Source organism: Chryseobacterium sp. StRB126 (assembly GCF_000829375.1).
GTDB lineage: Bacteria > Bacteroidota > Bacteroidia > Flavobacteriales > Weeksellaceae > Chryseobacterium.
In genome coordinates this window covers 4,725,322-4,956,007 of sequence record NZ_AP014624.1, presented here as the reverse complement: position 1 = coordinate 4,956,007, position 230,686 = coordinate 4,725,322, and the positions used below count along the sequence as shown (strand labels likewise).

The 230,686-nt window shown below is 34.8% G+C and carries 211 protein-coding genes, 1 tRNA gene and 2 pseudogenes (2 of these 214 running past the window's edge); 83 read left to right on the top strand and 131 right to left on the bottom strand.

Going from position 1 to position 230,686, the window contains the following annotated elements; genetic code table 11:
* From CHSO_RS22400 to CHSO_RS22255, 31 genes and pseudogenes are all read right to left on the bottom strand, one after another.
* Positions 1–1,222, bottom strand: partial view of a serine hydrolase gene (locus CHSO_RS22400; RefSeq protein WP_052480693.1) — the 5' portion only. The gene continues 164 nt to the left of window position 1, outside the view; only the first 1,222 of its 1,386 coding nucleotides appear in the window; it begins with the start codon at positions 1,220–1,222; the stop codon falls past the left edge of the window.
* A gap of 63 nt (positions 1,223–1,285) precedes the next feature.
* Positions 1,286–1,984 carry a hypothetical protein gene (locus CHSO_RS25220; protein WP_052480692.1) on the bottom strand — a complete coding sequence of 233 codons (699 nt, stop codon included), beginning with the start codon at positions 1,982–1,984 and terminating at the stop codon, positions 1,286–1,288.
* Between the two features lie 358 nt (positions 1,985–2,342).
* Entirely contained in the window at positions 2,343–2,846 is a 504-nt protein-coding gene (locus CHSO_RS22385) for a hypothetical protein (RefSeq protein ID WP_045501004.1), read from the bottom strand.
* Positions 2,847–2,909: 63 nt separating this feature from the next.
* Positions 2,910–3,596, bottom strand: a complete 687-nt coding sequence (locus tag CHSO_RS22380; protein ID WP_045501003.1) for a hypothetical protein — start codon at positions 3,594–3,596, stop codon at positions 2,910–2,912.
* 142 nt (positions 3,597–3,738) lie between these two features.
* Positions 3,739–4,113, bottom strand: coding sequence for a VOC family protein (locus CHSO_RS22375; RefSeq protein WP_144429014.1), 375 nt, complete (start codon positions 4,111–4,113; stop codon positions 3,739–3,741).
* Between the two features lie 34 nt (positions 4,114–4,147).
* The gene (locus CHSO_RS22370) at positions 4,148–4,687 is read right to left on the bottom strand and encodes a dihydrofolate reductase family protein (protein ID WP_045501001.1); all 540 of its coding nucleotides are present in this window, start codon (positions 4,685–4,687) and stop codon (positions 4,148–4,150) included.
* A 96-nt stretch (positions 4,688–4,783) separates the two neighbouring features.
* Positions 4,784–5,413, bottom strand: a complete 630-nt coding sequence (locus tag CHSO_RS22365) for a phosphodiester glycosidase family protein (RefSeq protein WP_232509115.1) — start codon at positions 5,411–5,413, stop codon at positions 4,784–4,786.
* A gap of 184 nt (positions 5,414–5,597) precedes the next feature.
* A complete protein-coding gene (locus CHSO_RS22360) occupies positions 5,598–5,885 on the bottom strand; it encodes a hypothetical protein (protein ID WP_144429013.1) in 288 nt (95 codons plus the stop codon).
* Between the two features lie 31 nt (positions 5,886–5,916).
* Positions 5,917–6,342, bottom strand: a complete 426-nt coding sequence (locus CHSO_RS22355; RefSeq protein WP_045500995.1) for a DUF1801 domain-containing protein — start codon at positions 6,340–6,342, stop codon at positions 5,917–5,919.
* Between the two features lie 37 nt (positions 6,343–6,379).
* Positions 6,380–6,943 (bottom strand): hypothetical protein, encoded by a 564-nt coding sequence (locus tag CHSO_RS22350; RefSeq protein ID WP_045500993.1) that lies wholly within the window; start codon positions 6,941–6,943, stop codon positions 6,380–6,382.
* Between the two features lie 25 nt (positions 6,944–6,968).
* The gene (locus CHSO_RS22345) at positions 6,969–8,054 is read right to left on the bottom strand and encodes a serine hydrolase domain-containing protein (RefSeq protein ID WP_045500991.1); all 1,086 of its coding nucleotides are present in this window, start codon (positions 8,052–8,054) and stop codon (positions 6,969–6,971) included.
* A 60-nt stretch (positions 8,055–8,114) separates the two neighbouring features.
* Positions 8,115–8,738 (bottom strand): hypothetical protein, encoded by a 624-nt coding sequence (locus CHSO_RS22340; protein WP_045500989.1) that lies wholly within the window; start codon positions 8,736–8,738, stop codon positions 8,115–8,117.
* Between the two features lie 9 nt (positions 8,739–8,747).
* Complete coding sequence (locus CHSO_RS22335; protein WP_045500987.1) at positions 8,748–9,770, bottom strand: serine hydrolase domain-containing protein; 1,023 nt, start codon at positions 9,768–9,770, stop codon at positions 8,748–8,750.
* Between the two features lie 15 nt (positions 9,771–9,785).
* On the bottom strand, positions 9,786–10,445 hold the full coding sequence (locus CHSO_RS22330) for a DUF2461 domain-containing protein (RefSeq protein WP_045500985.1): 660 nt from the start codon (positions 10,443–10,445) through the stop codon (positions 9,786–9,788).
* 135 nt (positions 10,446–10,580) lie between these two features.
* Positions 10,581–11,132, bottom strand: coding sequence for a bifunctional (p)ppGpp synthetase/guanosine-3',5'-bis(diphosphate) 3'-pyrophosphohydrolase (locus CHSO_RS22325; protein ID WP_045500984.1), 552 nt, complete (start codon positions 11,130–11,132; stop codon positions 10,581–10,583).
* 180 nt (positions 11,133–11,312) lie between these two features.
* A complete protein-coding gene (locus CHSO_RS22320; RefSeq protein ID WP_144429012.1) occupies positions 11,313–11,846 on the bottom strand; it encodes a hypothetical protein in 534 nt (177 codons plus the stop codon).
* Between the two features lie 176 nt (positions 11,847–12,022).
* The gene (locus tag CHSO_RS22315) at positions 12,023–12,592 is read right to left on the bottom strand and encodes a hypothetical protein (protein WP_045500982.1); all 570 of its coding nucleotides are present in this window, start codon (positions 12,590–12,592) and stop codon (positions 12,023–12,025) included.
* A gap of 339 nt (positions 12,593–12,931) precedes the next feature.
* Positions 12,932–13,126 carry an SMI1/KNR4 family protein gene (locus CHSO_RS22310; RefSeq protein ID WP_045500981.1) on the bottom strand — a complete coding sequence of 65 codons (195 nt, stop codon included), beginning with the start codon at positions 13,124–13,126 and terminating at the stop codon, positions 12,932–12,934.
* A 53-nt stretch (positions 13,127–13,179) separates the two neighbouring features.
* Positions 13,180–13,521 (bottom strand): hypothetical protein, encoded by a 342-nt coding sequence (locus CHSO_RS22305; RefSeq protein WP_045500980.1) that lies wholly within the window; start codon positions 13,519–13,521, stop codon positions 13,180–13,182.
* Between the two features lie 136 nt (positions 13,522–13,657).
* Positions 13,658–14,329, bottom strand: a complete 672-nt coding sequence (locus CHSO_RS22300) for a hypothetical protein (RefSeq protein ID WP_045500979.1) — start codon at positions 14,327–14,329, stop codon at positions 13,658–13,660.
* 260 nt (positions 14,330–14,589) lie between these two features.
* Positions 14,590–15,090 (bottom strand): DUF2004 domain-containing protein, encoded by a 501-nt coding sequence (locus CHSO_RS22295; RefSeq protein WP_045500978.1) that lies wholly within the window; start codon positions 15,088–15,090, stop codon positions 14,590–14,592.
* A 340-nt stretch (positions 15,091–15,430) separates the two neighbouring features.
* The gene (locus CHSO_RS22290) at positions 15,431–16,423 is read right to left on the bottom strand and encodes a phosphotransferase (protein WP_045500977.1); all 993 of its coding nucleotides are present in this window, start codon (positions 16,421–16,423) and stop codon (positions 15,431–15,433) included.
* 60 nt (positions 16,424–16,483) lie between these two features.
* The gene (locus CHSO_RS22285; RefSeq protein ID WP_232509114.1) at positions 16,484–16,828 is read right to left on the bottom strand and encodes a putative quinol monooxygenase; all 345 of its coding nucleotides are present in this window, start codon (positions 16,826–16,828) and stop codon (positions 16,484–16,486) included.
* 379 nt (positions 16,829–17,207) lie between these two features.
* Positions 17,208–17,382 (bottom strand): annotated as a pseudogene (gene groEL, locus CHSO_RS25740) (chaperonin GroEL); the annotation flags it as partial.
* 4 nt (positions 17,383–17,386) lie between these two features.
* A complete protein-coding gene (locus CHSO_RS22280; protein WP_052480691.1) occupies positions 17,387–18,286 on the bottom strand; it encodes an alpha/beta hydrolase family protein in 900 nt (299 codons plus the stop codon).
* Between the two features lie 83 nt (positions 18,287–18,369).
* On the bottom strand, positions 18,370–18,534 hold the full coding sequence (locus CHSO_RS25735) for a hypothetical protein (RefSeq protein ID WP_410493415.1): 165 nt from the start codon (positions 18,532–18,534) through the stop codon (positions 18,370–18,372).
* 221 nt (positions 18,535–18,755) lie between these two features.
* Positions 18,756–19,661: a Kelch repeat-containing protein gene (locus CHSO_RS22275; RefSeq protein WP_144429011.1), complete on the bottom strand. Its 906-nt coding sequence runs from the start codon at positions 19,659–19,661 to the stop codon at positions 18,756–18,758.
* Positions 19,662–19,893: 232 nt separating this feature from the next.
* On the bottom strand, positions 19,894–20,628 hold the full coding sequence (locus CHSO_RS22270; protein ID WP_045500975.1) for a hypothetical protein: 735 nt from the start codon (positions 20,626–20,628) through the stop codon (positions 19,894–19,896).
* A 12-nt stretch (positions 20,629–20,640) separates the two neighbouring features.
* Positions 20,641–21,294, bottom strand: a complete 654-nt coding sequence (locus tag CHSO_RS22265) for a hypothetical protein (RefSeq protein WP_144429010.1) — start codon at positions 21,292–21,294, stop codon at positions 20,641–20,643.
* A 294-nt stretch (positions 21,295–21,588) separates the two neighbouring features.
* The gene (locus CHSO_RS22260; RefSeq protein WP_045500973.1) at positions 21,589–22,122 is read right to left on the bottom strand and encodes a hypothetical protein; all 534 of its coding nucleotides are present in this window, start codon (positions 22,120–22,122) and stop codon (positions 21,589–21,591) included.
* A 49-nt stretch (positions 22,123–22,171) separates the two neighbouring features.
* A complete protein-coding gene (locus CHSO_RS22255) occupies positions 22,172–22,579 on the bottom strand; it encodes a hypothetical protein (RefSeq protein WP_045500972.1) in 408 nt (135 codons plus the stop codon).
* Between the two features lie 545 nt (positions 22,580–23,124).
* On the opposite strand from CHSO_RS22255, the gene CHSO_RS26480 reads away from it, so the two are divergent.
* The gene (locus tag CHSO_RS26480; protein ID WP_262483763.1) at positions 23,125–23,256 is read left to right on the top strand and encodes a hypothetical protein; all 132 of its coding nucleotides are present in this window, start codon (positions 23,125–23,127) and stop codon (positions 23,254–23,256) included.
* A 30-nt stretch (positions 23,257–23,286) separates the two neighbouring features.
* On the opposite strand, the gene CHSO_RS22250 is transcribed toward CHSO_RS26480, so the two are convergent.
* Both CHSO_RS22250 and CHSO_RS22245 read right to left on the bottom strand, forming a co-directional pair.
* The gene (locus CHSO_RS22250; protein ID WP_045500971.1) at positions 23,287–24,315 is read right to left on the bottom strand and encodes a hypothetical protein; all 1,029 of its coding nucleotides are present in this window, start codon (positions 24,313–24,315) and stop codon (positions 23,287–23,289) included.
* Positions 24,316–24,603: 288 nt separating this feature from the next.
* On the bottom strand, positions 24,604–25,128 hold the full coding sequence (locus CHSO_RS22245) for a hypothetical protein (RefSeq protein ID WP_045500970.1): 525 nt from the start codon (positions 25,126–25,128) through the stop codon (positions 24,604–24,606).
* A 516-nt stretch (positions 25,129–25,644) separates the two neighbouring features.
* Here CHSO_RS22245 and CHSO_RS22240 point away from each other — a divergent pair.
* Positions 25,645–25,902, top strand: coding sequence for a hypothetical protein (locus tag CHSO_RS22240; protein WP_045500969.1), 258 nt, complete (start codon positions 25,645–25,647; stop codon positions 25,900–25,902).
* 96 nt (positions 25,903–25,998) lie between these two features.
* Here CHSO_RS22240 and CHSO_RS22235 read toward each other — a convergent pair whose 3' ends face one another.
* Positions 25,999–26,853, bottom strand: coding sequence for a hypothetical protein (locus tag CHSO_RS22235; RefSeq protein WP_052480690.1), 855 nt, complete (start codon positions 26,851–26,853; stop codon positions 25,999–26,001).
* Positions 26,840–27,091, bottom strand: a complete 252-nt coding sequence (locus CHSO_RS22230; protein ID WP_045500968.1) for a helix-turn-helix domain-containing protein — start codon at positions 27,089–27,091, stop codon at positions 26,840–26,842. Before CHSO_RS22230 ends, CHSO_RS22235 begins: the two co-directional genes overlap by 14 nt.
* A gap of 82 nt (positions 27,092–27,173) precedes the next feature.
* Between CHSO_RS22230 and CHSO_RS22225 the strand changes: the two genes are divergently transcribed.
* Complete coding sequence (locus CHSO_RS22225) at positions 27,174–28,052, top strand: DNA adenine methylase (protein ID WP_045500967.1); 879 nt, start codon at positions 27,174–27,176, stop codon at positions 28,050–28,052.
* A gap of 236 nt (positions 28,053–28,288) precedes the next feature.
* On the opposite strand, the gene CHSO_RS25500 is transcribed toward CHSO_RS22225, so the two are convergent.
* The 11 genes from CHSO_RS25500 to CHSO_RS22180 form a co-directional block, all read right to left on the bottom strand.
* Positions 28,289–28,453 (bottom strand): hypothetical protein, encoded by a 165-nt coding sequence (locus CHSO_RS25500; RefSeq protein WP_410493414.1) that lies wholly within the window; start codon positions 28,451–28,453, stop codon positions 28,289–28,291.
* 70 nt (positions 28,454–28,523) lie between these two features.
* Positions 28,524–29,297: a hypothetical protein gene (locus CHSO_RS22220; protein WP_045500966.1), complete on the bottom strand. Its 774-nt coding sequence runs from the start codon at positions 29,295–29,297 to the stop codon at positions 28,524–28,526.
* A 237-nt stretch (positions 29,298–29,534) separates the two neighbouring features.
* A complete protein-coding gene (locus CHSO_RS22215; protein WP_144429009.1) occupies positions 29,535–30,077 on the bottom strand; it encodes a hypothetical protein in 543 nt (180 codons plus the stop codon).
* Between the two features lie 325 nt (positions 30,078–30,402).
* Complete coding sequence (gene groL / locus CHSO_RS22210) at positions 30,403–32,028, bottom strand: chaperonin GroEL (RefSeq protein ID WP_045500964.1); 1,626 nt, start codon at positions 32,026–32,028, stop codon at positions 30,403–30,405.
* Between the two features lie 95 nt (positions 32,029–32,123).
* Positions 32,124–32,402, bottom strand: a complete 279-nt coding sequence (groES, locus tag CHSO_RS22205) for a co-chaperone GroES (protein WP_045500963.1) — start codon at positions 32,400–32,402, stop codon at positions 32,124–32,126.
* 180 nt (positions 32,403–32,582) lie between these two features.
* Entirely contained in the window at positions 32,583–32,717 is a 135-nt protein-coding gene (locus CHSO_RS26475) for a hypothetical protein (RefSeq protein WP_262483762.1), read from the bottom strand.
* Between the two features lie 243 nt (positions 32,718–32,960).
* The gene (locus CHSO_RS25495) at positions 32,961–33,143 is read right to left on the bottom strand and encodes a hypothetical protein (protein ID WP_084221048.1); all 183 of its coding nucleotides are present in this window, start codon (positions 33,141–33,143) and stop codon (positions 32,961–32,963) included.
* Positions 33,144–33,261: 118 nt separating this feature from the next.
* Complete coding sequence (locus CHSO_RS22195) at positions 33,262–33,984, bottom strand: hypothetical protein (RefSeq protein WP_045500961.1); 723 nt, start codon at positions 33,982–33,984, stop codon at positions 33,262–33,264.
* A gap of 82 nt (positions 33,985–34,066) precedes the next feature.
* Positions 34,067–35,287, bottom strand: a complete 1,221-nt coding sequence (locus tag CHSO_RS22190; RefSeq protein WP_045500960.1) for a cation:dicarboxylate symporter family transporter — start codon at positions 35,285–35,287, stop codon at positions 34,067–34,069.
* Between the two features lie 89 nt (positions 35,288–35,376).
* Positions 35,377–36,663 (bottom strand): CitMHS family transporter, encoded by a 1,287-nt coding sequence (locus CHSO_RS22185; protein WP_045500959.1) that lies wholly within the window; start codon positions 36,661–36,663, stop codon positions 35,377–35,379.
* An 18-nt stretch (positions 36,664–36,681) separates the two neighbouring features.
* The gene (locus CHSO_RS22180; protein WP_045500958.1) at positions 36,682–37,374 is read right to left on the bottom strand and encodes a DUF2490 domain-containing protein; all 693 of its coding nucleotides are present in this window, start codon (positions 37,372–37,374) and stop codon (positions 36,682–36,684) included.
* Between the two features lie 217 nt (positions 37,375–37,591).
* Between CHSO_RS22180 and CHSO_RS22175 the strand changes: the two genes are divergently transcribed.
* Positions 37,592–38,632: a sensor histidine kinase gene (locus CHSO_RS22175; protein ID WP_232509113.1), complete on the top strand. Its 1,041-nt coding sequence runs from the start codon at positions 37,592–37,594 to the stop codon at positions 38,630–38,632.
* Positions 38,632–39,330: a LytR/AlgR family response regulator transcription factor gene (locus tag CHSO_RS22170; RefSeq protein WP_045500956.1), complete on the top strand. Its 699-nt coding sequence runs from the start codon at positions 38,632–38,634 to the stop codon at positions 39,328–39,330. Before CHSO_RS22175 ends, CHSO_RS22170 begins: the two co-directional genes overlap by 1 nt.
* Before the next feature lie 36 nt (positions 39,331–39,366).
* Here the strand turns inward: CHSO_RS22170 and CHSO_RS22165 are convergent, their stop codons facing one another.
* Both CHSO_RS22165 and CHSO_RS22160 read right to left on the bottom strand, forming a co-directional pair.
* Complete coding sequence (locus CHSO_RS22165; RefSeq protein WP_045500954.1) at positions 39,367–41,751, bottom strand: M1 family metallopeptidase; 2,385 nt, start codon at positions 41,749–41,751, stop codon at positions 39,367–39,369.
* A 67-nt stretch (positions 41,752–41,818) separates the two neighbouring features.
* Positions 41,819–42,397, bottom strand: coding sequence for a HupE/UreJ family protein (locus CHSO_RS22160; protein ID WP_045500952.1), 579 nt, complete (start codon positions 42,395–42,397; stop codon positions 41,819–41,821).
* Between the two features lie 70 nt (positions 42,398–42,467).
* Here CHSO_RS22160 and CHSO_RS22155 point away from each other — a divergent pair, with 70 nt between their 5' ends.
* Positions 42,468–42,968, top strand: coding sequence for a DUF6702 family protein (locus tag CHSO_RS22155; RefSeq protein WP_045500950.1), 501 nt, complete (start codon positions 42,468–42,470; stop codon positions 42,966–42,968).
* Here the strand turns inward: CHSO_RS22155 and CHSO_RS22150 are convergent.
* From CHSO_RS22150 to radA, 5 genes are all read right to left on the bottom strand, one after another.
* Positions 42,965–43,558: an ACP phosphodiesterase gene (locus tag CHSO_RS22150; RefSeq protein ID WP_045500948.1), complete on the bottom strand. Its 594-nt coding sequence runs from the start codon at positions 43,556–43,558 to the stop codon at positions 42,965–42,967. The two genes, CHSO_RS22155 and CHSO_RS22150, sit on opposite strands and share 4 nt — an antisense overlap.
* Positions 43,555–44,262: a VanW family protein gene (locus CHSO_RS22145; RefSeq protein ID WP_052480689.1), complete on the bottom strand. Its 708-nt coding sequence runs from the start codon at positions 44,260–44,262 to the stop codon at positions 43,555–43,557. Before CHSO_RS22145 ends, CHSO_RS22150 begins: the two co-directional genes overlap by 4 nt.
* The gene (locus CHSO_RS22140) at positions 44,259–44,930 is read right to left on the bottom strand and encodes a class I SAM-dependent DNA methyltransferase (RefSeq protein WP_045500946.1); all 672 of its coding nucleotides are present in this window, start codon (positions 44,928–44,930) and stop codon (positions 44,259–44,261) included. The genes CHSO_RS22145 and CHSO_RS22140 overlap by 4 nt, the downstream gene beginning before the upstream one ends.
* Positions 44,931–45,013: 83 nt before the next feature.
* Complete coding sequence (locus CHSO_RS22135) at positions 45,014–46,120, bottom strand: AraC family transcriptional regulator (protein ID WP_045500944.1); 1,107 nt, start codon at positions 46,118–46,120, stop codon at positions 45,014–45,016.
* Between the two features lie 13 nt (positions 46,121–46,133).
* Positions 46,134–47,483 (bottom strand): DNA repair protein RadA, encoded by a 1,350-nt coding sequence (gene radA / locus CHSO_RS22130; RefSeq protein WP_045500942.1) that lies wholly within the window; start codon positions 47,481–47,483, stop codon positions 46,134–46,136.
* A gap of 141 nt (positions 47,484–47,624) precedes the next feature.
* On the opposite strand from radA, the gene CHSO_RS22125 reads away from it, so the two are divergent.
* From CHSO_RS22125 to yidC, 3 genes are all read left to right on the top strand, one after another.
* Positions 47,625–48,194: a YceI family protein gene (locus CHSO_RS22125; RefSeq protein ID WP_045500934.1), complete on the top strand. Its 570-nt coding sequence runs from the start codon at positions 47,625–47,627 to the stop codon at positions 48,192–48,194.
* A 251-nt stretch (positions 48,195–48,445) separates the two neighbouring features.
* Complete coding sequence (locus CHSO_RS22120) at positions 48,446–50,056, top strand: CTP synthase (RefSeq protein ID WP_045500932.1); 1,611 nt, start codon at positions 48,446–48,448, stop codon at positions 50,054–50,056.
* Between the two features lie 256 nt (positions 50,057–50,312).
* Entirely contained in the window at positions 50,313–52,106 is a 1,794-nt protein-coding gene (yidC, locus tag CHSO_RS22115; protein ID WP_045500931.1) for a membrane protein insertase YidC, read from the top strand.
* Between the two features lie 68 nt (positions 52,107–52,174).
* Here yidC and CHSO_RS22110 read toward each other — a convergent pair whose 3' ends face one another.
* Positions 52,175–52,759, bottom strand: coding sequence for a ribonuclease HII (locus tag CHSO_RS22110; protein ID WP_045500930.1), 585 nt, complete (start codon positions 52,757–52,759; stop codon positions 52,175–52,177).
* A 620-nt stretch (positions 52,760–53,379) separates the two neighbouring features.
* Between CHSO_RS22110 and CHSO_RS22105 the strand changes: the two genes are divergently transcribed.
* From CHSO_RS22105 to CHSO_RS26700, 3 genes are all read left to right on the top strand, one after another.
* Positions 53,380–56,460 (top strand): SusC/RagA family TonB-linked outer membrane protein, encoded by a 3,081-nt coding sequence (locus CHSO_RS22105; RefSeq protein WP_045500927.1) that lies wholly within the window; start codon positions 53,380–53,382, stop codon positions 56,458–56,460.
* 11 nt (positions 56,461–56,471) lie between these two features.
* Positions 56,472–57,899 carry a SusD/RagB family nutrient-binding outer membrane lipoprotein gene (locus CHSO_RS22100; RefSeq protein ID WP_045500925.1) on the top strand — a complete coding sequence of 476 codons (1,428 nt, stop codon included), beginning with the start codon at positions 56,472–56,474 and terminating at the stop codon, positions 57,897–57,899.
* 146 nt (positions 57,900–58,045) lie between these two features.
* On the top strand, positions 58,046–58,183 hold the full coding sequence (locus tag CHSO_RS26700) for a bacteriocin-like protein (RefSeq protein ID WP_144429008.1): 138 nt from the start codon (positions 58,046–58,048) through the stop codon (positions 58,181–58,183).
* A gap of 171 nt (positions 58,184–58,354) precedes the next feature.
* On the opposite strand, the gene CHSO_RS26065 is transcribed toward CHSO_RS26700, so the two are convergent.
* A complete protein-coding gene (locus CHSO_RS26065; protein ID WP_171817678.1) occupies positions 58,355–58,492 on the bottom strand; it encodes a bacteriocin-like protein in 138 nt (45 codons plus the stop codon).
* 162 nt (positions 58,493–58,654) lie between these two features.
* On the opposite strand from CHSO_RS26065, the gene argS reads away from it, so the two are divergent.
* The gene (argS, locus tag CHSO_RS22095) at positions 58,655–60,415 is read left to right on the top strand and encodes an arginine--tRNA ligase (protein WP_045500923.1); all 1,761 of its coding nucleotides are present in this window, start codon (positions 58,655–58,657) and stop codon (positions 60,413–60,415) included.
* 124 nt (positions 60,416–60,539) lie between these two features.
* Here the strand turns inward: argS and CHSO_RS22090 are convergent, their stop codons facing one another.
* The 5 genes from CHSO_RS22090 to ccoN form a co-directional block, all read right to left on the bottom strand.
* On the bottom strand, positions 60,540–61,475 hold the full coding sequence (locus CHSO_RS22090; RefSeq protein WP_045500917.1) for a YihY/virulence factor BrkB family protein: 936 nt from the start codon (positions 61,473–61,475) through the stop codon (positions 60,540–60,542).
* Position 61,476: 1 nt separating this feature from the next.
* Positions 61,477–63,804, bottom strand: a complete 2,328-nt coding sequence (locus CHSO_RS22085) for a BamA/TamA family outer membrane protein (protein WP_045500915.1) — start codon at positions 63,802–63,804, stop codon at positions 61,477–61,479.
* Positions 63,804–68,831, bottom strand: a complete 5,028-nt coding sequence (locus CHSO_RS22080) for a translocation/assembly module TamB (protein ID WP_084221047.1) — start codon at positions 68,829–68,831, stop codon at positions 63,804–63,806. Before CHSO_RS22080 ends, CHSO_RS22085 begins: the two co-directional genes overlap by 1 nt.
* A gap of 298 nt (positions 68,832–69,129) precedes the next feature.
* On the bottom strand, positions 69,130–70,017 hold the full coding sequence (locus tag CHSO_RS22075) for a cbb3-type cytochrome c oxidase N-terminal domain-containing protein (RefSeq protein WP_045500913.1): 888 nt from the start codon (positions 70,015–70,017) through the stop codon (positions 69,130–69,132).
* Positions 70,018–70,035: 18 nt separating this feature from the next.
* Complete coding sequence (ccoN, locus tag CHSO_RS22070; RefSeq protein ID WP_045503174.1) at positions 70,036–72,315, bottom strand: cytochrome-c oxidase, cbb3-type subunit I; 2,280 nt, start codon at positions 72,313–72,315, stop codon at positions 70,036–70,038.
* Between the two features lie 181 nt (positions 72,316–72,496).
* Here ccoN and CHSO_RS22065 point away from each other — a divergent pair, with 181 nt between their 5' ends.
* From CHSO_RS22065 to CHSO_RS21970, 19 genes are all read left to right on the top strand, one after another.
* Entirely contained in the window at positions 72,497–72,796 is a 300-nt protein-coding gene (locus tag CHSO_RS22065; RefSeq protein WP_232509112.1) for a helix-turn-helix domain-containing protein, read from the top strand.
* A gap of 281 nt (positions 72,797–73,077) precedes the next feature.
* Positions 73,078–76,047, top strand: coding sequence for a sensor histidine kinase (locus CHSO_RS22060; protein WP_045500911.1), 2,970 nt, complete (start codon positions 73,078–73,080; stop codon positions 76,045–76,047).
* Entirely contained in the window at positions 76,044–76,658 is a 615-nt protein-coding gene (locus tag CHSO_RS22055; RefSeq protein WP_045500909.1) for a response regulator transcription factor, read from the top strand. Before CHSO_RS22060 ends, CHSO_RS22055 begins: the two co-directional genes overlap by 4 nt.
* Positions 76,659–76,838: 180 nt before the next feature.
* Positions 76,839–77,765, top strand: coding sequence for a hypothetical protein (locus tag CHSO_RS25215; RefSeq protein WP_052480688.1), 927 nt, complete (start codon positions 76,839–76,841; stop codon positions 77,763–77,765).
* Between the two features lie 293 nt (positions 77,766–78,058).
* Positions 78,059–79,477 (top strand): amino acid permease, encoded by a 1,419-nt coding sequence (locus tag CHSO_RS22045; RefSeq protein ID WP_045500907.1) that lies wholly within the window; start codon positions 78,059–78,061, stop codon positions 79,475–79,477.
* A gap of 85 nt (positions 79,478–79,562) precedes the next feature.
* Positions 79,563–80,522 (top strand): hypothetical protein, encoded by a 960-nt coding sequence (locus tag CHSO_RS22040; protein WP_144429007.1) that lies wholly within the window; start codon positions 79,563–79,565, stop codon positions 80,520–80,522.
* Between the two features lie 137 nt (positions 80,523–80,659).
* Positions 80,660–81,448 (top strand): GyrI-like domain-containing protein, encoded by a 789-nt coding sequence (locus tag CHSO_RS22035; protein ID WP_045503162.1) that lies wholly within the window; start codon positions 80,660–80,662, stop codon positions 81,446–81,448.
* A 134-nt stretch (positions 81,449–81,582) separates the two neighbouring features.
* The gene (locus tag CHSO_RS22030; protein WP_045500905.1) at positions 81,583–82,161 is read left to right on the top strand and encodes a hypothetical protein; all 579 of its coding nucleotides are present in this window, start codon (positions 81,583–81,585) and stop codon (positions 82,159–82,161) included.
* A 4-nt stretch (positions 82,162–82,165) separates the two neighbouring features.
* On the top strand, positions 82,166–83,269 hold the full coding sequence (locus tag CHSO_RS22025) for an agmatine/peptidylarginine deiminase (protein ID WP_045503159.1): 1,104 nt from the start codon (positions 82,166–82,168) through the stop codon (positions 83,267–83,269).
* 361 nt (positions 83,270–83,630) lie between these two features.
* Positions 83,631–84,263 carry a DUF308 domain-containing protein gene (locus CHSO_RS22020; RefSeq protein ID WP_045500903.1) on the top strand — a complete coding sequence of 211 codons (633 nt, stop codon included), beginning with the start codon at positions 83,631–83,633 and terminating at the stop codon, positions 84,261–84,263.
* A 252-nt stretch (positions 84,264–84,515) separates the two neighbouring features.
* Positions 84,516–84,908 carry an ACT domain-containing protein gene (locus CHSO_RS22010; RefSeq protein WP_045500899.1) on the top strand — a complete coding sequence of 131 codons (393 nt, stop codon included), beginning with the start codon at positions 84,516–84,518 and terminating at the stop codon, positions 84,906–84,908.
* Positions 84,909–84,960: 52 nt separating this feature from the next.
* The gene (locus CHSO_RS22005) at positions 84,961–85,269 is read left to right on the top strand and encodes a hypothetical protein (protein WP_045500897.1); all 309 of its coding nucleotides are present in this window, start codon (positions 84,961–84,963) and stop codon (positions 85,267–85,269) included.
* Positions 85,270–85,468: 199 nt separating this feature from the next.
* Positions 85,469–85,774, top strand: coding sequence for a hypothetical protein (locus CHSO_RS22000; protein ID WP_144429006.1), 306 nt, complete (start codon positions 85,469–85,471; stop codon positions 85,772–85,774).
* Positions 85,775–85,779: 5 nt separating this feature from the next.
* A complete protein-coding gene (locus tag CHSO_RS21995; protein ID WP_045500893.1) occupies positions 85,780–85,980 on the top strand; it encodes a hypothetical protein in 201 nt (66 codons plus the stop codon).
* Positions 85,981–86,102: 122 nt separating this feature from the next.
* Positions 86,103–87,131, top strand: coding sequence for an AMP-binding protein (locus tag CHSO_RS21990; RefSeq protein ID WP_045503156.1), 1,029 nt, complete (start codon positions 86,103–86,105; stop codon positions 87,129–87,131).
* 43 nt (positions 87,132–87,174) lie between these two features.
* Positions 87,175–87,567, top strand: a complete 393-nt coding sequence (gene arfB, locus CHSO_RS21985; RefSeq protein WP_045500892.1) for an alternative ribosome rescue aminoacyl-tRNA hydrolase ArfB — start codon at positions 87,175–87,177, stop codon at positions 87,565–87,567.
* Between the two features lie 67 nt (positions 87,568–87,634).
* Positions 87,635–88,168 (top strand): hypothetical protein, encoded by a 534-nt coding sequence (locus CHSO_RS21980; RefSeq protein WP_045500890.1) that lies wholly within the window; start codon positions 87,635–87,637, stop codon positions 88,166–88,168.
* 296 nt (positions 88,169–88,464) lie between these two features.
* Positions 88,465–88,845 carry a GreA/GreB family elongation factor gene (locus CHSO_RS21975; protein WP_045500888.1) on the top strand — a complete coding sequence of 127 codons (381 nt, stop codon included), beginning with the start codon at positions 88,465–88,467 and terminating at the stop codon, positions 88,843–88,845.
* Positions 88,846–89,393: 548 nt separating this feature from the next.
* A complete protein-coding gene (locus tag CHSO_RS21970) occupies positions 89,394–90,368 on the top strand; it encodes a deoxyhypusine synthase family protein (RefSeq protein WP_045500886.1) in 975 nt (324 codons plus the stop codon).
* A 244-nt stretch (positions 90,369–90,612) separates the two neighbouring features.
* On the opposite strand, the gene CHSO_RS26060 is transcribed toward CHSO_RS21970, so the two are convergent.
* Positions 90,613–90,759, bottom strand: a complete 147-nt coding sequence (locus tag CHSO_RS26060) for a hypothetical protein (protein WP_171817677.1) — start codon at positions 90,757–90,759, stop codon at positions 90,613–90,615.
* Between the two features lie 87 nt (positions 90,760–90,846).
* Here CHSO_RS26060 and CHSO_RS21965 point away from each other — a divergent pair, with 87 nt between their 5' ends.
* Positions 90,847–91,143, top strand: a complete 297-nt coding sequence (locus tag CHSO_RS21965; protein ID WP_045500884.1) for an MGMT family protein — start codon at positions 90,847–90,849, stop codon at positions 91,141–91,143.
* 448 nt (positions 91,144–91,591) lie between these two features.
* Here the strand turns inward: CHSO_RS21965 and CHSO_RS21960 are convergent, their stop codons facing one another.
* Positions 91,592–91,996, bottom strand: coding sequence for a helix-turn-helix transcriptional regulator (locus CHSO_RS21960; RefSeq protein ID WP_045500882.1), 405 nt, complete (start codon positions 91,994–91,996; stop codon positions 91,592–91,594).
* 346 nt (positions 91,997–92,342) lie between these two features.
* Positions 92,343–94,235: a molecular chaperone HtpG gene (htpG, locus tag CHSO_RS21955; RefSeq protein WP_045500880.1), complete on the bottom strand. Its 1,893-nt coding sequence runs from the start codon at positions 94,233–94,235 to the stop codon at positions 92,343–92,345.
* 154 nt (positions 94,236–94,389) lie between these two features.
* Here htpG and CHSO_RS21950 point away from each other — a divergent pair, with 154 nt between their 5' ends.
* Both CHSO_RS21950 and CHSO_RS21945 read left to right on the top strand, forming a co-directional pair.
* The gene (locus tag CHSO_RS21950; protein ID WP_045503153.1) at positions 94,390–97,269 is read left to right on the top strand and encodes a prolyl oligopeptidase family serine peptidase; all 2,880 of its coding nucleotides are present in this window, start codon (positions 94,390–94,392) and stop codon (positions 97,267–97,269) included.
* Positions 97,270–97,427: 158 nt separating this feature from the next.
* A complete protein-coding gene (locus CHSO_RS21945) occupies positions 97,428–98,885 on the top strand; it encodes a hypothetical protein (protein ID WP_045500878.1) in 1,458 nt (485 codons plus the stop codon).
* A 54-nt stretch (positions 98,886–98,939) separates the two neighbouring features.
* On the opposite strand, the gene recA is transcribed toward CHSO_RS21945, so the two are convergent.
* Positions 98,940–99,950 carry a recombinase RecA gene (gene recA, locus CHSO_RS21940; protein ID WP_045500876.1) on the bottom strand — a complete coding sequence of 337 codons (1,011 nt, stop codon included), beginning with the start codon at positions 99,948–99,950 and terminating at the stop codon, positions 98,940–98,942.
* A gap of 387 nt (positions 99,951–100,337) precedes the next feature.
* Here recA and CHSO_RS21935 point away from each other — a divergent pair, with 387 nt between their 5' ends.
* On the top strand, positions 100,338–101,522 hold the full coding sequence (locus tag CHSO_RS21935; protein WP_045503150.1) for a hypothetical protein: 1,185 nt from the start codon (positions 100,338–100,340) through the stop codon (positions 101,520–101,522).
* Positions 101,523–101,533: 11 nt separating this feature from the next.
* Here the strand turns inward: CHSO_RS21935 and CHSO_RS21930 are convergent, their stop codons facing one another.
* Both CHSO_RS21930 and CHSO_RS21925 read right to left on the bottom strand, forming a co-directional pair.
* On the bottom strand, positions 101,534–102,718 hold the full coding sequence (locus CHSO_RS21930; protein ID WP_045500874.1) for an oxygenase MpaB family protein: 1,185 nt from the start codon (positions 102,716–102,718) through the stop codon (positions 101,534–101,536).
* Positions 102,719–102,799: 81 nt separating this feature from the next.
* The gene (locus CHSO_RS21925; RefSeq protein WP_045503147.1) at positions 102,800–103,597 is read right to left on the bottom strand and encodes a response regulator transcription factor; all 798 of its coding nucleotides are present in this window, start codon (positions 103,595–103,597) and stop codon (positions 102,800–102,802) included.
* A gap of 203 nt (positions 103,598–103,800) precedes the next feature.
* Between CHSO_RS21925 and CHSO_RS21920 the strand changes: the two genes are divergently transcribed.
* Entirely contained in the window at positions 103,801–104,178 is a 378-nt protein-coding gene (locus CHSO_RS21920; protein WP_045500871.1) for a hypothetical protein, read from the top strand.
* Positions 104,179–104,184: 6 nt separating this feature from the next.
* Positions 104,185–105,513, top strand: coding sequence for a hypothetical protein (locus tag CHSO_RS21915; protein ID WP_045500870.1), 1,329 nt, complete (start codon positions 104,185–104,187; stop codon positions 105,511–105,513).
* A 68-nt stretch (positions 105,514–105,581) separates the two neighbouring features.
* On the opposite strand, the gene gap is transcribed toward CHSO_RS21915, so the two are convergent.
* The 4 genes from gap to CHSO_RS21895 all read right to left on the bottom strand — a co-directional run bounded on the left by gap (position 105,582) and on the right by CHSO_RS21895 (position 109,272).
* Positions 105,582–106,589 carry a type I glyceraldehyde-3-phosphate dehydrogenase gene (gene gap, locus CHSO_RS21910; RefSeq protein WP_045500868.1) on the bottom strand — a complete coding sequence of 336 codons (1,008 nt, stop codon included), beginning with the start codon at positions 106,587–106,589 and terminating at the stop codon, positions 105,582–105,584.
* A 33-nt stretch (positions 106,590–106,622) separates the two neighbouring features.
* Complete coding sequence (pfkA, locus tag CHSO_RS21905) at positions 106,623–107,609, bottom strand: 6-phosphofructokinase (RefSeq protein ID WP_045500866.1); 987 nt, start codon at positions 107,607–107,609, stop codon at positions 106,623–106,625.
* Positions 107,610–107,692: 83 nt separating this feature from the next.
* Positions 107,693–108,565: a DUF4846 domain-containing protein gene (locus tag CHSO_RS21900; RefSeq protein WP_045500864.1), complete on the bottom strand. Its 873-nt coding sequence runs from the start codon at positions 108,563–108,565 to the stop codon at positions 107,693–107,695.
* 353 nt (positions 108,566–108,918) lie between these two features.
* The gene (locus tag CHSO_RS21895; protein WP_045500862.1) at positions 108,919–109,272 is read right to left on the bottom strand and encodes a winged helix-turn-helix transcriptional regulator; all 354 of its coding nucleotides are present in this window, start codon (positions 109,270–109,272) and stop codon (positions 108,919–108,921) included.
* 96 nt (positions 109,273–109,368) lie between these two features.
* On the opposite strand from CHSO_RS21895, the gene CHSO_RS21890 reads away from it, so the two are divergent.
* Entirely contained in the window at positions 109,369–110,007 is a 639-nt protein-coding gene (locus CHSO_RS21890) for a peroxiredoxin-like family protein (RefSeq protein ID WP_045500861.1), read from the top strand.
* A complete protein-coding gene (locus CHSO_RS21885) occupies positions 110,007–110,804 on the top strand; it encodes a DNA alkylation repair protein (protein WP_045500859.1) in 798 nt (265 codons plus the stop codon). Before CHSO_RS21890 ends, CHSO_RS21885 begins: the two co-directional genes overlap by 1 nt.
* A 1,346-nt stretch (positions 110,805–112,150) precedes the next feature.
* Here the strand turns inward: CHSO_RS21885 and CHSO_RS21880 are convergent.
* Entirely contained in the window at positions 112,151–112,909 is a 759-nt protein-coding gene (locus CHSO_RS21880; RefSeq protein ID WP_045500857.1) for a TIGR03915 family putative DNA repair protein, read from the bottom strand.
* Between the two features lie 112 nt (positions 112,910–113,021).
* Positions 113,022–114,281 carry a putative DNA modification/repair radical SAM protein gene (locus tag CHSO_RS21875; protein ID WP_045500855.1) on the bottom strand — a complete coding sequence of 420 codons (1,260 nt, stop codon included), beginning with the start codon at positions 114,279–114,281 and terminating at the stop codon, positions 113,022–113,024.
* Positions 114,282–114,522: 241 nt separating this feature from the next.
* On the opposite strand from CHSO_RS21875, the gene CHSO_RS21870 reads away from it, so the two are divergent.
* From CHSO_RS21870 to CHSO_RS21840, 7 genes are all read left to right on the top strand, one after another.
* A complete protein-coding gene (locus tag CHSO_RS21870; RefSeq protein ID WP_045500854.1) occupies positions 114,523–115,851 on the top strand; it encodes a hydroxymethylglutaryl-CoA reductase, degradative in 1,329 nt (442 codons plus the stop codon).
* A gap of 166 nt (positions 115,852–116,017) precedes the next feature.
* Entirely contained in the window at positions 116,018–117,103 is a 1,086-nt protein-coding gene (locus tag CHSO_RS21865; RefSeq protein WP_045500852.1) for a hypothetical protein, read from the top strand.
* Position 117,104: 1 nt separating this feature from the next.
* Positions 117,105–117,491, top strand: coding sequence for a DUF423 domain-containing protein (locus tag CHSO_RS21860; RefSeq protein WP_045500850.1), 387 nt, complete (start codon positions 117,105–117,107; stop codon positions 117,489–117,491).
* A 66-nt stretch (positions 117,492–117,557) separates the two neighbouring features.
* Positions 117,558–118,241: a hypothetical protein gene (locus CHSO_RS21855; RefSeq protein ID WP_045500848.1), complete on the top strand. Its 684-nt coding sequence runs from the start codon at positions 117,558–117,560 to the stop codon at positions 118,239–118,241.
* Positions 118,242–118,320: 79 nt separating this feature from the next.
* The gene (locus CHSO_RS21850; RefSeq protein ID WP_045500846.1) at positions 118,321–119,598 is read left to right on the top strand and encodes a chloride channel protein; all 1,278 of its coding nucleotides are present in this window, start codon (positions 118,321–118,323) and stop codon (positions 119,596–119,598) included.
* Positions 119,599–119,728: 130 nt separating this feature from the next.
* The gene (gene sucC / locus CHSO_RS21845; RefSeq protein ID WP_045500844.1) at positions 119,729–120,919 is read left to right on the top strand and encodes an ADP-forming succinate--CoA ligase subunit beta; all 1,191 of its coding nucleotides are present in this window, start codon (positions 119,729–119,731) and stop codon (positions 120,917–120,919) included.
* A 77-nt stretch (positions 120,920–120,996) separates the two neighbouring features.
* Positions 120,997–121,491, top strand: coding sequence for a hypothetical protein (locus CHSO_RS21840; protein WP_045500842.1), 495 nt, complete (start codon positions 120,997–120,999; stop codon positions 121,489–121,491).
* Positions 121,492–121,832: 341 nt separating this feature from the next.
* Here CHSO_RS21840 and CHSO_RS21835 read toward each other — a convergent pair whose 3' ends face one another.
* Positions 121,833–122,717, bottom strand: a complete 885-nt coding sequence (locus CHSO_RS21835; protein ID WP_045500840.1) for a mechanosensitive ion channel family protein — start codon at positions 122,715–122,717, stop codon at positions 121,833–121,835.
* A 96-nt stretch (positions 122,718–122,813) separates the two neighbouring features.
* Here CHSO_RS21835 and CHSO_RS21830 point away from each other — a divergent pair, with 96 nt between their 5' ends.
* Positions 122,814–123,449: a peroxiredoxin gene (locus CHSO_RS21830; protein WP_045500838.1), complete on the top strand. Its 636-nt coding sequence runs from the start codon at positions 122,814–122,816 to the stop codon at positions 123,447–123,449.
* Positions 123,450–123,550: 101 nt separating this feature from the next.
* Here CHSO_RS21830 and CHSO_RS21825 read toward each other — a convergent pair whose 3' ends face one another.
* The 3 genes from CHSO_RS21825 to CHSO_RS21815 form a co-directional block, all read right to left on the bottom strand.
* The gene (locus tag CHSO_RS21825) at positions 123,551–124,141 is read right to left on the bottom strand and encodes a hypothetical protein (RefSeq protein WP_045500836.1); all 591 of its coding nucleotides are present in this window, start codon (positions 124,139–124,141) and stop codon (positions 123,551–123,553) included.
* 269 nt (positions 124,142–124,410) lie between these two features.
* On the bottom strand, positions 124,411–124,926 hold the full coding sequence (locus CHSO_RS21820; RefSeq protein WP_045500834.1) for a membrane protein: 516 nt from the start codon (positions 124,924–124,926) through the stop codon (positions 124,411–124,413).
* Positions 124,927–125,016: 90 nt separating this feature from the next.
* The gene (locus tag CHSO_RS21815; protein WP_045500832.1) at positions 125,017–127,296 is read right to left on the bottom strand and encodes a TonB-dependent siderophore receptor; all 2,280 of its coding nucleotides are present in this window, start codon (positions 127,294–127,296) and stop codon (positions 125,017–125,019) included.
* A gap of 183 nt (positions 127,297–127,479) precedes the next feature.
* Between CHSO_RS21815 and CHSO_RS21810 the strand changes: the two genes are divergently transcribed.
* The gene (locus CHSO_RS21810) at positions 127,480–128,535 is read left to right on the top strand and encodes a Gfo/Idh/MocA family oxidoreductase (RefSeq protein ID WP_045500830.1); all 1,056 of its coding nucleotides are present in this window, start codon (positions 127,480–127,482) and stop codon (positions 128,533–128,535) included.
* A 93-nt stretch (positions 128,536–128,628) separates the two neighbouring features.
* On the opposite strand, the gene CHSO_RS21805 is transcribed toward CHSO_RS21810, so the two are convergent.
* Positions 128,629–130,524, bottom strand: a complete 1,896-nt coding sequence (locus CHSO_RS21805; protein WP_045500828.1) for an ABC-F family ATP-binding cassette domain-containing protein — start codon at positions 130,522–130,524, stop codon at positions 128,629–128,631.
* A gap of 316 nt (positions 130,525–130,840) precedes the next feature.
* Between CHSO_RS21805 and CHSO_RS21800 the strand changes: the two genes are divergently transcribed.
* A complete protein-coding gene (locus CHSO_RS21800) occupies positions 130,841–131,353 on the top strand; it encodes a 5' nucleotidase, NT5C type (protein WP_045500826.1) in 513 nt (170 codons plus the stop codon).
* A 149-nt stretch (positions 131,354–131,502) separates the two neighbouring features.
* Positions 131,503–133,158, top strand: coding sequence for an alpha/beta fold hydrolase (locus tag CHSO_RS25210; RefSeq protein WP_052480686.1), 1,656 nt, complete (start codon positions 131,503–131,505; stop codon positions 133,156–133,158).
* Between the two features lie 165 nt (positions 133,159–133,323).
* Here the strand turns inward: CHSO_RS25210 and CHSO_RS21785 are convergent, their stop codons facing one another.
* Positions 133,324–134,187 carry a glycoside hydrolase family 25 protein gene (locus CHSO_RS21785; RefSeq protein WP_045500824.1) on the bottom strand — a complete coding sequence of 288 codons (864 nt, stop codon included), beginning with the start codon at positions 134,185–134,187 and terminating at the stop codon, positions 133,324–133,326.
* 65 nt (positions 134,188–134,252) lie between these two features.
* On the opposite strand from CHSO_RS21785, the gene CHSO_RS21780 reads away from it, so the two are divergent.
* From CHSO_RS21780 to deoC, 5 genes are all read left to right on the top strand, one after another.
* Positions 134,253–135,515 carry an NAD(P)/FAD-dependent oxidoreductase gene (locus CHSO_RS21780; protein ID WP_045500822.1) on the top strand — a complete coding sequence of 421 codons (1,263 nt, stop codon included), beginning with the start codon at positions 134,253–134,255 and terminating at the stop codon, positions 135,513–135,515.
* Positions 135,512–136,183: a tRNA (guanosine(37)-N1)-methyltransferase TrmD gene (trmD, locus tag CHSO_RS21775; RefSeq protein WP_045500820.1), complete on the top strand. Its 672-nt coding sequence runs from the start codon at positions 135,512–135,514 to the stop codon at positions 136,181–136,183. Before CHSO_RS21780 ends, trmD begins: the two co-directional genes overlap by 4 nt.
* A gap of 375 nt (positions 136,184–136,558) precedes the next feature.
* On the top strand, positions 136,559–137,494 hold the full coding sequence (locus tag CHSO_RS21770; protein ID WP_045500818.1) for an endonuclease/exonuclease/phosphatase family protein: 936 nt from the start codon (positions 136,559–136,561) through the stop codon (positions 137,492–137,494).
* A gap of 28 nt (positions 137,495–137,522) precedes the next feature.
* Entirely contained in the window at positions 137,523–137,993 is a 471-nt protein-coding gene (locus tag CHSO_RS21765) for an Lrp/AsnC ligand binding domain-containing protein (protein WP_002976659.1), read from the top strand.
* Between the two features lie 4 nt (positions 137,994–137,997).
* Complete coding sequence (gene deoC, locus CHSO_RS21760; protein WP_045500815.1) at positions 137,998–138,741, top strand: deoxyribose-phosphate aldolase; 744 nt, start codon at positions 137,998–138,000, stop codon at positions 138,739–138,741.
* 57 nt (positions 138,742–138,798) lie between these two features.
* On the opposite strand, the gene dusB is transcribed toward deoC, so the two are convergent.
* Both dusB and CHSO_RS21750 read right to left on the bottom strand, forming a co-directional pair.
* A complete protein-coding gene (gene dusB, locus CHSO_RS21755; RefSeq protein WP_045500813.1) occupies positions 138,799–139,794 on the bottom strand; it encodes a tRNA dihydrouridine synthase DusB in 996 nt (331 codons plus the stop codon).
* 177 nt (positions 139,795–139,971) lie between these two features.
* On the bottom strand, positions 139,972–143,199 hold the full coding sequence (locus tag CHSO_RS21750; protein WP_084221046.1) for a hypothetical protein: 3,228 nt from the start codon (positions 143,197–143,199) through the stop codon (positions 139,972–139,974).
* 150 nt (positions 143,200–143,349) lie between these two features.
* On the opposite strand from CHSO_RS21750, the gene CHSO_RS25205 reads away from it, so the two are divergent.
* The 3 genes from CHSO_RS25205 to CHSO_RS21735 all read left to right on the top strand — a co-directional run bounded on the left by CHSO_RS25205 (position 143,350) and on the right by CHSO_RS21735 (position 145,957).
* Positions 143,350–144,084 carry a T9SS type A sorting domain-containing protein gene (locus CHSO_RS25205; protein WP_052480685.1) on the top strand — a complete coding sequence of 245 codons (735 nt, stop codon included), beginning with the start codon at positions 143,350–143,352 and terminating at the stop codon, positions 144,082–144,084.
* A gap of 93 nt (positions 144,085–144,177) precedes the next feature.
* Positions 144,178–144,969: a T9SS type A sorting domain-containing protein gene (locus tag CHSO_RS21740; RefSeq protein ID WP_045500811.1), complete on the top strand. Its 792-nt coding sequence runs from the start codon at positions 144,178–144,180 to the stop codon at positions 144,967–144,969.
* A 178-nt stretch (positions 144,970–145,147) separates the two neighbouring features.
* Complete coding sequence (locus CHSO_RS21735; RefSeq protein ID WP_045500809.1) at positions 145,148–145,957, top strand: lamin tail domain-containing protein; 810 nt, start codon at positions 145,148–145,150, stop codon at positions 145,955–145,957.
* Between the two features lie 54 nt (positions 145,958–146,011).
* On the opposite strand, the gene CHSO_RS21730 is transcribed toward CHSO_RS21735, so the two are convergent.
* The 8 genes from CHSO_RS21730 to CHSO_RS21695 form a co-directional block, all read right to left on the bottom strand.
* On the bottom strand, positions 146,012–148,834 hold the full coding sequence (locus CHSO_RS21730; RefSeq protein WP_045500807.1) for an aminopeptidase N: 2,823 nt from the start codon (positions 148,832–148,834) through the stop codon (positions 146,012–146,014).
* Between the two features lie 53 nt (positions 148,835–148,887).
* Positions 148,888–150,267 carry an orotidine-5'-phosphate decarboxylase gene (gene pyrF / locus CHSO_RS21725; protein WP_045500805.1) on the bottom strand — a complete coding sequence of 460 codons (1,380 nt, stop codon included), beginning with the start codon at positions 150,265–150,267 and terminating at the stop codon, positions 148,888–148,890.
* 124 nt (positions 150,268–150,391) lie between these two features.
* Positions 150,392–150,733 (bottom strand): YkvA family protein, encoded by a 342-nt coding sequence (locus CHSO_RS21720; protein ID WP_045503131.1) that lies wholly within the window; start codon positions 150,731–150,733, stop codon positions 150,392–150,394.
* Between the two features lie 84 nt (positions 150,734–150,817).
* A complete protein-coding gene (locus CHSO_RS21715; RefSeq protein ID WP_045500803.1) occupies positions 150,818–151,357 on the bottom strand; it encodes a TlpA family protein disulfide reductase in 540 nt (179 codons plus the stop codon).
* Positions 151,358–151,367: 10 nt separating this feature from the next.
* Positions 151,368–151,931, bottom strand: coding sequence for a thioredoxin family protein (locus tag CHSO_RS21710; RefSeq protein ID WP_045500801.1), 564 nt, complete (start codon positions 151,929–151,931; stop codon positions 151,368–151,370).
* Positions 151,932–151,948: 17 nt separating this feature from the next.
* A complete protein-coding gene (aroC, locus tag CHSO_RS21705) occupies positions 151,949–153,019 on the bottom strand; it encodes a chorismate synthase (protein ID WP_045500799.1) in 1,071 nt (356 codons plus the stop codon).
* Positions 153,020–153,069: 50 nt separating this feature from the next.
* The gene (locus CHSO_RS21700) at positions 153,070–154,641 is read right to left on the bottom strand and encodes an LIC_10190 family membrane protein (RefSeq protein WP_232509110.1); all 1,572 of its coding nucleotides are present in this window, start codon (positions 154,639–154,641) and stop codon (positions 153,070–153,072) included.
* Positions 154,642–154,756: 115 nt separating this feature from the next.
* Positions 154,757–155,314, bottom strand: a complete 558-nt coding sequence (locus CHSO_RS21695) for a glycine zipper family protein (RefSeq protein ID WP_045500795.1) — start codon at positions 155,312–155,314, stop codon at positions 154,757–154,759.
* A 356-nt stretch (positions 155,315–155,670) separates the two neighbouring features.
* On the opposite strand from CHSO_RS21695, the gene CHSO_RS21690 reads away from it, so the two are divergent.
* Positions 155,671–156,117: a hypothetical protein gene (locus tag CHSO_RS21690; protein ID WP_045500793.1), complete on the top strand. Its 447-nt coding sequence runs from the start codon at positions 155,671–155,673 to the stop codon at positions 156,115–156,117.
* A gap of 1,174 nt (positions 156,118–157,291) precedes the next feature.
* Positions 157,292–158,080 carry an HNH endonuclease signature motif containing protein gene (locus CHSO_RS21685; RefSeq protein WP_045500791.1) on the top strand — a complete coding sequence of 263 codons (789 nt, stop codon included), beginning with the start codon at positions 157,292–157,294 and terminating at the stop codon, positions 158,078–158,080.
* A gap of 91 nt (positions 158,081–158,171) precedes the next feature.
* Here CHSO_RS21685 and CHSO_RS21680 read toward each other — a convergent pair.
* The 6 genes from CHSO_RS21680 to thrA all read right to left on the bottom strand — a co-directional run bounded on the left by CHSO_RS21680 (position 158,172) and on the right by thrA (position 164,949).
* Positions 158,172–158,242: transfer RNA gene (locus tag CHSO_RS21680), tRNA-Cys, on the bottom strand.
* A 227-nt stretch (positions 158,243–158,469) separates the two neighbouring features.
* Positions 158,470–159,834: a DUF4403 family protein gene (locus tag CHSO_RS21675; protein ID WP_045500790.1), complete on the bottom strand. Its 1,365-nt coding sequence runs from the start codon at positions 159,832–159,834 to the stop codon at positions 158,470–158,472.
* A 35-nt stretch (positions 159,835–159,869) separates the two neighbouring features.
* Positions 159,870–160,238 (bottom strand): dihydroneopterin aldolase, encoded by a 369-nt coding sequence (gene folB, locus CHSO_RS21670; protein ID WP_045500788.1) that lies wholly within the window; start codon positions 160,236–160,238, stop codon positions 159,870–159,872.
* Between the two features lie 3 nt (positions 160,239–160,241).
* Complete coding sequence (gene thrC / locus CHSO_RS21665) at positions 160,242–161,546, bottom strand: threonine synthase (protein WP_045500786.1); 1,305 nt, start codon at positions 161,544–161,546, stop codon at positions 160,242–160,244.
* A 5-nt stretch (positions 161,547–161,551) separates the two neighbouring features.
* Positions 161,552–162,487, bottom strand: a complete 936-nt coding sequence (locus CHSO_RS21660) for a homoserine kinase (RefSeq protein WP_045500784.1) — start codon at positions 162,485–162,487, stop codon at positions 161,552–161,554.
* An 11-nt stretch (positions 162,488–162,498) separates the two neighbouring features.
* Entirely contained in the window at positions 162,499–164,949 is a 2,451-nt protein-coding gene (gene thrA / locus CHSO_RS21655) for a bifunctional aspartate kinase/homoserine dehydrogenase I (protein ID WP_045500782.1), read from the bottom strand.
* Positions 164,950–165,283: 334 nt separating this feature from the next.
* Here thrA and CHSO_RS21650 point away from each other — a divergent pair, with 334 nt between their 5' ends.
* From CHSO_RS21650 to CHSO_RS21640, 4 genes are all read left to right on the top strand, one after another.
* Positions 165,284–165,478, top strand: a complete 195-nt coding sequence (locus tag CHSO_RS21650) for a bacteriocin-like protein (RefSeq protein WP_045500780.1) — start codon at positions 165,284–165,286, stop codon at positions 165,476–165,478.
* Between the two features lie 72 nt (positions 165,479–165,550).
* Positions 165,551–165,721, top strand: coding sequence for a bacteriocin-like protein (locus tag CHSO_RS26055; RefSeq protein WP_171817676.1), 171 nt, complete (start codon positions 165,551–165,553; stop codon positions 165,719–165,721).
* Positions 165,722–165,758: 37 nt separating this feature from the next.
* A complete protein-coding gene (locus tag CHSO_RS21645; RefSeq protein ID WP_045500778.1) occupies positions 165,759–165,971 on the top strand; it encodes a hypothetical protein in 213 nt (70 codons plus the stop codon).
* Between the two features lie 41 nt (positions 165,972–166,012).
* Entirely contained in the window at positions 166,013–166,216 is a 204-nt protein-coding gene (locus CHSO_RS21640) for a bacteriocin-like protein (protein WP_045500776.1), read from the top strand.
* A gap of 55 nt (positions 166,217–166,271) precedes the next feature.
* On the opposite strand, the gene nadA is transcribed toward CHSO_RS21640, so the two are convergent.
* The 3 genes from nadA to CHSO_RS21625 all read right to left on the bottom strand — a co-directional run bounded on the left by nadA (position 166,272) and on the right by CHSO_RS21625 (position 168,890).
* The gene (gene nadA, locus CHSO_RS21635) at positions 166,272–167,291 is read right to left on the bottom strand and encodes a quinolinate synthase NadA (RefSeq protein ID WP_045500774.1); all 1,020 of its coding nucleotides are present in this window, start codon (positions 167,289–167,291) and stop codon (positions 166,272–166,274) included.
* 107 nt (positions 167,292–167,398) lie between these two features.
* Entirely contained in the window at positions 167,399–167,962 is a 564-nt protein-coding gene (gmk, locus tag CHSO_RS21630; protein WP_045500772.1) for a guanylate kinase, read from the bottom strand.
* 70 nt (positions 167,963–168,032) lie between these two features.
* A complete protein-coding gene (locus CHSO_RS21625; RefSeq protein WP_084221045.1) occupies positions 168,033–168,890 on the bottom strand; it encodes a YicC/YloC family endoribonuclease in 858 nt (285 codons plus the stop codon).
* 95 nt (positions 168,891–168,985) lie between these two features.
* Here CHSO_RS21625 and miaA point away from each other — a divergent pair, with 95 nt between their 5' ends.
* The gene (miaA, locus tag CHSO_RS21620; protein WP_045500768.1) at positions 168,986–169,897 is read left to right on the top strand and encodes a tRNA (adenosine(37)-N6)-dimethylallyltransferase MiaA; all 912 of its coding nucleotides are present in this window, start codon (positions 168,986–168,988) and stop codon (positions 169,895–169,897) included.
* 146 nt (positions 169,898–170,043) lie between these two features.
* On the top strand, positions 170,044–170,676 hold the full coding sequence (locus CHSO_RS25200) for a SixA phosphatase family protein (RefSeq protein ID WP_052480684.1): 633 nt from the start codon (positions 170,044–170,046) through the stop codon (positions 170,674–170,676).
* Positions 170,677–170,754: 78 nt separating this feature from the next.
* Here CHSO_RS25200 and CHSO_RS21610 read toward each other — a convergent pair whose 3' ends face one another.
* From CHSO_RS21610 to CHSO_RS21595, 4 genes are all read right to left on the bottom strand, one after another.
* On the bottom strand, positions 170,755–172,167 hold the full coding sequence (locus CHSO_RS21610; RefSeq protein ID WP_045500766.1) for an efflux transporter outer membrane subunit: 1,413 nt from the start codon (positions 172,165–172,167) through the stop codon (positions 170,755–170,757).
* Between the two features lie 191 nt (positions 172,168–172,358).
* Positions 172,359–175,544 (bottom strand): efflux RND transporter permease subunit, encoded by a 3,186-nt coding sequence (locus CHSO_RS21605; RefSeq protein WP_045500764.1) that lies wholly within the window; start codon positions 175,542–175,544, stop codon positions 172,359–172,361.
* Between the two features lie 38 nt (positions 175,545–175,582).
* Positions 175,583–176,743, bottom strand: coding sequence for an efflux RND transporter periplasmic adaptor subunit (locus tag CHSO_RS21600; protein ID WP_045500762.1), 1,161 nt, complete (start codon positions 176,741–176,743; stop codon positions 175,583–175,585).
* Positions 176,744–177,113: 370 nt separating this feature from the next.
* Positions 177,114–177,737, bottom strand: coding sequence for a TetR/AcrR family transcriptional regulator (locus CHSO_RS21595; protein WP_232509109.1), 624 nt, complete (start codon positions 177,735–177,737; stop codon positions 177,114–177,116).
* Positions 177,738–178,000: 263 nt separating this feature from the next.
* On the opposite strand from CHSO_RS21595, the gene CHSO_RS21590 reads away from it, so the two are divergent.
* Positions 178,001–178,555 carry a thioredoxin family protein gene (locus CHSO_RS21590; RefSeq protein WP_045500758.1) on the top strand — a complete coding sequence of 185 codons (555 nt, stop codon included), beginning with the start codon at positions 178,001–178,003 and terminating at the stop codon, positions 178,553–178,555.
* 332 nt (positions 178,556–178,887) lie between these two features.
* On the opposite strand, the gene CHSO_RS21585 is transcribed toward CHSO_RS21590, so the two are convergent.
* Complete coding sequence (locus CHSO_RS21585) at positions 178,888–179,751, bottom strand: AraC family transcriptional regulator (RefSeq protein ID WP_045500756.1); 864 nt, start codon at positions 179,749–179,751, stop codon at positions 178,888–178,890.
* Between the two features lie 123 nt (positions 179,752–179,874).
* On the opposite strand from CHSO_RS21585, the gene CHSO_RS21580 reads away from it, so the two are divergent.
* The 3 genes from CHSO_RS21580 to CHSO_RS21570 are packed head-to-tail and all read left to right on the top strand — an operon-like array spanning position 179,875 to position 185,053.
* Entirely contained in the window at positions 179,875–181,104 is a 1,230-nt protein-coding gene (locus tag CHSO_RS21580) for an MFS transporter (RefSeq protein WP_045500754.1), read from the top strand.
* A 2-nt stretch (positions 181,105–181,106) separates the two neighbouring features.
* A complete protein-coding gene (locus CHSO_RS21575; protein WP_045500752.1) occupies positions 181,107–182,588 on the top strand; it encodes a trehalase family glycosidase in 1,482 nt (493 codons plus the stop codon).
* A gap of 23 nt (positions 182,589–182,611) precedes the next feature.
* The gene (locus CHSO_RS21570) at positions 182,612–185,053 is read left to right on the top strand and encodes a TonB-dependent receptor (protein WP_045500750.1); all 2,442 of its coding nucleotides are present in this window, start codon (positions 182,612–182,614) and stop codon (positions 185,051–185,053) included.
* Between the two features lie 58 nt (positions 185,054–185,111).
* Here the strand turns inward: CHSO_RS21570 and CHSO_RS25725 are convergent, their stop codons facing one another.
* Both CHSO_RS25725 and CHSO_RS21560 read right to left on the bottom strand, forming a co-directional pair.
* Positions 185,112–185,501, bottom strand: coding sequence for a hypothetical protein (locus tag CHSO_RS25725; protein ID WP_144429005.1), 390 nt, complete (start codon positions 185,499–185,501; stop codon positions 185,112–185,114).
* Positions 185,502–185,803: 302 nt separating this feature from the next.
* The gene (locus tag CHSO_RS21560; RefSeq protein ID WP_045503125.1) at positions 185,804–186,442 is read right to left on the bottom strand and encodes an MBL fold metallo-hydrolase; all 639 of its coding nucleotides are present in this window, start codon (positions 186,440–186,442) and stop codon (positions 185,804–185,806) included.
* 70 nt (positions 186,443–186,512) lie between these two features.
* Between CHSO_RS21560 and CHSO_RS21555 the strand changes: the two genes are divergently transcribed.
* Together CHSO_RS21555 and CHSO_RS21550 are read left to right on the top strand one after the other, a co-directional pair.
* A complete protein-coding gene (locus CHSO_RS21555; RefSeq protein ID WP_045500741.1) occupies positions 186,513–187,727 on the top strand; it encodes a type IX secretion system plug protein domain-containing protein in 1,215 nt (404 codons plus the stop codon).
* A gap of 326 nt (positions 187,728–188,053) precedes the next feature.
* Positions 188,054–190,009, top strand: a complete 1,956-nt coding sequence (locus CHSO_RS21550; protein WP_052480683.1) for a M4 family metallopeptidase — start codon at positions 188,054–188,056, stop codon at positions 190,007–190,009.
* 76 nt (positions 190,010–190,085) lie between these two features.
* Here CHSO_RS21550 and hemH read toward each other — a convergent pair whose 3' ends face one another.
* The 3 genes from hemH to CHSO_RS21535 are packed head-to-tail and all read right to left on the bottom strand — an operon-like array spanning position 190,086 to position 192,551.
* Entirely contained in the window at positions 190,086–191,120 is a 1,035-nt protein-coding gene (gene hemH / locus CHSO_RS21545) for a ferrochelatase (protein ID WP_045500739.1), read from the bottom strand.
* Positions 191,121–191,125: 5 nt separating this feature from the next.
* Positions 191,126–191,662, bottom strand: coding sequence for an NADPH-dependent FMN reductase (locus tag CHSO_RS21540; protein WP_045500737.1), 537 nt, complete (start codon positions 191,660–191,662; stop codon positions 191,126–191,128).
* A gap of 10 nt (positions 191,663–191,672) precedes the next feature.
* Positions 191,673–192,551, bottom strand: a complete 879-nt coding sequence (locus CHSO_RS21535) for an iron-sulfur cluster biogenesis protein NfuA (protein ID WP_045500735.1) — start codon at positions 192,549–192,551, stop codon at positions 191,673–191,675.
* A 167-nt stretch (positions 192,552–192,718) separates the two neighbouring features.
* Here CHSO_RS21535 and CHSO_RS21530 point away from each other — a divergent pair, with 167 nt between their 5' ends.
* On the top strand, positions 192,719–193,255 hold the full coding sequence (locus CHSO_RS21530; protein WP_045500733.1) for a gamma carbonic anhydrase family protein: 537 nt from the start codon (positions 192,719–192,721) through the stop codon (positions 193,253–193,255).
* Between the two features lie 189 nt (positions 193,256–193,444).
* Here the strand turns inward: CHSO_RS21530 and CHSO_RS21525 are convergent, their stop codons facing one another.
* On the bottom strand, positions 193,445–193,897 hold the full coding sequence (locus CHSO_RS21525) for a hypothetical protein (protein ID WP_045500731.1): 453 nt from the start codon (positions 193,895–193,897) through the stop codon (positions 193,445–193,447).
* A gap of 82 nt (positions 193,898–193,979) precedes the next feature.
* Between CHSO_RS21525 and CHSO_RS21520 the strand changes: the two genes are divergently transcribed.
* Positions 193,980–196,106 carry a helix-turn-helix domain-containing protein gene (locus tag CHSO_RS21520; protein WP_045500730.1) on the top strand — a complete coding sequence of 709 codons (2,127 nt, stop codon included), beginning with the start codon at positions 193,980–193,982 and terminating at the stop codon, positions 196,104–196,106.
* A gap of 50 nt (positions 196,107–196,156) precedes the next feature.
* Here CHSO_RS21520 and CHSO_RS25720 read toward each other — a convergent pair whose 3' ends face one another.
* Complete coding sequence (locus CHSO_RS25720; protein ID WP_262483780.1) at positions 196,157–196,339, bottom strand: M12 family metallopeptidase; 183 nt, start codon at positions 196,337–196,339, stop codon at positions 196,157–196,159.
* Positions 196,340–196,532: 193 nt separating this feature from the next.
* On the opposite strand from CHSO_RS25720, the gene CHSO_RS21515 reads away from it, so the two are divergent.
* From CHSO_RS21515 to CHSO_RS21505, 3 genes are all read left to right on the top strand, one after another.
* On the top strand, positions 196,533–197,537 hold the full coding sequence (locus tag CHSO_RS21515) for an LLM class flavin-dependent oxidoreductase (protein ID WP_045500728.1): 1,005 nt from the start codon (positions 196,533–196,535) through the stop codon (positions 197,535–197,537).
* Positions 197,538–197,606: 69 nt separating this feature from the next.
* Complete coding sequence (ribB, locus tag CHSO_RS21510; protein ID WP_045500726.1) at positions 197,607–198,728, top strand: 3,4-dihydroxy-2-butanone-4-phosphate synthase; 1,122 nt, start codon at positions 197,607–197,609, stop codon at positions 198,726–198,728.
* Between the two features lie 102 nt (positions 198,729–198,830).
* The gene (locus tag CHSO_RS21505) at positions 198,831–199,412 is read left to right on the top strand and encodes a Crp/Fnr family transcriptional regulator (RefSeq protein WP_045500725.1); all 582 of its coding nucleotides are present in this window, start codon (positions 198,831–198,833) and stop codon (positions 199,410–199,412) included.
* A 119-nt stretch (positions 199,413–199,531) separates the two neighbouring features.
* Here the strand turns inward: CHSO_RS21505 and fmt are convergent, their stop codons facing one another.
* From fmt to folK, 6 genes are all read right to left on the bottom strand, one after another.
* Positions 199,532–200,476, bottom strand: a complete 945-nt coding sequence (gene fmt, locus CHSO_RS21500) for a methionyl-tRNA formyltransferase (RefSeq protein ID WP_045500723.1) — start codon at positions 200,474–200,476, stop codon at positions 199,532–199,534.
* Positions 200,477–200,609: 133 nt separating this feature from the next.
* The gene (locus CHSO_RS21495) at positions 200,610–202,517 is read right to left on the bottom strand and encodes an ATP-dependent DNA helicase RecQ (protein ID WP_045500721.1); all 1,908 of its coding nucleotides are present in this window, start codon (positions 202,515–202,517) and stop codon (positions 200,610–200,612) included.
* A 78-nt stretch (positions 202,518–202,595) separates the two neighbouring features.
* Positions 202,596–204,032, bottom strand: coding sequence for an OmpA family protein (locus CHSO_RS21490; RefSeq protein WP_045500719.1), 1,437 nt, complete (start codon positions 204,030–204,032; stop codon positions 202,596–202,598).
* A gap of 212 nt (positions 204,033–204,244) precedes the next feature.
* Complete coding sequence (locus tag CHSO_RS21485; RefSeq protein WP_045500717.1) at positions 204,245–205,768, bottom strand: OmpA family protein; 1,524 nt, start codon at positions 205,766–205,768, stop codon at positions 204,245–204,247.
* A gap of 42 nt (positions 205,769–205,810) precedes the next feature.
* Positions 205,811–206,896, bottom strand: coding sequence for a hypothetical protein (locus CHSO_RS21480; RefSeq protein WP_045500715.1), 1,086 nt, complete (start codon positions 206,894–206,896; stop codon positions 205,811–205,813).
* A 17-nt stretch (positions 206,897–206,913) separates the two neighbouring features.
* Entirely contained in the window at positions 206,914–207,330 is a 417-nt protein-coding gene (gene folK / locus CHSO_RS21475) for a 2-amino-4-hydroxy-6-hydroxymethyldihydropteridine diphosphokinase (RefSeq protein WP_045500713.1), read from the bottom strand.
* A 20-nt stretch (positions 207,331–207,350) separates the two neighbouring features.
* On the opposite strand from folK, the gene sppA reads away from it, so the two are divergent.
* Complete coding sequence (gene sppA / locus CHSO_RS21470; protein ID WP_045500711.1) at positions 207,351–209,108, top strand: signal peptide peptidase SppA; 1,758 nt, start codon at positions 207,351–207,353, stop codon at positions 209,106–209,108.
* Positions 209,109–209,179: 71 nt separating this feature from the next.
* Here sppA and CHSO_RS21465 read toward each other — a convergent pair whose 3' ends face one another.
* From CHSO_RS21465 to rpmB, 6 genes are all read right to left on the bottom strand, one after another.
* On the bottom strand, positions 209,180–209,440 hold the full coding sequence (locus tag CHSO_RS21465) for a GlsB/YeaQ/YmgE family stress response membrane protein (protein ID WP_045500709.1): 261 nt from the start codon (positions 209,438–209,440) through the stop codon (positions 209,180–209,182).
* A 73-nt stretch (positions 209,441–209,513) separates the two neighbouring features.
* Positions 209,514–210,467, bottom strand: a complete 954-nt coding sequence (gene ftsY, locus CHSO_RS21460) for a signal recognition particle-docking protein FtsY (protein ID WP_045500707.1) — start codon at positions 210,465–210,467, stop codon at positions 209,514–209,516.
* Positions 210,464–210,952 carry a RidA family protein gene (locus CHSO_RS21455; protein WP_045500702.1) on the bottom strand — a complete coding sequence of 163 codons (489 nt, stop codon included), beginning with the start codon at positions 210,950–210,952 and terminating at the stop codon, positions 210,464–210,466. Before CHSO_RS21455 ends, ftsY begins: the two co-directional genes overlap by 4 nt.
* A gap of 89 nt (positions 210,953–211,041) precedes the next feature.
* A complete protein-coding gene (locus tag CHSO_RS25485) occupies positions 211,042–211,194 on the bottom strand; it encodes a DUF4295 domain-containing protein (RefSeq protein WP_065399141.1) in 153 nt (50 codons plus the stop codon).
* A 19-nt stretch (positions 211,195–211,213) separates the two neighbouring features.
* Positions 211,214–211,396 (bottom strand): 50S ribosomal protein L33, encoded by a 183-nt coding sequence (gene rpmG / locus CHSO_RS21450; RefSeq protein WP_027373683.1) that lies wholly within the window; start codon positions 211,394–211,396, stop codon positions 211,214–211,216.
* A 6-nt stretch (positions 211,397–211,402) separates the two neighbouring features.
* On the bottom strand, positions 211,403–211,645 hold the full coding sequence (gene rpmB, locus CHSO_RS21445; RefSeq protein ID WP_002976757.1) for a 50S ribosomal protein L28: 243 nt from the start codon (positions 211,643–211,645) through the stop codon (positions 211,403–211,405).
* A gap of 240 nt (positions 211,646–211,885) precedes the next feature.
* On the opposite strand from rpmB, the gene CHSO_RS21440 reads away from it, so the two are divergent.
* Positions 211,886–213,598 (top strand): T9SS type A sorting domain-containing protein, encoded by a 1,713-nt coding sequence (locus tag CHSO_RS21440; protein ID WP_045500697.1) that lies wholly within the window; start codon positions 211,886–211,888, stop codon positions 213,596–213,598.
* A gap of 516 nt (positions 213,599–214,114) precedes the next feature.
* On the opposite strand, the gene lnt is transcribed toward CHSO_RS21440, so the two are convergent.
* Positions 214,115–215,749: an apolipoprotein N-acyltransferase gene (gene lnt, locus CHSO_RS21435; RefSeq protein WP_045500695.1), complete on the bottom strand. Its 1,635-nt coding sequence runs from the start codon at positions 215,747–215,749 to the stop codon at positions 214,115–214,117.
* Positions 215,750–215,804: 55 nt separating this feature from the next.
* On the opposite strand from lnt, the gene CHSO_RS21430 reads away from it, so the two are divergent.
* Positions 215,805–216,218, top strand: a complete 414-nt coding sequence (locus tag CHSO_RS21430; RefSeq protein ID WP_045500693.1) for a VanZ family protein — start codon at positions 215,805–215,807, stop codon at positions 216,216–216,218.
* Here CHSO_RS21430 and proC read toward each other — a convergent pair.
* The 8 genes and pseudogenes from proC to CHSO_RS21390 all read right to left on the bottom strand — a co-directional run.
* Positions 216,208–217,014 (bottom strand): annotated as a pseudogene (gene proC, locus CHSO_RS21425) (pyrroline-5-carboxylate reductase); the annotation flags it as partial. The gene CHSO_RS21430 and the pseudogene proC sit on opposite strands and share 11 nt — an antisense overlap.
* 374 nt (positions 217,015–217,388) lie before the next feature.
* Positions 217,389–218,537 carry a cytochrome-c peroxidase gene (locus CHSO_RS21420; protein ID WP_045500689.1) on the bottom strand — a complete coding sequence of 383 codons (1,149 nt, stop codon included), beginning with the start codon at positions 218,535–218,537 and terminating at the stop codon, positions 217,389–217,391.
* 2 nt (positions 218,538–218,539) lie between these two features.
* Positions 218,540–220,063 (bottom strand): DUF6850 family outer membrane beta-barrel protein, encoded by a 1,524-nt coding sequence (locus CHSO_RS21415; RefSeq protein WP_045500687.1) that lies wholly within the window; start codon positions 220,061–220,063, stop codon positions 218,540–218,542.
* A 28-nt stretch (positions 220,064–220,091) separates the two neighbouring features.
* Positions 220,092–221,315 carry a DUF4876 domain-containing protein gene (locus tag CHSO_RS21410; RefSeq protein WP_045500685.1) on the bottom strand — a complete coding sequence of 408 codons (1,224 nt, stop codon included), beginning with the start codon at positions 221,313–221,315 and terminating at the stop codon, positions 220,092–220,094.
* A 19-nt stretch (positions 221,316–221,334) separates the two neighbouring features.
* Positions 221,335–224,088 (bottom strand): TonB-dependent receptor plug domain-containing protein, encoded by a 2,754-nt coding sequence (locus tag CHSO_RS21405; protein ID WP_045500683.1) that lies wholly within the window; start codon positions 224,086–224,088, stop codon positions 221,335–221,337.
* Positions 224,089–224,227: 139 nt separating this feature from the next.
* Positions 224,228–225,241 (bottom strand): UDP-N-acetylmuramate dehydrogenase, encoded by a 1,014-nt coding sequence (gene murB / locus CHSO_RS21400; protein ID WP_045500681.1) that lies wholly within the window; start codon positions 225,239–225,241, stop codon positions 224,228–224,230.
* A gap of 3 nt (positions 225,242–225,244) precedes the next feature.
* Complete coding sequence (locus CHSO_RS21395; RefSeq protein WP_045500679.1) at positions 225,245–225,724, bottom strand: hypothetical protein; 480 nt, start codon at positions 225,722–225,724, stop codon at positions 225,245–225,247.
* 10 nt (positions 225,725–225,734) lie between these two features.
* A complete protein-coding gene (locus CHSO_RS21390) occupies positions 225,735–226,940 on the bottom strand; it encodes a pyridoxal phosphate-dependent aminotransferase (protein ID WP_045500677.1) in 1,206 nt (401 codons plus the stop codon).
* Positions 226,941–227,154: 214 nt separating this feature from the next.
* Between CHSO_RS21390 and CHSO_RS21385 the strand changes: the two genes are divergently transcribed.
* Positions 227,155–228,948 carry a T9SS type A sorting domain-containing protein gene (locus CHSO_RS21385; protein WP_045500674.1) on the top strand — a complete coding sequence of 598 codons (1,794 nt, stop codon included), beginning with the start codon at positions 227,155–227,157 and terminating at the stop codon, positions 228,946–228,948.
* A gap of 232 nt (positions 228,949–229,180) precedes the next feature.
* Complete coding sequence (locus CHSO_RS21380) at positions 229,181–229,636, top strand: DUF1801 domain-containing protein (protein WP_084221044.1); 456 nt, start codon at positions 229,181–229,183, stop codon at positions 229,634–229,636.
* A gap of 222 nt (positions 229,637–229,858) precedes the next feature.
* Here the strand turns inward: CHSO_RS21380 and CHSO_RS21375 are convergent, their stop codons facing one another.
* Positions 229,859–230,686 carry the 3' portion of a TolC family protein gene (locus tag CHSO_RS21375; RefSeq protein ID WP_052480682.1) on the bottom strand. Its footprint extends 432 nt past the window's final position, so only the last 828 of its 1,260 coding nucleotides appear in the window; its start codon lies off the right edge, out of view — the gene reads right to left on this strand; it ends in the stop codon at positions 229,859–229,861.

Here is a 230,686-nt window from a genome sequence, read left to right as displayed (position 1 = left end):
TATTGTTTTTGATGGTCATAATATGCCAGCCTAAACCGATTTTTGTTTTATCATTAACAGTAAACGTGGGCTTTCTGGTTAAAGCCAATTCTTTATTTTTAGGATTAAATTGTGCATTTACAAATTTGGCAAGGTCTCCGGCAGTCGATAAAATCCCACCGGCACCCAAAAGAACATCCCAATCCCAGTTGGAGACAAGATCACCATTGATATTATGTCCTTTGATAAGCGTTTTACCCAGATTCTGGGAAGTGGTAAAAGACTGAGTCATTCCATATTGGTCAAAAACCGTTTTTTGTAATAAGTTTTGAAATGTAGTTTTTTGTGACAGCCCTAGGGTATATCCCAATAATCCGGCACCCAGATTAGAGTAATAAAAATTTTTAGAGATTTTATCATCAATGGTCATTAAGTTTTTAAGATAATCTTCGAGTTCTTGTGTATGATATTCCTGATAAGGATTATTTAGATTTAATAAATTCAAATTTTGAGGTAAACGGGGGAGTCCGGAGGTATGATTCACAAGCTCTTCAAAGCTGATCTTTCTATTCTCTTTAAAAGGGAATGAATAATATGAATTGATATGATCCGTAAGTTTTATCTTGTTAGATTCCACCAGAGAAGCAAGAACCGTAGACGTAAATACTTTTGTAATAGAACCGATTTCAAAAACCTTATTTTGATTTTCAATGGGCTTTATCGAGTCATGATCTTTTATAATACCATAATAATTTGTTTTTCCATTTTGAACGACTGCAATGGAAAGTTGAGTGTTTTCAGGAAATTTGGCTGCTGTAGAATAAATGACTTCTGCTATTTTTTTTGGATAGGAGCTAAGAACATTGCTTATTTTCTTCGGTTCATCATAAGGTTTAATAAATAGACCATTGATTTTATGTTGAGAATCTAATGAAATATTAACCATCAGAATTCCTTTTTCAAATTGAGTTTTATAAGCTGCATACGTTGACTGTTGATAGCCTGTGAATTCCGTACTTTTCATATTTCCAACTTGATTCTTCAGGTCAGACAAAAACTGTTTATTCTTTTCAATGGGTAATGATTGTTTCATTTCGGAGGAAAAGCTGTTGAAAATTTCATCATATTTTCCGGTGTTGAAGCTTTTTTGAAATTGGTCAAAACTAATAGTGTAGTTTTCAGTTTGGGCAGTTAGATTACAGCTCAGGATCATTAAAATCAAGATATAAAATAGCCTTTTCATGGGAATCGTTTTAAAGGTCTAATATAAATCCTAATGACTTAGAGTTACAAAAAAATATAAACTTTATTTATCACATTTAGTAGGTTTAATCTTTAGCCTTAAGTGTAGTTTTTTTCGGTAAGAAATGATATCATTGATTTCAAAAGCTTTTTTTGGATAGGCAAATCCATTCTTAATTTCGAAATAGGGTGATGGATAATATATTTTTTGACATTCTTTATCACATGACCCTAATTCTTCTTTTATTGTGTAGCTTTTATTGATATTTACTGTTTTAAATTTCTTCCATTGTTTCAAGTTATTATTGGGAAAGATAAAACTTAATATACCAACCCATTTTCCATTAATTTTATACACAGGATCATATATGTATTTTTGATGAAAAAAATTGCCATTTTTATTTTTAGAAATATAGAGGATTACATTTTCATATTTTTCAAAACCTGGACGGTCATAATGATCATAGGCATTGAATTCAACATTTTCTTTTATCAGATGATTCTTTAAATTTTTAATTACTAAATATATACAATGAAATGCATTGTCCATGATATAAGATTGATGTGTAACAGTTAAGGTATCTCCTGTTTCCGGATCTAATTCTTTTGTTTTACTTTTTTCCTGCTGTAGATTAGGGTTAAACTCTTTAACACTTATTTTCTTACCGATGAAAATGTATAGTTTTTTGTTTTCTATTGACCTTTGGGAAAAACAGAAAGCTGAAATAGAAATAGAAAAAACTAAAAAGAATTTAATATACATGTGTTGGGTTATTTAAACTTCTTTGTTTTTAAATTAATAAGATAAATCATGAAAATTTCGATCATCCACCAAAATGGAATTTTAAAGAGGATATATAAAACATTGAATCCATCTACAATTTCAAATTTATGATGAACATTATTAAGTTCAATCTCACAGGAAAGAAAGGGAATGATAATAAATAAAAAAATCCAAAAATAATTTTATTTATTTTAGTCCATTTGATTATTCTTTTTTTGATAAATAAATAGAGAATAAAATTAATTATAATTAGAATTAAAAAGTCTGAATAATTGAACAGCGCAAAGGGTTCTGCTGGCTCTTTAAAAATATTTTTCATGGTTTAAAACTCTTTGAATTAATTCCATATTTTTTTTATTCTGTCAGCTATTTCATCTGCTTTCTCTTTTGTAACCCAGTCAATAATTCTTATTTCGCCATCCTTATTCATCAATACGACAGAATAAGTAGCATCTACCCATAAAAAATGATAACGGGTACCCAACTGAGTCTTTTCTATTCTAAAGTCTGCCGTCTGAATATCTTTAATTTCCTGTTTCAGAAATGTTTTTGAACTTGTAAATAATTTATTTTTATATCTTACCCTCATAGAATCAGGCTTAATATAGAGAATGGTCTTTCCAAAAGTATTCCATAGCCAGAAATATAAGAAAAGGATAAAAAATGCCACAAAAGGAACTACTTTAGTGATATAGCTGAATATAGATAAAAAATAAGATTCTTCTATAGAGATCAAAGGCATTAGAATTAAAATGATAAAGATACATACTACTAATGCTAGGCCCATGATAAGGGTTACCAACCAATTGGTTCTATTTTTTATTTCAATGATAACGGGCATTTTTCAAATCTTTTCCGAAAATTAATGCAAACAAAGAAAATATCGATGCGGCTAAAAAGTCTGTTATAACTTTTCAAAATATTTTCCTTTAAACTGATACCTGATCTTCTTGGCAGTCACTTTAGAATCTGCCTGTATTAAAGGAATATGGATGATTTTATTTTTAGAATCATATTCAATATCATAATCTTTTCCTTCATAATTTCTGTTAGGTGAAGCAGTAAGATCTACTTCGTAACCCAGCTGATTTTTGATACCGCTTTGGGTTTTGATGAGTTGAGCTTTATCATTCAGCTGCCCATTATCAATAGAAAAAACTTTGATAGCATGGTAACTCATGCCGGAACTTAGTATGGCTTTACTTTGGGTAAGGTAATATTTTTTGTTTTCTGAAACAATATCGTTGATCTGGTAATAATAACATCCCGGATCGCCTTCACCTTGGCTCTCTACAGCTTTAGAAAACACTTTTTTATTTGCTTCATATTGGTACACATTTTTGAAAAAATGCATGGTTCCGCCTGTCCATGTATCCCATGAATAAATCCGGAATTTGCCATCTTCTGAAGTTGCAACAGAGAGTCCGATTTTCTCTAAAGATTTAAAATCATGGTGAAGGGTCTGAGGATGAGAAGATGTATATCTGACTAACAAGTTTTCAAATTTTGTGTTGGCTAAAACTAAAGAATCATAAGAGTTTTTATGATCTCTGCCTTCGGAAGACCAGTAATCAATTTTTTTGAAAGGCATCACTCAGTTGTTTTTCAATAGTCAATATATTTTGTCCGAATAAAAAATGAGCGGTGAGTAAAAATAAAAATCCAAGTACATTCTTTGTTTTCATGGGATGAGTTTTAATAGGATTTAAATGGTAAAAATCTGGTTTCCTGTGCTATTTTCTGCATTTTAACTGAAATACATTTCCCTCAGGATCCGTGCCGTCACACAACCAAAAATCATAGTTCTCGAAAGTTTTGATAGCTCTCATTTCAACTTTTTTCAACAGCAGTTCATTTCTAGCTGATTCAATATCTGTATCCACCTCAAAAATAAGTTTGGTATTATTGTCAAATTGATGACCGGTTTCTATTTTTTCCAGATACTGGTCACCGATTTTATGAAGCCCAATATTGATGGTTCCTGCATTCATCAAAACCCATACAGCATCTTCTTCCATCATCTTTAGGCTAAAGTTTTCAACATAAAAATGCTTGAGTAAATCAATATTTTGTACATACAGAATGATGGAGTCTAGTTTTACATTCATGATTAAGGATCGTGTTTTATTGTAAGATTACAGCTTATGGATGATAAATAAGTTGTACAACACCGGATTTAAAAATATTGGTTTCAATAAGTTTTAAATTTAACCTCTCTTTTAAATCTTCAAAAAGAGGCTTCCCACTTCCTAAGGCAACCGGATGTACAGATATTCTATAAACATCAATCAGATTATGCTGAATAAAAGTTTTGATAAGACTTGCTCCGCCATATAGCCAAATATCCTTGCCGCCCTGTTTTTTTATTTCTAACACATTTTCCACAAGATCGGAATGGATGAATGTTGCCTTTTCATCTTCCCGGTTCTGGCTTGAAAAGACAAATTTATTTTTTGTATGAATGGTTTTCCAGAATTCTTTTTCTTCAGAAGCAACATTTTCATCAGGCTGATAATTTCCCCAAGCATCATAGCTCACTCTTCCATAGAAAATAGTATCGATTCCTGAGATAAAACCATCAAAATCCATGTCATCATCCATAATACACCAATCGATTTCTCCGTTGGGTCCTTCAATAAATCCGTCTAAGGTTGTTGCCAGGTCTAATATGATTTTTTTCATGTTTAATAGGAAATGATGGGGTTAATCTTTGGATAAAGTTTAAGAGAAAGGTAAGTATATTTTACCTGTTGAAAAAAATATTTTATGAAAATAATTCTATTTAGATGCCGTAACTCCTACCATTACACCAAAGTCTCCATCAGTCTGAATCCAGTTTTTTTCTGGAAGATAGGCTCTGGAAACGTAGCCATCGAGATATAAAGCATTCTTACATCCCATTTCTTTAAAAAGTTGAGCAAGACTATAAAAATTAATTTCCTTTTTAGACATTGCAAAAATAACTTCTCCATTTTCCAAAATACCGACACCGTTTCTGATATTCAGATTTTTAGAATCTTTTTGAAAAATAGGGTTGATCTTACCATCAATGAGTAACATCGGGCCAGATTGAGTGGCATATTGGATGTCTGCATCTTGTCTGAATTTTTTTGTTTCCGTAATGCCGGGTTGATGATTTTTGGTGATATAAAATATTCCATTGGGCTGAAGATAGAAATTTCCGGAACCCTGCAGTGTGTCTATAGATTTCAAGGTTTTGAAGTTTTCAATATAAAGTCCTTTGGGTGCGTTGTCTGGTTCAAACATTCCACCATTCATGGCGAAAACTAATTTTTCATTCCCAGATTCCGTTTCATTTTTCAGATTATTGATGCTTTTTAGGATTTCATTTTTATTGTTCTTCCAATATAATTTTACAGTCTGTTTTTGGGGATTCACCTGATACATGACAAAGTTATTTTCATGCTGTATTTTTTCTTTACAGGAGATGAAAAGAAAGAGTAGAAGAAAAAGTAAATAATTATGTTTTATCAGCATTTGGATAGTGAGTTTATAAGATTTTCTAATAGTCTGTAATGACAAAAATATTTCTTTAAGACACTTAATACGTTTTCCAGACATTCTATTGAGCCTATAATCTTATCCAGTTCAGAATAAAGAGCAGGACCAATATTCCTATAATATAAAACTGTACTTTGTTCACTTTTTTTGCTCCAAATTTCCGGACACAGATTCTGTCTGCAATGATGAGAATAACAACTGGAATTAGTCCCAATAAGATATACATTCCTGCTAAACCATCTGCTGCAGAAACACTGGTGAATGCCGTATAAGAAAAAAATAAACCGATAAGTAGAGATAATATTCCTAAAATGAGAAATAAGGTGAGTTTACTGGCTGGTTTATTAGATGATTCCACGGTATTGATGTTAATGAAAATTATCGTAAAATTAAGGCTTTTGCTCGTAGCCATATTGTATAGCTGCTTTAAGAATCTCAATATTGATATCTTTCAAGGCTCTAAACTTAATACAATATCCTGTTACGCTTGCTTTTCCTATTTTTTCTCCAAAGGTTCTGGTTAAATAAGTTTTATCATCTATTCCCATAATATAAACAGATATTCCCGTAGTATTGGCACTCATTCCGATCTGATAAAAATCCTTAGTTTTTCCATCCGCATATTGAATCGTTCGAAGGCCATATCCGATATTTGGATTAGAAACCGTTTTGCCTTCATCATTTTTACCATCCAAAAACCACAATGTATCATCCGGCATAAGTTCCAGCATGAGATCGTGAAGCTCTTGCATATCGGTACGCTTGGGCTCAGGCTGGCTGTTAATGTATTCTGAGATTTGTTTTTGGATGTTCATGTCAAATAAAGATTAATGTGTAAATTTAAGTGAATCGTTATTGATTCCATTGCAGCTCAATATATTTTGTACATTCATTTTTCAGATCGTTATAGCCTTCACACAAAAGTGCCGAACCCCCATTTTTCACAAACTCGTTGATTATTTTGTAAATCTCTTTTGCTTCGATGGGACCTTGTCCCTGCAGATCCAGCATAATAGTATCTGTATTGGAAAGAGTAGTGTACAAAGATAGTAACAGCGTAGAATTTGCAGAAAGTGTTTTGATCTTAGTGTTTTCGTTTATACCCTTAATTTCATAAATTTTTCTTGCATATAAGCTGTTTAAATTGGCATTCTTTTTTAAATATTTTCCGACAGTCTGTGGATAAAAGAGTTGTCTAAAAGCCGATTCTTTATAATGTTCAGCATAGGTCATATTTTTATTTATCACAGCACTTTCATTTTTAGTTCTTCCGGAAAAAATATCTTTCAGAAATGTTTTTGTTTCATGAAAATGTTGTCCGTTATACAAAAATAGTACAACAAATTCTCCTGCGTTTAATTTGAATGGAGGTATGTAAAAACTGCTGGTAGTTATTCCTTTGTTTTCAATAAGCATCTATCTCAATAAGTTGTTTATATTATCATGTTTTATTTAGTTTTTTTAGATAACGCATTATTAGTCTTACCCCATTAGTTGTTTCTTCATTAAAAGAATTTGTGAAAACAATATAAGCAACACCATCTGTTTTATCAATGTGAACCAAAGTATAATAAGTGCCGGCAGTTCCAGAATGAGTAGACCATTGTGTCTCTTTTTCGGATATATTGTACCAACCCATAGAATACTGTGGAAAATGATTGTGTATATATTGGTAAGTAGAAGTTTTCAAATAATTATTTTCTCCCTTCAGTCCTTTCAGATTCATCTGAATGAATTTTATATAATCGGGAAGTTTAATATTAAGATCTCCGGAAGGTTCAGTATAATCAAGATGATAATCTGTGGTGGAAGGAATGGGAACGAGCTGCCCATTTTCAAAAGAATGTCCCCATGTGTCTTTTGTTTTTTGATTTTCAGGCCATGAGAATTTAATATTTAATTTCAGATCAGTATTGAAAACCTGATTCATCAATTGTTCCCAGTTTTTTTTAGTGACTTTTTCAACCATTAAGGCAGCTAATGTATAGCCTGCGTTTGAGTAAACATAAGATTGGCTACTTTCTGGAGTTACCGGAGATAAAGTCAGAACAAATTTTCCAAATTGTTTTCTTTGTTCAGCCTGATTTCCCTCAAATTCAGGAATCTGGGGATCTTTTTCTCCCTGAAAAGGCTGTACAAATGTGCGGTGGGAGAGAAGCTCTTCTAATGTAATATTATAATATTCTTTTCTGGATTTTTTTTTCCATTCAGGGAAAAGATCAAAAAATTTAGTGTTCCACTTCAGTTTTCCTTTTTCAATATATTTTGCAATCATAAAAGCAGTCATAGCTTTTGTATTGGACCCTATATGGAACCGGTCATTCAGACTAGCTGAATCTTTGAGATTCACTGCATGGAATCCAAGGCTCCCTATACTTTTTATGTCTTTTTCATTGGTAATGGCATAACTAACCTCAGGAATATGAAATGCCTGCCTCACAGAATCAATATATTTCTTACAATTCTGTGAGAATATCAATTGACTAAAGAAAGAGAAAATAACAATGAATCTGTATCTGAAGGCCATATTGTATTATTATGAATATTAATTAAATATATAGATTTAAAGAATGCAGGTCCAATACAATTAATAGTCTGCTAATATGAGTAAATTGGTTTCCATATTTGTATCCTTCGGGACTGCAATGGATATTCCGTATTTATTCTGGACAACTTTTAAGGTATCTATATTGAGGTATGGATCTACTTTTTTTAAGCATTGTTCTTCAGTAGTGCCTTTGCCACAAAGTATTCCGTAAAAGTCAATTTCGGTTTCAACTTCTAAAGGGAGATTATCAGAAAAAGATTCTCCTGCATAGATATCACAGGCGGCTTTAATTTTTACGATCATCTTATCTTCTGATGTTTTAAACTCAATTTTTGCATTATATATTTCGGTGTGCTCATAAACATAAAATAGAGCGTGAGGTTCCTGTTCGTCCTCCGGATAATCTTCCCATTCAATTGTTCTTCCTGCAATATCCTGCCATCTTTCTATTTCATTGGGATTAACCTTTAATATTATTTCCGAATTAAAAAATAACTCCTCCTCCGGAAAAAATAAACCATCAGTATCATTGTCATCATCAGGAATCGGATCTTTTCCTGTTGCTTTAATCTGCAGCCCGAAAACCAGTTGTTGGTCTGTATTGACAAAAGCGTCCAAATAGGCGTACTGTAGGTCAAATAATTTATCTTTGATTTTAAACATCCGTATTTATTATTTGTTTCCTTTTTTCAAAATGGCGGTAATAGCATCCGAGATTTCGAATAACTTTCCCTGATAGTTATTTCCCAGTAGAATAATGGTGAAATTATCATTTAAGTCAGATACTAAAAGAGCTTCGTAATTTCCGGCTCTTCCATCGTGAGAGTGGGCAACTAATTTTTTGTTTTTAAATTTAGCTTCTCCCAAAGAGGATTGAGTATCCGATGAATTAAAATGTTGTCCCAATTCAAATAATGAATTTTCATTGATTATCTTTTTTGAATGAAGGCAAGTCACGAACTTTAGCAAATCAGTGGTGGTTAAGAAAGTTCCGCCAACCAAAAAATCCGGTTTATCTTCTACTAATTTGTTATTAAAACCTTTTGCAATCAATTTTTTTTCAACAATAGGCGTGATTTCGGAAGAATTCATTTTACAGGGCTTGAAAATATTTTTACTTACATAATCTTTGTAAGTCATTCCCGTAATTTTTTCAACAATAACCTGTCTTAGGAAAACATTGTTCATGTTGTAATCGTATTGAGTTCCCGGAACAAAATCAAGCTTCTCAATTAATTTTAAATCATCAAAAACATCTTGATTACTTTTAATTTTTTTCCAGTTTACATTAGGAAGCCCGCTTGTGTACTGCAATACATCTTTTATAGAAACCTCATTGGCCCATTTTGGCAATTCCGGGATATATTGAGAGACATCGTCCTCTAATTTCAATTTCCCTTTTTCTTGTAATTGCAGCAATGCTACACCACTAAATTCTTTGGTAATGGATCCAATATTAAATCTGTAATCAGGTGTTAGCTTTTTCGTTTTTGTAGCATCTGTAAATCCAAAAGAGGCATTGTAAATAATTTTATTATTTTTTGAAACCAGAATGTTTCCATTAAAAAACCCCGCTTGATTGGCTGATTTCATTAAAGAGTCTATTTGTGCTATCTGCTTCGTCTGGGCAAATGTATGATTGGCTAAAAGTAGGAGAGTGGTGAAGAATATGAAGAATTGTTTATGATATTGCATTGTTTAAAGAATATTTTAAATTAAAGGCTCTCCATTAAGATCCGTTGTCAATACCTCGCTCATATAGTCAAAAAAAGGACGCATGGCCAGTAATGTTTGCACTGCTTCTTTCTGAAAATTGTCCGATAAAACCTCTTTATCAGTAAACTTTCGCATCACTACAAATTGTTTTTTCCGGATTAAATCTATGGCAGGATGATTTTTATCAAAGCCTCGTGGGGCCGTTTTTACCGCATCACCTTTAAGTTCTCTGAAATATTTTATAAAGGTTTCATCTGAAGTGATTTTTTCAATTTCCTTGCTGCTGATTTCAAATTCTTTACGAATACGCAATAAATCTTTGGACTCAGGTCCCCAAAAACCACCTCCTACAAAACTATTGCCGGGTTCCAGCTGAATATAATATCCGCCTCTCAACATCGGTTTTGAACGAGAATATCCCACTCCGAAGTCAGTTTTATAAGGGGTCTTATCTTTAGAAAAACGAACGTCTCTGTAAATCCTGAAAATATGGATCCCTTTTAATTTGTCATATTCCTGAAGCTCAGTGTAGATCTGATTAAAAAAGATTTTGTTTTCTTTTACAATTGAATCATATTCTGATTTATGCTGGGCAAACCATTCCCGGTTGTTGTTTTCTTTTAATTGCTTGAGATATTCAAATGCTTTTTGCATAGAGGTATGAAGGTTAGATGTTATAAGTCTGTAGTACAAATTTATATCAATATAAAGTATAAATGTTAGTCCTTATTTAGTACTAATTTACTAATAAGATTTTCGGTGACCGTCTTTTTATAATATTGTATTTATCTATTTATTAGGATACATTTCAATTTTTTCTAATAACCTTTTTGCTAAATAGTTATTCCCTTCTTTTAAATATTCATAAATAACTTTTGCTTCTTCAAGATACTTCTCTTTTTTCACCTGCTTCCAAAAATAGGGTGGCGCATATAAATTGCAAATTCTATCGGCCATTTTAACTGCCCATATTTCTTTTGGCTGTAACTTGATTCGGTCTAAACTATCCATCATTTGATGGCGTTTCTCAAGATTTGTGTTTTTTGTTAATGCAAGGACTCCCTCTTTAACCTGTTGGCCATATTCCTTTTCCAGGGTTTCTATACTCAAGTTGGTATCTTCTATAGTATCGTGTAGAAAGGCGCATCTTACAGCGAGCCCTATGTTGAAGTCTGGTGTATTTTTAGCTGCATTCATGATTTCAAATACCACACTGCCAATATGATTGATGTATTCTATTTTTTCGTTTTTATTTTGACCTCCATACGTTTGTCCATTATGGAGAATACTTACCTTTTGCCATATATTCTGCAAATCATCAATTGTAAAAGTATCGTTCATTTTTTTATAATTTTATTGGTAGTTATTGATCTGGACTTTTATCCAATTTTCGTAAATAAAAACCGTTCCACAAAAGCAGAACGGGTAGTATATTAAATTGTTTTAATAAGCATTCTTATACCATTCGATATAAGAAGTCAGAAGATTCAATATTACTATTTTGTTTTGCAAATGTTGCTGTTAAAAAGCTTCTCCGGCTGCTTTCTTTGTTGAGTTATATTCAATTAAGGTAGTAAAAGCTTTCTTTAATCTTGCCACCAAGGCATCATCATTTTTGAAGCTAAAAGGCTGGGTGTATCCATTATAATTAGGGCCTGAAATAGACATTTCATTATCAGATAAATTTCTAAAGCTAAATTCTTTACCAAAATCTGTGTATTTAATAACTGAACCTTTCACATAAAAATCGTTGGAATATTCAGGAGACATACCTGTGATTTTATTTAAATATACTGTGGAAATACAATCGTAGACACCTATTTTTACTTTATATACAAATTCTCCATTGGAATATGAAACAAATTCTCTTTCTTTACCTAAGCCTTCTTTCATTTTCCCTGCAATCCAATCCATTGTTTCTTGTTTGGTTGGTTTGGATGTTTTGTTTTCTGTAGCTTGTTTTGCAGGTTTTGCAGTTGTTTTCTTTTGAGCATTTACATTCATACTTACAACTGTTATTAGTAGTATGATTAGTAGTTTTAGTTGTTTGGTCATTGTTTTTTATTTAATAATTACTATTTTTTTTAGAGTAATCGTTCTACTTAAAGGCTTTAAACTTACCTATAGTTTTGATTGTATGGGTGTTTACATGTTGATATTTTGCATAATCTTTTATGGTTTATAATAAATTATTTATAGATGGTATTGTGCATTATTACTCCAGAAGGGTTTTATATTTCCAATATTTTTGTTTCGGTATTTTCATACTTTGCTTTTAAGCTTTTAATTTTCGCTTCAAATTCGTTATATATATCCTCAATTTCTCCGGGGTAAAAATGGAGCCAGCGACTGTGATTTCTATATGCTTCCTGTCCATCAGCAAGTTTTTTGTTTCTTTTGGATTGGTTGGGTACTAAAATTCTGTCGATAATTAATTCATATGATTTCAGCATTTCAGTGAGGGTATCAAAGTCTGTAATACTTAATCCGGTATTACAAATTAAAATACTGTGCTCTGAATTCATGATCTCGTCAGAAATGTACTCAAGCTTCTTGAATTGATATTCTTTTGATGAATGATATTCATACTTTTCAGGCATATCAAAACAATTTACAATTTTAAAGTTTACATACTCAGAACTGTCTAAATCTGATTCAGAGATCTGTAAGGTTAAAATTATGTTTATCTTCTTTTTGGATGTGGATAAGTGTTTTTTGATGAAATTCATGGTTATTTCTGTATTTAGCTCATGGGTTGGGGCTTTAGTTTTTTGTTTGAGTGGTTTTCTGAAGTTTTTCATTATCTCATCTTTAAATATCTCCAGTTTTAAAATTTAGAAAACTCAGTAGATTTTTAATGATTAGGATAAAATATAATAGTATCTTCTGATTTCGGAATATACTTTACAATTTTGATTTTTATTTATACAAAGTCGGAATGTTTTGGAGCATGTTAGTAATATTTCAAGTTCTTGAGTGTTCATGGATTATAATTGATGTTTCAAATTTACCCATAAATCCTTGAATAATGAAGGGATGCTATTAAGGTTAAAAAATAAAAGCCATTCTGAAACAGAACGGTTATGTATGAAAACTATTTTTCAGTCATTATTTTATCTTTTTCCTTCTGGAATTCTTCTTCAGATAACACTCCAGACTCTTTTCCAATCAGCAAATCCATTGAGTTTTAAGTAAAATATCTTAAAATCATCCGGAAACTGAAAGTCAATAATTTCTTCGGTTGCTTTAATTGAGTGTGCTGTTGCAGGTGAACTAAGTTTAATACCTTCATTTATCCACTGTTGGATGATGGTATCGGTCTGAATTGATGTCATTTTATAACAGTTTTATCTATAGATTTTGGATATTTTAAAATTTGGATTTTTACTTATTTCAATTTATATTTTTCAAAATCAACTGCTTCTTTTTCAAAATTTTCTGTGACTTCTAAGATTGAATTTATTTTAAAAATACATTCCTGATTATTTTCAGCCATGATGAAAACAAAGCCCCAAATATCTGTTGAAACGGTGAATTTCCCCATTTCAGTGTTTATGTTTAATAAGATTTCGTCATTCATCCATAACTCAGGAATATCCATAACTTCTGGTTTAAGTTCTGAAATAGCAGCAAGTAAATCTGAAATAAAATTATTGCTTTCAGCATCTTTAAAAAACTCAATTAAAAGTTTTGATGACCCATATCCAGTACGAAAATAATATTTATACATTTTTTATTTCAGTTGACATGATTTTGGTTAATGGTTTGGATTTGAAGATAGGATTTTTTGAACAAAAGTTTAATTAAAGAACCAATGTTGAACTTCACGCCATATTTCTCCAATACAATATTAAAGGTAGTGTTTCTTAGGCAGAGCACACTTCAAATCTATCGATTGCAGTTAAATACCATTTGTTATTTATTTTTGCAATGTAGAAAATAAAAGTTTCCTGATTTTTAACAATTAAAGTGACTTTATGACTTTTACTCTCGATTTCTTCAAATAATTTAATTTCTTTTTCATTCCAAATAGTTTCCTCTGTAAGCTTATTTTCATTTATTGCAATTGTTGATAAAAAATTGTCATTAGTTTTCATATCAACATAAATTCCTGGAGATTTATTCCAGCTTTCAGTATCACAACTAAAGACAGGAGAATCCGTTTCATTTATCAGATATTGCGTTTCAAAATTGGTTTCATAGGGTAAATATTCAGGGACCGGCTCATTGAATGAAATTTGTTTTGCTGTAGAGATGTTATTAAAGGCTCCTCTGGCAAACAGAAATGTAAGTCCATAATCTTTGTAGATTAAGCTATTTAAAGTATGTTCATTTTTTCTTTGATATGCCTTAATGATTTTTATGATAGTATTCTTCATTTCAGTGTCTTCTGGAGTAGATTTAATTTTTGCTGAAATTAAATTTTCAGTATTTGTATTTTCAATCGAGACTTTATTTTCGACTTTCTCCTTTTTCTGACAACTAGAAATTACTAGATAGCTTAAAAAGACAATAAATGTTATTCTTTGATTTTTCAATTTACTTTTTTATGATGTTTTCTTAAGGCAAGGACTTTTAGAATTCTTGTTATCCGAAGCTTGTTGGTTTTTGGACTATTTATTTTGTTTGCGCAAAGTCAGGAGACTGTGCGGAGCATCAAACTAATCATCGAGTACTTCGTCATTCAGATCTGTTTCTAGTTCATGATGTTACAGATGTGAGTAAAAATAGAATAAAAAACCACCCTGAAAATCAAAATGGTTTAGCATTAATAAATTCTTTATAAATAGGAGGATATTTAGCTTTCCATAGACATATAGTCCAATTGCCCATTTTGATCTGTATTGATGACAACCAGATAATCGGTGATCTCTTTTCCGATTGAATAATCTAAAATAGCAAAACCGTCTTCATTGTCAGGATAAAGTCCAATTCTAACTAATTCTAATTTTGTTAAAAGTTGTTGCTCCGGTTCTACTGTTGAATCATCAAAGTTGATAAGCGTTGAAAGTTTGTCCTGTTCAACTTCTTCAAGATGGTGTTCCAAATATAATTTTACAGTATCACCGTCTTCATTGTGATAGTCTTCCAGAATGTAATTTTGAGCTAGTTTATTAATAGGTTCAATATTTTCAAGATAGTTTTTTATTTGATCTAGCTTTGCTCCATCAGTATTCTCACTTTCAAAATTTAAATCTATTTGAACTTCATTTCCATTGAGATTGATTGTAGCATCATAATATTCTTCTATGTTGTCTGTTGAAAGTTGCCCAAAATAGGGTAATGTGTATTCTGCCATGATTATTTTTTATAGTTAATAGGTGTATTTATTTTTTAAGTTTATTTTCAAACTCTATTTTTTTGTCTGATAAAAGTAGATTTTTTTTTCAGTATACTCTATTTCTTTTCGTGGAATCTTTGTCATATGCTTATTGCTAAAGGAATAAAGAATAAAAAGTTCAAGAATGGCTCATCATTTGAAGTCAGATGACTTTGAATATTTTTATTTTGTTTGCGCAAAGTCGGGAGACTCTACGCAGTAGGGTATTGTTTAAGGCGTATTTTTTAGTACTATATTAAAAATGTTCAATATAATTTTCTCAGCCGCTTATACATTAATTTGCTGTGGCCGCTGGCCGTTATTCAATTTCAATTTTGTTATATGCAATCCAGCGTTTCAAATTACCAACCATTCTTTTTAAATGATCTTCGTTCAGGAAAATATTCGTCCAATAGTCAAATCTGTCGCATTGTACGCTAATGTAATAGGTCATAATGGCTAAACAGGCAAAAGGTAAGAACTGTTTTTCTTCGTTACTTATTTCAGTTACTGTTTCGTAACCTTTTAGAAAGCTTTCTGCTTTTACCTTGTATTCTTCTTCATTTAAATGAGTGGCAAGCAACTGAAACAGAAAATAAGAAATGTCGAAACATAAATAACCGTTACCACAGAAATCAAAGTCAAAAAATGTTATTTCCTTTTCATCATCAATGTGTAAATTGTCAAACCAAACGTCAAGATGAACACTTCCATACCTCATTTTAGATGGGTCAGTATTTTGTATTTTGAGAGTTAGAAAAGCAGATAGTTTTTCTAAAAATTCAATTTCGCTGATGTTTTTATTAAAGAATTCTTTTGTTCTTAAAACTGGATTTATGAGCAAGTTCTCGCTATTGTAAGATATTCTGTTAAGATCAAAACCTTCTGTCGATTGATGAACTTTAGCCAATGCCTGTCCGATAAGAAAACTTGTTTGAGATGAAAATTTTGCAGTCTTTGTTCCTTTGGCATATGAAAACAAAACACCAAATCTTCTTCCTTCCGGTGCTTCAATTTCCTGAATGTATTCGTTTAATTTATCTTTTATTGGGTAAGCAACCTGTTGGTGGTTTTCTTTTAAGTGAAGTAAAAGTCTTAACTCTTCTTTAATTTCTGATTTTGTCCGCCAATCACAGGTATACACTCTAAAAACATATTTGTTTTCGTTGTCGTGAACGATGTATAAATGGTTCATGGCAAGTCGAAATATACTACATTCGGCTTTGTCACTTAGTCCATATTGTTGTTGAATAAGTTTTCCAAGTGCGTTCGGTGAAAGCGTGCTATTTATTGTGGGAAATTTCTTTGTCATTCGTTGTTTGCCTATGAGTGGGGAGAGTTTTACACTTGTATTATGTCTGCATTTCTTTTTTTATATTCCAGTGCCTCCTAAAATTTCTAGTTCTTGTCCTTTCGTTGGCTGTCCGTCTAATATTGGCATTGCTTTCATGATGAGTTCCCTTACGCCCTCAACTTTTAGAGAATTGTCATGGTCATCTTTATTCTCCCAAATTTCTGTAACATAAACAGAATTTGCATCATCCTTGTCATGACTAACTGTATAAAGTTTACAACCTTTAGCTGTTGATACGAGTTGAGATGCTTGTATTAAAATATCAGCAAGCACCTCTTTATGCCCTGGTTTTGCTGTTAGTCTTCCATGAAGTAAATATTTGTTTTCCATATTTTCTGTAATTGTCTTTACAAATATATCCATTTATATGGCGATTTTAAAGGGATTATTAATCAACTGGAAACAAAAAAAACTACAATAGCAGAGCGGTTTTTATATATTAAATTTGTCTTAGCTACTAGCTGCTACATCATTTCTGGCATTCCATCACCCATTGGCATCGCTGGTTCAATATTCTTACTTCAGTGATAACACATTCAGATGTTAAAAGTATTCCAGATACAGAAGCTGCATGTTTAAGGGCAATTCTTGTTACTTTTGTTGCATATCCTTGTCAAGGTTTTAAACCTTGACAAGGATACTAATCCAGCCACCTTTGCCTAAAACTTACACCTTAAAGATAAAAAACCGCTCTACTTTTTGTAGAGCGGTTAGTATATTAATTTGCCTCAGTCGCTGAGCGTTACATCATTCCTGGCATTCTTCCACCCATTGGCATAGCTTGTTCAGCGCTCTTTACTTCAGTGATAACACATTCAGTTGTTAAAAGCATTCCAGATACAGAAGTTGCATTTTCAAGAGTAACTTTTGTTAGTTTTGTAGGGATCAATGATTCCTGCTTCAAGCATGTTTATATATGTTCTATTTTGAAGATTTAGATTTTTTAATATTCAACGCTTTCTGCTTTATCCATTGTACAGCAGTATCAATAGGAGCAGTATCATTGCTGGAAGAAGTATTGTGTCCCAGTTTAGGAAAAGAAGTATATTCGAAAGGTTTGCCTTGCGCTTTAAGGGTGTTCAATTGTTCTATACACAACTTTACCGGAATCTGTATGTCTTTTTCACCAAAAAGCCAAAGTCCGGGAATTGAAAGGGTATTTAGATAGGTTTTGGGGTCAGTCGCTGAAAATTGGTACCTGTCCGGATCATTTCTGGTATGTTCAATGGCATCTGCTTCTGTATGATTTTCCCAAAAACTATTGTTTCCATTAGTATAAAACTGAAATCGAAGTTGTTCCAGAGTGGTAATGGTAGGGCAACTAAATAAAACCATAAATTCAATTTGTGGATTTTTGCTTGCAGCAATTGGGATTATCCATCCTGCCTGGCTAAATCCGACTAATCCAATGGGTGTTTTTTTATCTTTCAAATAGGTCTGAAATGTTTTTACAGCTGCATTGGCATCCTGAGCCAATAAATTAAGATTAGTAGTATCAATATTATTGGTGCCCACAGATGGTCCTACATAGACACCTCCAGATTCTCCAACGCCGCGTTTGTCATATGTCAATACGGCAATGCCTTCTTTAGCAAGACGTTTTGCAAAATCCAGTTCTCTTTTTACCGGATCGGATCCGTGAACAATTACAACTGCTGCAAGTATTTTTTTAGGCTCTAAAATGGAGCCTGCCAGAGTGATACCCTGACTTTCAAACTTTACATCCTGAATGGTAAAATCGGCCGATTGTGAAAATACCATTTCTGGTAAAGCTATTAATAATAGCAAAATATATAAGTTAGAAAAAAAGTTGGTTTTCATATATCATGGTTAATTGTCAAATATAATACAAAAAACCGCTCTATTTTTATAGGGCGGTTTTAATTTATATATAGCGGTTAAGACTACATCATTCCTGGCATTCCACCATCCATTGGCATAGCTGGTTCGGCGCTCTTCACTTCAGTGATTACACATTCAGTGGTAAGAAGCATTCCAGATACAGAAGCTGCGTTTTCAAGGGCAACTCTTCTTACTTTAGTTGGGTTAATGATTCCTGCTTCAAGCATTTGAACATATTTATATGCTTGAAGAAGTTGTATCCGAAGTCTCTTAAATTACGAATTGTATAAGGGTAGGATACTGTATAGAATAGTTTTATTCTCCTCACTACCGCACGAATCTTTTCGTGTGATTATAGTATTATAAATTAAATCCAATTAATATAATTTAAAAGCCGGGGCTACACGATGCTATCTTATGGTAGCGAGGCATTTACATATAGTACATTTTAGTCAATATCTGCTACTTGTATGCTTTTAATAGCTGAGCTGGTGAGAGATGTTGTACTTCCGCCGATGATGTATAGTTTATTGTTATATACTTCCGCTGTAGCGTGTCTTCTGGGAATCATATTGGATGACAACGGATGCAATGTATTGGTTGTAGTATCAAAATAGGCCAGAAAACTTTGATTATTCACACCACCTACAATAAAAATCTTATTACCGGATACGGCTAATGAGTGCCCGTATATACCAGCAGGCATCGTATATTGATTGGTCCAAAGATTAGTTTTGAGATCGTAAACATTAATCAGGCGGGATGGGGTACCGTTAAAACCTCCAATGACATAAAGTTTATCATTCACAATTTTGCCTTTTGTTTCTCTGGCTGTGGGCATATTGGGTAACGGATTCCATGTATTGGAAGCAATATCATAATATTGGAATTTATTAGAGAATACAGTGGTTTTGGCTCCGCTTAATCCGCTGCCGCCAAACACATATATTTTGCCATTATAGATGGCAGAACCGGCATTTCCTGTATAGGAACGATTAACAGCTCCCTTCGTTATGGTATTGGTTGCCAGGTCTACAATTTCAAGATGGCTGTTTCCCCAACCGTTAAAAATATAGATTTTATTATCGTAGGTCTCCGAATTAGCAAATTTTTTGGTAAGGAGAGTAGAATTAAAAATACTCCAGCTGTTATCGGTAATATTATATTTCTCAATATACTTCGCGTCACCTCCTTTTTCCTGATACCCATTGCTTACGTATATATTATCATTCACTATTACACTGGTTATCGCACCTCTACCTGCAGACATATTAGCGAGAGTTTTAAAATGAAGTGTCTGTGTATGGGCTAAGAATGAACCCAACAGTGAAAGGAATAATAATTTTGTTTTCAATGGTGCTAATGCTTAGTATTTATTTTTATTTAAGTTTCGGGTGGTTTAAAGATAGGAAAAGTTGAAGAGAATTTTCTAAAATCGCTTTTAGTCAAATGAGTATAAAGTTATTTTGTTATAAACAGAAAGGTTTCACTTAGGTTCTGCATTTCATCATCAGATAAGGCTAAACCGCAATCCGAAGTCTCCCGACTTTTATTTCCGCAAAGTCTCCTGACTTTGCGGAGTAGGTTTATATTTTCCATATTAGTCCGGATAAATTCTGCGGGTTCCAGGTTTCTGGCCTTACGGTCTTATGGTCAGGTAGTAATTGGAGGATCTCCTCTTTCATATCGACTCCTATAATAAAGCCAAGCCCGTTGGCGTTTGCTATTTCAAGAAGGGTAAGATAGGCTTTTGCTATTTCATTACCATCATGTTTCAGATTCTCCTTGTCGAGATAAACGTATTGAAGATCTTCATGAGAAATCCAGTTGGTAATTCCCATTCCATGGAAGCAAAAGAAATTGTTCCAATCATCAAGTTCTTCAATGATTGAGCAGGAAAGCGTTTTCGAAGATATTTCGAAATTCCGGAGTACACCGCCTTTTCCGAGGGCTAGATGAGGTGAAAAATCGGCGCAGGTCTTGAAGATATAATATTCAAAAAACCTGGTAAAATCATAATATCCTTCTAAATTATTTAAAAATGCCATCTCATCATTCGTGTTTGCTACTTTCTGATGGGTGCTGCTTACTTTGAAAGTTTTGTCTAATGAGTTTGATATTGAAATAATCTTTTCAATAGTTTTATTCACGAGCTTTTCCAGTTCCTGTTTAGACAGATGTAATGTGCCTCCGAGAACTTGATACTTTAAGAATTCCCGGCAGTCATCAGTCAGGTCTCCTGCTTCTCCTTTCAACGCAGGAACTGTTTCTGTATAAAATTTTCTGTCATCAAATAAATGTAGTGTGCGCCAATATCCCATGTGGTGGTGTTATTATTTTTTTGCATTTTTGATTGTTGCTAATCCAAGCAGCTGGAGCTTTTCTTTCGGGTAGCTTTCTATAATGCTTTGTGTGGCTTTATTCTTTTTCTCAATTACATTTTTTTTAAGTTGTGAACATATTAAAATTAATAATTGAAATTGATCTTCATCAAAGTTATAAGTTTCAGCTGTTATATAATTAACTTCAATTTCTAGCATCCCCGCTTCAATATTATAGCTAAACCCCATATAGCATTCCTGATTTTCATAAATATTATGATCGGCATGCGCAATAAAGGTATTTCTTAAGTTCATTAATTCCTCATGAAGTTCCAAAAACTTATTGATATCCAGTAAGTCATTGGGAAAGCCTTTCTTTATAAAGTTTTCATCTAATTTTCCGTTTCTTTTCTTGGTTTTATTGAAACATTTGGCATATGTAGTAATGATTGAAATAAATAAAGATTTTTTGATAATTAAATTGTCATCAATATAACTTTCCGAAGAATTGAGAATATTATATTCCTGAACTCTATAATCGATCAGTTTGCCCGTTGCGTTTATAATAAAATCTAGATCGTTTTCTAAAGAACAATAAGCAAGAAATTGATTGATAATATGATTTTTTTGTAAAATGACAGCGTTATCAGGAAGCTTTTCTTTCATTTTCTCGATGAAATATTTTTTATTTGGCTCCTCGTATAATTTATAGCTTTCCATATAATTAAAAATTTATTATTCGTTTACTACTTAAAAAACTGAACCAGGTTATAAACAATAAATTATTTTTTAATATGAAAGAAAGAGAGGCTCTTTTGCTTTTCCATATCTCCTGATTTTAATGCATTGCGACAATCCGGTATATATAATTTTTGTAAAGCTACTTTTATACTACGCAATCTATTAGCATACCTAAAATTCTTTTTCTTTAATCATCAATACAAACAATAGAATTTAATTTTACTCATATATTCTGCCCATTTCCAGCAAGCTACCCAAAGTTTGCCAGCTTACCTCAAACTCCTGTTCATCATCTTCGCAATAGTCTAAATAGCATCGCATACCACACTCTAAAATAGAGTAGGGATCAAAATTATACCATCTGTTTCCTGTTTCAGAATCAATACCAAAAGATCGGCCTTCATCATTGAGCTGTTTTCCCTTCATTTTATGTAATTCGGCGATCTGAAATTGTAAAATGGCAATCGTATAATCAATTCCAGTATCTTCTAAAGAACTATTGGCCTTATTGTTCATTTTTTTATAGACTTCATCATCATCAGGGGATGTTACAATTTTAAGCCAGTTATTATCAAATTTTTGAGGTTCAGAAATACATGCATCATGTAAGATTTGTAATAATAAATCAGCGGTTAAGGTTTGCTCTCTTTTTTGTTCTACCAGTTTTAATAAAGCTAAGAGATAAGTTTCCAGATCTCTGTTTTCTGAAAGATGTCTAAGATCAATACTATGATAAAATTTATTGTATGTCATATTGGGTTATTAGGTAATGTAATGATTTTAAAAGGTAAAGCCCAGAAGGTTATCCGATAAAATTATCTAAATAATATTGTAGAGTCGTATCATTGTCTGTTATTTCGTTTACGAGCTCTTTAATGTTTTGCAACAGTTCAGATTCGTTCGTATTTTCATCGATATCTATCAGGTTCAATGCCATTTGTGATCCCTCATCATTTAAATTAATTTTTCTTAATGTTCCATCAAGGATCGTTATTTTCGTGGGCACAGAGGGGTTTCTGTGACATTCTTTGATGAGGCTTATTATTTCAAAAAGCTTTTCTGTTTCCGTTATTTTGCCGTTCCAGACTTTGCCGTTTTCTTTAAAATACTGGGAGGTGGATACAATAACTAAAAGAAAATAACAGCTTTCGTTTCTTTTAATTTCAATATCAAGTTGCCCTGCAAGAGTATGTATTTTAATTTTAATCATTTGAATACAATTATTAATTTTTCCAGGTCCCTGGAGTTTTCAGATGTTGGAGATTGGTTTTAAATAGATTAGTTTTATTTTATTGGCCCAAAGTCAGGAGACTTTATGCAGCTGGAGGGATAATAATTTTGTTTTCAATGGTATTAGTACTTATTTAAATTTCTGCGTGGTTTAAAGATAGGAAAAGTTGAAGAGAATTTTCTAAAATTACCTTCAGCCCAATGACCATGAAGTTATTTTGTTGTAAACAGAACAGTTTCATTTATGTTTTGCATCTCATCATCAGGTACGGTTACCCCCTTAGGTAAGGGGGTAGAGGGAGTTGCATAAGGGGCGATACTCAGCTGATTAACTGGCTCTAGGCTATTCCAAAGAGTGTAAAACGACTTATCTAAGGGACTAAAGGTACTTATGGAAGGGTCTAAAGTGACTTTATGAAGTCGCTATAGGGGGTTAGGAAGGGTCAGGAAACCCTTGATGAAGTTGTGATAGTGGGTTGTGGAAATGGTTAGAGGCACTTTATTGCCCAAAATATGAGATTTTAGATGATTTATTTTATTTACGCAAAGTCGGGAGACTTAGCGGAGCAGGGGCACATCGGTTTGTTATTAAAAATAAATCCGAAGCCTTATGACTTCGGATTGTTTATGAGTACAAAGCTGAGAGATCTTTCCTAGCTAGTTTAATATTTTACTGATATTTTTTTATTATTTTAAAAACTTAAGACAACCTTTATTTACTACTTTTCCACCGCCTCGTATGGAGGTTGCTACATCATCGTTTACGACTGCCTCTTCATATTTTGAACCATTATATTCTTTGTGGAATGTGTAATAATTATACCATACTTCGTCTCCTTTTTTTGAAACCACAGCTGCATCATAAGCTTTTCTAAGGATCACACCAGTGTATTCTTGTCTGATGATCTTCATTTCATTGCTGGTTAAGATTACTTTGAATGCATTAGGGGCACCATCCTTATAGAATTTTTTTATAGCCTTAAGTGTTTCTGCTTCCATCTTTACATCCTTGAGGGCTGCTTTTGGAAAACAATCGGATTCATTGAATTTTATTTCCTTGGGTACAATGACTTCAATCTCACCCGTAGCTACCGGTTTATACTGAAACTCGGAACCACTCCCAAAGGTCTTTAAAGGAACCTGTACTATCTTTAGTGTATGCTTCCCTGGGGTTAATAAGTCTTGTCTGCCCAACAATTCCTGAAAAGGAATTTCTCCCTTCCATAGGGTTTCCGTACCATCGTTGAGGCTATGTTTCATTGATAAGTTTTTCCTTGTCAAATCCTCTTCATTTAAATATTCATCTCTTCCTGAAGAAGCTATGAACTGACCATCAAAATAAAGGTTTGATATCAATCTGGTCTGGGAATCAAAAGAATCTTTCCATCCATTAATGTCCTTGGTCTTCATGCCACTTTCTACCAATTGCAATAATATACTGTTTGAAATAGAGTGCTCATAGAATCCTCGGAGAAATAGTTTGTCTCCTAAGGTAAATGTTGTTATATATGCTGAAGCGGGAAGTGCTCGTTCAGTTTTAGTATTTGAAAACAAAACTTTTCCAACATTCTTTTTGTAGATTTCATTGAAGGCTTCAGGAAATTTTTCTTCCTCAAAAAGTTGAAGCTTTGCTTTTTCCTTTTCAATTTTTTTTAAATCCTGCGCCTGACTTGCCAACGAGAATGTTAAAAAAGTCATTAGAATGATTTTCTTCATGGTTTATTTAAGTTTTATATGGTTATTTATTTTACTAAAAGGCCTCAAATTTACACATAGTTTTGATTTTGTTACTATTTATATGTTCATTTTTCATAAAATATCTTGTTTTCTGTAACGATTGGCATGCTGGCGGTAATATTGGATGGGGTTTTATATTGGCTAAAGCTTGGTATTGGTCAATTGAAAAAGATAATATACAGTCATAAGAAATCCGAAGTTGGTAGGTTTCGGATGACTTTATTTTATTGGTGCAAAGTCAGAAGGTCTCATCTAAAAGGACATTCCTTATGTTTTCCCTTTTCTTTCAATAATGAGGTACGCTGCATCCAGCATTTTAATCAAATGAATGTATGGGTTTATCATATTCCTTTCCGGTAGTTTGTCATAGATGCCCATTGAGAAATAAACCATCCCGGAAATAAAATAATCAAATTCGTTGATGCTGTATTCTTTGAATGCTTTTTTAAAGACCAGTAGAGGATTTTGGTATTCTTTCTCTGTAAGCAAGCCAAGAGCCAGAGGAGAAATATTTTCCAACTGAGCATTGATCTTCAATTTCTTTTCCTTCAGCATGATGAAGTAACTTGCACGGACAAATGAGCGCATCGCCTGATGAAAGTGATAAATAACAGACGGTTCTTCTTTTATCCAGCTATCTCTTTTAAGAGCGTAGCTCATAATGCTGTTTAAAAGTTCTTTGGATACTGCCAGATCATTGAGTTGAAAAAATATTTCCATTTGCTGTAAGCCGTAATGTTTCTTCCGGCTTTTCCCAAGCCGGGATTGAAAGTCTGTTCTGATTTTTTTCATGAGTGTGTATTTTTTGTTGGGTGATTTTACGGCAGTAAAGAAGTAAGTCCTGCAATGCCTGAACTTCCTGTCTATACAAGCCAAATGAATATGATAGAATTTGTGTTTCCTAAAAGCCCTAAAGCCGCAATGGATTGTACACCCCATTGTACCGTATCATGATACTTTATGTGGTAAAGCAGGCTTAGAAAAAGATGATTGTAGAAAAGCAGAACAGCATGAAAATAAAAACGGCATGAGACTCTACAATATCCGACTTGAGGTACTGGTATACCTGTACACAGATAAGAGAGCTCACGCCTAGGTCGTGAGCCTTTTACTTATCCTCTCGTGTACTTTTAAATTACCAGTTTTCAAGTCGAGATTCTAAGCAATAGCTTCTATATTTCTTTGAAGTATCGCAAAATTACTCTAATGAGTAATCTTTTCCAAATATAATAAAATTATTTAAATATTACCGAATTCGGTAATGAAAGTTTATGCTAATAATTACAATTTGCACTAAACAGTGCGATTATGAACGAGTTTAAGACTGATGAAATTAAAAAAATGGTTTCAGAAAAAATAAAAGAAATAAAAGGGGATACTCCTTATTCTAAGGTTTCTGAAAGATGTAATGTTACAGCTGCAAGAATTAGTGATGTTGCTAATAACAAAATCGATTGTCAACTCAGTACTTTCATTGAAATTGCAACTGGGTTAAGAATACATCCCAAGGAATTATTTGATATTGTTTTTGATTTTGAGGAATATTATTCTGAATTAGATAAATAAAAATATGTTCCGAAGTCTTTAGACTTCGGAACATATTTTTATATGAATTTGGTTTTATTGGCTCAAAGCCTGGAGACTTTGCGGAGCGAGTGTTTTTTATTGTTTTAATTTCCACTCTTTAACAAGTTCTGGAATTCTTGTCAGTACTTCTTTTCCAAAAATTACTTCATCAACTAATCCCATATGCATGGAATCAATGAGCCTGCATAAATATGACCTTCCTTTAACCCACCAAGTAAAATGGTCATCAACAATTAAATAATGTAAAGCGTCTTTACCTATATTTTCCCTTGCTTCCCATAACTCCCAACCATCTAGTTGGGTCTCATATACGCCATCAGCAACACGACTACCAAAGGTTGTTGTGTAATAATACTCTTTGATTTCCCAAATTGCAATAGGATTAATTACACTTGGAAAAGCACCATCAACTCTACGAGATAATGTTCTTATTGGAAAGCCATTTTCAGTAAATGCAGTTAATTCTTTTGGATCAAAATCACAATTGGAATTTCCTTTATTTTCATTAATAAGGATATTAACTAATCCTGTTAAATAAGAGTAGTCTTTTTTCTCATCTTTTTGTTTGTTATATGGTAAAGGAATTTGAGGATTTAATTGATTTTTAAGTTTGTAAAATGTCTCTTTTGCAGAATCTTTATTCATTAAATTTGGTTGAACAAAATTTATAAGTAAGTTGCCTCTGTATGTCATGTAATCAATTATTAACTGACCAAACTCAGTAAATGTATTATCTTGATTTATGATTTTACTATAATTCAATCCTTCACTTTCAAATACTGATTTAATTTGCTGAATAGTTGGTATTATAAAACCTCCATTAGGATTACTTTTACTTATTTTTATTGTATAACCAAGTCGTTGATTTAATAATTTAATATTTGCCCAAAATTCTAATGATTGATTTTTGAAAATGTTATTTGGTTTCATGTAAGTTTTTTTCAAATTTTAGTATAAATTCAGCTAATGAAGTATCCATAGCTTCAACAATATTTTTTAATTCTATTACATCAATTCTTCTTTCGCCGTTTTCAATTTTACTTATGAAAGATTGAGGAACACCTAATTTATCAGCTAAATCATTTTGAAGTAAATTTCTTCCAACTCTTAGGCTGTAAAGTGTTTCTAATAGAATTTTATATTCTTTGCTGTAAATACTTTTTTTCATATGACAAACTTATATTCTAAAAAAGGATATCCCAAAATGGGATATTGACACATTAATATGTACATTTGTAAAAAATCAGATTATGCAATTGACCCTAGATAGTAAATTCGCCACATATGTGCCTCCTAAAAGCCAATTATTAAAATGGGTTGGAAATAAACAAAAATTTGCAGGAGAGATTAGCAAATATTTTCCTGCTAATTATAATACATTTTATGAACCTTTTTTGGGAAGTGGTGCAATTATGGCAACATTAAGTCCATCTAATGCAGTAGGATCTGATATTTACAAACCTTTAATTGAAATATGGAATACTCTGAAAAATGATCCAATTCTTTTGGTTGAATGGTATAAAGAAAGAGTTGAAAGGATTGGTAATGAATCTAAAAAGGAAGTTTATGATTCTGTTCTAGAAAATTTTAATAAAAATAATAATGGTGCAGATTTTTTATTTTTAACAAGAACTTGTTATGGTGGCATTGTACGATTTAGAAAATCTGATGGTTATATGAGCACTCCTTGTGGGGTACATAATCCAATTCCGGTTGAGACTTTTAGAAAAAGAGTTTCTGAATGGAATTATAGGATGAGAAATGTAGAGTTTTTAAACTGCGATTATAAAACTATTTTTGAAAATGCAAAAGCAGGAGATTTAATTTATTGTGATCCTCCATATTCACACAGTCAAAGCATTTTATATGGTGCACACGATTTTAAATTAACAGAGCTTTTTGAATGCATTGAAGATGCAAAAAATAGGGGAGTTTATATTGCTTTAAGTATTGATGGTTCTAAAAAATCAGGAAATTACCTTTGTGATTTGCCAATTCCAGATGATTTATTTGAGCAGGAAATTTTAATTTCTTTAGGGAGATCAATGTTACGAAGATTTCAGATGGAAGGACAGACATTAGAAAATGAAGATGTTAAAGATCGTCTTTTATTGACGTACATTCTTTAAAAATTCTACATAACAAGCTAGTTTACGAATTGCGTCAATGTATATTTTTGAACGTGAGTTTGTAAAATTGCCGCTAACTTTCTAATTTACGCATTGCGTCAATATATGATATATACAATTGTGCTGATGTTGTTTGCCTGTTTGTCAATCATTAAAACAAAATCCAATAATTCGAACAAAAAACCGCCCTGCAAAAGCAAAGCGGTTAGTATATTAAATTGTCTTAGGACACGCTATTACATCATTCCCGGCATTCCACCACCCATTGGCATAGCTGGTTCAGCGCTCTTAATTTCAGTGATAACACATTCAGTTGTTAAAAGCATTCCTGATACAGAAGCTGCGTTTTCAAGGGCAACTCTTGTTACTTTAGTTGGGTCAATGATCCCTCCTTCAAGCATTTGAACATACTCGTGAGTCCTAGTGGTGTATCCGAAATTTTAGTATGTTGCACAACATAGATTTCTAGAATTAGTCAAGAATTTTTTTCATAATTTCAATTGCTTCTGCATGAGAATCTTTAACACTCTCAAATCTTTTTCTAAAAAAATAAAATAGTGCATTATTGTACATTGGAAAGCTGATAAAAATATATTCAGTAGGTAAATGGAAAAACTCAAAATGCGGTTCTTTGGTATTGAAAATCACTAAAGAATTCAATCTTGATGATTTGTCTTTAATACTGATGTTACGTTGGGTAAACTTAATATTAATCAATGCTTTAAAAGGATTCATTTCCCAAAAGTGATTCATCCAGGAAACGGGAAGTGTTCCAAACTCAGAGAAAGGTCCATCGGCATATTTTATATATTTTAATCTAGTAGAAAATACTTGAAGTTTATACTCCAAAATCTCCAGCCATCGAATGATATTTGCTAAATCATTATCGTCATAATATTCATTTTTTTCAATATTTTCTAATATATATATTATTTTTTTTTCGATTTCTGCTAAAATTGAATTGTTACAATTTTCACATGCTGGTACTACGCTTTTTATATAAGAAATTGATTGCTGATTTACTTTTATTTCGAATCCAATATTTGTTTTATTTTGAAATAGCCATTTTGGGAGAACATGTTCTTTTGTTAATTTATTTTGTACCTTACAAAAGACACAAATCTCTGAACCTACATTTAATGTTGCTGGATGAAATCTGTAAAAAACATCTTCAGCAATTTCAGGTCCATGTTTTCTGAAATTTACTCTAAGAGGAATAAATAAAGAATTTATTTTTTTTGACATTTTATAATGAGGACAATATTATAATAAATTTAGCTAATTTAAAATATTATCATAAAATTTTACTACGGGAAACCATAAAACAAAAAGCCGCTCTACAAAAAGTAGAGCGGTTAATATATTAATTTGCCTCGGTCGCTGACCGTCCTGGCATTCCACCACCTATTGGCATAGCTAGCTCAGTGCTCTTCACTTCAGTGATTACATATTGGTGGGTAAGTTTGAGATACAGCCTTTGAATTAAAATTTTTCGTCGGCTCCTTTTTGCGTTGCATTATATTCAATGAGTGTAGCGAAAGCTTTTTTCAATCTTTCTACTAAAGCTTGGTCAGCTGTAAAATTAAATGGTGCAGAATAGTCATTATAATTAGGTCCGCTAATGGATAAAAAATCTTTTTCGGTACCATATTCTTTTCCTTCTAATACAGTATTGACTAATTTTTTTCCAGTTACATAAAAATCTTTTGAATATTCACTATTCATTCCTTTAACTGTATTTAAATCGATTGTTGTAAAATACCATTCATTCATTTTAGCCTCCTTTTTATAAACAAAAATACCATTGCTGTAAGAAACAAAATGTCTAAAATCGCCTAATGTTCCGGCTAAATTTTCTTTCATTTTTCCTCCAATCCAATCCATTGTTTCTTGTTTGGTTGGTTTTGCTGTTTTGCTTTCAGTGGCTGACTTGCTTGGTTTTGCAGTTGTTTTCTTTTGAGCATTTACTCCCATGCTTGCAACTGTTACTAATAGTACAATTGCCAGTTTTAATTGTTTGGTCATAGTTTTTTTCATTTAATGCTTACTATTGTTGTAGGGTATCTGTTCAGCTTATTTCCCTGTATTTACTTTTAATGTTTTTTATAGGATTTCGTTTTTACAAAACTTATATGACTTGCAAATTTATAAATTATTTTCAGATACAGAAGCTGTGTTTTCAAGAGCAACTCTTGTTATTTTATTGTTATATGTACGTATTCTTGTCAAGGTTTTAAACCTTGACAAGGATATCAATCCAGATACCTTTGACAAAACTTAACCCTTACAAACAAAAAACCGCCCTACAAAGTAGAACGGTTTATATATTAAATTTGTCTTAGCGACGCTATTACATCATTCCTGGCATTCCACCACCCATTGGCATAGCTGGCTCAGCGCTCTTAATTTCAGTGATAACACATTCAGTTGTTAAAAGCATTCCAGAAACAGAAGCGGCGTTTTCAAGGGCAACTCTTGTTACTTTAGTTGGGTCAATGATACCTGCTTCAAGCATGTGAACATACTCGTCAGTTTTCGCGTTGTATCCGAAGTCTCCTGATCCTTCTGCTACTTTAGCAACAATTACAGAACCTTCACCACCTGCGTTAGCAACGATTTGTCTTAATGGCTCCTCGATAGCTCTCTTAACGATTTTGATCCCTGTAGTTTCGTCAGAATTGATCCCTGTAAGGTTATCTAAAGCAGAGATTGCTCTTACTAAAGCAACACCACCACCTGCAACAATACCTTCTTCTACAGCAGCTCTTGTAGCGTGTAGAGCATCATCTACTCTGTCTTTTTTCTCTTTCATTTCTACTTCAGAAGCAGCTCCTACATAAAGTACAGCAACACCACCAGCTAACTTAGCTAATCTCTCCTGAAGTTTCTCTCTATCGTAATCAGAAGTTGTAGTTTCCATCTGAGCTTTGATCTGAGCTACTCTTCCTTTGATTTTAGCTTCATCACCACCACCGTTTACAACAGTTGTGTTGTCTTTGTCAATTGTTACTTTCTCAGCAGTTCCAAGCATATCTAAAGAGATGTTTTCCATAGTGAAACCTTGCTCTTCAGAGATCACCTGTCCACCTGTAAGGATCGCGATATCTTCTAACATTGCTTTTCTTCTGTCTCCGAATCCTGGAGCTTTTACAGCAGCAATTTTAAGAGAACCTCTTAGTTTGTTTACTACCAAAGTAGCTAAAGCTTCACCTTCAACTTCTTCAGAGATGATTAATAGAGACTTACCACCTTGTGCAATTGGCTCAAGAACCGGAAGTAATTCTTTCATTGAAGAAATTTTCTTCTCTACTAAAAGGATATATGGGTTTTCTAGTTCAGCTAACATTTTCTCAGGGTTAGTCACAAAGTATGGTGACTGGTATCCTCTGTCGAACTGCATACCTTCTACAACATCTACTGTTGTATCGATACCTTTAGCTTCTTCTACAGTAATTACTCCTTCTTTTCCAACTTTTCCGAAAGCTTCAGCGATTAAAGCACCGATAGTTTCGTCATTGTTAGCAGAAACTGAAGCTACTTGCTTCACCATTTCTGTAGAATCTCCAACCGTTTTAGATTGAGATTTAAGGTTTTCAACAACAGCAGTTACTGCTTTGTCAATACCTCTTTTAAGATCCATTGGGTTAGCACCTGCAGCTACATTCTTAAGACCTTCTCTTACGATAGCTTGTGCCAATACAGTAGCGGTAGTAGTACCGTCTCCTGCGATATCATTAGTTTTGGACGCAACTTCTTTTACCATTTGCGCACCCATATTTTCTACTCTATCTTCAAGTTCGATTTCTTTTGCAACAGAAACACCATCCTTAGTTACGTGTGGAGCACCGAAAGATTTTTCGATTACTACGTTTCTTCCTTTAGGACCTAAAGTTACTTTTACTGCATTTGCTAATGCATCAACTCCTCTCTTTAGAGCGTCTCTTGATTCAATATCGAATTTTATTTCTTTTGCCATGTTGTTTAGCTTTTGGCGAATTGCTTTTTTGTTAAGTTTGCAATTCGTTAGTTTAACTTTATATTTTTAATTATTGGATAATATGAGATCGGCGATTATCCGATGATCCCAAGTAAGTCAGCTTCTTTTACAATTAAGTAATCTTTACCTTCTAATTTCAATTCAGAACCTGAATATTTTCCATAAAGAACTTTGTCACCTACCTGAACAGTTGTAGGCTCATCTTTTTTACCAGGACCTACTGCCACTACAGTGCCTTCTTGCGGCTTTTCCTTTGCAGTGTCCGGGATAATAATACCTGAAGCTGTTTTAGTTTCTGCTGCGATTGGCTCTACCAGAACTCTGTCTGCCAATGGTTTAAAGTTTACTGACATAATATATTTATTTTTTAATTATTTCTGTGTTGTAATTCTCTAAATGTATGCCATGAGACATTGATGGCTGAAATGGCAGAGTTTTATTTCCGAATGTGAAAATTTGGCAGAAAAATAAAAAACAAAAAGCCGGAAATTTCCGGCTTTTATTGTAAGTGTTTAACTTTTTGAATACTGTTTTTATGGACATTGTTGTCCCGGTCCGATCCATAGGATACATTGTCCTTTGTAATTGTACTCACAGCAAAAACGTCCTGCCGCTCCACCGTTGATTGATTTCTGAGCATCTCTGCTTAGTAATTTTGCATTTTTCATAGTTAATAATATTTAATTTGTATACTTCCTGAACGTTTAAAGTCAATCAGGATTTTGACATTTGGTGTTTAAGATGGTATCAAAGATAATATTTTTCCTTAATATGTGATATATTTTTTTCAGTGATTTTTAAAGGCAATTTATTGGTTGCCAGCTGATAACTGTTCTTTTGGGTAGTTAGAAAGAATGTGAAAAGAAGAAGCCGGAAAAATATCCGGCTTTTATTTGTGATGTAAAACTGATTTATGGACAAAATTGCCCCGGCCCAATCCAGCGGATACATTTCCAGTTGTCATCATAATCACAGCAAACAAGTTTTGCAGCAGATCCTCCATGAATGGTTTTCTGACTGTCTCTGTTTAATAATTTTGCATTTTTCATATGTGTAATACCTTTGTTTTTGTATTCCTGAATATTTAATGTCAATCAGTTTTTTTTTGACAGCTGGTGTTTTATTGTTGATTCAAAGGTAAGTGTTTTTAATACAGATTGTTAAGTTGTTTGTAGACAGAAAGCTGGTATTAATATTTTGAAAATATTTTTTTTATTGGATCATTTCTAAAAACATTTTTCTTCCACTCATACCCATTTCCTGTTTTACAATTTTTCTTGTTTCAGGATCAATATAATAAGTGACAACAGAAGTCCTGTTGCTGATATCATCATTTGTTTTTACAACCCAGACCGGTTTTCCTTTGTATTCTGCTTTTTGAGTATCCAGAATGTAGGCTTTCATCAGTCCTTTTTTCTCAGATTTTGGGTTGTAGTCGAAAATAGAAATTTCGGTTGTATAGTTTTCTTTTAAAGGAAGAAACCTTATCAGCATAGCATAACTGCTGCTGTCAAAATAATGGGTGGCAGGGATTTCAATGATATCCTTCTTTTGAGATTTTTTATCCAGGTAATATCCGGTTACTTTATCCTTACCGGATTTGAGTACCATATCTCTCATCGCATTGTAAGATGAATGATAGATCGGAGTAAAATCAGAGGCTTTTACAAGAGTGGAATCTGTCCATTTTGCTTCCGGAGCTTGTTTCAGCTTTACCATGGTTTTGATAAGAAGATCTGTTTTGTTTAATTTTTTTAGTTCTGTAATAATGCTTCCAATTTCTGTTTTGGAGCCTGCATTATCAGCGTACCATAGAGCTTCAGACGTTTCATCTTTAATCAATTTAGAATTGATGGCTGTGTTTTGTGGAGAAAGGAGTTCTTGTGAAAAAAAATGAGTACTGCTTATCAATAAAAGAAAAATAAATGTTCTCATAGTCTTTTTATAAATTAGTTATTCTAATCTTTAAAAAGTTACATGATTGAAAATTAATAGTTTAAATAAGTGCTTAATCAAATTAAGCAGAAGGTACTTCGCTGTTCTGATGCTGATTTATTTTAGAAATAATAGCTCCTGAAACCGCAATGCCGATAAAATTGGTTACCGATCTGGCTTCATTCATAAAACGGTCTACGGTATAAAGAAGGGCAATATCCGTTAATGGAATTTTTCCAAATCTGTTCAAGGTAAAGATAAGAGCTAAAAATCCTGAACCGGGTACACCGGATGCTGTTTTTGAAGTAATGGAAATAATGACAAATAGCCATACATAATCATTAAAACTTAAAGAAATATTATAAAACTGAACAAGAAAACAGCAGGTTACCGAAATGTAAATACAGGCGCCGGCAAGATTAAAATTATACCCCAAAGGAATAATGAATCTTAAAATTTTTCTGCTATACCCTTGAGATTCCATTTTTTCAAAAATTAATGGGAAAGCGGTCTTGGAAGATGAAGTGGTGATGACTAGAATTATCTCTTCCTTAATATCCAATAAAAATTTCCACAGATTGAATCTAAACAGGTAAGAGATAAAACCTAAAATTCCAAAAATAAATACAATGTCTGCAAGATAAACCGTAGCAACCACTTTACTTAATGGTAAAAGGGTGTTGATGCCATATACAGCAACACCATAAGCAATATTGCAGAAAATAATAAAAGGAAGAATAATATAAAGATATTTAATAACAGTGTAAAACAGACCTGTCCCACGATCTAAGACTTTCAGAAACTTTTCTTTTTTTGAAGATAAGTTCATAGTAACTCCTGTCAAAATGGAAAGGAAAAGAAAAATACCATGCCTGTTGAGATATAAAACAGTAGAAAGACGTCCGTCTTTTATTTCAAAGGTCTTGGGAAGAGTAGTACTGATACGGGTAACATCAATTCCGGTATCGGAACCGGGTTGCATCACTAAACCAAAGGTAAGACCTAATATTATGGCTATTGAGCTTACTGTTAAAAAATATAAAATGGTTTGCAATACAATATTACTGGCATTTTTGATTTCGGATAATTGACAGATTCCGTAAATAATAGCCATAAAAATAACAGGAAGAATAAAAGCTTCCAGAATCATAAAAAAATACCGGCTTACTACTCCAAGTTTTATACTTTCTTCAGAAGCATAATGTCCTGCCAGTACACCGCATATCATGGCAGTAAATACATACAAAGTAAGATTTTTGAGGTATTTGCCGGTGAATGTTTTTTGGGACTGTAGGAAATTCATTTGAAAATTAAACTGTCTTTACAGAACAGATTTTTAGGTTTGATTATTATTTGTGAAGTTGAAGATACTCATTATTCATTAAATTCTCATTATATCGTTCCGAGAAGCAGCGCTCCTATAAGCATGATAACCGATGATCCGATTGCCCACTTTAATGTGTATTTAAGATGGTCTGAATATTCCACACCAGCTAATGATACCAAAAGATAGGTGGAAGGAACAAGCGGACTCAGTAAATGCGAGGCCTGCCCCACAAGGCTGGCTCTTCCCAATATTTCAGGAGCAATATCCAATTGATGGCCCGTAGCCTCAATAATTGGCAATATTCCAAAATAATAAGCATCATTAGTAAGAAAGAAGGTAAGTGGAACACTGAAAATGGCGGTAATAATATTGAGATAGCCACCCCAGCTTTTGGGAACAATTTCAATCATACTGTTTCCCATTGCCTGCATGATTCCTGTTCCGTTGAGGATTCCTGTGAAAATACCAGCTCCAAAAATCATTCCTGCCACAGACAGAGCGTTTCCTGCATGTTTTGACATGATCTTTTGCTGATCTTTCAGTTTAGGATAGTTGATAACAGATGCAATACAGAATGCAATCATAAAAGCAATTCCTAGGGGAACAATATCCAGTATCATAACAATCAACAAGATGAGCGTCAGGAAAAGGTTGATCCAGATCAGCTTTGGACGAAGCAGTTTAGGATCAGCCTCCCCACTAATGTCGCTCGTACTATATTGAATGTGTTTTCCATATTTTGCAATGCGTTTTTTCTCCTTTTTTCCTAAGATATAAGCCACAAATATCACCCAAAGAATTCCTAAAGTCATAATAGGAATCATAGGGACAAAAATTTCTGTATGTCCCAGTTTCAGGGAGCTCATCACGCGTGCAGTAGGCCCTCCCCAAGGTAAGATGTTCATAATTCCTCCAGCCAGCATGATAATACAGGTTAGGGTAAGAGGATTCATGCCTTGCTTTTTATATAAAGGGAGCATAGCTGCAACCACAATAATATAGGTAGAAGAGCCATCACCGTCAAGAGAAACCAGAGTGGTGAGAATAGCTGTTCCTATAGTAGTTTTTACAGGATTATCTCCCACAGCTTTTAAAATAAGATTTACTAAGGGCTCAAAAAGGCCAGTGTCTATCATTAAGCTGAAATAAAGAATGGCAAAAATGAGCATGACGCCGGTAAGGGCAATTTCTTTGACTCCGTTTTTCATCATTTCTCCCAGATTTGAACCAAAACCAGCTATTAATGCTATTGCTACAGGAATAATAACTAAGGCGGTAAGAGGAGTCATTTTTTTATTCATGATGAGCACCATAAAAATGATAATCATCAGAAATCCAAGGAGTGTAAGCATAGGTGATTGTATTTGAGGTTATTTATTTTTATTTTTTCTCCAGTCAAAACTGTTTCGGTAGCCAACATAAGCATAGTTGCTTGTAGAACCGGTTTCAAGCTGATTGATAAAAGCGACTTCTATCGCCGAGTTTTTTCCGACTTTTATCCCTATTCCGGCTGTTAATCGGTTACTGTCAAACGGATCTTCTTTCACCACATTCATTCTGATTTCATTTTTCAGAATCCCGTAAAATTTTTCTTTCTCTCCGGTTTTGTTGAATGGAATTCTCAAAGAAATAAGATATCTCAGTCTGACAATAAATTCATCAGGATTACTGATAAACCGTTCTTCTACCCGAAATCGATGAGAGATAGAAGTTCGTCCGATATTTCCCCCAAGACTCACTTGCTGAAATGGTCTTTTTTCGTACCTCTCTCTTTTGGTATTGTCAGATTTATAGGAGTCCAGGATAAGAAACATCATTCCCAAAGCAGGCTTTACTTCATTGGCTACCTCGTAATCAACATAAGCTGAGACCAGAAAAAGCCTGGTGTCATAAGCCAGATCAAATGACCGATATTGAGAAAGCGCAGTTAAAGTGCTTTTGTCAGTCAATTTTGCAGACATGAGATATTGAAACCACATATTGTAATTGTCACGGCTTTGCGCACAGACAATTTGGCTAAATCCCAATAAGAAAATGGTGATTAATGATAATTTAACTTTCATGTAAAACTGAATTAATATCCCGATGTTTCAAATATATTTATAAGAAGAAGCCGTGAATTTATTTTTCAATCAATAGCAGTTTTTATCAGTGAACTGCAATCCCGGGTAAAAAAGGTCTTATATTTGAAAGATTGAAAATTGGATATTTTAGATGTTTTTTATTATCAATATTATGTTTATATTGTTGGTTTTTAGGATCTTACTAAATGGTAAGGTTTTGAAAAGACTGATGGAATATCATTGGGGGTTTTTGCTGAAGTTTCAGCATATCTTATTCTTTTTACTCTTTTTTATTATCACTTTTTTTACCGAAAATTACTTTTTAGATGTTCCGGAACTGATTTGGTCCGTATTATTTGTTATTATTTTCAATATTGGGATTTACTATTTGGTGTACTTTTATCTCGTTCCCCGATTTTATCTTTCCAATAAATATCCTGAGTTTATCTTGTATGCCTTTATCTGTTTTCTGGTATCAAGTCTTTTCAGAATTTTACTGGAGCCGGCAGTGTTTAATATGGAGTTTAATGAGACCTTATCCAATACAAAATTTTTATACAACGTCTACACGGCACAGGGGATTGTGATTTTGGTGGCCTCATTTCTGGGGATTACAAAAGATAAATTTTTGATTGAACAGGATTTTAAAGAATTAGGGGAGGAAAAAGATCAACTGTATCTTGCTCTTTTGAAATCCAAATTAAATCCGCATTTTCTGCTGAATACGCTTAATAATATCTATTCTAAAAGCTTTAATCCGTCTGAAAATACTTCAGAATCTATTTTGCAGCTCAGTAGATTGCTTCAGTACGTTATTTATGATACCAATAAAGAGAAAATTACCCTTATGCAGGAATTTTCATCCATTAAATCACTCATTGGGCTCTACCAGTTGAAGTATCATAATGTATTGGATATTGATTTTCAAATTAATGATGAAGAAATTCTGGAATTTATTGAAATTCCACCCTCCGTTTGTTTGACATTATTTGAAAATGCTCTGAAACATTCAGCAGTAGGAATAGAGGCAGATAGCTTTATAAAAGTTAATTATGAAATTTATGATCAGGAATTTGTATTTGAAATCAAAAATTCTGTAGCACAAAATAAAAATCTTATCGAGAATTCCGATAATAACGGATTGGGAAATGAAGCTGTTATCAGTATTCTGGAGAAATATTACCCTAAAAGGTTTACTTTTATATCCAAAGCAACCGAAAACAATACATACGAGACTCTTTTAAAAATTAAATTATAATGGCTAACCTTACAATTGTAGGTGTGGATGATGAATATCCCGCATTAGAACTTATCCGGCATTATTGTGCAGGGATAGAAGATGTTGAATTGCTGGAAACCTTTCAGAATCCTGAAGATGCCCTTCAATACTTACAAAAGAATAGGGTGGACCTTGTTATCTTGGATATCAATATGCCTTATATTAATGGAATTGATCTTTTACTGCAATTGCCTTACAAACCTCTATGTATATTTCTTACCTTGGAAACACAGTATGCAGTGAGAGCATTTGAACTGGATGTTGTGCATTATCTTGTGAAGCCTGTAGATTTTGAAACATTTAAAAAAGCAGTGTATAAAGCAAAAGATTTCTTACAGTTTAAACAGTCTGCAGAAGATAAAAAACAGGAAGATTTTATTATGTTTAAATCAAATTATATCATGAATAAAGTGCTTCTTAAAGATATAAAATGGGTTCAGGGTTTTGGAGAATATATTATCCTGATGACTCATCTGAAAAAATATATGATTCTGGAGCGGATGTCCAATTTTGAAGAAAACTACCATAATTTAGGATTTATCAGAATTCACAAATCATATATTGTACTATCTTCTCATATCAGTTCCTATGATTCGAATACGATCTATTTGAAAAATGGGGAACAGCTTCCATTGGGAAGAACCTACAAAAAACACCTGAAAGAATACTTTGGTTAAATAAAAACAGCTTTAAAGCTGTTTTTTTATTTAGAATTATATTTTTCCTGCGGCCTGCATCGGATTTACTTTTCCGTTTGAACTTCCTCTTACAGGAGCTCCTTCCTGTTTTTGCTTAAAGAGCTGGAATTTGGAAGTCTCACCACCGGAGCCATTGTTGGTCCATAAGTTATTGTTTGTATCAATATCAGCCGTTTCTCTCATCGGGTCTAACTGAATAGATGTAAGCTTCTTATCAAAATAATACGTTTTGGACACTTTTTGTTCATTCAGTCTCCAGATCTGTGCAGAAGACTTATCATATAATTTTGAACCGTCTTCAAAAGTGAATTCAAGAATAATTGGCATTACCAATCCACCTTTGTTCACAAAATCGATCTGATAAGCAGTAATATTTTTGAATTTTTCCTTATCCTTAGCATCCAAAGGTAGAGTAGGATCCACTTTAGTCGTATACTCTTTAGTGCTTACCTTTTCCTGACCTCTGTCATATCTATAGTAGAAATCCTGAGCCTCTTTATCCTGATCAACATAGAAGGTGATATTTTTGTCTTCTCTGTTTCTGATTTTTGAAAGGTCTTCAAAGCTGTTTACTAAAGGTTTGTCAACCTGATATTTTATTTCTTCAGCAGCTTTCGGATTCGTTTCCAGGTTAGGTGTTGCTACTGTTACTTTATCGATGGCAATATCTACGGGATCAGTTCCATAGAACCATCCTCTCCAGAACCAATCAAGGTCTTCACCACTAGCATCTTCCATCGTACGGAAAAGATCTGCAGGTTCAGGGTGTTTGAAAGCCCATCTTTTTGCATAAGTCTTGAATGCTTTATCAAAAAGTTCTCTTCCCATAATGGTTTCACGAAGGATATTCAATCCTGTAGCAGGTTTTGAGTAAGCATTCGGACCATATTGAACAATATTTTCAGAATTACTCATGATCGGTTCCAATTGATCTTTCGGAAGCTTCATGTAATCTACAATCGTCCATGCCGGACCTCTTTTAGAAGGGAATTTATTATCCCATTTTTCTTCGGTAAGATATTCTGTGAAGGTATTTAATCCTTCATCCATCCATGCCCATTGTCTTTCATCAGAATTGATGATCATCGGAAAGAAGTTGTGACCTACTTCATGGATAATTACCCCAATCATTCCGTTTTTAGTTCCTTCAGAATAAGTTCCGTCTTTTTCCGTTCTTCCGAAATTGAAGCAGATCATCGGATATTCCATTCCACTGGCTGCTTCTACAGATTGAGCTACCGGATAAGGGTAAGGAATAGTAAATTCCGAATATGTTTTAATCGTATGGGCTACTGCCTTTGTGGAAAATTTTCTGTAAAGTCCATAAGATTCTTTAGGATAGAAACTCATAGCCATTACCTTATTATTGTTTTCAGGAATGGTGACACGCATTCCGTCCCAAACAAACTTTCTGGATGAAGTCCATGCAAAATCTCTTACATCATTGGCTTCAAAAACCCATGTTTTTCTTTGCTTGGAATGATTTTTCTCTGCTTTTTTAGCTTCGTCTAAGGTTACAATTTCTATAGGTTCAGAAGCGCTCTCTGCTTTTTTGTATCTTGAAAGTTGATCAGAAGTTAATACCTGATCGTAGTTTTTACATTCCCCTGTTCCGCCTACAATATGGTCGGCAGGCACATTCATCGTAACTTTATAGTTTCCGAAAACCAGGGCAAATTCTCCTCTTCCGGTAAACTGATGATTTTGCCAGCCCTGAAAATCACTATACACACACATCCTTGGATACCATTGAGCCATGGTGTATAAGTCATTCCCATCTTCCGGGAAGTTTTCATAACCGCCGCGGCCACCCATTTTCATTCTATTGGAAATATTGTAATTCCAATCTACCTTGAAAACAAATTTTTCTCCTTTTTTCAAAGCTTTTGGAAGGTCAATACGCATCATAGTTTTATTGACGGTATATTTTAAAGGACTTCCGGAAGCATCAGTTACTTTTTCAAGGGTCACCCCATAACCATTATCCTTTACTGGAAGTTCAGTAACCTTAAGCTGCTGGTCTGTTGTTGACGGTTTAAGTATTGAAGAATTGTCATATCCTGCATTTCTTATACTGGAATGTTCATTTTCATCAAGCTGAAGCCAGATATAATCCAGTTCATCAGGAGAATTATTGTAATAAGTAACCGTTTCCGAACCTTTCAGATTTCTTTTATCTTCATCAAGGTAAGCGGTAATGTTATAATCAGCTCTGTTTTGCCAGTAGGCATGTCCGGGAGCTCCGGAAGCTGTTCTGTAAATGTTGGGTGTTGGCAGAATAGTTCCCAGCTGTTCAAACTTGTTGCCATGATTGCTGCCCGGGTTATTCTGAATATTTTGTGCGGTGAAACCTGTATATGCAAATACAGAAAGTGAAAGTATAACAACTTTTAGTTTCATAACCGAAATGATTTAATAATTATCAAAGATAGTAATAAGCGGTTGAAATAATAAAAATATTTCACGTTTAGAAAGGAATTCTTTCCAAAGTCATTTTTAAGGATAATGCAAAGACTCCGGATGAGACAAAAAGGATCCAGTCTTTTTTATTCACCTTAAAAAGGGTAAGCAGAATAAACAGCAATATTAAAATTGCTCCCACAATAACGATTTGCCCTAGTTCCAATCCGATATTAAACCCTAATAACGGGACTGCAATACTTTGACTCTTAGCAATCATTACTCTTGCTGTATTGGCGAAACCCATCCCGTGAATCAATCCAAAAATAAGGGCAAGGTAGTAATTGGCCCGCATTAACGTCTGTTTCTGATTTTTCATAATAATATTATCCAAAGAAGTAAGTACGATGGTTAAGGGAATTAAAAATTCAACCCAATCCGAAGGAACTCTGAAAACATCAAGAATACTTAAAGCTAATGTAATGGAATGCCCAATAGTGAACGCCGTTACGAGGATAATAATTTTTTTCCAATCACTATAAGAGTAAACGGCAATTAGAGCCAAAACAAAAAGCTGATGGTCTAAGGCATCAAGGGAAATAATGTGCTCCCATCCAAGGTTTAAATAAAATAGAAAATCCTGCATCATAATGTAAAATATAATGCGTACGAAAATAATGATTAATTTCGTACACATTATTTAAAAGTCGGGGTTTATGAAGAAATTATGGCTATTGTTGCTCCCAATTGTTTTTTTATTGTCTTTTACAAAAGTATGGCATCCCTATCACGTAGGATCTGTAGAGATCAGCTACAGCTCTAAATCTAAAACCTTTGAAGTAACAGGAAGATTCTTTCTTGATGATCTGGAGAATGGCCTGGGGAAAAAGTATGGAGGAACTTTTCATTTTAATGATGACAAGTACAAGGTAAAACTTAATGAGGCATTGTCTAAATATTGTCAGGAATATTTTAAGCTCAAAACAGACAATAAATTTCTCAAGATAAATTATATAGGATATGAAGAAGATCAGGAATCTGTAAATGTTTATTTAGAATCAGAGCCTGTAGCCAATCCTAAAAAAATCGAAGCGGCTGTAAGTTTCCTGTACAACCTTTTTGATGACCAGATTAATATTGTTCATATCATTGTAAACGGAGACAGAAAGAGTGAAAAATTAACGTATCCGAACCGATATCTTTATAAACAGTTTTAATTTTCCAATTGAAGGCGTATATTAATGTCTTTTGCATGAGCAAGTAGGTCCGGAAAAAAATCATTGTAGCACTCTTGAAGAAAATCTTTATTCGTTAAAAAGGCTTCAAAAACAGGAATATCCTTATCCAGATACTTTGCTTTGTTCAATACATTTTGGATACTGAATTTAATGCCCCAGTCTTCGCGGTAATTATAAAGCCAGTCATCCTGTTCCATTTTAACCAGCATTTTCTTGAAATTTTCCGGGAGCCATTCTTCATTAGCATTTAAAATTCTGTAAACACGTAAAGAATGGGTTTTCCATTCTGTTAGAGAGTTTAAAGAAAGATCATTAGCTACAAAATAGTCCATAGAGACATCTACAAAGGCCCCTGCATAAAGCCTTACCAAGGGAGCAAATACTTTTTTAGCTTCATGAATGGCAGGGTGAGAATCTGTGAAAGTATCAATGGCTCTGTGTAAAGTAATTCCATCCTGAATATCCTTAGGGAAAGAAAAACGATCCCTGTTTCGGATAAAATCTTCCAAAAACTGACCAACAATTTGTCCATCAGTGAAAGTGAGAAGGGAGTGAGCCAGATAATTCATAAACGAATATAAAAATTTTTAAACAAAGTTCGGCTATTACTTACTGTTTCCACCCAGACTCCTTTTTCAATTTCGTGATATTTAAACTCAATATCGTTTAAGATCACTTCTTCCGGGGAAATCAAACTCAGATGAAGTTCATCATCATGTATCTCGCATTTAAACTGAACAGGAAACGGAAAAGAATTCTGAATCTGTAGGTCTTTGTAACCATAAACAACGGTACAATCCGAACCTAAGGGTGTAAAACGTTCCTCCTCTTTATAAATATCCATAGAATGTGGATATCTTTCTAAAATCTTTAAGCCGGATTGAAGAGCTAAATAATATAAAATAGAGGAGAATTGGCAGATTCCGCCGCCGAAATCACTGGAAATTGTATTGTTGATGAGGTTTCTTCCTTCCTTAAAGTTATTCTTTGCACTAGGCTTTCCAATCATTTTCCAGAAAGAAAATACTTCGTTGGGGTGAATGATAAGATTGTGAATTTTATTACCTACAACTTTTAAATTATGAATTTTATTATCATGAAACGATCCGTTTTTGATAGCCTGTCGGAGTTTAACTGAATATTCACCAATGTTTTCTGAACGATATTCTTTGGGGTAATTGTAATTTTTTTTTTGATCAGCCAGATACCGCTGCAAAAGTTTTATCTGCAGTTTCAATGAATGAGGAATCCAGTTTTTCAATCGCTGTTTCATACCTTTTCTAAAACACTAATGTGATAAGATGCCCAATTTTTCAGAAAAGTGCGGCAAAGAAAGATGTCCAGCGGAAGAAAGAATTTTCTTATGGCTTTCGGTAATCTGTGAATAGGAAAAAATAATATTCCAGTTGTACTTTTAACTTTCCATTGGCCTTTTGAAAGTTCTGTAATTTCTGAAACTGAAAAGCTATTGCCGGCATGCCAGTCTTCCTGTGGAGAAACAGATTTTTTTCTGCTTTTTACAGGATAATCAAAAATCAAAATCCCTTTTTTGTTTAACTTTTGATAGCATTCATTCAAAAACGTCATCGTTTCTTCCTGATTTTGATGCATAATAACATGAAAGCAGAAAATGCAGTCAAACTCACCATGAAAAGGAATTTCTGAAATTTCCCCCACGCCCAGATTTTTTTCAGGATATTTTTGGCGGGCAATATTCAGCATATTTTCGCTGAAATCTGTTCCATGGGTAGCAAAATTTAATAGCCTGCCTGTTCCACATCCCAGATCCAAAACCTTTGTATATTTTTTATCTTTGAAAAAGGAGGTTAGAAAAGCTCTTTCCTGATGGTCAATATATTTCCCATAAGAATTCCCGAAACGGTTCTCATCATAAGATTCAGCGAGGTTGCTGTAATATTCCAGAATACTTGTTTTCATCATTTGAAAATCTTTTGTTAAGATCTTTAATTTTATTGACTTCTACAATTTTTATTCCGAATTATTCCCTTTTTAATGAAGGCAAATTAGCTGAATTGGTCTTTTCTGAATTCGGTAGGAGTCATACCAGTCATTTTTTTAAAGATAGTATTGAATGCCGTTTTTGAATTAAAACCGGAGTCAAATGCAATTCCTAATATAGAAAGTTTGTGAGAGGAGCTATCAATAAGCATCTTTTGTGCGTGTTCAACCCTGTATTTATTCACAAAATAGAAAAAGTTTTCCTGAAAACCCGTGTTGAGAAGGTAGGAAAGTTGATGGGCATTGATCTGAATAAGATCAGATAGTTTTAATAAATTGAGTTCTCCATCCAGATAAGGTTTTTCTGTTTCCATTACAGTGATTAGCCTTTGTTTTAAAGACTCAAATTCATCATCAGGAATTATTTTTTTCCTTGAGATTTCCTCTGCTTCATTTTCCAGTTCAATAGAAAGAAGTTCTGCCCGTTGGCTTTTATCTACAGGATAGATTTCCTTTTGTCTGAGAACATAGTAGAGCGTACTGTAAAGGATAAATAAAAACAGGAGATCCATCACCAAATGCTGATGCATTTTATACACAAAAGTGTTGAAAAGCTCATAGCCAACCGTTATGATAATGGTTACAAAAAGAAGAAAACTTAATTTAATCAGCCATTGTAAGTCGATATTCTCTGTATTGGACGAAATAGTTTTAATTCTCTTCTGATGTTTTCTGATTTTAAAATAAATAAGGGCGATGTAGGGAAGATTGTGAGAGACATCAATGAGCATTACCATACTTCGGATGACCGGATGGTTTTCCATATTGAACAATAAGATCCAATAAATTACAGGAGTAATAAGACAAATAAGATCAGTTCTTTTAAACCTATAATTAGGGTTGATAAAAGACACAACACTGAAAAATAAAAAAATAGGAGTAAAGATCTGTAATGCATATACCGTAAATACAAACCAGGAGTCTGGTGAAATTCCACAAAAATGTAAAATATCAAGAAGCCAGTAACTGGACCAGAATAATATAAACATCCCGAAAAAAAAGTTGGCCTTTTTATTAACCCGCATAGGATTAATCAATACGGTAAATGAAAGTAAGGTTAACCCCCCATAAAGTAATACAAGGACAAACTTCTGAATGTTTTCGAGTTGCATTATTTACATTTTTTTAAAAAAGTCTTTCATGGAAATCTTCAATTTTACTTACTTCTTCAATCTTGATTCCGAATTTTCTTTTCGGAATTTTATTAAGATTGGAAACAAATATCTTTTCATACCCCAATTTTTCAGCTTCTGTAATTCTTTGTTCAATTTGAGCAACCGGACGAATTTCTCCGCTTAACCCAATCTCTCCGGCAAAACAATAATGTTCTGAAATGGCTATATCTTCATTAGAAGATAGAACAGAGGCTATCACGGCTAAATCCAAAGCAGGATCATCTGTTTTTATTCCACCCGTAATATTAAGGAAAACGTCTTTAGCTCCTAATTGGAAACCAGCCCTTTTTTCAAGAACTGCAAGAAGCATATTTAATCTTTTTGAATCAAATCCGGTACAGCTTCTTTGAGGAGTTCCATAAACGGCTGTACTTACCAATGCCTGAATTTCTAAAAGCATGGGTCTGTTTCCTTCCAGCGTTACTGCGACAGAATTTCCGGAAAGTTCTTCAAACTTCTTGGTGATAAGGATTTCTGAAGGATTTTTAATTTCCTTCAATCCCTGGGATACCATTTCATAAATTCCGATTTCGGAAGTGGATCCAAAACGGTTTTTGTTGGCTCTCAATAATCTGAAAAGGTGATTTCGGTCTCCATCAAAATTTAAGACCACATCTACCATATGCTCCAATACCTTTGGCCCGGCAATCTGGCCATCTTTGGTAATATGACCTACTAAAAATACAGGAATGCTGTTTTCTTTAGCGTATTTAATGATCTCGTTGGAACATTCTCTGATTTGAGAAACCGTTCCGGGAGAACTTTCGATCAATTGAGACTGTAGTGTCTGAATAGAATCGATAATCATGAAATCCGGTTCCAGTTTTTTAGCTTCATGAAGAATTTTTTCCAGCGAGGTTTCTGTAAACAGGAAGCAGTTTGGATTTTGAATATCCGTTAACCTGTCGGCTCTCATTTTAATCTGAGAAGCACTTTCTTCCCCGGAAACATAGAAGATTTTTTTCTTCATTTTTAAGGCAAGCTGAAGCAAGAGAGTAGATTTCCCAATTCCCGGTTCACCACCGATTAAAGTAACGGAGCCTAAAACAATTCCACCACCAAGAACACGGTTCAGTTCTTCCGAAGGCGTTTTAAGTCTTGGTTCTTCACTGGTTTCTACCTCAATAATATTAATGACGTGTTGTTTGGTTTTTGAGAAGGGTACCGCTTTACTATTGGGTTTTTCCACTACTTCTTCCACCAGAGTATTCCATTGTCCACAGTTTTTGCATTGTCCCATCCATTGGGAGTACTGGGTTCCGCAGTTTTGACAGAAATATGCCGTTTTCAGTTTTGCCATACTGCGAAGTTATAAAAAAAGCATTTTTTTTCCGAGGTTTAAATGGATTTAAATATGAAATACTAACATAGATCAACGATAGAAATATCTTTATATCTTAGCTTTGTTGAAATTAAAATATTAATGTAAAATCTAATTATAATGAAAAAACTATTTTTATCCTTCGCATTCGCACTTTTAAGTACTTTCTCCTTTGCTCAGAATAATTGGGACATAGATCAGATGCACTCTTCTATAAATTTTACCATTGAACATATGGGGATCAGCTTTGTTCAGGGAAGGTTTGATAAATTTGGCGGAGATCTTACAACAAAAGGCAATAGTCTTGATAATGCTGGATTTAATATCAATATAGATGTTGAAGGTATTAATACTGGAGTAGAGATGAGAGACAAACATCTTAGAAGTAAGGATTTCTTTGATGCGGGAGAGTATTCAGCCATTAAATTTACAGGAACTTCCGTTTCCAAAGAGAAAGATGGATCATACATATTTAAGGGGAAACTTACCATTAAAGACGTTACAAAAGATTTTAGTGTACCGGTAACCTTAGGAGGGATTACAAAAAATAAAGAGGGTAAAGAAATTATGGGGCTTCGTGCAAAATTTACGATCAACCGTTTTGAGTATAATGTGAATTATGATCCTACGACAGCAGGTATTGCTAAGTGGGTGGAGATTAATACTTATTTTGAATTGATTAAAAGATAATTTATACTTATATCAATGAATTAAAGAAAGTGGATCCATAATTGTTTGGATTCACTTTTTTTGTATTGAGCATATTAGCTTTAGATGTAAAAAATAAAGAGAGTTATGACGTAGCATCATTTATGTATTCCAAACATAAATAAAAAAAATACTCAGGTTTTATAGTTGTTTGAAGGATGTTTTCTTATTTTCAAAATCTAAAAGATTGCTTTGTGTTTCTTTTTCCCATAACTTTGCACAAACCTAATCTAATGAGTAAAAAGAATACAAAATACATCTTTGTGACAGGAGGTGTAACTTCATCTTTGGGAAAAGGAATCGTTTCTGCTTCTCTGGGACTATTGCTAAAATCACGCGGTTTTAACGTAACGATCCAAAAACTTGATCCTTATATCAATATCGACCCGGGAACTTTGAATCCTTATGAACACGGAGAGTGTTATGTGACCGAAGATGGTGCGGAGACGGATCTGGATTTAGGTCACTACGAGCGTTACCTTGATGCTCCTACATCCCAAAATAATAACGTTACTACAGGAAAAATTTACCAGACTGTAATTGAAAAAGAAAGAAAAGGAGACTTCCTTGGAAAAACAGTTCAGGTAATTCCTCATATTACTAACGAAATTAAACGTAGAATTAAAATCCTTTCTAAACAGAACTACGATATCATCATTACTGAGATCGGAGGAACAGTAGGAGATATTGAATCTTTACCATACATTGAAACTGTTCGTCAGTTGAAATGGGAACTGGGAGAGAATAATTCTATGGTCATTCACCTTACCTTATTGCCTTATCTGGCTTCAAGTGGAGAATTAAAAACAAAACCATCTCAGCACTCTGTTCGTCAGTTGATGGAAAGTGGAATTATGGCTGATGTATTGGTGTGTAGAACTGAACATCAAATTCCAAAAGATCAGAGAGCAAAATTAGCTCAATTCTGTAACGTTCCATTAGAAAATGTTATCGAATGTAAGGATATGGAAACAATCTATGAAGTTCCAATGTACCTTCAGAAGCAAAACTTTGACGATGTAGTACTGAAAGAACTGGATCTGAAGAGTGATAAAGATGCTGATCTTAAAGACTGGAAAACTTTTGTGAAAAAATTCCAGAATCCTAAAAGAACTGTTGAGATTGCATTGGTTGGAAAATATGTATCCCTTCAGGATTCTTATATTTCTATTGCTGAAGCTTTCAAACATGCAGGAGCTGACCTTGAAACGGAGGTAAAAGTAAGATGGGTATACAGTGGAGATATTACAGAAGAGAATATCAAAGATACACTGAAAGGTGTAAATGGAATCCTTGTAGCTCCGGGCTTCGGAGACAGAGGAATTGAAGGAAAAGTTCTTACTGCTAAATATGCAAGAGAAAATAAAATTCCAATGTTGGGAATTTGTTTAGGAATGCAGATTATGACTATTGAATTTGCAAGAAATGTTTTAGGACACACGAAAGCAAACTCTATGGAATTTGATACTGCAACTCCTGATCCTGTAATTTCAATAATGGAAGAACAGAAAAATGTAATCGATAAAGGAGGAACAATGCGTCTTGGAGCATGGAAGTGTGCTTTGAAAAACGGATCTAAACTACACGATATTTACGGAAGTAAAAATATTTCTGAAAGACACCGTCACCGTTACGAATTCAACAGTGATTATCTTCAGGAATTTGAAAAGAATGGTTTCTTAGCTACAGGAACAAACCCGGAAACAGGATTGGTGGAAGCGTTGGAATTACCAGCTCACCCGTTCTATGTTGGAGTACAATACCATCCGGAATACAAGAGTACGGTAGCTACACCGCATCCTTTATTCAGAGCTTTCATTAAAGCTTGTGAAACATCTAAGTAAGAAATTTTAGTATGGGAAGAGTGTAATATTCAACCCTGCGAAAAGAAATAAGGTAATTTTTTACCATAAACGTCTAGATACAAACTCAGGTTGATTTTTCTCAGCCTGAGTTTATTATATACTAATGCATTATAGTATAGAGTTTTGATAAAAAAACAGTATTTTTGTCAGCTCAAATTTGCTACAGATTTATAAGTTTTCTTATAGGATTGTAGCAAGCCCATAAATAGGAAATTTTAATTATAACAAAAATAAAATGCAACAAAACAACGGAATCGATAAGAAGCAGATGATTAGTTTCGCGGTTTTATGCCTGATTCTTTTTGGTGCGATGTTCTATTTTCAGAACAAGCAAATGAAAGAAGAAGAGTTAAAAGCTCAGCAGCAGAAAACGGAACAGGTGAAAAATGCCGTAAAACAAACTCAGGCCACCAATATCAATCCAAATGTAACTCCTAATGCGATTCAGACAGCTAATTTGTCTAACAAAGAACTGAATGTAGAATTCTCAAGTTTAGGAGGACAAGTTTCTAAAGTTCAGCTTTCAGAATACAAAGCATACAATAATAAAACGGATCAGGCAGACCTTCCGCTTTATCTTATCAATAAAAATAATTCAAATTACGGTTTTCAGTTTAAAGACAAAACAGGAAAGGTTATCAATACTAAAGATTTAGTTTTCTCACCTACTGTTAACGGTAACGCTGTAACGATGACAGCTAACTACAATGGAGCTGTTATTCAGTTTATTTATACGCTACTTCCGAAATATACTCTTGATTTTAAAGTAAGAACTCAAGGTCTTGCTGCGGTTACTTCTGATAACAAAGCAGATTTTATCTGGGATTATAGCGTAAGAAACCTTGAAAAAGGTAGAGCTCAGGAACAATCTCACTCAGAATTTTCTTATGCTTTCAATAATTATAAAGATTATGATTATGATGGAAGAACTACCATGGAGGAGGAGAAAGAGACTCTTAACTGGATTGGAATAAAACAACAGTTCTTCACTTCTGTTATTGAAGCTAAGAATGGATTTACCCACAGTAAAGGTAATCAGGAAAATGTAGAAGAAGGAGAGTATTTGAAGAAACTCAATTATGAAGGTTTCGTTCAGATGACCGGAAGTGAATTAAATCAGGATTTTACATGGTATTTTATGCCATTGGATTTACCACTATTGAAATCTTACGATAAAAACTTTGATGAAATTCTTCCATTAGGTTGGTCATTCATCGGAGCAATGAACCGTTATTTCTTCATGTGGTTATATGCAATTATTGCGGGTTGGGGATTATCTGCAGGTTGGGTAATCTTTGTAATGACGATCATTGTAAAGCTTATCTTATCTCCAATTATGTACAAACAGCATAAGCTGAGTGCAATGATGAAGGTAATTCGTCCGGAAATTGATGAGGTAAATGCTAAATTTAAGGATGCAGATCCAATGAAGAAGCAGCAGGCTACAATGGAAGTATACCGAAAAGCCGGAGTAAATCAGATGGCAGGATGCTTACCTGCATTGGTGCAGATTCCAATCTTTTATGCATTATTCCGTTTCTTCCCGAATTTTATTGACCTGAGAGGACAAGGGTTCTGGTTTGCAAAAGATTTAACAGCTTATGATGATTTGATTAAGTTACCATTTAAAGTTCCATTCCTTGGAGATCACTTAAGTATCTTCGCATTGGCTTGTACAATTGTTATCTTGATTTATACAGTAATGACATCAGGAAACATGCAGCAGCCACAACAGGAAGGAATGCCGAATATGAAAGTATTAATGTATATCTTCCCGATTACATTCCTATTCTTCCTGAATACTTCAGCATCTGGTCTTTCATGGTACTATTTTGTATCGAATGCAATTAACATTCTAATCATTCTTGTGATTAAATATGTAATTCTGGATGAAAAGAAAATCCATGCTCAGATTCAGGCTAATAAAGAGAAACCGAAAACGGAAGGTAAATTCCAGAAGAAGATGAGAGAAATGATGGAGCAGGCTCAACAGCAACAACAGTCGCAAGAGCAAAAGAAAAAGAAATAATCTAACATATAAAAAGAGAAGCAATTTGCTTCTCTTTTTTATTTATAAGGAATTTTTATTTTTTTCAGTTAATCATATTTTAATCTGAACGATTGTCTGTGATGTATTGTTGGTCCATGTTTGATGAGCGCTTCCTGATGCTTTTTTGTAGCATATCCGAAATTGGTATTCCAGCCATATTCTGGGTATTCTTCATGAAGTTCAATCATTAATCTGTCTCTGTAATTTTTTGCAAGAATAGAGGCAGCAGCAATAGATAAAACTTTTGAGTCTCCTTTAATGATACACTGATGCGGAATATAATTATAAGGATGGAATTTATTACCATCTACCAGAATAAGTTCCGGTGTTATCGTGAGTTGGTCTAACGCTCGATGCATGGCATGAATACTGGCATTAAGAATATTGTGTTCATCAATAAATGTTGGTGGTAGCTCTGCAATAGCATAGTTTTTCACATTATCCTTGATGTAGCTGTCCAGATCCATTCTGGTTTTAAACGTTAGTTTTTTTGAATCATTAACCAGATTCTGTTTGAAATCATCATCTAAAATGACAGCTGCCGCAACTACGGGCCCGCTTAAACAACCTCTTCCTACTTCATCACATCCCGCTTCGATGTAATGGTCTGTCCATTTATGTAATAATTCCATGTTTATGTGTGATATACGAGGTGTAAAATTAAAAAAAACGAATGTATTAGCTTCATATTTTGGCGGTTTTTATGAAAACAGTCAAGAATAAAAAAATTACCAATTGAATATAAGTTAAAAACTGAATTTTATAGTGAATAGCTAGAAATAGACTGATATTGCAAAATATAAATCTATTTTTTTGAAGGTATTTTATTTATGATTTTATTATATTAATTTATTCATTTTTTTATTAAAACTCTAATCTGTTTTTCGCTGTTGGCTCGACGTTTTTAGCCTTTTCGGGGAGCAAAAAAAAAATATGCTCAGCATTGCATGTGGTTAAAAAATGCAAATTTTATTCTAATAATAGTGATTTATATTATTGTAAACCAAAGTGTTAATGCGGTTTACGGTAGATATGAATATAGAAAATATCAATAATTGATGTCATTGATGTATTCAAAATAAAATATCGATTAATTTCCCTTGTTTTTGTTAAAAAGAGTGTTTTTAACTTAATTTAATAGTTTATTGTACGTATTAATTTGTAATTATTGAATAATCGATATTTTTTTTAAAAAATTCTTTGTGTTGTTAGGAAAGTTTTACAAATTTGTAGGGTACAAAATTAATTTGATATGAAGAAACTAACAACAGGTCTTCTTGTTTTAGTATTGTCTTCTTCTATTGCCGTTGCAAATGCTCAGCAAAAGAAGGACACTATTAAGACAAAAGAAATCGAGGGCGTAGTCGTAACCGCTCTTGGTATTAAAAGAGAGAAAAAGGCACTCGGATATGCATCTCAAGAAATTAAGGGAGATGTTTTAAGAGAAGGAGCTAATACAGGAAACATTTCCAGCCAGATGGCAGGTAAAGCTGCTGGGGTTCAGGTTGTGACCAGCTCAAACTTTGGAGGAGCATCAAGTGTTGTGATACGTGGTATGAAGTCCATCGGAGGAAATAACCAGGCTCTTTTCGTAGTAGATGGGGTGCCAATCAGTAATAATAATAATACCATTTCCTCTTCTTATACAATTTTTGATGGGGGTAACTCAATTTCTGACTTAAACCAGAATGATATAGAAAGCGTTAACGTTCTAAAAGGAGCAGCCGCTTCTGCACTTTATGGAGAAAGAGCTTCTGCAGGGGTTGTGGTAATTACTACTAAAAAAGGGAAATCCCGAAAAAATGATGATTGGGGTGTTACTCTTTCTACTGAGTACCAGTATGGAGAAATTGATAGATCAACTTTTGCGAAATATCAAAATAAGTATGGAGCTGGATATGGACCTGCTTCTACTTTTCTGAAAAGAGATGTTGACGGAGATGGAGTTCTTGATCTGGTAGTAGGAACAAGTAATGATGCTTCTGTTGGTGCTGCTTTTGATCCGAATTTGATGGTTTATCAATGGTATTCATTGTATCCACAATTGGCAGGGTATCATAAAGCGACTCCCTGGGTGGCAGCGAAACATACTCCAGTTGATTTCTTTGAGAGTGCACAAACTACTTCAAATTCAGTTACCATTGAAAAAGGGGGGGAAAATGGAAGTATTTTGTTGAATTATAATAATTTCTTAACTACCGGAGTTCTGCCAAATTCTGAACAAAAGAAAAATACGCTTTCTGCAAAATTTGATTATAAAGTAACGGATAAACTTACAGCTACTGTTTATTCGTCTTTAACTATGCAGAATACTATAGGTAGAAATACTACAGGTTATAATGATAATATTCTTACAGGATTTAGACAGTGGTGGCAAACTAATGTTGATATCTATCAACTTAAAGATGCTTATTTTGGAACTGGTGGGCAAAACATAACATGGAATCCTTATGGATATGATGACCCAGATAACTTCCAGGCACCAGCATATTGGAATAACCCTTATTTTGATCGTTATCAAAACTATCAGAGTGACTACAGAACACGTTTCTTCGGATATGCGATGTTGAACTATAAAGTATCTAATGCTGTAAGTATTACAGGACGATTGTCATCCGACTTCTCTAACCAAAAAACTGAAGTTAGAAAAGCTGTAGGCAGCCATCCTGAATCTTTTGGAATTGTTTCCGGGGTTCCTACAACGTTAAATCCACAACCAAATGCTTCTTCAGGTTATTATCTAGGTAATTTATATACAAATGAAATCAATTTTGATTTATTTGCTAACTATAATAAGAAATTTGATAACGAAATTAGCTTAGGAGCTTTATTAGGTACTTCCTTGAGAAGAAACTCCATTGAAACTACGGACGCATCCACTCAGCCAGATTTGTCTGGAGCTGGATTAATCGTTCCTGGTTTATATGCTATCAGAAATTCTGCAGGACAAGTTGTTCCTACTCAGGAATATTCTGCTACTGCTACATTACCAAGAGCTTATGGTCAGATCTCCTTAGGATATAAAGATACTTATTTCTTAGAAGGTACAGGTAGTGTAGATAAATCTTCAAATTTACCAAGTGGTAATAATGTATATTTTTATCCATCGATTTCAGGATCCGTAGTTTTATCTAACCTTATAAGTCAGGATTGGCTTTCTTTCTTAAAAGTGAGAGGAAACTGGGCACAGGTTGGTAAAACAACTGATAACTTCAGATTAATTGATACTTATAATATTAGAGGGTTATATAATGGTATTCCAATTGTAGATCCCAATAGTACTAAAAACAATTTTAATTTAAAGCCTGAAAGATCTACGGAGATAGAAGTAGGTATGGAGGCAAGATTCCTTAACAATAGAATTGGGTTTGATGTGAGTTTGTATAAAACAAATTCGAAAGACCAAATTCTAGTAGTACCAATATCAGGAGCATCTGGTTATACAAGAAAATTGTTTAACGCCGGTGAACTTGAGAATAAAGGGATAGAAGTTCAATTAAATTTAGTTCCATTGAAGAGCGAAAACTTCAGATGGGATATGAACTGGAACTGGGCGATCAATCAGAACAAGGTTGTAAGTCTTAATGAAGGAATGAAAAACTTACAGTTAGGGAGAGCTGTTAATGATGTAACCTTTAATGCACCTGCAGGTGAAGCCTATGGACAAATTTGGGGGACTGATTATATATATTCTCCTGACGGACAAAGAGTAATTGATCCTAATACTGGAAAATATATGATCACAACGTCCAAAACTAATGTGATCGGTAATATTATGCCACAATATACTTGGAGCGTAAGAAACAACATTACTTATAAAGCATTTACATTTACCTTCCTTATTGATGGTCAACAGGGAGGAAGTGTTTTCTCAGGAGATATGTTGTATGGAACTGATACTGGATTATATCCTGAAACGTTGGCTATCAGAGAACCAGGAGCAATATTGCCAGGTGTAGTAATGCAAAATGGACAGTATGTTCAAAATAATGTTCCGATTAAAACAATATCTGGATCATTATTACGTACAGGACAATATGCAGCAAAAGAATTCGTTTATGATGCAACCTTCATTAAATTAAGAGAAGCTGCGATCTATTTTGATGTACCAAAAAGCTTATATGCCAATACTTTCATCAAGAGTATGAAGTTTGGAGTATTTGGAAGAAATTTATGGATTATTCATAAGAATTTACCTTATGCAGATCCTGAAGCAGGGTATACAGGAGGTTCGGCCACTGGAGTACAGGGTGCTAATTTATCTAGAGGTTATTCTATTGGAGCAATGCCTACAACCAGAACCTTTGGAGCTAATTTTACTATTAATTTTTAATTGAAGTCAAAATGAAAAAAATAATATTAAGCCTTTTTATAACCAGCATGGCTTTAATATCATGCGAAAGGGACATTACCTCACTAAATGAGGATACTAAGAACCCGGCAAATGTAAATCCTGAGTTTATGTTTGCATCAGCGGAAGTTGGACTATTAACTCAGATGACCAGCCCAAGTGTAAATCTAAATATCTTTAGATTTTTTACTCAACAATGGTCTGAAACTCAATATACTGATGAATCGGTTTATAATCTTCCAAAGAGAAGTGTACCTGATAATAATTGGAATATCTTGTATGCACAATTACTAAAATTAGAACAGGTGAGAGTAGCAACTAATGCAACTAGCGATGCTTCTCTTAAAGCAAGTAAAATTGCAACCATCGAAGCTTTGGAAATATATATCTATAGTGTATTGGTAGATACTTATGGAGATGTTCCATACTCTCAGTCTATTAAAGTTGATCAATATCCAAACCCTGCTTATGATGATGCGAAGACAATCTATGCTGATCTAATCAAAAGAGCTGATGCTGCTCTTGCTTTATTAGCAACTTCAACTTCTTCAGGTTTTGGTTCAAGTGATGCCATTTTTGGTGGAGATAAAAATAAAATTAAAGCATTTATAAATAGTACAAAACTTAGATTAGGTTTAAATTTAGCTGACGTGGATAATGCTTTGGCAAAATCAACTGTTGAAAGTGCTGTATCTAGTGGTGTAGTTCTTACAAATGCTGATAATATCGGATTAAAATTTGCTTCGTCAGGGCAATTTGTTAATCCTATGTTTATAGAAATGGTATCTAGTGGTCGAAATGATTTTATACCATCTGATGTCTATTTAGGTGCAATGAATGCTGAATCAGATCCAAGACGTCCAAGTTATTTTACAACAGCTCCTTCAGGACAATATGAAGGCGGAGTATATGGTTCTGAAAATGTATATGGAAGTTTTTCACATGTGAATCCTGAGCTTTTAAAAGCAGATAGTTATGCTTATCTTTTTGATGCTGCAGAAGTTAATTTTATGTTAGCAGAAGCTGCTGAAAGAGGATTTAACGTTGGAGGAACAGCGGCAACTTATTTTACAAATGGTATTAAAGCTTCAATGGATTTCTGGGGAGTTAGTGCAGCAGCCCGTGATGCCTATGTTGCGGCTCATAATTATACAACATTACCAGGAACATGGAAACAAAAAATTGGAAATGAAGCTTGGATCGCGACTCATAATAGAGGATTCGAAGCATGGGAATTCTCAAGAAGGTTGGATTTCAGGGTATTTGTAAAACCAGAAACAAGAGATGTACCTACAAGACTTTATTATCCAATTAATGAAGGAAGTGTAAACGGAACTAATAGAGCAAATGCATGTGTAAAGCAATGGGGATCTGTAAATGGAGATGTACAAGGAGCCAAAGTATTCTGGGATAAATTTTAATTAAAATTTTCTATTTAATAAATATAAACTGCCTTCGGGCAGTTTTTTTGTTAATGAAGATATCAGATATTTATTAAAATGATTTTTTTTATCTCTATTTCATGAATTATTATTATATTTAAGTTCACAATAAAAAAATAAAAAATATGAAAAATTTGAAAAAAATGTCAACACAAGAGTTGAAAACAATTCAGGGAGGGGCTGCGCCAGAATGGTGTGTGGGTCCGGGGGGATGTTGGGATCCTAAAACAAAAAGGTGTTATCCAGCGGGAGAATGTCCTTAATATAATTAAGAGAATTACTTATATTCTAGATAACTAAACTTAGAATATCTGGATATAATATTAAGTGTATCTGGAAATGACAAGGAATTATTAGTTTTTAGAAAAGAATAAAAAATCTTCTAAGATAGAAACTGCCTTTGGGTGGTTTCTTATTTTATACGCCACAGTCAATTATTTTGGAACGTAAGCTCCCCATTCCTGGCATTGTTTGTAGCCATCAGGGCATCTTCCCCATGGTTCGCAGCAAGGTGCATTTCCGGCAGTAATTTTTTTAAGGCTGGCTTTTGAGATTTTCTTTAGATTTTTCATAATAAAGTTTTGTTTATTTAGTATAATAAATATATGAAAAATATAGACAAAGCTTTGATTTTCAAAATAATTATTCAAAAATATTCTAAATAATTGAATGTCTGCCTTTGCATTGTAGACTTGTCTTTTTTATTTCACTAAATTTGTACTTTAAATTTTGAGATGAATATTAAAGATATTATAGAACAAAAACTTTCAGAGGTTATTTTAAATGTGTATCAATTAAAAGACATCAACCTGGAAGTTCAGGAAAATAAAACGGAATTTGAAGGTGATTTTACAATCGTTACTTTTCCGTTGGTAAAACAATTGAAGAAAAATCCTGAAAGTATCGGAGTAGAATTAGGAGAAGCTTTAACAGAGCAAACGGATATTTTCGAAAGCTTTAATGTGGTTAAAGGATTTCTTAATGTTAAGGTTAAGAATCAACTGTTTGTGGATAACTTCAGATCTGTTCACAATGGTTTTTCAACAATAGATAAAAAAAATGCAACGGTAATGGTTGAATATTCTTCACCCAATACCAACAAACCTCTGCACTTGGGTCATATCAGAAATAACCTATTAGGTTTTTCCGTGGCTCAGATCTTGAAAGAGGCGGGTTATGATGTGATCAAAACTCAGATTATCAATGATAGAGGGATCCACATCTGTAAATCGATGTTAGCATGGGAGAAATTCGGAAACGGAGAAACTCCTGAAACAACAAATACCAAAGGAGATAAATTTGTTGGAAACTACTATGTAGAATTTGACAAAAATTATAAAAAAGAGATTGCTGAATTAGTAGGGGAGGGAATCACAGAAGAGCTGGCTAAAAAAGATGCTCCCATCATAAAAGAAGCTCAGAAAATGCTTCTTGATTGGGAAAATGGAGATGAAACAGTAAGAAATCTTTGGGCAGAAATGAATTCTTGGGTATACAAAGGGTTCAATGAGACCTATAAGAGATTAGGCGTTGATTTTGATCAGATTCAGTACGAAAGCAATACCTATATTTTAGGAAAAGATCTTATCCAGGAAGGTTTGGATAAAAGAGTTTTATATCAAAAAGAAGATGGTTCTGTTTGGTGTGATCTAACAGATGAAGGACTTGACCAAAAACTATTACTACGTTCTGATGGTACTTCAGTTTATATGACTCAGGATTTAGGAACAGCAGTAGAACGTTTTAAGGATAACAATATTCAGAAGCTTATCTACACTGTAGGTAATGAACAGGATTATCACTTCCAGGTTCTATTCAAAATCCTTAAAAAATTAGGATATGAATGGGCAGATCAGTTATTCCACCTTTCTTATGGAATGGTTGAATTACCGGAAGGAAAAATGAAATCCCGTGAAGGAACTGTTGTAGATGCTGATGATTTAATGCAGGAAATGTATGAAACAGCAAAATCTAAAGCTCAGGAACTAGGAAAACTTGAAAGCCTTTCTGAAGAAGATAAAGAAGTTTCTTATGAAACAGTAGGTTTAGGAGCTTTAAAATATTTCATGCTGAAAGTTGATCCTAAGAAAAAAATGCTTTTCAATCCTGCTGAAAGTATCGATTTTAACGGAAATACAGGGCCATTTATTCAATATACTTACGCTCGTATCCAGTCATTGTTATCAAAAGCAGCATTTGCATATGCTGAAACTGCTGATGTAACTTTGAATCAGTTTGAAAAGGAACTGATTATGCAGTTGGCTAACTTTAAAACAGTAGTAGCAAAATCTGCTGAAACGTTAAGTCCAGCTTTAGTGGCGAACTATGTATATGACCTCGTAAAATCGTATAATTCATTCTATCAGAATAATCCGATCCTGAATCAGGATGATGAAAATATCAAACAATTCCGTCTGAATCTATCAGACCTTGCAGCAAAAACGATCAAAAAATCGTTAGAGTTGCTGGGAATAGGAACTGTAAACAGAATGTAAAAAAAATGAGCCTCCTGATTTCAGGAGGCTTTTTTGTATTGATATCCTTGAATGATCTGGAAGTTCCTGATTTTTTTAATGATCCGAAACCTTGAATCATATAACTCAGATCCTGGTACCACAATCATTCACTCTTCTCCTCATGCATCTGCTTCAAACTATCTGCATAGAGCTTGGCTGCACTCCATCGGGCATGTTTGGACAAGGCGACTGTATACCCTCTTTTGTATGTATACACTTTAGTGAATTTGGCTCCAAAAAATATAAGCATACAGGAATAATTAATCCACATCATAATTAAAATTACAGTTCCTGCAGCTCCAAATGCTGAAGTAGGTTTAACCTGATTAAAATAAAGACTCAGCAGAAATTTTCCTAATGTAAATAAGATTGTTGTTAAAAAAGCTCCCCGCCAAACAGATTTCCAGCTGATCTGTACATCAGGAAGAACTTTAAACATCAGAGCAAATAAGAGCATAACGAGTCCAAAACCAATTGAAAAATTAACAATCTCAACAAGAAGGTAGGTTTCAAATCCAAAATATTGCGTGATGATTTTATTAAAAAGACTGATTAATGAAGATAGAACCATGGTAATCATGAGCAGGAATCCAAGAATCAAAATCATTCCAAGTGAATTGGCTCTATCCAGTAAAAACTTAAGTAAAGCTTTTTTGGGTGCAGATTCTACATCCCAAAGTGCATTTAATGAAAGCTGAAGTTGAAAGAATAGAGTAGTGGAACCAAAAACCAATGCTCCCACCCCTACTGCTTTCATAAAAACATTCTGTTTATCAATTAAGGCTCCTGCAAGCATTCCTTCGATACTTTTGGCTACATCGGGACCCATAATTCCAATGATTTGGGTACTTATCTGTCCGCGGATAGCTTCTTCTCCAAAGAAATTACCCAATACCCAGATGATAATAATTAATAATCCCGGGATGGAAAAGATAGCGTAATAGGCAAGACTTGCTGAATCTTTTGATGCAGAAGAGTTGTTCCATTCCGTAAACGTATCTTTTAAAACCTCCCAGAAAAATTTAGCAGTTTTGATCATATTAAAATGGATATCCGATGGCAATATTTAAAACAAGATTATTTTTTCTCCAGCTTGAGTCTCCGAAATTGATTTTATCGAAGGTCCATCTGTCTCCCTTCTGATAGTAAGGAACTCTCAGTGGCATAGCAAGATCCAGTCTTAGCACCAAGATAGAAAAATCCAGCCTCAGACCTACCCCGGCTCCCACCGCAATTTCATTTAAAAAGTCTTTTGAAAATTTAGCGCCCGGCCTGTTTTCGTCGTCATGAAGCAGCCAGATATTTCCGGCATCTACAAAGATCGCTGCATTTAAAAATTTATAAAGGTTAGCGCGGTATTCGGCATTCAGTTCCAGTTTAATATCTCCGGACTGATCAAAATAAGTTCCTACATCTATCGTTCTTGGATCAAAACTCCCCGGACCTAGTGTTCTCGCACGGAAAGCTCTGATGCTGTTACTTCCTCCTGAAAAAAACTGTTTGGAGAAAGGAACGAATTCTGAGTTTCCATAGGGATAGGCAATTCCGGCAATAAGTCTTGTAGCCAAAGATGATTTTTCCGTGAACTTATGGTAAAATCTGAAATCATTTTCAATTTTAGCATATTGACTGAAAGGGATGCCGAAGATCTTTTTTTCTTTATCCTCTTTTACATTAGCTCCACTCACTAAACCTGAGATATTTCCTGCCAGATCCAGGGTACCTTTATAATAAAAGGTATTCTTCTTCGGAAGCATAGTATTGGTGTAGGTGTATGAATAAGTGGGACCAAAGATAAGCTGCTTTTCAACAATTCGCTTCATTGCCGGATTTTTGGCTGCGTTGGCTTCATATTCTGCGGTAACCTTTTCCGGAGAAACTAACGTGATATCAATGACTTTCAGGTCATGTTCTTTTCTGGCATTTTCTTTCCACAGATATCCAAATGAGGCCGTGAAATTATTAAGCGTATAAAATTTTGTTCTGTTTTGGAATTCATATCCCAATGTAATATTTGTTCTTGGAACAAACTCGCTTGAAGAATGAAAACGGAACGGAGCTACAATTCTCGGAATAGAAAGCTGAACATTGGTTCCGGCACGGAAAATATTATTGGCATCCTGAGCACCGCCCATCTGGAAATCAAAAGCTCCGTAGATAGATGCTTTAAATTGTTCTGCTCCCCGGAAGAAATTTCTATGGGTCCAGTTCAGGTTAAGCTCACTGCCTGCATAGCTGGCTGAGTTAGTTCTTCCTAATGCTTCAAGACGTAAAGACTGAATTTGTCTTGGGGTTAATAGGTAATAAGCATCAAACTTATGACTCAAAGAATCCGAGGTTACAAATTCATTTTTTACAAATTTGAATACCCCTAAACTGATTAATCGGTTTAAAGTAAGGTTATGATTGGAACGGTTGTAAAGATCTCCCTTTTTAAAGTACAAAGCCCTATCGAAAATTTTCGGTTTGAATTTATGCTGCGGATCAATAACGTAAATATCATCAAATGCATATTTACTCAAAGAATCACTGTTCATCGGAACACTATATTTTCCTGCTTTTACATCCTGAATATTATAATTCGGGAATACCACCACTTTATCAATACTGAACTGTTGAGTGGCTAAAGGTGGAGTATTGTCTTTTAACTTTACATTGAGCTCCACTTTATGATTTTTGTTGACTGTACTGTCTGCCTGTACAATAATATTATCCGGATGGAAATAATAAAACCCTCTTTCCTTTAAATTGTTATCAATTCTTTCTCTTTCTGCTTTAATAACATCCAGATCAAAAGGTTTTCCATTTTTAAGAAGCGTCTTCCCTGCTACATTCTGAATTTCCTGATTAACAAGAGTAGAATCTTTCTGAAACTTTATCCCATCAATCAAATATCTGGCACCGGGCTTTAAAGTATAAATTACTTTTGCCTTTTTATTTTTTGAAACGGTGTCATAGGTAGCTCTGGCATTAAAATATCCCTTGTTTTCAGAATAATTTTCAATGATATCTTTATTGAATTCACGGTCTACATCTCCTAATAATACAGGTTTTTCACCCATTTTATATTTAAGCCAATAATTGAACCCCTTATCTTTTTTAGGCTCTTTTGCAATATTGTAGAAATAAAGCTTGGGACGCATGCCTAAAAATGTAGAATTCGGTTTTGGAGTAAGATTGGCTTCCAAAGCAGCCTGAAGGTCTTTTTTTTCTTTTTTGGAAATTGTGTCACTTTCAATTTTCACTTCAGCACCTGTATACAGCATCTGATTTTCTTTCAAAAACCTGGTATTGCTACAGGAAACTACTGCCGAAGCTAATCCGGAAATCAACAGATATTTACAGTATGTTGGGAATGTATTACTCATTATTTAAATTCTACCACTTGATTGTTTTGATTCTTTTTAGGCTTCTTCTCTTTGGATTTCTGGAAAATTTCACGGAATTTGTCATAATCCAGAGTGATGATAAATCCAATTCCGGTTTCTATAATCTGTCCCTGAAGAGCCACCTGATATTCATCCTTACGATAAGCCCGCAACATATATCTTCCATCTTTGGAAAGACTGTAATCTACAGAAACATTTCCTGCAATATTGGTCATGTTTTCATTCTGACGGGCTTGTCCTTCCAATCCGAAATTACTTCCTACCGTTACTTTCAGCCTGTCATTCAATAATTTTTTACTGATATCTACATTAAGGTCGGTTCTTGTATTTTTCTGTCCTGTGGAATAATCTTCCGAAGAATCCAATCCAAAATTTAGATCTACACCTTTGATAAGTCCGGATGCCAGATTATTCAATTGTTGAGAAAGAATCTTACTCACACTCTGTCTTGCCATCGTTTCAGCAGACATTCCGGCACCACTTTCAAATGGATTTTCTCCAATGAAACGGTTCAGAAGGAGTAAAGCAAATACCTGCTTATTCAATTCAGATTCCTGAGTTCTCAGCTGAGCCAGTTTCTGATCGATAACATCTTTCACATTGGATGATACAGCATTGTTCTTTTCATCAGTTGTAATATCAAATGTTAGTTGTGGCTTCAATAGCTCACCTTTCATTTTTAACAGTGTATTGAAAGGTATTCTCTGCTTATACTGATTCATTATGGAAGCACTTTCATTACCAATCTGTTGTTCCACAAGATCAATAGGTGGCGCTTCTGTTTTATACACTGCTGTAATATCCATAATTGCCATGGTAGGTTCTCCTGTCCAGGTGATGGTACTTCCTTTCTGAATATCAAACTTACGTTTCAGGAAGCTTACTGAAAGATCATAACTTCCTTTATTCACTTCATAAACTCCCACCAATGTTGTTTTTCCAGAAGGGTCAATTCCGCCGGTTAATTCTGCTTCTCCCTGTAGCTGTACGAAATCACCATTCGCCTTGTCAATAACGATTGACAGCTTTGCTTCTTTGTTTACTTCAATATTAACGCTTACATCCATTCCTTTGATGCGGCTTTGGGCGTTAAGAGAATCTGTTTTAATCGTTTTATTAAGCACTACCTGATTCTGATCCACAAATTCTACAATCCCGTCTCTCTCCTGTAATGAAGGATTAGATTGAGGAAGGACGAAAGTGAAATCTGTATTGTCCGCAACACTTAGTTTTCCATCTACTTTTGGAAGATCAAGATTTCCGCGGATGTGAAGACCGGCATCAATAGCCAGAACTCCATACATCATAGCATCGTTTGATTTCTGTGAGTTAACTACTTTGAAGTCTTTGGCGTTGACATTAAGATTGAACGCGAAATCTCTGTAGGTTTGGGTAAGAACCTGCCCGTCTACAACCAAAGCATTTCCATCTTTATCTTTGATCTTAAACTTATTGAATTCAATACCTCTGCTGGTAAAATCAATTTCATCATTCAGTTTTCTGAAATCACTTCCTGTTTTTGCAATTTCCAGGCCTGCATCATTGAATTTTACTTTTCCAAGAATATTCGGTTGGTCCGTTGTTCCTGTGATTTTCAGATTTCCGGAAAGATAACCTTCCGTATTCGTAATGGCATTCATAGAGAACCCTTGAATACTCTTCATCTGAAGCTGATTAATGTCCATATTCAGGTCGAAAGAACTTGAAGAGGTATTATAATCTCCAAGAATTCTTACATCATTATTGTTTCCGGAAAGGGCGATATCAGCATTTAAAAGTTTGGGTGAAGAATTGTTCACTTTTACGGCCAGGTTTCCGACAGGGCTACCATACACAATAAGATTGGAAACATTTAAATCTGAGGTGAAAGTCATATCTTTCATCACATCTCTAAGCTGAGCTGTTCCGTTGATGGTTCCTCTCGCCAGCACCGTGTCTTTTTTGATAAGTTCTGTAATAGTCTCAATTTTAAAATCTTTCAGGGCAATGTTCAATGGGCTACTTGGGCTTTCACTTTGAGACTGAATGGAAATTTCGCTTCCGCCATTATTTAATCTGAAATTATCTGCTAAAACTCCTTTGCTGCTGATCTGAATTTTATTGTTTTCAGCAACACTCCAATCAGCATAATTGAGTTTTAAACCATTGGGATTCAGAGAAACTTCTGTAATGTCATTCAACGATTTTGCATTTCCTGCAATCAGGAACTGAGTAACATCCTTATCGTCTTTTGTGGTGATATTATAGTTGATCGTATTATCCGCAACATCACCATCAATATTGATTTTTTTTAATGAAAAGCTTGAGCTTTTTAAGGCAGCAACATTCAGGTTATACTGTAAAGCCTGATTTTCATTGGTCACTTTTAAAGTTCCTTTTTCAATGGTATTTTCACCATAGAGTAATTGTGGGATCTGACCGTCAATTTCAATTTTTTGAGAATCGGCATCATAGTTTCCTGCCAGGTTAATGGTTTCAAAACTTTTCAGATCCGGAACGAATTTTCTGATCAGATCATCATTTTTAATTTTTGCTGTAAAGGTAAAATGCTGTCCCGGACCAATTTTTTGAGATTTGTCCGGTTTCTGGAACTGATAATACTGATTAATAGTCTGCGTTAAAGCTCCAAAGATCTGTGTCAGTTTATATTTACCCTTCAGTTCAATATCTGCAATCTGAGAGTTGAAAATAATTTGTGTAGAATCTGTTGTGGAAGAGGCTTTCAAGTGAACTTCCTGTACCGGATACACTTCTTTAGTGTCTGAAAAGGCAAAGTCTTTAAGATTTAAATAGCCATTCAGATTATTCGGATCAAGGTTGGTAAAGTCGCCATCTATTTTTCCGGCAAGAATCATCGGTTTTTCGTAGAAGCCAAGTTTGTTGACATCCAGTTTGATGACTTCTCCATTTATTTTAACGGTTGGATTTTTTTCGTCATAGATTCCTGAAGCGGTTAACAGCAAGTCAGCATTCGGATCTTTTGAATTTAAAATAACATCATAAACCCCTTTGTTGATCTTACCCGTTAAGTTCATATTCTGGTATCGGTAGCCTTTGTAAGTTGCAGAAGCAACATGCCCTTTTACGTTGGCATTGGCATTTTTGAAATCAAAACTTTCTCCTTTAGCAGAAATCTGAGCAGTGATGGAACCGATATCTTTATTCTGAATAATTTTTCCAGCCTGTATGCCTTGAAGATTAGCTTTCAAATCATATAATTCATGATTTTTTCTACGCATATCCACATTGGCAACAATCGCTGCATTTCCAAGGGTAGAGTAGAGGTTGAGGTCTGTGTTGACCATTTTGGTTGTTCCTTTTGCATTTCCTTTAATGCTGAAATTTGACGGAAGGGAAATATTGGAAGGAATGGTATTCTTAGGTACTAAATTGAAAATTGTTTTAGCATTGGAAGAAAATTCTCCGATTTTCAGATCATAATACAACTGATCGGGATTCATTGCATTTTTAACCCTTCCGGATGCATTCACCCTTAGCTGATCCAGTCCTGAAACTTTAAGATTCTGGATTAAAAGATCGTTTACGCTTCCTTTTACATTGGCATTAACATTCAGGATCGCGTTCGGATATTTATTGAATGGAACCGTATTTTTTAAAGTAGGAACCAGATTTAAAATATCGGAAAATCCGATTTTAGAATCTTTGATATTGGCGGAAATTTTTACTGCTCCCAAATTGGAAGTCAGCTGATCGATGGAGTTGTAATTTAAAATAACCTCATCGCGTAATAAAGTCTTTGGAGTTTGCAGATAAAGGTCTTTCAGATACGCTTCTTTTTCTGCATACACAAAATCCGTATTGAATTTCTGGATATCCAGACCTCTTGCTTCATGAATTTCTGCTGAATTAACCGTTCCTGCAAAAGTATTGTTCTCCATTTTAAAACTTCTTACCTCCACATTCATTTTTGAAAAATTCAGATGATTGAAGTCTATACCTTGTTTAGTAGGTGCAATGGCGGTATTGTTATAGGCTACTTTTACATCATTTAAAACCAATTTTCCTAAAAGAAGATTCATTGCTTTATCCTGATCGGAAACTTTGGATGGTTCAGGTTCTTTTTTATTTTTCGGATTGGCATTTTGAGCCGGAAGATAAAGATTAGCATTAATGTCTGCTCCGGAAAGGAATACATTACCAACATTAAAGGCATTATTCTCAAGATCGAGTTTATTGACCTTTGTGCTTAGTTCTTTGAATAAAACTTTAGCATAGGTCTTGGTATTTTCATCACCATAGTCAATATCAAAATGAGTAAGCTTGATTCCTCTTAAGCCAATACTCATAGGCTTTTTTTTATTCAGAGAATCTACTTTCTTCTCAACCTTTTTGGATACTTCTTCTACAATGCCTTGTTTAAGCTTTAATTTTAATCCATCAAGATTAATATCATTAACAGCATAGGTATTTTTATTGAGATCGAATTTTTTTACTCTGGTATCGAAAGATTTAAAATAAAGATGAATATCATTCTTAGACTGTTGGTCATTAAAAGTAACACCAACATCTTTTAAATTAATTTTATCAAGGGAAATAATGAAAGGTTTGGAAGTACTTTCTTCCTTATCAGTAGTGGCAAAGGCATCAATAATATAATCGAAATTGAATTTACCATCCGGTTTTCTGACTACATTGGCTCTGGCACCTTCCAAATCTACAGAGGTAATATCTGCTGTAGAGTTCATAAGCTTTAGCATATGTAAGCCTACATCCAATTTTTTTACTGCTAAAAGAGTGTCAACATCCTGTCCTTTGAAGTAAAGATTTTCCATTACAAGACTGTTAGGGAATCCGATGTAGACTCTTTCCAGACTTACCTTGGTTTTAATTTTTTGTTCCAGATAGACAATTAGTCTGTCTTTGATGAAGTTTTGAACAGCAGGAAGTCTTAAGCTTAATATCAACAGGGTAAGAATTACCAATATTGAAATAAAGGTTATTGCAATACGCCTTAAAAGTTTTGTAGTGTTGATTTTCAGTTTCAAAAGTAGGAAGGTTTCTAACAAAGATAATAATACTATTTTATTTGGTCTTTGTTGTAGTATCCTTTGCAAATGCAAAAATCCTGCCTTGGCTGTCTTATTATGGAATTTTTAGTTGTGTAGTTGTCAAGTGAATAGTTGAGTAAGACGAACCAAGGTGCGGATTTTATTTTTTAAAAAGCCCCCTTTATATCATTTTTTTAATGTTGAAAAGGTTAGTTAGCAAAAATGAAAATTCAAATGTTAGTGTAGTTGCAAAGGGGGCTTGGCATGGTTTATATGAATTAAGATAATAAATTTTCTAGTTGTTTCCGTTTTCCCATTTCACGTCTTCTCCCTGTGGTGCGGCACCACCTTGAGCTTGTGTAATAGGAGCGGTTTCCTGATTAATGTGATAAATATAGGCTGCAATTTTTTCTGCATCTCTTCCGGTAATGGTTCCTTCCTTGATGAAAGGTCTCATCGTAGGATTATTTGGAGACCCGTTTTCAAGCATCCAGAAAACATTTTTGAATAAACTTTTTTCTTTGATGTTGATCCAGTGTGTATCGGTAAGGTTAGGACCAATGCCTCCTTTTCCTCCGTCTCCGTGACAGGTTACACAGTTGGTTTTAAACAACTCCTGACCTTCTGCGATATTATCTGCACTATATTTTGCGGACTCCAGATTGATCTGTGGAGCATTTTTTTCATACTCTTCAATAGAGGCCAGCATTATTTTAGATTCTTTTGTGTATTCTGCTTCCGGGTGGGCATAATCGGTGAAAGAGAAGGCTACCAGATAAACGGCGCAGAAAATACATCCGAACCAGAACAGGCCTATCCACCATTTTGGAAGAGAATTGTCAAGCTCTGTAATTCCATCGAAACCGTGGTCAATCAAGATATCTTTTTCTTCAGTAGCAGATTGTTTTTTGAAAGCAGAGTTCCAAAGCTTCTGATAATAAGGAACGCTTTTTTCTTCCAGATACTGTTTTTTCTCTTCCTCAGAAAGTCTGCTGAAACTTTCGTTTTCAATCATGTCTCCAATGGAGTTCATAATCATCAGCAGGATAATCGCAATCAATATCAGTGCCCAGAAAAACGGGGAGGAAAAATATCCTGAATCACTAGCGAACATTTCAAAGGCCATGATTGTTAAGCCTATCGTTGTTGCAATATATATTGAAATTGGGGTTCTCGTTTTCATTATATCAATTTTTAATGATTACTCTGCACTTGCGGTTTGGATCTGTGTCGTCTTAATGTCGGTTCCTAATCTTTGCAGATAGGCGATCATTGCTACGATTTCTCTTTGTTCAAGCGGTACATAAGAGGCTCCTTTTGCTGTTTTTTCTTTTGCCATCTGATCTTTTACATCATTAGCTTCGGAGTAAATTCTTTGTACAATAGCTTTTGATTGGTTATCTGCCCATTGGTTAGCAGAATCAATCTGAGCTTTAGTGTAAGGGACATCAAATGTATTTTTCATTAACTTCATTTTATCCACCATTTGAGTACGGTCCAGTTTATTGGTGATTAACCAGGGAAAACGTGGCATAATAGAACCTGCAGAGGTGATTCTTGGGTTGTACATGTGCTTAAAGTGCCATGAATCCGGGTTTCTGCCTCCTTCTCTGTGAAGATCCGGGCCTGTTCTTTTAGAGCCCCAAAGGAATGGTCTGTCGTAGATGAATTCCCCAGCTTTTGAGTACTGGCCGTTCTTTCCTTCAAACCTTACTACTTCATCACGGAAAGGGCGGATCATCTGAGAGTGGCAGGAGTTACATCCTTCACGGATATATAAGTCTCTTCCTTCCAACTCCAGTGGGGTGTATGGTTTTACTGCTGTGATTGTAGGAACACTTTGCTTCAGTGATAAGGTTGGAACAATTTCTACAAGTCCACCTATAGCTATGGTAATGAAAGCCAAGATAGAAAGTAGGGTAGGTGTTCTTTCTAACCAAAGGTGTACGCCTTCGCCTTCTTTTCTTGTTCCTCCGATATTGGCTAATGCAGGTGCTTCCGCAGGAACATTTTTCTGGAATGAACCCACTTTAATGGTTTTGATTACGTTGATAACCATTAAAATCGCTCCTGAAAGATATAGAATACCTCCTAAGAATCTCATTTTAAAGTAAGGAATAATCGCTGTAACAGTGTCTAACCAGTTTTTCCATAATAATGTTCCATCCGGGTTGAATTGTTTCCACATTAATCCTTGGGTAAACCCTGAAATATACATTGGTACTGCGTAGAAAATGATTCCTAATGTTCCTAACCAGAAATGCCAGTTAGCCAATTTTACAGACCAAAGTTTAGTTCTCCACATGATCGGAACAAGGTAATATACCACTCCAAATGCCATAAAACCATTCCATCCAAGAGCTCCTAAGTGTACGTGCCCAATAACCCAGTCAGTATAGTGACCAATTTTATTTAAAGATTTTGTTGCCAATAAAGGTCCTTCGAAAGTGGCCATCCCATAACAGGTAACGGCTACCACGAAGAATTTAAGGATAGGATTTTCTCTTACTTTATCCCATGCTCCTCTTAAGGTAAGAAGACCATTTAGCATTCCTCCCCATGATGGAGCAATCAGCATGATAGAGAAGCCGGTTCCTACAGCCTGTGCCCATGCTGGTAGGGCTGTATATTGAAGGTGGTGAGGACCAGCCCAAAGGTATACAAAGATCAGCGACCAGAAGTGAATAATGGATAATTTGTATGAGAATACCGGTCGCTGAGCTGCTTTTGGCATAAAGTAATACATAAGACCCAATACAGGGGTAGTTAATACGAATGCAACTGCATTGTGACCATACCACCATTGTACTAATGCATCTTTTACACCTGCATATACAGAATAAGATTTCCAGCTTGTGAAAGATAAAGGAACTTCCAGGTTATTGAAGATATGAAGCATGGCTACAGCAATCCAAGTGGCCAGATAAAACCAGATGGCTACATATAAATGTCTTACCCTTCTTTTAGCAATAGTTCCAAACATATTGATCCCGAATACAATCCATGAGAACGCAATTAATATATCAATAGGCCACTCATGTTCAGCATATTCTTTAGAAGTATTGATGCCCATTAAGAATGTAATCACTACAGTAACAATCATAAACTGCCATGACCAGAAGTGAATCCATGAAAGGGTATCACTATACATTCTTGTTTTCAGTAATCTCTGCATACTATAGTAAGCACCGCAGAAAAAGGAGTTACAAACGAAAGCAAAAATAACGGCACTTGTGTGAAGCATTCTGATTCTTCCGAATCCCATTGCTCCCTGAGTGTTAATTAATCCCTGAATATTGCCCGAAGCTAAACTTTTAATCGTTGTATCATCTGTTCCGAATAAAAATTCAGGTAACTCAGGATAAAAAAGCATCAATGCGGCAGTAAGCCCAAGCAGAAATCCGACGAGTCCGAATGCAACTGTTGCATAGAGGAATGCCCTGACAATATTATTGTCATAATTAAATTTTTGCGTCTCCATAAATTCCAATAGTGTTTACCGAAGTGATATTTACCCTGAAAAAGGGGTTATTTTTTGCCGTTTTCTATGTTAAAAGTAAATATCATGTAACGTGTATAATGTTTTGCCAAAGGTATTTATTAACTTTGTTGGAGGCTAATAGCTAAACTTCTAAAATATACCGAAAACTACTAAAACAGAAATGATGAATATATGTGGACAAAATATCAGGAAAATCCGTAGGAGCAGAGATCTTACGCAGGAATACATGGCCTTTGAAATGGGTATTTCCCAAAAAGCATATTCAGATATTGAAAATTCCAAGGTGAAGATCAACCTGGAAATCCTGACTAAAATCTCAGATATTTTAGAAATCAAACCTTCGGATATTTGCAATATCTCTCATAAATGTGGAACTGATGATGAGTATGAAGATAAATACCAGGGCCTTTTGGAGTATATGAAAAAGAATAATATTTCGATTCCGAAAGAGTTCCTTTAGTATTTTCAGTTTTACATTGTATTAATATACTATAATGACCTTCTCGATATGATTGAGAAAGGTCATTATTTTTTAGCAGTAAAATTGTGTTTCTAGTAATGAACCTGACGACAAAGAGAATGATGAGGGAACAGGTTTTAAGTATTTCAAATATATTATAACAGATAAAATATTCATAAATAATTATGTAGAAAAAATTTCACATGTTTGTGGATAAATATTTACAATAATTTTAATTTTCTATGATATATTTGTCATGAAAATAATGTAGCCTAATCGGAATGAAGCTTTTGTCCTTTATTGTATTGTTGTTTTTTCTATGTAGCAACGGGCAAAGCTATACTACGCAATGGTATACCATGGATAATGGGTTGCCGCAAAACAGCATCAAAGATATTGTAAAAGATAAGTATGGTTTCATCTGGCTGTCTATGGAAGGGCAAATTCTACGCTATGACGGCAGTAACTTTGTTCTGTACAAAGATTTTAAACTTAATAATCTGAGCTTCGGTGATTATTACGGAAATATAAAAAACGACAGTATTGTTGTTTTCAATAATTCTGAAAAAAATATTCTCCTGATTTCCCAAAGAGAACCAAAGGTTATTCCTTATAAAAAAGAATCTTATCCGGATGTTCCCAATGACAATAGAATATATAAAAGACTTGTTAAAAATAATGTCACTGCCAGATATGTTTCTTTTATAGATTCTTATTTTGTTCAGTTGAGGACAGGAACGTATTATTTTGAAAATAACAGTATTATTTATATTGACCGGAAAAGTAAGAAACGGACTAAATTTAATTTTGATTTTCCGAGAAACAGATTAAAACGTCTGTTCATTCACGGAGAAAATGTTTTTATTAGTGATTCTGGGAATAAAAAACTCCTTCAATTGTATCAGGGTAAATATTCTTATACTGATGCTCCGTCTGTGTATACAGATCCTGAAACAAGAATTTATTGGCAACAAATTACAGGACAGGTTTTCATGATTAATCATGGTAAAATATACAGGAGCCAATTTTCGGAAGGAAGACTGAGTCTTTCTTATCTATTGGAATACAAAAATATAGATAAAGAAATATCTGGAGCCATGTTTTATGATGATACTTTTCGTAAATTATATATTGGAAGTTCCATTAATGGGCTTAAAATTTTAAGTCTGTCTGATTTTTCAGTTTCCAAAAAGAATCTGCCTTATCAGGATGAGGTTTGTTATGCGGCTCTTCCTTATGGAGGAAATTCAGTTTTAACGCAGGAAGGTATCAGATATTATAATAATAAGTCAGAAAGGTTATATAAAGCTCCTCAATCCTATGATAAGCGTTATATTTTTCAGGATGATTCGGAAAATCTTGTGTACAGGGAGAACAACTCCATTCATATAAGGTATAAAAATACAGGATTTACAAAATATGATTCTATCTCTTTTGATAGGAAAGAAATTGATGGTTTGTATAAAAATGGAGGTATGTATATGATATCCGTTTCGGATAGAACTAGGTTTTATCTCTATATATTGGACTGCGATAACTTTAAGAAAACGAAGAGAATTATTCCTTGTGAAGATAATATAGATACTATTCTCAGATATAATGAAGATCTTCTTTATCTAGGTGGCAGTAATGGTATAGGTATTTTTTCCCTTTCTAAAAATAAAATCATAGAGCGAATCGGGCAGAATATTCCGGTAAAGCAGGTTATAAAAACCAGAGACGGAAATATTTGGATAACTACTTATAACCAAGGAATATATTTATTAAAAGATCACAGAGTGATTAAGATTCCTGCGGATAAAAATGATTTTCTGGCCAATGCCCATCATATATTAGAAGACAAGAATTCAAATTTGTGGATTTCATCTAATAACGGATTATTTAAAATTAATAAAATTAAACTTCTGGAATCTTTAAAAACTCCTCAAGAGCCTGTTACTTATTATAGGTATACCAAAGAGTCTGGCTTTTCGAATAATGAATTCAATGGAAGTGCTGATCCGGATGCCAATATTCTTGGGAATGGACAATTTGTATTTCCTTCTATGGAAGGTTTTGTGTTTTTTACCCCTCAGAATGTGAAAACGTATTTTCCAGCAGCCCGTGATCTGTACTTAGAAAAAGCAAAAGTAGATGGTAAAATGATCCGTTTGAAAGATCACCTTCTTTTGGAATGTGGCTATAAAAATGCAGAAATTTATCTTGATATTCCTTATTACGCTAACCTTGAAAATATTTATTTGCAGGCAAAGCTGATAGGAGAGGAGAATAGCCAATGGATCAATATTAAAAATGATAGAACATTCAGATTATCCAATATAGAACCGGGAAAATATCAATTACTTGTAAGGTTTTTATCTTCAGAAACAGGGAAATTTGTTTATAAAAGCTTTCCTATAGAAGTTGAAGCTTATTTTTATCAGACCTTATCCTTTAAAATTCTGATGGTTGGATTGATTATTTTAATTCTTATGATTGGAATACAAATCAGAACCAATTTTTTAAGACTGAAAAATAAGGTGTTGAAAAATACATTGGTTCACCGGGATAAAGAACTTCAGGAAACCAATGATAAACTTAAAAATGAGTTTGATTATCAAAAGAAACTGATAGAAAGCATCAGCCACGATATTACAACTCCAGTTAAATTTATAGCTCTTCTTTCGCAGGAACTTACCCAATCTGAAGATACTAGAACTCAGAAAAAGTATTTTGACAGTATTTATAAAACTTCGGAACAGCTCTATAAATTTACATTAAGTTTAAAAGAGTATACAGAACTTTACAAACAGGAAAACACCACGGTAGCTGAATATCAAATTTATGATCTGATTGAAACTAAAAAGTTATTGTTTGAAGAAATTGCTGCTCAGAAAAATACTTACATCTATAATTTCTGTGATCATCATCTTACAGTAAAAATCAATAAAAATATTCTTCTTGCCGTTTTTCATAATGTTATAGATAATGCAGTGAAAAATACTTCAGACGGAGAAATTATCATTACTTCAACATCTTCGGAGCAGCATATAGAAATCAGTATCACAGATACGGGAAGTGGAATGTCTGCCGAACAGAGAACTTATTATTCGGAGCTTTTCAGGAAAAAGGGAAATGAACATCTTATCTTCAAAAATTATGGACTAGGCTTGCACATGGTTATCCAGTTGATGATGAAGATCAATGGTGAAATGACCTTCTATGAAAATACACCGAAAGGAACAATTATTAAAATCCATATTGCACTATGACAAAGAGAATATTAATTGCAGATGACCATCATGTGGTAAGAATCGGAACCGCCCTGATTCTGGAAAAGAATTTTAATGAATTTGAAATCGATTTTGCAGAAACATACGATGAGGTAAAGCAGAAAGTGGAAACTATAAAATTTGACCTTGTGATATTGGATATTGAGCTTCCGGGAAGTACTTTCAAATCAATGGTGAAGGAAATTAAAAGCATCAGTGAAGATACTCTGATTTTAATTTTTACCTCTTATAAAGAAAGTGTTGCTATGCAATATATCAAGGAAGGAGCAAATGGCTTTTTAAATAAACTTAGCGATTCGGGAACATTTGTAAAAACGATAGAAGGTATTTTTAAAGACGGGTATTATTACACTCCTGAAGTGCTCAGCGAAATGGTAGTACGAATGCAGAAGAAAAGTCCTTTGGAGATTTTATCTGAAAGAGAGCTGCAGGTTTTTGATCTTCTTGCAAAAGGAAATGGGAATCTTGAAATAGCCAATGTGCTTAATATTGAGGAATCTACTGTAGGAACTTACAAAAGAAGAGTCTATCAGAAATTAAAAATCACAAACCTGGTTGAGTTGTTGAAGATTTACAACGAAATTCACTAATATATAGTACTTATCATGTCATAAAACTCGTACAGTTTTGTGGAAAAATGTGTACAGAGTCTGTAGGCAGAATCTTTATTTTTCGGAGTAAGTTCGTCTCATAAAAATCCCATCAGATAAATGATTGGACGATTTTAGTGATGTTTACAATTCCTTTAGATTCTAAATACATTTTTGATTATGAGAACAAATTTATTTTTCATTGCTTTTCTAGCCGGCCTAAGTGGTTTGACGGTGAATGCCCAAGTAGGGGTAAATACTCCTAATCCAACCAGCAGTCTAACGGTGAATGGTTCCTTTGCCGCAAAGTATAAAACAGTGTCTTTAAGTGGAACTGTAGCAGAAGATGACTACTATACCGCATATAATTCATTAAGTAATGGAACTTTAACTTTGCCGGCATCCATAGGGGGAGCAGGTAGTTTTGCAGGAAGAACCTACCATTTTAAAAATACTGGTGCTGGAAATCTTATTATTGCAGCGAATGGAGCAGAGCTCATTGATACGCAAAGCGGAATAGGAGTCCCTAATATTACGATTCCTACCGGATATTATGCATTTCTGGTCAATAAAGGCACTGTTACGGGAACAACATGGGAGCTTGTATTATTTTCGAGTTCTAACAGTATGCCCTCTGTTAGTCAAACCTATCTTTTTTCTTCTGCACAGCAAAATGCATTCAAACAGACTTGTCCCGCCACCACAGGAGCAGCATGGCAAAATGAAGAGATTAAATATAACCAGGGTATGGCTATCAATACAGGAAATGCATTCGATTTGCAGTCGGGAAGATTTAAAGCACCCACTGATGGCTTTTATATGATTTATGGTTCTGCCCAGTTTGATAATTCGGAGATTTCCGGACAGCCAAGCTTTGCTTGGTGTGTGTTATATCTTGTAAAGAACTTTTTGACTACACCCAACAATCAGCTTGTACAGAATTTTCATACTAATCCAGGGGTTTTTGCTTCTGGTATTGTTTCTGCGGTTGTTTATTTGAATAAGAATGAGACTGTAAGTATGGCTTCAGCTGCCAGATTAAATAATGCCGGGCCTCAATATCAGGTAACCGCCACTTCTATTTATGGTTATAAAATAGCCAATTAACAGATTTGTTTTTTATAAAAGTAAGCCTTGACAACCTGTTAAGGCTTTTATCATGTTTAATTAATTTTTAAGAATATGAAAAAACTAACCATTGCATTATTCATGGAGATTATACTATTAAGCAGTGGAGTTTTTGGGGAGAATATTATTTATGCGATCCCTACAAATTAAAGATAGTTAGGGTTGAGTAGAAAATAGATCACGCTACTGAGGTCTGAATTCTCAATTTACCCCATGGAATGTGAATTTCTCTGAAAAGTTTTTATATATTTAGCAACCGAATAATTCATTCAATGAGCAACGAAAATAAAACAGGACAAAACGAAACTTTAGTTAGAGGATTAACAAATCGACATATACAATTAATTGCCCTTGGAGGAGCCATAGGAACAGGTTTATTTCTGGGAATCGGGCCAGCAGCAGTATTGGCAGGACCTTCAGTAATTTTAGGGTATGCCTTAGCCGGAATTATCGCCTTTTTTATCATGCGTCAGCTTGGTGAAATGGTAGTTCAGGAGCCGGTATCGGGAAGTTTTAGTCACTTCGCCTATAAATATTGGGGAAATTTTCCGGGTTTTGCTTCAGGGTGGAATTACTGGATTCTTTATATCCTCGTAAGTATGGCTGAACTTACAGCCATTGGTCATTATATCCACTTCTGGTGGCCGGAAATACCGCTTTGGGTGTCCAGTTTATTCTTTTTTGTAGTCATCACTGCCCTTAATCTTGCCTCTGTAAAAGTGTATGGGGAAACTGAGTTCTGGTTCTCCATCATCAAAGTAGTAGCTATTATTGCCATGATTGTTTTCGGAGTTTATCTGTTGATAAGTGGAACAGGAGGAGAAAAAGCTACGGTTACCAACTTGTGGAATGATGGTGGTTTCTTCCCAAAAGGATTATTCAATAAAACTGAAACCGGGTTCTCCGGATTATTTGCAGCAATGGCCATGATTATGTTCTCTTTCGGAGGATTGGAGCTGATCGGAATTACGGCTGCTGAAGCGAAAAATCCTGAAAAAACTATTCCACAGGCAACCAATCAGGTGATCTATAGAATTTTAATTTTTTATGTAGGAGCTTTAGTAATCCTGTTCTCGTTAAGCCCATGGAGAGAAATTACAGAAGGTTCAAGCCCGTTTGTAATGGTGTTCCAAAACTTGAATGGATTAGAATTCAGCCTTTTCGGTAAAGTGATTCAATTCAATACTTTGATTGCAAATGTTCTTAATGTTATTGTATTAACGGCTGCTCTATCTGTGTATAACAGTAGTGTTTACAGTAATAGTCGTATGCTTTTCGGATTGGCTCAACAAGGAAATGCTCCTAAGTTTCTGAAGAAATTGAATAAAAATTCAGTTCCTATCAATGCTATCCTTATTTCTTCTTGTTTTGCAGGAATCTGTATTATCATTAATAAGCTGGTGCCGGAAAAAGCATTTCAGTATCTGATGGCCTTGGTAGTATCTACATTAATTATCAACTGGCTGATGATCTGTTACACGCATTTGAAATTTAAAAAATCCATCACTAAAGAAGGAGTTCAATCGAAATTTCCATCTATATTTTATCCGATTTCCAATTACATCTGTATTGCATTTTTAGTGCTTATTTTAGGATTGATGAGCATTACAGGAATGGAAATTCAAGTAATTCTGATTCCGATCTGGATAGGATTTTTATTTGCTATGTATAAATTATATAAACCGAACTAACAGGTTGTAAATACAATAAAGAATATGGTTTTTGAAAACTTTTTAGTGGTACAAAAACCATATTTTATTTTAAAAAGTGCTATTGATGAAACATGTATTTTGTCTTCTGTTTATGTGTTTGTTCTCAGTTTCGGCTATTGCTCAGAAGGATGATTTTACTATTTATATTGAAACTTCCGATATCAGGAATTTTTGGAATGCTTATGATGAGGCTCAGAAGATTAATAATTCGGAACAAAAGATATCCACATTTCAAAAGCTTTATGTTGATAAAGCAAGTCCAGGGTTGAATGATTTTATCAAGTCCAGAAATTTTACCTCTGAACAATGGATTGAATCCTTTGATTCAAAACCAAAGTTCTGGAAATCGATTAGAATCAAAACAGAGAATCTTCAAAAAGATTTTAAAAATATAGAAAATCTTTACCAAAATTTTAGTCGATTATATGCTGGGTTTTCTCCACCAAAGATCTATTTCACGATGGGAAATCTTAAAGGTGGCGGAACGGTCATTAATGGAAATCTAATCATTGGTTCTGAATTAGCCGCTTCCGATGCAACAGTGGATTATTCGGAGCTTTCCAAAAACTATCAGGACAGGATGAAGATTAATTCAGGAGTTGTTTTTCTTACGGCTCATGAGTTGGTGCATACTCAACAAAATTTAAAAGGTATCAAAACGAATTTATTAGGACTCTGCTTAAAAGAAGGGTCTGCTGATTTTATAGCTGAACTGTTAACTGGAAAGAAGGTTGAAACACCTTACATTGAATATGGAATGCAGCATCAGAAATCTCTGTGGAATGATTTCCAAAAAGAAATGAATGGTGAAGATTTTCAAAACTGGTTGTCCAATACTGCCACTATAAAAGACAGACCTGCAGATCTGGGATATTTCATGGGGTATATAATGACCAAGAGATTGTATGAAAGATCAAAAGATAAGAAATCTGCAATCAGCATCATTATGAATTTGGATTTCAGTAATGCAGCAGAAACAGAAAACTTTTTAGAACAGTCAGGATATAAAACTGACGTTAAGTAAATATTGGATAGGTTTGTTTTTTTCTTACCTTAGTAATGAAATATATTGCTGATAAGGTTAAAAAGGTACCTTGTTTAAGGTTTTCAGTGTAAATAGTTTCGTAGATCAAAGCCATTTTCAGAATGAAATTTTGTGATATGAAGACTAATTTTAGGGACATACAAAAGATTATCGACCATATTGAAATTAATTTTGATAGGGAAATCACTGCTCATGAGATAGAGTCTATCTCTTATTATTCTTATCGTAATTTCCAGCGTATTTTTTTCAAACTTTTCAATGAAACTATTTCTGGGTTTCAAAAACGTCTGCGTCTTGAGAATGCTTATAAAAAACTCATCTATACGGAAGATAGTCTCTCTGAAATTGCTTGGCAGGTAGGGTATTTCAATATTCAATCCTTTTCAAAAGCGTTTAAAAAACAATATACTGTTTCTCCTGCTGAAGCAAGAAAACAGAAACAGGATATCTTCAAAGAATTCATAGAAAGCCATAATGCTGATCTAAAAGTAGAGATCAAATATAAAGATGCAGTATCGGTTTACTGTAAATTTATTAAAGCTAAAGATTATAATAACGCAGAAATTGATGTATTGTGGAAAGAAATTGAGCCGGATGCAGAGCTATTTGAAGCTGCCTACGGAATTATTCGTGATCAGCCTTTAATTACCAGTCATTCACATTGCAGATATGGTGCCGCAGTAACCTCTAATGAGGTGATAAGTGGACTTGTGAAAAACGAAATTTTTGGTAGGAAATATGCAAAGTTCACCCATCAAGGGCCCTATGAAAATATTTTGGAAACCTATCGTTCATTCTATCAATCCTGGCTTTCCGGGGAAAAGTTTTTGCTGGATAATTCTGATGTTATTGAAGAATATGAAACAGCAGAGATCACACATATTTATTTTCCATTGTATGAATAAGATGTCCTTTTAGGACAAGAATTGCTTTTTTGAGTTTCTAATTTTGCGCCAGTAAATGACCACAACGGAAGTTTAAAGGATAAACATTAAGAAGACAAAGAACAATAAAAAAAAATGTATTTCTCCTGAGCTTATTGCTTCCTTTCTGTAGTAAAGCGCAGATTTCTGTTCAAGCTTATGCAGGAAATAAAGAAACTGAGGTGTTGGGAATCTATGATAAGGATTTTGGAAACAAATGGAATTATTTTGCTTCAGGAACCATTGGCTACGATTATGATCTGAAAAAAGTAAATCCTGAACTCTATCAAAATATTAATTATGGAATTGGTAAGAATCTGGGTATTTCTGCAGGAGTTCATATTTCGGATAAAGATGTCGTGCCATCCGCAGGATTAGCATACGGAAAAGGAAATGATGTTTTTGGTATCAGTGTATTTCCGGCATTAACGTATTCTACAGAGGCAAAAGAATTCGGATTATATACTTTATTGGAATACACTCCAAAGATTAATGAACAATTAAATTTTTACAGTATGTTGATTGTAGAATCTGATTTTAGTTTTAAAGAACACCAAGCCAGCAGTCAGGTTATTCGTCTGGGGCTGGAGAACAGAAAGAAAATGCAGTTCGGAATAGGAAGTAATATTTCCCAGGTGGGATGCAGCTATGAAACTGATATCAACTTCGGAGTATTTATTGGAAAGAAATTTTAACGATATGAACAAATTATTCACCCTTACTTTTATATTAGGTTGTATGTATACTATGGGACAAACCTATCATTTTCCTGAAGAATCTTCACTTCATGAAGGAACCTGGCTGCAGTGGCCTCATCATTACCAGCATGGCACCACTTATCGCCAAAGAGTAGAACAAACTTGGATTGATATGACCAAAGCATTGCAAACAGGAGAAAAAGCCCATATTATCGCTTACAATGCAGATGAAAAGAAGAGAATCATCAAACTTTTAGAAGAAAATAAAATTCCGATGAAGAATGTAGACTTCAGAATTTATCCTACCGATGATGTTTGGATCAGAGACAACGGGCCCATTTTTGTAAAGGATAACAAAGGGGATGTTCTGATTGAAGATTGGGGATTCAACGGCTGGGGCGAGAAATTTGATTTCGAAAACTGTGATGAAATTCCACAACGTATAGGAAAAGATCTGGGCGTAAAGGTTATTGATCTGAATAAAGAAATGGTGAATGAAGGTGGCTCCGTAGAAACAGATGGAAACGGAGTACTGATGGCTTGTAAAAGTTCCGTCATCAGTCAGAAAAAAAATGCTACCCGAAACAAAGGGATTACTCAGCAGGAAGCAGAAGAAATGTTTAAAACCTATTATGGTGTATCCAAAGTGATATGGCTGGACGGAGTTACCGGATTAGATGTTACGGATATGCACATTGATGGGTTCATGAAGTTTGTCAACTCTTCTACCATGATTACGATGAATGAAGATGATCTTGCAGAGCTTGGGCTTTCTGATAAAGATATTAATACCTTATATACTGCATCCAATGTGGATGATAAAGAATATAAAAAAGTATATCTGCCGGCTACTAAAAATAAAGTGAAAACAGCTTATGGAAAACAGCTGGATGAAAAAGGTTCTTATGTGAATTATTATGTGGCTAATACGGTAGTTTTAGTTCCTAATTATGGAGATCCTAATGATCAAATTGCTAATCAGATTATTCAGAAGCAATATCCCGGAAGAAAAGTAATAGGAATAGATGTGAGAAATCTATATGAAAACGGAGGAATGGTGCATTGTGTTACGCAACAGCAGCCTGCCGGAAATTTAATGAAGTAATAGTAAAACCTCAGTAAAACATTATGGTACAACTGATAATTTAGAATTTCGGGGTATCATAATGTTTTTTTATGTTGATTTTTTTACGGAAAATATAGGTTTACTTATTTCATTTTCTGTATTTGTGTAAGATACTAGTAAAAAAACATAATAAGTGGCTATTCGATAGATTTTGTTATTAAAATATGATTTAATCTGATGACTGATTTACTGAGTATTTAATGGTTTATTGTATTAATTTTTCGTAAATTAGTAAGACAGTATTATTCAATGTCGGGTGAAAATTATCATCTGATTTTGAAATTCCGGCGGACAAGCTGAACACCGCATCACAAAGTAGGCACACCTAAAAAACACTCCTATGGCTAATCTATTTCAAACACTTACCAACACGGTTAAACACTGGTATATTCCGTTGATCTTTGGAATTTTATTTCTGATCTGCGGTTTTTATGTATTCAGTGTGCCGCTCGCAACGTATGTAACGCTTTCTATCTTTTTTAGTGTTTCATTTCTGTTCTCAGGGATTACTGAAATATTTTTTTCCATACAGAACAGTAAATCTCTTCAGGGTTGGGGGTGGTTCCTTGTAAGTGGGCTTCTGACCACAGCAATTGGAGTTTATTTGATCGCCTATCCTCAGATTTCAATGTCTATTCTTCCGTTTGTAGTAGGATTTACTCTTTTATTCCGTTCTTTTCAGTTGCTGGGCTTCGCTTTTGACCTGAAAAGCATGAAAATAATGAGTTGGGGAAATGTTGCCCTTGCCAGTGTTGGAGGAATTATATTTTCATTGTTGCTGATATTCAATCCAGTATTCACGGGAATTTCTTTGGTGACATTAACTGGTGTTTCCTTTATTTTCATGGGAATTGCTTCTATTATGCTGGCCTTAGACCTTAGAAAAGTAAAAAAGATTCCTGGAAAAGTAAGTCAGGAACTTAGAGATAAAATCAGAGCTATACAGGAAGAAATTGATGATCTCAAAAAGTAATCTGATAATGATAAGATAAGGATCTCCAGTGGAGGTCTTTTTTGTTTTAGTTAAAATAATGCCTGATTTCGAATTTAGTAGCCTTGTCAAGGTTTTAAACCTTGACAAGGTTATCGAGCCTGTACTAATGAACTTTTATTCTCTTCAAAATATTTTACAAACCTCAAGTAAAAATCAAAGGCAGGGCAAACTTATTTTCATCAAATATATGGTAATTTTACCCGAAATAGTTTCGGCGAAAAATAATTAATTATGGAAGGTGAAGTGAATTTAAAGAATATTTTAAAAAATTTAAATCCGTCATTGAATGAAGGGAGATATGTGTATTGTACAGTTGATAACATTGATGAAATTCCTTTTTCTAAAATTTTGTTCCTGTTTAAGGAGACGGAAAGTATAACTGTTGTACTTAGGAAAGAAGATGCAGAAGCTATGAATTTAGGCTTTAGTTATGTAGCATCATGGATCACTCTTGAGGTTCATTCCTCTTTATCTGCAGTTGGCTTAACGGCAAAATTTTCACAGGCTTTGAGTGATGCAGGGATTAGTTGCAATGTAGTTGCTGCCTATTTTCATGATCATATTTTTGTAGATGAGAAGGATGAGGTGAAAGCTATTGGTGTATTAAATGGTCTTAAAAGATAGAATTATTAGCTAGTCACGAACAGGATATGAATCTTTAGAATAAATTAAGGATATGGAAAATAAAGATATAAATATTTCAGATATTAGGAAGCTTATCAATATTCTGTCTGATAAATTGGAAAAATTAGAAGATAAGAATGTTGTGGTTCTTGAAGATGATTTGTATTGGAATATTCTTGATGAGGAACTATATAGCCCTTATCATGAACCTGCTCAACTTACAATGGGAAGCGTTTCAGAAGACTGGGAATTTTTACAAAAAGTTGTAAATGGAGAACGCGAGATGATTGATTATGATTTGTATAAACTCGCTTCAATTTTAAAGTTTCTAGGAAAGAATAATAGTATTATGGAAAAGTAGAGTATTTTATTGGTTGTAAAGATGTCCAGATTAAACTCTGTAAATACAAAAATTTTAATAGAATAATTACTTCTGATAGTTCATGAAAATTAAAGCAATAGGTGAAGAATAATACACAATGAAGTATGTAACAATTTATATTTTTATAACCTGTATTTTTCTTATTTTCAATTGTACAGATAAGAATGAAAAAAATATATTGGATTTTAATAAATATACCTTCAATACTGTTTTAAAAGGTGAAGGAACGTATAATATAGGGTATGAATTTGATATTAATAAAAAGTATTATGCTGATAAAGAGTATAATTTTATTTATTATTCAAAAAATTTAACTGAGAGAAAATTTTTGATACCAGGAAGCTTGAGCAATGATGAGTTTCCTATTTATTGGGGAGAAGTTAATCTTCCATTTACAATTATTAAAAAAGCCAACAGTGATACTTTACTTATTATCAAAAACAACAAAGAATTTATATTTAAAAGAATAAAAAATAGCGATTAAATAAAATGGCTTTTATAACATTATTGATGGGTTTAGTACTTGTTTATTTTAAATTAAGCTCTAAAGAAAATGTTTTTAACGTGAAAAGACAGGATGACTCTATATATGATAAAATGCTTTATTATAGAGGTTGGGTTATTGCTGTTTTATTAATTGTGATTTCTTTGGCAGCTCTTTTAAAAAATGCTATATATTTCATTAAATAAAAGGGTTTATAATTACTCTATTGCGGAATCATACAAGTGCCCTATAACAGTTTTTTTCTTTAGATGCAAGGACTTTTTAGTATTTTTTTTTAAATTTACTGTAGATTTTATTCATGGAAAATATGCTGATAGACTTCAATAATCTCAATATTAATCAATTATCCTTCAATTCTGAATTTGAAAAAAAGGTTAGATTTTTTTTAGAAGAATGGACTTCTGAAGGAGAAACGGTAAACGTACAGACATCAGGTTCTACAGGAGTTCCTAAAGTTTTCGGGATCGAAAAAAATAAAATGATTAATTCTGCAGTGATGACCTGCAACTTTTTAGGTTTAAAAGAAGGTGATGTCGCATTACTATGTCTGCCGGTAGAGTACATTTCAGGTAAAATGATGGTAGTGCGTTCCATGGAAAGAAAACTTAGGTTAATCATAAGTGAACCCTCTTTACATCCTATTGAAAGCTTGGATCAGGAAGTGGATTTTTGTGCTATGACTCCACTTCAGGTAGAAAATTCATTAGATAAACTGCATCTAATCAAAAATCTGATTATTGGTGGTGCCACTGTTTCTGAAAGTTTGAAAAATAAAATTCTTCAGCTGAATTTGAAGAGTTCAAACCGTATATTTGAGACCTATGGAATGTCTGAAACACTTTCCCATATTGGCTTAAAACAACTGATGCCTGAACAGGAAGAATATTTCACTGTTTTCGAAAATGTTTCTATTTCCTTGGACGAAAGGGGCTGCCTGACCATTTTTGCTCCTAATGTGAATGCTGAACTATTGGTAACTAATGATTTAGTTGAAATTGAAAATGATAAACAGTTTAAATTTTTGGGAAGAATAGATAATGTAATTAATTCCGGGGGGGCTAAAATTTTTCCGGAAGCGCTGGAAGCACTAATCAAGAAAGAAGTCCCGAATGAAGCTATCTTTATAGGATTGCCCGATGAAAGTTTGGGACAGAAATTGATCTTAATTATTGAAGGGAATCAATCTGATGAGGTTGTTGATAAAGTTTCAGAGATTTCTTTTGAGAAGAATTTCCATAAGCCGAAAGAAATTATTTTCATCAATAAAATCCCAAGAACACCCAATGGAAAGGTAAGTAGAATGGAATTGTATAAACTGATTCATGAGAATATTTAAGAACTTCTGATCTCGGAATTTAAACTCTCAAAACTAAAAAACAATGAAGGATTTTTCAAAAGAACTCAGTTTCAAAACTTCCCGCAGCAGTGGGGCAGGAGGACAGAATGTGAATAAAGTGGAGACTTCGGTAACTGTACTTTGGAAAGTGATGACTTCTGAATTTTTTAATGATGATGAAAAAACATTGATTCAGGAAAAGCTTAAAAATAGAATCAATGCAGATGGATTTTTATTTCTAACCGTTTCTGAAAGCAGAACCCAGCTGATGAATAAAAATAAAGCCATCGAAAAAATAACGGAGATTGTAAATAAAGCCCTTGTTGTTCATAAAAAAAGGACAGCTACAAAGCCTTCCAGAGCTCAAAAGCAAAAGAGATTGGATAGCAAGAAGAAGCTTTCTGATAAAAAAGAAAATAGAAGGTTTAAATTTTAGTTGCTCCTTTCACTGAAAGTCCTATTTTTACCGGAAATTTTTCATTTGTTCCCTCTGTAGGGTATGTATGGAGGGTAGCGGAAACACCTTCAGGATTTTCAAAACAGGAAAAGAATTAAAAAGTGGACCTCACTTTGACCTTTCTGCTTATTATCACGTAAATAATATTGGCATCGGACTGAAATTTTCTAATTATAGTGCATCAAGCAATGGAATGCTAGCTGTAGGGAGTTCTTATGGGAACACAAGGTATGTGGCTGTAAGCACAAAAGATAATATTACTTTTTTTGAACCTTCTATCATGTATTCCAATTATAACGAGCCAACGAAACATAAATTGATTCTTGATGCTGCATTAGGGGTTATTTCTTACACAGCAAAAACAGGTAATGTAAAAGGAGCCGGATCTAATTTAGGATTAGGCGCAGGTTTGGGCTATCAATATGTTCTGTCTGATCATCTTTTTATAGGTCCCAAATTAAGTATGACGGCAGGAACATTAAACAAAATGAAAACTAGCGGAATAACAGTTGATTTAGGAGATGAAAAAGAAAGATTAACCAGAGTTTCTTTAAGTGGAGTCGTTGCATTCCATTTTTAAGTTCTATCTTTGTTAGAGTTAAAACAAAATAATAATGACAGCCACTATCTTTTTATCTGCAGAGCGCCGGGGAACAGGATTGTTGCTGTCATTACTGTATCTGCATACAGATTCTTTTCTAAAAAGTTCTAAGGACTTTATCAATTAAGCCCTGTCAGGATCCAAGACAGGGAATTATTCCGGATTTTTATTTATTGCTTTTTTGCGGTTTTCTATAGAAGGAGACAGAGTTATGTCTGGGTTCTACATTGGATCGTTAGAGAAATACTGCATTTTTAATCTTAAAAATTAGAAAAATGTCCAATCATATTACGGTAACCACAGGAATTTATGATGCTATAAAAGATACACTCAGAAGAAAAAAAGTAAGCATCGGAGAAGAGAAAAGATTAACTGAAGAATTAAGAAAGGCCAAGCAAGTATTGAGAAGAGACTTGCCTGAAGATATTGTAACAGTTAACAGAAAAGTGACTTTGAAAGATCATACACAGAATTTTGAACATGAATATATTTTTGTGCCTTCTACCAGAGAAAAACTTAAGAAGAATAAGCACTCCATCCTTTCCAATATTGCTTTGGCTGTTGTTGGATATAAAGTAGGAGATATCATCGACTGGCCTTTCAAAGACGGCGAAAGAAAAATTGAAATTGTAAAAGTGGAAGCCTGGGAAGGATGAAACTTTGTCATATAGGGTTGAATTTACGAAGAAAACGTAGTCCATTTTTGGGCTGCGTTTTCTGTTTTTTAAGAATAGGGGTGAAGGTTGGAAAACGCAAAGCCGCAAGATCTTTTATATACATGATGTTTTAAGGTGCAAAGGTTTTATCTGTGATAAAATTGTATACCGCTAAATATAGCCACGAATGCACGAATAATTTTATTTTCTCTTAATCTATGAGTTTATGTGGTTTAAAAACATCAAATCATATAGATGAATAGAATATAATGTCCAATATTTTAGCATCAATAAAAGAAATTCGGGCATTCGTGGCAAAAAATAAGCGTACTGTTTGCTGAAAATATTATATTGAGCGAAGTCGAAATGTTCTTGCGGTTTAAAAGTATTCATAGTGTTAATAAAGACCTTTGTGTCTGCCCAATAAAATACAGCATGTGCCAACTGTTTATTTAACAAATGATAAAAAAACATCTCTCTATGAGACTTTCTTCAAGTGCTTGGGCTGCATTCCGTTTTTAAGTTTTATCTTTGCAAAAATTATAAAAATGAGCAAACCGATAACTGAATTCATAGAAAAGTACTACCTGCACTTCAACGCAGCTGCATTGGTGGATGCTTCTAAAGGATATGTTGCACATCTTAAAGATGGCGGAAAAATGATGATTACTTTGGCAGGAGCAATGTCTACTGCTGAATTAGGAAAGATTCTTGCAGAAATGATCCGTCAGGGGAAAGTAGATTTTATCTCTTGTACAGGGGCCAACCTTGAAGAAGATTTAATGAACCTTGTAGCACACTCTCACTATGAAAGAGTTCCTCATTACAGAGACCTGACTGCTCAGGATGAGTGGGATCTTTTAGAAAGAGGTCTGAACAGAGTTACAGATACTTGTATCCCTGAAGAAGAAGCTTTCAGAAGATTACAGAAACACATCGTGGAAATCTGGAAAGATGCAGAAGCTAAAGGAGAAAGATATTTCCCACACGAATTCATGTATAAAATGATCCTTTCGGGAGTATTGGAGCAGTATTATGAAATTCCTAGAGAAAACTCTTGGATGATTGCTGCTGCAGAAGCAAATTTACCAATCGTAGTTCCGGGATGGGAAGACTCTACAATGGGTAACATCTTCGCTTCTTACTGTATCAAAGGAGAGCTTAAAGCTACTACAATGAAATCAGGTATCGAATATATGACTTACCTTGCTGACTGGTATACTAAAAACTCAGCAGGAAAAGGAGTTGGATTCTTCCAGATTGGTGGAGGTATCGCAGGAGATTTCCCTATCTGTGTAGTACCAATGTTATATCAGGATATGGAAATGCATGACATTCCTTTCTGGTCTTATTTCTGCCAGATCTCTGATTCTACTACTTCTTACGGTTCTTATTCGGGAGCAGTTCCCAATGAGAAAATCACTTGGGGTAAATTAGATATCACTACACCGAAATTTATCGTTGAAAGTGATGCAACAATCTGTGCACCACTAATGTTCTCTTATATTCTTGAGAATGCTTAAGCAATAAACTCTTTATGAGATTACAATAATAGCGCTTCCATTTTGGGAGCGCTTTTTTATCTTTTGCTTTCAGACTTTTAATCTCTTGCATTTTGCAGATAACGCAGATTCTTTATAGGGAGTATAGAGTGTTGGAAATCACAAAGATTTCTAACAAATCTGCCTAATTTGCTAAATCCGCGTGCCAATATTTAAACATCATTGGGATCTGTGAAAATCTGTGTCATCTGTGGGAAAATAAAAATTAATCCAAAGAATTCACCAAAACAAAATAACGGTAAGCCAAAATTCCTTTTTCTATTTTTGTTAGCCTGTTCGGATCCTTCTTACTCAGCTTTGGAAGAACCTTTTTATTGATTACATTCAGTAAACGGAAAAATGATTTTTTCATATCTTTATCTTTTAATGAAACATCATTGAGGCGGTAAGAGTTAAAAAATGATGCAAAAACTCAATATTCTTTTCTAAGACTTTAGATATGGATGAAATTTTCAAACAACAGGTATACGAAGTAGCAAGGCTTATTCCAAAGGGAAGAGTTTCTACCTATGGTGCTATAGCGAAAGCAGTGGGTTATCCCAATCATTCCCGTCATGTAGGAAAAGCAATGGGAGGTTGCCCTGAAGATGTGCCTGCACACCGTGTTATTTCAAGTTCAGGTACCTTATCTGTTCCGGAGTTCCAGAAGAAACTGGAAGCGGAAGGAATTACGGTAGAAAATCTAAGAATAAAAGGCTTTAAAAAGCTGTTTTGGGATCCCATGGATGAACTATAATAAGTTTTTCATTAAACATTCATCTCGGAATAAATTCATGCATTCGTGGCAAAAAAATAAGTGTCTTTTTTAAAACGCAAAGTTTCTATTTTGATATTGTAATATTTTGAGTGAGCAAAGATGGAATCAATTTCATTGATTCTTACGAAGCATACGCATAACCCTAAAGCTTCATCAGCGACGAAGCCGTCCTTCTTAGCCTCCTAAGAATATAAGGCTTTTATCATAAAACTTTGCGTTAAATAATCTCCCACAGATTTCGCAGATTCCACAGATTCAATCGCTGCGAGAATTATATTTGTGACATTTGTGAAATGATTAGTGTTCTTCGTGTTTAAAGAAAGAGCTCATAAGAAATTTGGTGTCAGAAATATCTTTCAATACTAAAAAAAATCACCCATACCATTGATATGAGTGATACAAATATTTTTACAGTAAAACTGTATTATTATTTCTTTGCTCTTGTTGAAGGACTTTGAAAACTTTTTAGTTCCTCTTTCAGCCTTTCATTTTCCTCTTTTAATAAAGTAATATATCCTTGTAGGTTTTCAATAACAGCACCTGGAATATTATCATAATTATTCTGGTTAGTAATTGCTCCTGCAGAAATAGATTTATCATTAAATACAGGATGGTCATAATTAACAACTATGGCAGCTTCCTCTTCTTCGTAAATATCTTCAACCGGCACTTCCAAGAAACGGGCAAGCTTGTCCCATTCATCTTTTACGATTCTTACATCACCACTTTCTTTTCTGCTGTAATTAGATACATCCGTAGCGATGTAATCAGCTACCTGCTGCTGAGTGTAGCCTTTTTGCTTTCTGATGACACGTAATTTTTCTTTTTGCATGACCGACATTTTATACAAAAATGGCAAAAAAGCACAATGTATACAACAGAAAACTGTAAAAAAGTAATGATGAATTTTCACTATTGAGAGAAAATGAACTACAAAAGCCACAAAAGCTTTATGATTAAACACTTTAGTAAGTTCAAAATGATACTCTATAAAAGTTCACATCAGAAGAAAATCGTAGATTTTCAAAAACTTAAGTGCTCTTCTCAACAAAATAGTATTTACTTCATAAAACTTAAGTGTCTAAATTCTTTTGTGGTTAAAAAATTATCTCCCCTAGATTAAACAGTTTTTTTAGGTACAAAAAAAGACTGCTTCATTTGAAACAGTCTTCAGTCAATTATTTTTCAAGTTGCTTATAGCTTCTCTGTATAAAATCTGTAAGGTCTTTTCCTTTCAGAAGGTTTTGAGATAGCTTGGCAAGATCCAAAGCGTATTTAATTAAGCTTTCTTTCTCTTCAGCATTCTCAGTTTTTAAGATCTGATTAGAAAGTTCACTGTTGGAATTCACTATCAGATTGTACATCTCTGGGAAACCTCCCATTCCGAACATACCGCCACCGCCGGTTGCCTGCATTTCTTTCATTCTTCTCATGAATTCAGGCTGGGTAATGGTAAATGGAGCATCATTGCTGTCAAGGTCTTCAAGTTGAACTGTGAATTTAGAATCCTGAATTGCTTCTTCAACATTCTTTTTCAAAGATTCCTTTTCAGTGTCATTCAATTTTGAAATAACAGGCTCATCTTTCTTGATAAGATTGTTGATGTGATCTGCATCTACTCTTGCGAATGAAATATTTTCCTTCGTAGTTTCCAGTTTCTGGATAACGTGTGAAATGATTGGAGAGTCTAATAACAGCACTTCATATCCTTTATCTTTTGCAGACTGAATATAGCTGTGTTGCTCATCAGCACTGGTTGCGTAAAGAACTACAAGCTTGTTATCCTTATCGGTTTGCGTTGGTGTTATTTTATCAACCAATTCATTCCAAAGGAAGTATTTTCCGTCTGTTGTTGGATATAATGTGAATTTATCAGCTTTCTCAGCGAATTTTTCTTCCGTGATAACTCCGTATTCGATAACTATTTTAATATCATTCCATTTTTGTTCGTAGTCTTCACGGTTTTCATTGATGAGAGAAGCCATTTTATCAGCTACTTTTTTAGTGATGTAAGAAGAAATTTTCTTTACAGCACCATCTGCCTGAAGATAAGAACGGGATACATTCAACGGAATATCCGGAGAATCAATTACTCCTCTTAGAAGCATTAGGAAGTCTGGAACAATACCTTTTACTTCATCCGTTACGAATACCTGATTTTGGTATAACTGGATTTTATCCTTATCAATATTTAAGTTGTTGCTTAATTTCGGAAAGAATAAAACCCCGGTAAGGTTGAAAGGATAATCAACATTCAGGTGAATGTGGAATAAAGGTTCCTCAAACTGCATTGGATATAGCTCGTGGTAGAACTTCATATAATCCTCGTTGGTAAGATCACTTGGAGCGATAGTCCATGCCGGAGTAGGGTTGTTGATGATATTATCCACTTCTTCAGTTTCAGCAACAGCATCTTCCGGAGCATCTTCCGGTAAAGGAAGTGTATGGGTTTTTGTTCCGAATTTAATAGGAACAGGCATGAATTTGTTATATTTTAGTAACAGTTCACGAATTTTTGTTTCTTCTAAAAATTCTAGAGAATCTTCAGCAATGTGAAGAATAATTTCTGTTCCTCTATCAGTTTTATCAGTAGTTTCTTCAAGAGTAAACTCAGGGCTTCCGTCGCAGATCCATCTTACAGCAGGCTCATCTTTATAAGATTTTGTAAGGATTTCCACTTTTTCAGCGACCATAAAGGCAGAGTAGAACCCAAGACCGAAATGTCCGATAATTCCAGAGTCTTTTGCTGAATCTTTATATTTTTCCAAAAACTCCTCAGCTCCTGAGAAAGCAACCTGATTGATGTATTTTTCAACCTCTTCACCGGTCATACCGATACCTTGGTCTATGATGCGTAAAGTTTTCTGTTCTTTATCAATTTTAACCTCAAGCTTCGGATTTCCATATTCAACTTTTGCTTCCCCAATACTTGTTAGGTGTTTTAGCTTCAGAGTAGCATCTGTAGCATTAGAAATCAGCTCTCTTAAGAATATTTCATGGTCACTGTAAAGAAACTTTTTAATAAGTGGGAAAATGTTCTCCACTGATACATTAATATTTCCTTTAGTCATAATATTTTAGATTTTTTAATTTTCAAATATTTCTCAAAAAAAATACCATCGTTCAGAAAGTGACAGAATGACATTTTTTCAAGTGATACAAGCCATAATCATGTGGATTTGTCAAAGAAATATCCTATTTTTAGTCCTTAAAAATTTTTTAAAAATGAAGATGAAATGTACAGTTTTTCTTCTGCTCATGATGGCCTGTTGCCTGTATGGACAGAAGAAACCTTTAGACCATTCTGTTTATGACAGCTGGCAAAATTTAGGCATGAGAAAAATTTCAAATGATGGAAAATGGATTGCCTACTCTGTGGACCCTCAGGAAGGAAATTCTAATCTTTTTTTATACTCCGTTAAAAATAAAGCTTCAAAAGCATTTGCAAGAGGAACAAAAATAGATTTTACGAGTGATTCCAGATTTGCTGTTTTTCAGATCCGTCCGTTGTATAAGGATATAAAAGCGGTAAAAGATAAAAAGCTTAAAAAAAATAAATTAACAAAAGACAGTCTTGCCATTGTTGATGTTTTGAATGGTCAAACGGAAAAAATCCCGAATGTAAAAACATTTAAAATCCCTGAAAAAGCAGGTTCTTATGTTGCCTATCTTCTGGAAGATATCAAAGATAAATCTTCAGATAAAGAAGATAGTGATGAAAATAAAGAGGAAGAGAAAAATGCAAAGCCTCTACAATTGGTTGTACGAAATCTTCTGGATGGAAAAAGTACAACATATGATAACGTAATCCGTTATGAGTTCAGTAAAAATGGGAAACAACTTGCTTTTGTAACCAAGAAACCGGACGAAAAAAAGGAAAAGAAAGAAGGGAAAGATTCAGATGATGAAAAATCGGCGGATAAAAAAGACACGGACAAATCTAAACCAAAGAAATACGCTCTTGAAACAGTACAGGTAATAGATCTTCAGAAAGGAACTGTTACTAAAATTTCCGAAATGGAAGGTGATTTTTCACAGTTGTCTTTTGATGAAGATGGAAATCAATTGGCGTATGTGGGAACTTCTTCTGCACAGAATGATTTAGTAAAGCTGTATAATTTATATTACTTTAACGTTAAAGGAAATAAAAAGGAAACGGTAACTAATGAAAATGCCCAAATGAGAAAGAATTGGGTAATTTCTGAAAACCGTTTACCTCTATTCAGTAAAAACGGAAAACAGTTGTACTTTGGAGTGGGCCCAAAACCGATTGCAAAAGATACTGCGATGATTACTAACGACCATGCTGTGGTAGACATCTGGAATTACAGAGATGATTATCTACAGACAGTACAGTTAAAGGAATTAAAAAATGATCTGAAAAAATCTTACGCTGCCGTAATGCAAACGGAAAAGCCGGATTTTTTTAGAAATATTGATGGTGAGGATTTAGATACTTTGCGAGTGGTAAACGAAGGAAATGCTGAATTTGCATTAGGGGTTACCAGTTTGAACAACCGTATTTCTTCACAATGGGAAGGTTCAACAAAGAAGACCTATTTCGCAATTGATAATAAAACAGGAGAAAGAACGGAAATCATTAAAAATCTGTATGGTTCAGTGGCTGTATCTCCGCTTGGAAAATTTATTGTGATTTTTGATAGCGAAAAAGGGCAGTGGTTTAGTTATAACGTGAAAACAAAACAAACTTTGCCACTTACGAACAGCCTGCCGGTTTCCTTCGTGGATGAGGAGTTTGATATGCCGGATTTTCCAAACCCTTACGGACTTGCATCATGGACGGATAATGATGAGTCTGTCATTATCAGAGACCGTTATGATCTTTGGGAACTTTTCCTGAATGGTTCAAAAAAACCAAGAAATATCACCAAGGGATATGGGCGTAAAAATAAAATAACATTTGATACTTACGATTTAGATAAAGATATTAAAAGTTTAAACCGAAAGGCTTCTATCTATTTATCAGCATTTGATAATGCTTCCAAGGCCAACGGAATTTTTAAAACCTCTATTCAGTCGAATACTGATCCTGTAAAAATTCAAATGGAAAATGTATGGGGATATCGTAGTATTCAAAAAGCGAAAAATGCTGAAGAATATATTGTAGTAAAAGAATCATATACAGATTCACCGAATATTTTTACAACAGCAGATTTCTCAAAACAACAAAAGCTGAGTGATACCAATCCACAACAAAGTCATTATAACTGGGGAACAGACGAATTGGTACATTGGGCAACCCCAAAAGGAAATACTTCTACAGGAGTTTTATTCAAACCGGAAGATTTCGATCCGAATAAAAAATATCCAATGATTGTTTATTTCTATGAGAAACTTTCTGATAATCTGAACCGTTATGTTGCGCCTTCACCAACACCTTCAAGATTAAATATTTCTTATTTTGTGAGCAACGGATATTTGGTTTTCACACCTGATATTTCGTACACAGATGGTTTTCCCGGAGAATCTGCAATGGAATACATTAATTCAGGAGTTGAAAAGCTAAAGCAAAATTCTTGGGTGGATGGTACTAAAATCGGAATTCAGGGACAAAGCTGGGGTGGTTATCAGGTAGCCTATTTGATTGCTCATACTGATATGTATGCTGCAGCATGGAGTGGTGCTCCTGTTGTGAACATGACTTCCGCCTATGGTGGAATCCGATGGGGTTCCGGAATGAACAGACAGTTCCAGTACGAAAAATCACAAAGTAGATTAGGAAAGAATCTATGGGAAGCACCGGATCTTTATATTAAAAACTCACCGCTTTTTGCCATTGATAAAGTAAAAACTCCGGTGGCTATTATGAGTAACGATCAGGATGGAGCAGTGCCATGGTATCAGGGAATCGAAATGTTTACAGCATTACGCCGTCTTGGAAAACCAGCGTGGCTTCTGAATTATAATGGTGACGATCATAACCTTCTCAAACGTCAGAACAGAAAAGATATTCAAATTCGAGAACAGCAGTTTTTTGATTATTATCTTAAAGGGGCTAAAGCTCCGGTCTGGATGACAAAAGGAATTCCAGCCACCCAAAAAGGAAAAGAGTGGGGATTTGACTTGACAGATGATAAGCCTTAAATTATAGAAAACTCGGCGGAGCCTTTGGCTCCGCCGAGTTTTTGTTTCAAAATATATCTCAAAATATATCACGAATGAGAAACTGACACAATGGCATTTTTTTTATGATGGGCCTATTGCGAGCTTTTATTATATTTACCGCCAATTTTAACAACAATATGGGAATCTTTGATTTTTTTAAGAAGAAAGACAACAGACAGGAAAATGTCAGTGCTCCAATTCAGCAGCAAGAAATGCCGGTGGAGGAAATAGTAGAAGAGAAAGTAGAGGAAGTGGTGGAGACAGTTCCGAAAACAGTATTGGAAACTCCAGTACAACCACAACCGGTAGAAGAGAAAAAGGTGAATGAATTATATGAAAAGATCAAGATTTATAGTGATTATGTAGTGTATTCTATTGCGCTTCAATTGAGGGGAGATTTTGCGCCAATTTCGGCATTTGAAAACGAGAACGGAGAAGTTGAGGGGTTTGCTTATATGATTACAGATCCTACTTATGGGCTTTCGCCACAGGTGGTATTGAGCAATATGAAAGAAAAATTTGAAAACGAGTTGAAAGAAGGAAAGATCAAGTCATATGCTATCCTTTATCATTCTCAGTTCAACGACGATGATAACCATGCATTGGCAGTAAACCCGGAAGACCTTAAAGCTATTACACTTTCTTATCATTTTAATGATTCTGAAGAAGGTAATATTGCCTTACCTTATGTTTTCGAAAATGAAAATGTTACGTTCAAAGGTTTTGCTGAGTTCTCTCATGAAGAAAACAATGAGATTATGAATAACCAGCTGGTAGATGGAAAAGATTATTTTACCAACAGAGAGGAGATCAAGAGTCCGGAAAGCACCAATGAAGCTGGGATCATCATAAAGAAATCAAATGTTCATTCTCTTGCGAATATGTGGGGGGGGATTTTTGGTTTTCAAAATTTCCAGACTCAGGAAAAATTCTCTCAATATTTGATGGAGACTATGGCTTTATATAGAGTAGCTGAAATTGCTGCAGACGAAAAGGCTAAGTTTACAGAATTTAAATATGTAACATTCAAAACCATTATTTCTGACGATTTTAATACCATTTATCCGGAGGTGAAAACAGATTTCTCTCTTGAGTTTGAAACAAAAGAAATCCGTGAATGGGAAAATGTTGAGAATAACGAAGCGATTGTAGGAGGTCTTGGAAGAGATACTTTCGGACTTTGGTTCTTCCCGACAGATTATGTAGAAAACAAAACTCAATATCAGACGCAGAATAAGCTTAATATTAGCATTAGTGGAATTATTTTCGTGCTGGATCTTCATGAAAGTTTTGATTTACCGGATGGCACCAAGACTGATGAAGAGTTTACAGCTTATAAGCCAAGCCAGGATCTTCCTGATTATGGATGTATTGATTTTATTGGTAAGGTACTAGACATTCAGGAAGCTGAATTACTGCCAGACGGAAGTGTGAAAGGATTTATCCTGAAATTAAGACTGATTACCAATTCAGAAGTAGAAAACTTCTTCACGGTAGATGCCTTCGTGAGCAAGGAAAATATGAGATTTGCTGCCCTTTCAGTAGGAATGCAGGTTGCAGGAGCCATGCAGCTACAGGGGAAAATAGTAGGATAGTAAAATAAATATTTGTATAATAAATAAAAACGGTCTGTAATTCAGACCGTTTTTTTATTTTATTATTTGTTTTTTCAACTCTTCTTTGATCTTGTTTTCCAATTCCTCGGCAAGTTCAGGATTGTCTTTTAAAACATCTTTTACAGCATCACGCCCTTGGCCTAGTTTAGATTCTTCATAGCTGAACCAAGAACCACTTTTCTTTACAATTCCCATATCAACTGCAGTATCAAGAATTTCTCCTACTTTAGAAACTCCCTCACCGTACATAATGTCGAATTCTGCTTGTTTGAAAGGTGGAGCTACTTTGTTTTTCACGATCTTCACTTTCACACGGCTTCCGATAGCTTCGTCACCTTGTTTGATTGGAGCACTTGCTTTTCTGATATCAATTCTTACAGAAGCGTAGAATTTAAGAGCGTTACCACCGGTAGTTGTTTCAGGGTTACCGAACATTACACCGATCTTTTCTCTCAACTGGTTGATGAAAATTACAGTACATTTCGTTCTTGAAATAGTAGCTGTAAGCTTTCTTAATGCCTGAGACATCAATCTTGCATGAAGCCCCATTTTAGAATCTCCCATTTCTCCTTCAATCTCTGCTTTTGGAGTAAGGGCAGCAACAGAGTCAATAACAACAATGTCAATAGCTCCTGAACGGATCAGGTTATCAGCAATTTCTAAAGCCTGTTCTCCGTTGTCCGGCTGAGAAATGATAAGGTTTTCCAAATCGATTCCTAGTTTTGCAGCATAAGTTCTGTCGAAAGCGTGCTCAGCGTCAATAAATGCAGCAATACCACCTGCTTTTTGAGCTTCAGCAATAGCGTGAAGTGTTAATGTAGTTTTACCTGAAGATTCAGGTCCATATATTTCAATGATTCTTCCTTTTGGATATCCTCCTATACCTAATGCGATATCTAATCCTAAAGATCCGGAAGGAATTACCTCTATTGTATTGTCTATAGAAGCATCACCTAAAGTCATTACCGTTCCCTTCCCGTATGTTTTATCTAGCTTGTCAAGCACTAGTGCAAGTGCTTTTTTCTTATCATCAATATTACTCATCTCTATTAAAATAATTTCTCAAAAATACATAATTTATAGATCAAAAACTAATATTATTTATCCCTGAAACTGGTTTTTAGAGTTAAAAAATGATAAAATTTTAAAGCTGATGTTATTCATAACGAAGGAGATGCAGAATCTGGTATTGAGAAATATTGGAAAAATAAATTTAAGATAAGAAAGTTATTGTTAGAAGTAGAAAGCTGGGCGCTGAAAGTTAATATCACATGAATGATTTCTGGAAGTTATAGTCTTTACTACTTATTGAGTTAGCTTGTTTTTTTAATGATTATAACACTTTTTATATTGATGGGTACAACCAGAGTTTTATCCATTCAATATAAAATAATGCTTATCTTAAAACATTATTTTTTAAGATCTCATACTATGGACAGAAAATTAAAACGATTCCTGCTTAAATCTTTTGCTGTATTAGTTGTCATACATTTGGCTTACTTCATTTACGGATATATAAAATTTGTGGGTCTTAAAAGAATTAATATTTATACTGAATTTTACAGATTCAAATTTTACGATGATGTCTCTATTTCTCATGTTTTCGTATCCGGTCTTTTTTTGTTTTTCTTTGTTATTTTTCTTCTTAGAAATCATTCTAAAAAAAGAAATGGACTTTCAAAAAATCTAGGAATAGGCTTAATACTTCTGTTGGTGTCCTTTTTGTCCCTGACCTTTTTCATCAGTTACAGTTTTGGATTCAATGCAAAACTACGAACTGTACTCCCTGAAAAGGATCTCAATAAAGACAAAACGTTGCTGAATGTCTTACAGCCTTTTTTATATAACTATACTTCTTACAGTTCTGAGAAACTATTTAATCCGGAAAATATTTTATATCCCAAACCTTATCCTGTGATTGAACAGAGAGATACGCTGTACTACGATCCGGGTAATAAGGAGTATTATACAACAGAATCCAAATATTACAGTATTGATACGCTAACAATATTAAGTGCTGATCATAAAAAAATCAACAATAAAAAGAAATTGGCGCTTGATTTTCTTGGGCTTGATGATAAAGAGTTGGAAAAAAGAATTATTTCTAAAAAAGAGATAGGGGATAGTACCGAAATTATATTTAAAGGAGAAGAGGTACATCCTCAATATGACGAGAAAATGTGTATTTTTCTTGAAAATAAATTTTTGTTTTTTCCATTGCACAATATTCCTGAACAGAAACAGCAGTATCAAAATGCAGTCAAAAGGTACAATTTGCTTTACAAATATAATCAGGACTCATTACTTTACTCATTTCAGAGATTGGATGTCCTTTTAAAAAAATATGATATAGAATCGCAGATAGTTCCGAAAGATCTCACCAAAGATGTATTTTATTACCGGGATCACCAGGAGGAGCCTCTGAATGCAATACGGAATACTTACGAAAGAGGCCAGTTAAAAGATAAATTTGCAACTCTTGATCGTCTGTTCTACAAGCCAAATTATCTTCACCCTTCCATCATAGAAATTTTCATCAGCGTTGTCATTGGCGTATGGTTTATTTTATTTTTATTGTATTTGATCTGGAGTTTCAGGAACAGGAAAATTTCCTAAAAAATGGTGTACTAATGAAAATTTGAATTTTTAGTGATATTCAGATAATCTTTTAAAACTTTCATCTGTTCTTTATTACCTCTCTTTATTCTGGTATCTCGGCTTACGAGACGATCATACATTCTATTGAAAAATATTTTTGATTTTGGAAATAACTTTTTGTTAGAGACTTCCGGAATTTGAAGCCTTTTACAAACTTCATCATCCAGCAGGAACCATGTACAGCAGATATGCAGATACCTCAGATTTTTTCTTTGAAATTCAAATTTTAAAATTGGGTTTTCCAGTGACTCATTTAGTAAAGAATGGGCTAAAAGAACAGAATCTTTATCAGATGGAGGCTGAATGGATGTCCATAAATAAAAATATTCTGTAGCCTGTTTTTTATCATCAGGAAGAAGCTGTTCAGGGATTCCAAGCAGATATCCCACGTATTTCCACAGGTGAAAAATTCCCTGTTCTTCTTCAACAGAAAAAGTATTTCCTAATTTTTGAAGACTATGAAGAAAAACGAGGCTAAAACCAATATAGGTAGCCATCATATCCCATGAATTGATGGGTTCTCCCCAGTTCTCGGTATTCCAGTCTTTGTAATGTTTTTTGATGGAAAGTCTCGCGTAGGAATGAATCAGGCGGGTTTTTATCGCAAACTCATATCCTTTCGCATGAATTTCCAATGCATTATAGCGGGTAGCATTCACCCAGAAATCCAGGGTTTCTGAAAGACGTTTCACAGCTCCTTTTTTCAACGCTTCTGTAACAATCAATGGTTTGTTGAGGTAGGCATAATCATAGCCTCCAATCAGGCAGTAATCTCTCAAAGAAATTAAAGAATCAAGATTGCTTCTCATGCAGAGCTCAGCGCCGCTTTTTAATAAATTGTAATCTAGCCAATCGGGAATTTCCTGAGTTTGGGCGAACAATTTTTTTATACTTTCAGGAACATTATCATTTTCAGAAACTCCATTTCGAATGTACCCTTCAATTTCCCTTGATGCTTCATGGTATTTTTTAGTAAAATAAACTTCTTTTACTACTGCATCCCCGGTTTCATCCACATGATAGAAGAAGGGAGCGTATCGTTCAAAATCTTTGAAGCTCACTTGAGCACCGGAAAACGCAATCAGTTGTTTTCCGTTACCGTTTTCCCAAAAGTTTTTGAAATGCAGAGCATCTTTAAAGCGGGGTTGTATCATTGTTCATTCCTTAGATATATAAAAGTACAAGTTTTATGCTGAAGTTAGCTGGTGAGATTTGTCAGGATTGAAAGTGAGGTCTTATAAATATCCCCATTCAAAAGCCATTTTAATAAGCTCTGAACAGTTTTTACAATTGGATTTTCTTAGAATATTTTTTCTGTGGGTTCTTACTGTTTCTTCGGAAATATTTAATCGTTCAGAGATTTTTCCAGCGGAATAGCCTTTTGCAAGATAAGTGATGATTTCAACCTCTCTTTTCGTAAAATAGACAGGGATAGGGTCTGTTATATTATCATCCTTTTGCCATTGCATCTGATGAAAATCTTCTCTACCATTAATTCCGGAGATTAAAACGGTGTAAGAATTCTGATGGGTGATATGCTCAATATTGGTATGGATATTAATGGCTTGCAAAACGCGGTCACTTTCATCCCTATACGTGTGCAAAGACTGATGATGAAAAAGTTCATAGTTCCCTTTGAAAGTTCTCATCCGAAAACAATAGCTGAATTTAAGTTCTGAAAGACGATCAGAAGCATTTATCTCTATCATTTTTGCCATGCACATTCTTTCTGCTTCCATCACGAATTCCAGATCATCAGGATGGATGAGGTCTATGATTTCTTTGAGATGTATCGGGTATTTGTTTAGCCCATGTATTTTCAGAATATCTTCATGATGGTTGTAAATGGTACTGTCTGCAAAATTGATGATGTAATGATAAAATCTTCCGGGAGCAAAGACTTCTCCAATAATGCGCTCAATAGAAGGAACAGACTGCATTGTGTTTTCATTCTGAAGAAGTTCCGGATAATTGTTCCACACTCTGGTCAGAAAATGTGGTTTTTTAGCCTGAGTTATAAATTTTTTATCCATGGCTGATGTTTTCATAAAAATAATAAAATTATGTTGAAAAAAATCACCCTTTTGTGGTATTTCATTTAGTAACAAAGTATTGTAGCTTTATGTGAAACTAATGACCATGGAAGCTCAATTTCTAAACTCTTTTGTTTACGGTTGAAGCTTTCTATTCTGCTTTATTTTCAATCAAAAAACTTTAACCTGAAAAACAAATAATCATGGCAACATTTCAAACACAACAGGCTGACAATACTTTTTTATATCTAAAAGTTATTGTAAGAGCTAATTCATTGCTCTATTCCAGAACATTTATAACGATATACCCAGGTGCTGTAATTATAACACAATCATCACCACAAGCCAGTAATGGTTCTATTCCTCCAGATAAATACAGTTGGTATAAACTTGGGCGAACAGCGAATTTTGTAGGTAAACAACTGAATATTGATACATTGCTTTCACATACAGAAAACATTGAGGTTACCTGTTCATTGGTAGAGGATGATGATATAAATACTCCTTTTATCAATCATTCGAATTATCATTTAAATGATATAGTAAATAAGATTGCGAGATTAAGTATTGATATAATTTAGAACACAATGAAAGCGAAATTACTATTTATTTTCTGTTTTCTGTTTTTGAAAAGTTTTTCTCAAATAAGTAATACAGTTAAGTTGGAAAATTTGGATCTTCCTACAACACCTGCTGTTGTTTTGCTGGATCAGAATGTTACTTCAATTGAAAATCCAAAGACGATAAAAGAATTTGGACTTTCAGTTATTAATTCTTTTAAAGATAACGCACTGCCCCAAAATTATGCTGTAGAATTTAATCCTTATTGGATATTTAAAAGAAATACAGACATATATCAGTATTTTAAAGATGAAAGATATTCGGGATTTACACATAATCAGGCTATCTCTTTTGCTTTTATTAAAATTGATACTGTCCAAAATGTTTCTATTGGCTATAGAACCAATTTATTCAGAGTGATGAGCAAAAAATATGATGAAAATCTGGTATCCCTTACAGATAAGATTTGGATACTAAATTTATTGAATAATGCTGAATATGAAAGACTCATTCAATTAGCGGAAGACGAAAAAGGACCAATTATCGGAAATATTACTGATATGGAGAATGCATCCTCATTTAAAGAATTTTCTACTGCTTATAGAAATATCTTATTGAAACTTAAGGATTCTTCTCTAGATATAGCTCCTTTGAAAAGTATTATTAAAAAAATTGATAGTGTATCATCAGGTAGAGAAAAGAGTTTTGATAATAATAAGAAATTTCTTGTAGGTTTGTATAAAAAATTTAAAGCTGATGTTGTTACACTTAAGTTTGACAGAGCAAAATTTAGTCAGGATAATATAAAAGCAATGGAAGAGGTTCAGAAAACTATTGTTAATTTATCAGAGATGAAGCCTAAGTTTTCAATTGATTTTGCCGGAGCTTATAACCATTTTTGGGATAATAAAGATTTTTCTTCCGGGAGGTTTGGTAGGCTAGGTGCATGGCTTACTATGAATTATAACATTGATTTGAATAAAGATAAAAATGAGAAAGAAAAAAATTATCTTAAGCTGTTTTTGCTAAACAGATATATTGTTGATAAGATGAAATTTGATAAAGCGAGTAGCACTTATGGTAATAACTCATTTTATGACATTGGCGGTAAATTGAACTTTGAATTCAATAAATTGAGTTTTGGCTATGAGTATATTCAAAGATTTGGTGATGATGAAGATTACAGAAGTGTTGGCAGTATAATGTACAGGATTAATGATAATGTCAGTTTAATAGGTGGTTTTGGTAAAAACTTTGAAAATAAGGATAATATGATAGCCACATTAGGTTTGCGATGGGGACTTAACTTTAATAACGATTTTGATACAGACATACCAAAAACAAATAATCAATAAAATAGATAAAACAAAAAAACCTTCCCATCGGGAAGGCTTTATATTACTCATTGCTTATCGCTCATTACTTATGATAAAGAAGCAGCGTGTACAAGCATATCAACTAACTTGTTAGAGTAGCCCATTTCGTTGTCATACCAAGAAACAAGTTTCACGAAGTTAGGAGAAAGCATGATACCAGCGTCTTTGTCGAAGATAGAAGTTCTCTTATCTCCTACGAAGTCCTGAGATACTACAGCCTCTTCAGTATATCCTAGGATACCTTTCAATTCACCTTCAGAAGCAGCTTTGATTACTGAACAGATTTCTTCATAAGAAGCCGCTTTTTCAATTCTCACTGTTAAATCTACTACAGAAACGTCAACAGTTGGTACTCTGAAAGACATACCTGTTAATTTTCCGTTTAATGAAGGAATTACTTTTCCTACCGCTTTAGCAGCACCTGTAGAAGAAGGGATGATGTTGTTTAGAGCAGCTCTACCACCTCTCCAGTCTTTCATTGAAGGACCATCAACAGTCTTTTGAGTAGCTGTTGTAGCGTGTACAGTTGTCATTAAACCTTCAACGATTCCGAAGTTATCGTGGATTACTTTAGCTAAAGGAGCTAAACAGTTTGTAGTACAAGAAGCGTTTGATAAAATTTTGATATCATCAGTAAGTTCCTTGTGGTTTACACCCATTACAAACATTGGAGTATCATCTTTAGAAGGAGCAGAAAGGATTACTTTCTTAGCACCAGCAGTAATGTGTTTTGCAGCACTGTCTTTATCTAGGAATAAACCAGTAGATTCTACTACGTAATCTGCACCAATTTCATCCCACTTTAGGTTACTTGGATCTTTTTCAGCAGTTACTCTGATTTTTTTTCCGTTTACAACAAGATCATTTCCTTCTACAGAAACTTCACCTGGGAAAATACCGTGTACAGAGTCATATTTTAACATGTAAGCCATGTATTCTGCATTGATTAGGTCATTGATTCCTACAACTTCAATGTTGTCTCTTTCAGTCATTGCTCTGAAAACAAGACGTCCAATTCTACCAAAACCGTTGATACCTACTTTAATTGTTGACATAATAGTTTGTTTTTATTAGATTTATAAAAATAATTAGATTGCTAAAATTTCTGAAATCAACATTAGGTCTTTATTGATTTCGTTATGTTTTTTAATGGCTTCTTCAATAGGGGTATACACCACATCGTTGGAACGCATTCCTGCCATTACATTGTTCTGTCCATCCATTAATCCTACTACTGCACCATATCCAAGTCTGCTGGCCAATACCCGGTCTGCACAACTAGGAGATCCTCCTCTCTGCATATGTCCCAAAACGGCTACGCGAATGTCATAGTCAGGGAATATTTCCTTTGTTTTTTCTGCCAACCCATAAACATTGGCTAGCTTTTCACCTTCTGCTACCACTACAATGCTGGATGCTTTTCCTGTTTTTTCAGCTTTTCTGAACTTTGTAAAAAGATCATCCATACTGTCTTTTTTCTCAGGAATTAAAATATCTAAAGCACCTGTAGCCAAACCACTGTTTAAAGCGATAAATCCAGCATCACGGCCCATTACTTCCACAAAGAAGACTCTGTTGTGAGAAGTTGCGGTATCACGGATTTTGTCAATTGCTTCCATAGCAGTATTCAACGCAGTGTCATATCCGATGGTATTATCCGTTCCGAAAATATCATTGTCAATAGTTCCCGGAATACCGATTACTCTGATTCCGAATTCTTCGCTGAAGATCTTGGCACCGGTGAAAGTTCCGTCTCCACCAATACATACCAATCCGTCGATACCCAGCTTTACACAGTTATCATAAGCTTTCTGACGGCCTTCTTTAGTTCTGAATTCAGTAGATCTGGCAGACTTTAGAATTGTTCCACCTTGGTTGATTATATTTTTTACGGAACGGGCTCCCATTTTTAGAAAATCATTGCTGATAAGGCCATTGTAGCCTTCCCTTACCCCGTAGCATTCAATATTATAGTAATTGGCGGTTCTTACTACCGCTCTTAATGCTGCATTCATACCTGGAGCGTCTCCTCCTGAAGTAAGAACTGCAATCTTTTTTACAGCACTCTCTTTCATCTAGTAAAAAATTTCGAACACAAATTTACAAAAACAAGTTCAGATTATCGCAGTAACTTTTCAATAGTTTTGAATATATAGAATTAAAAGCGTCTGAAATTTGTAGGTTTAAAAATATACCGTGCTGTTTTAGCCTCAGAACTGTCCACGTCAAGGTCATACCATGGCGAAATATTTTTTTGAAAAGGGTTGGATAACAGATGTATAGATTGAGCCGGTGTAAATCCTTCGCTTAATAAAAATAATTTTTTCCCTTCCTTACTCTTACAGACACCTGAAATAAAAACCACATGTCCCGGGCTTCCCGGAGTGATCAGAATGTCTCCGGTTTTTAAATCTGAGTTTTTTAAGACCGGTTTGGTTTCCTTATTTAAGGAAATAGTTCCCGCATAATTAAAGATAAGATCCAGATAATTTCTGAAATTCTGATAAGAATTATCAAAACCAGCTGTTTTTCTAAAGTTTACAGAATTACCACTGACGAAAGCTCTTGTTCCATTTTTATAATCATTCCAGCTAAGCAAGTCACCACTCGTAAAATGAAACTTAATGTCATCCGTCTTTTTGATTTTGTATAAATATTCAGCTCTTAGACGAATCACTGCATCTGCACATTGTTGGAGGTCTTTATTTCCCGTATCAATATCAAAAACAGCTTCATGAAGATGTTGTGTGGAAATAGGAGAGTCATCATATCTTAAAATCTGACTTCCATAAGGTTTCAATTTAAAATTTTCAATAAAATATCCGAACGAATCAGGTTTTTCTTTGTGCCATTGATAACCTTTAGGAGGAGAAAATCTTTCCCAGATTGTATTTTTATCTTTATTGATCTGTACAGAACTTTCAATAGTTATATCCTTTGTATCTTGAGAAGTGAGATTTGATGGTGTCTTATCTTTGGTACAGCCCAATAAAACCATGGTAGTCGCCACTCCTGAAATAATTCTTTTCATATTCATGTGATTCGCTTACAAATATGGGATTTTTTGTGAAATGTTGAAATATCAAGCCTAAGCTTTTATTTCCACAGTTTTTTTGTCATGAATACACAAATAAAATAATTTCTGAATGATACTTATTGTTTAGAAATTATTGATTAAAAATATAACTACCTAGTTTTTAGGTATTAAGATTATTCGTTTATTCATAGCTATTATAAATGCATATTTTTGCAGAATACAATTTTATCGATGATAAAATCTTTGCGCCTTAATAAAATAAACTTTTAAAATAATCTTGCGCCTTTACATTAATCCAACAACAAAATTTATATGAAGCAGAATAAAAAAATCAGAAAGGTTTAAAATCAATTTGAGCCTTCTATATCCTTCTCTTCAGGAATTAAGAGCTTTCCCCAATTATTCAGCTGCCAAAGAATGGCAACCAACTTTTCACCAAGCTCTGTTAATGTATATTCAACTCTTGGAGGGAGCTCATTAAAAGATTGTTTCGTCAGAATGCCATCTTCAACCATTTCTGTCAGTTGTTGATTAAGAACTCTACGGTCTACTTTCGCAATTCCACGCAAAAACTCACTTGGACGTTTCTTTCCCTCATTAATCTGCCAAACAATGGGAATTTTCCATTTTCCGCTGATGGTATTAACAGCAACTTCCAATGGACAGATTTTATTTTCTTCAGCTCTTCCCTTTATTTCCATATAATTGACTTTTTTATCCCTATGGGTGAAAAATATGCGTTATTGCTTATTTATAAACGCTTTTAGACCTTTGTAAAAATAATAAAATTTAAAAAAATGAATACACTGGCAAAGCAGATCGAACATTTGAATCAGGAATTATCTTCACAGCTTCCTCAGGAAATATTGAATGCATTTGGAAAGTCTATTGAAGATTTGAAAACAAAGAGAATAGAAGAAAATAGTATTCAGATTGGAGATCAGATGCCTGAGTTTTCATTGCCCAATGCTTTGGGTAAAATAATTAATTCTGAAGATATTCTTAAAAACGGAAAAATGATTTTAGCCTTTTATAGAGGAAGCTGGTGTCCTTATTGTAATCTGGAATTAAAATTTTTACAGGACAATCTTTCCCGAATAAAAGATAAAGGTGCTACTTTAATGGCTGTTTCTCCACAAAGGCCGGATTATTCTTTAAGCATGACAGAAAAAAATAATCTTGAATTTGAAGTATTAACGGATGTTGATAATAATTTTGCTGAAAAATTAGGGATAGCTTTTCAGTTGCAGGATTTTGTACTTTCTTATTATAAAAATCTTGGAATACATCTTTCTGATTTCAATAAAAATAATGATAATACTTTACCGGTTCCAGTTGTTTTTGTGGTGGATAAAAATAATGTGATTACATATAAATTTTTAGATGTAAATTACATGAATAGAGTAGATGTGGAAGAATTAATACAAGCATTATGATGGAAAAAAGAAAAGGAGCCCGTTCCATTAAAGATATTCCTGCTGATATTTTAATCCAATTGAACCGGGGAGAAATTGAAACAGCTAATCTAACAGAATGGCTGGCAGTGGATCAGAGGCTGCTATTGGAGAACCTGTTACAACAGAACAACCGGACAGAATATCTGCAAACCATTCTGAGTAGAGTAGATCAATTGAAAAAGCAAACAGTTAATACCATCAATGAAACTATTGGATTGGGAATTCTTGATTTTGTGATTAAAAATGAGGATGCAGAATTTCTTTCAAAGTTATCCACACATCCGGCAGACTTGGTTCGTTGTTGGGCTGCTTACACGATTGGACGGAACAATGCTTTTAAGATTGAAGAAAAGTTTAAAAAGATTCAATCCTTTGCTGCTGACACTCACTTTGGAGTAAGGGAAATCTGTTGGATGACGGTGCGTCCGGATATTTCAAAGAATCTTAAAGAATCCTTTTCTATTTTATCAGAATGGACGAAACATGAGAATGAAAATATCAGACGCTTTTCCAGTGAATCTACAAGACCGAGAGGGGTGTGGTGTGAGCATATTGATGCATTAAAACAAAATCCTGGATTAGGGTTGGAAATTTTAGAGCCATTAAAATCAGATTCTTCAAGATATGTACAGGATAGCGTGGGCAATTGGTTGAATGATGCCAGCAAATCCCAACCGGAATTTGTAGTGGAAATCTGCGATGAGTGGCTCAGGGAAAGTAACACAAAGGAAACTCAATATATTGTCAAAAGAGCCTTACGTACCATTCGTAAATAAAAGTTATCCACAATAAAAAGTTGTAAATTGATTTGTGCTTATATATTGCTTTAAGTTAATGATTTACGTGTATTTTGTATGCCAGAATGATTCTTTTAAATAGATTTAATTGCCTCATTTGGAAAAGTTATCCACAATTTTGGAAGATGAATTAAAAACATGCTTAGATTTTTCCCACTCAAAATCTGAATTTAAGAAGCAAACATCTGTGTCAATCTGTGCCATCCGTGGTTTAAAAAGTTATCTATCCTTGTCAAGGTTATAAACCTTGACAAGGATAAACAAAGATAAAATAACAGAAAACCAGATGTAAGCATTTTAAAAATTCTCTGTGTCAATCTGCATGATCCGTGGTTAAAAAAGTTATCCACAATATGGGATTGTAGAATAAATAATACGATATCTGTCACAAATCTAATTGGTTATAAAATATCCCTGTTAAAAGGTTCTTCAAAAATAAATCTAATAAATCGAGCCAAAAAAGTTATCCACAATGTCGAAATATGAATTAAAAACCTTCTCAGGTTTTTCCCACCTAAAATTTCAGCTTAAAAAGCAAACATCTGTGTCAATCTGTGTCATCCGTGGTTAAAAAATTATCTATCCTTGTCAAGGTTATAAACCTTGACAAGGATAAACAAGGATAAAATGACAGAAAACCAGATGTAAACATTTTAAAAATCCTCTGTGTCGATCTGCGAGATCCGTGGTTAAAAAAGTTATCCACAATAGGGAATTGTAGAATAAATAATACGATATCTGTCACAAATCTAATCGGTTATAAAATATCCCTGTTAAAAGGTTCTTCAAAAATAAATCTAATAAATCGAGCCAAAAAAGTTATCCACAATGTCGGAATATGAATTAAAAACCTTCTCAGGTTTTTCCCACCTAAAATTTCAGCTTAAAAAGCAAGCATCTGTGTCAATCTGTGTCATCCGTGGTTTAAAAAGTTATCTATCCTTGTCAAGGTTATAAACCTTGACAAGGATAAAATGACAGAAAACCAGATGTAAGCATTTTAAAAATTCTCTATGTCAATCTGCGTGATCCGTGGTTAAAAAAGTTATCCACAATATGGGATTGTAGAATAACTAATACAATATCTGTCACAAATCTAATTGGTTATAAAATACTCCTGTTAAAAGGTTCTTCAAAAATAAATCTAATAAATCGAGCCGAAAAAGTTATCCACAATGTCAGAATATGAATTAAAAACCTTCTCAGGTTTTTCCCACCTAAAATTTCAGCTTAAAAAGCAAACATCTGTGTCAATCTGTGTCATCCGTGGTTAAAAAAAGTTATTCACAACATGGAATTGTAGATTTGAGTAATCCAAATTAAGATCACCATTTCTCAGTTAAATACTTCCAATATCTTTTGGGAACATGCTGTACATGTAGTCTCAGATTTTTTCTTTCAACAATATTGGTCTTGGTAAAATATCGTTGCCAAAGTGTTTGATAATTCTTTTCCTCATCATGAAACTTATCCTGATAATTCTTGATCTCTAATTTTTCCTCCGGATAAAAGAAGTCAGAGGTTTCCAGATCATAAAGGATTCCGTAATTTCTTCGTAAATCATAGATCATCCATTTCTGATCCTGGTAACGATCACTGAAATGTTTTCTGATTAAAGGAAGCACATTGAAATCAGGGTCTATTTTCGAAAAGAAAATATCATCCTGCATTTTTTCAAACCGGACAAAAGCTGTCATTCTATGACTTTCTCTGTCTACAGATTTACAGATTTTGGAAATTTTCATGATATTAGTATCAGTATAATTTTCCAGGATGTTTTTATCAGGATTTTTTACAGATTGTTTTATGGCTGATAGTATTACTTTTTCCAATTCAGAATCTTCGGATAAGAAAACTTTTAAGAATTTATGCACGCCTTGTTTCCCAAGATTTTGTTCTAACTTTTTTAAGACCCTTTCAGATTTATCAGTTTGAGTGATGACTTCATGAGTCTCTGCAAAAATATTTTTCTGATGAAACCTTTCCCTATTCACAATTTCCACATCTCTATAGCGATATTCAAAAACTTCGAATATTGCAGTGAAAAGACCGTCAAAACTGCCATCATAAAGTAGAGTGGTCATATATAATATAGTAATTTTAAAATATAGCTATTGAGTTTTTCTTGTCATTCTGATGGTGATGTCTTTGCGCTTTCATAATTTGTGATCATTAGTCTAAATATTTGTGTTTAAACTAAAACAAAGTCAGTTGTTGCGAAAACTGATTATGAAACTTCGAAGAACGGCCTCCCATCAACAGTTTCTTCAAATTTTGATGGGTTAAATATTTTAAAAAGGGATTTCCTGCATTAAAATCAATAAAATATTTAGCCCGGTTTACGGAAGCTCCTAATTGTCTCAAGTGATCCAGGTTTAAAACCTGAAAACGTCTGGCACTCACAATTTTTTGTGCCGACTTTACTCCAATTCCAGGAATTCTTAAAATCATCTGATAGTCTGCGGTCTGAATATTCACCGGAAACTGATCCAGATGTCGTAGAGCCCAGCTCAGTTTGGGATCCACTTCCAGATCAAGAAATGGGATATTAGGATCTAAAATTTCTTCTGCTTTAAAACCATAAAACCTCATGAGCCAATCCGATTGATAAAGCCTGTTTTCACGAAGCATGGGAACTTCAGTAGTTAGAGAAGGAAGCCTGTTGTCTTCTAAAACAGGAACATATCCGGAATAATATACCCTTTTTAGATTGAAGTTTTTATAAAAATGATCTGCCACTTTGATGATTTGCAGGTCATTTTCGTTAGTAGCACCTACAATCATTTGAGTAGATTGCCCTGCAGGCGCAAACTTAGGTACCTTCTTTAAAATCTTTTTCTCGTCCTGATATTGGATAATCCCTTTTTGAATGTATCTCATAGGACTAATCATATCCTGCCTGTTTTTTTCAGGAGCCAGCAATTTTAATCCGCTTTCCGTAGGAATTTCAATATTGACGGATAATCGGTCTGCATACATAGCGGCTTCCTGCATCAGATCGTCACTAGCTCCCGGAATAGATTTTAGATGAATATATCCGTTAAAGTTCTCTTCCAGACGCAGTTTTTTAGCAACTCTTACAAGACGCTCCATTGTTGTATCTGCATTTTTAAAAATTCCTGAACTCAGAAATAAACCTTCGATATAGTTTCTCCGATAAAAATTAATAGTAAGGTCTACAGCTTCTTCTACCGTAAAAGCAGCTCTTTTTATATCATTTGAACTTCTGGATACACAATAAGCACAATCATAAATACAGTGATTGGTTAATAAAATTTTGAGTAAAGAAACGCATCTGCCGTCTTCGGTATAGGTATGACAAATCCCACTTACGGAACTATCTCCTAAAGCCCCTTTTTTATTCTTTCTTGTTCCTCCGCTTGATGAGCATGAAACATCATACTTGGCAGCATCAGCAAGGATTTCAAGTTTTTCTTTAAGGCGGTCAAAATTCATGCTATAAATGATTTGATATAATTTGTATCAGTATATTTTTTAATACATGCTCAAATTTAGTTCTAAAATTGATAAGTATCAATCTTTTTTCATAGAAGTTATCAACAAAAAAGAGCCTCAAAATCATTATATTTACGCCTCATTAAAGTTTATATCATGAAATCGCGATGATTTGTGAGCACAAATTAAGAATGAAACGACGCGATTGCATACAACCTTTGGAAAAATAAATTATCTATATATGAATCATAAACCGATCGAAGGTTTTTCCAAGCTTTCAAAGCAGGGGAAAATCGAGTGGCTTGTAAGCGAATATCTTGAAGATAATCAAGAATATCAAAATATATTGAAACAATATTGGAATGAAAATGCAGATCTTCAGAAGCTTCATGAAGAATTTTCTGAAAATACGATATCCAATTTCTATATGCCGTATGGGATTGCTCCGAACTTTTTAATTGATGGAAAACTATTGGCACTACCAATGGCTGTTGAAGAAAGTTCAGTAGTAGCAGCAGCTTCCAAGGCCGCAAAATTCTGGATTGATAAAGGAGGTTTTAAAACAACCATTATTAATACTGAAAAGTTAGGGCACACTCATTTTATATTCAATGTAGAGTCGCACAAATTATTACACTTCTTTAATTTTAGTTTAAAGAAAAAATTATTTGAATCTACCCAGGATATTACTGCCAATATGAGAAAACGAGGCGGTGGAATTCTGAACATCAGCCTTGTGGATAAAACTGCAGAAATGCCAAATTATTACCAACTGAAAGCAAGTTTTGATACTGTAGACTCAATGGGAGCTAATTTTATCAATTCGTGTCTTGAACAGTTTGGGAAAACTTTGAGACAGGAAGTAGCAACCTGTGAAGATTTCACCCAGGATGAGAAAAATTCATTACAGATTGTGATGAATATCCTTTCCAATTTTACGCCTGACTGTATTGTAAGAGCTGAGGTTTCATGTAAAATGGAAGACTTAAAAGATGACAGTGGAATTTCTCCTGAAGAATTTGCTTCTAAATTTAAACAAGCCGTAACCATTGCTGAAATTGAACCTTACCGGGCAACAACTCATAATAAAGGAGTAATGAATGGAGTAGATGCTGTTGTAATTGCAACCGGAAACGATTTCAGAGCTACGGAAGCTTGTGCTCATGCCTATGCTGCAAGAGACGGACAATACAGATCTCTAACACATTGTACAACGGATAATGGAGTTTTCAGATTCTGGATAGATCTTCCGATTTCTGTAGGTGTTGTAGGAGGGTTAACAAATCTTCACCCTTTGGTAAAATTCTCTTTAGCATTACTTGGAAAACCATCTGCTCAGGAATTGATGAGTATCCTGGCTGTTTCAGGATTGGCACAGAACTTTGGTGCTCTACGTTCATTAGTAACAACTGGAATTCAGAAAGGGCACATGAAAATGCACTTACTGAATATTTTGAACCAATTGGGAGCTACTGAAGAAGAGAAAGAGCATTTTGTGACTTATTTCAAAGATAAGACGGTGAGTCACCATGAGGTAATCAATGAGTTTAACAGAATGAGAGAAAACTAATGTTACAGATAATTCTGCCTATCCTATTTCTCATCTTTGGATTCTTTTTGAAGAAAACCACTTCACCGGGCTTCCAAAGTTCAAAGAGATTTGCCAATATGTTTATCATACTGGGAATTTCTACCTTAGTGGCCAAATTTATTTTAATGTATTTAAATTCGAAATAGTGAAAAAAAGGGTCTTGTTTTTCATGTTGATTTCCGGATTAAGTTTTTCACAGAAAAATTTAAAAATAACAGATTTACAGCCAAAGACTGAAGACTCAACTTTTCCGGTGGTTTCCTATGCAGAAAATCCCTTAGTGGAAAGCAAAATAAATACATTTTTACAGGTCAACGAATTGGAATATATTCCCAATTCAGGTTCTAATCCTTTTAAACTGGTTTCTACAGGAACAACTTCTTATTCTAATTATGTTTATTTCTATAGTTGGAAAAAGCTGGAAACGCCTAAAAATATTTTAAGTATCGGGATGGATGGAGAAGCTTCAGGTGCTTATCCTGAAAACTTTACGATCTGGAAGAATTTTGACCTGAGAACCGGGAATTTTATCAATGCTCAAGATCTGTTTCAAGCTAATTCAATTAAGACTATTGAACATTTGCTTGAACAGAAAGTAAAGAAAAGAGTTAATGATTTTTTAGCTGAGTTGAAATCTGCCAAAAATCCGCCCGAAGAAACAGAAGAACAAATTGGTTTATATGAAGGGTGTTATACAGAGCAATCTTTGGATGATATCCAATATTTTTTTGGAAAAGATAAGCTGACATTTGTAGCCGGAAGATGTTCCAATCATGCAATGAGAGCCTTAGATGATCTGGGAAGTCATGAACTTGAATTGACCTATAAGGAGTTGGAAAAATATTGGAGCCTTTATGCCAAAAACTTACTTAACGGATCTGAAAAAGTAGAGAAAACCAGCTTCAGAAATAAGCTGTACAAAGGAAAAATTGATGGGAAATATCCAATTACAGCCCTTGTTACCCGTTTTTATCCGAATAATGATACCCCCGGAGTAAGTTCTTTTAATGCAGAATATTGGTATGATAAAAATAAAAAGCTGATTAAATGGGACGGGCAGATGAAAAGAAATCATATTTCGATCACAGAAAATGACCGTTATGACGATGCTACAAGTCAATGGATTCCGAGAGCTTTTGTAGAGGCAGAAATGAATGGAAATAAAATTTCCGGAACCTGGCAGGATTATAAAACAAAGAAAAATTTAAGTATAGAATTAGAAGAGTTATAAAATGAAAACAATTACCCTGATTTTTGGAGCCGTTTATGGAATGTTGTCCGTAATTCTTGGCGCATTCGGAGCTCATGCCTTAAAGAAAATACTATCGGTGGAAAGGCTGGAAAGTTTTGAAACCGGAGTACGATACCAGATGTATGCAGCCTTTTTCCTGCTGATCATCGGATATATTTTAAAATTTGAAACTTCCACAGAAAAATGGACATCCATTTTAATGATTGCCGGAACACTGTTGTTCTCGGTAAGTATTTATTTCCTGAGCCTACAGGATTATTTAGGAGCTAATCTTAAATTTTTAGGGCCTATTACTCCGCTTGGTGGATTATTGATGATCCTGAGCTGGGGAATGTTGATTCTTTATTTTGCGAAAAATAGAATTTAATCTTGCAGTTCAGACAAAAAAAGATTTGCAATATATTATGTAGATTGCTTACAGAAAAATAAAACCATGAATCAACGTTTTTTATTACTTGTTATTGCTCTGACGATTTCTTGTATAAGTGTTCAAAAAATAAATGCACAGGGGAAGAAACTGCTAAACAGAAATATTTTAGTAGAAATAAAAGATATACAAAATCGTTTTTCCGATAGTATTAAACGTTATGATTATAAAAAAGATGAGGCTTTATATGCTCGAAAGTATAAACTTTTTTATGGTGAAAAATTAAAAAATCTGAAAGATTTGTATCAAAGCATCTATGACAAAGAGGTAATAATCGGAAAAATAGATCCAAACTTATCATTTAAAGCAACCAGCGGAGTACAGATTGAAAACAATTTTCCCCAAACGGAAGTCACGCTTCTGGAAGAGGAGAAAAAAAAATCTATTGATATTGCCGAGGTTGAGAATTATCAACAGCTTGTCGAGTTGAAAAAACAGTTGACGGTGGATTTTCCTGTTTATTTAATGGACGATTCCGCAGGCGGAATCTATCGTTGTAAGTTGAATTTTATAATTGATGTGGATGGGAAGTTCAAAAAAGTAAAATATAGTGAGTCATCTGATACAGAATTCGGTATCATCAGCGGATTGTTCCTGTCTGCTATTGGTGGTTTGGAAAAACCTTTGATTTATAATAACAAACCAATTATACAAACCTTTGCACAACCTATTGTATTAAGATTCGAATAAATAAAGAGCGTATTGTAAAAGCTCTCATCATCAGTAAAGACAAATAATGAAATGCTTTTACTGTTTAAAATAAATTAAAATGAAAATCAATAGAAGGAGACGGCTAATCAAAACATTTAATCTCTTAGATCAACCTATAAGGTTCAATCCTTTTGTCTTCAGCCGTACTTTTTTTATGTGGGCCTTTACAGGTCTGGTAGGTGGTGTTATTGCCGGCGGATATTGGATTGTATTGGAGCATTTTACTGAGTTTTTAGCTCATTTTCAAGGATGGCAGGTGATTCCAACCATGGCTATTTGTGGTTTGCTGGCAGGCCTGGTGATCCACTTTATAGGAGATCCCGGAGAAATCCATTTGATTGTAAATAACATCAGATTCAATAAAGGAAAACTGGAACCGAAAAATAATCCATCCATGATTTTATCCTCACTTTTTTGTGTAGCATCAGGAGGAAGTTTAGGACCGGAAGCTCCTTTAGTACAGGTTACCGGATCTACAGGAACCTGGCTTGGGAAAATCTTCAGATTGAAAGGAGAAGAGCTTCGTTCATTAAGTATTGCCGGGATGGCTTCAGGGTTTACCGCTCTTTTTGGAGCTCCGCTGGGAGGAAGTCTTTTTTCCCTGGAGATTCTGCATCACAAGCATGCCGTTGAGTATTATAAGGCCATTATTCCTGCATTGGTTGCCAGCTGTTTCAGTTACCTGATGTTTGCTTTAATTATCCATTTGGGAATTGGAGCAACATGGGATTTGAAAGCCTATCATTACACAGGTGTATATGATTTCTTATATGCTACTTTATTCGGAATTGTAGGAACTCTTTTCGGTTGGATTTTCATATTTGTAGTGAAGTTTTTCAAAAAGATTTTTGAATACAGAAAATTCCCGATCTATATCAGAACATTAGCTGGAGGAATTCTTTTGGGAATTATTGCTTACAATTTTCCCATCACAAGATACTTTGGACATAACGAGATCAATCAATTAATCGGTGGAAACTTCGGATTGAATTTCCTGATTTTGGTTTTGATCTTTAAAATATTAGCCATTGCCATTACGGTAACTTCCGGTTGGAGAGGAGGTTTTATCATTCCGTTGTTCTTTGTAGGAACAACTTTAGGACTGATTATCCACAATTTATTTCCCAGTGTAGATACTACTTTGGCCATTGTAAGCTGTATGGCAGCCATTAACGCCTGCGTAACGAGAACTCCGATGAGTACAACTATTATTCTGGGAACATTAACTGGGTTTACTTATTTTGTCCCCATTTTGTTTGCAAGTCTTACCGGATACTTCTTGGCTCCAAAGATTCCGTTTATCGGATCTCAGTCTGAAAAATTAGCGGAAGAATAAGGAAAAATGTATAAACATGTCAAAAATCAAGGAAGTAATCTTTAATTTTTGAATGAAGAATCTTGAACTTCCATGTCTTTTTAGTAAATTTGTCAACCTTTAAATATTAAAATAAAATAATAAAAATAATATGAATCTTCACGAGTATCAATCAAAAGAGATTTTATCAAAGTATGGAGTAGCTATCCAACGTGGTTTCGTAGCAAACAACGTAGATGAAGCTGTAGCAGCTGCTGAAAAATTGACTGCTGAAACCGGAGCTCAGGCTTGGGTTGTAAAAGCACAGATTCACGCAGGTGGTCGTGGTAAAGGTGGGGGTGTTAAGTTTTCTCCAAACATGGATAAACTTAAAGAAAACGCTCAGAATATCATCGGAATGCAGTTGGTAACTCCACAAACTTCTGCTGAAGGTAAAAAAGTACACTCTGTTTTGATTGCAGAAGATGTTTATTATCCTGGAGAATCTGAAACTAAAGAATTTTATGTTTCTATTCTTTTAGATAGAGCTGAAGGGAAGAATACAATCGTATATTCTACTGAAGGTGGTATGGATATTGAGCACGTTGCGGAAGTAACTCCTCACTTAATCCACAACGAACTTATTGATCCAGCTATCGGTCTTCAAGGGTTCCAGGCTAGAAAAATTGCTTTCAACTTAGGTCTTGAAGGAAATGCATTCAAAGAATTTGTGAAATTTATTTCATCTCTTTACAATGCTTATACAGGTATTGATGCATCTCTTTTCGAAATCAACCCAGTGTTGAAAACTTCTGATAACAAGATTATCGCTGTAGATGCTAAAGTAACTTTAGATGACAACTCATTGTTCCGTCACAAAGATTTAGCTGAGCTTAGAGATACAAGAGAAGAAGATCCAATGGATGTAGAAGCTGGTGAAGCGGGTCTTAACTTCGTAAAATTGGATGGTAACGTTGCTTGTATGGTAAACGGAGCTGGTCTTGCAATGGCAACTATGGATATCATCAAATTATCAGGTGGTAATCCTGCTAACTTCCTGGATGTAGGTGGTACTGCAGATGCTCAGAGAGTACAGACTGCTTTCGGAATCATCTTAAGAGATCCAAACGTAAAAGCAATCTTAATTAACATCTTCGGAGGTATCGTAAGATGTGACAGAGTTGCTCAAGGTGTTGTAGATGCTTACAAAGCTATGGGTAGCCTTCCGGTTCCATTGATCGTAAGATTACAAGGAACTAACGCTGTAGAAGCTAAAAAATTAATTGACGAGTCTGGTCTTCCGGTTCACTCTGCAATTACTTTAGAAGAAGCTGCAAACAAAGTAAAAGAAGTTTTAGCTTAATCTAAAATTTTTAATATAAAATAGAAAACCGTTCCAAAAATGGAACGGTTTTTTAATGCGTATAAGAAACAGTATTCATGAAAAACTTATATATTCCGGAGTCATGCTCAGAAGATTGGGAATCCATGTCTGCACAAGAGAAAGGAAGGTTTTGCTCTGCCTGTAACAAATGTGTTATCGACTTTACACAAAAACAACCTCAGGAGATTCAACAAATTATAGAAGAGAAAAAAGAAGAGCAGTTCTGTGGCCGGTTTTATAATCATCAGTTGAATATGCCTGATCCGTCTGAAAAATTAAAGGAACGATTCTTTAAATATATTCCATCTCATTTTCAGAATAATAAAATAGCATTTACGCTATTTTCTTTAGCCTTGTTTTTAATAGGTTGTTCAAAACCTAAAGAGGAGGTTTGTATGACGACCGGTTTTGTAGGCATCATTGAAGAAGATTCTACAATTACGAATAAGGATTATGTTATGGGAGAGCCTATTATGATAGACAATGATTCTACTGCTAAAATCCCTAAAAAGGATAGTGCCAAAATTCCTAAGAATCACAAGAATAAATAATCTGTTGGAATTCATTCAGGCACAAGAACAATTTGGCTGTTGCTCAAAATAAAGTTTTCAAAAAGAGTTATACTGATTTTTTTGCCCTTAATGTACAATTTTTTTACTACTATAATATTTGCTAAGTATAAATAAAATTATTCGTTTATTCGAAGCCATTAATCAACAGTGTAAAATTTTATCGCATATAAAATCTTTGCGCCTTAAAAGTAATCAAATAGTCTAAAATCTTCGCACCTTCGCGTTTACAACAAAAAAGCCGTTCCAAAAATTGAAACAGCTTTTAATTATTAATCTATCCACAAACATCTGTGAAATCAGTATGATCTGTGGGAAATAAATTATTTATCCTGGCTTTCAGGCAAATTGTTTTCTCCACTAGTAATACTAATACTTGTAGGAGTCACCAGCTGGATTTTATCCACATCAAATCGTTCCTTAATATCTAAATAAGCTTTACTTTTTACCTGCGCTAAATTAGCTCCTATTTTGATCCAGAATTTAACCTGCAGATTAAAAGAGCCTTGCTTCAGATCGGTAAAAATAACTTCTGCAGTATCCAGCTTATCCACATCATCAAGATTTTTAACTACTTCAAGAATACTTTTCTGAGCTTTACTGATATCTTCATCTGCAGGAATTTCAAAGTTTAGAATAATTCTGCGCTGAGGTGAAGCCGTAATATTGTAAAACGGAGCATTAAATACCACCTGATTAGGAATGTAGGCTTTTTTTCCATCGTCTGTAAGGATTTTGGTTGTTAAAAATCCAATCTCCTGTACTGTGCCTGAATGAGCTCCAATCGTAATGTAGTCACCTACTTTAAAGGCTTTATCAATACCAATTAACATTCCTGAAAAGATACTTGACACAAGATCTTTTAAAGCAACCCCGGCAATAACTCCGGCAACTCCCAAACTTCCGATAAACTTCCACAAGAAACCACTGAATCCCATAATTTCGAGGGAAATAAATGTTCCCATCAGCATAATTAAAAACCTGAATATGCTGATTAAGGTAACCAATGAGCTTTCTTTCTGGCTTTTGGGGAAGAACTTGTGAAATAATTTTACGGCAATTTGGCTCATGTATTTACTTGTAATAAGAAAGAATGTAAATACTAAAATGCCGACAATCAGTTTAGGGGTAAGCTCTGCAAACGTTACATACCAACTTTCCAATACCTTATACACCAAGTCTATGTAGGTGAGCCCGGTTTTCTCCATGAATAAAATTTTACACTAAAGATATAAATTTTCAAGAAAAATTTTGTTAGTATTAAAAAGTCTACTAAATTTGTAGACTAACAAATACAAAATATTATGTCAATCAAATTAGGAGATACAGCACCCAACTTTCAGGCAGAATCATCTTTAGGGGATATCAATTTTTATAATTATCTGGGAGATTCCTGGGGAATTTTATTTTCCCATCCGGCAGATTATACACCGGTATGCACTACAGAGTTGGGATATACTTCTAAATTACAGTCCGAATTTGCCCAAAGAAATACCAAGGTGATTGCTTTGAGTGTGGATGGGGTAGAGGATCATCAGAATTGGGTAAAAGACATTAATGAAACCCAAAATACAGATGTCCAGTTCCCAATTATAGCTGACAAGGAAAAAAAAGTTTCCGAGCTCTATGATTTTATTCATCCTAATGCTTCGGCAACGGCAACAGTGCGTTCCTTGTTAATTATTGATCCTGATAAAAAGGTGAGACTTATTATCACTTATCCGGCCTCTACAGGAAGAAATTTTAATGAAATTCTGAGAGTATTGGATTCTTTACAGCTTGTGGATAATTACCAGGTGGCCACTCCTGTAAACTGGAAGAATGGAGAAGATGTGATTGTTCCCCCTGCAGTTTCTACAGAAGATGCCATCAAAAAATTTCCTAAAGGAGTTACAGAGATAAAGCCTTATTTAAGATATACACCACAACCCAATACATGATTTATTTATTTGATTTTTTATAGTTTAGTTTTAATTTGTACGAAAAGCGCCCCGGAATTTATTTCCGGGGCGCTTTCATTTTTTTATAAATATTTCAGTGATTACTTAACATCTTTGATGATCTGCTTACCTTTAGATGTTGGTAAATAGATACTGAATCCTACATTGAAAGTTAAGGTAGAAGTTAATCCCTCACTACCAAATCCTGCAACACCATTATATTTTACTAAACCTTCAACACCGATGTTTGGTGTAATGAAATATGAGTAACCAGGACCTGCTCCAAAATCTAAACCTGTAGTAGAGTTAGATCCTTCAGTAGAAGTACCTCCAACTCCTACATTACCTTCCAGAAACCATCTTCCGTGGTGTAATAAGTTATCAACACCTTTTTCTCCCGGAGAAACATAGTATCTGCCTAAAGCTCCAACTTTATATACAAAATTAGTAGGTGATCCATTTGTTACTTTATTAAATCCTAAATCTACATATCCTCCAACAGCTACATTATCTTGAATAAAGTAGGCCGCCTTTGGTTGTAATGAAATATTATATCCACCACCTGTATTTAAACCAAAATTACTGGCTACAATGCTACTTCCTACCATCCAATTACCTTTCTGAATCTGAGCGTTTGCAGTTGCTGTTAATCCTGCTACGGCTAATACTCCTGTTAAAATAAGTTTTTTCATAATTTATTATTTTAATAATTAAATGTTTATTATTCACGAATTATAGAAAAAACAATAAATGTGCCAGAGTCTTAATTTTAGACAATTTTTCTAAATTAATGTTAATAATATCAATAGGATAAGAACCTTATTTTTAACATATTTATTGAATATTTCACAATTAATAAGTAGGGAAGCACGAGGCTGTAAGAGAGAAGTTATCGAATTTTAAAAGAATTGTTATTTCATTTTAAAACCTTCAGTTATTTTCTAACAGCTTCTTTTTTCTTTTAAATTAACAAAAGAAGGATGGAAATAACAAGTCCTGCAATTGTAAATTTGATGCCGCGCTTGAAAGCTTTTGTCTTAGGATTAAACATCCAGAAACTTGAGATGACAAAGAAGAAAAGAGCTACTCCGAAAAATACACTGAGAGGCGCAATAGCATCTTTAGATTGTGATTTGTGAAGCGAAACCATTTTATCCAGTACAAAAGGTAATTCCATTTTTGAATACTTAGCGACTCCAGTTGCGGAATCATAAGTTCCTCTTTTAAAGTGAAGAACAGAGCCTTCTGTCTTTTCTACTTCAAGGCCTTTCATCTTCAGTTCCTTTTTCAGTTCTTTTTCAGATAGGTTGGCAGATAAAGTTTTTTCATACTTTTTTTCACTCTTTAAAAAATCGGTGTCCCTGTAGACCAAAATAATTCCACTTACGGCATACACAGCCATAATACCAGCCAGGAAATATCCCAGATAACGGTGGGTAATTCTCATGAAACTTCTTGTGTCTTTAATCTTATCCATATCGTCTTTGTTTTGTTTTTAAATTTCAAAAGTGGAAACTGCAAAAATGCAATTTCCACTTTTAATAAAGAAGTAATTATAAAGTTAATTCTACAGTTTGTATGTCAATGTAAAATAATAATTTCTTGGAGTAATTGGGTTTACTGAGTAGTTTTCGTGAACGTTGTAATTTACAACATCAAACAGGTTACCCACTCTTCCCTGGATAGAAAACTTTTTCCACTCATAGCCAACAGATACAGAAACAGTAGTATAGTCTTTTAGATCAAACATTCTGGTTACGTTGTTTCTACTTGTATTTGTTGATTTTGAGTCATTCCATCCGGCAATTCTGTCTCCGATATAATAAATTCCAGCTCCAACTTTCAATCCTTTTACATAGTTTGTAAATTTATAGAAAACGGAAACATTAGCTGTTGTTGCTGGTGTTCTTACCAGTCTTTGCTTTTCAACATATCCCTTTTCAGGAGTGTCAAGATAAACAGAATTGTTATAAGAGAAACCTCCGATGATCGATAAATTTTCTGTAGGATTTCCTGTAATGTCTAATTCTACGCCACGGCTTCTCATATTTCCTGCAAATTCTTTAAGATTGGTATCTGTTGAATTTACTGGTACTGCATTGGGGGTAGTGCCAGGGATGAACCAATATGTTTGATAATAATTGTTGTACATAATCTGGTAAGCCGTTAAATTAACAGCTAAAGCATTGTTCCAGAAATTCTTTTTAACACCAATTTCATATTGATCAACTGTTGATGGCTTTATGCTTTGTTTTGATAAATTGGTTAACTGATTTTGAATTTGCTGAATAGGTTGATTGGTATTTACCGTATTAAATTGATCCGAAGTATATCCTGCATTTGAAGCAAACGAATTGGTATACGTTGCAAATACCGAAAGATTTTCATTGGGAGCATAAACCAACCCTACCTTAGGAGAGAATGCATTATCAGATGTTGAAGAATTGGCTACTTCAAATTTCTCGTTTGATCCAAAACGAGTGGTGAGTGTGGGCATATTTTCTACATAAGACCATCTTAATCCTGCAATTACTTTCAGTTGCTTTGTCAAGCTGATAAAATCTTGTGCATAAACTCCAATTCTTCTTGTATTGATTCTGTTTCTAGTATTAAGAACAGAATTTGGCATCCCAATATTTCCCCATGTTGATGGATCATCTAAATAGAGAAGATTTTTTGGATCTGTAACATTATAAGCATAAGCATCCGCCTGGCTATAGTCTGCATCTGTACCAATTAATACTTTATGATTAATTTTTCCGGTATTAAATTCACCGTTGATATTTACTTGTGCAGAAGTATAGTTTTGTTCATTGTATGTTTTACCAAAAGGTCTGTTCCATGAAAGTCTAGTAGCAGTAGGTGAACTGTAGCCCCATTGTACTCTTTCAGAAGAAAAATAATCTTTAGTATAGTTTTGATAAGAAGCCGTAGCATTCAAAGACCATTTTTCGTTAAATTGATGATTAAAGGTTACATTTGTAGAAGCTTGCTGTACATTTTGATATTGCCAGTCAGTTCCAAAGAATACATTTCTGGATATCCCATCATTCAATCTATAGCTTTGATTTTTTTCAGTAATAGACCCAAGCCCGAAGTCTGGGGTGAAATTATTTTTAAGATAATCTGCCTCAATAATTAATTGAGATTTATCACTTAAATTAAATAAGAATGAAGGATTGAAGTAATATTTTTCAGATTGTACAACATCTCTGAAGCTTTCAGCATATTCATAAGTTCCGTTTACTCTGAAAGCAATATTTTTAGATAATGGTCCGTAAACATCAACTGTAGGCTTGTAAGAATTCCAGCTTCCACCGTTTAATCCTATGCTTCCTCCAAAATTGAATTTAGGCTTTTTCGTAATCATGTTGATAATACCACCGGCAGCAGTATTTCCGTAAAGCATAGCATTGGCTCCTTTTAAAACTTCAACTCTTTCAAGACCACTTACTTCAGGGAAAACCCCGCTATTTATTCTTGATCCATTCTTAAAAATATTGTCATTTCCTAAAATAAATCCACGCCCACCAAAACTGTCCTGAGAATTTCCTCTGGATGAAGTGATATACATCCCGTTTACATTCTGAAGAACATCACTCAATTGTTTTGCCTGTTGCTGCTCAATGATTTCATGGGTAACAATAGCAATAGGCTGAGGGGTTTCCATCATCGTCAGATTAGACTTTGTAGATAATGGTCTAGCCTGGTTTGGATTTCCTGTTTTATGAAGATTGATATCTTCAATGGTTTGAGTTCTGATGGTGTCTGCTTCAACGTTTTTCAGCTGTGCACTGGCTGAAACAGCGATAAATAGAAGACCTAAAGATAGTAATTGTCTTTTCATTTTATTTTTATGTAGAACAGTTTTAAATAAGGCGCAAATGTAAGTATTTGTTTAGAATAGTTAAAAATAATTTTATGATTTTTATCACATCTTTTAAAGGTGAAGTGTATGGATTGTTTCTATCCTTATTGTTGGTGCAGCATCCAGCGCTTTTTATGAATATATTTGTTGAAAAATTAAAATATGCAACTGGTAAGAGCAGGCCTTTGTGCCTTTGGAATGAGTGGGAAAGTTTTTCACGCTCCCTTTTTAAAAGACCATCCGGGGTTCTTCATTTCTGCAGTGGTAGAAAGAAGTAAAGAAGAGTCTAAGGAAAAATATCCTGAAGCCACTATTTACCGTTCGGTAGAAGAAATGCTTCAGAATGCAGATGTAGAATTGGTGATTATCAACACGCCAGTTCAGACACATTATGAATATGCCAGAAAAGCTTTGGAAGCAGGGAAAAATATCATTGTTGAGAAACCTTTTACTGTCAATGTAGAAGAAGCAGAAGAATTGGTAAAGCTGGCTGAAGAGAAAGGACTATTTTTAAGTGTATATCAAAACAGAAGATTTGACCGTGATTTTCAGCAGGTACGAAAAATTTTAAGCGAAGGGAAATTAGGACATATTAAAGAGGCTGAGATCCGTTTTGACAGGTTCCGTACTACACCAAGCGGAAAGCAGCATAAAGAAAATCCGGGGCAGATAGGTTCAGGTTCATTGCATGATCTTGGGGCGCACCTTGTAGATCAGGCTGTACAGTATTTTGGATATCCTGAAAAACTTTTCGCCGATGTATTCTCTATGAAGGGATCGGAGTTTGCCAACGATTATTTTGAGATCCTGCTATTCTATAAAAATGATCTGAGAGTCAGACTAAAATCATCGGTGTTTACTAAAGAAGATCATTATGCCTATAAAATTCATGGAGATAAAGGAACGTTCCTGCAGGAAAGAACCGATAATCAGGAAAATGAATTGGTGGGTGGAGCCATCCCAGCCTATGGAAAAGAATGGATGCAGCCTTTAAAAGAAGCAGATGGAGTTTTAAATTATCTGAATGAAAATTCAGAAACAGAAAGAATGTTTACTTCAAGCAAAGCCGGAAATTATATGGATTATTACCAACAAATCTATGAACATATTGTTTTCGGATATCCTTTACCATCACCGGGAAAAGAAGTGATCCAGAATATGAAGATCATCGATGCTTCACTGAAAAGTTCAAAAGAAGAAAAAGTGATTACATTATAAATTATAAATTTTATGAGTGAGTTCAAAGTTTAAGGTTAATGATAGCTGGAATTAGAAACTCCAACCCTTTGAACTCATTCATAACTTATATTTTTACATGATTTCCTGAAGTTCAAGCCATCTCATTTCATGATTCTCCAGTTTTTCTGAAACTGTTTCCAGTTCTGAAGAAAGCTTGGCTATTTTTTCATAATCAGATTCGTTATTAAGTTGATCTAAGATTTTTGTACGTTTCTCTTCCAGTTCAGGCATTTCTTTTTCAATGGTTTCTAACTCTCTTTGTTCTTTGAAGGATAGTTTCCTTTTTTGAGAATTGGAAGATGAAGGCGTTTCTGTAACAGCAACTGTTTCTTTTACAGGTTCAGGCTTTGCAACTGTATTTTTTTCTAAAGCTTCTTCACGGCTTCTTGCTTCACGATATTCTGAGAAATTTCCTACAAAATCTCTGATTTTTCCATCCCCTTCAAAAGCGAGAACATGATCTACGATTCTGTCCATGAAATATCTGTCGTGGGAAACAATGATTAAAGATCCCTGGAATTGCTGCAGGAAGTTTTCAAGAACTGTTAGTGTAGGAAGATCCAGGTCATTCGTAGGTTCGTCAAAAATCAAGAAGTTAGGATTCTGATATAAAATATACATCAGGTGTAATCTTCTCTTTTCACCTCCTGATAATTTTGAGATAGGAGAGTATTGTGTCTGATCATCAAATAAGAATAATCTAAGGAACTGCGATGCAGAAAGACTTTTTCCATTTGCTAAAGGGTAGAATTCCGCAATTTCCTTTATGAAGTCAATCACACGTTCATCCTCTTTATAAGTAAGACCTTTCTGTGCGAAATATCCGAAAGAAATAGTTTCTCCCGTTTCAATTTCTCCTTTGTCAAATTTTTCAAATCCCTGGATAATATTCAATAATGTAGATTTTCCAGCTCCGTTTTTTCCGATGATTCCTACTTTCTCACCCCGTTGAAATTGGTAGCTGAAATCTTTTAATAAAACTTTATTTCCAAAGCTTTTATCAATATGTTTTAGTTCAAGAACTTTATTTCCAAGACGCTTCATTTCAAAATCCAGTTCAAGACCTTGTTTTCTGGTGTCTGTTTTGGCTACCTTTTCTGTTTCATAAAAGGAGTCAATTCTGCTTTTAGACTTTGTAGTTCTTGCTTTGGGCTGTCTACGCATCCATTCCAATTCCTTTCTGTAAAGGTTGTTGGCCTTATCAATAGTTGCATTAAGGTTATCCTCACGAATCATTTTATTTTCAAGATATGTAGCGTATGAACCATTGTGAACATAAAGATTTCTATCTTCCATTTCCCAGATAATATCACAAACACTGTCCAGGAAATATCGGTCGTGGGTAACAAGTAGTAAAGTGATTTTTGCTTTGTTCAGATAGTTTTCAAGCCATTCTACCATATCCACATCCAAGTGGTTGGTAGGTTCATCCATAATAAGGAGTGTATGTTTATGTTCAGCTCTGGTTTCAGTCAGTAGCTTAGCAAGGGCAACACGTTTGACCTGTCCTCCGGAAAGGGTACCCATTTTAGCTTCAAGATCTGTGATTTTAAGTTGAGAAAGAATTTGTTTCATTTCATTTTCAAGATCCCAGGCTTTGTGGGCTTCCATATCAGCCAATGCCTTTTCAATAAAATCATGATCCGTAGAATGAAGAGACTTATGGTAATTCTTCAAAGCAAGGATTGGCTCAGAATCCAGAGTCATCATGAATTCATCAATGCTTAGATTAGAGTCAAAATCAATTTCCTGGTCAAATAAAACAACCTGAATATCTTTATTAATGATCGCAGTGCCGCTGTCTGCAATTTCTTTACCCATTAAAATTTTCAGAAGGGTAGATTTTCCACTCCCGTTTTTGGCAACAATGGCAATTTTGTCTCCTTCATTAATGTGAAAGGAAATATTTTCAAACAAAACTTTGATGCCGTAAGATTTGGTGAGGTTTTCTGCAGAAACGTAATTCATTGGGAATTAATAGTTTGATTTTAATTTTGAACTGAACGGCAAAAATACGAAAATGTAACCATAAAATTTTCCGGAACCGGCTTTATAAAATCGAATATTTATGATTTATTAATAAACTGTGTTCATTGTCTGAGAAAACAATTTGGTAAATTTGATGAAGATGGGTTGGAAGCAGGAAGTTATTACTGAACATATAAATTTTGATGGTACTTATCATTTCAATCATTAAAAACGAACTTCATTTATATTGGGAGTTTAATATCTTCTACCCTCCAGCTTCATAACATTTAAAAATAATAAAATCTAATTTGAAGCAATGAAAAAAGTGATTGTTGATATGGATGGGGTAATGGCAGATGTATACCATCAGCTGATTCAATTTGAAAAAAGAGATACCGGAAGAGAGATGAAACCTGATATTATGATAGGAAAACCCGAACTAGAAACCTTTCCCAATGGGAAAAAACATGTGAATGAAGTAGGGTTTTTCAGAACATTGCCAGTAATGGAGGGAAGCCAGAAAGCAATAGAGTATCTGAATAACAAATATGAACTGTATATTGTTTCTGCAGGAATGGAATTTCCCAATAGTTTAAGAGAAAAATATGACTGGCTGGCTGAGCATTTTCCCTTCATTACTTGGGAGCAGATTGTTCTTTGTGGAAGCAAGAAAGTAGTGTCAGGAGATGTGATGATTGATGATTACCCAAAGAATTTAGATCATTTTTCAGGGCAGAGACTGATCTTTACACAACCTCATAATGAACTGATTGAAAACGAAACCTACAGAAGAGTGAATTCATGGGAGGAAATCATGGGGATTTTATAGATGAATAATAATATTTAAATGTTTTTTAGAATTAATGCTCTAAAATGGGAGATATTTAGAATAATTTTAACTAAAAGGTGATTAAATTTAATAATGCCTTATGAATGTTGATGGTTATAAAATAGATATGTTTGCATCAAACTTTTAACATGAAAAAACTTAGTGTTTTATCCTTTATTCTTACGGTTTCAGCCTTCAATGCACAGGTCATTTCCGGAACCATTATTTCTAAAAATGAAAATCAACCTATTTCTTATGTGAAGATTGGGGTAGATAAGAAAACTATCGGAACCATATCAGACGGAAAAGGAAATTTTTCAATAGATCTTACGGGCATAGATGTGCAAGAGAAAGTAAAAATAGAAGTACCCGGATATGAAGTTTATGAAGAAGCAGTGCAGGATTTCAAAAAACATGATCGGCAGCAGGTATTCCTGAATGAGAAAACCAAAACCATCAAAGAGATCGCTATTAAGCCTAAAAAACTGGTGGATAAAAACTGGGGTGTGAAAACCAAAACCAAAAGTATTCTATATTTTGTTAATCCGGCCGGAGATAAAGCCGGTTTTCTTGGGGAAACAGCTTTGGAGTTTAATGCAAAAAAAAGATCTAAAATTAAGAATATTAATCTGAATATCGCCCGGTATACTTCCACGGAGCCGGTTATGATGCGATACAGCATTTATAGTGAGAAAGACGGTTTCCCGGATAAAAACTTATTGGACGAAGAAATTACAGTACAGCTTACTGAAGATATGATTAAAGACGGAACTTATACACTGGATGTTAACGACCATAACATCTGGGTGAAAGGAAAGTTTTTTGTAGGAATTCATTTTTTAAAAGAATTTAACGGAAGTATTAAAATCAGTGCTGCATTGTTCAAAACAGGATTCATCAGGGAATTCTATGGAGACTGGAAAAAAATGACGATTGCTGCACCGGCTATTAATATTGATGTGAAAATGGATAAAAACGGAAAAGATACAAAGGATGATGATGGTGGCTATGCAGATGATGATGCCTCTCAGGGATGGATGGCAGATAATTCAAAAAATATAGAAGAAGCGAATCAGTCTATATATGGTAAAAATGAATCTGCGGGCAAATATTTAAAACTGAAAGATACTGATATGTATTATGAGGTATATGGTGAAGGTGAACCTTTGGTATTGCTTCATGGAAATTCAGGCAGCATCAAAGATTATTATCAGCAGATCCCGGTTCTCTCTAAGCAATATAAAGTTATTGCGGTAGATACAAGAGGACAAGGGAAAAGTAAAGATACTTCCAAAAGAGATTTTACGTATAAATTATTTGCAGACGATGTAAAAGAATTAGCAGACGAGTTGAAGCTTGATAAAATTAATATTGCCGGTTGGAGTGATGGAGGAAATACGGGGCTAGAATTTGCATTGAAATATCCAGACCGTCTTAATAAGCTTATAACCATCGGAGCGAATGCTTTTCCTGAGGGAGTGGAAGATAAACTTATCGAACGTTTTACCAATCAGATGAAACAGCTGAATGATATGGCTCCTGAAGAAACACTTGGCGAACGCAGACTTTTGAAAATCATGTTGACGCAGCCTAATATCAGTAAAGATGATTTAAAGAAAATAAAAAGCCCGGTTCTCGTTATTGCAGGAGATAGAGATGTTATCAAACCGGATCATACAGAATTTATTTCCAAACAAATTCCAAATGCTGAAAAGAAAATTTATAAGTATACCACCCATATGGTTCCTTTTGAAAAACCGGATCAGCTGAATGCAGATATTCTGAATTTTCTTGGAAAGAAGTAGGAAGGAAGCAGGAAGATGGAGGCTGGAAGTTAAAGTAGGTTTGTCGATTTTGTCATAGTAATTAAATTGAACAGATTTCTTTTGGAAGGTTGAGAAAATAAAGTGTAAAGTTGTTTTTTCAAACTTCGAAAACTTCCATCTTCCCGCATCCACCTTCTAACCTTCTTAATCCAATGTCAGTCTTTTCAAAGACCACGAATTACCATTGTAAATATCAAGATCCACCTTAGTATTGATCCCATGAACAATTCCGTTTTCAGTAAATTGCCAGAAATCCCATTGGCTATCTGGAGATGGGGTAGGAACATCATTATAATTGGCAAGCCATAGAGGGTAATCCTCAAATTCCCCTTTCAAAAAATCCTTATAATAATGATAGTAGGTGTAAATGATAGGTTTCTCACCATAAGTTTCTTCTACAATCTTACACCATACCTTCAGGTCTTCCACTAATTTTTTATTCGTCTTCCGTTTCGGAATCTTTTCAATATCAAGAATAGGTGGTAAATCTCCACTTTCCAGTTTTACATTCGCTAAAAAATTATTCGCCTGGATCACCGGATCTTCATCAGCTCTGTAGAAATGATAAGCTCCACGGATCAGGTTGTGTTTTTTGGCCATTTCCCAAAACTCATCAAAATGTTTATCTGCACTTTTATTTCCCATGGTTGCCCGCATTACCACGAACTCCAGAGGAATGGTTTTGTTACCAATGCTGAGGCTGTCCCATTTGATATCCTCCTTATTTTGATAGTGAGAAACATCAAATCCATAGGTTTTATCAAGATTGTTGGCTAATATTCTTTGAATCCTTGAACTTTCTTTTTCGCTGTTATGAAGTTTTTTATGGGTAAATTTGTTAAAGTACAAAGCATAGTAATAGCTTACGGATTGTTTAAGATAAAATCCGGTCCCGATTAAAGCTACAATTAAAATGGCTAATATCACCTTTCGACGGAAAAAATAGCTGTTCCGTCTGTTCTTATGGATCTGTTTGGCAGTTTTTTTGGTGTACTTTTTTGGTGTCATAAAGTTTTGCAAAACTAACTTTTTTCACTACTAAATGCTAAATAAAATCAGTAAATTTGTGTATTATGGAAACACGCGAAAAAATCATCATTATAGGGGGAGGATTTGCGGGGCTGCAGCTTGCAAAAACATTGAATAACAAGAACAAAAAAGTTATTGTTCTGGATCGGATGAACCACCATATGTTTCAGCCGCTTTTTTACCAGGTAGCCTCTGGAAGGATAGAACCTTCCAACATTTCTTTCCCATTCAGAAAGATTTTTCAGCAATCCAGAAACACTCAGTTCCGGATGACAGATGTAAAGGAAATTGATGCCGCTAACAATAAAGTCATTACTGATGAAGCAGAATTTACTTACGATAAATTGATCATTGCGACAGGCTGTAAAACTAATTTTTTCGGTAACAAAGAACTGGAAGGGAAAGCCTTCGGAATGAAGAATACCCAGGAAGCCATCAGTATCAGAAATCACGTTTTGATGACCTTTGAAAAACTGATTATTGAAAAAAGCCGCAGCGATGACGGAAATTGGAATATCGTTATCGTAGGGAGCGGACCAACTGGTGTAGAGCTCGCAGGTGCTTTTGCCGAAATGAAAAAAGATATTCTTCCAAGAGATTATCCATATATGAATTTCGACCATCTGAAAATCATTCTCGTAAGTTCTACAGAAAAACCTCTTGCTGTAATGAGCAGTGAAGCTCAGGAGAAATCCGAAAAATACCTTAAAGATCTTGGGGTAACCTTTATGAGTGGAGAAGTGGTTACAGATTATGATGGGGATAAAGTGCATTTGAAAAGCGGTAAAGAAATAGCATCTAATAATGTAATCTGGGCGGCAGGAGTTACAGGAAATGTAATCGACGGTTTTCCTGAAGACAAATTGGTAAGAAACAGATATATCGTAGACCGATACAACAAAATAAAAGGGTATGATAATGTGTATGCAATTGGAGATATTGCTTATATGGAAACCCCCAAATATCCGCAAGGACATCCTCAGGTTGCCAATGTAGCCATTAATCAGGCCAAAAACTTAGGAAAAAATTTGTTGAATAAAAATCCTGGTGAATGGAAGGAATATGAATACGATGACAAGGGTTCTTTAGCAACCATAGGAAAGCACAGAGCCGTTGTAGATTTACCATTTATAAAATTTCAGGGATTTTTAGCATGGTATTTCTGGATGTTTCTCCATTTAATGCTAATTTTGAGCGTTCGAAATAAGCTGGCTATATTCTTCAACTGGATGTGGAGCTATATCAACAAGGATTCTTCCTTAAGATTAATTATTATACCTACTAAGAAAAACGGAACATTACAATGAGAATTGATATCATAAGCGTACTTCCAGAATTGATGGAAAGTCCATTTAAAACCTCTATTTTAAAGAGAGCCATGGACAAAGGGTTGGCAGAAGTACATTTTCATCACCTGAGAGACTGGGCAATTAATAAGCACAAACAAATTGATGATGAACCTTACGGAGGTGGAGCCGGAATGGTAATGATGGTAGAGCCATTGGATAAATGTATCTCAGAATTGAAGTCTCAAAGAGATTATGATGAGGTGATCTATCTGACACCGGACGGAATAACGCTGAACCAGAAAATAGCCAATTCTCTTTCGATAAAACAAAATCTGATTTTTCTTTGTGGACATTATAAAGGAATAGACCAGAGGGTAAGAGATCTTCATATTACCAAAGAAATATCTATTGGAGATTATGTGCTTACCGGTGGAGAGCTTGCAGCATGTGTATTAGCTGATTCTATCATAAGACTGCTTCCGGGAGTTTTAAATGATGAACAAAGTGCTTTGACAGACAGTTTCCAGGATGATCTTCTGTCACCACCCATTTATACACGACCTGAAGTCTATAAAGGGCTGGAGGTTCCTAGGATTTTATTAAGCGGAAATTTTGGAAAAATTGAAGAATGGCGTCACGATGAAGCAGTAAGAATTACTAAAGAAAAACGCCCTGATCTTCTTTAATACAGCGTTACAGGGTGTTTAAACCCTGTTTTTTATTTTATTTTATTTGTCTACGGATTAAATGGAATAATATTTGTTATTATTGTAGGTGAAAAGTAAAATATTATCAATTTTGGTCTTTTAATTGAATTTTTGTTTTAATTATTTTAAATTTTATTCATTATTTTAATTTCGATATATTGAATAAAACTAAAGGTTAATTGAAAATTTAATTCACTATTTGTGGTTTTATTGATTTTTTTTATTACATTTGAAATATTTCTTATTATAAATTGATTTGCTGGTATTGTGGGCAAATTAATGTAATTTGGAAAAAATAATAAATTTACGATTAGAAAAAAGAACATATTAATTAAAGTATAGAAATTTGTGTTGATGGAACTGTTCTCTTTTTATAATGTTGAAAATTTATTTTTACCCGATCCTAAACCTGTACATAAATTAGATCCTACAAAGTCAGGTTTAAGAAACTGGGATGAGAGAAGATATAAAAATAAACTTTTTAAAATCTCTCATGTATTTCAATTGATGAAGGAGGAAAATGGAGTATTGCCATTTATTATAGGATTATCCGAAGTTTCCGGAAGGAAAGTTTTAGAAGATCTTGTAGAAATGGAACCCTTTAATTCTGAATATGGAATTGTACATTACAATTCTATGGACGAAAGAAAAGTGGATGTAGCCATGTTATACGATAAAAATAAAGTAGAGGTTATAGATTCTGAAACCATTACTTTCTTTTTTGAAATAACCTATAAAAACACTGGAAATTACGACACTACCAGAGACGTACTTTTTTCGAAAATTAAATATAAAGGGGAAATTATTAATGTCTTTATCGCCCATCTTCCCTCTAAGCGCGAGAAAGATATCAATAAACCTAAAAGAGCCTTTATATTGAATGAGGTCCGGCAACGGATTATGAAAATTGTAGATGCAGATAAGGAACATGTCATATTGTGTGGTGATTTTAACGAAAACCCGGATGATGAAAATTTAGTTCAAATTCTCTATGACAACGATCATGAGAAGGTTTTGATGAACCCTTTTCAGGAGTTGTTTTCTACAAGAAATTACTCTACTTTTCATTATAAGTCTGGCTTGTTGTACGATCAGATTATGATGTCGAGATCCCTTCTCGACAACAGAACGCTAGCTTTTCAGGAAGCCCGTGTGTTCAATTCTGATAAACTCAGCAGCAGGACCAGAAATTTTGAAGGACGACCTTTCCGAACTTATGCCGGTACCCGGTATTTAGGCGGATATAGTGATCACTTTCCGGTTTTTGTGAGGTTTAAAAGCTTATCATAAAAAAACATAAATAATAAAAAAGTAGAAAATGAAAAATTCGAGCAACACAAGTTATCATTTAGATTCCATCGACAAGGAAATAATCTACATGTTGATGGATAACGCTAAAACTTCTTTAGCACACATTTCAAAGAATGTTGGGATCTCTACAACAGCGGTACATCAAAGGATTAAAAAACTGGAACACGCAGGAGTTATTGAAAATTCAATTTCATTCCTTAATCCTAAAAAAATCGGATATAAAGTAATTTCTTATATCGGTGTGTTTTTGGATCAGCCAAGCCATTACCCTGAAGTGGTAAAATCTTTGCATGATATCAATGAAGTAGTAGAAGCCCACTATACAACAGGAAATTATACAATATTCCTTAAAGTTCTTTGTAAAGATAACGACCATTTGATGCAAATTCTTAGCAAACTCCAAAAACTGAAAGGAGTAACAAGAACAGAAACTTTTATATCTTTGGAACAAGGTATTTACAGACAATTGAAAGTATAACGATATGAACATAGCCCAATATTTGGATTCAACTTACTTGAAGACACCGGAACAATCAGGTATTTCACATGAAGGAACTCTTCAAATTGATAAAGAACTTGCGCAGGTAGCCATTGATAATGGTATTTTTGCCGTAATGATTAGGCCTGATTATGTAGCGGAGATTAAAAAATATATTCAGGACAGAAATTCAAATGTTGCAGTAGGAACTGTAATAGGATTCCATGAAGGAACATATTCGGTAGAAGAGAAGCTTACAGAAGCTTCAAAAGCTATTGAAGACGGAGCAGATGAGCTAGATTTTGTAATTAATTACAATGCTTATCTTCAGGGAAATATTGACTTGGTAAAAGAAGAATTTGTAAAATGTACAAAGCTGGCTTTGGAACACCATAAAATTGCAAAATGGATCATTGAAATTGCAGCTTTAACGGATGAACAGATTGGAGATCTTACTAAAAATATTTCGAACTGGGCAGAAGAGAATTTTTCAGCCAATGATTTACCTCATATTTTTGTTAAATCATCTACCGGTTTTTATGAAACTACAGGTGGGAAGCCTAATGGGGCAACATTTGAAGGGATAAAAATAATGCTGGATAACGCTGGAAAACTTCCTGTAAAAGCTGCCGGAGGCGTAAGAACTCCTGAAGATGCTGAAAAAATGATTACTATGGGAGTAAAGAGAATCGGAACTTCCTCAGCATTGGCACTCATTAAAAATGAAGCTTCATCTGGTGGATATTAAATTTGATATTCAAGAACAAATAAAAAAACCATCAAGTTAATTTGATGGTTTTTATTTTTATACCTGAGCCTGATATTCTTCGTAGAATTGCTGGGTTTCCTTAATCAGGGCATCCATTTCTTCTAATGTGAACACTTCCAGGAATCTTTTTCTGAAGTCTTTGAAGTGAGGAATACCTCTGAAATAGTTGCTATAGTGCTGTCTCATTTCTACCAGTCCTAATCTTTCCCCTTTCCATTCTGCACTCCACTCAGCATGCTGACGAACTGCTAATAATCGGTCTGAAATAGTAGGAGCAGGTAAATGTTCACCTGTCTTAAAGAAATGCTTGATTTCATTAAATATCCAAGGATATCCAATAGCAGCACGTCCAATCATAATTCCGTCACAAGCATACTTTTGTTTGTATTCAAGTGCTTTTTCAGGTGAATCTATATCACCGTTTCCGAAAATCGGAATTTCAATATTAGGATTTTGTTTAATTCTTGAAATATGTTCCCAATCTGCTTCTCCCTTGTACATTTGTGCACGGGTTCTGGCATGTATGGTAAGGGCTTTAATTCCGGTTTCCTGAAGACGTTCTGCTACTTCATCAATATTGATACAAGTACTGTCCCACCCCAGACGGGTTTTAACGGTTACAGGAAGGTGGGTAGAGCTCACTACTGCCTTTGTAAGACGAACCATAAGGTCAATATCTTTCAAAACTCCAGCTCCGGCCCCTTTGCAAACCACTTTTTTTACAGGGCAACCAAAATTAATGTCTACCAAGTCCGGATTTACTGTTTCAACAATCCTCGCAGACATAGCCATTGCTTCTTCATCACCACCAAAGATTTGTATCCCGACTGGTCTTTCATAATCGAAAATATCCAGTTTTTTACGGCTCTTGATGGCATCACGAATTAACCCTTCGGAAGAAATAAATTCCGAATACATTAAATCTGCACCGTGCATTTTACACAAACGTCTGAACGGAGGATCACTTACGTCTTCCATCGGAGCCAGCAAAAGTGGAAATTCCGGCAGTTCTATATTGCCTATTTTTATCATGGTGCAAATTTACAAAATTCTGATTAGTAGAAAATATGATATTATCTATTACTGTAAATGATGAGTTTGAAAGATGTTTGAGAGTATTAGAGTAGTAGAGTATTAGAGCGGTGGGAAGAAAATTTAGAGTAGTGAGAAATAACTAACTAGGAACCTTAAGCCTTAAACGTTGGGTTTCTAGAAACTTGCTTTTACCTGCATGCTTCCGATATGGATAGTCCTTTCTCCGGAGTTTCTTCCTTCGTAATTTAAGTTCAACTGGATAAATGAATTGATTGCCTGCTGGATGAATACACTCCATACCTGGTTTTTACCGGGTTTCAGACCATCTAGCATCTGGTTTCCTACAATACTGAAGTTATTACCATTAAAATTATTGTTGATGAAAGAGAAATTTCCACGAATGGAAGTCTTTCTGAATTCCCATTGGATGGTTCCTGTCACATCAAATGCTTTTAACAATTCTTCACCATCTATCCTTTGTTTTTGGCGGTAAGCAGACGAAAGCTCAGCCTGAAGAGCATCTGTAAATTTATAAGTGGCCTTTGGTTTGGTTTCAAAATTATTTAAACGGTAATCCCTTGTTATAAATAACTGTGAAGTATTTTTAATATCATGAACAGAGTTTTCCCAGTCAACCCTGAATTCTTTATTGAACCAATATCCAATATTCAGGAAGTGGGAAGTTTGTTCACGTTCTTCGTTACTGAAATTAGCATTGATAAGGTTATCGTTTGTAATGAATCGGTAGTTTCCATTCCATCCGGATTTATCGGTCGGATTGAACTGTACCGAGGTTAAAATATTTTGATTTTTAAGGATCTGATCGCTGTTTTTCTCAAACGGATTTAGTACCAAAACCTTATCTTTTTTATAGAATGAGTTTTGAGAATTTAACGAAATATTAAAATTCCAACGCTTTAAGAAAGCATTTTCCGAATTAAAGACAATCGCTGGATTTACAAATAAAGCTAATTGTAATTTGTTTTTATTGGATGGAATATACCGTACAGAGTTGGTATAAACCCTAATGTATTTAGCCAGATCGGAATATTCGGCAATTTCAAATTCGTCAAGCTGCTGAATACCGTCACCGTTGTAGTCTGTCCATTTATAAACACCTTGCCCATCCGTTACTTTAATATACTGAAACTCCCTTTGTGCTTCCTGTCCATTTCCAAGCTCATAGAACGCTTGTAAACGCATTCCGTTTCTGAAAAGCTGCTGATTGTAAAGAATATTTCCAACCACAAAGTCATTGTTTCTGGTGACGCCACCTTCTGCTCCTGAATAAAAGAATTTTCTGTAATGAATCAGTGCATTTAAAGTTGTTCTTTCTGTTTTGATAATCTGACTTTCTGCCATGAATCCAAGGATATTATTCATATTCTGAAGCCTGTTGTTGCGAACTGAGTCATTATCCCTCATATATACTTTGGCAAGCAATTTTGTACGGGTACTGTCTCCTATTTTCTTTTGCACGAAGATTTCTTTCCAGCTGAAACTTGTGACATCCATAAGCTGAGTATCATTGTACTTTTTCTCATTATGCTCCATGCTTCCTCCTATAGCCCAGCTTCCTTTCTTTCCTGTAAATTCTGTTGATATTCCACCACGGATGAATTTGGTATCCTGAAGGGTAGCATTGGTGCTCAGGTAAGATAGATTTCCTTTTGTAAAGAATTTCCCGGTGATCCAGCCGAAATCGAGATCATTTTTAATACCCTTATAAGAATTCTGTTCATTTAAGTAATTGATACGGTAATTTAAAGTAGATTTATTATTCCATTTATTTAAAAAGCTGAAGATAAAACGATTCTGTGTCTTTTTGTTAAACTCCTGTGTTAAGTTGAAATCTCTGGAGAATTCCACATCATTGATACGGTCCAGGATATGGAACTGTTTGTCTATATACTGATATTCAAAGCTTGGAGTACCTTTCCAAGAGCTTTTTGTAAAAGTTTTATTTCCGAAGATTCGGTAAGCATAGCCTGTATTCTGGTCAGAATCTTTAGATGAAAATAGATTGACATCATAATTACTTAAAGAAATATCTGCACCAATTTTTCCTTCATTCAGCAAATATTCAGAATTAAGAGAGAATACCTGAGATTTTTGTGGTGAAGGAAGTTTTCTCACCGCTTTGTAATCTCCGGCATTGGGTCCTACATATTCAAAAACACGTCCGTTATTGGTTGTTTTTGCTGTTTTATAATCTCCCAGATTGGCTCCGAAATAAGTAAATGATACCTGGTAAAGCGTTTCATTGGGATCAGCAGAAAGTTCATAGAAATTTCCGGCAGTATTTAAGCGGTATAGAATTTTATTAACATCATATTCTGTAACAACTCCCGATGGTGCATACATCAGATTAGGATCATTTCCTGCATTGGCAAGGATCTGTTCATCTTCTTTAGATAAGCTTAAAGCTAGAGGTGCATTTTTGTTGTCATTTTCCATGAACCAATTCAATCCAACTTTGAACTTTTCCCTTTGATGTTCAAGCTTTCCGGTAAATAAATATCTTGAATAATTCCTGTTGGCGTAGTTGTATGAAATGGTAATGAAATTCTGCTGGAAAATAGGACGGAAACTGGTAAAGGTAACTTCACCCGTGTTATAGTTGATAACATAGTCCTGGTTTTCCCCACGTTTCATTAAGATACCATCAATAAATACCTGTTCAGAACCTGAGATCAAAGTAATGAACTGTTCTCCATTTTTCCCTGTCAAACGGTAAGGTCCTTGATTTCCTTCAACCCCCTGGAAACGGATTCTGTGAAATTCACTTCGTGCTACACCGGCAGAAATATCCACAAATGTTTTATTTTCTTTCCCAAATTCTGTCTGAAACTGAATTCCCATGCTTCGTCTCTGATATTTGGCAAAATAATTTTTAGACTCCATAAGATCAAGGTGTCCGGCTCTAAGAATCGATTTATCCTTAATGTTAAGCTGCATGTAGATTTTATCAAACTCTTCTAAAGTTTGAGTATATCCATCAGCCTGAATGGGTAAGTTATGGTCGGAAATACTTGCTAAAATGGTGACATCTTTGGAAAGTCGTCCAGAAATCTGAAGATCCATAGAACTTTGTACAGATTGTCCCTGATTATTACCAAATGTAATTCCACGGATAATGGACCCTTTGGAATTTAGCTCACCCAGAAATCTTTTTTTATCATTTTTTGCCAGTACAGCTTCATCAACAACAATTCTGTTATGAGTTCGGATAAAGTCTAAAGTATCTTTTGCAAAAATGTCCTGTTCAAGCTTAGCGACGAGAATACTATCTTTTTTAACACTGTCCTCAGGAACGTTGGGATTTTTCCATGAAAATACCTGAGCATTTCCTGAAAATATGCCAAAGAAAAAAACAACGAATAGGATAAAAATATTCCGCAACTCCTCAAAAATAATTGGTAAAAGTAATTAAAAAATGTTAATAGCATCGGATTAACTATTATTAACAGAAAATTAATCTAAATATTGTGATGTGCTGAAAATTAAGTGTAATTTGGGCACTGAAATTATTAATTATTAAAAATTAAAAACATGAAAAAACTTTATTCGTTATTTGCTGTTGCAGTTCTTGCAATTTCAGCGTCTGCACAAGGGTCAGAATCATTTACTAACCTAAGCGCTACTGCAGGTGGTTATACTTCTGGTAGTTATACTGGAGATAATGGAGTTACATGGAACTATAGCGGAGCAAGAAAAGTTACAACTGGTGATAATGTTACAGGAACTTCTGTTGGATTTGATTTGAACGGGACTAGAAATGTAAAAGCAAACTCTGGAGCAGGAGGGGTAGGAAATGTTACTTATACAGTTAGATCTTACTTTACTGGTGGTACTGCCGCTAATAGAATTATTCAGGTATATGTTAATGGAACAATGTATGATTCATATACGCTGGATGCTATGGGTACAAATTATACTAGAACTTTAACAGCAAATGTTTCTGGAGACGTTGTAATAGAATTCAGATCTACAGGAAGCAGACAAATTGTTGTAGATGATATTTCTTGGACAGCAGCAGGAAGTTTAGCAACAGCAGAAGTTAGAGGGAAAAAAGAAATTTTTATTAAAAATACTTCTGTGGACAAAGAAATCTACTTTGGAACAAAATCCGATATTAAGATTTTCAATGCAAATGGGCAGGTAGTAAAAACGGCATCTATTTCTGAAAATGGGTCTGTGAATGTGGAAAATCTACAGAGTGGGATTTATTTTGTGGTAGGAAATGTTAATGGTAAAGCTGTTTCTGAGAAGATTATTAAAAAGTAATTTTAATAAATTGTTAAATATATACCACTCTTTGGTTATAAGGAGTGGTTTTTTTGTATTTTTACCCTATAAATTTTTAAAAAAAATTATTCTATGAAAAAGATCTTTACTGTTTTAGCAGCAACAGCTGCGTTTACATTTTCAAATGCTCAGAATTTGATTACTAATGGTGGTTTTGAAACGTGGACTGATGCTTCTGTAAAACCAGATGGTTGGTTTAGTATGGGAGGTGGATCTAAAGAAACTTCAATAGTACATAGTGGAAGTAATGCTATTAAAGTTTCCCCAATTTCTATCAATTCAAATGGTAATATAGATTTCGTTGATGTTCCTGCGTCTCCAAATGCAGATTATACTGTGTCTTATTGGGTACTAGACAATGATGCGAATGCCAGAGCAAGACACTGGATTCAATTCAGAAGTGCTAGTGCTAACATTACTCCAGGATCTGGAAACCCTTTCCAGCCATCAACTTATACTACAGATAGCCCAAACTGGACAAATGTTACAGCTACAGCAACAACACCTGCAGGGACAGCTTTTTTAAGACTTAGTTTAAGAGTATATTCTCAAAACAATGTGACTACAGGGGCTATTTACTTTGATGATGTTGTTTTGGCGCCAGCAGGTTCTTTAGGAACAAAAGATTTGGAGCTTATTAAAAATAGTGTTAAGATTTCTAATACACTCGTTAAGAATTCCTTTGATCTTTATTTAAATGGAAACGCTGAAGTAAAAATTGTTTCTGCTACCGGACAATTATTTGAAACTAAAAAAGTGCAGAATTCAGCTACTTTTGATGCCTCAAAATTACCTGTAGGAGTTAATTTTGTACAGATTAATCAAAACGGAAATGTTATTGTTAAGAAAATTTTGAAACAATAACTATTAATTAATAAAAAAAGTCCGGCCATTTCGAAGAAATGGCCGGACTTTTTTTATATTTATTTAAACTTTATTAGTTGGAATATAATATATTTATAGAGGATTTTTTTGTAAATTTCCAATTAAGAGGTATTGTTTTTGATGTTTTTATTACAATCCTGTTTATAAAATTATTTAAATGAAAAAAATCTTTACTATTGCTGGTTTAGTTTTGATGACAGCTTTTACCAATGCCCAAATTGTGATCAATGAGATCTATGGCGGGAATGGGAATTCAGGGGCAGTTTTCAAAAATAATTATATTGTCCTGAAAAATATAGGAACCACTCTGGTTTCTTTAACAGGAGCAAGTATACAATATGCTCCTGCAATTGGAGCTTTTACAGAATATCATACACTGCCGGATTTTACGTTGGGACCAGAGGAAACCTATCTGATACAGGAGGCCGCAGTGGATGGTGGAGTAGAGGCGTTGCCAACACCGAATTTTATAGCAACTACAGTTACAAATTTTGATGGTACCCCCAATAAATCTGTTGGAATAAGGATTTCAGGAACATCCGGAAAGGTAGCATTGGCAGGAAATATTGTACAGGTAATGAACCCTTCATCTTCCAATGTATTGGATTTTGTAGGCTATGGGGCCAATGCCGATCAGTTTAAAGGGGATGGACCAGCTCCTTCACCTACAGCCTCAACAGCAATCAGAAGGACTTTAGAGAATAACAGCGATAATATGGCAGATTTTTCTGCTGAAGGAGCTGCAAAAGCAGGCTTTGTTCAAAATCCTTTTGTTAAAGATGGAAATGTGCTTTTCGGAATGCAGATTAAAGATGTAAAGATATATGATACTTTCAGGCAGGTTGTGAAAAAATCGCCTACAAAATTTGCTCAGAATATAGATATTACAGAACTCCCAAAGGGAACTTATATCGTGACAGGAACTGTTAACAATGCTCCTGTTTCACAAAAAATTGTAAAAGATTAGTTTTTCAATATTTTTTGATAAGGAACAGTTTAAATATAAGCTGTTCCTTTATTTTTAATACCAGCCTCTTCTTGCTGCATTGATGATGGATCCGAGATTAAGAACCAGCGTATATCGGATACGTTTTGCATAATCTTTAAATCCGGGCTCAAACCCCAATGAAGACTGTATTGGAAAATAAACTTCAAGGAAATCCGGGATAATTCTGACCTTAATTCCACTGTCCCAGATAAATTTTGCAGAATGATCCTTGTTTTTATACACTCCTGCATCGGCATACACATGAAATATTTTCCATATGCTGGAATCTACATTCACAGAAGTGATCCATTGATTAACCGTTCCCGGAAGAAATGATTTAAATCCACCGTCAGCCAGAATAAACTGTTGTGAAAGTAGACCGCTGCTGGCACTTTCTCCTAAAAGACTATATGAGAATGTATAATTGGATACCCTTGAAATTCCATAGTTGAATAAATCATTGCGGGTATCATTTCTGAGAAAATATCCGGCAAATAAACGAACACTTAGTTTTTGTCTTGGAGCGAATTCCCACCTATAGAATCCTTCAGCTGTAATTTTGTTGAAATCTTCCATACCCTGTGCACTCAGGCTCAAACTTTTCTCATGGATCATCTGACTGTCACTATAGCTATATCCCAATCCCCAAAGATTGTATTTTTTGTAATCATCATTAGCGATCATGACAGGGCTTAGATCTCTTTCAAAATAATTATAGGAAACACCAAGACTTCTGCTTACTGTACTTCTTGGATTTTTTCTAAAGTTTAGGGTTGAAAACACAGAAGCTTTTCTGTACGCTAAGTCATAATCATAATGGAAATAAGATCCGGAAACTCCAAATGTAATACTTCTGAACATACTTTCAGCCGGTAGGAAAGAGTAAGAAACGCCTCCTGAACCGGTCAGTTTTCCTGTTCCTGTACTGTATGTAGGGGTAAACGAATACAGGAATTTCTGATCAAAGAATGACTGGTTTTTAAAATTAGCTCCTAACAAAAATTTATCATAAGTGTTGTTGAATCGAACTCTAGGACTTACATAGATTTCGTTGTATTCAGGATTTGGAATGTCCTTTATGAGTTTAAACTTAATTCTTTTTGTATTTGAAAATATTCCTTTGGCATACAGGAAGTTATCCCGATAACTGGACTCTGGGAAAATGTAACCATTATTTAGGGTTACTTTATAAATATTATCTGATGCAGGAAGAGAAATTTCTTTTATTTTCTCATTTTCTTTTGTTTCTATCCAATAAGATTTTTTTTCGCCCTCTCTGGTTTCGGTTTCAAGTTTTACAGGAATAGAAACGTTTGTATTTTTTGCGATTTTAATCTGTAAAGAATCGTTTTCTTTACTAATATGTTTCAGCTTAAAATTGACCCTGTTTTTCTGTTCGAAAAAACTTTCAAGATAATGGGCAGATTTTTCTTTTTCTGAGAGTTGTTTCAAAAAATCATCCGGATTAATTCTACTTCCTGAACTTTTTGAAACATACTCTTTAACAAGATCATTAAAAGACTGATCTCCCATTTTATCAGCAGAATAATTGAACAGACTTCCTGTTTCAAAACTACTGATAGCCATATCATTGAAATTACTTAAACTGGTGAAATCTTCATCAATTTTCTGATCCAGATTTTGAAGCATAATATATTGATATGCCAGTCCGTACCGGTCTATAAGCTTTACTTTAGAGGCATGAAACAATTTTAAAGGTTTGAGTCCAAATAATTTGGTCTCAGGGAGTGTTCCTAAAAGTTTAGTGTCTTTGTAGAATTTTTTCAGATATTGTATTTCAAGATAGGATTTTAAACCATTTTTAAACCAATGATCTTTTTGCTTATCTGCAATGATCTTCTCATCCAGAACTTTTTTGGTAATGATTCCGAAATAATCAAGATCAGTTTTTTCAGCATCTGTAAATAGTTGAAATCTGAATTTCCAGAAAGTAATATCATTATTCCCGAAGAAATCTTCTTTAGCTCTGAATTTATCTGAAATAAATATGCCTTTCGGAAGAGAACCTATTTTTTCTTTGAGAAATTTTAAGTGAAGAGGTAAGTAAAATTCCAGATTTTGTTTCTCTTCGGGCTTAAGATTATAGCCAAACTTTACTTCAATGTCACTGCCATCAATATTGGCTTTTATAATAGGATAAGTATTTGGAGAAACCGAAAATTCAGGATCTGAATCCAGATAGCCCTGAAAAGAATTCATCTGAATCTGGGGTAGATTACTTTCAATAAAACTGTTCACCGGAATATCAAAATTTACGGTCCAGAAAGTATTGAAACTTACTGGTTCTTCAATATCGTGGTATTTTCTTTGAGAAATATTGTCCGGATCAAAATGATCCGGAACAATAAAGAAATATTTTAAAGCAGTATTCTGACCGGATGTTCCATATCCCGTAAATTTTTTATCGGGAAGCTGCATCCGATAGTTGAGCTGTAGAGTGATGCTTTCGCCAGGTTTTAATGCTTGTCTCAGAGGAAGAAAAATATTTTCATCTGAAATTGCATTGACTGGTATGTTTTGGTTTTCTGAATCTTTAATAGTAAGTTCCAGAAGTTTCCCCACTTCATGACTCTTTGCAAAATGCAAATCATTATTTCGGTCTTCCAGTTTTCGGTAGACTAAGGATGTTCCACGTTTGTTATAAGCGGAAACCCAATTCAGAAGTTTTACTGTTTGCAGGTCTTTGCCCGAATGATTGTAATAAACAATCTCCTGATTCACCTCAAGGGTTTTCCTGTCAGGAGAGAGTTTTGCTCCAATGTATATACTATCTTTCTGTGCAGAAATCTGTATAATTCCACAAAATAAAATAAGGCAAATGCTGATCTTTTTCAAATATCCGTGATAAAGCTCAAATATAGCTTATTTTGTATATACTTTATAAGATTTTAGTTCTGAATTGCTTTTTTTTCCAAAGAATTAATATAGGCATTCCAACCTTCATTTTTATAGGTAACTGCTGCTGCCTCCGGATCTTCAGACTTATAAATTCCTCTTCCTACAATGATGAAATCTGTGTGTAAAGTTTTGAAAACGTGTTCCGGAGTATTATATTGTTGTCCTTTTCCATCTCCTGAATCTGCAAGGTTTACCCCTGGAGTGAATAGTAAAAGATCTTCAGGGATTTTATTCTGAGAAACTCCACCGATTACATTAGGATGAGATATGGCTACTTTTAATGCTTCTTCACGATAGCTGGCTGTAGTTAATGCACCTTTGGAAGACATTCCAACAATCGCTACTACTCCTACATTTTTGAAGCAATCTAGAGATTCAAAACCACCAATAACCTGAGAAGTTACAAAATCAGCCCAATCTGTAATTTTGAAAACTCCACTTGTAAATTGTAATTCCTGAGTATTTCCGATGTCTGCAAATTTTCTGTCTTCCATTAATAAGAACTGGTGTCTTGCAGCAATTTCTTTTAAAGGAGTAATTGTTTTTTCATACTCAAAATCAGAAATAATATCAATGTGTGTCTTTAAAGCAGTGATGTGCGGACCCACTTTTTCAGCAAATGCTAACAATTCCTGAGTAGTTGTAACATCAGCAGAAGCAATCAGGTTAGATTTTTTTGCTAAAGCTGTTTCCAGTAATTTTTTTGAAACAGAATGTTGGGTATTGCTTAGCTTTTGTTCATAAGAAGCTCTGGTTTCTTCTGCAAACTGAATGTGATTACCCTGTAAGAAGTCCTGAATTCTCTTCACTTCTTCGTCTGATAATTCACCAGTTTCCTGAAGAACGCCACATACTTCCGAAATATTGAAAAGAGTATGTACTCTATATCCTTTGCTTTCTAAAAGTTGTTTTCCGCCCTGTTCTCTGTCCAGTACTACTACAATGTCGGAAACTTTAAGATCTTCCTGTTCTATTTCCGGAATGGTCTCTAGCAAAGATTTTCCTGAAGTGATAACATCTTCTACCAATAGACAATTTTGCCCCTTCTGATAAATTCCTTCAATCAGTTTCTTGGTACCATAACTTTTCGCTTCTTTTCTTTTAATAATTAATGGAATATAGCTTTCCAGTGACATTGCTGTTGCCATAGGAAGAGCAGCATAAGGAACTCCACATATTAAATCAAAATTATCCAACGGAAGCATTTCCAATAAATAATTAGCCAGATTTTTTAAGATTTTAGGATCTGAAGCCAAAGGTCTTAAGTCTACATAAAAAGGGCTTTCGATACCACTTTTCAAGGTAAACCTTCCAAATTTAATGATGCCTAGCTTGTAGCACTCCAAAAAGAATTCTTTTTTACTTTCCATTATTTTTTATTAGATATTGCAAATTTAAGGATTTGAAATAAGGCTTAAAAATTTATCGCCCATTTGCTCATAAAAAAACCATTCTGGAACTCACAGAATGGTTTTGAAAAATATAAATAAACTATTATTTTACGATTTCGGCATCAATCACTTGGGTGCCATTATATTTTTGTTCAGCTTCCCAAAGTAAGAATTTATCAACCTCTTTGATAAGTTTTGGAATGGTAAGTGACAATACTGCCAAATCGTCCATAACTCCAAGTACCGGGATGGCAAATTCAGGAAGAAGGTCAATAGGAGAGATGACATATAAAATTCCTAATAGCGGAAGAATAATGTCAATGGATTTTATAGGATAAACTCCTTTTCTCCACATTTTTACCATTCTGAAAATATCAGGGATCTTTTTTACAAAGCCCTTGTGACTAATAGCTTCTTTTGCAAGATTTAATTTTGAATATTTCATTTTGTGTTTGGATTTAAACAAATTTTTCAACATTATAAATTTCACAAATCCTGTACCAACAAATTATAAAATTTAGTTAAAAAATTATTTGATGATATTATCAATAAACTGGTGTACGGTCTCTGAGTCCCAGTCTTTTGTGGCATCTTCCTTAATAAGGATTCTGCCTGTTTTATCCAGAAGGAAAGTGGTAGGGAAAACCTTAGGAAGAATTTTTTCAGATATAGGGCTTTGAGCAATATATACCGGCACTGTATAATTATTTTCCTTTAAAAATTTTCTTACATCTTCTTCTTTATCATTCATGGCAATAAGAACAAAATCTACATGATCTTTTCTGGAATCATACAGTTTTTGAATAGATGGCCATTCTTTTCTGCACGGTGGGCACCATGTTCCCCAAAAATTAAGGAAAACAGCTTTGTTCTTAAAATTCTTAAGGTTGGTACTTGGTGCGTTGATTCCTTTAAGTTCTACATCATAATCTTCTTCATTGATATGTACGGCATTTTCAATGGTAGCAATGGGGAAGAATTGATTTTTCAAAAAATCCTTTACTCCTGGTACAAATAGAACAATACCGATGATGGCAATAATTACAATATAAATGATACTTTTTTTCATATCCTGTTTTTTATAACAGATCTAAGATTTCCTGAACGGCATCTTTTCCTCTGTTTTTAGCATAATAGATCTGCAGGTCATTATAGAAAGTATCTTTTGGATAACCTTCAGGATCTGCTTTATATTTCATCAGTAATTCATAACCATACTTTGGACGTGGTCCCCATGAATTTTTTACATTAAAATCTTTATCCAAGATCAATACTTTAGGAATAGACTCTGTACCGTTGGTTAAAAATTGATTGATAAGGCTCTTATCACTGTCTCTTAAAAAAACTCTTATTTCATTATGCCCTTCAAAGAATTTAAATATGGCAGGAACGGTTGCACTGGCATCTCCACACCAAGCCTCAGAAATGATTAAAATCTTTCCATCGAAATTCTTAGCTTCTAATTCTTTTCTCTGATCTTCATCCGGAACATACTTTTTTACAGTTCTGTCCATTCTCTGAAGCCCCAGTTCATAATATTGTTTATATTCAATTTCCTGTTCGTTGGCAGGATTGTCTAATCTTTGTTGTGCAATTTGAAGGTATTCTTCAAAAGAAATTCCCTGATCCCAGTAGTTTTTCATTACCAAAAATATTTATATTAAAAATTATTGATGTTTCTTGTTTTATTAATCAAAAATAAGTCGGCCAATACAAATGCAGCAAGGCTTTCCACTACAGGAACGGCTCTTGGCACTACACATGGATCGTGACGGCCTTTTCCTTCTACAATAACAGGATTTCCTTCCTTATCAATACTGTCCTGAGGTCTTAAAATAGTAGCGACAGGCTTAAAGGCTACACGGAAATAAATATCCATTCCGTTAGAAATACCACCTTGAATACCACCTGATAAGTTGGATTTTGTAGAGAAATCGGTGTTGAACTGGTCATTATGTTCTTTTCCTGTCATTTTTGCTCCACAGAAACCACTTCCATATTCAAAACCTTTGCAGGCATTGATATTCAGCATTGCTTTTGCCAGTTCTGCCTGAAGTTTGGAAAATATAGGCTCACCAATTCCTACAGGAACGTTTTTGATAACGCAGGTAATGGTTCCTCCAATGGTATTTCCTTCTTTTTTAATTTCTTTGATTTTGGCAATCATTTTTTCTGCCGTCTCCGCATCCGGGCAACGTACATCATTGCTTTCCGTTTGAGAAAAGTCAAGAGCCTGGTATGGTTTTTCACAGAAAATATCACCTACAGACGAAACATAAGCATTGATTTCAATCTCTGGTAAAAGTTGTTTAGCTAATGCTCCGGCAACTACCCAGTTCATGGTTTCCCTTGCCGAAGATTTTCCACCGCCACGATAATCTCTTAAACCAAATTTTTGATCATAAGTGAAATCAGCATGACTAGGACGATAAGCCTGAGCAATATGGTCATAATCCTTTGATTTCTGATTTTCGTTTTCAATGATAAAACCGATGGGCGTACCTGTTGTTTTCCCATCAAAGATCCCGGAAAGAAACTTTACTGTGTCGCTTTCTTTTCTTTGAGTAACAATAGCAGACTGGCCGGGTTTTCTTCGATTCAGTTCATATTGAACCTTATCGAGATCTACCGTTAAACCTGCCGGAAAATTATTGATGATACCGCCATAAGCCACTCCGTGACTTTCTCCAAATGTTGTAAGACTAAGAAGATTACCTAATGAATTGAACATGATACAAAATTACCTTTTTTTCTTCAGATAATAAAGTTTCGGCATTTGTTCTATTTATGAATTTTTTCGATAATATTAATAGTCGCTGCTGCTTCCTTTTTTTCTTCAGAAGTCATTGTCTTCCAGATAAATCCTTTTGAAACATCATTTTTGTTGATAGGTTGAGGGAAAATGCCTGCTTTTGCATCGTCAAAAATAAAGCTTGCGGAAATAGCAGGAAGAGGTGTTTCAAAGTTGTAAGGATAGTTTTTTGAAACATTAAACTTCAGATTTCCTACCTTAAAAGTATCAAATTGATGATATTCATAAACTGAAGGTTGGTAAAGTTGCTCTTTTTTAAAGCCAACCATGAAATTCCCCAGCTGAAAACTTGGAATATATTGTTGAATAAGACCAGGGAAAGATAATAATGAAACAAAAAATAAACTGAGTACAGAAAAAACAGCAATGGATTTTCTTTTATTTAAGTATTCATGGAAGAGAACAAAAAATATAACGAAAAATACATCAATAAAAAATCTGTATTGGGCAGAAAAAGCCAGTACAAATATGCTTTTTATTAACAGTGAAATGCAGATCAACGTAATAAGTTTCTTTTTTTTTACCCATGCAAATACAGAAAAAATGCATAAGCATGCGATGAAAAAAATATTGATTTTTGATTTGATACCCTTCAGAAAAAACCAGTTCTTTATATGATCCCATGAGGAAAACTTTTGAATTTCTTCATATGAATACTGCATGTCATAGGTTTTCAGAATAGCGTATTGTGAAGAGGTTTTCAGTACTTCAGGATTAGGTTTCCAACTGAAGCCAAAGTCTCCTATAGATACAGGGAATATAGGATATCCGAATGTCCAGATATTTTTAATAAAGAATAAAAACAAGATGGCGCTTCCAAAAATCAGTTTTTTAAAATTTGATTTGAGAATAAAAATATTACAAAGGAAAACCAGTAGAGGCAGCCAAATCATGGTTGGTTTTATGGTAAAAACAAAAGCTGAAAAGGCAAAGAGTAGACTGATGTTTTTATTTCCGGATATCATTTCGTTTAAGATAATTAAAGAAAAGATAATAACCGGAAGATCCGGGCTTGGCGACTGTGCAAAAAGTAATAAAACCGGGAGAAAACATAGATGAATCCAGTTTTTTCTTTCAACACTATAAATGCTATAGATAATTAGTAGGATTGAATTGATTCTCAGAAAAGGATCTGAAAAATTGGAAAACCCTGCCTGAAAAATATGCCACACCGACATTTGTCCCAAAGTAAGGTCCAGATTGGAAATTCCCTTAATAAGTCCATATTCTGTCAGCCATTTAATGGTGGGAACATAATATCCGAAATGATCCAATATATAAGGATAATAGGCTCCGGTAAATAATATAATAGCGGAAATGAATGCTATTACAAGGGTATCTTTTTTTGAAAACCAATAGAATTCCTGGTATAATTTTTTTTTTAAAAAGTAGAGTAGACCTAATAAAACAGTAGGGATTTCTACATAAATATTTAAGGGAATAAAAAAAGAAATAGCAGTCCATACAAGACTTACTCCCATAATTCCTGAAATAATTTTTCCTGAGATTCCCTGAAATAAAATCCCACAGAATTTTTCCATGATTTTCCCGAGTCCGGATAAGACTGGTAGAAGAAAAATAGTGGAACAGAGAATTAATATCATAAAAAAAGATTGCCTAAAAATAAGCAATCTTTATATGTTATGGTGAAAAAAATTATCTTCTCGGTTGTACTCTTCCGTCTTTTCTATCCTGTGATCTACCAATAGTGTATCCGGTAGCTCCACCTACCACACCTCCGATTACAGCACCCAGTCCTCTGTTTTTCTTAGCAACAATAGCTCCTACAGCGGCACCACCTACAGTACCAATGATAGTACCTTTGGCTGCTTTACTCATTCCTTTTTTCTGAGTAGTTCCTTGTGAAGCACTACTTCCGTTGTCAGCATATCCACCGTTGCTTCCGCCTCCTGAGTTGGAATTAGAGCTTCTGTCGCGGTATACCGTTCTTGTTTCTCTTATCACTTTTGGTTTCGAATTATTTTCAGCAGTAGCTTTTGCTTTTTTGGTTTCAGAGATGCTATCTGCTTTTTTCTGAGCTTCATACACCAGCTTTTCTTTTTCAATAGCCAGTTTTTGTCTCTCTATTTCAAGCTGTCTTGATTGGAATTCAAGCTTTTGCTCTTCCAGTGATTTCTCAGCAACTTTGTCGTCCTTCTTGCAGGCCGTTAATAAGAAAACGGATAAAAAACCTGCTAATACTATCTTTCTCATAATTCAAATTTTAATAAGCTTAAGCCAAAACGACTTTAGATTTAGTTTTATTTTCAATTATGAAGCCAAATTTCAGTTAAAGAGTGTTAAAGTTGATAATAAAAGGATGGTATTAATTTTAAATCCTGATAAATCTCATAATAATAGGATGGATATTGAAAAGTTAAGCATCCGGTTTGTGAAAGAAAATTGTAGCTTTCAGATTCGAAAATTAATCTTCTAAACGAGATTCATCATAGTTCCTTGGTTATGCCAGAGGATTTTTAGGAGAAGGAATTTGTAAAGTATAGTTAATCCTTAGTTTTTGTTGAATTAATTTATGATGCCTACTTTTGGAAAACTAAATTACTTTCAATATGAAAAAATCAATTTTTACAGTAGCAGCTGTAGTAGGACTGCTGACTGTTACCACTTCGTTTTCTTCTACTGATGTTGTAGAAGCTCCATCTAAAGCTTGTACAGAAGTTTCTGTTCAGGACGCAAAAACAAAAACATATCCTGTTCGTTATGGACTTATATCCAAAAGTGGAACTAAAATGCTTTCAGGGTCAGGATTTGATCTGGGAGGTTTTGTTGCCAAAAATACTGCTACAGGAGATGAGTATTTCACTGGGCAAAATAATTACGGAGCCCTTCCGCAATATTCTGAGGAAGATCTTCCGGAAGGAACTTATGAGTTCTCAGGTATCCAAGGTCAGGGAGGCTGGGTAGGTTATGGAACAGTAATTGCTGCTGTATCAGATGATAATATAGACGATGACGGATACATTACCATATATATTCCAATCACCTGGGAAGAATAACTTTGTGAAAGAGAAAATATTTATTTACATTTACCAATCCTCAAATGAGGATTTTTTAATCAATATAGAGTAATGAATAACTGTTGAATATATCAAAACTATGTATGGACCAGATATAAACAGTTTATATTATATTCTGTTTGGATTTTTCTGAATAGATTTTTTTCATCATTTGTGTTTTTTAGGCCTCCTGAATGGGGGCCTTTTGTATTTTTATTCATCAAAAATGAGCCTGCCATCAAAAGGATGATCCCAAACTATAAATATGCGGTCATTTAGTCTTCTAACAGGAGTTTGTACTATTTCATATTCGCCTTTTTCATTCAGTCTTTGTACAATAAGATCTATACCTTCTCCTATTTCGCTTATTTTAAATTCAATCTGATATTGCTCTTCATCGTTTGGAGCAAAATCTGCTTTTTTAAATTTTTTTGTGACATGATATTAGATTTAAATATTATGTTAAATAACAGAATAAATTGTGCCAAGTTGTAATTTTTTCTGTCTTTTTTGGCTTTATACTTTATTTTGAAGAATCTCTCTCTTTTGCTTAATTTTTATTTTAAAGTTTTTTTTAAATTATTAATTTGTTAATTATTGTGGGGTTTGATGGTTGTGTTATGTTGTTTAGTGGAGTTATTATTTGTATATGTTTAATGTTCAATGTGTTTTGAATGTTGATTTTTTATTTTTGTTTTCTCTGTTTATGAAGAAATTTTTATTTTTTCTCAAGAAAAAGTAATTCTTGGCACGATTTTTCAATATAACAATGCAACTCATGTTTAATTTGAGTTTTCATGGTTATTAGTTTTTATCCTCGGAATTTCCGAGGATTTTTTTTGTTCCTATATGAGGGTACTCATAAAAGGCAGTATGCTGGTTCATTTATAATTGGTAAGATAAATTTTTATCCATCATCGCTTTTGCATTATTTAGCAGGCTACTCCTGAGTAGAAGAGCTTATTTTATTTTGATATTCTATCTATTTAACTAATGTTTTTGCTTTTGAAATAAGTAGGGATAAACTTTATAATGATCCTTCTTTGACAACTACGGAAAACCATAAACTTGGCATTATTTTTTTTTACAAGTTTGTATAGTTTCAAATATAACCGCTTATATTTTTTAATTGGGAAAAAAAATATAATAATAAGCATTATCTAAAACTATAAAAATGGAAAAGAAAAGACCTGCTATACCTAACGAGATAAAAAGAGCTGTTCGTCAGCGATGTGGATTTGGTTGTGTGATTTGTGGAAATCCGGTTATTGATTATGAGCATATTGAGGAATATCATAAAGTTAAAAAACATATAGAAAAGGATATTACACTTTTGTGTCCATTACACCATAGAGAAAAGACAACAGGAAGACTTCCAAAAATTGTTGTAATTGAGTGTGACAAAAATCCTTATAACCTTAGAAATGATATAACAGGAAGTAATCAACTTTATTATTTTGGTAATGAAGCTGCTTTTAAATTGGGAAGTGTTGAGTTTAGAACAAGAGATTATGGTGAAGGTAGTTTTCTTGCTCCTCTAGTCCTCTATGATGAAGTTCCTTTATTTTTTGTTTTAGAAGAAAAAGAACTACTACTTGGTGTAAAATTACGTGATAAAGATGGTAATGTTATTTTACTAATTGAAGAGAGTGAATTAAAAGTAAGTATTGGTGTTTGGGATTTTGAATATTTTGGAAAAACATTAATTATCAGAGAAAAAGCATATAAAATTTATGTTGAAGTAGAATTTATTACTCCGGACACTGTAAATTTTAAACGAGGAAGAATTTTTTGTAAAGGTGGACTTTTCGAAATAACTTCTCAAAAAAAACTTATTTATAAAGGACGAGATCTAGATACAAGCTTTATCCATGGTACAATTCATAGTCAGGTTGGAATAGTGGTAGATGAAAAAGTATCAGATTATACTGGAGCTTTCTTTTTATGGAGTCCAAAAGATTAGGGACAAGCTATTATGTAGGGGAGATTGTAAATTATCTATAGCTGAAGATGGACAATAAAAAACCCCTAAATGAAATTTAGAGGTTTTAAAGAGGTACCTAGCGGATTCGAACCGCTGTAGATGGTGTTGCAGACCACTGCCTAGCCGCTCGGCCAAAGTACCATGTCTTACCATTTTTGAGGTGTGCAAATATAGCTAAATTTCTATACAAACCAAAGTTTTCAAGCGATTTCTTTCATTTTTAAACTGTGAATTTTGCTTTTAGCCTGTTTTTCAGACTGATAATTTTTACTATTGATTATTCGTTTTTCTTAGATTATTAAGACTTCATTGAACCTGAAAAAGCCTAAAGCATCAAGAAATTTGTATCTGGTAAGATTTTTTTAGTTTTAGAACCCGTTGACAAGAAGTTTTAAGGTGGCATTGGTATCAATGACAGCTGTAATTCCTGTACTGTTGAGAAGGATTTTACTCGGTTTCAGGTTAAATACCTTTCCACTCATCTTTAATCCTTTATAATACTCTTTATTGAAAGCTTCTTCAATACTTTTTCTAGATGTTTCTTCCAGTTCCTGAGTCGGAATTCCGTATTCCTCTTCAATCATCTTTACGATTTTTCCCTGAAATAGAAGAGAAGCTGTTTTTTGAAGAATATTCATTGTTTTCAGTTTGAATTTGGTATCAGATAAGATAATTTTTCTTTTAGTTTCATCATATACCGGAATTCCTGAAATAACAGCAGTTCCTTTGATATAGCCTTCTGTCTGTGCTTCAATGAGAATTCTGTTATCTACGCCATACACTCTAATGTCAGTTACTTTTACTTTGGAATCTCTAATGTCAAATTCCTTATTCATAAAAGTTTTTCTGGCCATATTGCTGGCTTCCGTAAAAGGAATATTAGCTGTTGTTTGCAGCATGAATTTATCAGCAACAGTAGGAGAGAAATTAAAATTGGCTGCTGATGTTACAGTGGGAGAAGCAGCAGGCTTACTTCCGGTAAATGTTTCTGAGAAAATATCAATTCCAAGGGTGGCATTAATCTGATTTCCGTAAAATTTTAATGGTGCAATATTAACACCAACGGGGCTTACTTTCAGCCAGGTGTTGTATTCTTCTGAAATATTGAATGGCTGTGCAAAGGTATTCCACGCCATAACAGCATACTGCTGGAAATTCAGCTGAGTAGCCATTTGCTGATCGATCGTTTTACAGAATTTTTCCTGTTGTTCTTTCAAACTTTTTTCAACGATAGGGGTTATCGGAATCTGTATTCTGCCATAATCCAATACAGGTTTTGTTACCCATCGGAAGCCGTTGGGCTGAGTATTGGTAGTAATTGTCCAGTTATTTTTGAAAGTAACAGTTGTATTAAAGGACATTACTGTTTCAAAAGTGGTGTTCTGATAGGAATATACACCAAGGGTTCCAATTCCTTTTTCTGCCCAAATCTTTAATGGAACTTCAATCAAAAGGTTTTGGCTGGTTCCGCCTACCAAACGGATAGGTCTTGTTTTCCAGACTTTTACTTTAAATTGATCGTTGTTATTATCTGTATAAGAATCATCCTGGTAGATAAGATCTTTTACAGAGGCGTTTACCATATTGCTAAGCTCTGAAAGAGGAATAGTTACCGGCATGGTAATGCTGGATTTGATCTTTGGAAAGTTATAACTTGCCAATTGATTATCAATGCTTGCCTGACCGAAAGTATTGATGAATGCTACTAAAAATAATATTTTAATGAATTTCAATTTTGTATTTTTTTAATGAAATAAAAATAAGAATTTTAATTTTCCGGTTTAAAGCTTTTTTCCAGTTCAATGCTTGCTCCTTTCATTTCGCCCTGCATAGGCGGTGCTGTTTTGGTAAGCTTAAGCTTGATATAGTCGATTTGCGGAAAACGATCATGTATTTTTGAAATAATTCTTCCTGCAACGTGTTCCAGTAGTTGAGATTTGATCTTCATTTCCTGATGAATGATTTCATTAATATCAGCATAACTTATGGTGTCATTCAGATCATCGGATTCTGCTGCTTTCCACAAATCGGTATGAAGTTCTGCATTTAAAATATAATAGGTGCCAATAATATTTTCTTCGGGTAAAACCCCGTGGTAGGCATATATTTTTACATCTTCAAGATATATCTTACTCATTGCTTAATTTTTATCAAGCAAAAATCGCTTTAATTCTTCAAAATCTGTATTTATTTCTACAGTTTTTTTCTCCTTTTTCATCAGAGCGCTCAGAGACTGAGGAATTTCAATTTCTGTTTTGATGGCATTTTCTACGGCATCAGGAAATTTCACAGGATGGGCTGTTCCTAGAATAAAACCTTTTTTACCTGGATTTTCTTTAAGATACTGCTCAAGAGAAGCAAAAGCTACAGCACTGTGGGGGTCCAGAATATAATGATCTCTGGTATAAACTTCTTTAATCGTCTGCATGGTTTTTTTGTCATCTATAGAATAACCAGATATTTTATTCCTCAAAGAATCAAATTCATTATTAAAGAGCTCCAGTATTCTGACAAAATTGCTTGGATCTCCCACGTCCATTGCATTGGATAGAGTAGCTACAGCTTTTTTAGGACTAAAATCTTGGGTTTTCAGATATTCGGGAACCACATCATTAGCATTGCAGGCTGCAATAAAATGTTCTGCAGGAAGCCCTCGAAGATGAGCTAAAATTCCGGCACAGATATTTCCGAAATTCCCACTTGGAACACCAATTACTGGAGCCTCATTTTCTGTTTTCTGCCATTGTTTTAATGCTAATAAATAATAGATCTGCTGCGGAAGCCATCTTGCCACATTGATAGAATTAGCAGAAGTCAGGAATAATTTATTATTGATTTCCTCATTGGAGAAAGCTTGTTTTACCAGACTTTGACAATCATCAAAACTACCATTCACTTCCAGCGCATAAATATTTTTTCCCAATGCTGTAAGTTGCTTTTCCTGAACAGGGCTTACCCTATTTTTAGGATAAAGAATAACAACCTCAATGCCTGGAAGATCATAAAAACCATGGGCAACAGCTCCTCCGGTATCTCCGGAAGTGGCTACTAAAACGGTCACTTTTTTCTGCTGATTTTCTAGAAAATAAGACAGGCATCTGCTCATAAATCCTGCACCAATATCCTTGAATGCAAGGGTAGGACCGTGAAAAAGCTCCAAAACTGAGATGTCATCAGTGATTTTTTTCAAAGGAATTTCAAAACTAATGGTTTCAGCAATGATCTTTCTCAGTATTTCTGAAGGAATTTCATCTCCTACAAAGTCTTTCAAGCATTGATAAGCAATTTCCTCATCAGAATATTGTTGAAGGTTTTGAATAAATTCTTCGTTGAATGAAGGGATATTTTCAGGAAAGAACAATCCTTTGTCTTTTCCCTGTCCCTTTATAGTTGCAGTTCTGAAATCTACTTTTTCTTCACTGTCTTTTAAATTATAATATTTCATCTGTTTTAATCTAATTGGGGTTCTTCAATGATTTCAATTCCTGCGGGATTTATTTTTGAGATATATACGAAGTTCTCGATATTGATTTCGTCATACATAGATTTCATCAGGTCAGCAATCTTTTCTGCTGTTTCTTTTTTTTCTGCGAGCATGAAAATAGAGGGTCCTGATCCTGAAATTCCACCTCCTAATGCTCCAATCTGAAGGCTCTTTGATTTAATTTCATCAAATCTTGGGATTAAAATACTTCGTACAGGTTCTATAATGACATCGTTGAGACTCCTGCCAATTAATGCAAAGTCATTTTTCTGAATGCCGGCTACTAATCCTGCAATATTTCCCCATTGTTCAACAGCACTTTTCAATGTAATATTTTTCTTTAAAATCTGTCTTGAATCGGAAGTTTTAACTTCCACCTGAGGATGTACAGCGACAACAAATAAATCAGGGGCGTTCAAAGGGATAATATCAATTGGATCAATAGATTTTACCAAAGTGATTCCACCATAGATGCATGGGGCAATATTATCCGCATGCCGAACCCCGGAAGCAAGTTCTTCCCCAAACATGGCAAAATGGACCATTTCGTCTTTTGACATAATATTTCTTAACAGGATGTTGGCTCCCAGGGCGGCTCCAGCGGCGCTAGCCGCGCTGGAGCCAAGCCCGCTTCCTGGTTTTATATGTTTATGAATAATGACCTCAAAACCATTTTTTAGGTTGAAATACTCCTTTATTTTTAAAAGTACCACACCGGCTACATTTTTAGTAGGCTCTTCAGGAAGACCAAAAGAGTCTTGATGTTTGATGATAACTTCCGGAGTTTCCAGTAACCGGATTTCCATCTCATCATACGGTTCATTAACAGCCATTCCCAGGATATCAAATCCGCATACCAGATTGGCTACAGTAGCCGGAATTTTTAATTTTACTTTTTTCATATTTTTTGTTTTTAAACTGAACGGATGATGTCTGCAAAAATCCCACTGGCTGTTACTTCAGCTCCTGCACCGGCACCTTTTATTACCAATGGCTGCTCGGAATATCTTAAGGTTTTAAAAATGACAATATTATCTTTCCCATAAAGGTGAAACAGATCACTTCCTGGAGCTACATGCTGTAAACCTACCTTAGCTTTTCCATCTTTAAATTCTGCAGTATACTTCAATATTTTTCCTTCTTGTTGAGCATTGTCAAATAAAGATTTAAAATGAATTTCATATTCTTTAAGCTTTTCATAAAAATGTTCTACACTTCCTTCCATACAGGCTTCAGGAAGAAAACCTATGTTTTCAATCTCTTCAAACTGAAGTGGATATCCGGCTTCTCTGGCAAGTATTAAAATTTTTCTGGCGACATCTGTTCCTGAAAGATCAAGTCTTGGATCCGGTTCTGTATAGCCTTCTTTCTGTGCCTGAGCTACAACTTCAGAAAATATTTTGCTTCCGTCATAAGTATTGAAAACAAAGTTTAATGTTCCGCTTAGCACAGCTTCAATAGACGTTATTTTATCGCCGCTTTTGATGAGATCATTGATAGTTCCGATGACCGGAAGTCCGGCTCCTACATTCGTTTCAAAATGAAAACTGCAATTATGATTTCTGGCAGTATTTTTTAATATTTTGTACTTCTCAAAATCTGATGAAGCGGCAATTTTATTACAAGCGACAATATTGATACTTCTTTTCAACAGGCTTTCATATACTGCCGGAGTTTCAGCACTGGCAGTGATATCTACAAAAACAGAATTTCTTAGATTACGGGCAATGATTTCCTCTGTAAATTTTTGAGCTGAAGCTTCAAAACCAGATTCATCCCAATTCATATATTCCTCTTCGGAAATTCCATGGTCTGCAAAGATCATTTTTCGGCTATTGGATAGACCGGCAATTCTTAAATTAATAAAATGATTATCTCTTAGATATTGATTCTGGTTATAGATTTGTTGGATCAATTTTTTGCCTACATTTCCTGTTCCACAGATATAAAGATGGATCTGTTTTATTTCTGATTCAAAAAATTCTTCGTGAAGGACATTGACGGCTTTTCTGGCATCTTTTTCAGCAATAACCACACTGATATTTCTTTCTGAAGATCCTTGTGCAATCGTTCTGATATTGATTCCGTTATTACCAAGACAACCAAACATTTTGGCACTTACGCCGCTCTTGCTTTTCATATTTTCTCCTACCAAGGCTATAATAGAAAGACCAGCTTCAATGTGGGCCGGAGCTATTCTTTTTAAATTTATATCATCTGCAAAAGAAGCATTGATTGCACTTTCGGCGGCTACCATATCTTTTTCATGAATAGCAATGGTGATGGAATGTTCCGAAGACCCCTGTGTAATCAGAATAACATTTATTTTTTCCTGGCTCAGACATTGAAACAGTTTCGCAGAAATACCGGGAATTCCTACCATTCCACTGCCTTCTAAAGTAAGAAGAGCAATATTACCCATATTTGAAACCCCAACTGCTACCTGCTGTTGTTCATTTTCTGAAATAGTCAGATTGTGGGAAACCAATGTTCCTAGCGCTTCCGGATCAAAAGTATTTTTAATTTTAAGGTTAATATTTTTTACCATCACTGGTTGAATAGATGGTGGATAAATAACTTTTGCTCCAAAATGGGAAAGCTCCATAGCTTCATGATAGGAAATTTCCGAAATAGGTTTTGCATGAGATGCCAAGCGTGGATCGGCGGTCATCATCCCACTTACATCAGTCCAGATCTGAAGCTCTTCTGCTTGTATGGCGGCAGCAATAATAGCTGCAGTGTAATCTGAGCCACCACGTCCTAATGTGGTAATACGACCTTTTTCGTCACTGGCTATAAAACCTGGACCAATGAAGATACGACTCTGATGTTTGTTGAAATAATTTTTAAAGTTATCTTCAGTTACATTGAAATTCACTTTTGCATGGGTAAAATTGCTGTCAGTTCTGATGAGTTCTGCAGCATTCATCCATAGACAATCCAATTTCTGATGCTGAAGTCTGGCTGCAATAATGCTGGATGACAGAAACTCTCCATAAGAAGCAATTTTGTCTTTGATTCTTGGAGTAAGTTCACCAAGAACAAAAATTCCGTTGTATAAATCTTCCAGATCATTGAAATGTTTTTTCACAAAACTTAGCAGAGAACTTTGTTCTAAAACAGGAATTAGTTCCTTGACAAGGTTTAAATGTTTTTCTTCTGCATTTTTAAGATGCTGTAAATAATCTTCATTTTTAACGGAAGCATATTCCGCAGCGTTAATAAGAAGATCTGTTACTCCATGAAGTGCTGATACAATGATTACAACATTGTTTTTAGAAGACTCTTTTTTGATAATGTCTTCCACCAGCAGGATATTCTGAGAATTGGCGACTGATGTTCCACCGAATTTTAAGATTTTCATCTATTATTTATTTGAGGTTAGATAAAGTGAGAGAGCTACTCTTTGAAAAAAAGAGTACAGGGTACCGGAAATAATATGTGAAAATTTACCCCTTTATGGGGTAGTTGTTGTAGTTGTAAAAGTAGAAACAGAAGATACTCCTGAAATAGGTGACTTCAGGATAGAAATATCAGATATGTTTCTTAGAAAACTCATTGTAACGGAACAAATGTACAAATTATTTTGGAATAGCAAACTTTTAAGATAATAAATTAATAAGTCCTTTTTTAGAGAAATATTTTGTCTAATTAATTAAAAACCTTACATTTATATAACTAACTATACCGAAAATCCAATGAAAAATTCAAAAAAAATTAAAAGAGAATATTTAAAATCAATTAATGGTGGGGGGAATTGGGACTGCTTTGAAACCTGTCCTGTTGGGCCTTATGGTCCGAATGAACCAAGATCATGTGGAGATTATCATGGACTGCCAGAGTGCTGTAAAAAAAGAGTACTGGTAAGTATGGATTGTATAGGTCCATATTAATTCCTTATTAATAATAGAAGAACATTGTTGTATAACATTGCATTTTGCTTATCATCTTAAAATTAAAATATTATGAAAACATTTAAAAAATTATCAAGAGACCAAAAGAAAAACATCAGTGGTGGTGCAACACAGATTCAAATTGAAGCATGCGGAAGTGAACAACTTGTATGCTTTATGGGAGGAGGCAAATGGGGATGTTGGCTAAAGCCTGGTGGAAAATGTTATCCTCCGATGCTGTAATTTGAATCAAATTGAAATCATTCAAAATCTTTACAGTATGAAAAAATTATCAAGAATAAAATTAAAAAATATCAACGGTAATGGAATGTCCGGTTGTGCAGGATGTCCAACAGGAGGTAATTATGGTGATGGCCCCGAATATACCAATAGCTGTATGGCTTTTTGGGGATTATCTCCTAATTGCAGAAACTGTGTGGATGTAAGTGCAGATTGCTATGGTTCAGACTATTCTGATTACTTCGGACACTAGGCCAAACTACTATTTTACAAGATCAAAAAATTAAAACTACCATGAAAAATTTAAAGAAATTAAACAGAAAAGAGCTTGGATACGTAAACGGTGCAATAGGATCAAACTGCAGCAGATGTCCACAACATACAACTTATGGAACTGGGCCAAACGATGCTCCATGCAGCGCTTACCAGGCACTTCCTTTATACTGCAAAGCGTGTGTAATTGTAAGTATGGAATGTGTGGATGGCGGAGTTTCTTAATACATCTGGCCAAACAAAAATAAAAAAGCACTGTAATAAAAACAGTGCTTTTTGTTTACTTTATACTTTTAGAAAGATCAAGCATCGCCTCAATTGGCTTCAGTGCTTTTAATCTTAACTCTTCATCGATAAGGATCTCAGGAAGTTCATATTTCATACATAAATACAATTTTTCCATTGTATTACGTTTCATATAGAAACATTCTGAGCAGTTGCAGCTTTCATCAAAAACCAATGCAGGAATCAATTCCTTGTGTGGTGCGCGTTTTCTCATTTCGTGAAGAATTCCTTCTTCTGTTGCAATGATAAACTTCTGACAATCGTCTTTTTCTACATAATTCAATAGAGCAGAAGTGGAACCAATGAAGTGTGCTAATTTTAAAACAGCTTCTTCACTTTCCGGGTGTGCAATTAATTTTGCATCTGGGTTCTCTGCAAGTTGCTTTGCAATTCTTTCCATTGAAAATGCTTCGTGTACGATGCAGCTTCCATCCCAAAGGATCATATCACGGCCTGTCTTTTTAGATAAATATCTTCCAAGGTTTTTATCCGGTGCGAAAATAATTGGTCTGTCTTTAGGAAGAGCTTCAATTACTGTTTCCGCATTTGAACTTGTTACGATGATATCACTTTCTGCCTTTGTTTCTGCGTTACAGTTGATGTAAGTGGCAATTAAAGCGTTAGGATGTTGTTCACGCATTTTTCTCAAACCTTCTCCTGAACATCCGTCTGCCAAAGAGCATCCAGCCATCGTATCAGGAAGAACTACTTTTTTAGTTGGGTTAAGAATTTTTGCAGCTTCAGCCATGAAATGTACCCCACAGAATACAATCATATCAGCGTTGGTTTCCTTTGCCTGTCTTGCCAGCTGTAAAGAATCTCCAAGAAAATCAGCGATATCCTGAATTTCTCCCGGTTGGTAATAATGGGCAAGGATTACAGCATTTTTCTCTTCCTTAAGCTTCAGAATGGCTTTTACCAATTCTTCTCCCTGAGGAATCGTTATATCTTTTATATCCAGGAATCCTTTTACAGGAATCGCAGATTTAGCTTTTTCTAATGTTTCGGTACTCATATCAACCTTAATGTTTTTTTATTATCAAAAGTTAGAGGTTAGAAATTAGAAGTTAGATTTTGACGAAAGTATATCACTTCCATCTTCTGACCTCCATCTTCTGTCCATTAATTATTGATAAAACTTTTTATTAAACTTTCTATTTCTTTTTTAGCTTCATCAAGATCGGAATTGATTACGATCCTGTCAAATTCGCTGGCATAAGACATTTCTTCTTCAGCCTTTTCAACGCGGGTTTTGATGGTTTCCGCATCATCCGTGTTTCTTAAAATCAATCTTCGTTCCAGTTCTTCAATGGAGGGCGGCTCTATAAAAATAGACAAAGCCTTTTCTCCGAAGTATTTTTTCAGGGAGATTCCTCCTTTTACGTCTACATCAAAAATAACAACTTTTCCTTGATTCCAGATCTTTTCCACTTCAGATTTTAAAGTTCCGTAATATTTATCAGTGTATACTTCTTCATATTCTACAAAGGCATTTTCTGAAATTTTCTGTCGGAATTCATCAGGTGATAAAAAATGATAGTCCACAGCATGTACTTCACTTCCTCTTGGCTGTCTTGTAGTACATGATATTGAAAATTCCAGTTCCGGGAAAGTTTCCAGGGAATGCTTTACCAATGTGGTTTTTCCGCTTCCAGATGGCGCTGAAAATATAATTACTTTATCCATTTAGATTAGAGATTTTTAGATTGGAGATATGAGACAGCATCTCATAGTCTCCTGTCTATAGGTCTATTGTCTATAATACGTTTAACGTTTGTTCTTTAATTTTTTCCAAATCATCCTTCATTCTCACTACAAGTTTCTGAATTTCGGCATGATTGGCTTTGGAACCTAATGTGTTGATCTCTCTTCCGATTTCCTGAGAAATAAAGCCCAGTTTTTTACCATTGAAAGATTCGTTGTCCATTACTTCTTTGTAATATTTCAAATGTTGTGTAAGTCTTACCTTTTCTTCTGAAATATCCAATTTTTCTGTGAAGTAAGCCATTTCCTGATAGAAACGCGTTTCATCTACATTTTCGAATTCTTTCAGAGCCTTTTGGTAACGTTCTTTCACACTCACAATTCTTTCTTCTTCAAAAGGAATCACTTCGCTCAGATATTTATCAATGTTTTGAATATTTCTGTTAAGCTCTTCATGTAAATTGCTGCCTTCAGTTTTTCTGAATTCTTCAAAACGGTCTACTGCAGCATTAACAATTTTTGCTAATGCTTCCCATTCGCCTTCTGTAAGTTCATCAGGTCTTGAGGTGATAGCATCCGGAAGTCTTACTGCCATTTTCAGATATTCGAAATCAGGAGCATCAGATGCAATATTTTTAAGTTCATTGATGTATGAATCAATTAAACCTTTATTGATTTTTACATCATTAGATTCTTCAAGGTTTTCAATATTGACGTAGCAGTCAACTTTTCCACGGATAATTCTATCATTAAGAATTTTTCTGATCTCAAATTCTTTTTCTTTATAACGTAAAGGAATTTTGATATTTAAATCAAAGCTCTTGCTGTTCAGTGATTTAATATCTATTGTTATTTTTTTTCCTTCAAAAACATCTTCGGCTCTACCGAAGCCAGTCATTGATAAAATCATAGTTTTTTATTGTTCTACAAAGATAAACATTTAAATTAGCACAGTGAAATCTGTAAAAGATTCTATTTTACAGATAAAATAATGAATGTGCACTGATGAAAAATCTGATTTCTGTAGTAGGACCCACCGGAATAGGGAAGACAAAACTGGCAATTGATCTGGCAAAGCATTTCAAAACCGAAATTGTTTCTTGTGATTCCCGACAGTTTTTTAAGGAAATGAAAATTGGAACAGCGGCTCCTTCTGATGAGGAATTGGCTGAAGCACCTCATCATTTTATCGGAAACCTTTCCGTAGAAGAATATTATTCTATTGGGCAATATGAAGAAGATGCTCTGAAAAAACTCAATGAACTTTTCCAAAATCATGACACCGTAATTCTCGTTGGTGGAAGCATGATGTATGAAAAAGCGGTGATTGAAGGTCTGAATGATTTACCTGAAGCCAATGTTGAGAATCAGGAAAAGCTTCAGAAGATGATGGAGGAAGAAGGAGTTGAAAAACTTCAGGAAATTTTAAAGGAACTGGATCCTGAATATTTTGAAGTGGTAGATATCCACAATCATCGAAGACTTTTACGGGCAATTGACGTGATCTGGCAAACGAATAGAAAATACTCTGAACAGATTGCTGTTTCTCAGGATACCAGAGATTTTAATGTGATCAGAATCGGAATTGAAGCTCCAAGGGAAGAATTGTATGACAGAATCAATCGCAGGGTTGATATCATGATGGAAAAGGGTCTTTTGGATGAAGTGAAAGGTTTGGAGAAATTCAAAGGATTGACTGCGTTAAATACAGTTGGTTATGCAGAATTATTCAAATATTTTGATGGAGAGTGGGATCTTGATTTTGCTGTGTCTGAAATTAAAAAGAACAGTCGAAGATATGCTAAACGTCAGCTGACCTGGTATAGAAAAGCCAATGATATTTACTATTTATCATTAGGTTACACTCAAAATGATTTCAATAATTTAATTGAATTTCTTTCTATTCAAAATAAATAATGACATACTATGGATTTTACAGAAATGCTTAATATACCATTGAAATAATCATTATTTTTTTTCGTAATTGGCTTTATATGAGTTTTTTATATTAAATTTCCTTATTGATTATTTAAGAGATTTTTTAAACACAATGTAAAACAATTATGAAAAAACTAATTATTTCGGGTTTGGCATCTATGGTAGTCTTTTTCACCGGTTGTGAAAGAGTTTCCAGCCAGGAGAATCAACAGGCTGCTGTTGAAAATCGTGTTGCGAATTCAGCCAACCGTACTGAAAATCCATTAGGAATTCCGCTTCCTTCAGAAATCAGCAGTACAGAAACGGTATGTATTCTGTTACGGCATGCAGAAAAAGAAAACTTTGGAACTGATCCTAATCTTACGAATGCCGGTAAACTCAGGGCCAATGAATTAAAACGTTTACTTGAGAATGTTCATATAGATAATATTTATACAACCCCATATAACCGTACAAAGCAGACAGCTAGTCCACTTGCAGCGAGCAAAGGAATTACGATTAAAGAATATATACCTGCCGCTACCATTGCTGCTACTCAATTATTTATTAACAGCATTCTAGCACAAAATCAAGGAAAAGTTGTAGTTATTGTTGGCCATTCTAATACTGTTCCTGATATGGTAAAGGTATTGAGTAATAATACATTGAATGTGACGATTAGCGAGACACAGTTTGATAATATATTTATTACAAAAAATTCTTCTACGGCGGGATCTTTGTTTGCGGTTCAAAAAAAATATGGACAAAGCACACCCTGATATATCAGCACATCATAGACCTATATAAAAATGCAGCCCTGAAAAAAGGACTGCATTTTAACAATATAATTTAATTTACTACTTCCAACCGCCACCTAGCGCTCTGTATAAATCTACAATGCTGCTTAATCTCTGTCTTTTAATGGAAGCAAGATTCAGCTCGGCCTGAAGAGAATTTCCCTGTGCGGTAATGACTTCAAGATAATTGGCTGAACCTCCTCTGTAAAGAAGTTGTGCACTTTTAATTCCATCTTTCAATGTCGTAGTTTGCTCAGTTGCTTTTTGTTCCTGAACTTTCAGATTTTCATTAGAAACCAAAGCATCGGAAACTTCACCAACGGCATTCAATACAGATTGACGGAATGCTAATACATTTTTCTCCCTTTGAATTTTAGCCACCTCAAAATCTGTTTTTAATTGTCTTTTTTGGAAAATAGGCTGGGTAATTCCTCCTAAAACAGATCCAAATAATGAGGCAGGAATCTGAAACCAGTTATCAAATCTGAATGAATTCACTCCGCCGTTGGCTGTAATTTTTAAAGCTGGATACATATCAGCCTGAGCAATTCCTACCATAGCATTAGATTCCAGTAAAACCAATTCTTTCTGACGTACATCCGGTCTGCGGCTTACCATAGCTGCCGGAAGACCTGCTATGATATTCTGCGGTAGAGAAGTATCAGACATTTCAAGAGTTCTGTTGACTTTATTAGGGGTTTCTCCAACCAAAATACTCAAGGCGTTTTCCTGAATGGCAATGTTCTGTTCCAATTGAGAAATCAAAAGTTCAGTAGCCTGCTTCTGAGCATTGGCCTGCTGAACACCCAATGAAGTTGTATCACCACTTTCCCACATTTTTTGGGTAATCATTAGGGTATTGCTGCTTAGCTCTAAATTGGATTTTGCAATCGCTAATTGTTTGTCAAGCATCAAAAGATTGTAATATCCTTGCGCAATTGCTGCTACAACCTGGGTCTGGATGGCTTTGGAACCTTCATAAGTCTGCAGATACTGCATTCTGGAAACTTCCTGTTGATTTTTAATTTTCCCCCAGATATCAGCTTCCCATGATAAATTGAAAGCTGCATTATAATCTTCAACATGGCTTTGCCCTAAAAATAGGTTTAAACTTTGCCCGTTCATGCTGTTTTTGGATGGCTTAGAAATCTGAGCCGCTACTCCAAAACCAACGTCAGGGTATTGCATATATTTTGCCTGTTTCAGTTTTTCCTGTGAAGAAGCTACCTGTTTTAAGGCAATTTGAAGATCATAATTATTTTTAATCCCTTTTTCAATCAATCCCTGTAGAATAGGATCATTGAAAAACTGTTTCCATTCCAGATTGGCTATGCTTGCTGTATCAGCAGTAGCTGTGTACTGGAATTTTTCCGGAAGCGGAAGGTCCGGCTCCGTGTATGCCAGTTTTGACACACACGAAACAGATCCTAAAGCTATGGCGAATGTTAATATAATATTTTTTAGTCTTTTCATAGTTTTTGTTTAATGACTTAAATAATGTTGAGGTTTATTATTTCCCACAGATTACGCAGATTTACACAGATGTTTGATGATAAGAAAGTCAGAGATTTTCAAAAACTTATGTGTACTTCTTATGCACAAAGCTTTTACTTAAAAAACTTAAGTGTTTAAAATCTTTTGTGGTTTATATATATCATTATTATTTAATTAATAGTTGAAGCTAAAAGTTCTTCTTCCATCTGCTTTTTAAGAAGTCTTTTTTTCTTTTTGCTTGGCATTTTTTCATGCAGGTACTGGAAAACCACATACATTACCGGAATAATGAAGATTCCAAATACCACTCCTGTAAGCATTCCTCCTACAGTACTATAACCGATTGAGTGGTTCCCTTTTGCAGAAGCTCCCTGCGTCCAAACCAATGGAAGCATCCCTACAATGAAAGCAAAAGAAGTCATCAGGATTGGTCTTAAACGTAATCTTGATGCCTGAAGAGCAGATTCAATTAATGATCTTCCTGCTTTTCTTCGCTGTACGGCAAATTCCACGATCAGGATTGCATTTTTAGCCAGTAATCCGACTAGCATGATTAATCCTACCTGTACATAAATGTTGTTATCAATTCCAGCCAGCCCCGTAAAGGCAAATACCCCGAATATTCCGGTTGGAATGGTTAAGATAATGGCAAACGGAAGAATATAACTTTCGTATTGAGCTGCTAACAGGAAATAAACAAATAAAATACTTAACAAGAATATGAAAGTGGTTTGTCCACCAGTTTTGATCTCTTCACGGGTGATTCCTGTCCACTCATAACCGTAACCTCTCGGAAGTGATTGTTTAGCAACTTCTTCTACGGCTTTAATAGCGTCCCCGGTACTATATCCCGGTTTTGGAGTACCATTAATAGTTACCGCATTAAATAAGTTGTTTCTTGTTACAGTTTCCGGACCGAAGGTTCTTTTTAAGGTCACCAAGGTTTTAGCAGGAACCATTTCTCCTGATTTGTTTTTCACATAAATTCCTTCCAAAGAATTAATATCCGTACGGTAAGGAATATCCGCCTGAGCCATTACCCTGTAGTATTTTCCGAATCTGTTGAAATCTGAAACAAAGCTACTTCCGTAATAAATCTGCATGGTTTGCATTAATTCCGTTACAGAAACACCTAATTGATTGGCTTTATCTGTATCTACATCAATGGTGTATTGCGGGTTTCCTGCTGCATACGTGGTAAATGCAAATGCAATTTCCGGTCTCTTCATCAATTCACCAATGAATTGTTGAGTGGTTGTTCCCAATTGTTCAAAAGAACCGTTGGTTTTATCCTGTAACATAAATTCAAAACCGGAAACGTTACCAAATCCCTGAATGGTAGGGAAGTTGAAGAAGAAAGCATTGGCATCTTTTACCTGACTTACTTTTCCTGTTAATGCAGCAGCAATCTGATCCGGATCTTTCATATCTCCACGCTTGTCATAATCTTTAAGTTTGATGAAACCTGCAGAATAAGGGGAAGCATTAGCATTACTGATAAAGTTCATTCCATCAGCTACCCAAAGGTGATTGGTTGCTTTCTCGCCGTTAATAATTTTGTCAATCTGTGCAGTTGCGTTATGTGTTCTTTCTAATGAACTTCCCGGAGGAGTATTCACTGCATATAATACAAATCCCTGGTCTTCCGTCGGAATAAATCCTGAAGGAGCCTTTTTAATCATAAAAATACTAGCGGCAGTAATTACAACAAGGCCTCCAATAGCTACCCATTTGTTTTTGATTAAAAACTTAAGGCTGTAAATATATTTTTTGGTCATGTTGTTGAAGCTGGCATTAAATGCATTGAAAAATCTCGCTCCAAAACCTTTTTTCTGACCATGCTCACCGTGTTCTCCCTGAGGATCATTTAGGAATAAGGCACATAATGCCGGGCTTAATGTCAATGCATTCACCGCAGAAATCATAATAGCAATCGCCAGTGTAAAAGCAAATTGTCTGTAGAAGACCCCTGCAGGTCCTTGCATAAACCCAACCGGAATAAATACGGCACACATTACCAACGTAATTGAAATAATGGCTCCTGAGATTTCACTCATTGAGTTCATGGTGGCATGTTCCACAGGCATTCCTGTCTGTTCCATTTTGGAATGGACGGCTTCAACCACTACAATGGCATCATCTACTACAATACCAATGGCCAGTACCAATGCAAATAAAGTAAGCATGTTAATACTGAAACCAAATAATTGCAGGAAGAAGAATGTTCCGATAATCGCTACAGGTACTGCAATCGCAGGAATTAAAGTAGATCTGAAATCCTGAAGGAAGATAAATACTACAATAAATACCAAAATGAAAGCGATTACTAAGGTTTCCACTACCTGATGAATAGAAGCATCAAGGAAATCTTTAGAATTATACATGATAATCGGCTTCACCCCTTTAGGGAGGGTAGTGCTGAACTGGTCTACCTGCTTTTCAATCTCAGTCAGGATCTCATTGGCATTGGAACCTGCTGTTTGTAAAATGGCAAATCCTGCAACCGGTTTTCCGTCTACTCTGTTTGTTGCTGTATAGGTATAAGAACCAAACTCTACTCTTGCAACATCTTTTAATCTTAGGAATGACCCATCACTATTTGCTTTAATGGCAATGCTTTCATAATCTTCACCTTTGTTCAGCTTCCCTTTATATTTAAGGATATATTCGTACGTTTCCTTACTTCCCTGCCCAAGACGTCCCGGAGCAGCTTCAAGATTGTGATCTTTAATAGCATTCAAAACTTCCTGTGGAGAAAGGTTGTTGGCAGCCAGTCTATCCGGTTTCAGCCAGATTCTCATGGAATAATCTCTTGTTCCGAAAACCTGAGCCTGTGCAACCCCGGGAATACGCTGGATCTGTGGAATCACGTTGATCTTAAGGTAATTCTGTAAGAAAAGTTCATCATATTGTTTTGGATCATCACTGGATAATCCCATAAACATGATCATACTGTTTTGAACTTTCTGTGTGGAAATTCCGGCTTGTACCACTTCCTGAGGAAGTTGGCTCATTGCTTTGGATACACGGTTTTGTACGTTTACGGCGGCATTATCAGGATCAGATCCCTGCTTAAAGAAAACGCTTAGCGTCATGGTACCGTCGTTGCTGGAGTTGGAAGTCATGTAGGTCATGTTCTCAACCCCGTTTACCGCTTCCTCAATAGGAGTCGCCACAGAACGGGCCACTACTTCAGCATTCGCTCCCGGATAAAAAGCCGTTACCTGAACACTTGGTGGGGCAATATCCGGAAAGAGAGCAATAGGCAAATTAAAGAGAGATAAGGCTCCCAATAATAAGAGTATGATGGAGATGACCGTTGAAAGTACCGGTCTTTCTATAAATTGTTTTAACATAAGAAGTTTATTTTTTTAAGTCTTCCGTTTCAGAATATTTACAAAGGTTTTGCTCTCAATAAACTGTCTGAGGAAATAACTTTAGGGTTGATAGAAACACCATCTTTCAGATTTCCGATTCCTGTGTAGACAATTTTTTCTCCCGGTGAAAGCCCTTCAGAGATAAAGTAGTAACTGTCTGTTTTTCCAGAAATTTTGATAGGTTTTCCGGTTACTTTCTTATTCTTATCCATGACATATACATACGTTTTATCCTGAATTTCGAAAGTTGATTCCTGTGGAATAACCACTGCATTGGATATCAGTTGTGGCATGCGTATTCTTCCTGTATTTCCGGTTCTCAGTGCTCCGCTGGTGTTAGGGAAAACAGCTCGTACACTGATGGCTCCTGTTGTTTTATCAAACTGTCCGTCTACAATACTTAGTCTTCCTTTTTCAGGATAAGTACTGTTGTCTGCAATAACCAGGTCTACCATTGGCATATTTTTAAGCTTTTCTTCTAAAGTAGCTCCCGGATATTTATTTTGGAAAGCAATAAAATCAAGTTCACTTAAAGAGAAATACGCATAAATTTCGCTGATGTCTGATAATAAAGTCAATGGATTAGGATCTGTTCTTGAGATTAGGCTTCCTTTTTTGAAAGGGATTCTTCCTATATATCCGCTTACCGGTGCAGTAATGGTTGTAAATCCTACATTAATTCTGGCGCTTCCTACAGATGCTCTGGCCTGTGAAGCAGCAGCTACAGCAGCATCATAATTAGCTTTTGCTGTTTTAAGCTGTACATCAGAAACTACTTTTGCAGCTACCAATGGCTGAAGTCTGTCAACTTCCACTTTTGCCTTTTGTATATTGGCATTGGCAGCCTGAAGATTGGCCTGAGCCATATTCATCTGTTCGCCATAACTTCTTGAATCTATCTTAAATAAAGGCTGTCCGGCTCTTACATAAGCGCCTTCCTCTACATAAATTCTATCAAGATATCCATCAACCTGAGATCTGATTTCCACATTATTTTTTCCTTCCAAAGCAGTCGGAAACTCTTGATAAGTGGTAGCAGGAGAGGTGATAACGGTATAAACCGGAAGTTCAGGAGCTGGTGGTGCATTATTAGATCCTTCTGCAGCTTTGGTGCAGCTCTGTAAAAGAATTATACTTGAAATAAGTACAATAAACCTTGTTTTTCCAGGTATTTTCATTGTTAGTTTAATTTTTTTAATGAAGTGTGAGATTTAAGTAATGTTTTTCTTTAATAAATGCTGTTCTTTTTCCTAACAGTGTTAATAATTAGTTCAAAAAAAATTACAGAATTTTTAATGTCCGATCAGATCGATTGTTTCCATAATTGAAAAATGTTTTTAATGTATTTAAGTATATGAAGATGTGAGGTGTAATGTGTGTTAATTTTGCTAACGGTGTTAATTTTAAAAGAAAAATAAGTACCTTCAACAATTCAACAAAGTAGAGTTTTGCATAAATAGTTTTTGTTTTTAATCAGGAATCAACAGTTGAATGCTATTAATTCAGTGTTAAATTTCCTAACGGTGTTAATTTTAGTTCAAAAAAATATTATAAAGACTTAATAAAAGATGAAACAGTTTCATCTAAAGTCGATTTATTCATCGTAGACGGAATATCACCTGTACGCATCATCATAATGGAAATCATTCCATGTACTGCTGAAAACAGGGCATGAGACATATGACATGCATTATCTGTATTCGAACCGTTTTTCTCAATAATGTTATAAGTACATTCGTAAATAAGTTCCTGGAATGAGGAAAACTCCTTTTTCATCTGCCCTTTTCCACAACACTGCATTCCCAGACCAAACATCAGTTGGTAATATTCCTTATTATTAAAAGCGAAGCTCCAATAAGCATCTACAACAGCAACAAGCTGTTCTTCAGGAGTGTCAAATTTTTGTTGTGCTTTTAATAATTCTATATGTAATTTATGGAAGCCATCTAATGAAATTTCAAATAGAATAGCATCCTTGTTTTCGAAATAATCATACACCACCGGTGCGCTGTACTCAATAGCGTCTGCTATCTTGCGCATGGAAAGTGATGCCCAGCCTTCAGATTTAGCCAAAGTGAATGCCGCCTGCAAAATACTTGCACGGATGGATTCTTTTTCTCTTTGACGACGTTCATGTAAGCCCATGATATTCTTTTCTAACAGTGTTAGCAAAACTACAAACTTTTAAAGATAACTTCCAAACGTTATTTTCATTTTTGTTAAAAAAGAAGGTTAAAAAATTTTTCTTTAAACTGGAAGAGTGGGAGCTGGAAGTAGTTTAAGTGCATAATCTGTAAATTATTGTAAAAACTAATAAAGTATATAGCTTTACTCAATAAATATATCGGGAAGAATAACTTCGGTCTTCCAGCTTCCATCTTCCTTACCATATAACGAAAGAAATTTCTATCTTTGTGAAACTAAAGAAAAAGGATATGAATACTCCCTCCAATATGTTGGCATTAGGTACAAAAGCTCCATTTTTTGAGCTTCCAAACCCGTCAAAAACGAATGAACTTCAGTCTTTAGAAGAACTGAAAGGAGAAAAAGGAACATTGGTTATCTTCATGTGCAACCACTGTCCGTTTGTTCTTCATGTAATTGATAAGATTAATGAGTTATATGAAGACTACAATGAAAAAGGAATTGAATTCATCGCGATCAATGCTAATGATATTGAAAAATATCCGGATGATTCTCCTGAAAAAATGATTGAATTCCAGATCGAAAGAAGATTTGATTTTCCTTATTTATTTGACGAGAGCCAGGCTATTGCAAAAGCTTATGAAGCGGCTTGTACTCCTGATTTCTATTTCTTTGATGATAAATTGGATCTTGTATACCGAGGTCAGATGGATGAATCAAGACCTGGGAATAATAAGGATGTCACTGGAGAGGATTTGATTATTGCTTTTGAAAATCTTTTAGCTGGGGAACCACAGGAAGAAATTCAGAGACCAAGTATGGGATGCAATATTAAATGGAAATAATGAATTGCTGGTTGCTGGTTATTTAGTTGCCGGCTCTTACTTGTATAATAAGGCTGTTCTTTTTAGGACAGTTTTTTTATTTTCTACAGATTGCTCAGATTTCAGGGATTATTTTTCTCGCATTTAGGAGATTACGCAGATTTTCTTAACTGAAATAATTTTATTAATGTTTTGCCACACAAACGTCTGCGAAATTCGCGTAATCTGCGTGAGATTTAAGATAAAGTTGTTTGAATTCTTATGGATTGGCAAATACAGCCTTAGTTTATCCATCCACTTAGTCATTCTGCAGGAATCTAAATATAGTATATAAAAAAATTAACTTGGTCTCATTACACATTCACTTTATTATGCGCATAATCCTTAATAAATTCTGAAGGAGTTTTTCCTGTATACTTCTTAAACATCCTGTTGAAATAAGTCACATTATTAAAACCACAGCTATAACTACATTCAGAAATAGATTTATCCTGAGCCATCAGCAAACAAGCCTTATTGATCCGATATCGATTCACGAATTCTGTAAAGGTAATCTGGGTTGCCTTTTTAAAGAAATTACAAAAAGCTGGTAGTGTGAGATTGGCGAGCTTTGCAACGTCTTCGATATTAATTTCCTTGTCGTAATGATGTTCTACGTAAGTGAAAATGTTTTCAAGACGGGATTTATTTTTTGAGATGATCGTGTAGGGCATGATTTCCTTATTTAAAAGGTCATAATCTTTACACTTTGACAATTCGAAAAGAATTTCAAGCAACAACAGATATCTTTTATAGCCTTCCGATTCCAGCATCAGCTTTAATTTCGGAAGTAGGGCCTTTTTTACTTTGTGATGAAAATGAATCCCGTATTTTGAAAGCTCAAGCAGATTTTTGATGGATCTGGCTTCCACTTCCTGCTGGGGAAACTGGAGAATCTCTTCCTTGAACTGAAGGACAATTTCTTCATGCGGATCAATAGAATTCAACCCAAATCCTGAATGGGGAATATTGGAACCTATTAAAACGAGATCACCATGAGTATAATTGCTTTTATGATACCCAACATGACGGGTTCCGCTCCCGGAAATGACACACACCAATTCAATTTCGGGATGATAATGGTATTCCCATTTGAATTCTGAAATAGGGGAGTTATTATGAATCGTACGAAATGAGCTTTTCTCATTGGGAATTACTCTTTCAAAAGTAACTTTCATTTAATTAATCATATTTAATCATTAAAAATACTAATTATATTAATATTGTTCAAATATTGATTTATTGTGTTAAATTATTGTGAACAGAAATGCTTCTATCTTAGCCGCAAAGAAATAACCTGAATGAAAAACTTCAACATCAAGGCGGTTCTGTTTTTGAACTATTTTGTTTTCGCAATTCTTCTGAATTCTGTAGGAACTGTTATTTTGCAGGTTCAGCAGAACTTTGGAATTTCGAAATCATCTGCCAGTATATTGGAAGGATTTAAAGATCTTCCGATTGCTATTTGTTCCTTCATTCTGGCATCCTTTCTTCCTAAAATCGGAATCAAAAATTCAATGCTGATTGCGTTGTTTTTGGTAAGTGGTATGTGCTTTGTGATGCCGTTTACCAATGATTTTTGGTTCTTTAAATTATTATTTGCCATTGTAGGGGTTTCCTTTGCACTGATTAAAATTTCTGTTTTCACCTCTATTGGTTTGGTGACAGAAACAGATAAAGAACATTCAAGTTTTATGGGCTTTCTGGAAGGCTTTTTCATGATTGGGGTATTGGCCGGAAATGTTTTGTTCAGCTTATATATTGACGATCATAATCCGAAATCTACGCATTGGCTGAATGTATATTGGATTTTAGGAGCTCTTTCCTCGCTGTCTTTTTTGTTTTTATTCTTTTCTAAATTAAATGAAAATGCTGCGAAAAGTGAGAAAACCGATTGGCTGGGAGATCTGAAAAACAGTGCAAGCCTGTTCAGTTACAAAAAAGTATTGTGCTTTTTAGTATGTGCATTCCTTTTTGTATTGGTGGAGCAGAGTTTCCAAACATGGACACCCACATTTTATAAAGAAATTTTAAAAGTTCCTACTTCCATGAGTATTCAGGCTGGAGCTGTTTTAGCCGGAGCTTTTGCATTAGGAAGGTTTTTATCCGGATTTTTTTCCAGAAAAATCAGTTGGATTTATGTGGTTTCATTCTGTGTGATTGGATTTGCAGTAAGCTTACTTTTGGTACTTCCATTAACTCACAATATTCATATTGACACGGACACAAATTGGTTGAATGCTCCGCTTGTAGTATATCTGTTTCCATTAATGGGAGGTTTGTTAGCCCCAATTTATCCGAGCATTAACTCAGTAATATTGGCTTCCATTCCTAAATATTTACACAGCGCAATGTCCGGACTGATTGTGGTTTTTTCTGCGATTGGAGGAACCATAGGTTCAATCATTACAGGTTTTGTATTTCAGGAATTCAGTGGTCAACAGGCATTTTACCTTTCTCTGATTCCCCTTTCGCTGTTAATCACTTCAGCCATTTTTATGAATAAATTAAAAATTAACCCTAAAAAATAACCATGAGTAATCAGCTTTATATTAAAGAAATTCAGGTCCTTTTCGATGCAGTACAGAAATCAGAGATTTTTGAAGATCAGAAAATGATGACGGATGCAGTTCCTTTATTTCCGATTGCAGAGATTAATGCAAAATACGAGCAGGAGAAAGATTCTGCTGGTTTTGATCTGAAACATTTTGTGATGACTCATTTTGATTTTTTAGGAGCTAAAATTTCTGTTCGGAGAGAAGATCATCTTCCCATTGAGCAGCATATAGAAAAGTTATGGGATGAACTGACGCGTACTGCTTATGAAGAAAAAGGAACACTTTTGAAATTACCAAAGCCTTATATCGTTCCGGGTGGGCGTTTCAATGAGTTTTTTTATTGGGACAGCTATTTTATCATGCTGGGGCTGCAGGTTTCAGGGAGAGTGGAAATGATGGAAAATATTGTGGAAAACTGTTCCTATTTGATTCAGAATGTTGGATTTGTTCCCAATGCGAGCAGAACCCATTTTTTAAGCCGTTCACAGCCACCTTATTTCTCATTGATGCTGGAACTTCTTGCAGAGACAAAGAATGATGAAGCTATTTATTCAAAATATCATGATACTTTGGAAAAGGAATATGCTTTCTGGATGAATGGGGAAGAGAAAACAGAAAGTGGTTCAGGTTTCAGAAGAGTCGTGAAAACCCAGGATGGAGATCTCCTGAACAGATATTATGATGCGGAAAATGAACCTCGCCCAGAAAGCTATCTAATCGATATTGAAGATCAGGAGAATGCTTCAGGAAAAGAATTTTACAGAAATATAAGAAGCGCCTGTGAATCCGGCTGGGATTTTTCCAGCAGGTGGTTTGCAGACGGAGAACATATTCAGACGATAGAAACCCTGAATCTTGCTGAGGTTGATTTAAACTGTCTTTTATGGCATTTGGAAACTACATTGGCAAAATCATCAGCATTTCAGAATCTGAAAGACAAAGAAAATTATTTTACTGAAAGAGCAGCAAAGCGAAGACATATGATTAATAAATACTTCTGGGATGAAAAGACGAAGATTTACAGAGATTATCATATTAAAAAAAACACAAAAACACTGTCTGAACATATTGCTGCTCTTTACCCTTTATTCCTTGGAATGGCAGATCAGGATCAGGCTAAAGCAGTAGCTGAAACTATTTCTGAAAAGTTTTTATATCCGGGAGGGTTGGTTACCACTACCCAAAAAACTGGACAACAATGGGATTTACCAAATGCCTGGGCACCTTACCAATGGCTTGGCTTTAAAGCAATGAAAAATTATGGCTTTAATGAACTGGCTGAAACAATTAAAAATAACTGGTGTTTCAATGTAGAAAGAGTCTACAAGAATACAGGAAAACTGATGGAAAAATACAATGCATTAGATACGGAAACAATAGCAGGAGGCGGAGAATATCCCAATCAGGATGGATTCGGTTGGACGAATGGTGTGTATTTAAAACTACAACAAAACTGAAACTAACAATAAAAAATAGGGCTATGAAAAAAAAATCAATCTTTTTAATCGCCGCAACAGCTACGTTATATTTTAATAATGCTTATGCACAGGAAACTTCACAAGATTCTGTGAAAGTTTCTTCTATCGATCAGGTTGTCATTACCGGGAACTCCAATCCTAAGAAAAAAATAGAATCCAGTACTGCTATTTCAACATTCAGTGCCAAGGAGATTCAAAAGCAGAACCCCATCAGTGCTGCTGCTTTGCTTCAGAGAGTTCCGGGGTTTGCCGTAGAAACTTCAGGAGGTGAAGTAGGGAACAACCTTTTTGCAAGAGGGATTCCGTCTGCAGGAGCTTACGAGTTTGTGCAGGTTCAGGAAGATGGTCTTCCGGTTTTTGAAGATGGCGCACTCCAATTTGCTAATGCAGATAATTTTTTCCGTGTAGATAATACTGTAAGCCGTCTGGAAGCTCTAAGAGGAGGTTCCGGGTCTATTTATGCCAATAATTCTCCGGGAGGATTAATCAACTTTATTTCAAAAGAAGGAACCAATGATTTTAAAGGAAGTGCAAAACTGGAAACCAGTACTTATGGATTGATCCGTACAGATCTTAATGTGGGGGGCGCTTTGGTGAAAGATAAATTATTTTTCAATATTGGTGGTTTCTACAGATCAGATGACGGGATCCGTAAAACAGGATTCAAAGCTAATAACGGAGGACAGATCAGAATGAATCTGAAATATGTATTTGATAAAGGCTATGTTAAAGTTTATTATAAAAAGCTGGATGACAGAAATACGTTCTTCCTTCCGATTCCTTTAACGCAAGATGGTGATAAACTGAAAGGATTTGCAGGTTTTGATCCCAATTACGGAACTTACAGTTACAGAGCCATCAGCCAGTTAAATATTCCACAAGCCGGTGGTGGTTTTTTCAGCAGAAATCTGGAAGATGGTATTCATCCTAAAGTAGATGTATTGGGTGCTGAATTTAAGTACGATCTGGGTGGAAACTTCAGTGTTTTAAATAAGACCAGATATACTAATATTGATATGAACTATACGGGAATTTTCCCGGCAGGAGCCCCTCAAACAGGTGCTGATTTTGCTACAAAGGATATGGGAATGACTAACTATCAGTACTCGATGGTAAGCAGTGGAGCAATGGTAGCCCCTCAGTTTGTTCAAAAATTAGGATTCTGGGCTATAGATAAACAAATGAATAATTTTGTGAATGATCTACAGTTCAATTATAAATTCGATAAAGGAAATGTAACGGCAGGATTTTATAAATCAAACTGGAAGTCTCATCAATACTGGAACTGGAGCAATATTTTAGCAACAGCAACAGATAGACCTGAACTGCTAAACCTGGTAGATCCTTCTCTTAGTCCAAGCAGTGTAGGATATTCTAAAACCTATAATGGAGTTTTAAACATGTCTAGTTTACTTAGAGATTCGCAGATTCAGGGAAGCTTAAATGATCTTTATTTAAATCTGGATTATAATGTAACCGATGCATTAAGCTTTAATGGAGGAATCCGTTACAGCCGTGATTATTACAGAGGATATAAAGTCAATACCACGACAGCCAATCTTAATAATTCAGGTTTAACGGTTGACGGAACTCATGGTTTTGATACCACAACAGCCGATGATAATATGAATGTTCTGGGGAATCAGTTTACCTATTGGTACTATGATATTAATAAAGTTTCCTATACATTAGCTTCCAATTATAAGATCAATCGTGAAAATGCGGTGTATGCCCGTTTTTCTCACGGTTTCAGATCTCCGAATGAAGAAGCGTATTACAATAATATCGGAAATATGAGTGTTGTAAAACCTGTACTCACGAATCAATTGGAAGTGGGATATAAGTATTATTCCCGTACTTTCGATATTGCAGTGATTCCTTTCTATTCTGCACTTAAAAATCTTTCGTTTACTGATGTTTATTCAGATGGAACTTCAGAAAATAAATTTGCCAATACTACCAATTTTGGAGTAGAAATTGAAGGATATGCCAGATTATTCAATAATATCTTTGAAGTTACTTTCAACGGAACCATTCAGAATCCAAAATATAAAGATTTTACAGGAAGAAATGCTGATGGTACTACCTTCGATTATAGCGGAAATGTAGTAAGAAGAATTCCTAAATTTTATTTCAATATTTCTCCAGCAGTAAATATCACCAAAGAATGGAGAGCGTATGTAAGCATGAATTATTATGGAAAGCGTTTCCAGAATGAAGGAAATACAGATGATAATATTTTACCTTCTTTCACTGAATTTGGAGCAGGAATGTCTTATCAGTTAGGAAAAATTCGTTTTGCGGTTGATGGAACCAATATCTTTAATACCATCGGCATTACAGAAGGAGATCCAAGATCCCAAACCTCAACAGGTTCTACCATCAGAATGGCAAGACCTATTATGGGGGCAGCGGCCAGAGCCTCAATTACTTTAGATTTCTAAACTCTATTTCTTTATAACACGAAACCGTCAGGACCAGGTTCTGACGGTTTTTATTTTTTTACTCCCTCTTCTGATGGCGCCATTTTCCATCAAATGTACCATTAAGGAATTCTCCGTTACCCTTTGCTAAAATAGCGCAGTCAGGAATTTTTTTTGATATATCTAAAAGTCCTTCAAATGTATAATTGTTGTCCCGTATGTTAATGCAGATATTTTCCAGGAAGCAGTAAATTTCTAAATTTTTCAGAGCAACAAATTTTTTCAACCCCTCTTCATTAATTGATGTTTCATGAATTTGCAAGTCGAATAAAAAATCTAATGCTGCCAAATCCGGAATACAGTCGTTGGTAAGCTGTGAATTTTCTTTTAACCTGAGGTATTTTAAATTTTCCAGTTTTTTTAGATGCTTTATACCCTCATTGGTAATTTCAGTGTCCTGTACATCCAAATATTCAATTTTACGGCAATCTGATATATGAGCTAACCCATCATCATTGAGATTTGAACAGGAAAAACTGGCAGAGGTCAGATTAGGAAACTGATTCAGAAGGGGCAGATCATTGATATAGCTGAGTGATTGTTCCCGTTTCAGACAGAAATGTTCACTGTTGATATCATAGTAATGATTTCCTATTTTTATTGAGTTTTCCATTGAATGAATCATTAAGCAGGTTGCATCTCCAAAATTATAATTTAAAATAAGGTTCAATTCACAGCAATATCAATTTATAATCTTAAAAGTTTTATTTTTTACTTTAAAAACGGATTATACTGCTTCTCAAACCCAATGGAAGTAGGATTTCCGTGGCCAGAGAAAACCTGTGTTTCAGGATCCAATACAAACAGTTTTGTCTTAATACCGTCAATTAATTGTTCGTAATTTCCTTTGTAAAGATCTGTTCTTCCAATGCTGCCTTCAAAAAGAACATCTCCTGAGATCATAAACTTTTGATTTTCGTTATGGTAAACTACGCTGCCTGGTGAATGTCCCGGAACATGATAGATGTTGAATTTCTCACCATCCAGATCAAGTTCTTCTCCTTCGTTGATATATACAATATCTACTTTTACGGGATCTACAGGGAATCCGAATCGCATTCCACTTGCCTGAAGCATATCAAGAACTTCCTGATCTTCTTTATGCATATTTACCGGAACTTTGAACGTATCAAATGCCCATTGAAGCCCTAAAACATGGTCAATATGCGCATGGGTTAAAAGAATTTTCTGAATATTCAGTCCGTTTTCTTTGATAAAATTATCAATAGCTTTGGTTTCCTGTTCATTCATATTTCCCGGATCAATTAACCAGGCATTTTTGTTTTCGTTATAAAGTATATAGGTGTTTTCACTCGCAAAGTTGCATACGAAGCCCTGAATCTGAAGCATAATCTGAATATTTTTATTCAAAAATACGATATTATTAAGAAAATGGCTATTTTTCGTTATCTTCGTCATAATGAAAACTTTGCGAATACTCTTACTTTCCCTGGGTGGACTGGTTTATGGACAGAATATCCAAAGCATCCAGCTCTTCAACCCTCAGACGAATGATGAAACGCCGGTCATTAAGTTCGGCGAACAATTGGTTTTGAGTTTTGATGATCTTACCAACGGCAGCGAGATCTACAGATATACCATTAAGCATTATGACAGAAACTGGAATGATGATAACCTGTTCTTTACAGAAATTGCCACGGGCAGTATGAACGGATTATTAGATAAGTTTCAGTATTCTTTCAATACTTTACAGGCGTATACTCATTATAAACTAACTTTTCCCAATGATAAAATACAACCGAAAATATCAGGAAACTTTGAGTTGATCGTTTATAAAGATTCTGCAGACAAACCATTATTCAAAAGACGTTTTTATCTGGTAGAAGATGCTGCTTCCCTTGGTGTTAATGTTTCAAGGATTGCAGATGCCAAGAATCCCAATATCAATCAAAGAGTAGAAATAAAGGCTCTACCGAAAGTGGGTGATCTTTCTTCCAACGTCAACTCCATGAGCTTGAATGTGATGCAGAATAACAATCCGAATATGGTGATTTCTAATCTGAAACCAAGTACGGTTTTGGGCAATCAATTGCTTTTCCAACAGATGAATCTTGTTTTCCCCGGAGACAATGAATTTTATTATTTCGATAATAAGAATATGACTATTGCTGCAGATATGGTTCGTGCAGTAGAAGTAAAAGATGATGCCAATCATACCTATTTACATCCGATATGGGCATTTCCTTTAAACTATCAGTATCAACCTGATGTAAACGGAGCATGGTATTACAGAAGGAATGACCTGGGAAGAGAAAGAGATGCTGAAAGAGAAGCAGATTATTCATGGGTATATTTTTATCTTGAATCAGATCCGGTAGATAAAGAAATTTATATTCTGGGGGGATTTAATAACTTTAAACCCAGCAAAGAAAACCAAATGCAGTATGATGCAGCAACGAAGCAGTATGTTGCCAAATTATTCCTAAAGCAAGGATTTTATAATTATGTTCTGGCAACAAAACAAGGAGATGCACCTTTAGATTTCGGAGAAGTGAATGGTAATTTCTGGCAGACAGAAAATCTTTATCAGGCATTTCTTTACTATGCTCCTTTCGGCCGTAACTATGATGGTTTGATAGGGTATGGGGAATTTAGAACTCCAGTTAGAAAATAAGATTATACCTTTATTTTAAATATTCAAAGGCTGTCTCCATTGAGATAGCCTTATTTTTTTAACAAACCTTCTGAATCAAAATAATTTTACTCAATAAAATGATTTGTATGGTGAAAATAATAATTCAAAAAACATTGATTTTTGCGAATTTAATTCGTGTAAAATTTTCATAATAATAAAATTATTTTTAATTATTTCTCTTTGTTTTAAAATCATTATTATGGTTTGTTTATCGATTTATATTTTCAATTGAATTTTAAATAAATAATATATCATTTTATTGTGAAAAGTTTATATATTCGTTTCACACTTAACAAATATTATTTATGAAAGCAAAATTTATTCTAGCAGCGAGCATTGCAGCCTGCTCATTCGCGTTCGGACAAAATACTCCGTCAAAAGTAATTCCTGGTAAAAGTGGATTACACGCGGAATTCTTGAGATTTGAAAAAGACGGACCTGCTTTTCAGGGAAGTCCTGTTTTATTTGATGAAAAATCTGAGAGACTTTCACCGGGACAAGCCCGTAAATTAGGACTTGAAACCGATAAGCTAGGCTTTGAAACCCATAGATTTCAACAGACCGTAAATGATATTCCCGTAGAGTATGGAGTAATGGCCGTACAGACTAAAGACGGTAAAATTGTTGGGCAATCCGGAAAATGGGTGCTTAAAGTTCCTTCAGGAGTTGAAAAAAAATCCAATATTTCTGAAAAAATTGCCTTACAAAATGCTTTAAATTTTGTAGGAGCTGAACAATATAAATGGCAAAATAAAGAAGAGGAAGACTTTATTAAAAAAGAATCTAAAGATAATAATGCCAGTTTTGTTCCTAAAGGTGAGCTTGTCTACTATTCAGATCCGACAGATGAAACGCTTAAGGACCTGAAGTTAGCTTATAAATTTGATGTTTATGCAGAGAAGCCTCTAAGCAGACAATATGTGTTTGTAGATGCAAAGAATGGAAAAGTTCTGGGAATGGATGCCATCATTCACGAAGTAAATACTCCGGGAGCAGCTACTACCGTTTATAGTGGAAGCAGAAATATAATGGCTGATTCTTATGGTGGAAGTTACAGATTAAGAGAAACAGGAAGAAATGGGGGAACAGCAGTGGAAACCTATAACCTTCAAAAAACAATTAATTTTTCGTCAGCTGTTGATTTTACAGATACCGATAATGTTTGGAATAATGTAAACACCAATAAAGATCAATATGCTACTGATGCTCATTGGGGAGCCGAAATGACATTGGATTACTACTTCACGAAATTCGGAAGAAAAAGTATTGATAACAATCACTTTGCAATAAAATCTTATGTTCATTACGGAAATAATATTTTTAACGCCTATTGGGATGGCTCAAGAATGCTTTATGGTGATGGAAGCTCTACAACAAACGGGGGGAAACCTTTAACAGCCATTGATGTTTGTGGGCATGAAATTACCCACGGGATGACTTCTAAGACTGCAAACCTTGTTTATCAAAGAGAACCGGGAGCATTGAATGAAGGCTTCTCAGACATCTTTGGAAATACCATAGAACGTTGGGCAAGACCTACACAGGCAAGCTGGACATTGGGAGAGGATTTCAGTTATGTTATTCGTGATATGTCAAACCCTAATGCTTACCGTCAGCCGGATACTTATCAAGGAACCTATTGGAAAGTTGCGACTACTTCAGGTTGTGCAAGTCCTAGTCAGGCCAATGATTATTGTGGTGTTCATACCAATTCAGGAGTTTTAAATTTCTGGTATTATTTATTGGTAACAGGAGGAACCGGAACCAACGATAATGGTTTTGCTTATAATGTTTCCGGAATAGGATTGGATAAAGCTGGGGCGATTGCCTACAGAACACTGACGACTTATCTTACTTCTACTTCCACTTATGCGAATGCAAGAACATATTCTTTACAGGCTGCAACAGATCTTTATGGTGCCGGAAGTAATGAAGTAACACAGGTTACCAATGCATGGAATGCAGTAGGAGTGGGCGGAGGAACTTCTGCAGCAGGACTTATTGCCGCAGCTGCTAATGAGTCTCCTTATACTATCAGTCCAAATCCAGCAACAGACAGGTTTACTGTAGTGTTTAATGGGAAAGCAGGTAAAGGAACTGTAGAATTGGTAAATCTAACGGGAAGAAGAGAACTTTCAGAGAAAGTTAATCTTACTGATGGTGCAAATAGAGTAGAAATACAGTTGCCATCCAATATACTTCCTGGAGTTTATATTGTAACCGTAAACGGGCAGAAAGCCGGAAACTTAATTAAAAAATAAACATACTTTAATATATTTCAAGAGAAAGGCCACAGAAATTTTTCTGTGGCCTTTTGTATATTTTGTCTTAATCATTTTATACCAGATAAAAATCATTCAGTTTCTCTTCGCAAAGTGTTTTTACTACTTCAATCCACCGGTCTTCATCATTCAGACACGGGATATAGTTGAAACTTTCTCCACCGCCATGCATGAACTGCTCTTTTCCTTCCTCTGAAATTTCTTCCAGTGTTTCAAGGCAGTCTGATACGAAAGCAGGACAAACCACTACAAGATTTTTAACTCCTTTTTTAGGAATGGTTTCCAGAGTTTCATCCGTGTAAGGTTCAATCCATTTGTCTTTTCCTAATCTGGATTGGAAGGATACAATTACCTTTTCCTTTGGAAGTCCTATTTTAGCGATGACAGCCTCGGTGGTTTTATAACACTGATGTCTATAACAATAGGCATTATGAGTATCTACCTGACTGTTGATACAATTGGCATCATCAATTTTACAAGTGTTGGAAGGATCCGTTTTGTACAAATGTCTTTCCGGAACTCCATGATAAGAAAACTGAAGGGCATCAAAATTTTCAGGAAGTTTTTCCTTAATACTTTCCGCAAGACAGTTAATGTAAATATCCCTGTTATAGAAAGGTTGAATATAATTGATCTTTACTTTTGGAAATTTCTTCTTTCTTACGTCTTCCGCTTTTTCAATAACGGTTTCTGTAGTACTCATTGCATATTGTGGGTACAAAGGAAAGAGAACAATTTCAGAAATCCCCTGATCTACCAGTTTCTGAATTCCGGTTTCAATACTGGGTTCAGCATATCTCATCCCGATTTCTACAGGTACATCTACCAGTTTTTGAAGCTTTTTCTGAATCTTTTCAGTAATGACGACCAACGGTGAACCCTCATCCGTCCATACCGTTTTATAGGCTTCTGCAGATTTGGCAGGTCTTGTTTTCAGAATAATACCCTGAACAAGAAGTGCCCGAAAGATCCAACGGTAATCAATTACCCTTTCGTCCATCAAAAATTCATCGAGATATTCCTTTACATCATTTACAGCCGTAGATCTTGGTGATCCAAGGTTGACCAGTAAAATTCCTTTTTTATTCAATTTTTTTATTTTAATGATGAAACAGATTGTTCAAAATCCGTTACCAATTCTAATACGTTAGCAAAGGTATTATTTTCAACTGAGCCATCAGACTCAAACTTACCCTTTATTGCCTTGATTAAAAGCTGATGTTTATCATCAATGACGGCGCCAAGGGTTTTTAAAATCAATAATAATTCTTCATGACCTTTCTCTCCACTGGCAGATCCTGTAATGAATGCAACCGGTTTGTCCAGAAAGACGTTCGTAGACACACACCATTCCAACAAATTTTTTAATCTGCTCGGAATACTAAAAATATATTCCGGAGTAGAAATAATAACTCCTGCCGAATTATTAATATATTCTCTGATCTTTACAATCTCCTCAGGAGTGTCAACATCAGTTAATGAAGTGTCAAAATGAGGAAGAACCGAAAGATCATCATACATCTGGAAATGAATGTTGGGATTTTTTTCCAATATCAGCTCCATTAGTTTCTGATTACTGGAATTCTTAGTAGCACTTCCAATAATGATGAGTATTTTTTTTGTGGTGGTCATGAAATATTAATTATCCGTTTACAGCTTCCACTCTTTCTACAAGATCAGGAACGAATTGTTTTAAAATATTTTCAATTCCGTTCTTCAAAGTAGCCGTAGAACTTGGGCATCCTGAACAAGCTCCCTGTAAAAGCATTTTAGCTGTTTTGGTGGATTCATCATATTCCATTAGAGAAATTTTCCCACCATCATTTTCCACAGCCGGAGCTACATATTCATTTAGAATGTCAGAAATTTTCTGCTCATCGTCAGTATAATCTCTGTTGATAATCTTTTCTACAGGATTTTCGTGCTTCTGAGGTTCTATTTTAGAAATTTCACCCCCATTTTGAAGATAATCTGCAATAAGAGCACGAACGGTAATCATTACCTCATGCCATTCAACAGAATGGTTCTTTGTAACAGCCACGAAATTATCAGAAATGAAAACCTCTGTTGCAAACTCGAACTCATTGAAGATAGCAGCTGCTAAAGGAACTTCTTCTGCAGCTTCTTTTGATTTTACTTCTACAAATCCTTCCATAAGCAGTTTGCTGGAAACAAACTTCATTACATTAGGGTTTGGAGTCATTTCAGAATAAATCTGATACATTTCTTTTTTCTTCTGAAGATAGATTCTTGGGTTGGCCAGTAATTCGTCTTCAATTACATTTTTCAGGCTTTCAGCAACATGTTCCCATTCAATAGTATCTTGTTTTGCTACAGCTACAAAATTAGCAGTAATGAAAATTCTTTCTACAAACGGATAATTGAAAAGCTCCTGTGCTAAAGGAATTTCTGAAACATCTGAAGTTCTATCCAACTCCAAAGACCCTGGAATCAAGTTGTAATCTGCAACAAATTTCATCACTTTCGGGTTTTCAGTTGGTTCTATAAGTACGGTACGCATTTTTTCGTTAAATTTGAGATACAAAAATACGCATTAGAAGTTAGAAGCTGGAAATTGAGAGTTAGATTTTTGCTATCACTGTAATTTAGAAGTTAGATGCTAAAAATCAGAATGTAGGAAATAATGATTTTCAAAGAAGCTTATTTTCAAATTTTCAAATTAAAACTATGGCACTTGTAAAAGAACTTTTAGGGAAAATACCACAGATTGGAGAGAACACATTCTTAGCTGAAACAGCTACTATTATTGGAGATGTTACTATGGGAAAAGATTGCAGCGTTTGGTATAATGCAGTAATCCGAGGTGATGTTCATTATATTAAAATGGGAGATAAGGTAAACGTTCAGGATAATGCGATGTTACATTGTACTTATCAGAAACACCCACTAAATATCGGAAATAATGTTTCCATTGGCCACAATGCCATTGTTCACGGATGTACCATCAAAGATAATGTACTGATTGGAATGGGAGCTATCGTGATGGATGACTGTCTGGTTGAAGAAAATTCAATTGTAGGAGCAGGTTCCGTAGTCACGCAGGGAACACATATTAAATCCGGAGAAGTCTGGGGTGGAGTTCCTGCTAAAAAGATTAAGGATATCAATGCTCAGTTATTGGAAGGTGAAGTAAACAGAATTGCAGATAATTATGTGAAATATTCATCTTGGTATAAGGAGAATGTGAAAGATTACGAATTGTAGTTTGAAAGGGTATCTCGTGTTTTCAGTATATGCATTTAAAGTTTTTAGTTGAAGAGTGTGTCTCTTATCTCTAATCTTTAAATCTCAAGTCTGAACTCTAGTATATAAAAACAAAAGCTCTGTCTTCCGACGGAGCTTTGTATATCAAGTCTTAGGATTGATTTGATATAGAACCTTTGCTTTATTTTTTTATTTTGAGTCTGGTGTAATCAGTCTTGCCTCTCCTTTGATGCATTTAACATAGGCAGGAGGTGTAATCACCATGCAATCAGACATGATATTATATTTTTCGTTAAAAACCCTTACTCTATCCGTATATTCATTAATTCTTGGAAGAATTGAAGTCTCAATTTTTTTAGGATATGCGATGTATTGCTGAGGTCCGCCACAGGATTTTACTCCCATAGGAGCAAATGTCCAGTCACTGCCATTCGTACACTCTTCCCCTTTAGCTTCAGATTCAATGGAAGCTTTTAGTTTATCCAGCTGTGCCTGATCATATTTTTGGCTGTCTTCATCAACAGGTCTGTAGGCAATATCAATGGGAAGATTGGTGTCAAGGTTCTTCGTAGAATTACAGGAAACAAGGGTTAGTGTAGTACATAATACTATGACCGGAATATGCAGGAAAATTTTTTTCACAATAGACTTTTTTCTTTTTAAGAATTTTCAAAACTTATGCCAAGGTAAGAAAATCAAATTCATTTCCGTATTTTTGACAACGATGAACAATCATTTTTTTGACTTAATAGAGTACACCAATAGAAGTGTTTTTCTGACTGGGAAAGCCGGAACGGGAAAAACAACGTTTCTTAATGATTTTGTAAGACGAACAAAGAAAAAGCATATTGTTATTGCTCCCACCGGGATCGCAGCAATTAATGCGGGTGGGGTAACCATCCACTCTATGTTTGGATTACCCTTGCGAACTTTTCTGCCTACAACGGAAAGGATAGATACCAGTTTGGCGAATAATATTGCCGATCTGATGCCGCATTTCAAATACCGTAAAGATAAACTCAAGCTTTTAAGAGAGGTTGAGATCATTATTATCGATGAGGTTTCCATGTTAAGGGCGGATGTTCTGGACATGATGGACTTTTCTTTAAGGTTTATCAGAAGAAATAATCAACGATTTGGAGGTGTTCAGATGCTGTTTATTGGGGATTTATTCCAGCTGCCACCAGTGGTAAGAGATGAACATATTCTGAAAATGTATTATGATTCTCCTTTCTTTTTCGACAGTCATGCGATTAAAGATATTCCGATTGTGACGATTGAGCTTACAAAGGTTTACAGACAATCTGATGAAGAATTTCTGGAAATATTGAATGCAATCCGTGATGGTGATGTAGCAAATATAGATTTTGACCACCTGAACAAAAGATACGATCCGGATTTTGATATGGGGAAAGAATCTTACGTTTACCTGTGTTCTCACAATAAGATGGCGGATGAGATCAATCAGGAAAAACTGAAGGAGATAAAAGTTGATCCCAAAACCTACGAGGCAAAATTAGTTGGGGATTTTAAAGAAAATCAATTTCCTAATGACCAGTTTTTAGAGCTGAAAATAGGGGCTCAGATCATGTTTATCAGAAATGATATTTCGGGAGAGAAGAAATACTTCAATGGAAAACTTGGAGAGATTATCGGATTGGATGAAGATGAAATCCGTGTAGTTCTGGATGAAAGTGAAAGAGAGATTACCGTAAAAAAAGAAACCTGGGAGCAGAAAAAATATTTTCTGGATACGGATAAAACAATTAAAGAAGAAGTACTGGGAAGCTTTGAGCAGTTTCCGATCAAGTTAGCCTGGGCTGTTACGATTCATAAAAGTCAGGGCCTTACTTTTGATAAAGTGATTATTGATGCGGGGAAAAGTTTTACGGCTGGCCAGGTATATGTAGCTTTATCACGTTGTAGAACGTTAGAAGGAATTGTTTTAAAATCAAAAATTACCCCTGAAGTTATTTTTAAAGACAACCGAATTCTGCATTTCCATAGTAATACGGTTGCCAATGACCATGTGGAAGCCATTCTGAATCAGGAAAAATATGATTACAGTATCAGAAAAGTACTTCGTACAGTTGATTGTATATGGTTTTTAAATGAAGTAGAGGAGTGGAATAAACTGTCTGCTGTGACTAAAAATATAGACCGTGCTAAAGCCAATCAGCTTTATCTCCAGTTGAAACATGAAGCCACCAATCTTGGGAAAATCTTTGAAAAGCTGGAACGTATTATCTTTCAAAAGGTAAATAACTTCATTGAACAGAAAGAACAATGGTCTGAAATTGAAAGTAAATCAAAAGGAGCGGTTAATTTCTTCTTTACCGAAACCAGAAATAAAATTTTTGATCCGTTGAAAGAATTCTATGCTGAAATTAAAGGAGCGAAAGGGCTGAAGCAATACAATGAAGAAGTAAAAAGCTGGCTGGAAGATATTGAAGAGTATCTAAATAGTTTAAAGGATATTCACCTACTTGAAACAAGACTTCTGGATGAAAAAAATGACAAAGAGGTTAGCATGAGGATTGCTAAAGTTCCTTCACAGGTTCTGACCTTTCAACTTTTTGAGCAGGGAAAAACCATTGGTGAAATTGCATTGGAAAGAGGACTGGTAAAAGAAACTGTCATTGGCCACCTTGCCAAGTTTGCAGAACAGGGATTGCTGGATATTTCAAGAGTGATTACTTCAGATAAAATCAAAGCATTTGAAGATGAGTTTTATAAAAAACCACATGAGACCTTAACAGAGTGGAAGAATGCTTTACCCAATCATTTTGAATTTAATGAAATCAGAATCCTGATCAACCATTATAACTATAAAAAAGAAAAGAATTCCTAGGGAATTCTTTTCTTTTTTATATACATTACCAGGACTTTGAGATGAAAACTCTAAGGATACATCGCATTGATGGTGTTGATGTCTCCTGTAGTAAATCCAGTTCTGTTATAAGTGAAATTGGTATTGTCTGCTCGCTTTATAGTTGGCTGGCCATTTTTGGAATAAGAGTTTGGCCAATACATCATCACAGAATTGATATTAAAAGGTCCTGTATCTGTTCCGGAATTATAGATATATTTTTTATTTAATAGTAATCAAAGTAATGGAATATCAATTCAATTCCAATAGTTTTTCTCTGAACTCACCAATAGATCCTATTAATTACAAAAAGTAACTAATGCAGTTCAGATGTTTTAAATTTGTATGGTTTTAATTCGATTTAGAAAAAGGAGATTTTATATCACCTTTAAAAAATAACATCTCAATATGAAAAATTTTGAAATTTCTGTTTTAGACCTTGCACCAGTAAAGCAAGGGAAAAGCATTCATGATACTTTTCAGGACAGTTTGTCTTTAGCCAATCACGCAGAAGGTTTAAATTATAAAAGATTCTGGCTGGCTGAACACCACAATATGGAAAGCATTGCCAGTTCTGCAACCGCTGTTTTAATTGGTTTCATAGCCAACGGAACAAAAAAGATCAGAGTAGGCTCAGGAGGGATTATGCTTCCTAACCATAGTTCTCTAATTATTGCAGAACAATTCGGAACCTTGGAGTCTCTTTTCCCGGGAAGAATAGACCTTGGATTGGGCAGAGCTCCCGGAACAGATGGCTTAACGGCTCAGGCTTTGGGAAGAAATCCGGCGATTATCAATGAGCAGTTTCCAAGACAGATTCTGGAACTTCAGAGATATTTTTCCAAGGAAAATGCTGATGCAATGGTTCGTGCTATTCCTGGAGAAGGTTTGGATATTCCGCTTTATATTTTAGGATCGAGTACAGATAGCGCATGGCTGGCTGCCGAACTTGGATTGCCATATGCTTTTGCCGGACATTTTGCACCGGAACAGATGGAAATGGCTTTTAAAATTTACAGAGAACATTTTCAACCTTCAGCATATTCGGATAAGCCTTATATTATTGCTTGCGTAAATGGAGTAGCAGCAGAAACATCCGAAGAAGCCCATAGAATTTCTACTACTTTATTTCAGGCATTCATCAATATTATAAGAAACGACAGAAAGCCCTTTGCCCCACCGGTAGATGATATGGATGAAATCTGGTCACCTATGGAGAAATCTATGGTTTTACAGAAGCTGAGATATACATTTATAGGAGATCAGGCAGAAATTCAGGAGAAGATTAAAGACTTTCAGGAAAGGTTCAACGTAGATGAACTAATGATTAACTCTCATATTTATGATCATCAGAAAAGATTAAGATCTTATGAGATTATCAGAGAAGCGGTGAACTCCTTATCCAAAGCGTAATAAACCACTGATATAAATTGGCAGATGCTTATTTTTATGAGTATCTTTGCACACAAATAAAAAGTAAAAATGTCTGATATTAAATTAAATACTATTCCGGAGGCCATTGAAGACCTTAGAAATGGGAAAATAATCATAGTAGTAGATGATGAAGACAGAGAGAATGAAGGAGATTTTCTTTGTGCAGCAGAATTAACAACACCAGAAATTATCAACTTCATGGCGCTTCACGGAAGAGGGCTTATCTGTATGCCGCTTCCTGAAAAAAGATGTGATGAACTAGGCCTTGAAGTAATGGTAAGCAGAAGCAGCGATCCTAAAGAAACTGCTTTTACCGTATCTGTTGACCTTTTAGGAAACGGAACTTCTACAGGGATTTCTGCAGGAGACAGAGCTAAAACAATTTTAGCTTTAATGGATGAAAAATCCAAGCCTACGGATTTCATGAGACCAGGACATATTTTCCCGCTTCGTGCTAGAAAAGGTGGAGTATTGAAAAGAGCAGGACATACTGAGGCTGCCATTGATCTTACGCACTTAGCAGGATTGAAAGAAGGAGGTGTTATCTGTGAAATCATGAACGAAGACGGAACTATGTCCCGTTTACCTGAACTTCATGCATTTGCTCAAAAGCACGATATGAAGATTGTTTCTATTGAAGATTTGATCCACTATCAGCTTAAAAAAGGAAATCTTGTAGAAAGATTGGAAGAAAAAAAAGTGAAAACACATTATGGAGAGTTTGACTTTTATGCATTCAGAGAGACTTCTAACGATCAGATCCATTTTGCATTGACAAAAGGAGCATGGACAGTAGATGAGCCGGTTTTGGTAAGAGTACAGTCTTCTGATTCTTATTTTGATGTATTAACAAGATTAAACAATGGTGAAAAACCTTTATTGGAAAAAGTAACTAATATGGTGAACGAAGCCGGAAAAGGAGCGATTATCTTCATCAACAACGTTTCCAATTCTGAAAATACATTAAGAAAACTTCAGCAGTTCCTGAACTATCAGGACGGCCAGGAGCAGCATCCTACTTTAGCGTACAACTACAGAGATTATGGTATTGGAACGCAGATCTTAAAAAATTTAGGAATCAATAAATTTAAAGTCATCACTCAAAACCCTAATATCAAACCTCAGGTTGGAGGATATGATGTAGAAGTTACTGAGCTGGTACAATTATAATAGTGAATGGTTTAAAGTGAATTTTTTTTTACTTTGAATGATTGTTTATAAAATGAAATAAAAGGTTTAGGATTTTTCTAAACCTTTTTTTATTTTTAAGCCATGACCGAGTCTTTACAAAAACATATCAGGGAGTATGTTGATATTTCAGATGAAAAGCTGGAAAGATACTGTAGTGCTTTTATCCATCGAAAAATAAAGAAGAAAGAATTTTTATTAGTGAAAGGAAGTATCTGTGATTTCGAAGGATTTGTGGTGAGTGGCTGCTTTAAGGTTTTTCATACGGATAAAAATGCGGCTGAACAAATTCTCTATTTTGCCATTGAAAACTGGTGGATCTCCGATATAGACAGCTTTATCAACAGAATTCCTTCCCAACTTACCATTCAGGCACTCGAAGACAGTGAAATTCTTTTGATTTCAAAAAAAGATAAAGAACAATTGTGCCTGGAAATGCCGGAAGTGGAAAGACTAATGAGACTCAAATTTCAGAGCTCAATTATTGCGTTGCAACGTAGAATTATTGATAATTTAAGCAAATCTTCGGAAGAACGTTATATTGAATTCTTAAAGAAGTATCCTCAAATTGCTCATCGTCTTACCAATATTCAGGTTGCAGCTTATTTGGGAGTAACTCCTGAGTCTCTAAGCAGAGTTCGTAAAAAAATGGTGAAGAAAATTTAATGGGGACAATAGTTTCCTGTCTAACAATAGCCTTATTTAAAAAGAAAGCAACAAAAAAAGTCACAACAAAAAGATCTGTTGTGACTTTTTTTATGGTTAAAATCCAGTTGTATACTGAATTATAAAGTTATTTCATCAAAGTTTCTGAAACCATTCAGAAAGTCCTTTACGCTCATTCTTTTCTTACCTTCCAACTGAAGTTCCTGTGGGAAATACGCTCCATCCTGAGTGTAAATTTTGAATTCATTTTTTGAAATTTCCAAAGTCCCCGCTGGTTTACCGTGATTGGAGATTTCAAATTTTCCACTAAATATTTTTAATCCTTTTTCTTCTGCTCCAATTTTTAAAACGGTGAAGGCTGCGGGATAAGGCGACATTCCCAGAATGAACTGATGTATTGTTTTGGATGGCGCTATCCAGTTAATTCTGGTATCTTCTTTAAATATTTTATACGCGTTTTTTGGGTGTTCTACCTGTAGCTGAGGTTTTTCTTCAATAGTATTTTCAGCCAATCCATCCAATGTTCTTACTACTAATTTTGAACCCATTTCCATCAGCCTGTCATGAAGGCCACCTGCATTTTCATCAGGTAAGATTCCAAGTTCCTCCTGAAGAAGAATATTTCCTTCATCAATTTTTTCATTAATAAAGAAAGTTGTAGCTCCTGTTTTTTCTTCGCCATTAATAACTGCGTAGTTGATGGGAGCAGCCCCTCTATAATCAGGAAGAAGAGATGCATGAAGGTTGAAGGTGCCCATTTTCGGCATCTCAAAAAGAATTTTCGGCATCATTCTGAAGGCTACCACTACAAAAACATCTGCATCCAGGTTTCTAAGTTCCTCTAAAAATTCTGGGTTTCTTAATTTTTCAGGTTGAAAAACAGGAATATTATTTTCTGAAGCATATACTTTTACAGGTGATTGGTTGATTTTCTGACCACGTCCGCTTGCTTTATCTGCAACCGTTACCACCCCTACAACCTGATGATGAGATTGATGAATAGCCTCCAAAGAAGTTTTTGCAAACTCAGGAGTACCTAAAAAAACGACTTTCAATGATTTCATACTGCAAAGATAAGTTTTTGATCCGAGAGTCAGAGGGAGTTTAAGTCTGGAGAGTGGGAGAATTTTTAGAGATAGGATGATTTAATAATGATTACATTATACCTTCTTTCCAGACTATGTTTATTATTGCCCATTACTCATGATTAAGTGCATACGTCCTAAAATTCAGCATTTTTACTTTTCCGGAGTCCAATAGAAAAATTAAATTTTCCAGAATGCTTTCCTTGGAATGATAACTTAGCTGTACAGAAAGTTCTTCAATGGTTGCTGATTTTTTTGTTAATAAGTTGATAATCTGCTGGGAAATATTTTTTCCGAAAATAGATTGTTTATTCTTTTCACATACAGAACACTGGCCACAGTTTTTTGAATTTTTTTCGCCGAAATAAGCCAGAATAAGTTTCATTTTGCAATAATCCTTATCTTCTACATAGAATTTAATTTCTTCCCATTTTTGAATCTTGTTTCGTTGGATGTGTTCAAAAAGCTTCCAATAAGCGCTACTAACAGCTCTTTCATCACGGGGCTTCAGAAATTTAATACTGGATAATGCTCCGTCTATGTATTCAAGATAATTTTTCTTTTGAAGTTCTTTTAAACGTTCTTTAATTAATGGAATGCTTATCTGAATTTTATTGCTGACCTGTAGCTCACTGAACATTACTTTATGTGTAGTGATTCCGGACATGGTACGGAGTAGAAGTTCTATGAAATAGGCATCTTTTTGTGGCAGCTGATCTATTTCATCAGATTTAATAAAAAGTTCCAAAGATGATAGGCTCTTATTGTCATTGTAATAAACGATTTCCTGGTTATGCAGGAAATTAAGGACATTATTAATCTTGGCTTTTGATAATCTGGTGAAATTTTGGATTCCCACGGTATTCAACTGAAATGTTTTCTCAGGTAATTCAAATTCTGCTACCTGAAAAATAGAATAGAGGTAACTGATGATCTTTAAAAATTCTGCTTTGTTGGGAATTTGGTTTTTGAGAATTTGATCGAAGTTCAAAAGCTCCTGTTTATTCCACAGCATAAATGCAAAACTTTCCTTGCCATCTCTTCCTGCCCTTCCTATTTCCTGATAATAATTTTCAAGTGAAGCAGCAGGCGAGTAGTGGAGTACAAAACGCACATTATCTTTGTCAATACCCATTCCAAAGGCATTGGTGGAAATTAGGACCTGATTGTCACTATTGTTCCAGGTATTTTGTCTTGTGTTTTTTTCCTTTGTTGTTAAACCGGCGTGATAATAATCTACATTTTTCAGTTGATTTTTCTTTAAGAATTCTGAAAGCAATTCAGCTTCTTTTCTGGTTCTTACATATACAATCCCGGAATCTGTATTGTATTTTAAAATATCCAGAACACGTTGGAATTTATCGGAAACTTCTTCTGTAAAGATTTTGATATTATCCCTTTTAAAACTTTTCTGGAATACAGCAGGATTTCTTAGTTCAAGCTTATTCTTGATCTCTTTCAGAACCTTTGGCGTTGCTGTGGCCGTAAGTGCCAGACACGGGATTTCAGGATTGTTACTTCTGAATCCTTTGATATTCTGATAACTTGGACGAAAATCCTGTCCCCATTCAGAAATACAATGAGCCTCATCAACGGCAATAAATGATAGCTGAATTTCTTCGATGTTCTGAAGAAACTGAGTATTAGTTAATCTTTCCGGAGATACATAAAGCAGTTTGGTAAGCCCTTCTTTACAGCGGCTGTAAATAGTTTCTGCATCATATTCATCTAATTCGGACGACAGGTATTCTGCTTCTATACCGCGGAATTTAAGTTGATTTACTTGGTCTTTCATTAAAGCTAGTAGTGGTGAAATGACCAGACAGGTTCCTTCTTTCAATAAAGCGGGAAGCTGATAACACAATGATTTTCCGGCACCTGTAGGGAGCAGTACCAGCGTATCTTTTTCATTGATAACCGCATTGATAATTTCTTCTTGAGAATCCCTGAAGTCGGTGTAGCCCCAGAAATACTTAAGAGTATCATATTTTAGCTTTTGAAAATCCTGTGGAGAAATCATGTTGTAAAAATAAGGAAAGTATTAGGACAAAAAAAGCCACGCAATGCGTGACTTTTATATAATAAATTAATATGTTTATTATTTAGCTTCGAAGTATACTCTTCTGTTGGCTCTGTTTTTCCACTCAGGGCACTTCGTTGCTGGTTCGCATTCAGGATATTTAAGGTCTTTTTCACCTTTACCTATAGCGTTTAATTTACCAGATTGAACTCCGTTTTTGAGTAGATAACTCTTAACGTTGTTTGCTCTTCTTTGAGATAATTTTTGGTTGTAAGCATCAGTACCTCTTGTGTCGGTAGCACCTATAACATTGTAAGCACCGTTTGAAGAATTGATGTAGTTTACAGCGTTATTTAGGATAGGAGTGTTTGAAGGTAAAATTCTGTCAGAATTTAAATCAAACTCAATTCCTTCTAATTTAGTTTCTGTTTCTACTACCGGTCCTGTAGTGGTAGTTGGACAACCGTTGTTTTCCACAGGTCCAGGAACTGTTACACACTTATCGTAAAGGTCGATAACACCATCTAAGTCTGTGTCAAGAGCAACACCGGCACCGTCCACTCTTGCTCCTGCAGGAGTATCAAGCTGTCTGTCCCAATCGTCACATACTCCGTCGTTATCAGCATCACCTTTTTTACATACTTCGATATCCTGATTTTTGTTAGCCAAAACATCTAGTTTGTAATAGATTTCCTGAAGCGGGTCATGCCACATCAAGTGAGATTCGTGTTTTCCTAATTTTACAGAAAGACCTAAAGTTGCGTTGAAGAAGTTATCAGAAACCTGCTCTGAACGTTTGTTGATGTCGCTGTATGCCATACCTCCACCATCGAATTCATCATCACCGGTAACTACATACATTAATCTACCTTCAAGGTCGATTCTTCTGTTTATTTTGAATTTAAGACCTGCACCAGCCTGCATAAACATTGACCCTAACTGGAATGGTTTAATTTCAGTGGCTAATGTTTGTCCCTTACTTGTTTTCTGATAAGCTCTGTAGGCAATGGTACCAATACCTGCATATCCGTGAAGAGCCCATCTGTAAGGAGAGTGGTTATCAACTCTTCTCAAAAGGTTAGAGAAGTTGATATCTCCTAAAAGGGAGATTGCGTCATACTGAGTTCTAGCTCCTACCGCAGCAGCGTCAGGGGCAGCGTCTTTGGTATTGAACCATCCTTGTCTTGTTTCACCTCTGTCATATTGTAAGTTGATCCCGAATGCATGGGTAATCGCTTTATCAATACTTACATAAGCTGAGTATCCAAAAAGATTCTTACCATTACCATTTTTGATAGAGGTTAAATCTGCTGATTGAAGTAGTGGAACTCCAACCCCCGCAGAAATAGACCAGTCGTTAAATCTTTTTGACTGGTTGGTAAATGGGGAAACGTTGGCAGACCCAGACGAGAACGTATTGGGATACTCTCCTTTTGAAACTGCCGTTGAGTCTTGTGCATAGCTGGCTGTAGGAATCGCCAATGCTAAAGCAGCAATTGCTAAACTTAATTTCATAGTGTTATTTTTTTTAGTTAAGTTATTTTAAATGATTTTTTACGCTAAAAAGTGATTTTTATATTATTTTTTTCAAAACAATAATAAATATATCTTAATGATTCTGTACTTATTGCCCGGAAAATGATATAAAGGTATGTAAAAAAAGTCGTAATAGAAAAAAAATAAACCGAAAAGAACAATTCTTTTCGGTTTATGTATTGTATAAGAAATTACTTTTTCTTTTTCTTAGCCGGAGCTTTTTTCACTGGTTTTTTTACAGGAGCATCTTCATAGTCTTTCTTTTTAATAGAATTCCATTCTGAGCTTTCTATAAATCTTACCGTAACTTTTCTGTCTGCTAATCTTTCAGCATCTGAAGCTGAAGCTGGGATTGTAGCTTCTGCAGAACCTACGCCTTTTGATTTTAGCACACTTTCATTAACACCTCTGTTTTCCAGAGCCCCTACTACAGCAGCAGCTCTTTCTTTAGATAATCTTAGGTTGTATGCTGCATTTCCTTTAATATCAGTATGACCTGTTAGTAAGTAGTTTCCTCCGTTCTCTTTGATAATTGAAGCCGCAAGGTCTAATTTACTGTTAGATTCTGGTCTGATGGTAGCTTTGTTAAAATTAAAGTAGATATCCTTAAGGGTTCTTTCTACTTCTACAGCAGTTTGATTATTGTCTTTTTTTACAGGACAACCGTGGTTTTCCACAGGTCCAGGAACTGTTACACACTTATCGTAAAGGTCAATAACACCATCTAAGTCTGTGTCAAGAGCAACACCGGCACCGTCCACTCTTGCTCCTGCAGGAGTGTCAAGCTGTCTGTCCCAATCGTCACATACTCCGTCGTTATCAGCATCACCTTTTTTACATACTTCAATATCCTGATTTTTATTAGCCAAAACATCTAGTTTGTAATAGATTTCCTGAAGCGGGTCATGCCACATCAAGTGAGATTCGTGCTTTCCTAACTTGAAAGAAAGACCTAGAGTTGCGTTGAAGAAGTTATCAGAAACCTGCTCTGAACGTTTGTTGATGTCGCTGTATGCCATACCTCCACCATCGAATTCATCATCACCGGTAACTACATACATTAATCTACCTTCAAGGTCGATTCTTCTGTTTATTTTGAATTTAAGACCTGCACCAGCCTGCATAAACATTGACCCTAACTGGAATGGTTTAATTTCAGTGGCTAATGTTTGTCCCTTACTTGTTTTCTGATAAGCTCTGTAGGCAATGGTACCAATACCTGCATATCCGTGAAGAGCCCATCTGTAAGGAGAGTGGTTATCAACTCTTCTCAAAAGGTTAGAGAAGTTGATATCTCCTAAAAGGGAGATTGCGTCATACTGAGTTCTAGCTCCTACCGCAGCAGCGTCAGGGGCAGCGTCTTTAGTATTGAACCATCCTTGTCTTGTTTCACCTCTGTCATATTGTAAGTTGATCCCGAATGCATGGGTAATCGCTTTATCAATACTTACATAAGCTGAGTATCCAAAAAGGTTCTTACCATTACCATTTTTGATAGAAGTTAAATCCGCTGATTGAAGTAGCGGAACTCCAGCTCCTACTGAAATAGACCAGTCGTTAAATCTTTTTGACTGATTGGTGAATGGAGAAACATTGGCAGAACCGGATGAAAAAGTATTAGGATACTTTCCGTCTGTTGCTGCTGCTGAATCTTGTGCATAGCTGGCTGTAGGGATTGCCAATGCTAAAGCAACGATTGCTAAACTTAATTTCATCGTGTATTATTTATTTTAATTTTTTTGAAAAAACTTTCTGTATTATTTGATTGGACAACCGTTGTTTTCAACAGGTCCTGGAACAGTTACACATTTATCATAAAGGTCGATAACACCATCAAGATCCATGTCTAAAGCTACACCGGCACCATCTACTCTTGCTCCTGCAGGAGTATCAAGCTGTCTGTCCCAATCATCACATACTCCGTCATTATCAGCATCTCCTTTTTCACAAACTACAAGATCTGTAGTTGCATTTTCTAAAACGCTGGTTTTATAGTATGCTTCCTGAAGTGGGTCATGCCAAGCTAAATGAGAAAGATGTTTCCCTAATTTGAAAGATACCCCTAAACTTACAGTCCATGCATTATCAGATTTTCTCTTATTAAGCATGTTATACTCTGTGTAAGCAGGACCACCGCCATCAAATTCGTCATCACCACTAACGATGTACATGGTTCTTGCTTCAACATCAATAAGTTTTGAAACATTATATTTAAGTCCTAAACCTCCCTGATAGTATACAGAACCAATATCCAAAGGCTGTCTAACAAATGAAGGAATTCTTTTTGGATTATCACTCCATCTGTTTTCATTATTGTCATGTAATGACGTTCTGAATGCCTGAAGCCCAATACCCATATATCCGTGGAAAGCCCATCTGTAAGGAGAATGGTTATCAACTCTTCTTAATAGATTAGAGAAGTTAATGTCTCCCATTAAAGCTAACTGGTCAAATTGGGTTGTTGCTGTTGCAACTCCTGCAGCTGCACCCGCAGCACCTGATAGTTGTCCTGTCTGCTTAGTTTCTCCTTTGGTATAGATTAAGCTTAAACCAAAAGTGTGGGAGATTTGTTTGTCAATACTTACGTAAGCATTGTACCCCCAGTTGGTTTTATCTTTACGAAGAGATTTAAGGTCAGAATGAACCATAAATGCTGCACCTCCTCCCACTGAAATAGACCAATCTCTGAAGCGTCTTGCTTTATTGTCAAAAGGTTGTACGTTAGCGGAGCCTGAAGAGAATGTATTAGGATACTCAGTAGAAGAGTTTACTGTAGTAGTGCTACTTTGTGCGAAAGCAGCAATTGGCAAGGTTGTAGCCAATAATAATAAACCTAATTTCATACAATATGTTTTATGTTTTAAATAAAATCTTTTAATAATACTCTGGAAAAATCCCTTTCAAAAAGATGTTTTTTATGAGGGATTTCTAATCTTTCTGATGTAAAATTCAATTCATTATACTTAATGATATCAATATCTATTACCCTGTCTGTGTAACCACCTGATGCTTTTGAATCATTAATTCTTCCCATTTCAGCTTCAATGTTTTTAATACAATCAAGCAGTTGAATTGGTGAAAGATGCGTGAATATTATTGCTGCAATATTACAAAAAATATTAGAACTGACAAATTCTACGGGATCAGACATCAAAAATTCGCTTATCTGTGAAATTTTATTTCCGGCATCACTTATTTTCTGTAAAGCAAGCTCTATATTTTTTTTTTGCTCTCCAAGGTTACTTCCTAGTAACAAAACTACCTTTTGCTGCGACATATTGGAAAATTGATTGATTTATGAGAAGTTTCTTTAAAAATGTTTTGGCAAATATAGTAGCAATAATCATACTTTGTGCTGTGTTTTTCGTCTTTTTTATTATGATGCTTGTGTTTAGTTCTATGGGAAGTGACAAGTCTGTGGTAGTGAAAAAGAATTCGGTTCTTACCATTAATTTAAAGACGAATATAATAGATAGTCCTACCGAAGAACAAATGGATTTGTTTGGGTTAGGCAGCCAAAATAAAAATGTCCTTTTATATGATGTACTTGAGGCAATTAATAAAGCTAAAACTGATGATAATGTTAAAGGAATTAGTATTGAGACAGATGACCTGAATGCGGGGCTCACTCAAATTGATGATCTTAGAAATGCTATTGAAGATTTCAAGAAAAGTGGAAAGTTTGTATATGCTTATGGAAATGGAGTTTCTCAATCTGCTTATTATTTAGGATCAGTAGCAGACAAATATTATCTTAACCCTACAGGAGGTATAGAATTAAAAGGACTTTCTACTGAGGTTACATTCTTTAAAGATTTCGCAGATAAATATGGTATCGGTATAGAAGTGATCCGTCATGGTAAATTCAAATCTGCGGTAGAACCTTTTTTAAGAAATGATATTTCTCCTGAAAATAAAGAGCAGCTAAGCACTCTGTTAAACGATCTTTGGAAAAATACATCTTATAAAATGGCAGCGTCCAGAAAAATTGACACTGCTCAATTCAGAACAATTGTTGATAGCCTATACGGAATGATTCCTGAGCAGGGATTAAAATATAAGCTGGCAGATAAGCTTATCCAAAAATCAGAATATGAAGATATGCTTAAAACAAAGTTGAATGTAAAGGATAAAGAAAAACTGAATAAGGTTTCTTTAACTAATTATATCAACTCTTTCACTGATGAAGATAAATCAGGAGAAAAAGTGGCAATACTATATGCATCAGGTTCTATTAACAACGGAGACGAGTATAATGACATTCATTCCGATAAGTATGTAAAATACATTAAAAAACTTCAGGAAGATGATAAAGTGAAAGCGGTAGTATTCAGAATTAACTCTCCAGGGGGAAGTGCGAATGCTTCAGATGAAATTTTATTTGAATTGCAACAACTGAAAAAGAAAAAACCACTGGTAGTATCTTTTGGTGATTATGCAGCCTCTGGTGGTTATTATGTAGCGATGGCAGCAGATAAGATTTATTCTGAGCCTAGTACGCTTACAGGTTCTATCGGGGTATTCGGGGTATTGCCTTATTATAAAGATATTGCGAATAAGAACGGTATCCGTGCAGATGTGGTGGCTACCAATGCTAATTCAATGTATTATTCAGGATTAAACGGAGTAACACCTTATGGAGTAAATATGATGACAAGAAGTGTAGAAGGTACTTACAAAAGATTTGTACATTTCGTTACCCAGAACAGAAAGAAAACATTTGAGCAGATTGATAATGTAGGTGGTGGTAGAGTATGGAGTGGTGTTCGTGCCAAAGAAATAGGCTTGGTAGACGAACTGGGAACGCTTAATGATGCTGTGAAATTTGCAGCACAGAAGGCAGGAGTAAAGTCTTACTATGTAGAAGCTTATCCTAAGAAAATGACTCCATTTGAGCAGATCTTCAAAGATCTTAATGAAGAAGATGTTTCTGCAAGAATTATCAAAAATAAAATAGGGAAGTCCAACTATGAAATCTTACAGCAGATTACAGACAAAAAATTACAATCTGAGGTAAAAATGGAAATGCCTTACCAGATTAGAATCAACAACTAACTAAATTATATTGTACGAAAATCCCGGATCTGAATTTCAGATCCGGGATTTTATTTTTTATAAGCGTTAGATTAGCTTTTCTTCGTGGCCATTCCGTAAATCCAGAGGAGAATTAAAGCTCCTCCAATGGCAAGAATCCAGCTTCTTGGATTCCAGAATGAGGTAACATCTCCCCAATGTAGAACGTAAACTCCTATAGCACCTCCTATAAATGCTCCTAGAATTCCAAGGATGATGGTGATTAGCCAGCCTCCTCCCTGAGTCCCGGGCATGATCATTTTAGCGATAGCACCTGCAATAAGACCGAATAAGATCCATGTTATAATTCCCATAGTTGCAAATTTTTTAATGATTAATATTTAAAATTGATTTGTTATACTAATATAAGGGAAAACATGATATAAATCATCTTTTCTTGAAGAATGAGTCTACAAATTCCGTACCATTGAAAAGCTGCAGATCCTGCATTTTTTCACCTACACCTATATATTTTACCGGAATTTGGAACTGGTCTGAGATACCAATTACGACACCTCCTTTTGCTGTTCCGTCTAGTTTTGTTACGGCTAAAGCATTCACTTCTGTTGCAGCAGTAAACTGTTTAGCCTGTTCAAATGCATTTTGTCCTGTAGAACCATCAAGTACCAACAAGATTTCATGAGGAGCATCAGGAATTACCTTTTGCATTACTCTTTTAATCTTAGAAAGTTCGTTCATCAGGTTAATTTTATTATGAAGCCTTCCTGCAGTATCAATGATAACAACGTCTGTATTTTGAGCTACGGCACTTTGTACTGTGTCAAAAGCTACAGAGGCAGGATCGGATCCCATTTCCTGTTTTACAATAGGAACGCCCACTCTTTCACTCCAGATAGTAAGCTGGTCAACGGCAGCAGCTCTAAAGGTATCTGCAGCTCCAAGAACCACCTTTTTACCCTCAGATTTGAACTGGTGAGCCAATTTTCCAATTGTGGTTGTTTTTCCAACACCGTTTACTCCAACCACCATAATAACGTAAGGTTTTTTTGAAGTATCGATATTTCCTGTTCCTGCATGAGGGTTTTCAAGCAATAATCCGGAAATTTCCTCACGAAGAATATTATCCAGTTCGTTTACCCCAACATATTTATCGCGGGCAACACGTTCTTCAATTCTTTCTATGATTTTGATGGTAGTGGAGGCGCCTACATCAGATGCAATCAGTACTTCTTCCAGATCATCCAGTACTTCATCGTCTACTTTGCTTTTACCGACTACGGCCTTCGTCATTTTTTCAAAGAATCCCTGGCTGGATTTTTCTAATCCTTTATCCAGAGTTTCTTTTTCTTCCTTTTTGAAAATATTTTTAAACCAACTCATAGTTTTAGTTTATTCTTATCTTTTGTTTTAATTACTGCTGTGGCTTCCACTTCTATCAGTACATCATTCCTGAATAGTTTACTTGCCTCTATAAGGCTGCTTACAGGAGGGTTCTGAAGATTGATATATTCATCCCTGACTTTTCTGAAATCCGGGGTTTTTGATATATCTGTGATGAAGATTCCAAGTTTGACAATGTCTTTGCCTGTACCGCCATACTCCTTCAGAATATTTTCAATGTTTTTGAAAATCTGATGGGTTTGTTCTTCTACATTTTCCCCTACCAGGTTTCCCTTTGAATCTAAAGGAACCTGACCAGATAATAAAATCATTCTGGACGTACTGCAATCAATGCTTACTGATTGTGATAATCCAGGGATACTGAAAACTTTTGGTGAACTTTTGTATTCTATGGGATCCATTGTTTTCTGGCTGAATGAAAATTGAAAAATAACCGTACCTATTAGAACAAGAATCTTCTTCATATTTCATTGATTAATAATCTGGTGAACAAAGATAACAAAAAAACTACCCAAAATATGAGTAGTTTTTTATATTGTAAATAAAGTATTGATTATTTTTTCAAAAAACCATCTACTTCATCAGCATTCATTACTTTTTCTTCGAAAACGTAAGCTCCTGATTTAGAAGACTTCACCATTTTCACCACTTTAGTCATTTTTTTAGACTGACCGCTTTGTAGGGTTGCTACTACTTTCTTTGCCATTGTAAATTATATTTATAAATTACTTGATTTCTTTGTGAAGGGTAGATCTCTTAAGAACAGGATTGTATTTTTTCAATTCCAATCTCTCTGTAGTGTTCTTTTTATTTTTTGTAGAAATGTATCTAGACATTCCTGGCATACCGCTTTCTTTGTGCTCTGTACATTCAAGGATTACTTGAACTCTGTTTCCTTTTTTTGCCATGATTTATTAATTCTTTTTAATCAATCCGTTTCTAGTAGCTCTTTCAATAGCTTCTTCGATTCCAATCTTGTTAATCACTCTCAATCCATGAGCTGATACTTTCAGTGTAACGTGCTTATCTTGCTCTGGAAGGTAAAACTTCTTCTCTAATAAGTTAATTTCAAAACGACGCTTCGTTTTGTTATTAGCGTGAGAAACGTTGTTACCAACCATTGCACGCTTTCCTGTTATTTGGCAAATTCTTGACATATCTCGATGTTCTTATTTGTATAATATTTGAGAGTGCAAAATAACGAAGAATTTTTTAGATAGACAAATCTTTTGGAAAATATTTGTAAATAAGTGACTGATTATAAATATTGATTTTTTAAAATATCCGAATTTCTGGGATATAGCAGTAAATCAGTGCTGATATATTTCATACAGGCTTTTTTCCAAGCAAAAAAATTAATATTCTATCTTTGTTTTTAATTAATCTAAATAAAAATTATGAAAAAGTTTTATATTCTATTATCTATGTTACCCGTTGGTTTATCTGCTCAAAATTTCACGGAGATACAGAGCGGAATGAATAATTTTTATTTCTCGGCTGCTGATATTGCAGATGTGGATAATAACGGGACATTGGATATTGTAGTTAATGGAGCTATAGATTCGGATGGAGATGGAAATCCTGATGCTACCTATAACGAAGTATACAGGAATAACGGAACAACTTTACAGCCTTATACCGATCTGGGTGGAGATGTTACCCATCTTGGAGATATAAAGTTTGTAGACTTTAATAACGATGGTTTGATGGATATTATTTCCACAGGATTAAGTTATATGGATATTGTCAACTATAAGCATTATCGTTTTAAAAATACAGGAGTTGGTTTTGTAAGAGAAGATGAACTTCCTGGAAAAATATATGGTTCACTGGAGGTTTTTGATTTTAATCATGACGGAAAGCAGGACTATGCCATCAATGGAACGCAGTTTGCCCATGGAGGAGGCTTTAGAAATACTCTTGACTTTTATCAAAATACAGGATCAGGTTTTAATCTGACTGAAAACTGGGCCGATGGAACTCAAAACGGGAGCTTTAAAATAGTAGACCTTAATAATGACCATCTTTTGGATCTTGTTATTATCGGATCGGACATTAACGGAGATCCGGTTTCTAAAGTGTATATCAATCAGAACGGAACATTAGTTCATACACAAGCTCTTGATTCTTTGATTTCAGGAAAACTTGAAGTGGCAGATTTTAATGCAGACGGTTTTCAGGATATCGTAGTGGTGGGTAAGGATACTAATGACGATCCTTATCTTGCGGTTCTGATGAATGATGGAACAGGAAACTTAATCGTTCAGCAGATTCCATCAGAAATCTCTGATGCATCCATCAGTGTTGGAGACTTAAATAATGATGGATATTATGATTTTATCGTTTCCGGTGATGTAAATTATAATGCAGTGGTAAAGACTTATTTATATAACACAACCAATCAGAAATTTACAGAGGGTACAACAACAGGTTTGTACAACCTGGGAGGTCCGGGAATGATACAGTTGTTCGATTTTAATAATGATAATCATCTGGATGTTTTACTAAGTGGATTTGATTGGGCTAACCAGGATATTCCATCTTTAACAAAGGTTTTTAAAAATAATTCTACAGAGCAGAATGCAAAGCCAACAGCCCCAACTCATTTGAACATGACTAAAAACGGAAACCGATTTAATTTCACATGGAGTGGGGCTACAGATGATAAAACTCCGGTGAATGCATTACGTTATGAAATTAAAGTAGGATCTTCACCCAACTCGCAGGATATTGCCAGATATATTGTAACCACTCCTTCATGGTTCCTGGATCTTGATCCGTCCATTCAGAATGTATATTGGAGTGTAAGATCAATTGATGCTTCAAAAACATATTCAGAAGCTTCTACACAAGGATCATTATCAACCAGGGAGAATACAGTCAATTACGAAAAAGAACTTGTTATTTATCCAAACCCAACCTCTGATAAAGTATTTATTAAAGGTGAAAAGGTATCAGAAGCTGAAATCTACTCAATGGAAGGGAAAAAGCTGAACGTAACTTTAAAAGCAGATCAATCTATTGATGTTTCTCATCTTCCTAAAGGGATATATCTGTTAAAACTGAAGATGAAAAACGAAGTAACCACAAAAAAACTTAGTATTAAATAACTACTGAATCATTATTCTATCTTGAGAGAAGCCAGACGTCCAGCTGGCTTCTCTTTTTTTAATCCGGTAATCTGTAGTCATTCTTAGTGAAAATGGTTTCATGGAAATCGTTTTAATATTTCCCACAGATCTCACAGATTATGCAGACGTTTGTAGTTATTTGTGTTTAAATAAAAAACTGCATTATCGACTCAATCAGCGAGAATTTATTTCCCACAGAATACACGAATTTACCCAGATGATTGTGTTAGAATACATGCTTTCCTCAATCTGCATGAGCTTTTATTCGTCAATGATTCTGGAAAGTAAGGTTTACTCTTGGGGTTGTTACTTTTGTTGTGGAGGATAGTCTGGAAGCCTTGTCAAGGTTTTAAACATTGACAAGGCTACTATAGATAATTGTTCTAAAATCTGTGTTATCAGCTTAATCAGCGAGAGTTTGAATTCTCTCAGATTTTGCAGATAACGCAGATACTATTTTTGAGGGTAAAGATCAGTGCGACTGATATTCAGATACTAGGCTTTCTTCATTTTTGCCTGAACCCTTTTTATCAGATAATAGAATAATAAAAATCCTAGTGCAAACATTGAAAACCTTGAAAGAAGATCTCCTGCTCTTGAGTAGAATGTCATTCCTTCATAAAGGTTGATTTTTGAAAATAATGTAGTTTGGTCTCCATAAAAAGTATCTGCTACAATTTCCCCTTTAGCATTGATGTGTGCTGAAATTCCACTATTGGCGGCACGGGCAATTTCTCTTCTGGTTTCAATAGCTCTTAGTTTTGCGTAAGATAAAAGTTGTTTGTGTCCTTCTGTAACGCCCCACCAGGAGTCATTGGTCATAATGCCAAGAAAGTTAGCTCCTTTTTTTACGTAATCTGTTACAAATTCTCCATAAATACTTTCGTAGCAGATAATAGGGGCCATTTTTCCTTTGTTGTAGGGATTGGAAAAGGCCATTCTTTCCTTGTCTGTCCCTAACGAAGCTACTGTTCCGCCTAAATTCAGCATAGCATCCCCTAAAATAGGTTTTAAAACATTCATGTATGGGAAGATCTCAACTCCGGGAACCAGTTTTCCTTTGTGATAGATCTGAGTTTTTTGTTGTGGAGCCAGCTGAATAGCTGTATTGTAGCTTGCTACCCAAACTCCCTGATTAATTTCATACGCTTCTTTTGGTAAGTTTGCAGGATCAAAAAATAAACGGTGGGAAGAGATTCCTGTTGCGAAAACAGATCCAGGATGTTTAGACAGAAAGTCTTTAGCATTATTTAAAAGTAAACTCTTCTCAATGCCGGTTTCTGAGATGGAACCTCTGCCTGGTAGAGCTGTTTCCGGAGCAATATAGTAATCAATTTTTGTAGTCGAATTCTTTTCAGCCAAAGCCAAAAGATCCTGCTCAATTGTTAAACTGTCTTTTGAATATTTTTCAGCATAAGGATCAAGATCAGGCTGTAGCATCAGTACATTCACCTGTCCGGATGGTTTTTCATTAAAACTGTTATACTTGATGACAGAAATAATCATCGGAATAGCAATTAAAGCAGCTATAATAGATGAGTTTTTAATCAAATCTTTTTTCTTTCTTCCTGCTTCCCATGTTCTTACGGTATAGAAAATAAGAACGTTGATTAATAGGATCCAGAAGCTTCCGCCGGTTGCTCCTAAGGTATCATACCACTGAATCAGTTTTGGATAATCAGAAAATACGTTTCCTAAATTCAGCCATGGCCAGGTAAGCTCCCAGCCTAAGTGAAATTTTTCAAAGCTCATCCAGATGGCAATAAAGAATCCTAATCCCCAATAGGTTCCCTGGGCATTTTTATACCAATGATAACACTGGAAAACCAAAGAGTATAAGAGTGAATTTACAAGAACCGGGAATACAACCGCCATCATAGAGTGGCTTCCGTCCGGATTTTTAGAGCCATACAACCATCCCGTAGTGACAATATTCCAGATCACAAAACAAAGATAGGATAGCACGAAGATCATCCAGCCTTTTCTTTTATAGTCTGAAAATTTTGAAATTCCATGTTCCATCATCAGAAGAGGAACGAGAGCGAAAAAGATAAAAAAGGGAACTCCATAAGTAGGCCATGAGACCGACAGCAGCATTGCTGAAATAAGTGTTAGTAGAACGTATTTCATTAAATTATTTTAATATACAAATTTAATGTTTTTGAAATGAATATATTAGCATCCGATGTTAAAGAAATTATATAAAATTGTTATTGTTCCTTACACTCTATTTTTGCTTTATCTGATGTTTCTCGGAATGGGCAGATCTCAGTATGATGATCACCTTATTACAGTAGAACCGGTGTTTTCCACCATTAAGTTTATTCAGGGTGCGAAGTCATGGCAGGATATTGTTACTATTGTGGTTGGAAATATTGTAATGTTTGTTCCCTTTGGTTTTCTGGGTTGGGTTTCTCCAAAACTAAGAGACCTGAAATCTCTGGTTTTTAATTTTATTCCGGCCATTACCATCGTGGAAGGACTTCAGTATTTTACAAGAATGGGAATATTCGAGGTAGATGATATCCTCCTGAATACACTTGGAGTATATTTAGGATGGCTGTTTCGTAGATGTATTGAAAAACAGATTAGCTATTGAGTTCTTTTGCTCTCTTTTCGGCATTTAAGATTCCCAGTTTTAAAATTTCCTTGAAATTGTTATCTTCAAAGGTTTTCAAAGCTGCTTCTGTAGTTCCGCCTTTGGAGGCTACGTCTTTAATAAGCTCCTCAAGGTTCTTTTCAGAATTATTGATGAGATGATAAGCTCCCAGCATGGTTTGTTTTACAAACAGTTTAGACAGATTTTCTTCAATTCCCATTTCTACTCCTGCCTTAATCATGGCATCAATAATATAGTAGAAATAAGCTGGCCCGCTTCCGGAAAGAGCCGTAACGCCATCCAAAAGATTTTCATCTTCTAAGTAAACAGATCTTCCGGTACTGTTTAGTAGTCTTTCAATATTGATAAGCTGGCTGAAAGAAATACCATCTGCGGCAGTATAGCCGGTAATTCCCATTCCCAGAAGGGTAGGTGAGTTAGGCATTGCTCTTACAACCAGTGGATGGTTCAGTGATTTTTGAATTTTCTCAATATTAATGCCGGCCATAATGGAGAGAACCATCTGGTTTTCCTTTAAAGTAAATTTGAAATTCTGAGCAACCGTTTGGAAATCCTGTGGTTTTACAGCAATAATAATCAGATCGGCATCCAGTTCTGTAACTTCTTCAAAGGTGGAAATTTTGGATTGGGGAAATTCTTCCGCTATTTTGGATATTTTTGCCTGGCTACGGGTAATCAGGTGTAGATTTTCCGGTTTAATCAGTTCATATTTCAAGAATGATTTTGAAAATGATAATCCCATATTTCCGGCTCCTAAAATAGCTATTCTCATGTTGTGTTGATTTTGTAACGAAAATAATGTTTTTTATTGTGATATAAAAGAGGAAGAGTGGGGGAGCTGGAAGAGAGAGGCTGGAAGTTACTATCGGAACTACAATTTCTGACGTTGTCGTAAAATTTGATGAAGCAGTCTTTAAAGAAATAATACATTACAGAGTTGTAAGTTTTTTTTAACCTTAACTCACTTCCCTCTCCCAGCTCCAGGCTTCCTTCCTTACTAAAAACAGAAATGTCTTATCCAGAACTCAGGTGATTTTATAATATTAAATCAGATATCAGGTGCACTTGAGTTATTGAGCGTCCTTAGGAACCTTCGGCTTCCAGCATCAATCTTCCATACAAAATAGTCCTGCATTTGCCGGACCTTTTTTATTCCACGGGAAATTCAGGTCTTCTCATTTTATATTTTGTTCCTGAAAGGGCTTCAAGGAAGGAAACCAAAGCTTTTTTCTCTTCTTTGGTGAGTTTTAAAGGCTTTAATAGAGGATCTGTTACCGGATACAATGGATCGTTCTGTTTGGCTTCAGGAGATGGATCTATCATGTGCATTCCGCTGTCATATATATTCACAATGCCCTCCAATTCTCCAAAAAATCCGTTATGCATCCATGGCTGAGTGAGCATCAGATCTCTTAATTGTGGGGTCCTGAATTTTCCTACATCTTCAGCTTTTTTTGTGATATTATACAAGCCAAGGTCTTCATATTTTCTTTTGTAATAAGTCAATCCGATATTATGAAAAGATTCGTCTGTAAGATATTGTCCACTATGGCAATTCATACAGCGTGCTTTTGTTCTGAAAATATGCATCCCATAGATTTCATCATCAGATAAAGCATTGTATTTCCCCTCTAGAAATTTATCAAAACGGCTGGGTTGGCTTTTAATGGTTTTTTGAAAATCGGCTATTGCTTTTACAATTCTGTCATAGGTAACTTTCTCATCACCATAGGCATTTTTGAAAAGAGGTTTGTATCCTTTTATAGCCTGTATTTTTGAGGGTAATGATTTGATGTCCATTGCCATCTCATGATGGGCCCCGAGTGGACCTGCTGCCTGCTCTTCAAGGGTTTTTGCTCTTCCATCCCAGAAGAATAAATTTCTTTCTGCAACATTATAAAGAGAGATTGTATTTCTGTTTCCCAGTAGATGATTATTTCCTAATGCAACATGTCTTCGGTCTGACCAACCCATTTCCGGATCATGGCATGAGCTGCATGAAATTTGACTGGATTGGGATAATTTCGGATCAAAGAATAACATTTTTCCAAGAATAACACTGGGCTTATCCTGATTTTTAAAAAATGCAGTGTCTGTAGTAATGGGAGTGAATTCTTTCCATTGTACACCATAATCAATATTCGGTTGGGGCCATTCTGAGATTGCTTTTTTATAACTCTTCACAATATCTTCAATGGCAGGATCCTGAAGATCCAGCAAATCCCGATTTACTTTAGGGGTGAAACTTAATAAAATCAAAATAATACCACCTAGTCCTCCATATATTAGTTTTTTCATATCTAAAAAGTTATCCCTATGCTTGCACCCGCAAAATTATTGTTTGTATTCTGTATTTTTTTTGTCTGATATTGTATAGTAGCGAAGAATGCAGGTAGTTTATCCAGCTTAAAATCATATCTCAAAACCACTCCGAACGTTGTAATATCACTGGCTTGGAACATGTAGTCCTGAAGTACCCATTCATTAACTGCTGCATTTCCGGTAGTGTTCAAAGCATTGATAGATTGGTTGACCACTCTTTTATAGAAATACGATTGGAATGTAAATATTTGGTTTTTATTAACCTGTTGTTTATAATCAGCATTGACTCCAAAATGGGAGTATACAAATTTCTGTCCTGAATTTGGATAGAGCCTACGTTCTTTTACTTCTTCATATCCAAAGAACGGAACTGCTGTAATGGAGAAATTGTCCTGAATATACTGATAAAATCCTTTAACGGATGTGGTGTAATTTTCTCTACGATAAGCTTCTCTTTTAAAGATCTGAGTCATGATGGCGGTATTCATGGAGTAGCCATATTCAGATCCTGTTTTTTTGGATGTGGTATATTCTGCTAATAAACCGATACGGTGTTTCTCATTAATATTGAAAAATTTTGCACCTTCCACTCCAAACTGTTCGTTTTTCAGGTCAGAAAGGTTGTGAAATGTGTTTGAACCGTCATTATAACTCTTACTATTGTTGGATTTTCCTATTGTAGCCTGAAGGTAAAAATCTTTTCCCTGTTTGTTGGAGATCTGAAAACCTCCTTTATACGCAAATTCTTCAAAAGTATTGGTAGGACGTGTTCCTCCATTAAATAAAGCATTTGAGAAGCCTAGCCCAGACATCATATATACATAAGGTCTTCCCAAAAGACTTTGAAACTGAGTCGAATTATTTTGAGTGTATTTATTGAATTCACCGAAAACTCCAGCTTCATATTCTCTGAAAATTTTATAGTTAACACCGGCATTCATCCTTAGGTCTGAAGTTGTGCTTTTCATTCTTGGATCTTTTGAACGGTATCCCATTTGTGCGGAATAGCTTACCTGCCCGGCAACAGTCCATTTATTTATTTTTTCAAGATATCCTCCTGAAAACTGGTAATGTTCCAGATTTAATTTTCCACCAACGGAATCAGAAGTGATATAAGGGGCAATACGTTCGTAATCTAATGTTTCGTTCCAATTGACAACGCTTGTTTTTAAGTTCTGGTAACTTGCACTTCCCCATACAAAACGGTGAGGTTTCAGTTTTTGAAAAGATTGAGCTTTTATCGTTAATCCTTTGCTGCCATTTCCTAGTTGTTGACGATAAATCTTTTCTTTATTGTCATGATAACCGGCACTGAACTCTGAAAATGAAGAAGTACTATAACCCGACATGGATGCCGGATTATAGTAAAAGTTATTTTTAAAATCTCTTTCCTGATTGTATTGATTGTTGAGCTTTTTAAAAAGGCTTAGGCTGTCCTGAGCCTTTATATTAAATGAGACTCCGATCAATAGCAGGCAGAAAAATATTTTTGTTTGTAACATAATTTACGGTTGAATATCGAACTGTATTTTAGTGAACAATCCCATTTTTTAAGCTTGGTTGAGAGTCTTTCACAAAATCATTCGAGGAGTTGTTGGTATCCTGATATAGATTTTTACCGTTTGTCATCTGTCCGGTTACCTTACGTCTTACCGATTTTCCGAAACGGGTAGGATCCTTATCAATAGTTCCTACAGAAGTCCAGCCGCCATCAATACTTGCAGAAGTTAAAGTATGGGCAAATTTTGAAGAAATACTGTTGTTTACTCCATCAATAATCCAGGAATTAGGAATCACATAAGTGCTTTTTGCCGTAACTGTACCGGCACTGTTTATATAAGAATAATCATATTTATATTTCTGAAGAAAGCTATCTCTGTTTTCATCGAATGGAAAACGGGCGATCACGTAACTTTCAAAACCACGGTCATGTAAAAAAAACATGTTAAAGTTCATTTGTGAATAAATCACTTCTGCATTGGGAACAGAAGGGTTATCTACCTGTCCTAATGCCGGATTATTTGAAGGATATTCAAAATTGGCGTTGTGAAGGTCATAAGCAGTGCTGGTCTGCGCTTTATGATTGATGGCATTGTCTGCAATAACGATGAAATCTCCCGGCTGTACAGGATAGTCTATACCAGAACCGGGAAGTACCATTACGGCTTTTACCGGGAATGATAGATTTGCATTATACGGAGTAGGATTTTTATCTTCTGTTGTCAAAAATTCAGATTGTCCAATGATGAGTTTGTCAGCATATAGTACTTCCTTGGTGTTATTGGTTAATTTAAAATAACGTCCTGAGTTGTAGTTTTTACCTTCTGTTGTTTTAATTCCTGTAAAGAAAATTTCTTCAATGATAAAGTCATCATGAAACTTTTTAATAATAACCGGAATGTTAAGATTCGTTGCAGATAAAGCAATATCAGTTTGGGCCATGGCTCCTGCCGATACTTCTGTATTTTCGGAAATTACGGCACCATTTACAGTAATTTTATAAGAACCATAGGGTAAAGTTATAGAATATGTGTTGACATTTTTAATGGTTTCTCTTCTTACAATATTCGTATTTACTTCTCTGAATTCAAGATCCAAACTTTTGTAAGTAGAAATATTTTCACCTGAAAAATTTAATGTTAAAAGTCCTTTCTGAGTAGTTGTTTCTCCGAAATGATCATTAGTACATGACGTTACCGTAAATGCTGTGGCCATCATAGCAGCTAAACTTAGTAGTAAAACTCTTTTTTTCATGATATTTTTTTGATATATATTAAAAATTGTAGTTCAATTCCATTCCGAAATACGGAGTATTGGTTCCTTTTCTGTAAACTTTTACATTGTTGAAAGTGTAAGGAGCACTATAATTGAAAAGTCTGTTAACAAATAAGGAAGTCCGAAGTGCCTTATAAATACTTTTAGTGACTTTAAGATTTCCTACCATGGTAAAGGTGTAAAGCCTATCCAGATTATCAGAAACCGAAACGCTTCTTACCAACCATTGTTTATAGGTATCTGTTCTGTCTGCCTCTGTAAAGGGATGTATCACTCCATCTACCCCGTAATAAGAAATAGGTTCTGCAATTCTTCTGTCATTTCTGCTATGGTCATATAAACTTCCTTGCAAAGACGCGGAAATTATCATATCCAGACTTGGAAGATAGGTATCTATAAGAAGATTGTAGTTGATATTTGAATTCACATAACCATAATCAGATTGATAGATTCCGTAATAAGGATAAGGTTCTGTTCCAATTGAGCCATTAGGTCTGTTAATAATAGGAGCTGAATTTCTGTATTGAGTTTTGAACCATGCTCCGGTGAAGGTAAATCTTGTATTGATTGCTTTGAGTCTTGGTGAAGTGTACCCGAATTCAATTCCCTGTTTTAAAGTTTCACTTCCGTTTTCTGTAGTGGTGTAAGCTCCAAAAACATTTTTAATTTCATAAGGTACATTAGTTAAATCGGGTCCGTTAGGTGTCCATTGAGTTAAATCTACCTGTGTATTATCATATTGTTTGTAGTTATGAACAGTAGTTTGAACCATATTTCGGAAACCAGTGGTCATAGTTTCTTTAAAATAAGTAATAAAGAATTGATTATTTCTGTACGACAAGTCTAAACGAATTTCCTTTTTAATACTTTTTGCAGCCTGAAGCTCTTTATTTTCCCTGGACTGTATATAGGTCATAAAGTTTACATATCGATATTGCGAATCATTGTGATAATGATTCAGCTGTGTGTAATCCCAGTATTCCTTGTTAGGGTAAAGCATTAATAAAGTAGGCTGTTTGTAGAAAAGACCATATCCCAGAGTTACATCTGTTTTTAATGGATAGTCATTAATCATGAGATGGGGTAAGCTGTACTGGAAATTTAATCTCGGTTCAGCAAATACTTTTTTACTGATGGCATAAGAGTTATCAATTCCCATATTTTTTGATAATCTCAATCCTGCGTACAAAGTAAACTTATGTTGGTGAATAGCGTAACTCATCTGATCGCCTAAGAAAGCAGCCCATAAACTTGAGGCAGGAATATCATTGTAAGGTCTCGGTCTTGTAATTCCTGTGTTGGCTGAAGGGGGAGTCTTCATATCGTATTCAAGTCCCTTTCCGTTATTCTTTGAATATCTCCAATCAAGTCCGGCTTCATATTGATGGGTAATTCCAAAAGTTTTCTTTGTTCCGTTTGCCTGGAAGAAGGCCGTGATATCCAAAGGCTTTCCTTCTGTGGAAAATTCTGCGATATAGCGAAGATCTGGATAATAACCCACGTTTTCTCCCTGTTCTGTGGCGAGTGAAAATGAACGCGGTCCAGACAGCTGAATCAGTTTTACCTGTTCTAATTTTTCAAACCCCTGACGGATGGCTGTATTTAAAGCTAATTTGTTGAAAAATGCATTTTTATCCAACTGATAAATGAAGTTATTGGTTATGCTGATTCTTTTATTATTGGACTCATACCTGTCTGTTGAAGGATAGCCGTTGTCCGGATCATATTTTTTATGGTCAATATTGGTGGAAAAATCAATAGTAGATCTCCATTCTAAAGGCCTTGACCATAGTGTTGAGATTTTCTTTGAACGGATAGATGCCGTAATACGCTGATAGGTTTCAAAATCATCTGTTGGATTTGATTTTGAATCCAGGAAATCTGCACTGGCGCTCATCTGCCACTTATCATTGATTTTAAATCCCTTACTCAGATAATATTGCTTACTGAATCCGTCAGCTTTGAACCTAGCTTGCAGTGGAGCTGCTTTTATTCTGCGTTCAATTTTGATTAATCCTGAAGTAAGATCTCCATATGCTGCTGATGGAATACCACGGATCACTTCCACCTTCTCAATGTCGTTGGTAGAAATGGTTCTCATATCTACTCCTGAAGAAGAGGTTTCTCTATACTTCGGGCCTTCTGAGAATTGCCTGTTATCTACTGAGACCTGCATATCGGCGTTGGAATTGATGATGTTATCATCAATCATGAACTGTACTCCAAGAGAGGATGTGTTATATTCATTTCCAGTATAGCCAGCAGTATTTTCCCTGAGAGTGGCTTTATTAGTTAAGTTTAAAACCGGTGCTGTAGAAAGTCCACCGGGAAGAAGTTCCATTAAGTCTGAGAAACTGGAAGGTTGCAAATGCTGCATAGTCTGCCTGTCAATCACTGATTTTGTTGTTAAACCTTTGCTCTCCTTAGAAAAGACTACTACCTCTTCCAGCTTATTAACGGGCTGAAGTTTAATAATAACATTTTGAAGAGAAGTATGGTTGATATTCAGTTCTTTTTCCTGAAAATCAGGATGAAGAACTTTTACGTGATATTTACCATTGGGAATAGAAATATCCGTATGACCATTTTTATCGGTAGTTAAAGAGGTTTGATTGATGGTAACAGAAACCCCCTTTAATTCTTTATTGTTTTCGTCGAATACGGTAATGTTCAATTGAGTTTTTTCATTTTGTGCCTGTACCATCTGTACACTGAAAATGAAAAGGAAAACTAAAAGTAAAGATTTAGTCATTTTTATTTATTCTAAATAAGTAAAGCGCAAAACTATAAAATATAATGATGCGAGACAATGATTATTTAGAATAAATTAAAATAATAAAACAAAATTCCGGAAAATACCCGGAATTCTATTATATAATCTGACGTGAAAGTTATATAATATTCACTTCTCTTTCAAGTTCTATCCCGAATTTTTCCTGTACAGAATTGATGATCTCCGTAGAAAAATCAAAGATTTCTTTTCCTGTTGCTTCTCCTGTTGCATTGATGATAACTAACGACTGAAGTTTGTGTGAAGCTACATTTCCAATCTGTTTTCCTTTCCATCCACATTGTTCAATGAGCCATCCTGCAGGAACTTTTACCATATTGCCATTTGGATATCCCTGAATATTTTCAAATTTCTGCTTTAAATCTTCAAACTGAGCTAAAGGAATAGTTGGATTCTTGAAAAAGCTCCCTGCATTTCCGGTTTGCTTAGGATCTGGTAATTTGCTTTGTCTGATATTAATAACAGCTTGGGAGACATCCTGAATAGAGGGATTTTCAATTTCCAGTTTTTCCAGTTCAGACTTAATGGCTCCGTATTCTGTTTTGATATGGTGATCTTTTTGGGTAAGTTTAAAAGTAACTTCCAAAATAACATATCTCCCTTTTCCTTCCTGCTTGAAAATAGAATCTCTGTAGCCAAATCGGCATTCTTGAAGACCGAAAGTTTTAAGTTCAAGAGTTTCCAAATCCAATACCTTGCAGTTGACAAATACATCTTTGATTTCCGTTCCGTATGCTCCGATATTCTGCATAGGAGAAGTTCCAACATTACCAGGAATTAAAGAAAGGTTTTCCAGTCCACCGTAATTTTTACTCAGGCAGTACATCACGAATTCATGCCAGTTTTCACCTGCTTTTGCGGTAATCAGAACTTCATTTTCATTAAGATCCTTTTCATCAATTCCTTTTAAATTTAGCTTAATAGCAAGTCCGTCAAAATTTTTTGTCAGCAGAATATTACTTCCGCCTCCCAAAAATAAAAGAGGAAGAGTATTTTCTTTTGAGAAAATGAGAGCGTTTTTTAATTCTTCGATGTTGTTTATTTCAACAAAGTATTTTGCTTGGGCATCAACACCAAATGTATTGTAAGGCTTTAAGGAAAAATTTTCTTGCATGTTTTATTTGTATTCTTTTGGAAGAATGTTGTCTAGTTGTTCTTTAAATTGTTGAAGCTGTTTGTAATGTGCCGGATCGGCAAAAGAGTTGACGTAGAAATGAGCTTTCTTAGGAGTACGTATCTGAAAAGTTTCATCAATACCATCTACAGACTGTTGGCTTGGTGAGCTTTTTATCTTGTCTAGATCTTTAATATTAATAGGAGAGATGAGCTGCTTCCATGTATCCATATTGATTGATGAAGCCCATTCCTGATGCGTTTTATGGGCAGTGGCACCCTTTTCTGCAAAGACAGAATCTTTGGTCACTTTAATAATCCTGTATTCTCCCATAGTTCCGCCAATATGAGAGAGCCTGATAAAGATTATTTCATTGGGAGAAGCTGCAGGTTGTTTTGATTTTTTAGAATCACAGGAAAAAAATGCCGACAGCAAAAAGATCGGAAATATGAGTTTCAGATATACATTTTTCGTTGTCGGCATCTTGTATAATTTATAGGCTGAATTCTTCTCTATACTGTTTTAAAGCATCTTTCAAAATTTCAACACTTCTTCTAAGGTCTTCTTCTTTCAGTACATAAGCAATTCTTACCTGTTTTTTACCTAATTCAGGATCACTGTAGAAACCTCCGGCAGGAGCTACCATGATGGTTTCTTTGTTGTTAGAATATGACTCAAGCAGCCATTGTGCAAATTTTTCAGTATCATCTACAGGAAGTTCGGCAACACAATAGAAAGCACCTCTTGGCTTAGGGCAGATTACACCTGGAATAGCATTTAAAAGGTCTACTAAAACATTTCTTCTGTGAGTATATTCTTCTCTTACAGCTCTGATATAAGCTCCGTCATTCTGGTGAGCTGCTGTTGCTGCAATCTGTCCTAAAAGAACAGGGCTTAATCTTGCCTGTGCAAAAAGGATCGCAGCATTACGGATTTTTTGAGAGCGGGTAACCATACATCCGATTCTTACTCCACACATAGAATAACGCTTGGATTCTGAATCAATAACAATGCAGTTTTCTTTTAATTCAGGGAAATCAAGAATAGATATCTGTTGTTTTCCATCATATACATATTCTCTGTACACTTCATCAGAAATGATTACGATGTCATATTTTAAAGCAATCTCAGCAAGTTTCTGAAGCTCTTCACGAGTGTAAAGGTATCCTGTTGGGTTCCCTGGGTTACAAATGATAATTGCTCTGGTTTTTTCTGTGATCTTTTTTTCAAACTCTTCAATGGGTGGCAAGGCAAAACCGGTATCAATTGTAGATGAAACGGCTACTACATTTACATCAAATGTACTGGTAAACCCATTGTAGTTAGCATAGTAAGGCTCAGGGATAATTACTTCATCTCCATCATCACACAAAGTTGAAATGGCAAAATTTAGCGCTTCAGAACCACCATTGGTAACAATAAAATTATCAGGGGTTAGGTCTGAGAAACCTAGAGAGTGATAATATTCTGTAAGGGCGTTTCTGTAGTCTAAATTACCTTCAGAAAGTGCATATTCCAATACTTTAAGATCAATATTCTTTAAAGCATTTAATGCTGTTTCCGGAGTTTCAATATCAGGCTGTCCGATATTAAGGTGATATACTTTTATTCCTTTCTGTTTTGCTTGTAACGCAAAGGGAACCAGTTTTCTTACCGGCGATGGCGGCATATGCAGTGCTCTGTTTGAAATATTCGGCATTGTTCAAAAATTTGTATGACAAAAATAGGATTTAATTTCCCAATAATAAAATTAAGAATAAGAAGAAACGGCCTATCATCTCCTTTCAGCATTGATAATTTTATAGGATTTACTATTAATATTAGTTTTGTTTTGATTGATTTTTTGATTATTTGTTAAAAATAATCTTTTTATATTGATATTTTTCTTAATTTACCATTCAAATGTGAATAAAATGACAATAAATTTATTTTTTAGAGCTTTACCTGCTATTGCTCTTCTTTCAGCATCAGCAATGATGGCTCAAAATTTTCAAAAGATGCCGATTACTTCCGGGTTTACGGCAGATGTAATTGCCAACGGAGTAGGGACTTCTTCAATATCTACTACAGCAGACGTTGATGGAGTTTCTTTTGCTTTTGTAGCGAGAGATTTTAAACTTACCCCCACTAGCTCTGCTCTTACGTATGGAATCCCTGCGGATGGTATCATTAATTCAGTGGTACCTTCTACACCTGGTTTAAGTTACCAATTGGGGGATTTAAGTGCTAATAATTCTTTAAAGCTGATCACAGCAGGAGATAATGGAACTCTTGTATTTACTACTCCAAAGGCTGCTTTTAAGCTGTATATGCTTTCAACGAGTGGTAGTGGTGCATCTATAGTAAGTGCAACAGTAACTTTTACAGATAGTTCAACCCAAACATTTTCTGATATTAACATTTCAGACTGGTATGGCGGCTCTAATTTTGCTATTCAGGGGATTGGAAGGATCAATAGAGATAATGATAACTTAGAACCTAATAGTACTAATCCCAGATTGTATCAGACTGTTTTGGATATTGATGCAGCTAATCAGGCTAAACCAATACAAAGTGTAACAATTACAAAAAGCTCCGGCTTCGGAATTCCTAATATTTTTGCCTTTTCAGTAGATGGTTATACTGATTGTATTGCTCCGACAACAGATGAAGCAACCGGAGTTACAGCCAATACTGCTCAGATTTCATGGACGGTTCCGGCAAGTAATCAGACTACAAGTTATGATATTTATTATAGTACTAATTCAGCAGTTCCTGCGAGTAATGTAAATCCTAATCATTCCAATGTTACAGGAACTTCCTATACTCTCAGTAACTTATCTCCAAGTACAACATATTATTATTGGGTAAGAGCCAATTGTAGTACAGCAACAAGCAAGAGTGCATGGTCTCTTGCTAAATCATTTACAACACAATGTGGTGCAATAGTGCCATCGTATACTAATGATTTTAGTAGTTTCCCTGGCCTATGCTGGGCTAATAACTTAACTGGAGGAGATCCTACTACAGGGCCATCAGGTACAGGTTTTTCTTATTGGGGATCGCGTAGTTTTTTAAATACATCAGCTAACGGACCTTCAGCTTCTATGAATTTATACTCCTCAGATAGAACAGGATGGCTTAAGACAGCATCTTTTAATCTCTCTGCAGGTAGCTATAAAGTGAAGTTTAAATATGGAGTAACACAATATTATAATGCGGATTCTTCAGGAATGGATAGTGATGATGTTGTTCATTTCCTGGTTTCCAATGATGGTGGAACTACATGGATGATTCTGCAAACCTGGGATACCAATAATGCTCCGTCTAATACTTCTAATGAATATACGTTCGATCTGGCTAACTTTGTCAGTGCGAATACGGTCTTTGCATTTTATGGCAGCACAGGATCGCAGGATGAAGACCTGGATTATAATTTCTATGTAGAAGATTTTACGGTTGAAAATGCTCAACTAAGTACTTCGGAGGTGAACCGTCAGGTGAAAAAAGCATCAGTTCATCCGAATCCGTTTAAAGATATTCTGTATATTTCAGATACAAGAGATGTTAAGTCAGTTGCTATAACAGATACTTCAGGAAGAGTGGTGAAAACAATTGAAGGTTCTGTGAAAGAGCTGGATCTAAGCAGGCTGAATTCCGGATTGTATTTTGTAACGCTTTACTTTAAAGACGGATCACAATCTACAGTAAAAACGATCAAAAAATAATTTTTTTAATGTAAATAAAGTTGAGTGGCGATGCATTATTGTATCGCTGCTTTTTTATGAAGCCTGGATAAATGTTAGGCATCATTGTGATTTGATTCTAAAATGATTTGAGATACTTTCAACACATATATGTCAAAAGGTAACTTCCGGTCTCCCTCTTCCGGCTTCCCATCTATTTCTCTATAAATAATAAATAAATTTTGTTAATTTCAACCTCTAAAACTCACTGAAAATGCAAATTATATCAAACTCATTGGATGACTATCTTTCAAAGATTCAGCCGGAAAGAAAGGAGCCGTTTAAAAAACTTTTTGATGTGATTAATGAGAATCTGCCTAAAGGTTTTGAAGAAATTTCCAATTACGGAATGCTAGGCTGGGTGGTTCCATTGAAAACTTATCCTGCGGGATATCATTGTACACCGGGAACACCTTTACCCTTTATCAATCTGGCTTCACAAAAGAACTTTATTGCATTGTATCATATGGGATTGTATTCCAGACCGGAGCTGTTGGATTGGTTTGTGGGAGAATATCCTAAGCATTCCAAGAAAAAGCTGGATATGGGAAAATCCTGCGTCCGTTTCAAAAACCCTGAAGATATTCCTTTTGAACTGATCGCAGAACTGAGTCAGAAAATGACGGTTGAGGATTGGATTAGTATCTACGAATCTCAATATAAGAAATAACAAGAGCCCTGAATCATTTAGATATCAGGGCTTTTTTTGAATGATGAGGTGTTTTAAAAGGCGAGAAGCTGGAAGAGGGAGGCTGGAGGTTACTGTTGTGTTTTTGATAGCTTATCTTTTATTATTAAGAATATTCTCGATTTTAAAAGATTAATTAATGGGCGTTTCAGTTATTTTTCAACGATCATCAACTTCCTTCTTCCCGCTTCTGACTTCCCTTTTTTAAAAATCAATATCCCAGATTCCGGCTTTACGTTCAAGTTCAATTAAAGCGGAAGCGTTTTCTGTTAAAAGTTGGAAATAATTCTGACGAAGCTCATTATACGTTCTTTGGGCATTGAGTACTTCTAAAATAGAACTTTCTCCCCGCTGATAACTGTAAGTGATTCCTTTCAGGATGTTTTCTGCTTCTTTCAGCATGCCGTTATCAAATTGCTGCAGCTGTTTTTGCGCAGAAGTATACTGTTGGTAAGCCTGAGTAACTTCCATCCTGATGCTGTTTTCAATCTGTCTGTATTCTGTTTCTGCCTGTGAGTAGCCCATTTCTGCAATTTTAAGATCGGCATTCCGGCGATTGGAAAATTTTATAGGAACACTGATTCCCAATTTTACGGTATTGACAGCAGGAGAAGGTGCAATTTCATTATTGGCCACAGTATTGTGTCCGGCTCCGGCACTCAATCCTAAGTCTATAACGCGATTAGCTTTTTCAAGTTTAATACGGCTGGCAGCAGTATTGATATTTTGCTTGGAAGCTAAAAGATCTGCTCTTTGGTTAAAAGCCTGGGTAATGAGGTCATTTAAAGTGAACGTTCTGTTGAAGGTATTGAGATCTCCGGCAACCTCTTTGCCAGTACTGTCACTCCCGATAAAATCAGATAAGGCAGTGATAGACTGTTGCTGAGCTCCTTCCAGCTGATAAACTTCGTTCAATAAAGAAGAAGCTTCCAATCTGCTTTGCTGAGAGGTTACTTTGGAAATATCACCTAACTTGTATCGGATACTATCAGATTTAGCCAGTTTAAGCATACTTTGATAAGACTCTTTCTG

What these genes read in the sequence shown, in the direction of transcription:
- CHSO_RS22005 (WP_045500897.1), top strand. Translation starts at nt 84,961, where the DNA reads ATGGAAAATAAAGATATAAATATTTCAGATATTAGGAAGCTTATCAAT.
- CHSO_RS21685 (WP_045500791.1), top strand. Translation starts at nt 157,292, where the DNA reads ATGGAAAAGAAAAGACCTGCTATACCTAACGAGATAAAAAGAGCTGTT.
- CHSO_RS22315 (WP_045500982.1), bottom strand. Translation starts at nt 12,592, where the DNA reads ATGAAAAACTTCAGAAAACCACTCAAACAAAAAACTAAAGCCCCAACC.
- CHSO_RS22285 (WP_232509114.1), bottom strand. Translation starts at nt 16,828, where the DNA reads ATGGATATATTTGTAAAGACAATTACAGAAAATATGGAAAACAAATAT.
- CHSO_RS21735 (WP_045500809.1), top strand. Translation starts at nt 145,148, where the DNA reads ATGAAAAAAATCTTTACTATTGCTGGTTTAGTTTTGATGACAGCTTTT.
- CHSO_RS21810 (WP_045500830.1), top strand. Translation starts at nt 127,480, where the DNA reads ATGCAACTGGTAAGAGCAGGCCTTTGTGCCTTTGGAATGAGTGGGAAA.
- nadA (WP_045500774.1), bottom strand. Translation starts at nt 167,291, where the DNA reads ATGAGTACCGAAACATTAGAAAAAGCTAAATCTGCGATTCCTGTAAAA.
- CHSO_RS22385 (WP_045501004.1), bottom strand. Translation starts at nt 2,846, where the DNA reads ATGCCCGTTATCATTGAAATAAAAAATAGAACCAATTGGTTGGTAACC.
- CHSO_RS21520 (WP_045500730.1), top strand. Translation starts at nt 193,980, where the DNA reads ATGAACAATCATTTTTTTGACTTAATAGAGTACACCAATAGAAGTGTT.
- CHSO_RS21700 (WP_232509110.1), bottom strand. Translation starts at nt 154,641, where the DNA reads ATGGAAAAATTCTGTGGGATTTTATTTCAGGGAATCTCAGGAAAAATT.
- CHSO_RS22110 (WP_045500930.1), bottom strand. Translation starts at nt 52,759, where the DNA reads ATGGAATTATTACATAAATGGACAGACCATTACATCGAAGCGGGATGT.
- CHSO_RS21825 (WP_045500836.1), bottom strand. Translation starts at nt 124,141, where the DNA reads ATGAAAAAACTTATTTTAACAGGAGTATTAGCCGTAGCAGGATTAACA.
- CHSO_RS21720 (WP_045503131.1), bottom strand. Translation starts at nt 150,733, where the DNA reads ATGAAATATTCAAAATTAAATCTTGCAAAAGAAGCTATTAGTCACAAG.
- CHSO_RS21645 (WP_045500778.1), top strand. Translation starts at nt 165,759, where the DNA reads ATGAAAAAATTATCAAGAATAAAATTAAAAAATATCAACGGTAATGGA.
- CHSO_RS22355 (WP_045500995.1), bottom strand. Translation starts at nt 6,342, where the DNA reads ATGAACATCCAAAAACAAATCTCAGAATACATTAACAGCCAGCCTGAG.
- CHSO_RS22320 (WP_144429012.1), bottom strand. Translation starts at nt 11,846, where the DNA reads ATGACCAAACAACTAAAACTACTAATCATACTACTAATAACAGTTGTA.
- CHSO_RS25210 (WP_052480686.1), top strand. Translation starts at nt 131,503, where the DNA reads ATGAAAAAACTTAGTGTTTTATCCTTTATTCTTACGGTTTCAGCCTTC.
- CHSO_RS25220 (WP_052480692.1), bottom strand. Translation starts at nt 1,984, where the DNA reads ATGTATATTAAATTCTTTTTAGTTTTTTCTATTTCTATTTCAGCTTTC.
- thrC (WP_045500786.1), bottom strand. Translation starts at nt 161,546, where the DNA reads ATGAAATATTATAATTTAAAAGACAGTGAAGAAAAAGTAGATTTCAGA.
- thrA (WP_045500782.1), bottom strand. Translation starts at nt 164,949, where the DNA reads ATGAAAATCTTAAAATTCGGTGGAACATCAGTCGCCAATTCTCAGAAT.
- trmD (WP_045500820.1), top strand. Translation starts at nt 135,512, where the DNA reads ATGAGAATTGATATCATAAGCGTACTTCCAGAATTGATGGAAAGTCCA.
- CHSO_RS25215 (WP_052480688.1), top strand. Translation starts at nt 76,839, where the DNA reads ATGAGAACAAATTTATTTTTCATTGCTTTTCTAGCCGGCCTAAGTGGT.
- CHSO_RS22225 (WP_045500967.1), top strand. Translation starts at nt 27,174, where the DNA reads ATGCAATTGACCCTAGATAGTAAATTCGCCACATATGTGCCTCCTAAA.
- CHSO_RS22145 (WP_052480689.1), bottom strand. Translation starts at nt 44,262, where the DNA reads ATGAAACAGCGATTGAAAAACTGGATTCCTCATTCATTGAAACTGCAG.
- gap (WP_045500868.1), bottom strand. Translation starts at nt 106,589, where the DNA reads ATGTCAACAATTAAAGTAGGTATCAACGGTTTTGGTAGAATTGGACGT.
- CHSO_RS22155 (WP_045500950.1), top strand. Translation starts at nt 42,468, where the DNA reads ATGAAGAAATTATGGCTATTGTTGCTCCCAATTGTTTTTTTATTGTCT.
- CHSO_RS22250 (WP_045500971.1), bottom strand. Translation starts at nt 24,315, where the DNA reads ATGAAGAAAATCATTCTAATGACTTTTTTAACATTCTCGTTGGCAAGT.
- CHSO_RS26475 (WP_262483762.1), bottom strand. Translation starts at nt 32,717, where the DNA reads ATGAAAAATGCAAAATTACTAAGCAGAGATGCTCAGAAATCAATCAAC.
- CHSO_RS21590 (WP_045500758.1), top strand. Translation starts at nt 178,001, where the DNA reads ATGAATACTCCCTCCAATATGTTGGCATTAGGTACAAAAGCTCCATTT.
- CHSO_RS21765 (WP_002976659.1), top strand. Translation starts at nt 137,523, where the DNA reads ATGAAAAATTCGAGCAACACAAGTTATCATTTAGATTCCATCGACAAG.
- murB (WP_045500681.1), bottom strand. Translation starts at nt 225,241, where the DNA reads ATGCAAGAAAATTTTTCCTTAAAGCCTTACAATACATTTGGTGTTGAT.
- CHSO_RS21770 (WP_045500818.1), top strand. Translation starts at nt 136,559, where the DNA reads ATGGAACTGTTCTCTTTTTATAATGTTGAAAATTTATTTTTACCCGAT.
- CHSO_RS21850 (WP_045500846.1), top strand. Translation starts at nt 118,321, where the DNA reads ATGAAAATCAATAGAAGGAGACGGCTAATCAAAACATTTAATCTCTTA.
- CHSO_RS21390 (WP_045500677.1), bottom strand. Translation starts at nt 226,940, where the DNA reads ATGCCGAATATTTCAAACAGAGCACTGCATATGCCGCCATCGCCGGTA.
- recA (WP_045500876.1), bottom strand. Translation starts at nt 99,950, where the DNA reads ATGAGTAATATTGATGATAAGAAAAAAGCACTTGCACTAGTGCTTGAC.
- CHSO_RS21855 (WP_045500848.1), top strand. Translation starts at nt 117,558, where the DNA reads ATGAATCAACGTTTTTTATTACTTGTTATTGCTCTGACGATTTCTTGT.
- CHSO_RS21505 (WP_045500725.1), top strand. Translation starts at nt 198,831, where the DNA reads ATGACCGAGTCTTTACAAAAACATATCAGGGAGTATGTTGATATTTCA.
- CHSO_RS21710 (WP_045500801.1), bottom strand. Translation starts at nt 151,931, where the DNA reads ATGAAAAACTACTGGGATCAGGGAATTTCTTTTGAAGAATACCTTCAA.
- CHSO_RS21540 (WP_045500737.1), bottom strand. Translation starts at nt 191,662, where the DNA reads ATGACCACCACAAAAAAAATACTCATCATTATTGGAAGTGCTACTAAG.
- CHSO_RS21890 (WP_045500861.1), top strand. Translation starts at nt 109,369, where the DNA reads ATGAATACACTGGCAAAGCAGATCGAACATTTGAATCAGGAATTATCT.
- CHSO_RS21960 (WP_045500882.1), bottom strand. Translation starts at nt 91,996, where the DNA reads ATGCAAAAAGAAAAATTACGTGTCATCAGAAAGCAAAAAGGCTACACT.
- CHSO_RS21660 (WP_045500784.1), bottom strand. Translation starts at nt 162,487, where the DNA reads ATGAAAAAAGTAAAATTAAAAATTCCGGCTACTGTAGCCAATCTGGTA.
- CHSO_RS21980 (WP_045500890.1), top strand. Translation starts at nt 87,635, where the DNA reads ATGGAGGGTAGCGGAAACACCTTCAGGATTTTCAAAACAGGAAAAGAA.
- CHSO_RS21650 (WP_045500780.1), top strand. Translation starts at nt 165,284, where the DNA reads ATGAAAAATTCAAAAAAAATTAAAAGAGAATATTTAAAATCAATTAAT.
- CHSO_RS21695 (WP_045500795.1), bottom strand. Translation starts at nt 155,314, where the DNA reads ATGAGAAAGATAGTATTAGCAGGTTTTTTATCCGTTTTCTTATTAACG.
- CHSO_RS21970 (WP_045500886.1), top strand. Translation starts at nt 89,394, where the DNA reads ATGAGCAAACCGATAACTGAATTCATAGAAAAGTACTACCTGCACTTC.
- CHSO_RS22350 (WP_045500993.1), bottom strand. Translation starts at nt 6,943, where the DNA reads ATGCTTATTGAAAACAAAGGAATAACTACCAGCAGTTTTTACATACCT.
- rpmB (WP_002976757.1), bottom strand. Translation starts at nt 211,645, where the DNA reads ATGTCAAGAATTTGCCAAATAACAGGAAAGCGTGCAATGGTTGGTAAC.
- CHSO_RS22270 (WP_045500975.1), bottom strand. Translation starts at nt 20,628, where the DNA reads ATGGGATATTGGCGCACACTACATTTATTTGATGACAGAAAATTTTAT.
- CHSO_RS22330 (WP_045500985.1), bottom strand. Translation starts at nt 10,445, where the DNA reads ATGCAAAAAGCATTTGAATATCTCAAGCAATTAAAAGAAAACAACAAC.
- fmt (WP_045500723.1), bottom strand. Translation starts at nt 200,476, where the DNA reads ATGAAATCATTGAAAGTCGTTTTTTTAGGTACTCCTGAGTTTGCAAAA.
- CHSO_RS21840 (WP_045500842.1), top strand. Translation starts at nt 120,997, where the DNA reads ATGAAAAACTTATATATTCCGGAGTCATGCTCAGAAGATTGGGAATCC.
- CHSO_RS22195 (WP_045500961.1), bottom strand. Translation starts at nt 33,984, where the DNA reads ATGAGAACATTTATTTTTCTTTTATTGATAAGCAGTACTCATTTTTTT.
- CHSO_RS21535 (WP_045500735.1), bottom strand. Translation starts at nt 192,551, where the DNA reads ATGCGTACCGTACTTATAGAACCAACTGAAAACCCGAAAGTGATGAAA.
- CHSO_RS22045 (WP_045500907.1), top strand. Translation starts at nt 78,059, where the DNA reads ATGAGCAACGAAAATAAAACAGGACAAAACGAAACTTTAGTTAGAGGA.
- CHSO_RS22290 (WP_045500977.1), bottom strand. Translation starts at nt 16,423, where the DNA reads ATGACAAAGAAATTTCCCACAATAAATAGCACGCTTTCACCGAACGCA.
- CHSO_RS22020 (WP_045500903.1), top strand. Translation starts at nt 83,631, where the DNA reads ATGGCTAATCTATTTCAAACACTTACCAACACGGTTAAACACTGGTAT.
- CHSO_RS25485 (WP_065399141.1), bottom strand. Translation starts at nt 211,194, where the DNA reads ATGGCAAAGAAAGTAGTAGCAACCCTACAAAGCGGTCAGTCTAAAAAA.
- CHSO_RS22325 (WP_045500984.1), bottom strand. Translation starts at nt 11,132, where the DNA reads ATGAACGATACTTTTACAATTGATGATTTGCAGAATATATGGCAAAAG.
- argS (WP_045500923.1), top strand. Translation starts at nt 58,655, where the DNA reads ATGAATATTAAAGATATTATAGAACAAAAACTTTCAGAGGTTATTTTA.
- CHSO_RS21925 (WP_045503147.1), bottom strand. Translation starts at nt 103,597, where the DNA reads ATGGATAAAAAATTTATAACTCAGGCTAAAAAACCACATTTTCTGACC.
- CHSO_RS21830 (WP_045500838.1), top strand. Translation starts at nt 122,814, where the DNA reads ATGTCAATCAAATTAGGAGATACAGCACCCAACTTTCAGGCAGAATCA.
- aroC (WP_045500799.1), bottom strand. Translation starts at nt 153,019, where the DNA reads ATGTTCAATTCATTAGGTAATCTTCTTAGTCTTACAACATTTGGAGAA.
- CHSO_RS21485 (WP_045500717.1), bottom strand. Translation starts at nt 205,768, where the DNA reads ATGAAATTAAGTTTAGCAATCGTTGCTTTAGCATTGGCAATCCCTACA.
- CHSO_RS22135 (WP_045500944.1), bottom strand. Translation starts at nt 46,120, where the DNA reads ATGCAACTCGAAAACATTCAGAAGTTTGTCCTTGTATTACTTTATGGG.
- CHSO_RS22040 (WP_144429007.1), top strand. Translation starts at nt 79,563, where the DNA reads ATGAAACATGTATTTTGTCTTCTGTTTATGTGTTTGTTCTCAGTTTCG.
- CHSO_RS22335 (WP_045500987.1), bottom strand. Translation starts at nt 9,770, where the DNA reads ATGCAATATCATAAACAATTCTTCATATTCTTCACCACTCTCCTACTT.
- CHSO_RS22375 (WP_144429014.1), bottom strand. Translation starts at nt 4,113, where the DNA reads ATGAATGTAAAACTAGACTCCATCATTCTGTATGTACAAAATATTGAT.
- CHSO_RS22260 (WP_045500973.1), bottom strand. Translation starts at nt 22,122, where the DNA reads ATGACATACAATAAATTTTATCATAGTATTGATCTTAGACATCTTTCA.
- pfkA (WP_045500866.1), bottom strand. Translation starts at nt 107,609, where the DNA reads ATGAAAGAGAGTGCTGTAAAAAAGATTGCAGTTCTTACTTCAGGAGGA.
- CHSO_RS21920 (WP_045500871.1), top strand. Translation starts at nt 103,801, where the DNA reads ATGGCAACATTTCAAACACAACAGGCTGACAATACTTTTTTATATCTA.
- CHSO_RS22370 (WP_045501001.1), bottom strand. Translation starts at nt 4,687, where the DNA reads ATGAAAAAAATCATATTAGACCTGGCAACAACCTTAGACGGATTTATT.
- CHSO_RS21875 (WP_045500855.1), bottom strand. Translation starts at nt 114,281, where the DNA reads ATGAATTTTGACCGCCTTAAAGAAAAACTTGAAATCCTTGCTGATGCT.
- CHSO_RS21800 (WP_045500826.1), top strand. Translation starts at nt 130,841, where the DNA reads ATGAAAAAAGTGATTGTTGATATGGATGGGGTAATGGCAGATGTATAC.
- CHSO_RS21885 (WP_045500859.1), top strand. Translation starts at nt 110,007, where the DNA reads ATGGAAAAAAGAAAAGGAGCCCGTTCCATTAAAGATATTCCTGCTGAT.
- miaA (WP_045500768.1), top strand. Translation starts at nt 168,986, where the DNA reads ATGAAAAATCTGATTTCTGTAGTAGGACCCACCGGAATAGGGAAGACA.
- CHSO_RS21870 (WP_045500854.1), top strand. Translation starts at nt 114,523, where the DNA reads ATGAATCATAAACCGATCGAAGGTTTTTCCAAGCTTTCAAAGCAGGGG.
- yidC (WP_045500931.1), top strand. Translation starts at nt 50,313, where the DNA reads ATGCAACAAAACAACGGAATCGATAAGAAGCAGATGATTAGTTTCGCG.
- CHSO_RS25200 (WP_052480684.1), top strand. Translation starts at nt 170,044, where the DNA reads ATGAAAAAACTAATTATTTCGGGTTTGGCATCTATGGTAGTCTTTTTC.
- CHSO_RS21945 (WP_045500878.1), top strand. Translation starts at nt 97,428, where the DNA reads ATGGGAATCTTTGATTTTTTTAAGAAGAAAGACAACAGACAGGAAAAT.
- CHSO_RS22255 (WP_045500972.1), bottom strand. Translation starts at nt 22,579, where the DNA reads ATGATTAAAATTAAAATACATACTCTTGCAGGGCAACTTGATATTGAA.
- deoC (WP_045500815.1), top strand. Translation starts at nt 137,998, where the DNA reads ATGAACATAGCCCAATATTTGGATTCAACTTACTTGAAGACACCGGAA.
- CHSO_RS21495 (WP_045500721.1), bottom strand. Translation starts at nt 202,517, where the DNA reads ATGATTTCTCCACAGGATTTTCAAAAGCTAAAATATGATACTCTTAAG.
- CHSO_RS22340 (WP_045500989.1), bottom strand. Translation starts at nt 8,738, where the DNA reads ATGTTTAAAATCAAAGATAAATTATTTGACCTACAGTACGCCTATTTG.
- CHSO_RS22235 (WP_052480690.1), bottom strand. Translation starts at nt 26,853, where the DNA reads ATGAAACCAAATAACATTTTCAAAAATCAATCATTAGAATTTTGGGCA.
- folB (WP_045500788.1), bottom strand. Translation starts at nt 160,238, where the DNA reads ATGAGTAAGATATATCTTGAAGATGTAAAAATATATGCCTACCACGGG.
- CHSO_RS21530 (WP_045500733.1), top strand. Translation starts at nt 192,719, where the DNA reads ATGGCACTTGTAAAAGAACTTTTAGGGAAAATACCACAGATTGGAGAG.
- CHSO_RS26055 (WP_171817676.1), top strand. Translation starts at nt 165,551, where the DNA reads ATGAAAACATTTAAAAAATTATCAAGAGACCAAAAGAAAAACATCAGT.
- CHSO_RS22010 (WP_045500899.1), top strand. Translation starts at nt 84,516, where the DNA reads ATGGAAGGTGAAGTGAATTTAAAGAATATTTTAAAAAATTTAAATCCG.
- ribB (WP_045500726.1), top strand. Translation starts at nt 197,607, where the DNA reads ATGTCTGATATTAAATTAAATACTATTCCGGAGGCCATTGAAGACCTT.
- CHSO_RS21975 (WP_045500888.1), top strand. Translation starts at nt 88,465, where the DNA reads ATGTCCAATCATATTACGGTAACCACAGGAATTTATGATGCTATAAAA.
- CHSO_RS22140 (WP_045500946.1), bottom strand. Translation starts at nt 44,930, where the DNA reads ATGATGAAAACAAGTATTCTGGAATATTACAGCAACCTCGCTGAATCT.
- CHSO_RS21420 (WP_045500689.1), bottom strand. Translation starts at nt 218,537, where the DNA reads ATGAAAAAACTAATATATGGAGGACTAGGTGGTATTATTTTGATTTTA.
- CHSO_RS21605 (WP_045500764.1), bottom strand. Translation starts at nt 175,544, where the DNA reads ATGTTAAAACAATTTATAGAAAGACCGGTACTTTCAACGGTCATCTCC.
- CHSO_RS21430 (WP_045500693.1), top strand. Translation starts at nt 215,805, where the DNA reads ATGTTAAAGAAATTATATAAAATTGTTATTGTTCCTTACACTCTATTT.
- CHSO_RS21715 (WP_045500803.1), bottom strand. Translation starts at nt 151,357, where the DNA reads ATGAAAAAAAGTATCATTTATATTGTAATTATTGCCATCATCGGTATT.
- CHSO_RS22025 (WP_045503159.1), top strand. Translation starts at nt 82,166, where the DNA reads ATGAACAAATTATTCACCCTTACTTTTATATTAGGTTGTATGTATACT.
- CHSO_RS22185 (WP_045500959.1), bottom strand. Translation starts at nt 36,663, where the DNA reads ATGCTTACACTCCTTGGATTTCTGATGATTATCATTTTTATGGTGCTC.
- CHSO_RS22295 (WP_045500978.1), bottom strand. Translation starts at nt 15,090, where the DNA reads ATGGCAGAATACACATTACCCTATTTTGGGCAACTTTCAACAGACAAC.
- CHSO_RS21610 (WP_045500766.1), bottom strand. Translation starts at nt 172,167, where the DNA reads ATGAAAAGACTAAAAAATATTATATTAACATTCGCCATAGCTTTAGGA.
- CHSO_RS22125 (WP_045500934.1), top strand. Translation starts at nt 47,625, where the DNA reads ATGAAAAAACTATTTTTATCCTTCGCATTCGCACTTTTAAGTACTTTC.
- CHSO_RS21465 (WP_045500709.1), bottom strand. Translation starts at nt 209,440, where the DNA reads ATGGGAATTATAACATGGATCTTATTCGGTCTTATTGCAGGTGCTATC.
- CHSO_RS22035 (WP_045503162.1), top strand. Translation starts at nt 80,660, where the DNA reads ATGAAGACTAATTTTAGGGACATACAAAAGATTATCGACCATATTGAA.
- CHSO_RS22215 (WP_144429009.1), bottom strand. Translation starts at nt 30,077, where the DNA reads ATGACCAAACAATTAAAACTGGCAATTGTACTATTAGTAACAGTTGCA.
- CHSO_RS21860 (WP_045500850.1), top strand. Translation starts at nt 117,105, where the DNA reads ATGAAAACAATTACCCTGATTTTTGGAGCCGTTTATGGAATGTTGTCC.
- CHSO_RS21815 (WP_045500832.1), bottom strand. Translation starts at nt 127,296, where the DNA reads ATGAAAAGACAATTACTATCTTTAGGTCTTCTATTTATCGCTGTTTCA.
- CHSO_RS22075 (WP_045500913.1), bottom strand. Translation starts at nt 70,017, where the DNA reads ATGAAAACGAGAACCCCAATTTCAATATATATTGCAACAACGATAGGC.
- radA (WP_045500942.1), bottom strand. Translation starts at nt 47,483, where the DNA reads ATGGCAAAACTGAAAACGGCATATTTCTGTCAAAACTGCGGAACCCAG.
- CHSO_RS22165 (WP_045500954.1), bottom strand. Translation starts at nt 41,751, where the DNA reads ATGAAACTAAAAGTTGTTATACTTTCACTTTCTGTATTTGCATATACA.
- CHSO_RS22150 (WP_045500948.1), bottom strand. Translation starts at nt 43,558, where the DNA reads ATGAATTATCTGGCTCACTCCCTTCTCACTTTCACTGATGGACAAATT.
- CHSO_RS21455 (WP_045500702.1), bottom strand. Translation starts at nt 210,952, where the DNA reads ATGAAGAAGATTCTTGTTCTAATAGGTACGGTTATTTTTCAATTTTCA.
- CHSO_RS21950 (WP_045503153.1), top strand. Translation starts at nt 94,390, where the DNA reads ATGAAGATGAAATGTACAGTTTTTCTTCTGCTCATGATGGCCTGTTGC.
- CHSO_RS21385 (WP_045500674.1), top strand. Translation starts at nt 227,155, where the DNA reads ATGACAATAAATTTATTTTTTAGAGCTTTACCTGCTATTGCTCTTCTT.
- CHSO_RS21805 (WP_045500828.1), bottom strand. Translation starts at nt 130,524, where the DNA reads ATGAATTACGTTTCTGCAGAAAACCTCACCAAATCTTACGGCATCAAA.
- sppA (WP_045500711.1), top strand. Translation starts at nt 207,351, where the DNA reads ATGAGAAGTTTCTTTAAAAATGTTTTGGCAAATATAGTAGCAATAATC.
- CHSO_RS22380 (WP_045501003.1), bottom strand. Translation starts at nt 3,596, where the DNA reads ATGCCTTTCAAAAAAATTGATTACTGGTCTTCCGAAGGCAGAGATCAT.
- CHSO_RS26480 (WP_262483763.1), top strand. Translation starts at nt 23,125, where the DNA reads ATGATTTATTTTATTTACGCAAAGTCGGGAGACTTAGCGGAGCAGGGG.
- CHSO_RS21640 (WP_045500776.1), top strand. Translation starts at nt 166,013, where the DNA reads ATGAAAAATTTAAAGAAATTAAACAGAAAAGAGCTTGGATACGTAAAC.
- ftsY (WP_045500707.1), bottom strand. Translation starts at nt 210,467, where the DNA reads ATGAGTTGGTTTAAAAATATTTTCAAAAAGGAAGAAAAAGAAACTCTG.
- CHSO_RS21740 (WP_045500811.1), top strand. Translation starts at nt 144,178, where the DNA reads ATGAAAAAGATCTTTACTGTTTTAGCAGCAACAGCTGCGTTTACATTT.
- CHSO_RS21515 (WP_045500728.1), top strand. Translation starts at nt 196,533, where the DNA reads ATGAAAAATTTTGAAATTTCTGTTTTAGACCTTGCACCAGTAAAGCAA.
- CHSO_RS21820 (WP_045500834.1), bottom strand. Translation starts at nt 124,926, where the DNA reads ATGGATAAGATTAAAGACACAAGAAGTTTCATGAGAATTACCCACCGT.
- CHSO_RS22090 (WP_045500917.1), bottom strand. Translation starts at nt 61,475, where the DNA reads ATGATCAAAACTGCTAAATTTTTCTGGGAGGTTTTAAAAGATACGTTT.
- CHSO_RS22190 (WP_045500960.1), bottom strand. Translation starts at nt 35,287, where the DNA reads ATGAATTTCCTACAGTCCCAAAAAACATTCACCGGCAAATACCTCAAA.
- CHSO_RS21410 (WP_045500685.1), bottom strand. Translation starts at nt 221,315, where the DNA reads ATGAAAAAAAGAGTTTTACTACTAAGTTTAGCTGCTATGATGGCCACA.
- sucC (WP_045500844.1), top strand. Translation starts at nt 119,729, where the DNA reads ATGAATCTTCACGAGTATCAATCAAAAGAGATTTTATCAAAGTATGGA.
- CHSO_RS21440 (WP_045500697.1), top strand. Translation starts at nt 211,886, where the DNA reads ATGAAAAAGTTTTATATTCTATTATCTATGTTACCCGTTGGTTTATCT.
- CHSO_RS21570 (WP_045500750.1), top strand. Translation starts at nt 182,612, where the DNA reads ATGAAAAAAAAATCAATCTTTTTAATCGCCGCAACAGCTACGTTATAT.
- CHSO_RS25205 (WP_052480685.1), top strand. Translation starts at nt 143,350, where the DNA reads ATGAAAAAACTTTATTCGTTATTTGCTGTTGCAGTTCTTGCAATTTCA.
- folK (WP_045500713.1), bottom strand. Translation starts at nt 207,330, where the DNA reads ATGTCGCAGCAAAAGGTAGTTTTGTTACTAGGAAGTAACCTTGGAGAG.
- lnt (WP_045500695.1), bottom strand. Translation starts at nt 215,749, where the DNA reads ATGAAATACGTTCTACTAACACTTATTTCAGCAATGCTGCTGTCGGTC.
- CHSO_RS25500 (WP_410493414.1), bottom strand. Translation starts at nt 28,453, where the DNA reads ATGCTTGAAGGAGGGATCATTGACCCAACTAAAGTAACAAGAGTTGCC.
- CHSO_RS22220 (WP_045500966.1), bottom strand. Translation starts at nt 29,297, where the DNA reads ATGTCAAAAAAAATAAATTCTTTATTTATTCCTCTTAGAGTAAATTTC.
- CHSO_RS21580 (WP_045500754.1), top strand. Translation starts at nt 179,875, where the DNA reads ATGAAAAACTTCAACATCAAGGCGGTTCTGTTTTTGAACTATTTTGTT.
- ccoN (WP_045503174.1), bottom strand. Translation starts at nt 72,315, where the DNA reads ATGGAGACGCAAAAATTTAATTATGACAATAATATTGTCAGGGCATTC.
- CHSO_RS22230 (WP_045500968.1), bottom strand. Translation starts at nt 27,091, where the DNA reads ATGAAAAAAAGTATTTACAGCAAAGAATATAAAATTCTATTAGAAACA.
- CHSO_RS21480 (WP_045500715.1), bottom strand. Translation starts at nt 206,896, where the DNA reads ATGAAATTAGGTTTATTATTATTGGCTACAACCTTGCCAATTGCTGCT.
- CHSO_RS21990 (WP_045503156.1), top strand. Translation starts at nt 86,103, where the DNA reads ATGCTGATAGACTTCAATAATCTCAATATTAATCAATTATCCTTCAAT.
- CHSO_RS22085 (WP_045500915.1), bottom strand. Translation starts at nt 63,804, where the DNA reads ATGAGTAATACATTCCCAACATACTGTAAATATCTGTTGATTTCCGGA.
- CHSO_RS21900 (WP_045500864.1), bottom strand. Translation starts at nt 108,565, where the DNA reads ATGAAAAGAATTATTTCAGGAGTGGCGACTACCATGGTTTTATTGGGC.
- CHSO_RS22265 (WP_144429010.1), bottom strand. Translation starts at nt 21,294, where the DNA reads ATGAAAGAAAAGCTTCCTGATAACGCTGTCATTTTACAAAAAAATCAT.
- CHSO_RS22305 (WP_045500980.1), bottom strand. Translation starts at nt 13,521, where the DNA reads ATGTATAAATATTATTTTCGTACTGGATATGGGTCATCAAAACTTTTA.
- gmk (WP_045500772.1), bottom strand. Translation starts at nt 167,962, where the DNA reads ATGGATAAAGTAATTATATTTTCAGCGCCATCTGGAAGCGGAAAAACC.
- CHSO_RS21915 (WP_045500870.1), top strand. Translation starts at nt 104,185, where the DNA reads ATGAAAGCGAAATTACTATTTATTTTCTGTTTTCTGTTTTTGAAAAGT.
- CHSO_RS21965 (WP_045500884.1), top strand. Translation starts at nt 90,847, where the DNA reads ATGGATGAAATTTTCAAACAACAGGTATACGAAGTAGCAAGGCTTATT.
- groES (WP_045500963.1), bottom strand. Translation starts at nt 32,402, where the DNA reads ATGTCAGTAAACTTTAAACCATTGGCAGACAGAGTTCTGGTAGAGCCA.
- CHSO_RS21995 (WP_045500893.1), top strand. Translation starts at nt 85,780, where the DNA reads ATGGCTTTTATAACATTATTGATGGGTTTAGTACTTGTTTATTTTAAA.
- CHSO_RS22170 (WP_045500956.1), top strand. Translation starts at nt 38,632, where the DNA reads ATGGCTAACCTTACAATTGTAGGTGTGGATGATGAATATCCCGCATTA.
- CHSO_RS21415 (WP_045500687.1), bottom strand. Translation starts at nt 220,063, where the DNA reads ATGTTACAAACAAAAATATTTTTCTGCCTGCTATTGATCGGAGTCTCA.
- CHSO_RS21785 (WP_045500824.1), bottom strand. Translation starts at nt 134,187, where the DNA reads ATGACACCAAAAAAGTACACCAAAAAAACTGCCAAACAGATCCATAAG.
- CHSO_RS22180 (WP_045500958.1), bottom strand. Translation starts at nt 37,374, where the DNA reads ATGAAAGTTAAATTATCATTAATCACCATTTTCTTATTGGGATTTAGC.
- CHSO_RS22105 (WP_045500927.1), top strand. Translation starts at nt 53,380, where the DNA reads ATGAAGAAACTAACAACAGGTCTTCTTGTTTTAGTATTGTCTTCTTCT.
- CHSO_RS22280 (WP_052480691.1), bottom strand. Translation starts at nt 18,286, where the DNA reads ATGAAAACCAACTTTTTTTCTAACTTATATATTTTGCTATTATTAATA.
- CHSO_RS22345 (WP_045500991.1), bottom strand. Translation starts at nt 8,054, where the DNA reads ATGGCCTTCAGATACAGATTCATTGTTATTTTCTCTTTCTTTAGTCAA.
- CHSO_RS21780 (WP_045500822.1), top strand. Translation starts at nt 134,253, where the DNA reads ATGGAAACACGCGAAAAAATCATCATTATAGGGGGAGGATTTGCGGGG.
- CHSO_RS21625 (WP_084221045.1), bottom strand. Translation starts at nt 168,890, where the DNA reads ATGATTTTATCAATGACTGGCTTCGGTAGAGCCGAAGATGTTTTTGAA.
- CHSO_RS21585 (WP_045500756.1), bottom strand. Translation starts at nt 179,751, where the DNA reads ATGAAAGTTACTTTTGAAAGAGTAATTCCCAATGAGAAAAGCTCATTT.
- CHSO_RS22365 (WP_232509115.1), bottom strand. Translation starts at nt 5,413, where the DNA reads ATGTATCAGGTGAATCCCCAAAAACAGACTGTAAAATTATATTGGAAG.
- CHSO_RS21575 (WP_045500752.1), top strand. Translation starts at nt 181,107, where the DNA reads ATGAGTAATCAGCTTTATATTAAAGAAATTCAGGTCCTTTTCGATGCA.
- dusB (WP_045500813.1), bottom strand. Translation starts at nt 139,794, where the DNA reads ATGATAAAAATAGGCAATATAGAACTGCCGGAATTTCCACTTTTGCTG.
- CHSO_RS21555 (WP_045500741.1), top strand. Translation starts at nt 186,513, where the DNA reads ATGAAAACTTTGCGAATACTCTTACTTTCCCTGGGTGGACTGGTTTAT.
- CHSO_RS21835 (WP_045500840.1), bottom strand. Translation starts at nt 122,717, where the DNA reads ATGGAGAAAACCGGGCTCACCTACATAGACTTGGTGTATAAGGTATTG.
- CHSO_RS21380 (WP_084221044.1), top strand. Translation starts at nt 229,181, where the DNA reads ATGCAAATTATATCAAACTCATTGGATGACTATCTTTCAAAGATTCAG.
- CHSO_RS21935 (WP_045503150.1), top strand. Translation starts at nt 100,338, where the DNA reads ATGGACAGAAAATTAAAACGATTCCTGCTTAAATCTTTTGCTGTATTA.
- groL (WP_045500964.1), bottom strand. Translation starts at nt 32,028, where the DNA reads ATGGCAAAAGAAATAAAATTCGATATTGAATCAAGAGACGCTCTAAAG.
- CHSO_RS22065 (WP_232509112.1), top strand. Translation starts at nt 72,497, where the DNA reads ATGATGAATATATGTGGACAAAATATCAGGAAAATCCGTAGGAGCAGA.
- CHSO_RS21930 (WP_045500874.1), bottom strand. Translation starts at nt 102,718, where the DNA reads ATGATACAACCCCGCTTTAAAGATGCTCTGCATTTCAAAAACTTTTGG.
- CHSO_RS25735 (WP_410493415.1), bottom strand. Translation starts at nt 18,534, where the DNA reads ATGCTTGAAGCAGGAATCATTAACCCAACTAAAGTAAGAAGAGTTGCC.
- CHSO_RS26700 (WP_144429008.1), top strand. Translation starts at nt 58,046, where the DNA reads ATGAAAAATTTGAAAAAAATGTCAACACAAGAGTTGAAAACAATTCAG.
- CHSO_RS22060 (WP_045500911.1), top strand. Translation starts at nt 73,078, where the DNA reads ATGAAGCTTTTGTCCTTTATTGTATTGTTGTTTTTTCTATGTAGCAAC.
- CHSO_RS22160 (WP_045500952.1), bottom strand. Translation starts at nt 42,397, where the DNA reads ATGCAGGATTTTCTATTTTATTTAAACCTTGGATGGGAGCACATTATT.
- CHSO_RS22120 (WP_045500932.1), top strand. Translation starts at nt 48,446, where the DNA reads ATGAGTAAAAAGAATACAAAATACATCTTTGTGACAGGAGGTGTAACT.
- CHSO_RS21395 (WP_045500679.1), bottom strand. Translation starts at nt 225,724, where the DNA reads ATGCCGACAACGAAAAATGTATATCTGAAACTCATATTTCCGATCTTT.
- CHSO_RS22310 (WP_045500981.1), bottom strand. Translation starts at nt 13,126, where the DNA reads ATGACATCAATTCAGACCGATACCATCATCCAACAGTGGATAAATGAA.
- CHSO_RS22240 (WP_045500969.1), top strand. Translation starts at nt 25,645, where the DNA reads ATGAACGAGTTTAAGACTGATGAAATTAAAAAAATGGTTTCAGAAAAA.
- rpmG (WP_027373683.1), bottom strand. Translation starts at nt 211,396, where the DNA reads ATGGCAAAAAAAGGAAACAGAGTTCAAGTAATCCTTGAATGTACAGAG.
- arfB (WP_045500892.1), top strand. Translation starts at nt 87,175, where the DNA reads ATGAAGGATTTTTCAAAAGAACTCAGTTTCAAAACTTCCCGCAGCAGT.
- CHSO_RS21600 (WP_045500762.1), bottom strand. Translation starts at nt 176,743, where the DNA reads ATGAAAATACCTGGAAAAACAAGGTTTATTGTACTTATTTCAAGTATA.
- CHSO_RS21490 (WP_045500719.1), bottom strand. Translation starts at nt 204,032, where the DNA reads ATGAAATTAAGTTTAGCAATTGCTGCTTTAGCATTGGCGATTCCTACA.
- CHSO_RS21405 (WP_045500683.1), bottom strand. Translation starts at nt 224,088, where the DNA reads ATGACTAAATCTTTACTTTTAGTTTTCCTTTTCATTTTCAGTGTACAG.
- CHSO_RS22245 (WP_045500970.1), bottom strand. Translation starts at nt 25,128, where the DNA reads ATGAAAAAAATCAGAACAGACTTTCAATCCCGGCTTGGGAAAAGCCGG.
- CHSO_RS21690 (WP_045500793.1), top strand. Translation starts at nt 155,671, where the DNA reads ATGAAAAAATCAATTTTTACAGTAGCAGCTGTAGTAGGACTGCTGACT.
- CHSO_RS21560 (WP_045503125.1), bottom strand. Translation starts at nt 186,442, where the DNA reads ATGCTTCAGATTCAGGGCTTCGTATGCAACTTTGCGAGTGAAAACACC.
- CHSO_RS21880 (WP_045500857.1), bottom strand. Translation starts at nt 112,909, where the DNA reads ATGACCACTCTACTTTATGATGGCAGTTTTGACGGTCTTTTCACTGCA.
- CHSO_RS21895 (WP_045500862.1), bottom strand. Translation starts at nt 109,272, where the DNA reads ATGGAAATAAAGGGAAGAGCTGAAGAAAATAAAATCTGTCCATTGGAA.
- CHSO_RS26060 (WP_171817677.1), bottom strand. Translation starts at nt 90,759, where the DNA reads ATGAAAAAATCATTTTTCCGTTTACTGAATGTAATCAATAAAAAGGTT.
- CHSO_RS22055 (WP_045500909.1), top strand. Translation starts at nt 76,044, where the DNA reads ATGACAAAGAGAATATTAATTGCAGATGACCATCATGTGGTAAGAATC.
- CHSO_RS21550 (WP_052480683.1), top strand. Translation starts at nt 188,054, where the DNA reads ATGAAAGCAAAATTTATTCTAGCAGCGAGCATTGCAGCCTGCTCATTC.
- CHSO_RS26065 (WP_171817678.1), bottom strand. Translation starts at nt 58,492, where the DNA reads ATGAAAAATCTAAAGAAAATCTCAAAAGCCAGCCTTAAAAAAATTACT.
- CHSO_RS22100 (WP_045500925.1), top strand. Translation starts at nt 56,472, where the DNA reads ATGAAAAAAATAATATTAAGCCTTTTTATAACCAGCATGGCTTTAATA.
- pyrF (WP_045500805.1), bottom strand. Translation starts at nt 150,267, where the DNA reads ATGGAAAGTAAAAAAGAATTCTTTTTGGAGTGCTACAAGCTAGGCATC.
- htpG (WP_045500880.1), bottom strand. Translation starts at nt 94,235, where the DNA reads ATGACTAAAGGAAATATTAATGTATCAGTGGAGAACATTTTCCCACTT.